The organism is Pseudomonas sp. ATCC PTA-122608, from assembly GCF_001952855.1.
Lineage (GTDB): Bacteria > Pseudomonadota > Gammaproteobacteria > Pseudomonadales > Pseudomonadaceae > Aquipseudomonas.
Window position 1 is genome coordinate 1 of record NZ_LPNO01000035.1, and the last position, 230686, is coordinate 230686.

Consider the following 230686-nt stretch of genomic DNA (forward strand, 5'->3'; position numbering starts at 1 on the left):
CTCTAGCCATTTTTCTCCAATCTCGCAGTGACTGTGGGGTGACGCCGATTGCAACGGCGAGTTCTGCCACCGCTCGATTAAGGGGCGGCATCATTTGCAGAACCGCCCAATCCTTGAAGTCATTGTCATAACGTTTCGGCATTGCCAAACACCTTCGCCCCCTTGAATGATTGAGTCAAACATCAGAGGTGACAGATAGGCTGACACGGGGGGCGTTTGCCAAAAGTGACCCGCTGTAAGAGCGGAACCATAAGTGGCCGTTACCGAAGAAACGGATATGCCCCCACCCCCACCCCCACCCCCACCCCCAGCGGAACCCAATTCCCACCCCCCACCCAACGCCGTATACAAATTCACCTCCGCCACCAACTGCGCCAACCGATCCACAATCAACGCCTGCTGCGAACTGAACAACGACCGCTGCGCATCCAGAAACACCAGATTACTGTCCACCCCACTGCGATAGCGGTGTTGAGCCAGGTCGTAATACTTCTGGTTGGCCCGCACAAAATCCCGTTGCGCCGCCAGTTGCTCGTTATACGTCTGGCGCGCCGCCAACCCGTTCGAGACCTCCTGAAACGCCGTCTGAATCGACTTCTCATACTGCGCGACAAAGATGTTCTTCTGAATCTTCGCGTAATCCAGACTCGCCCTCAGACTCCCCGCATTAAAGATCGGCAGATTGATCTGCGGCTGAAACGCCCAACTCCCCGAGCCCCCCTGGAACAATCCCGACAAATCCTTGCTGGAGGTCCCCGCGTTGGCCGTCAGCGTAACCGAAGGAAAAAACGCTGCCCGCGCCGCGCCAATATTGGCGTTGGCCGCCTGCAACTGATATTCGGCCTGAACAATATCCGGCCGCCGTTGCAGCAGGTCCGACGGCAACCCGGCCGGCACGCGCGCCACCAGGTCGGCGGACAGCGGCTGTGCCGGCAAAGAATCCGGCACCGGCCCGCCCACCAGCAACGCCAGGCTGTTGAGGTCCTGGGCCACCTGGCGCTGGTAGCGGGCAATGCTTGCTCGCGTGCTCTCGACGCTGGTCTGGGCCTGGATCACATCGATCGACGTCGCCTTGCCCGCCGTTTTGCTGCGCGACGTCAGGCGCAGACTGTACTCGTCCGAAGCCAGCGTCTGCTGGGCCAGGGCCAGCAGTTCCTGGTCGGCGCGCCAGGTCAGGTAGGCGTTGGCCACGTTGGCCACCAGGCTCAGTTGTGCACTGCGCCTGGCTTCTTCAGTGGCGAGGTATTGCAGCATCGCCTGCTCACTGAGGCTGCGCACCCGGCCAAAAAAATCCAGCTCATAGGCACTCACGCCCAGCGTTGCAGAGTAGGTGGAGGTGATCGCCGATTTGCCGGTGCCCGTGGCACGCCGTGGGACTTTCTGCCGGTTTTCGGCGCCCGTGGCAGACACCGCCGGGAACAGGTCCGCACGCTGGATGCGGTATTGCGCCTGGAACGCTTCGACATTCAGCGCCGCCACCCGCAGGTCACGGTTATTCACCAGTGCTTGGCCAATCAACTGCCGCATCACCGGGTCACGGAACAACCGTTGCCAGTCAGGCCCGGCGGCCGATGGGCCTACCTTGTCCGCGTTGTACACCGGGTATTGTGCCGGCGTTGGCGCTTCGGGCCGCTGATAGTCCGGGATCAGCGAACACCCGCCAAGCACACACACCACGCCGAACATCAGTTTTTTCATCACGCCCCAACCATCCATTTGGCCAGGCCATGGCGGCCACTCACGCCCAATTTGGCCGCCGCGCGCTTGAGGTAGGTTTCAATGGAGCTGTTTTTCACGCTGAGTTTCTCGGCCATCTGCGGCACGGTTCCGCCGGTCAACAGTCCCAGGCACACCTCTTGCTCCCGCGCCGATAAGGTGATGTCACTGAGTGACAGGCGTTTGTAGAATTCGCGCTGCAATTGCGACTGCTCCAACAGGGTTTTAGAGGGCTCGGGAGCCACCCGCGGCGCCTGTCGATTGATCTGCGCGTGGCGCTCGATCAAGGGCAGCAAGGTTTCCGAAAGGCTCTTGAGAAACGACAACTCCGCCAGGGAAAAGGCGCGTTGGGTATGGGGCCGATAGAACGAAATCACGCAACGCCGATTGGCCTGGCGCGATACCAGGTTGCACTGATGAGAGGTGCCGCGGATGTGAGTGCTGTTGGCCTTGGCATTCATCTGGATCAACAACGGATCATTCATGCCGAGCATTTTCTTCAGCAGCGGATGATCGTCGCGGTGATGCAGGGTGCGCGGTGGCGGCAAGTCCTGCTTCAACCCATCGCTGCCGAGTAACGTGATATCGAGCACGCAGGCCTGGTGCTCGTCGAGGGTCCATTCACTGAGGTCCACCAGGTGAACCGGTACCAGCTTGTTGACCAGTTGCAGCATGTTAGCTGCGAAGTGTTCAGTGCCTGTGCTTGAAATCAATTCCCCCAACTCGAAATAAAAATGCGGACTTTCCATATTCCGAATACTGCTGGTCAGACTCATAGCCATCTCATCCTTGATGTCGAAAACCGTCGACGGTTGCCCCCGTTCGTCTGCAGGCCTCCCGTTCTCCTTGAACCTGGGTCGGTGCTCGAGGCTTTATTTAGCCACGGGGATTTGTCCTACGTATGTAGCGGAAACGAGGGACACAACCTGCCATAAAAAGCGCGCCATTATTTCGTCATTTCTGACGGGCAAATAACGCGGGGCTACACGGGGAGGGTGTTTTAGAGTTTGTTAACTAGTTGATATAGAACAGTTTTGTTTGTATTTAGGAAAAGCCTCGTCTGCAAGGCAGCGGCCAGGGATAGCCAATTTCCTACACCCATTTAATCGATTCAGCACTGAACCATCAGCCAACCCCGGCGCGGTATCTGGCTGTCCGGGTTTCGGGTGACATACGGCCCTCTGGGGCGATGCTTAAATCCCGTTGATTTCGCCTCAATGGGGCGTTGTGCGCCTATCGACACCTCACATGAGAAGGATCTTATGACGTATTTCCCTCTGACCGCCGCCCAGCGGGATATCTGGCTGGACCAACTGCGCCTCGGCGATTCGCCGCTGTACAACATCGGCGGTTATGTCGACCTCACAGGCCCGGTGAACCCCGCATTGATCCAGCGCGCCATTGAGCAACTGGTGGCCAAGCACGACGCGTTGCGTACGGTGTTGCAGGTGGCGGACGATGGCTTGCCCCGGCAGGCGTTTGCCGAGTCGATGGTGGTATCGGTGCCCCGGCATGACGTCTCGCGGCAGCCGGACCCCGAGGCGGCGGCCGAGGCCTTGCTGCAGGCGCAAATGGCCCGGGCCTATGGGCTGGTCGACGAGCCGTTGTTCCGCTTCTTCCTGGTCAAGCTCGACGAGCAGCATTACCGCCTCGGCACCCAGGCCCATCACCTGATTCTCGACGGCTGGGGCTTCGGCCAGATGCTGCAATCGCTGGCCGGTATCTACAGCGCCCTGGAGCAGGGACGGCAACCAGACCTGTCGGCACCGTCCTATGTAGACTTTATCGACAGCGATGAACGCTATCGCGAGTCGGCCCGTTATGCCCGCGACCGCAGTTACTGGCTGGACAAATACCAGGCGCTGCCCGAGCCGCTGCTGACGCCCCGTTACCATGCCAAGGGCCAGGCGCCGAGCAACACCTACGTGGCACCGTTTCCGGCGACGCTGCTCAACCGTATGGCGCGGGTGGCGAACCACTACGAGGCATCGGCGTTCCATGTGCTATTGGCCGCGATGTACCTGTACTTCAGCCGCACCGGCCAGCGCCAGGAATGGGTGGTGGGGCTGCCGATTCTCAACCGTTCCAATGCGCGCTTTCGTTCGACCCTGGGACTGTTCACTCAGGTCAGTGCCGTGCGCTTGCAGTTCACTGACGACCTGCCGTTCAGCGCGTTAGTGCGTGGCGTACGCGACCAGCTCAAGCAGGATTTCCGGCATCAGCGCTTCCCCCTGAGCGAGATGAACCGCGAGCTGGGTCTGCTGCGCGCCGACCGTGGCCAGCTGTTCGACCTGTCGGTGTCCTATGAACAGGACGACCATGAATTTCGCTACGGCCAGGCATCCGCGCGGGCGATCAAAGTCTCCAATCACCATGAGCCATTGCCGCTTGCGATTCACCTGCGCAGCAATCGCTACCACGGCACGGCGTGCCTGCACTGCGTCTACAACGAGGCGTATTTCCAGGAACACGAGGTGCAGGCCCTGGCGGAACGTCTGGTGTATCTGCTGGAACAGGGCCTGGAAAATACAGCGCTGCCCCTGGCTGATTTTTCATTGATCACGCCTGAGGAAACCGCGCAGTTGCAACGTTGGAACGCCACGGCCCAAGCGTACCCGGCTGCACAAACCCTGCACGGGCGTATCGAAACCCAGGCCGCGCTGACCCCGCATGCGGTAGCCGCGGTGTACCAGGGCCAGCGACTGACCTACGCCGAGTTGAATCAACGGGCCAATGCCTTGGCTCATCAACTGTTGGAGCTTGGGGTAAAGCCTGACGACCGAGTGGCCATCGTCGCCCGGCGTGGCCTGGCAACGCTGGTGGGGTTGCTGGGCATTCTCAAGTCCGGTGGCTGCTATGTGCCGGTGGACCCGGCCCATCCTGCCGAACGCCTGAACTACCTGCTCGATGACAGCGCGCCGGTGGCGGTGTTGACGCAGACGGATTTGCTTGAGCGCTTGCCGGAACTGACGGTGCCGGTGATCAATCTGGATCAAGCCACGGCGCAGTTGGCGAGCAACCCMCCCGTGGTGATGACGCCCGCCAATCTCGCTTATGTGATCTACACCTCGGGCTCCACCGGCCTGCCCAAGGGCGTGATGGTGGAACACCACACCGTGGCCAATCTGGTGGACTGGCATTGCCAGGCCTTCGACTTGCACGCGGGTGGCCATACCGCCAGCGTTGCCGGTTTCGGGTTTGACGCCATGGCCTGGGAAGTCTGGCCGGCGCTGTGCGTGGGCGCGACCTTGCACCTGCCGCCGGCCCACGACGGCGCGGAAGACATCGACGCGCTGCTGGACTGGTGGCGCGCTCAGCCGCTGGACGTGTGCTTCCTGCCCACGCCGGTGGCCGAGTACGCCTTCAGCCAGAACATCGAGCATCCGACCTTGCGCACGTTGCTGATCGGTGGCGACCGCCTGCGCCAGTTCAACAAGGCACGCAGTTTCGCGGTGATCAACAACTATGGGCCTACCGAAGCGACCGTAGTTGCCAGCTCTGGCCTGGTTGAGGTCGGGCAGCCGCTGCACATCGGCAAGCCCGTTGCGAACGCCACGGTCTACCTGCTGGATGAGCAGCAGCGGCCGGTGCCCATCGGGATCGCGGGCGAGTTGTACGTCGGTGGTAAAGGTGTGGCGCGCGGCTATTTGAACCGTCCGGAAATGACCGCTGAGCGCTTCCTCGATGATCCCTTCAACCCGGGCCGCATGTACCGCACCGGCGACCTGGCGCGCTGGCTGCCGGACGGCAATCTCGAATACCTGGGGCGCAACGACGACCAGGTAAAAATCCGTGGCGTGCGTATCGAACTGGGCGAAATCGAATCCGCCCTGGCAGGTTATGAGGGGGTCACTGAAGCTGTGGTCCTGGTGCGTGAGGGGCAGCTATTGGCCTGGTTCACCGAGCACGCGCCGGTAACGATTGACCTGCTTCGTACCCATCTCAGATCACGCTTGCCGGATTACATGGTGCCGCAGGCCTACGTCAAACTGGACGCGTTGCCCCTGACCGCCAACGGCAAGCTCGACCGCAAGGCTTTGCCGGCGCCCGGTGCCGATGCGTTTATCAGCCGAATCTACGAAGCTCCCCAAGGCGCCACGGAAATCATCCTGGCGCAGATATGGGCCGACGTGTTGCACGTCGAGCAAGTAGGGCGGCATGACCATTTCTTTGAGTTGGGTGGCCATTCGTTATTGGCGGTGCAACTGGTACAGCGCATGCGTCAGGCCGGGTTGCAGGCGGATGTGCAGGTGCTGTTCGGTCAACCGACATTGGCCGCGCTGGCGGCAGCGGTCGGCCAGGGCACCGAGCTTGAGGTGCCGGCCAACCGCGTTCCTGCAGATTGCACATTGATTACCCCGGACCTGCTGGTACTGGCCGAGCTGGACCCGCCGACGATCGAGCGCATTGTCGGCGCCATCCCCGGCGGCGCCGCCAATGTGCAGGAGATCTATCCGCTGGCGCCGTTGCAGGAGGGCTTGCTCTATCACCACATCACCGACGAGCGTGATCCGTACCAGCAACACGCGATGTTCAGCTTTGCTTGCCGTGAACAGCTCGATGCCTTCGCCCGGGCGCTGCAACAGGTGATCGACCGCCATGACATCCTGCGCACCAGCCTGGCGTGGGATGCCATCGAGCAACCGATGCAAGTGGTGTGGCGCAAGGCGCTTTTGGATGTGGAACCGGTGGCCCTTCAGGGAGGTTCAATCCTCAAACAGCTGCGCGAACGCCAGCGCCCACTGGACTTGCGCAAGGCGCCGCTGATGGCGCTGGATTATGCCGAAGATCCGCAGAACCGCCGCTGGGTGGGCATGTTGCGTTTCCATCATCTGGTGAACGACGCCACATCGACTCAGGTACTGATGGCGGAAATCCAGGCACATCTGCTCGGCCAGCGACAGCAACTGCCGGAGCCGGTGCCCTATCGCAATGTGGTCGCCCAGACCCGTTCGCCGGCACGCCAGGCCGCGCACGAAGCGTTCTTTCGCGAGCGGCTGGCGGATGTCGATGAGCCGACCCTGGCCTTCGGGTTACAGGAGCGCCAGGCGGATCGCCACGCGACCGAGGAGGCCGATGTGCTGCTCCCCGACGCACTCGGCCAGCGGCTGCGGGAGCAGGCGCGCACCTTGGGTGTCAGTGCGGCGAGCCTGTTTCACTTGGCGTGGGCCCAGGTGCTGGGGCGCGTCTCGGGCCGTGACGATGTGGTCTTCGGCACGGTGCTGCTGGGACGTTTGCAAGCAGGTGAGGGCGCCGACCGTGCCTTGGGCATGTTCATCAACACCTTGCCGCTGCGGGTACGCCTGGCCGGGTTGACGGTGCGTGAGGCGATCAAGCAGACGCAGCAGCAACTCAGCGCCTTGCTCGCCCATGAGCAAGCCTCGCTGGCGTTGGCCCAGCGTTGCAGCGGCGTCACGCCGTTGTTCAACAGCCTGCTGAATTACCGACATGTCTCGGCCGAGGAACTCCAGGCGCTGCAGCCCGGCATTGAATTGCTCAGCAGCGAAGACATCCTCAGCTACCCGCTGATGCTCACGGTGGACGACCTGCCCAGCGGTTTCCGGCTCAAGGCCAAGGCGCCCCGCAAGGTCGGTGCCCAGCGCCTGCTGGACTACCTAGGCACGGTGCTCGCGGGATTGATGGAGACCCCAGAAGCGCTGCTATTCGACGTGGAGGTGTTGCCCGCGACGGAACTGCAACAGCAACTGGTGGACTTCAACGCCAGCGAAACCGACTACCCCGTGGACCTGACCGTTAACGCCCTGTTCGAAGCCCATGCCCGGCAAACACCCCACGCGGTGGCGGTGCAGGCCGGTGAGCAACAGCTGACTTATCGCCAACTCAACGAACGCGCCAACCGCCTGGCCTATCACCTGCGCGAGCGCGGGGTGCAGCCGGATTCGCGGGTGGCGCTGTGTGTCGAGCGCGGGCTGGACCTGGTGGTGGGCTTGCTGGCGATCCTCAAGGCAGGCGGCGCCTATGTGCCGCTGGACCCGGGCTACCCCCGCGAGCGTCTCGCCTACATGCTGCAAGACAGCGCGCCGGTGGCGTTGCTGGTACACGGCGCGACCCGCGACTTGCCGGGGGAAGTGTCGATACCGGTGATCGACTTCGACCACGGTGCCTGGCAGCACGCGCCCGAAGGTAATCCACTGGTGCCGGGGTTGAGCGTCGGCAACCTGGCGTACGTGATGTACACCTCCGGCTCCACCGGCACGCCCAAGGGCGTGATGATCGAGCATCGCGGCTTGGGTAACTTGATGCACTGGGGCTCGCAACTGTGCCCGAATGCCGAGGGTGGCGCGTTGTTGCAGCGGGCGCCGTTCAGTTTTGACGGTTCGGTGTGGGAGCTGTTCTGGCCGCTGACCAATGGCATGCGGCTGGTCCTGGCACGGCCCGATGGCCACCGTGAACCGGCGTACCTGGCGCAGGTGATTCGTGAGCAACAGATCAGCGTGATCAAGTTTGTGCCGGCGATGTTGCAGCAGTTTCTGGAGCTGGAAGAGTCCGCTCACTGCACCAGCCTTACCGACGTCCTATGCGGCGGCGGCGAGTTGACCGAGGCCTTGGCTCGTGGGGTTCAGGCGCGGTTGCCCGGGGTGCGTTTGCACAACGTTTACGGGCCGACCGAGGCGACGGTGGACAGCAGCGCCTGGACCCTGGAGCCGGGTGCGTCGGTGCCTGGGTTGCAGTTGCCGATTGGGCGGGCGATCAGCAATACCCGGTTGTATGTGCTGGACGAGCATGACCGCCCGGTGCCGCTGGGGTGCAGTGGGCAGTTGCACATCGGCGGGGTAGGCGTGGCCCGGGGGTATTTGGGGTTGGCGCAGATGACTGCCGAGCGGTTTATCGAAAGCCCGTTTGTGGTGGGGGATCGGTTGTATCGAACCGGGGATCTGGTGCGGTATTTGCCGGATGGGAATCTGGAGTTTTTGGGGCGTAATGACTTTCAGGTGAAGCTGCGCGGGGTGCGGCTGGAGCTGGGGGAGGTTGAGGCGCGGTTGGCGGCGCATCCTGCGTTGCGCGAGGTGGCGGTGTTGATTCGGGATGAGCGGTTGGTGGCGTATTTCACCGTTCGTGATGCGGTGCCGGGGCTTGAGGCGTTGCGTCGTTACATGGTGGAGGGGTTGCCTGAGTACATGGTGCCTTCGGCGTTTGTGCGGGTGGAGGTGTGGCCGCTTAACCCGGCGGGGAAGCTGGATCGCAAGGGGCTGCCCGAGCCTGGGGTTGAGGCGGTTTTGAGTCGTGCCTATGAACCGCCTCGGGGGGAGGTGGAGACTGTGATTGCGGGGGTTTGGGCGGAGGTTTTGAAGCTGGACCGGGTAGGGCGCCAGGATCACTTTTTTGAGTTGGGGGGGCATTCGTTGTTGGCTGTGGGGGTGGTGGCGCGGATGCGTAAGGCGGGGTTGGAGGTGGATGCTCGCTCGTTGTTCAGTCAGCCGACGGTGGTGGGGTTGGCGGGGGTAGTTGGGAGGAGGGTGGAGCGGGTGGAGGTGGCGCCTGCGGTGGGGATTCCGGAGCTTGGTCGCAGGCGGAGGATTTGAGGGGTGGTGTTGGGTACATATCCGTTATTTAGGTAACGGCTGCCTATGGTTCCGCTCTTACAGCGGGTCACTTTTGAAAAGCGCAAAAGTAACCAAAACGCTCTGCCCCGCCTGTCGGCACCTCGCCTAGGCTCGGTGTGCCCTCAGCTCCGGCATTGCTCCGCGGGCCGCCGCGACGGGCCATCCATGGCCCGGCGCGGCTAAACCGGCGTCCTGCCGGTTTACCCGCTCCGCAATACCTGCGTTCGGCCTCGGGCTGAATGGGGCAGTCAGATCAAAATCAAAAGCAAGAGCACAGCGGCCTACCGGCCGGCTTGAGTGTTAGAAGCAGAGGCAAGATCGAGAGCGAAAGCAGAGCTGCTTTTCTGTGGGAGCGGGCTTGCTCGCGAAAAACCTGAGACCGCCGCGTTGAATCAGGATGCCCGCGTCATCGTTAACCACCTTCGCGAGCAAGCCCGCTCCCACATTTGGACCGTGCCCGCTTTAGCTTCTGATTTTGCTGTTGCTTCACCACACTCAAGCCGGCCTGTAGGCCGCTGTGCCCTTGATCTGCTTTTGATCTTGATCTTAGGCGCCCCGTTAAACCACGCTGGCCGAACGCAGGCTTTGGAGCGTGGGTAACCCGGCAGGACGCCGGGTTAGCCGCGTTGGGCCAAGGATGGCCCATCGCGGCGGCCCACGCTCCAAAGCCGGAGTGAGGGCACACCGAGCATTAGCGAGGTGCCGAGTGGTGGGGCAAGAGCGTTTTGCTTACTTTTGCGCTTTTCAAAAGTGAGCCGCTGTAAGAGCGGAACCAATAGCGGCCCTGACCGCAGCAACGGATATGCCCCCCCTCCAAACCACTCCAAAAAATACGAAACTCCCCCAAAGCCAACCGCTTTGTCCCCGCTTCCCATGTCACCCCCCACCCCCCGAATCCTCTAATTTCCAAACCCTGCGGGACGCCACCCGATCCTCGACCGCGCCCGCGCTTTAACCCGGGCCTCCCAGGCACTTACGCGACAGCTGAAAACGGACTTTCTCCTCAACCGTATCCGACTCAAAAAAGCAGGTTACCCCATGCAGTTCAGCAAATTACTGGCAGCTCTTTCCACCCACCCGATCCGCCTGCAAATGGACGAAGGCGACCTGATCATCCTGGGTGACGACGACGCGCTGGATGACGCCCTATGGGACCAACTGATCGCCCACAAACCCCAACTGCTCGACCTCGTCGCCCAACACGGCGGCGACTGGCTCAGCCCGGCTTATCGCATCACCCCGGACATGCTGCCCCTGGTCAACCTCGACCAACCCGCCATCGACCGCATCGTCGCCAGCATCCCCGGCGGCGCGGCGAATGTGCAAGACATCTACCCCCTGGCGCCGCTCCAGGAAGGCATGCTCTACCACCACCTGTCAGCCCACCAGGGCGACCCCTACGTGCTGCACGCCCAGTTCGTGTTCGATAGCCGCGCCCGTCTTGAAACCTTCGCCCAGGCCCTGCAATGGGTCATCGACCGCCACGACATCCTGCGCACGTCGATGGCCTGGGAGCGCCTCGACGAACCCCTGCAAGTGGTCTGGCGCAAAGCCTCCCTGGTCTGCGAAGAAGCCCGTCTCGACGGCGATGCAATGACCCAACTGCAAGCCCTCTACGACGCCCGCAACTACCGCATGGACCTCGGCCAGGCGCCGCTGCTGCGCCTGGTATTCGCCGAAGACCCGCGCAACCAGCGCGTGGTCGCCATGCTGCTGTTTCATCACACCATCCTCGACCACACCGCCCTCGACGTAGTGCGCCGCGAGATCCAGCTGCACCTCGCCGGCCAGACCGAACAGGCCGGCGCTCCGGTGCCGTTTCGCAACTACATCGCCCAGGTCCGCCACGGCGTCAGCGAACAGGCTCACGAAGCGTTCTTCCGCGAGATGCTCGCCGACATCGATGAACCCACCCTGCCGTTCGGCCTCCAGGATGTACAGGGTGACGGCCATGGCATCGACGAAACCCGCATCGCCGTCGACAGCGATCTAAGTCGCCGTCTAAGGGCCCAAGCCCGGCCGTTGGGTGTCAGCCCCGCCAGCGTGATGCACTTGGCACTGGCCCAGGTGCTGGGCAAGGTCTCCGCCCGCGACTCCGTGGTATTTGGCAGCGTGATGCTCGGCCGCATGGGCGCGGGAGAGGGCTCCGACCAGGCCTTGGGCATGTTCATCAACACCCTGCCACTGCGGGTGGACGTGGGCGAGCAAAGCGTGCGCGACGGGGTGCAAGCCACCCACAAACGCCTGACCGAATTGCTCAACCACGAACACGCCTCCCTGGCCCTGGCCCAGCGTTGCAGTGGCGTGGCCGCGCCCACACCGTTGTTCAGTGCAATCCTCAACTACCGTCACAGCAATGCATCGGACACCCAGGCGGTGATCGACATCGCTGAAGGCATCCAGGTGCTCGGCGCCGAAGAGCGCACCAACTACCCGCTGACGGTCAACGTTGATGACCTGGGCGAGGGCTTTGCCTTTACCGTGATGGTGGACGCCTCCATCGGCGCGACGCGCATCGCCGATTACCTGCACACCACCCTGGAAAACCTGGTACTGGCTCTGGAACACACGCCAGATGCACCGTTGCACAGTCTGGGCATCCTGCCTGCCGACGAACGCCAACATCTGCTGCACGGCCTTAACGCCAGCACCCAGCACTACGCCGATTCAGCCCTGATCCACCAGCAAGTCGAAGCCCACGCCGCCAGCCATCCCCAGGCCATCGCGCTGCGCTTTGAACACCAACATCTGAGCTACCGCGAGCTGAACGAACGCGCCAACCAGGTCGCGCACGGCCTGCTCAAGCATGGCATTCGCCCCGACGACCGGGTGGCGATCTGCGTCGAGCGCGGCCAGGAAATGATCATCGGCCTGCTGGGGATCCTCAAGTCCGGTGCGGGCTACGTACCAATCGATCCGGCCTACCCCCAGGAGCGCATCGCCTACACCCTGCAAGACAGCGCGCCGCTGGCAGTGCTGGTGCAGCACAACACCCGCCACCTGGTGGGCGACGTCACGTCGATCGACCTCAACAGCCAGCAGCACGAGCCCATCGTTAACCCCAACGTTGCGATCAGCTCGTCCAGCCTCGCCTATGTGATCTACACCTCCGGCTCCACTGGCTTACCCAAGGGGGTGATGATCGAACACCGCAACGTCGCGCGGCTGTTCAGCGCCACCGAGCACTGGTTCAAGTTCAACGCCAATGACACCTGGGCGCTGTTCCACTCGTTTGCCTTTGACTTCTCCGTGTGGGAAATCTGGGGCGCGCTGATGCACGGCGGGCAATTGCTGGTGGTACCGCAACTGGTCAGCCGTTCACCGGACGAGTGTTATGCACTGCTGTGTGAAGCCGGTGTGAGCATCCTCAACCAGACGCCGAGCGCGTTCCGCCAGTTGATCGCGGCACAGGGCCGCAGCCAGCAACTGCATTCCCTGCGCCAGGTGATCTTCGGCGGCGAAGCCCTGGAGCCGGGCATTCTCAAACCGTGGTACGCCCGGGTGACCAACTCGGGTACGCGGCTGGTCAACATGTACGGCATCACCGAAACCACCGTGCACGTGACCTATCGTGCGTTGGAAGCAGCAGATGCACTGCTGGTGGGCGTGAGCCCGATTGGCGTGCGCATTCCCGACTTGCAGCTGTATGTGCTGGACGCCCGCCGCGAACCGGTGCCGAGCGGTGTAGTCGGTGAGTTGTACGTCGGTGGTGCCGGGGTAGCGCGGGGTTATCTCAACCGCGATGAGCTGACGGCCGAACGTTTTCTGGCGGACCCCGTCACTGGCCTGCGCCTGTACAAGACCGGTGACCTCGGCCGGTTACTGGCCGACGGCAGTGTCGAGTACCTGGGGCGCAACGATGACCAGGTGAAGATTCGCGGTTTCCGTATCGAACTGGGGGAAATCGAAGCACGCCTGGCGACCTGTGAAGGCGTGCGCGAAGCCGTGGTGATTGCCCGCGAAGACGAGCCGGGCGACAAGCGCCTGGTGGCCTACGTTATCCCCCAGCAGGATCACGCACCCACGGCCGCCGAGCTGCGGGACCACCTGCTGCTGTCCCTGGCCGAATACATGGTGCCCAGCGCCTTTGTGCTGCTGGACACGTTCCCGCTCACCACCAACGGCAAGCTCGACCGGAAGGCCTTGCCGGCACCCGACGCCGACGCCCTGGCCCGTCGTGGTTATGAAGCACCACAAGGCACGGTGGAAACTGCGATCGCCCACCTCTGGCAAGACCTGCTGAAGATCGACCGGGTCGGGCGCCAGGACAACTTTTTCGAACTGGGTGGCCATTCCTTGCTGGCAGTCAAGCTGATCGAGCGCATGCGCCAGCTGGAGCTGAGCGCCGATGTGCGGGTGCTGTTCGGCCAGCCGACGTTGGCCGCGCTGGCCGCTGCGGTAGGCGGGCAGCATGAAGTGCAGGTCCCGGCCAACCTGATCAGCGAAGCGACCCGGCACATCACCCCCGACATGCTGCCGCTGGTGGACCTCGACCAACAGGCCATCGACCACATTGTCGCCAATGTGCCCGGCGGCGTCGGCAACGTGCAGGACATCTACGGCCTGGCCCCGTTGCAGGCCGGCATCCTCTATCACCACCTGGCGACCACCGAAGGCGACCCCTACGTGTTGCAGGTGCAGTTCAGCTTCAGCGGCCATGAGCCGGTCGAGGCGTTTATCCGTGCGCTGCAAAGCGTGATCGAGCGCAACGATATCCTGCGTACCGGCATCATGTGGGAAGGCCTGGACGAGCCGGTGCAGGTGGTCTTGCGCCAGGCATTGCTGGTGGTTGAGCAGGTCGACGTGGATCCACACAACGACGTTCTGGCACAACTGCAAGCACGCTTCGACCCACGCCACTATCGCCTCGACCTGTCCCGCGCCTCGCTGATGCGCTTTGCCTACGCCGAGGATCAGGGCCGTCATGTCGGCATCCTGCTGCTGCACCACATCCTGCTGGACCACACCGCGTTGCAGGTGCTGGTGGAAGAAATGAGCGCCAGCCTCGCAGGCGAAACCGGCCTGCTGCCGGACGCCGTGCAATACCGCAATTACGTGGCCCAGGCGCGCCTCGGTGTGAGCGCTGCGCAGCATGAGGCGTTCTTCAGCGAGATGCTCGGCGATATCGACGAGCCGACCCTGGCCTTCGGTTTGCACGACGTGAATCGCGACGGCAGCGGTGTGCGGGAAGCGCACTTGCCAGTGGACCCGGCCCTCAGCCTCGGCCTGCGGGAGCAAGCCCGGCAGCTCGGCGTCAGCGCCGCCAGCCTGGTGCACCTGGCATGGGCGCAAGTCCTCGGCCAGGTATCGGGCCAGGATGACGTGGTATTCGGCACGGTATTGCTGGGCCGCCTGCAAGGCGGCGAGGGTGCCGACCGGGCGCTGGGGATGTTCATCAATACCTTGCCGCTGCGGGTCAGCGTCGGCGCGGTAGGTGTGCAGGCCGGCGTACGCGCCACCCACGCGCGGCTCGCGCAGTTGCTGGGGCATGAACATGCGTCGCTGTCTCTGGCCCAGCGTTGCAGTGGCGTGTCCGGCGCGCTGCCGCTGTTCAGTACCTTGCTCAACTACCGTCACAGTGCCCCGGGCGAAGCGCCGGGAGCCAGCCCGTTCGCCGACGCCGGGATCGAAATCCTCAGCTCCGAGGAACGCAGCAACTACCCGCTGGTGCTGAACGTCGATGATCTCGGTGTGGGCTTTGCGCTGACGGTACAGGGCGTGGCTGAGGTGGATGTGCAGCGCGTCGGCGACTACATGCTCAGTGCCTTGCGCAACCTGGTGACGGCGCTGCAACAGGCGCCGACTACTGCGCTGCATCAAGTGTCGATCCTGCCAGCTGCCGAGCGCCATCAAGTGCTGGTGGAATTCAACGCCACCGACCACGCTTACCCGGCTGGGAGCACCGTTCATGCTCTTTTCGAGGCTCAGGCCCTGGCGACCCCGGAAGCTGTGGCGGTGGTGCACGGCCATGCGTCGCTGAGTTACCGCGATCTCAACCTGCGGGCCAATCGCCTGGCCCACTACTTGATCGATCAAGGCGTAACACCGGGGCACAGCGTGGTCATCGCGCTGCCACGCTCCATCGACCTGCTGGTCAGCCAGTTGGCGATCCTCAAGTGTGCGGCGGTCTACATACCGCTGGATGTCAACGCGCCTGAAGAGCGCCAGGCATTTATGGTGCAGGACAGCCATGCCACGCACGTGCTGCGTGACCTCGCCGCGCTGAACCTCGACATGCAGCCAACGCATAACCCGAACCTCGCCCAGTCGGCGGAAAGCGTGGCGTACATCATGTACACCTCCGGTTCCACCGGTGCACCGAAAGGTGTACAGGTGCCCCACCGCGCGGTCACCCGGCTGGTCATCAACAATGGCTACGCCGACTTCAACTCGCGTGACCGGGTGGCCTTCGCCTCGAACCCGGCGTTCGACGCCAGTACCCTCGACGTCTGGGCGCCGCTGCTCAATGGCGGCTGCGTGGTGGTGGTCGAACACGCCACCTTGCTGTCCCAGGCTGCTTTCGCCGCCCTGCTGCAGGAGCAATCCGTCAGCGTTCTGTGGATGACGGCGGGGCTGTTCCACCAATACGCCGATGGGTTGATGCCGATGTTCCGCCAGCTGCGCTACCTGATCGTCGGCGGCGATGTGCTCGACCCGCAGGTGATCGGCCGGGTGCTTGAGCACGGCGCGCCGCAGCATCTTCTGAATGGCTACGGCCCCACCGAAGCCACCACGTTTTCCACCACCTTCGAGATCACGTCAGTGGGTGAGGGCGGTATTCCGATTGGCCGACCCATTGGCAACAGCCGTGCCTACGTGCTGGATGCGCGGCAGCAGCCGGTGCCGCTGGGCGTTGTCGGCGAGCTGTACATCGGTGGCGCGGGCGTGGCCAAGGGTTACCTGAACCAGCCGCAACTGACCGCCGAGAAGTTTATCGTCGATCCGTTCGGCGACGACCTGCTGTACCGCACCGGCGACCTGGCGAGTTGGCAGGCTGACGGCACCTTGCTGTACCAGGGCCGCAACGACCATCAGCTGAAAATCCGGGGTTTCCGTATCGAGCCCGGTGAAATCGAAAACTGCCTGGCCGACTTTCCCGGCGTGAAAGACACGGTGGTGCTGGCCCGTGAAGATGAACCCGGCGACAAGCGCCTGGTGGCTTACTACACCGCCCAGGCGCCGCTGAGCATTGAAGCGTTGCGTGCGCACCTGCAAAGCCGGCTGCCGGACTACATGGTGCCGTCGGCCTATGTCTGGCTGGAACTGTTGCCGCTGACCGCGAATGGCAAGCTGGACCGTAAGGGCTTGCCTGCGCCCGATCAAGACTCGTTGCTCAGCCGTGGTTTCGAAGCGCCCGAGGGCGAGGTGGAAACGCTGCTGGCGCAGATCTGGCAGGACGTATTGAAGGTCGAACGGGTCGGGCGCTTTGATCACTTCTTTGAACTCGGTGGCCATTCCTTGCTGGCGGTGAGCCTGATCGAACGCATGCGCCAGGCCGGCCTGAGCGCCGATGTACGGGTGTTGTTCAACCAGCCAAGCCTCGCGGCGCTGGCGGCGGCAGTGGGCAGTGGCCGGGAAATCGTGGTACCGGCCAATGGCATTGCGCCGGATTGCCCGCGCATCACGCCGTCGATGCTGACCCTGGTCAAGCTGGATCAAGCCGCCATCGACCGCATTGTGGCCACGGTGCCTGGCGGTGCGGCCAACGTGCAGGACATCTACCCGCTGGCACCGTTGCAGGAAGGCATTCTTTACCACCACATCAGCGCCGAACAGGGCGACCCGTACCTGCTGCAATCGCGCATGGCGTTTGACAGTGTCGAACGGTTGCAGGCCTTCATGGGCGCGCTGCAAAAGGTCGTGGCGCGCCACGATATCCTGCGCACTGGCGTGGTGTGGGAAGGCTTGGACAGCCCGGTGCAAGTGGTGTGGCGTCATGCCGAGTTGGTGGTGCAGAACGTTGCGCTGGACCCGGCCGATGGCGACGTGATCGAACAACTGCACGCACGTTTTGACGCGCGCCACTATCGCCTGGACATCACCCAGGCGCCGTTGCTGCGCATGGTGTATGCCCAGGACCCGGCCCACCAGCGAGTCGCGGCCATCCTGCTGTTCCATCACCTGGCGCTGGACCACACCGCCATGGAAGTGGTCGGCCAGGAAATGCGTGCGTTCCTGTTCAACCAGGCCGATGACTTGCCGGTTGCGGCACCGTTCCGTAACTACGTGGCCCAGGCTCGTCTGGGTGTCAGCGCCCAGGAGCACGAGCAATTCTTCCGTGAAATGCTCGCCGACATCGACGAGCCCACGCTGCCTTTCGGCGTGCAGGATGTGCAGGGCGATGGCCGGGATATCGAAGAGGCCGAATTGCCCGTCGATGCCGTGCTGGCTTTGCGGATTCGCGAGCAGGCCCGGCAACTGGGGGTCAGTGCTGCGAGCCTGATGCACTTGGCCTGGGGCCAGGTACTCGGCCTCGCGTCGGGCCGTCAGGACGTGGTATTCGGCACCGTATTGATGGGCCGCATGCAAGCCGGCGAAGGCGCCGACCGGGCGCTGGGCATGTTCATCAACACCTTGCCGCTGCGGGTGGATGTGGGCGCCATCGCGGTTCGTGTCGGGGTCAAGGCGACCCACGCCCGGCTCAGCGCGTTGCTGGGCCATGAGCATGCATCCCTGGCGCTGGCCCAGCGTTGCAGCGGTGTGCCGACCTCGATGCCGTTGTTCAGTGCCTTGCTCAACTACCGCCATAGCAGCCCGGGTGAAATGGCTCGCGACGGCCACGGCATCTGGGAAGGTGTGCAGTTGCTGGGTGGCGAAGAGCGCAGCAATTACCCGCTGACCTTGAGCGTGGACGACCTGGGCACAGGCTTCGGTTTGACGGTGCTGGCTCTGCAGTCCATCGGTGCGCAGCGCCTGTGTGACTACATGCACAGCGCGCTGGAGCAGTTGGTGGAGGCCCTTGAGCAAGCGCCGCAAACGCCGCTGAATCAGTTGCCGGTACTGCCTGCTGCCGAGCGCGAAAAACTCCTGCGTACCTTCAACGCCACCGCCCGTGATTACCCCCAAGGGCAAACCCTGCACGCTGCTTTCGAAGCCCAGGCCGAGCGCCTGCCGCAGGCGATTGCGGTGAGCCAGGACGGCCAGCACCTGACGTACCAACAGCTCAACCAACGTGCCAATCAGCTGGCTCATCACCTGCTGGCGTTAGGCGTGCAGCCCGACGACCGCGTGGCGATCTGCTGCCGACGCGGCCCGCAGATGCTGATAGGCCTGCTGGCGATTCTCAAGTCGGGTGCGGCCTACGTCCCGGTAGACCCGGCTTACCCGGCCGAGCGCATCGCTTACCTGCTGCAAGACAGCGCACCGGTCGCGGTACTGGCCGAGGAGAGCACCCGTGGCGTGCTTGGTGATGTGGCCATCGTCGACCTGCATGGCGCGTATGCCGGTGAGAGCAATCCCCAGATCGCCAGCCTGACCCCGGCGAACCTCGCCTACGTGATCTACACCTCCGGCTCCACCGGCCAGCCCAAAGGGGTGATGGTGGAACACCGTACCGTGGAAAACCTGGTGCACTGGCACTGCGAAGCTTTTGACCTGCACGCCCATAGCCACACCAGCAGCGTGGCCGGTTTCGGCTTTGATGCCATGGCCTGGGAAGTCTGGCCGGCGTTGTGCGTAGGGGCGACCTTGCACCTGCCACCGGCCCAGGTGGGCAATGAAAACATCGACGAATTGCTGGCCTGGTGGCTGGCCCAACCGCTGGACGTGAGCTTCCTGCCCACGCCGGTGGCCGAGTACGCCTTCAGCCAGGAGCTTCAACACCCAAGCCTGCGCACCCTGTTGATCGGCGGTGATCGCCTGCGCCAGTTCAATCAGGAGCGCCGTTTCGCGGTGATCAACAACTATGGCCCGACCGAAGCCACGGTGGTTGCTACCTCTGGCCGCGTGCACGCCGGTCAGCCGCTGCATATCGGCAAACCGATGGCCAATGCCACGGTGTACCTGCTTGATGAGCAACAGCGTCCGGTGCCGGTGGGCGTGGCGGGCGAACTGTATGTAGGTGGCAGCGGCGTGGCCCGCGGGTATTTGAATCGCCCGGACCTGACCGCCGAACGCTTCCTTGATGACCCGTTCAACCCGGGCGGCATGTACCGCACCGGCGACCTGGCGCGCTGGCTGCCGGACGGCAATATTGAGTATTTGGGCCGCAACGACGACCAGGTAAAAATCCGGGGTGTGCGCATCGAGCTGGGGGAAATCGAAACCCGCCTGGCTGCCGTCGAAGGCGTCAAGGAAGCCGTGGTGCTGGTGCGCGACGGCCGCTTGGTCGCCTGGTTCACCGAGCAAATCCCGCTGGATATCGAAACCCTGCGCGCCGAGCTGCACAGCCAATTGCCCGAGGCCATGGTGCCGGTGGCCTACGTCAAACTCGACAGTTGGCCGTTGACCGCCAACGGCAAGCTCGACCGCAAGGCCCTGCCGGCGCCGGATCAGGCCGCCATGCTCAGCCGTGAATACGAAGCGCCACAAGGCGACGTCGAAACCACCCTGGCGCGAATCTGGGCCGAGGTGTTGCAGGTGGAGCAAGTGGGCCGCCATGACCACTTCTTTGAACTGGGCGGGCATTCATTGCTGGCGGTGAGTTTGATTGAGCGCATGCGTCAGGTCGGCCTGAGCGCCGATGTGCGGGTGCTGTTCAGCCAGCCGACATTGGCCGCATTGGCAGCGGCGGTGGGCAGTGGCCGGGAAGTGGTGGTGCCGGTCAATCGCATCGCTGCCGATTGCCAGCGCATCACGCCTTCGATGCTGTCCCTGGTGGAGCTGGATCAGCCGACCCTCGACCTGATCGTCGCCAGCGTGCCAGGCGGCGCCGCCAATGTGCAGGACATTTATCCGCTGGCGCCGTTGCAGGAAGGGATTTTCTATCACCACATCAGTGCGCAGCAGGGCGATCCGTACCTGCTGCAATCGCACCTGGCGTTTGACAGCCTCGAGCGTTTGCAGGCGTTTGCCCGGGCGTTGCAGTCGGTGATCAACCGCCACGATATCTTGCGCACCGGCGTGGTCTGGGAAGGCCTGCAACAGCCGCTGCAAGTGGTATGGCGTGAGGCTGAGCTGTCGGTGCAGGCAGTGCAGATGGGCACCGGTGATGTGCTCGCGCAGTTGCATCGCCAGTTTGATCCTCGTCACTACCGTGTGCCGATGTCCCAGGCCCCGCTGGTGCGCCTGGTGTATGCCGAAGATCCGCGGCAGCAGCGTGTGGTAGCGATTTTGCTGTTCCACCATATTGCCCTCGACCACACGGCGCTGGACGGCGTGCGTCACGAGATGCAAGCCAGCCTGCTGGGCCAGCCCGGCATCACGGACGAGGCCACGCCGTACCGCAATTACGTGGCCCAGGCCCGACTGGGGGTGAGTGAGCAGGAGCACGAAGCGTTCTTCCGCGAGATGCTGGCTGACATCCATGAGCCTACGCTGCCGTTCGGACTTCAGGATGTGCAGGGCGATGGCAGTGCCATCGAAGAAGTCAGTGAAGCGTTATCACCGGCGTTGAGCCGACGCCTGCGCACTCAAGCACGGTTGCTGGGCGTCAGCGCTGCCAGCATGTTCCACCTTGCCTGGGCGCAAGTGTTGGCCTGCACCTCGAGCCAGGACAACGTGGTGTTTGGCACGGTGCTGCTGGGCCGTATGCAGGGTGGTAAGGGCAGCGACCGAGCGTTGGGGATGTTTATCAATACCTTGCCGTTGCGGGTGGATGTGGGCGGCATCGGTGCGCGTGCGGCGGTAAAGGCGACCCACGCGCGCCTGACTGCGTTGTTGGGGCACGAGCATGCCTCCCTGGCGTTGGCCCAGCGTTGCAGTGGAGTGGCGGCGCCGTTGCCGTTGTTCAGCGCCATGCTCAACTATCGCCATAGCGACAGCCAGCAAGCGGCGGTATCCCCGGCCTGGCAGGGCATCGAAACCCTGGCCAGCGAGGAACGCACCAACTACCCGCTGACCTTGAACGTGGATGACCAGGGCGACGGTTTCCGGTTGACCGCGATGACCCCCGCGCAGATTGGCGCGCAGCGTATTTGCGGTTACATGCAGGCGGCGTTGTTCGGGTTGGTCGAAGCGCTGGAGCAATCCCCGCAATTGCCGCTGGATCGCCTGTCGATCCTGGGCCCCCAGGAGCGCGAGCAACTGCTGTTCGGGTTCAACGCCACCGAGGTTGGCTACAACCTCGATCAGACCCTTCACGGCCTGTTCGAAGCCCAGGTTGAACGCACCCCCGATGCACTGGCGGTGAAAGCGGGTGACCAACACCTGAGCTATCGCGAACTGAACGCGCGCGCCAATCAGTTGGCCCATCATCTGCGCGAGCTGGGTGTGCAGCCGGATTCGCGGGTGGCGATTTGTGTGGAGCGTGGCGTGGAGATGGTCATCGGCCTGTTCGCCATTCTCAAGTCCGGTGGTGGTTATGTGCCGCTGGACCCGGCGTATCCGCTGGAGCGAATCGCCTACATGCTGCAAGACAGCGCGCCGGCGGCGGTGCTGGTGCAGGGCGAAACCCGTTCGCTGCTGGGCGATGTGGCGGTACCCGTGGTGGATCTGGACCGGAACACCTGGGAGCACCAGGCGCTGTCCAACCCGCACGTCGACGGACTGACCCCGCAGCACCAGGCCTACGTGATCTACACCTCAGGTTCCACTGGCCAGCCCAAGGGCGTGATCAACGAGCACGCAGGCGTGGTCAACCGCCTGCTGTGGATGCAGGATGCCTACGGCCTGACCGCCCGCGACGCGGTCCTGCAGAAAACCCCGTTCAGCTTTGACGTGTCGGTGTGGGAATTCTTCTGGCCCTTGTTCACCGGTGCCCGGTTGGTCATGGCGCGCCCCGGCGGGCACAAGGATCCGGCTTACCTGTGCGAGGTGATCGAAGCCGAACAGATCACCACCTTGCACTTTGTGCCGTCGATGCTCGACGTGTTCCTGGCCCACGGCGATGTCAGCCAGAGTGCCGGCCTGCTGCGGGTGATGTGCAGCGGCGAAGCCTTGCCGGGCAGCCTGGTGCGACGCTTCAAGCAGCAGTTGCCGGGCATCGGTTTGTACAACCTGTATGGCCCGACCGAGGCGGCGGTGGATGTGACCGCGTGGAACTGCGCAAGGCCCGAGGTGCCGGATAACACACCGATCGGCAAGCCTATCGCCAATACTCGCATGTACCTGCTGGACGCCCGCTTGCAGCCGGTGCCCTTGGGCGTGGTCGGCGAGCTGTTCATTGGTGGTGTTCAAGTCGCTCGCGGTTACTTGCACCGCCCTGAACTCACCGCCGAACGCTTCCTCAAGGACCCGTTCAGTGCTGGTCGCCTTTACCGCACTGGTGACATCGGGCGCTACCTGCCGGACGGCAATATCGAGTACCTGGGCCGCAACGACGACCAGGTGAAAATCCGTGGCCTGCGCATCGAGCTGGGGGAAATTCAGGCGCGGTTGACCGAATACCCACAGGTCAATGAAGCGGTGGTGTTAGCCCGGGACGAGCGCCTGGTGGCGTACTACACCGGCGTGCAGGCGGATATCGAACAACTGCGTGCCCATCTGCTGGCGCGCTTGCCGGACTTCATGGTGCCGGCGGTATTCGTGCACCTGGAGGCCTTGCCGTTGAGCCCCAACGGCAAACTCGACCGCAAGGCGCTGCCGGCGCCAGGCGTTGAGTCGCTGATCGTGCGCGAGTACGAAGCCCCGGTGGGCGACACCGAAATCACCCTGGCGCGCTTGTGGGCCGAGCTGCTGAAGGTGGAGCGGGTAGGGCGCCATGACAATTTCTTCGAGCTGGGCGGGCACTCGCTGCTGGCTGTCAGCTTGATCGGGCGCTTGCGTCAGGAAGGTATGGAAGCCGATGTGCGGGGGCTGTTCGAACAACCGACCCTGGCGGGCTACGCCGCAATTACCGAACGAATGGAGATCGTCCTGTGAGCATCATTGAACTGTTGGCGACACTCAAGACCAAGGATGTACAACTGGCGCTCAAGGGCGACCAGTTGTCGGTGCAGGGCAATAAACAGGCCCTGAGTGACCCGGCATTGGTGGCCTCGCTGCGCGAACATAAACCGGCGCTGATCGAGCTGATCAAGGCCGGAGAGTACTCGGCCACCAAGGCCGGTGAAGTCGAGGTGCCGGCCAATGGCATTCCCGCCGGTGCCCAGCGGATTACGCCGGCGATGCTGACGCTGTCGAGCCTGAGCCAGGCCTCGATTGACCGCATCATCGAAACCGTCGACGGCGGCGCGGCCAACGTACAGGACATCTACCCGCTGGCACCGCTGCAGGAAGGCATTCTTTACCACCATGTGAGTGCCGAACACGGCGACCCCTACGTCATGCAGTCGCAGTTCGCCTTCGACAGCCTTGAGCGTTTCAAGGGGTTTGCCCAGGCATTGCAGGGCGTGATGGATCGCCATGACATCCTGCGCACCGCCGTGATCTGGGAGGGCCTGGAAGAGCCTTCGCAAGTGGTATGGCGCGCGGCTCGATTGCCGGTGCAATTGATTGAACTGAACCCCGCCGACGGGGATATCGCGACCCAGTTGCATAGCATGTTTGATGGCCGTCACTACCGCCTGGACGTCACCCGCGCACCGCTTGTTCGCCTTGTAGGCGCCTGGGATGAAGCCCGGCAGCGCATGGTCGCTTTGCTGTTGTTCCACCACATGGCCCTGGACCACAGCGCCTTGGACGTGGTGCGCCACGAAATGCAGGCTTACTTGCAGGGCCAGGGGGATCAGTTGGGCCAGGCGGTGCCTTTTCGTAACTACGTGGCCCAGGCGCGCCTGGGGATCAGCGAGCAGCAACACGAAGCGTTCTTTCGCGAGATGCTCGGGGACATCACTGAGCCGACCTTGCCGTTTGGTTTGCAGGATGTGCAGGGCGACGGCCAGGAGATTGCCGAAGTCGACTGGCCGTTGCCGCCAGCGCTCAATCAGCGTTTGCGGGCCCAGGCGCGGCAGTTGGGGGTGAGTGCCGCCAGCCTGTTCCATATGGGCTGGGCGCAGGTATTGAGTGCCCTGGCAGGCAAGGCGCAGGTGGTGTTCGGCACCGTCTTGATGGGCCGCATGCAGGGTGGGCACGCCACGGACCGGGCCCTGGGGATTTTCATCAATACCTTGCCGTTTCGCGTGGATGTCGGCGCCGAAGCGGTGCGCGCCGGGGTCAAGGCCACGCACGCGCGGTTGACCACCTTGTTGCGTCATGAACATGCCGCCTTGGCCCTGGCCCAGCGGTGCAGTGGTGTGGCCGCGCCGATGCCGCTGTTCAGCGCATTGCTCAACTATCGCCACAGTGGCTCGGGCACCAGTACCGACGCGGCGGCGGCCTGGCAGGGCATCGAGATCTTGAGCTCCGAGGAGCGCACCAACTACCCGTTGACCCTGAGTGTCGATGACCTGGGGGACGGGTTTATCCTGCGTTTGCTGGCGAGTACCCAAGTCGATGCGCAGGCTGTTTGTGCTTATGTGCAAACGGCCCTGGGAAACATGGTGCAGGCGCTGGAGCAGGCGCCCGACACCTCGTTGAATCGTCTGTCGGTGCTGCCCGAGGCTGAGCGGCGGCATCTGCTGGAGCAATTCAACGCGACAGCGGTCGACTTTCCCCAGGGCACCACCCTGCACGGGCGTATCGAAGCGCAAACGTCGCTGACCCCGGACGCGGTGGCCGCCGTGTATCAAGGCCGTCAGCTGACCTACGCCGAATTGAACCAACAAGCCAACCTGCTGGCCCATCACCTGCTGGCCCTGGGGGTAAAACCCGACGACCGCGTGGCCATCGTCGCCCGGCGCGGGCTGGACACCCTGGCCGGATTGCTGGCGATCCTCAAGGCCGGCGCCTGCTACGTACCGGTGGACCCGTCGCACCCGGCCGAGCGCCTGAGCTACCTCCTCAGTGACAGCGCCCCGGTCGCGGTACTGACGCAACACGCACTGCTGGAGCGCTTGCCCGCGCTCGACGTGCCGGTGATCAACCTGGACCGTTTTACCTGGCATCACCATTCGGCCAGCAACCCCCAAGTTGCTGTCACGCCGTCCAACCTGGCCTACGTGATCTACACCTCCGGCTCCACCGGCCTGCCCAAAGGCGTGATGGTGGAACACCACACCGTGGCCAACCTGGTGGACTGGCATTGCACCGCGTTTGACCTGTGCGCCGGCCGTCACACCGCCAGCGTCGCCGGGTTCGGCTTTGACGCGATGGCCTGGGAGGTCTGGCCGGCCCTGTGCGTGGGCGCGACCTTGCACCTGCCGCCGGCCCATGACGGCGCAGAGGACATCGACGCGCTGCTGGAATGGTGGCGCGCACAACCACTGGACGTGTGTTTCCTGCCCACGCCAGTGGCCGAATATGCGTTCAGCCAGAACATCGAACACCCGACCTTGCGCACCTTGCTGATTGGCGGCGACCGCCTGCGCCAGTTCCCCCGGGCACAGCGTTTCGAGGTGATCAACAACTACGGCCCCACCGAAGCCACGGTGGTCGCCACCTCCGGGCGGATTGAACCCGGGCAGCCGTTGCATGTTGGCAAACCCATCGCCAATGCCAGGGTTTACCTGTTGGACGAACTGCAGCGCCCGGTGCCCATGGGCGTTGCCGGTGAACTGTATGTGGGCGGCAAGGGCGTGGCGCGGGGTTATCTGAACCGTCCGGAAATGACTGCCGAGCGCTTTCTGGATGACCCGTTCAATCCGGGCCGTATGTACCGCACCGGCGACCTCGCGCGCTGGTTGCCGGGCGGGAATATCGAGTACCTGGGCCGCAACGACGACCAGGTGAAAATCCGTGGGGTGCGCATCGAACTGGGAGAAATCGAAACCCGCCTCAACCAGTTGCCCGGCCTTCAGGAAGTGGTGGTGCTGGCCCGTGAAGACCAGCCCGGCCAGCCCCGGCTGGTGGCTTACTTCACCGAAAACCCGCAGTTCGACCCCCTCGATGTGGGCGAGATTCGCGCACATCTGGTGGCACATCTGCCGGACTACATGGTTCCGGTGGCCTACGTAAAACTCGATGCATTGCCCCTGACCGCCAACGGCAAGCTGGACCGCAAGGCCCTGCCAAAGCCGGACCTGGCCGCCGTCTTCACCCGTGAGTACGCGGCGCCTTATGGCGATATCGAAACAGTACTCGCGCAGATCTGGGCCGACGTGCTGCAAGTGGAACGTGTTGGGCGCCAGGATCATTTCTTTGAGTTGGGCGGCCATTCGTTGCTGGCCATGCGCATGGTGTCCCAGGTTCGCCAGCGGCTTGGGGTTGATCTGGCGCTGGGCGATTTGTTTGCCAATGCCGAACTGGCGGCGGTGGCGCAGGTGCTTGCCCAGTCCGGGCGCAGCACCTTGCCGGATATCCTGCCGACGGCGCGGGATACGGATTTGCCGCTGTCGTTTGCCCAGCAACGCTTGTGGTTTCTGGCGCTGATGGAAGGCGCCAACACCGCCTACAACATCCCCATCGGCCTGCGCCTGCGCGGGCAGTTGCACGTCGATGCGTTGCAACGGGCCCTGGCGCGGATTGTCGCGCGGCACGAGACCTTGCGCAGCCGGTTCGCCCAGCAGGATGACCACGCCCACGTGCTGATCGTGCCGCCTGAAGAGATGATGCCGCTGCAAGTGCAGGACCTGCGTCGTCACCCCGAAGCACAGCAGGTGCTGGAAGCCTTGATCCAGGGCGAAGCCTCGGCGCCTTTCGATTTGCAGCGCGGCCCATTGCTGCGCGGGCGCCTGGTGATCATGGCCGAGGATCATCACGTGTTGCTGCTGACCATCCACCACATCGTGTCAGATGGCTGGTCCATGGGCGTGCTGACCCGCGAACTGATGGCGTTGTACCAAGCCTTCAGCCGTGGTGAGGCTGACCCATTGCCGCCATTGCCGATCCAGTACAGCGACTTCGCCGTGTGGCAGCGCCTGTGGCTCAGCGGTGAAGTGCTGCATCGCCAGAGCAGCTACTGGCAACAAACCCTGGCCGGTGCCCCGGCATTGCTGATGTTGCCGACCGACCGTCCACGCCCGGCCCAGCAGGACTACGCCGGCAGCAGTGTCGACGTGCGCCTGGATGAACGCCTGACCGCCGGGCTCAAGGCCCTCAGCCAGCGCCACGGCACCACGCTGTACATGGTGATGATGACGGCGTGGGCTTCGTTGCTCGCGCGCTTGGCCGGGCAGGAGGAAGTGGTGATTGGCTCGCCCGTCGCCAACCGCCAGCGGGCCGAGGTGGAAGGCTTGATCGGGCTGTTCGTCAACACCCTGGCGGTGCGCATCGATACCTCGGGCGAGTTGAGTGCCGAGGCGCTGCTGGCGCGGGTCAAGGGGCTGGCCCTGGACGCCCAGGCTCATCAGGATCTGCCGTTTGAGCAGGTGGTGGAAATCACCCGGCCATTGCGCAGCCTGGCCCATAGCCCGCTGTTCCAGACGATGTTGACCTGGCAGGACAGCGATGCGCCGGTCCTGGCCCTGGGCGACCTGAGCCTTGAAGGGATTGTGGAGGACAGTCACTTTGCCAAATTCGACCTGTCCCTGAACCTCGGCGAGACCCGGGGCGAAATTCGCGGCACCCTGGAATACGCCATCGCGTTGTTTGATGAGTCGACCATGCAGCGTTATGTCCGCTACTTCACCCGGGTGCTGCAGGCCATGGTGGATAACGATCAGGCGGTGCTGGAGCACGCTGAATTGTTGGACGCGCGGGAGCGCCAGCACCTGCTGTTGGACTTCAACGACACCGACGTGGATTACAACCTCGAGCAGACGCTGCACGGTATGTTCGAAGCCCAGGTTGCACGAACGCCGGATGCGCTGGCGGTGAAGGCAGGCTCGGAGTGCCTGAGCTATCGCGAGCTGAACGAACGGGCCAATCAGTTGGCGCACCATCTGCGGGAGCTGGGTGTTCAACCGGATTCGCGGGTGGCGATTTGCGTCGAGCGTGGCCTGGAGATGGTCATTGGCCTGTTCGCGATCCTCAAGGCGGGAGGCGGCTATGTGCCGCTGGACCCGGCGTATCCGCTGGAACGTATCGCCTACATGCTCAAGGACAGCGCCCCGGCAGCCGTGCTGGTGCAGGGCGAAACCCGTGCGCTGCTGGGCGACGTCACGGTGCCGGTGGTGGACCTGGACCGGAGCACCTGGCAGCACCAATCAACGTCCAACCCACGAGTGGACGGGCTGACCGCGCAGCATCAGGCCTATGTGATCTACACCTCGGGTTCCACCGGCCAACCGAAGGGCGTGATCAACGAGCACGCAGGCGTGGTCAACCGCCTGCTGTGGATGCAGGACGAGTACGGGCTGACTGCGCAGGACAGGGTGTTGCAGAAAACTCCGTTCAGCTTCGACGTGTCGGTGTGGGAGTTTTTCTGGCCGCTGTTCACTGGCGCCCGGTTGGTGATGGCGCGTCCTGGCGGGCATAAAGACCCGGCCTACCTGTGTGATGTGATCGAGTCCGAGCAGATCACCACACTGCACTTTGTGCCTTCGATGCTGGACGTGTTCCTGGCCCAGGGCGACGTCAGCCAGAGCGCCGGGCTGGTGCGGGTGATGTGCAGCGGTGAAGCGCTGCCCGGCAGCCTGGTGCGCCGTTTCAAACAGCAGTTGCCGGGCATCGGTTTGTACAACCTCTACGGCCCGACTGAAGCGGCGGTGGACGTGACGGCTTGGGATTGCGCCGGACCGGTTACGCCGGACAACACCCCCATCGGCAAGCCGATTGCCAACACCCGCATGTACCTGCTGGACGGGCAGTTGCAGCCGGTGCCGTTGGGTGTGGTGGGTGAGTTGTTCATCGGTGGCGTGCAAGTGGCGCGGGGTTACTTGCACCGTCCTGAGCTGACGGCCGAACGCTTCCTCAAGGACCCGTTCAGCAACGGCCGGATGTACCGCACCGGCGACGTCGGGCGCTACCTGCCGGACGGCACCATCGAGTATTTGGGCCGCAATGACGACCAGGTGAAAATCCGTGGCCTGCGCATCGAGCTGGGTGAGATTCAGGCGCGACTGCTGCAATTCCCGCAGATCAACGAAGCCGCTGTGGTCGCCCGCGATTCCCGTCTGGTGGCCTACTACACCGGCGTGCAGGCCGACATCGATGCCCTGCGCAGCCACCTGCTGGAGCAGCTTCCGGACTACATGGTGCCGGCGACCTTCATGCATCTGGAGGCCTTGCCCCTGAGCCCCAACGGCAAGCTCGACCGCAAGGCATTGCCGGTACCGGGCCTGGAATCGGTGATCGCCCGGGAATACGTCGCGCCCGTGGGTGAAACCGAAATCACCCTGGCTGGCCTCTGGGCTGATTTGCTCAAGGTGGAGCGGGTGGGGCGGCATGACAATTTCTTCGAGCTGGGCGGCCACTCGCTGTTGGCCGCCAGCTTGATCGGCCGCATGCGCCGCGTCGGGTTGTCGGCGGATGTGAAAGTGTTGTTTGGCCAGCCCACCCTTGCAGCCTTGGCGGCTGCCGTGGGTGGTGGTCGCGAAGTGGTGGTGCCGGCCAATGGGATTGCCGCGGAGTGCACGCGGATCACCCCGGACATGCTCCCGCTGGTGAACCTGGAGCAGTCCGCCATCGACCGCCTTGTCGCGAGCATTCCCGGCGGCGCGGCCAACGTGCAGGACATCTACCCGTTGGCGCCGTTACAGGCCGGGATCCTGTATCACCATCGCGCAGTGCAACAGGGCGACGCGTACCTGTTACAGGCGCAGTTTGCCTTCGCCAGCGTCGAGCGCCTTGAAGCGTTCGCCCAGGCCTTGCAGGCGGTGATTGAGCGGCATGACATCCTGCGCTCGTCGATGCACTGGGACGGGCTGGAAGAACCGGTGCAAGTGGTGTGGCGCCAGGCATCGTTGCAGGTCGAGGCGATTCAGGTCGCGGGCGATGTGCTGGGGCAATTGCAGGCGCGCTTTCATCAGCATCGCCTGGGCCTGGGGCGGGCACCGTTGATGCGCCTGGTGTACGCCGAGGACCCGGCCAACCAACGGGTGGTTGCGTTGTTGCTGTTCCATCATTTGGTGATGGATCACGTGGCGTTGGAAGTATTGCAACACGAGATGCAAGCCTGTCTGTTGGGCCATCACGAGCAGTTGGGGGCGGCGGTGCCGTATCGCAACTATGTGGCGCAGACACGCCTGGGAATGCGTGAGGAAGAGCACGAAGCATTCTTCCGCGAGATGCTCGGGGAGATCGATGAGCCGACGCCGGCACTGAATGCACCGGGTGAAGCGCAGCAGGCGCGCCTGAGCGTTGACCCACTGTTGAGCGGGCGCCTGCGCATCCTGGCGCGTCATCTTGGGGTAAGTGCGGCGAGCCTGATGCACCTGGCTTGGGCGCAGGTATTGGGCAAGGTTTCTGGCCGTGAGCAGGTGGTGTTCGGCACCGTATTGCTGGGTCGGTTACAAGGCGGTGAAGGCGCCGAACGCGCATTGGGCGTATTCATCAACACCCTGCCGCTGCGGGTCGACCTGGGTGAGCGCACGGTGCACGCGGCGCTGATGGCGACCCATGCCAGCCTGACCCAACTGCTCAGTCACGAGCATGCGCCACTGGCCCTGGCCCAGCGTTGCAGCGGGCTGCCGGCCAATACACCGCTGTTCAGCGTGCTGTTCAACTATCGCCACAGCGCGCCGCACGCTGGCGGGGTGGCCGAGGCCTGGCAGGGCATGCAAATGCTCAAGGCCGAGGAACGCACCAACTTTGCGCTGTCCCTGAGTGTCGATGACCTGGGTGACGGGTTTACCTTTGATGTCATGGGGCAAGGCGCGCCGCGTCTCTGTCAGTACCTGCATGTCGCCCTGGAACAGCTGGTGCAGGCGCTGGAACAGAATGCCCGAGGCGCAATCAGCCAACTGTCGATATTGCCGCCGGCGGAGCGTGAAAAGCTGCGGGTGGCGTTCAACGCCACTCAACGGGAGTTCCCTCGTGAACATACCGTGCAGCGCCTGTTCGAAGCCCAGGCCCAGGCGCGCCCGAACGCCATCGCTGTGGCGCATGGCGAGGACACCCTGACTTATGGCGCGCTGAACACCCGCGCCAACCAACTGGCCCATCACCTGCGCACCTTGGGCGTGCAGCCCGGCGACCACGTGGCGATCCTGCTGCCGCGCTCGATTGACCTGCTGCTCAGTCAACTGGCAATCCTCAAGTGTGCGGCGGCCTACGTGCCGCTGGATATCAATGCTCCGGCCGAGCGCCAGGCTTTTATGGTGCAGGACAGCGGCGCGGTATGGCTGCTGACCCACAGCAGCGAGTCTGTAGATTACCCGACCCGACGCATCGACCTCGACACCCTGGCGCTGGACCCGCAACCGAGTCACAACCCGGACCTGTCGCAATCCTCGGAGCGGGTGGCGTACATCATGTACACCTCCGGCTCCACTGGCACGCCCAAAGGCGTGCTGGTGCCGCACCGGGGCATCACGCGGCTGGTGATCAACAACGGTTATGCCGATTTCAACGCCCATGATCGCGTGGCGTTCGCCTCCAACCCTGCGTTCGACGCGAGCACCATGGACGTGTGGGGGCCGCTGCTGAACGGCGGCCAGGTGCTGGTGATCGACCATGCCACCTTGCTCAACCCGGGGGCATTTGGCCGCGCATTGAAGGCGGGCGGGGCGACGATCCTGTTCGTCACTACCGCGCTGTTCAACCAGTACGTGCAACTGATTCCCGACGCGTTGGCCGGGCTGCGCATCCTGTTGTGCGGCGGCGAACGGGCGGACCCGGCGGCATTCCGCAGCCTGCTGGCCCAGGCGCCCGCATTGCGCCTGGTGCACTGCTACGGCCCGACGGAAACCACCACCTACGCCACCACCTATGAGGTGCAGGCTATCGCCGCAGATGCTGAAAGCGTGCCGATCGGCAGGCCGATTTCCAACACGCAAATCCATGTGCTGGACGCGCACTTGCAGCCGGTGCCGCTGGGGGTGGTCGGGGAAATCTGCATTGGCGGGCACGGCGTGGCCAAGGGGTATCTGAACCGGCCGGAGCTGACGGAAGAAAAATTCGTCGATGACCCGTTCGGCGACGGTTTGCTGTACCGCACAGGCGACCTTGGGCGCTGGTCGGCGGACGGGTTGCTGGAGTGCATCGGTCGTAATGACGACCAGGTGAAGATCCGTGGCTTCCGCATCGAGTTGGGTGAAATCGAAGCGCGCCTGGCGACCTGCAGCGGGATCAAGGATGTGGTGGTGCTTGCGCGGGAAGATGCGCCTGGCGATAAGCGCCTGGTGGCGTACTACACCGGCGAGCCGCTCGCCATCGACGTGCTGCGCAGCCATCTGCTGCAGCATTTGCCGGACTACATGGTGCCGTCGGCCTATGTGCCACTGGAAAAAATGCCCCTGACGGCCAACGGCAAAGTCGACCGCAAGGCCCTGCCAGTGCCCGCGATGGAAGCGCTGGTAAGCCGTGTGTTTGAAGCCCCGGCCAATGAGCTGGAACAGACCCTGGCCCGCCTCTGGGCCGAGGTGTTGAGGCTGGAGCAGGTCGGTCGGCACGACAGTTTCTTCGAACTGGGCGGCCATTCGTTGCTGGCGATTCGGCTGGTCAATCTGATGGAAGAGGCGGGGCTTGCGGTGTCTCTGGCGGAGCTGTTCCAGCACGCCAGCGTGGCCTCGGTCGCCTCGATGCTCAGTCAACGCACGGTGCGGGAGGACGACAGCTCGCTGATCACCGTGCGCGCCAGCGGCAGCCAGCCGCCATTGTTCCTGGTGCATGAGTTCAGCGGCATGGACGTGTATTTCCCGGCGCTGGGCCGGCATCTGCCGGGGGATTACCCGATCTACGGCTTGCCCGGCGCGCCTCTCGGTGAACCGCAGTTGCAGACCATGGAAGGCCTGGCGGCGCGGCTGGTGGGGATTATTCGGGCTGTGCAACCCCATGGGCCGTATCGGCTGGCGGGTTGGTCGTTTGGCGGGGTGTTGGCCTACGAAGTGGCGATGCAACTGCAGGGGCTGGACGAACCGGTGGCGTTCCTCGGGTTGATCGACAGCTACGTGCCGCGCATGACCGACCAGGGCAAGGCGCGCTGGGCCGGACCGGATGCCCTCAAGCGGCATTTGCTGTTGCAGTGCATGGCGTATTGGAAGGCACAGGGAGGTGTGGATGAGCTGGCAAGCCTTGAGCAACTGGACGCGCAGATTGGACAGCTGGATTTTGCTGGGCTGTTGCAACGCTGCCGCGATCGGCATTTGTTGTACGCGCAGATGGCGGCGGCTTCGGACGCGGACCTGTTGAATTTTATCGAGCGGGAAGTCGGGCATGGGCATGCGTTGGCGCATTACAGCCTGTTCCCGATGCCGTTGGCGGTGCACCTGTTCAGCGCCGCAGAGCGGCCGACGGAACTGTCGCGACGTAGCCGGGATTTGGGTTGGGATGAGGCGCTGGCGCCGGGGCAATTGCGCCGGATTGAAGTGCCGGGGGATCACCAGAGCATGATGCAGGCACCGCATATCCAGGCGTTGGGGCAGGCGTTGGGTGGGGCTCTGGCGTCGAGCGAGGCGCCGAGTGTGGCGGTGCATCAGCCGTTGTTGCGGATCCAGAGCGGACGCGCCGGGCATGCGCCGATTTTCTGTGTGCCGGGGGCGGGGGATAGCGTGACCGGGTTTGTAGGGTTGACCGAGGCGTTGGGCCGGGACTGGCCGATCTTTGGCTTGCAGCCGCGCGGGCTGGACGGGGAGGCGGTGCCGCACAGTCAGGTCGAGGCGGCGGCGCGCTGTTATTTGCAGGCCTTGGAACAGGAGTGTTCTTCGGGGCCGGTGCATCTGGTCGGGCATTCGTTTGGCGGTTGGGTGGTGTTTGAGATGGCCGCGCGATTGCAAGCCCAGGGGCGTGAGGTGGCTTCGTTGACGCTGATCGACAGCGAGGCGCCCGGGGGAAATGGGTTGGTGGGTAGGCCCTATACGACGACGGCGGCGTTGTTGCGGCTGATTGAGTCGATGCAGGTGGCTTCGGGTAAGTCCCTGGGGATTGATGCGGTGGATTTTGCCGGTAGGGATGAGGTGGAGCAGCGGCGGTTGTTGCATGGGGGGATGGTGGGGGTCGGGTTGTTGCCTGCGCGGTCTTCGGTGGAGGCGATGGATGGGCCGGCGCGGACGTATGCGTCGGCGTTGCGTACGGTTTATCGGCCTGTTCGGCGGTATGAGGGGGTGGTGCGGTTGGTGTTGGCGGAGGATCCGACCCTGGATGCGGCGGGGAATCTGCGGGAGCAAGGGTTGATGGTTGAGGGGTGGCGCGGGTGCGTTGGGGTGTTGGAGGTTTGGTATGGGCCCGGGAATCATTTTTCGCTGCTCAAGGCGCCGAATGTTTTTAGTTTGGCGGCTTGGTGGCGGGATGGGGTTGTGGTTGGGGAGCGGGTTTCGTGAGTGTACATATCCGTTGCTGCGGTAACGGCCACCTATGGTTCCGCTCTTACAGCGGGTCACTTTTGGCAAACCCCTGTAGGAGCGAGCTTGCTCGCGAAAAACCTGAGGGCGCCGCGTTCATTCAGGATGCCAACGTCATCGTTAACGACCTTCGCGAGCAAGCCCGCTCCCACATTTGGACCGTGCCCGCTTTTGATCTCAGGCGCCCCGTTAAACCACGCTGGCCGCTGTAAGAGCGGAACCCATATCAGCCGTTACCCAAAAAACGGATATGTACTCCGAGCCAAAAGCCGGACCCATTTCAACACCTCTTATGGTCATTTATGGAAAAGTCAAAGTATCGAAAAGCAGGATTGGCCCTGGTGTTGACCGTCGCAGCGGGCCTGATTATCTACACCGTGCAGGCCCCGGCAGACGCGCCGCAATACCTGACCGCCACCGCCGAACGCAGTGACATCGAAAACGCCGTCCTGGCCACCGGCTTGCTCGAAGGCGTCAAGCAGGTCGACGTCGGTGCCCAGGTCTCCGGCCAGCTCAAATCCTTGAAGGTAAAGGTCGGCGACAAGGTCAAGAAGGGCCAATGGCTCGCCGAAATCGACCCGTTGATCCTGCAAAACACCCTGCGCAAAGCCGAGGTCGACGAAGAAAACCTTCAGGCCCAACGCCGCGCCACCGCGGCTCAACTCAAGGAAACCAAATCCGTCTACGAGCGCTACCAGGGCCTGCAAGAGGACGAATCCGTGTCCCGCCAGGACTTCGAAACCGCCGAGTCCAACTACGAGGTACAGCGCGCCAATCTGATGTCCCTCGACGCCCAGATCAAAAGCGCCCACATCCAGATCGACACCGCCAAGATCAACCTGGCCTACACCCGCATCGTCGCGCCGATCGACGGCGATGTGGTGGGCATCGTGACTCAGGAAGGCCAAACCGTGATCGCCAGCCAACTGGCGCCGGTCCTGCTTAAGCTGGCAGACCTGGACACCATGACCGTCAAGGCCCAGGTCTCCGAGGCCGACGTGATCCACATCAGCCCCGGCCAGCAGGTGTATTTCACCATCCTCGGCGAGGCCGACAAACGCTACTACGCCAAACTGCGCGGCACTGAACCGGCCCCGCAAAACTTCCTCGAAACCCAGACCGCCGGCACCCCAAAACAAAACACCGCGGTGTTCTATAACGCGCTGTTCGACGTACCCAACCCCGACCACCGCCTGCGCATCGCCATGACCGCCCAGGTGCGGATCGTGCTCGACACCGCCAAGGCCGCACTGACCGTGCCGGTGGCCGCACTCGGCCCGCGCAATGCCGACGGCAGCTTCCCGGTGCGGGTGCTGGACGCCAAGGGCAAGGCCAACACGCGACAGGTGAAGACCGGCATCAACAACAACGTCAAGGTGCAGATCCTTGATGGCCTGGCCGAAGGCGACAAGGTGGTGATCGGTGATCCATCGCCCGCCGTGGCGGGGGCTGATTGATGACTCAGCCACTGCTGGAACTTAAAGGTATCGTCCGCAGTTTCATGGCCGGTGACCGCGAGTTCATTGCCCTCAAGGGCATCGACCTGACCATCAATGCCGGAGAAATGGTCGCGATCACCGGGGCCTCGGGCTCGGGTAAATCGACCCTGATGAACATTCTCGGCGGCCTCGACTACGCCACCGCCGGCAGCTACAAGATCAATGGCATCGAAACCCGCACCCTGGGGGATGAGCAACTGGCCGAACTGCGCCGCGACTACTTCGGTTTTATCTTTCAGCGTTACCACTTGCTGGCGCATTTGAGCGCGTTGCATAACGTGGAAATGCCGGCGATTTATGCCGGTACGCCGGAAACCGCCAGGCATAGCCGCGCCGGAGAGTTGTTGGCTCGCCTGGGTTTGTCGGGGCACTTGACCCATCGGCCGAGCCAGCTTTCCGGCGGCCAGCAACAGCGGGTGAGTATCGCCCGGGCCTTGATGAACGGCGGCGAAGTGATCCTCGCCGATGAACCCACCGGGGCTCTCGACACCCACAGCGGCAAGGAAGTGATGCGCATCCTGGCCGAGCTGCACGCCGCCGGGCACACCGTGATCATCGTCACCCACGACCCGAAAGTCGCGGCGAATGCCCAGCGGATCATTGAGGTGCGCGATGGCGAGATCGTCAGTGACCGCGCCAATGAGAGCGTCGGCCTTGACCTGCCCACCGAAGCGCCCATCGAGCCCAAGCGCAGCGGTGCGCGCAAGTTGGTGGCCAGCCTCGGGCTGTTCAAGGAGGCCTTCAACATGGCCTGGGTTGCGCTGATTTCCCATCGCATGCGCACCTTGCTGACCATGCTCGGCATCGTCATCGGCATTACCTCGGTGGTGTCGATCTCGGCCATCGGTGAAGGCGCGAAGCGCTATGTGCTCAAGGACATCCAGGCCATTGGCAGCAACACCATCGACATCTTCCCCGGCAAGAGTTTCGGCGACAGCCGCGCCTCGGCCATCGAGACATTGTTGCCGTCGGATGTGGAGGCACTGAACCAGCTGTATTACGTCGACAGCGCCACACCGGTGGTGGGGCGCAACCTGTTATTGCGTTACGGCAACATCGACCTGGATGCCCAGGTCAATGGCGTCAGCGACCGCTACTTCCAGGTCAAGGGCCTGAAGCTCGAAGCCGGGATTACCTTCAGCGAAAGCGACGCCCGGCGTCAGGCCCAAGTGGTGGTGATCGACCACAATACGCGCCATCGGTTGTTCGGGCCCGGGGTGGATCCGTTGGGCCAGGTGATCCTGGTGGGCAGCCTGCCGTGCACGGTGATCGGGGTGACGGCGGACAACAAAAACATGTTTGCCGCCAGCAAGGCGTTGAACGTGTGGGTGCCGTATGAGACGGCGGCCGGGCGGCTGTTGGGCCAGCGCCATCTGGACAGCATCACCGTGCGTATCAAGGACGGCCAGCCGAGCAAAGTGGTGGAAGAGAACGTCACCAAGCTGATGTTGCAGCGCCACGGCACCAAGGATTTCTTCACCAACAACCTAGACAGCATCATGCAGACGGTGCAGAAAACCAGCCGCTCCCTGGCGTTGCTGCTGTCGTTGATCGCGGTGATTTCGTTGCTGGTGGGGGGCATCGGGGTGATGAATATCATGCTGGTGTCGGTGACCGAGCGCACCCGTGAGATCGGGATTCGCATGGCGGTGGGCGCGCGGCAATCGGATATTCGCCAGCAGTTCCTGGTGGAAGCGGTGATGGTCTGCCTGATTGGTGGGATGATCGGCATTTCGCTGTCATTCGCCATCGGCTATCTGTTTTCGTTGTTTGTGAAAGAGTGGGAAATGGTGTTTTCCCTGGGGTCGGTGGTGACGGCGTTTGCGTGTTCAACGTTGATCGGGATTGTGTTCGGGTTTGTGCCGGCGAGGAATGCGGCGCGGCTGGATCCGATTGAAGCCCTGGCCCGAGATTAAGCCGGGTAGAGATCAAAATGTGGGAGCGGGCTTGCTCGCGAATGCGGTGGATCAGTTACACCTGTATTGACTGACACACCGCATTCGCGAGCAAGCCCGCTCCCACATTTGTCCTGCGGCGTTCTAGAAAGTGGCGTTTTCTTCTGTGGAGTACATCCACCGCATCAACGAATGCCGGCCACTGATGCCCATCTTGATCGCCGCCCGCTTGAGGTAGCTTTCGATGGTGTTGACCTTCAACGCCAACTGCTCCGCCAGTTCCGGTGCGGTACGCCCGGCCAGCAACCCCACGCACACCTCCAGCTCACGGCTGGACAGGGCCAGCCCCGATTGCGCGAGGCGTTCTTCAAAGCGCCGGCGCAAGGTGTCGATGCCTGGTTGCTGCGGCGCTTCACTGTCGGGGCCGCAGGGTTGCAGGGCGCTGATGTGGTTTTCAACCATCGGCAGCAGCAAGGAGGAGAAGTCTTGCAGGATGATCCGCTCCTGCTGGGAAAAACTTTCGGAGGGGTTCGAGCGATACACCGACAGCACGTAGCTGACGTCATCCTTGCGCCGGGTCAGGTGCAATTGTGCGGCGGCCTGGGCTTCGTCGAGCCCGGGCGCCGGGTCGGTATACACCGGGCTGATCCCCAGCATTCGCGAACTGCCGGCTTTGCGCGGAGCGTGTTCCCTTGGGCTCACGGGCATTTGGGTGATGTGCGTGGCGTCGACCGCCAGTTGGGTGAGGATCAGGTCATGCAGCATGCGCGGGAAATGTCGGCTGCCGGTGCTGGCGATGACTTTGCCAATGTGGGGAAACAGGTGTGAGTTCATCATTTCATCCATGAGTTTCAATGAGGGCGGCGTACAGGGCAGTGATCTCCATGACTGCCGCCTCGTATGCTAGTACAGGCTTTCGCAAACGGGCCAATGAATGGATCAAATTTTTTGCAGTGCAGGGCGCAACGGGAAAAGCCCGACCTTTTCAGGCCGGGCTATTGGTAAACGTCGCGCCTGGTTATGAATTTACCTCAAGCGTGATGAACGTTTTGCTGCACAACCCTGGATTTCGGTTTCAGGGCACAGGCGTGCAGTGCCTGCTCAACGTCCGCCAACAGATCGGCGACATCCTCAAGGCCCGCCGACAGCCGCACCAACCCTTCGGAAATCCCGTGGTGGGCGCGTTGTTCCGGGGTGTAGGTGGAGTGGGTCATGCTGGCTGGGTGCTGGGCCAGTGACTCGGCGTCCCCCAGGCTCACCGCCCGGGTGAACAGCTTGAGGGCGTTCATGAATTGCCGGCCCATCTCGATGCCGCCCTTGAGTTCAAACGCGATCATGCCGCCGGACTGCTTCATCTGCCGGGCGGCCAATTCGTATTGGGGGAAGGAACGCAAGCCGGGGTAAGTCACCCATTCCACCAAGGGATGGGCCTGCAAGGCTTTGGCGATGGCCAGGGCGTTGCTGCAATGGCGGTCCATGCGCAGGGCCAGGGTCTTGAGGCCGCGCATCAGCAAGGCGGCATCCTGAGGCGACATCACCGCACCGGTCAGGTCCTTGAGCCCTTGCAGGCGAATGCGCTGGGCCAGGGCCTGGCTGCTGACGGCGATGCCGGCAGTGATATCGCCGTGGCCGCTGAGGTATTTCGTCGCCGAGTGCACCACCACGTCGGCACCCATTTCCAGCGGGCGTTGCAGGTAGGGCGTGCAGTAGGTGTTGTCCACCACCACCGTGATGCCGGGTTGCTGGTGGGCGATTTCGGCGACGGCGGCGATGTCCACCAGTTGCAGGTTGGGGTTGGCCGGGGTTTCGAAATAGATCATGCGCGTGGCCGGGTTGATGGCCTCGCGCAGGGCGGCCAGGTCGGTGAGGTCGACGTGGCGCACCTTGATGCCGAATTCGCCGATGCCGTGATGCAGCAGGGCGAAGGTACAGCCGTAGAGGGTCTGGCTGACGATGATCTCGTCGCCGGGACGCAGCAGGGTCCAGAACGTCGCGGCAATAGCGCCCATGCCGGAGCTGAAGGCTACGGCGGCTTCGCCGTTTTCCAGGGTGGCCATGCGCGCTTCCAGCAGGGCCAGGGTGGGGTTGGAGATGCGGGTGTAGAAGTGCCCGTTCTCTTCACCGGCAAAGCAGGCGGCACCGTATTCGGCGGTGGGGAAGGCGAAGGTGGCCGATAGATAGATGGGTGGCACGAGGGCGCCGTGGTGGTCCTGGGGATCGTAGCCGTGGTGGATGGCACGGGTGGAAAAGCCGAACGTATTGTGTTTATTTTTCATGGTCGGACGCTCCTTATTTCCTACAATGCTATGCTTATAACTGCGGCCGAACGTTCTATAGTTTGCTGGGAAAAGCCGGTAGATTGGTATGAAAAACAATAAAAACGACGTTTTGAGGCAAGGTATGCCCATGAATCTGGATCGGACTGACAAGGCGCTTTTAAACGCCCTGCAGGGCAATGCGCGGTTGACGGTGGCGGAGTTGGCGGAGCGGGTGTCGCTGACCACTTCGCCGTGTTGGCGGCGGGTGAAGAACCTTGAGGACAGCGGGGTGATCGGGGGGTATCAGGCGATCTTGTCGCCCAAGGCGCTGGGGTATGGGGTGACGGCGTTTGTCAGCATCATGATGGACACGCACTCGCGCGAAGTTGCTCGGGCGTTTGAGCAAAGGTTGCTGGAGATTCCCGAGATTGTGGCGTGTCATAACGTTTCGGGGCGGTATGATTTTTTGTTGGAAGTGGTGGCGAAGGATTTGGAGTCGTTTGGGGAGTTTGCGCGGGAGGTGTTGCAGAGTTTGCCGTGTGTTAAGGAGATTTATTCGAGTTTTTCTTATAAGTCGGTGCGGCCGTTGCGGGTGATTCCGCTTCCTGAGTGATTGACGGTGTACATATCCGTTATTTAGGTAGCGGCCACTTATGGTTCCGCTCTTACAGCGGGTCACTTTTGGCAAGCGCCCCAAAAGTAACCAAAAGGTCTTTGCCCCACCACTCGGTGCCTCGCCTKGGCTCGGCATGCCCGCACTCCGGCACGGCTCCGCGGGCCGCCGCGACGGGCCATCCATGGCCCGGCGCGGCTAAATCGGCTTCCCTGCCGATTTACCCGCTCCACCGTGCCTACTTGCGGCCATCGTGGTTGACGGGGCCTGCAGATCAAGATCACAAGCAGATCAAAAGCAGAGCACAGCGGCCTACCGGCCGGCTTGAGTGTGGTGAAGCAGAGGCAAGATCCAGAGCGAAAGCAGGGCTGCTTTTCTGTAGGAGCGAGCTTGCTCGCGAAAAACCTGAGACCGCCGCGTTGAATCAGGATGCCCGCGTCATCGTTAACGACCTTCGCGAGCAAGCCCGCTCCCACATTTGGACCGTGCCCGCTTTAGCTTCTGATCTTGCTGTTGCTGTTGCTCCACCACACTCAAGCCGGCCGGTAGGCCGCTGTGCCCTTGATCTGCTGTTGATCTTGATCTTAGGCGCCCCGTTAAACCACGCTGGCCGAACGCAGGCAGTACGGAGCGGGTAAACCGGCAGGACGCCGGTTTAGCCGCGACGGGGCAGGGACGCCCCGTCGCGGCGGCCCGCTTCGTGCTGCCGGAGTGAGGGCACACCGAGCCCAAGCGAGGTGCCGAGTGGTGGGGCAAGAGCGTTTTGCTTACTTTTGCGCTGTTCAAAAGTGAGCCGCTGTAAGAGCGGAACCATACGCGGCCGTTACCTAAATAACGGATATGCCCCCAACCCCAAAGACGCATACGTCATCCAACGTATTCCCCGCCCAACCCCATCCCCACGAGACTGCTCCCACAGCCAAGCCACCTCCGGGAGCACCTCGATGACCGACACCCTGATCAAAGTCGACCTCAACCAACCCGTCACCGAAAACGAGCAAATCCACAACCGTTGGCACCCGGATATCCCGATGGCCTGCTGGGTCAAACCCGGCGATGATTTCATCCTCGAAACCTACGACTGGACCGCCGGCGCTATCAAGAACAACGACGACGCCAGCGACGTGCGCGACGTCGACCTCTCCACCGTGCACTACCTCTCCGGCCCGGTGGGCGTACACGGCGCCGAACCCGGCGACTTGCTGGTGGTCGACCTGCTCGACATCGGCGCCAAAGCCGACTCCCAGTGGGGCTTCAACGGCTTCTTCTCCCGCCAGAACGGTGGCGGCTTCCTCACCGATCACTTCCCCAGCGCGCAAAAAGCCATCTGGGATTTCAAGGGCATGTTCACCAGCTCCCGACACATCCCGGGCGTCAATTTTGCGGGCCTGATCCACCCCGGCCTGATCGGCTGCCTGCCCGACCCGGTGATGCTCGCCGACTGGAACCGCCGCGAACAGGAACTGATCGACACCAACCCAACCCGCGTCCCACCCCTGGCCAACGCCCCGCTGGCCGCCACCGCACACATGGGCAAACTCAAGGGCTCGGCTCGTGACGACGCCGCCGCCACCGGTGCCCGCACCGTGCCGCCCCGCGAGCATGGCGGCAACTGCGATATCAAGGATTTGTCCCGCGGTTCGAAGATCTATTTCCCTGTCTACGTCAACGGCGCCGGCCTGTCGGTGGGGGACTTGCACTTCAGCCAGGGCGACGGCGAAATCACCTTTTGCGGCGCCATCGAAATGGCCGGCTGGGTGCACATGAAGGTCGAGCTGATCAAAGGCGGTATGGCCAAGTACGGGATCAAGAACCCGGTGTTCAAGCCAAGCCCGATCACCCCGAACTACAAGAACTACCTGATCTTCGAAGGCATCTCTGTCGACGAACAGGGCCAGCAGCACTACCTCGACGTCAATGTCGCCTACCGTCAGGCCTGTCTGAATGCGATCAATTACCTGACCAAGTTCGGCTACTCGCCGGCCCAGGGCTATGCGCTGCTTGGTTCGGCGCCGGTGCAGGGGCATATCAGCGGCGTGGTGGACATTCCCAACGCCTGCGCGACGTTGTGGCTGCCGACTGAAATCTTCGAGTTCGACATCAACCCCAACGCCAACGGCCCGACCCAATTCCTCGACGGCAGCATCGACCTGCCCATCGCACCGGACCTGTAGCCATGCCGACTTATGAATACGCCTGTGAGTCCTGCGGCACCTTCACCATGCTGCGGCCGATGGCCCAGCGTCACGAGCCCAGCCAGTGTCCGTATTGCGACAGCCCCGGCGGGCAGTTGCTGCTGTCGGCGCCGGCGCTGACGACGCTGTCGGCCAGCCAGCGCAAGGCGATTGCCGGCAACGAGCGCAGCGCCCATGCGCCGCAAACCGTTGGTGAGTATCAGGAGTCGCGCAAGCACCCGGCAGGCTGCAGTTGCTGTGGCAGCAGTAAACCGGTGGTGCCAAGCAAGGCCAACCCGCTGGGGCTCAAGACCAAGACCGGGCCACGGCCCTGGATGATCAGTCACTGACCGAGGAGATTCGCAATGCGCCATGGCGACATATCCAGCAGCCCGGACACGGTCGGCGTTGCTGTCGTGAACTACAAGATGCCGCGCCTGCACAGCAAGGCCGAGGTCATCGATAACGCGAAGAAGATTGCCGAGATCATTGTCGGCATGAAGCAGGGTTTGCCCGGCATGGACCTGGTGGTGTTTCCCGAGTACAGCACCATGGGCATCATGTACGACCACGACGAGATGATGGCCACCGCCGCGAGCATTCCCGGCGAGGAGACGGCGATTTTCTCGGCGGCCTGTCGCCAGGCCAATACCTGGGGTGTGTTTTCCCTGACCGGTGAGCGTCATGAAGAACATCCGCACAAGGCACCGTATAACACGCTGGTGTTGATCAATAATCTGGGGGAGATCGTCCAGCGTTATCGCAAGTGCATTCCGTGGTGCCCGATCGAGGGTTGGTACCCGGGCGACCGCACCTACGTGTGCGACGGACCCAAGGGTATGAAGATCAGCCTGATCATCTGCGACGACGGCAACTATCCGGAGATCTGGCGCGACTGTGCAATGAAAGGTGCCGAGCTGATCGTGCGTTGCCAGGGCTATATGTACCCGGCCAAAGAGCAGCAGGTGCAGATGTCCAAGAGCATGGCCTGGGCCAATAACTGCTACGTAGCGGTGGCGAATGCGGCGGGGTTCGACGGGGTGTATTCGTACTTCGGGCACTCGGCGATCATTGGTTTTGATGGCCGCACCCTGGGGGAGTGCGGCGAGGAAGAAATGGGCATTCAGTACGCCCAGTTGTCGGTGTCGCAGATCCGCGATGCGCGGGCCAACGACCAGTCGCAGAACCATCTGTTCAAGCTGCTGCACCGTGGCTACACCGGCATGCATGCCTCGGGCGACGGGGACAAGGGCGTGGCAGATTGTCCGTTCGAGTTCTATCGCACCTGGGTGCTGGACGCGCAAAAGGCCCAGGAAAATGTCGAGGCATTTACCCGCAGCACCGTGGGCGTCGCTGAATGCCCGGTGGGGCAGTTGCCCCATGGCGGTATAGAAAAAGCGGCGGGTTGAGGCATGCGGTTTACCTTTGAGCCGGCTCAGGTCATGGCCTTGCTGCGCAGCCGTATCGTCGGCCAGGACGCGGCCCTGGCCCAGGTGGAAGGGCTGCTCAAGGTGGTTAAGGCCGACATCGGCGAGCGTGATCGGCCGTTGAGCGTCAACCTGTTCATGGGGCCTACCGGGGTCGGCAAGACGGAAATCGTCCGTCTGCTGGCCCTGGCCTTGCACGGCCGCGCCGACGGTTTTTGCCGTATCGACATGCACACCCTGGCCCAGGAGCATTACGCCGCCGCCCTGACCGGAGCACCACCAGGCTATGTCGGCAGCAAGGAGGGCATCAGCCTGTTCAACAGTGAGCTGATCCAGGGCAGCTACAGTCGCCCCGGCATCGTGCTGTTCGACGAGCTGGAAAAGGCCAGCCAGGAAGTGGTGCGCAGCCTGTTGGGCATCCTCGAAAACGGCCAGCTGACGTTGACGGGCGGCGCTCGCACGCTGGACTTTCGCAACAGCCTGATCTTCATGACCAGCAATATCGGCGCGCAACAGGCGCGCCGCCATCGACGGCGGTTTGCCCCGTTGCGCTGGTTGGGGCGCGGGGAGGCGGCGGTACTGGAGGACGCCTTGCACAGCCATTTCGAGCCGGAATTTCTCAATCGCATCGACCGTATCCTGATGTTCGAGCCCATCGACCATCAGTGGCTTGAAGCACTGCTTGAGGTGGAACTCTGCAAACTCAATCAACGCCTTGCGGTACAGCAGCGGTCGCTGGTGCTGGATGAGTCGGCACGGGCCTGGTTATGCCGCGACCATGATGTACGGTTTGGTGCCCGCGCCTTGGGCCGCCGATTGCGAGTAGAGCTTGAGCCGGCGATTGCCGAGTGCCTGTTGCGTGATCCGGGTGTGGGCTCCATGGGTGCGACTGCCATCAGTAATCGTTTGGTGGTTTCGCAACGAGCGGCTTGCAACAAATAAAATTCAGGCTAATATGACCCGGGTAAAACAATATATTCCGGGTAAAAGTCATGAGCGCATCACACTGCACCGCCTTTCTTGGCCACCAACGCGTGGCCGCCGGCTCTTATGCCGACGTCGCCAAAAACCTGAAAAGTCTCGACCTGTCGACCGGCAGTTTGTTGGTGTTTGATGACGCCAGCGGTGTTCAAGTCGACTATCCCTGGCCAGCCGGTTATGCACCCCAGCAGTCGACAGTCGCGGTGACGGAGGCCGAAGTGCCAGTGTCACCTACCGTAGGCCGCCCGAAGCTGGGCGTGGTCGCACGTGAAGTGACCCTGCTGCCACGGCATTGGGAATGGCTGGGGCAACAACGCGGCGGCGCCTCGGCGGCCTTGCGCCGGCTGGTGGATGAAGCGCGCAACGCCCATGCCGAGCACGATGAGCGACGCCATGCCAAGGAATCCAGCTATCGTTTCATGAGCGCCCTGGGCGGCGACCTGCCGGGTTTTGAAGAAGCCTCGCGGGCGTTGTTTGCCCAGGACGGCGCTGACTTTTCCAACAAGATTGCGCACTGGCCGGTGGATGTGAAGTTGTACCTGGCCTGGTTAACACGCAACGCTTTCCCTGCCTAATTGCATTGAGATCCGAACCTTCATGGAAGTCACCCAGCAACGCCCGTTGTGGCAGATCTACCTGATCTTTCTGGCACCCATGGTGCTGTCCAATTTCCTCCAGAGCTTTTCCGGCACGCTGAACGGTATCTATGTCGGGCAGATGCTCGGTACCCAGGCGTTGGCGGCGGTGTCGGGGATGTTCCCCATCGTGTTTTTCTTTATCGCCCTGGTGATCGGCCTGGGGGCGGGCGCTTCGGTGTTGATCGGCCAGGCGTGGGGCGCGCAGGAAACCTCGATGGTCAAGTCGATCACCGGCGCCACCCTGACCCTTGGCGCTCTGATCGGGGTGATCGCGGCGGTGCTGGGCAGCGTGTTTGCGCGCCCGGCGATGCAGGCGCTGGGCACACCGGTGGATGTGCTGGATGACGCGGTGGGTTATGCGCAGATGATGATGCTGATCATGCCGCTGCTGCTGGTGTTCATCCTGTTCACCCAACTGCTGCGGGGCGTGAGTGACACGGTGTCGCCGTTGCTGGCGCTGGTGGTGTCGACCACCGTGGGCCTGTTGCTGACCCCGGCACTGATCAAGGGCTGGCTGGGTTTGCCGCCAATGGGTATTCAGAGCGCGGTGTTGGCGGGGTTGGTGGGTAATGCACTGGCGATGACGTTTCTGGTGCTGCGGTTGCGGCATAAAAACCACGTGATGGCGCCGGATCGCGAGTTGATGGCGGCGTTGCGGCTGGACCGGGTGATTTTGGGCAAGGTGCTGCGTATTGGTCTGCCGACCGGGTTGCAGATGGTGGTGTTGTCGCTGTCGGAGTTGGTGATTCTGGCGCTGGTCAACAGCCATGGTTCCCAGGCGACGGCGGCGTATGGGGCGGTGACGCAGATTGTCAACTATGTGCAGTTTCCGGCGTTGTCGATTGCGATCACGGCGTCGATTCTTGGGGCGCAGGCGATCGGGGCGGGGCGGCTGGAGCGGATTGGGCCGATCCTGCGTACGGGGATTTTGATCAACCTGTGCCTGACGGGTGGGTTGATTGTGTTGGGGTATGGGTTGTCGCATTGGTTGTTGGGGTTGTTCATTACCGACGTGGATGCGCGGGTCAAGGCTGAGCATTTGTTGCATATCATGCTCTGGAGCATTTTGGTGTTTGGGTTCCAGGCGGTGGTGGGCGGGATCATGCGGGCCAGCGGTGTGGTGCTGGTGCCGGTGGGGATTTCGATCGTTTGCGTGTTGGGGGTGGAGTTGCCGGTGGCTTATCTGCTGAATGCGCGGTTTGGGTTGGAGGGGGTTTGGATGGCGTTTCCGGTGACGTATCTGGCGATGTTGGGGTTGCAGACGGCGTATTACCGGTTGGTTTGGCGGCATAAGCAGATCAAGCGGTTGGTGTGAGGTTTTTTTGGGGGGGGGCGGGGAGTACATATCCGTTATTTAGGTAACGGCCACTTAGGGTTCCGCTCTTACAGCGGGTCACTTTTGAAAAGCGCAAAAGTAACCAAAACGCTCTGCCCCGCCTGTCGGCGCCTCGCTAGGGCTCGGCGTTCCCTCACTCCGGCATTGCTACGCGGGCCGCCGCGACGGGCCATCCATGGCCCGGCGCGGCTAAACCGGCGTCCTGCCGGTTTACCCGCTCCGCACTGCCTGCGTTCGGCCTCGGGCTGAATGGGGCAGTCAGATCAAGATCAACAGCAGATCAACAGCAAGAGCACAGCGGCCTACCGGCCGGCTTGAGTGTTAGAAGCAGAGGCAAGATCCAGAGCGAAAGCAGAGCTGCTTTTCTGTGGGAGCGGGCTTGCTCGCGAAAAACCTGAGAGCGCCGCGTTGAATCAGGATGCCCGCGTCATCGTTAACGACCTTCGCGAGCAAGCCCGCTCCCACATTTGGACCGTGCCCGCTTGAGCTTTTGATTTGGCTGTTGCTTCACCACACTCAAGCCGGCCGGTAGGCCGCTGTGCTCTTGATCTGCTTTTGATCTTGATCTTAGGCGCCCCGTTAAACCACGCTGGCCGAACGCAGGCAGTACGGAGCGGGTAAACCGGCAGGACGCCGGTTTAGCCGCGACGGGGCAGGGACGCCCCGTCGCGGCGGCCCGCTTCGTGCTGCCGGAGCTGAGGGCACACCGAGCCTAGGCGAGGTGCCGAGTGGTGGGGCAAGAGCGTTTTGCTTACTTTTGCGCTGTTCAAAAGTGAGCCGCTGTAAGAGCGGAACCCATAGTCGCCGTTACGAAAATTACGGATATGTACCCCGACCCACCCCCCGCAACTCCCTGGTGAAATAACGACTCGGCACCTCACCCAACACACGCTTGAACACCGTCGCAAACGCACTCGGGCTGCTATACCCCAAATCCAGCGCCACCCTGGTCACCGGTTCCCCATTGCCCAGCCGCACAATCCCCGCCAGCAGGCAGGCTTGCTGGCGCCACTGCAGGTAACTGATACCCGTGGCCTGACGAAACTGCCGGGTAAACGTCCGGCGGCTCATCCCCGCGCCGAGCGCCATGGCATCAATGCTGACCTCCAACGAAGGCCCAGCCAGAAACTCTTCGCAAGCCTTCGCCAACCGCGGCTCGGCGGGCAACGGTGCACACAGCGGCAACAGCGGCATCCGGGCAATCTCGTGCAGCAGCAAGCCCATCAAATAGCTATCTCGGCCACCCATCGCGTAACGCGCAGGCACCTCCACGGCCTTTTCCAGCAACTGCCCGAGCAGTGGCGACACATCCAGTACCTGGCACGTTTGCGGCAACTCCAGCCGCCGCGCCGCCTGCGGGCGAATGTAGGTGTTGAGCATCGTCACCGGCCCGCGCATCAGCATGGCATGGGACACATGCGGCGGCACCCAGATAGCACGGCGTGGCGGCACTACCCAATTACCGGTGGCGGTATACACGGTGATCACACCGCAGCTGGCATAGGCAAACTGCCCGCGCGGGTGCGCGTGGTCGGGGAACAGCTGGCCGTCGGCATAGTCGATGGCGGTCACGACCACGTCACGTGGGGTGTTTTCGTAGGGATGAATATCGGGCATGGCCTGATTCTAGCCTTTGTTGACCCACAATCGCAGGCGGGCCATCACGGTTTGCGAAAAAATCTGCCGGATGCACGGCCTTTTGTCGTGCCAACCCGCAAATGGACCCCATCACCATGAAACACAAACACCTGTTATTGGCCGTCCTGGTGACGGCCGTGTGGGGATTCAACTTCCCCATCACCAAGCTGGGCCTGGCCGAGATTAACCCGCTGTTACTGACGGCCCTGCGTTTCACCCTGGCTGCGTTGCCTTGGGTGTTTCTGGTGAAACGCCCCCAGGTGGCGGTGAAGTGGCTGGCGGCCTATGGCTTGATCTTCGGCGTGGCGATGTGGGCCTTGATCAACCTTGGGATCGCCATGGGCGTGCCGCCCGGCAGCGCGTCGTTGCTGATCCAGTTCAGCGCATTTTTCACCGTGGGCTGGGGCGTGCTGCTGTTTCGTGAAAGCCTGTCCCTGCCGCAATTGATCAGCGTCGCGCTGGCGGCCATGGGCTTGGTGGGCATGCTGTTGAGTGTGCAGGGCACGGCCACGATGCTGGGGTTTGCCTTGGTGCTGTTCAGCGCGTTGGCCTGGAGCATCGGCAATATCATCATCAAGGTCTCCGGGGTGCGGGAGATCTTTGCGTTCGTGGTCTGGGCCAGCCTGTTTGCACCGTTTCCGCTGGTGCTGTTGACGTGGCTGCTGGACGGCTCGCAAGCCTTTATCGCGTTGCCTGCTCAGTTGAACGGCGTGGCGTTGTTCTCGCTGGCGTTCCAGGTGTATGGCGCTACGCACTTCTGTTACTGGGGCTGGAACCTGTTGTTGCGCGAATACCCGGTTTCCCGGGTGGCGCCCCTGTCACTGCTGATCCCGGTGTTTGGCATCGTCAGCTCAATGCTGATTCTGGGTGAGCGTCCCGGGGTTTCCCAGTGGCAGGCCATGGGGTTGATTCTGTTGGCCTTGATCGTGGGAATGAAGAAGGGGCGCTCGTTGTGGGTCAGGCAGGGCGGTCACGCTTGAGCAGGCCATAGAGCGCGCTGTCCGAGATCTCATCGCCGACCACCCAGCGTTCGCGCAGCAGGCCTTCGCGCACAAAACCGAGGCGCTCAAGCAACTTAGCGGAGCCCAGGTTGCGTGGGTCGATATCGGCTTCAAGGCGGCGCAGCCCGACGGTGTTGAAGCCGTGGTCGATCACCGCGCGGGCCGCCTCGCTCATGTAGCCCTTGCCCCAATGCTGGCGGTTCAGGGTGAAGCCGATTTCGGCGCGACCGCATTGCTCATCCACATTGAACAGGTCGCAACTGCCGATCACCTCGCCGGTGGCCAGCAACTCCACCATGCACACCAGGTCTTCACCGGTAATCGAGGCTTCCATCAGTTGGCCGAAGCGCTCAACGGCCTGGTCGGTGTGGGTCATGGTGGGGAAGGAAAAGTAGCGCATGGCCTCGGGGTCGGACCAGATGGCAAACAGCGCGCGCCAATCGTCCTGATGGGGAGGGCGCAGGCCCAGGCGCTCGGTGGTGAGGAGAACGGGGGCGAAAAAGGGCAGGGTCATAAGGTGCTCGTCCGTGAAAGTCACGGGCGAATGCTGCCGGGATTGCCGGCGTTGTACAAGGGTCAGGAAAAGGCGGTGGCCTCCGGTGCGTGGGCCTGGGCTTTCCAGCTTGCGTATGCGCTCCCACGCCGGAGTCACCCATTCGATCGCTTTCAATCTCGGCAGGTCAACGTGTCCCAGCCAGATGCAACGCCCCAACAAAAATGCACATAGAACGTACATTTCTGGCAGTGCCACTGTCGTTCGTTGACTCCCACACTGTGTCCATCAATTGCCTTTGCAATAAACCATCAAGGCACAACTGAGGAGTCAAGACATGTCGGGTAAATTCAACAACCAAGTAGCAGTCGTCACGGGCGCTTCCACCGGAATCGGCTTTGCGATTGCGCAGGCATTGGTTGCCGAGGGCGCTAAACGTGTCTACATCACCGGTCGCTCGTCGGCAACGCTGGAAGCTGCGGCTGCCAAACTGGGCGGTAAAGCGGTAGCGGTCGTGTCTGATGTTGCCGTTCAGTCCAACCTTGATGCGCTCAAGGCATTGATTGAACAACAAGACGATCAACTGGATGCGGTGTTTGCCAACGCTGGCATATGCGAAAAAAACCCGATCGGCGAAACCACCGAGGCGGCCTACTACTCGATGTTCGACATTAACGTCAAAGGCGTGTTCTTCACGGTTCAGACCCTTTTGCCATTGATGAAAGATGGCGCGTCGATCGTGTTGACTGCCTCCATTTGCTCCAGCAACGGCATGGAAGGCCTGAGTCTCTATAACGCCTCCAAGGCGGCGGTGCGCTCATTTGCCCGGACCTGGGCCAATGAGCTCAAAGGCCGGAAAATTCGTGCCAACGTGCTGAGCCCTGGCTTCACCAGAACACCGTTAATGGACAACGGCCTGAAGATGGACGCGAGCCAGATCGACGCGCTCAGAAGTCATGTAGAGCAAATCGTCCCGCTGGGTTACATGGCCGAACCCGGTGAAATCGCGACATCCGCTCTTTTCCTTGCGTCGGCTGACGCCAAGTATGTCAACGGCGTGGAACTGATGGTCGACGGCGGTCTTTCGCAAATCTGACGGTTACCCAGGTTACGCCCCGAGTTTGTCTCGTTCAACGCAATGGGTGAGTGATGAGAATTGGATTCATAGGTACAGGGAGCATGGGACAGGCCATGTTGCCGCTGCTGGTGCGCGCAGGCCACCGCGTCAGCGTGTGGAACCGCAGCGCCCGGGCGCTGGAAAATGTCGAGGGGGTACATCTCCTGGATACGCCTGCAGCGGCTTTCAGGGAGGAGGTAGTCATCAGCATGCTCGCTGATGACCAGGCCGTTCACGAAGTGCTGCTTTCTTCCGGAGCGCTGCATGGGGCTGCTGAACATTGCACACATGTCGTGATGTCGACCCTGTCACCCTCGCTCATGGAGCAACTGCAAACACTGCACGACCAGTTGGGCCTGGCCTTAGTGGCCGCGCCTGTGTTCGGTGTGCCGGCAACGGCCAGCAAGGGTGAGCTGAACATTCTGGCGGCAGGGCAGGAAGCGGCGATTGCCAGACTTCAACCGTTATTCGATGTACTCGGCAAAAAGACCTGGTACCTGGGCCATCGTCCGGTATATGCCTGTATGGCGAAAATTGCCGGCAACATGATGATCACGCAGGCCATTGAATCCCTCGCCGAGGCAACGGCGCTGACCCAGCTCTATGGGCTGGATGCCGCTCGCTTTGTGGAGCTCATGACCCAAACGCTTTTTGCCTGCCCCAGCTACCAGCGTTACGGGCAGAACATTGTGAACGGGCGCTACGAGCCGGGCTTCAAGCTTGCCTTGGGGCTTAAAGACATCAACCTGGCGATCGCAGCGGGCAGCGACAAGGGTTTGCAATTGCCGGCCGCCGACGTCGTACGCTCCAGAATGATTACGGCGATGGCCAAGGGCCTGGGCAACCAGGATTGGTCGGCGTTTTCCAGCGTCGTCAGATCGCCAGGAAACTCGCGCTGAAGAACGCTGTGGTCATCGTCCACGGCCGTGGCGGCGATGGAATCACCGTTAACGCGGTCTCGCCCGGTACCGGGTTCAGCGCGATTTTTATGCCTGTGTCATTTCGCGGTTTCGCGAATGGATTTGCCAGCACTGGGCAGCGAAACCCATGGCGAACAGGCCGAGCAAAACCAGCAGTGTGGCTACCACGGGTGGGGAGCCGGGGCCGTCGGCCAGCGGGTGGGTAGCGGGTAGCCGGGTCAGGGTTTCGTTGACGCCGGGGACCAGCGACAGGAGAAAGCTGAAAGACAGCCCGAAGCTCGACAGATACGGACGAAGTCTTCCCAGGAATGGCACGCGCCGCACGTAGACGCCGCCAAAGGCTACAAGCAGGATCACGATGCCGAATACGTGCCCGGGGTTCAAGCCTCCCGTGCTGGACACTCCAAAGGAGGTGATAACCGCTAGCGTCAACCCGGCGAGATAGACCTTGCCGGAGCGTGTGAGCGAGTCGATTTTCAGATAGCGGGCGAAGCTGTAGAGGCCTGCAAGAACGGGGACCAAACTAATAACCGTATGAATCGCACCAAGGGACGAAATGGGATGAGTCATGGGTAGCTCTCTGAAGACAAGATAACGAGTCAGCGCAAACCTACTAGTTGGTAGGCTGGCTGTCAAGCAACTGTCTTGGGAGTTGTCGCGGCGGCGCGCGATTGACTTTTGGGTTGGCCGAATTGCTTGCGCAGTTCCCCTGTGAATAGCTGCGCGTGGTCTCGTTACTGACGGTTGGTGGCCCGGTCAGCGGGGAATAACAACGAAAACCGGATGGTCCCAGGCGTTGGCTGTTCCACACTCACCTCACCGCCATGCAGTTGCATGATCGCCGCAACGATCGCGAGGCCAAGGCCGTATGAGTCCGAGCTTTGGTGACGAGAGGCGTCACCACGGTAAAAGCGGTCGAACAGCTTGCGCAGGATTTCATCGGCAAGCACTGGGCCTTGATTTTCCACATCAATGCGCCAGCCGGAGCCGGTCGCCACTACACGCAGCAGGATCTCGCTGCCTTCATCGGCATAGCGAATGGCATTGGCCACCAGGTTGCTCAATGCTCGGCGCAGCAGCAATGGATCGGCGTTGGCCACGCCATCGCCGACGGTCCGCAGGGTGATCTGGCGCTCCTCTGCCAGCCCCTCGAAGTATTCGCAGATGCGCTGGATTTCGTCATTCAGAGACAGCGATTGGCGCTCCACCATCGCCTGCGCTTCGTCAGCCCTCGCGAGGAATAAAATGCTCTCTACGATCCGTGAAATGCGCTCCAGCTCTTGCAGGTTTGAAGCAAGCAGTGTCTGGTACTCGTCCGGGGTGCGTGACTGGCGCAGCGCCACTTGGAAATGTCCCATCAATGAGCCGACCGGCGTGCGTATTTCGTGAGCCAGGTCGGCAGAAAACTGTATCAGGCGCTGGTAACCGTTGGCGAGGCGGTCGAGCATGGCGTTGTAGGCGTCACTCAGTTGCTGCAGCTCAACCGGCGTGTCTGCGCTGTTCATGCGGCTGTCGAGCCGCTGGGGCGTTATGTTCGCCGCGTGCGCCGCCATCTGGCGTAACGGGCGCAGGCCGCGCCGCAGCAGGATGTAGCCGAGCAGGGCGGTGACCAGGAAGGCCAGGCTCACTGCCAGGTAGATACGCTCGCGAAAGGCCTTGAGCATGGCCATTTCCTTATCCATGAGGTGCGCGGCGGTGAGCCGTACATCGCGCCCGCCGGAGGTGGTTTGCACGGTAGCAGCGCGCAGCGGCACACCTGCGTCGGTCATGCCGCTGCGCAAGTCTTCTACGCGCAGCGCCGTGTCCGGAGTGATCACTGGCAGGTCCGGTAGCACGACGCCCAACGGATTGACCTGTATTACGGGCTCCTGGCCAGGCTCTCCGATGATGAAGATGTCGTCTTCGCTGTCGAGCATGTTTTTGAAAATTTGCGGGCTGTCGCGCAGCTTGTCCAGGGCAAGCTCGTAGTGCAGCAGTTTACGAAAGTGATCCAGGCGTCCCATCACCGCATGGTCGGTGTTCATCAGCACCGACGCCCTCATGGATGCGTACAGGTAAAACCCGGCCCCGGCCACTGCGAGCATGGCGACCAGTGAGAACGCCAGCGTCGAGCGCAGGGTCAGGGACGGCTGGCGTCGGCGCCACATGGCCGTACCTCGCACACGTAGCCGATGCCACGCACCGTATGGATCAGTTTGACCGGGTAGGGCAGGTCGACCTTGCTGCGCAGGCGCTTGACGGCGACATCTACCACGTTGGTGTCGCTGTCGAAATTCATATCCCAGACCTCCGAAGCAATCTGTGCCCTGGACAGCACATCGCCTTCCCGGCGCAGGAACAGATGCAGCAAGGCGAACTCCTTGTTGGTCAAGACGATCACTTGCTGCTGGCGGGTGACACGACGACGGACCAAGTCCAACTCCAGGTCGGCAAGGTGAAAGTGATCGATCTCCCGGACCACTCCGCGCCGAAGAATAGTGCGAATGCGTAACAGCAGCTCGGTAAAGGAAAACGGCTTGACCAAATAGTCGTCGGCCCCCAGTTCCAGGCCGCGAATACGGTCGTGCAGTTGGTCGCGAGCCGTCAGGAACAGCACCGGCACGTCTTGCCGTGCACGCAACAGTTCGATGATCTGAAAACCATCGATGCCCGGAAGCATCACGTCCAGCACGATCAGGTCGTAGGGCGTTTCGAGTGCCATGTGCAGGCCGTCGGCGCCGTGCTGGGTCCAGTCGACCTTATAGCCGGACTCGCCAAGGCCTTTTTTCAAGTACTCGCCGGTACTCGTGTCGTCTTCAATCAGCAAAATATGCATTCAGGTGGGCTCGGCTTTCTCTGCCAGGTGCGCAAACTGTGGGGTCCGGAGCAGATACCAGATAGCTACAAGACTTGTATGAAACAAAGTTTAACCAGCTATGGGAAAGTTGCGGGTTACATTTTTGTCATTCGTGGTAAGGGGGCAGCAGATGACAAAAATGTCATCTGCTGGTCATCGTGGAGGCCCGGCTGAGGTTGGAGGATGGATGCACTTAAACCAGTGAGGAATCCCCAACATGAAGCTCAAGAGTGCTCTGTCCACCACGTTTGGTTTATTGATGGTCGGTGCTGCCGCGATCGCAGCCGCAGCTGATATGCCGGTCATCAAACCGTTACGGGGCGTGGTCGAAAGTGTCGACAACAATACCCTGACCTTTACCTCTCGCACCGGTGCCCACCAAACCATCGGCCTGACTGACAAGACCGGTATTGTCAGGGTCTCCAAGGCAGATATTGATTCGATCAAGGCCGACAGCTTTGTCGGTTCGGCAGCCATCCCGCAGTCTGATGGTACGCTCAAGGCGCTGGAGGTCACGGTATTCGAATCCAGCCTTAAGGGCAGCGGCGAAGGTCACTACGGTTGGCAAAATGCCGATGGCACGACGGGCACCATGACCAATGGCACCGTGGGCAAGTTGTCCAACGCCAGCGGCCGCACGCTGACCGTCAACTACAAAGGCGGTGAGAAACAGCTGGTTGTGCCGACGAATGTGCCGATTGCTTATGTCGAGCCTGGTAAGGCCGATGAGTTGGTCAAAGGCGCCAAAATTGTCGTGTTCCCTGCGCAAGACGGCAGCGCGCGCGGCGTTGCGGTCGGTAAAGACGGCTTCCAGCCGCCTATGTAAAACGGCGGCTCTGTGGCAGCGAGGCCCGGCGGCCTCGTTCCCGCAGGCGTCTCCTTGTTTTGGCGGGAGGGAGCAGCATGAAACGAAGTCGTATTCATCCCTGGCCTGTGCGCCTCACCCATTGGCTTAACGCCATTTGTATGGTGTGTATGTTTATGAGCGGTTGGGCGATCTACAACGCGTCCCCGCTGTTTGGGTTCCGGTTCCCAGCTCAGTTGACGGTGGGTGGCTGGTTGGGCGGCTCGCTCGCCTGGCACTTTGCATTTATGTGGTTGTTGGTTATCAACGGCCTTGTTTATGTGCTCTATAGCCTGTTCAGTCGCCATTTTCAGCGTGATTTCCTGCCGGTCACCGTCCAGGCGGTCAAGCGTGATTTGAACGATGCCCTGCATTTTCGGCTGGCCCATAAGACGGGTGTCTACAACGCTGTACAGCGCCTGATGTATGGGGTTGTCCTGGGGGCTGGGGCGTTGGTTGTGGTTTCGGGCGTGGCGATCTGGAAGCCCATCCAGCTGCAGGAACTGGTCGCGTTGTTTGGCGGCTATGACAGTGCACGCTATGTACATTTTGTGGCGATGTCTGCCATTGGCGCGTTTGTCGTCGTGCACTTGGTGCTCGTACTGCTGGTGCCGAAAACCCTGGTGCCCATGATCACAGGTGGCGTACGGCCGATTGAAAACGGGAGGCCCGATCATGAATGAACCCAAAAAAACCACGACCCAGCGCATCAGGCTTGAGCCCGCTCAGCAGCGTCAACTGGAAAATATCCAGCGTCGGCACTTCCTGCGCGGCGGGTTGACCGTCGGGGCCATGGCCATGTTGACCGGTTGCAATTTGCAGGACGGCGACCAGGTGGACAAGGTGTTGTGGGCCATGTCGCGCTGGAACGATCGGGTTCAGGCCTGGCTGTTCAGTGGGCAGAAACTGGCACCGACCTTCAGCAAGGCGCAAATGACCACACCCTTTCCGTTCAACGCGTTCTACGGCGAGGACGACATCCCTGAAGTCGACCTGTCGAGTTATTCGCTGGCCGTGTCTGGCCTGGCCCGGGACAAAGCGCCCTGGACGCTGGAAGGTTTGCGCAAGCTGCCCCAACGTACCGACATCACGCGCTTGATCTGCGTGGAGGGTTGGAGTGCTATCGGACAGTGGGGGGGTGTGCCGCTCAAGACCTTCCTGGAGCACATCGGCGCGGACACTGGCGCCAAGTATGTGGGCTTCAAGTGCGCTGACCGCTACTACTCCAGCCTGGACATGCCGACCGCACTCCATCCGCAGACCCTGCTGGCGCTGGATTACGGCGAAGTCGCACTCCCTCCGGAGTATGGGTATCCGCTTCGAATCCGCGTGCCCACCAAGCTGGGCTTCAAGAATCCCAAGCATGTTGTCGAGATTTTTATTGGAAATGACAATCCCGGCGGCTACTGGGAAGATCAAGGTTACAACTGGTTCAGCGGTATCTGAAGGCTTGACTCCAAACCTACTGGAAGATAGATTTTCGCGATGAATAATCCTTCCAGTACCTTCAATGAAATTCTTGACTGCGCGCGCTCACTCATTATCGGAGGTGGGTACAACGGTTTCAGTTACGCCGACATCTCTGAATTCGTGGGCATTCGCAAGGCAAGCATTCACCATCACTTTCCCACCAAGGTTGATCTCGTCCGCACGCTGGTCGAGCGTTATCGCGAAGAGGCCGAGGCCGGGATTGCGGCGCTGGAGCGTCACTACCCTGATCCCGCAGACCAGTTGCGTGCCTATATCGGTTATTGGCTCGACTGTGTCGGTGATGTGACCAAGGGCTATTGCGTGTGTGCCTTGCTCGCTACCCAGATTCCCGTGTTGCCTCAAGAGGTGGTTCTGGAAGTGAGGGCTCATTTTCGAGCGCTCTCTGCCTGGATTACTTCTGTGCTGGAGCGAGGGGCCAAGCAAGGAAAATTCGCTTTATCCTGTGATGCCCGCGCCGAGGCAGAGATGTTTATGGCAACGGTACATGGCGCAATGCTTTCTGCCCGGGCGTACGGCGATGCCGAAACCTTTGGTGCGATCACTCAGCCATTGCTGGACAGGCTTGTCATCACTCAAGGCTGAAGTCTGAGTTCCCCGGTTCCGGCTGATCCCCATCGACAGATAAGGGCTTGCGCTGGCGTAACGGCCGAGCCCGCTGTGGGGGCGATGGCGTTTGAACCGCTTCGGTTGATACCCATGTGAGCACGCTGGCAGGCTGCGCCAGCGCAGTGGTGGACAGGTTTATTGCGCATTCGAAGGGCACCCCGACGATATACACGCTGCCACAGGCGCGGTTGCGTGACACGGTCGCAGCCTGCGCATGGTCGGTGCTCTGCTCCCCAATGCCAGTGGTTTCGTCTGGAGCCTCATCGGCGCAATCATCCTCCAGGACCGCGAGTGTTCCCGTTAGGGCTCGCCCGCTCTTGCTCGTGGCGACGGGCATCATCTTTCGGCATGCCATCATTTGTTGCAGCATCACTTCGACGTCTGGTCGACGCGACAGGTTCGTGGCGGCCTCCGCTTGTGGGTTTGCGCCTGCGGCGGGCTTGAACTGCGCTTTCAACAGTGCCGGGAAGTCTGGGGCAGCGGCCTTCCCGCTCGGATTATCAGCGGGCTGCGTGGTCTTTGATAAAACATAAGGCAGCGGCGGCAGGGTGGAAATACGGGTCATAACAGATCCTCATGATCAGGCGCTGACGAATTCCCTGAATCGAAAGTAACTATCTACCAGTTGGAAGGTTAACTCAACCTGAAACGACCGATTGGCGTGACCGGTGCGCGTGGGGCAATCAGCCCGTCCCAATCATCTCGTCTGCCAGGTCTGCAAGGGCGCGAAGCCGCTCCATCTGCCGCATATCGTGGTGATAACCCATCCAGATATCGCGCCCGGGCGGCGGTTCGCCGGTGTCTAACAGTTTGAGTGCGGGCAATTGATCGCCCAGAACACGAGGCAGGACGGCAACGCCCAGGCCCAGCGTGCACATCTGTGCCTGAACCGTGCGGCTGCTGCTGGTGAACACGGTTCTGGCTTGTGGGTACAGCGCTTGTAACCAGAGCACATCCGGATAATGCGCTTGTGCAGTGTTCATGGTAATCAGGCCGACACCTTCACCACTATCTCGCGGCAGGAATGACGCCTGGGCACTCACGTACAGTCCGTAGCTCAGCGTAACGAGTCGCCTCTGGACGATGTCGGGCTCGGTGAAAGGAATGATCCGAAAGGCAATGTCTGCTTCCCTGCGCGTCAGGTCGAACAACCTGTGCCCCGCAATCACTTCGGGCACGATCAATGGATGACGTCTGACGAGCTCACCCAGGACGGGCCCCAGCACGTAACTGGCGAACCAGTCTGCCGAAGATATCCGCAACTGGCCCTCAGGCTGGTCGCTTTCGCCCGCGATGCGCCGCTCAATCGTCAGTGCACTGCGTTCCATTTCTTCGGCCAATTCGAAAATGCGTTCACCGCTGTCAGTCAGCACCAGCCCTGACGCGGTACGGCGGAAGAACACCTCGCCGCCGGCCTGCTCAAGCACCTGAAGGCGTCGCCCCACGGTGGGGTGGCTGACGCCCAACAGCTTGGCTGCAGCGCCCAGCGAACCTCCCCGCGCGATGGCCAGGAAGACGCGTAAGTCATTCCACTCCATGGTTTGCCCCGTACAAAAGTGAACAGTGAAGATGCAGTAATGGCAGTCCCGCCGCAACCCCTTCGGCTCGCACAATAGACCCAAGAACCCAGGCAGAGGCAACCGGCGATCAGGCCTGACGCATGCACCCACTGAAGGACACAACCATGACCCTTGAAACCCTGGCTGCTCGCCTGGAGGCGCTGGAAAGCCGCGCGGCAATCGAATCGCTCATCTCCACATATGCCAATGCGTTCGATCGCATTGACCCCGTTCTGTTACGCACGATTTGGCATGCCGACGCGACCCTGGAACTGCCGGGTTTTGGCGAGGGTGCCGGCCCGGAGGGTGTTGTAGCGATGGCTGAAGAGAGCTGGCGAAAGATGCCCCACATGCACCATTGGATGTCCAACCCGCTGATCCATATCGAGGGGGGCGTAGCCACGGCAACCGTCGCGGCTGACTGCCTCTTTCATGACATCGAAACAGGCCCGGTACAGGTCAGCGGCCTGTATCACGACCACTTCGAGCGCCGCGAAGGCCAATGGCGATTCACCGCGCGACGTTTCGAACTGCACTTCCTCACACCGCTGGAAAACTGGAAGCCCATTGCTGGTTCGGAAACGTTTGTCGGTATTTGAACGAGAAACCTGCTCGGGACTCATCCGCTGGCCGCCTGGCGGATAACGCGAGGCCCATCATCGATTGGTTGTATATGGAGACTGTCCATGTTCTGCAATGATGTTTCCAAACCTGACCCTCGCCGTTGGGCAATGTTCGTGGTTCTGCTTGTCGGCGCGTTCCTTCCACCGCTGGATTTTTTTATCGTCAATATTGCACTCCCGTCGATCCGTGAGGAGTTGGGTGCCTCGGCCTCTGCTGAACAGTTGGTCATTTCTTCGTATGCTGCGCTTTATGCCGTGACACTGATCACTGGCGGGCGGCTCGGGGACTTGTACGGGAGAGGCCGTATGTTTCTTCTCGGGCTGGTCGGCTTTGCGGCCGCATCGGTGCTTTGCGGCTTCGCAGGGTCGCCCTGGGTGTTGGTTGTCGGACGCGCCTTGCAGGGCGTGACGGCGGCCGTAATGGCGCCGCAGGCGCTCGCGTCGGTGCAGGCGATTTTCCCTGATTCGGAAAAGCCCCTTGCGCTCAGCCTCTATGGTGCTGTCTTCGGCTTGGCCGCTGTAATCGGGCAGGCCCTGGGCGGCATCCTGATTTCCCTTGATCTCATGGGGCTGGGGTGGCGAGCAATTTTCCTCGTCAACTTGCCGGTGGTGGCGCTGGTCGTGCTGTTTGGCATCCCCTTGTTGAAGGAGATGCGCGTGCGCCACGCAACCAGGCTGGACCTGGGCGGCATGGGCTTGTCGATAGCCTGCCTCGGTGCGCTCATTGTACCGCTGATCGTGGGCCGGGAAGCAGGTTGGCCGTGGTGGTCGTGGTTGTCTCTTCTTACTGTACCGATGCTTGGGCGCCTGTTCTGGCTTTACGAGACTCGCCTGGACCGTTCGGGCGGCGTGCCTCTTATCGTCCCGGCTGCATTGACGGCACCGGGGCTTGGCCGCGCGCTGATAATCGCATTGCTGTTTTACTCGATCGCGGTCTTCTTTCTGTTGTTCTCAGTCTATCTGCAGCAGGCGCTGCACGTATCCGCGCTGAGCGCCGGCCTTGTGTTCCTGCCATTTGGTGCAGGGCTTCTGGTAGGACCACTGCTGACGCCGTGGGGGCGGCGCATGCTCGGCGCTTATATCAATCCGCTCGGCATGGCCTTGGAGTCCATCGGGTTACTTGGGCTGGTCTGGCTCATCGTCGCGACACCGGTCGGGGTGCAACTGGCACCGGTGATCCTTGGCGCCATTCTGTTCGTGATTGGCCTCGGACAAGGCCTGACGATGCCGACGTTGATGCGAATGGTCACCGGCCGCGTTGCGTCGGCCTATTCGGGCATGATTGCCGGCATTGTCAGTTCGACCCTGCAAGTCAGCACCGCCCTCAGCGTCGCTGTAGTTGGCGGGGTGTTCTATACCATCCTCGGTCCGCGCACCGATCCGGCCGCGATCACCCAGGCATTTATCGCCGCGACCCTTTGCATTGTCTTTTGCCTGGTCACGGGTGCAGGGTTGGGCATTACCCTCGCTTGGCGATCCGTAGCCAATGCCTCTGTCCTGGGGGGCTTGAGCCCACCCCGGCAGTAATGGGGTGGGACAGTGAAAAAACGATAACGAAAGAGGACGACAGGAAGCAATTGCCCCGCTTAATAGGAAGCATTACTATTCACGCCCCGCCTCCCCAGTGCTCCCTTGATGACTCCCCAGCCGCCCCGCAGAACAGGCTTTTTCGAGCACTACGAAGAGTTGATCGGGACCTGGACGCGGCGCCTGAGAAACCGTCAGCAGGCCGAGGACCTGGCCCACGACACCTTTGTTCGGGTGCTTGAGGCCAAGCCTACTGCGGTTGAGCAACCTCGTGCCTACCTGCATCAAACGGCGCGCAATATCGCAGTTGACGCCTATCGTCGCGAAGACCGCCGGGAGGCGATGGCGTTGGAAGCCTTTGATCAGAGCCCGCCCCACGGTGGCGACCCGGAGCATTTCATGCACGCGATCCAGCTGGCGGACTCCATCGAGCGGGCCTTGGCCGAGTTGCCGCTGAACTGCCGCAAGATTTTCATCTGGCAGAAAATCGAGGGCCTGACCCAGCAGGAAATCGCCGAACGCCTGGGCCTGTCTAAAAACATGGTGGAAAAGTATATGATCCGCACCCTGCGGCATCTACGTGACCGCCTGGACGCAATGGCCCCATGACCAATGCCCGCTTTGAAACAGGACCTTCCATGATGGATACCCGTGAGTGTGCCTGCGGCAGTGCGACGGCCCGCGATGAGGCAGCGCAATGGTTTGTGCGTGTGCAGGACAGCCCGTTGAGCGTCGAAGAACGCGAACGGTTTGATGCCTGGCGCGCCGAGCATGCCGCACACCAGTACGAATTTGAGATGCTGCAAGGCTTGTGGAGCGCCACCGACCTGGTGCCCAAGGCACGCTTGCAGGCGTTGTGCGATTCCCCGGAACCGCGTGTGAAGCGCCGGCCAGTGCTGCGCTATGCGGTGGCGGCGAGCGTGCTGGCGGTGGCCCTGGGCCTTGGGTTGTTCAGTGGCCTGGATCATCCGGCGACGTATAACGCTGAATTCAGCACCGCGCTGGGGGAGCGCCGGCAGGTGGCGCTGCCCGACGGTTCACTGATGGATTTGAACAGCCGCAGTGTGGTGGCGGTGCACTACGTAAAAGGCCAGCGCGGCATCGAACTCAAGCAGGGCGAGGCGATGTTCAGTGTCGAGCACGACACCAGCCGGCCCTTTGTGGTGTCGGCCGGGGCAGGGCAGGTGACGGTCACCGGTACGCGTTTCGACGTGCGCCGCGATGACGACCAGACCCGCGTGGTGGTCGAGGCCGGGACGGTGAAGGTGCAAGGGCGCGCACCCGATGAGATCGTGATGCTTACCGCTGGCCGGGGGACCCATGTGGATGCCCGGGGCCAGGTGGCGGCTGCCTACGCCGTCAACCCCGAAGAGCTCACGGCCTGGCGCACCGGCAAACTGGTGTTCAACAACGCCACCCTCGGCGAAGTGGCCCGTGAAGTCTCACGTTACCGCGAGCAACCATTGCGGGTCAGTACCCCTGCGGTGAGCAACCTGCGCTTGACCAGCGTGTTCAAATCCACCGACACCGATGCCTTGCTCAAGGCCTTGCCGCACATTCTTCCGGTGGCCTTGCGTACCTTGCCCGACGGTAGCCAGGAAATAATTTCACGATAGATTCAGGTTTTTTCCGAGTTCTTCGTCTTCTTGTGCAACTGCAACTGGTTTGCATTAACAGCCGCACTCTCTTGCGATCACAGGACTCCGTTCGACGTGAAAAAACTCGCCGTGAAAAACAATAAATCATCCCGTTGGGCACCGCTGGCGCTGGCGCTGGCCGTCAGCGCCGCAGTGCCTGCGGCCTATGCTGACGACGCCATTCATATCCAGGCCCAGTCCCTGGGTTCGGCGTTGAGCCAGTTGGGTCAGCAGACGTCGCTGCAAGTGTTCTTCAGCCCCGACTTGGTCGCCGGCAAACAAGCCCCGGCCGTCGACGGCAACCTGTCGCCAGAACAAGCCCTGCGCCAATTGCTGCAAGGCAGCGGCCTGGATTATCAGATCGACGCTGGCTCCGTGACCCTGCGCCCGCTTGGCAAAGGCACCGGCGAAGCAGGTTCGCCGCTGGAGCTGGGTGCCACCGACATCAAGGTCGTCGGCGACTGGCTGGGCGACGCGAATGCCGAAGTGGTGCAGAACCACCCCGGCGCGCGCACCGTGGTCCGACGTGAGGCCATGGTGGAGCAGGGCGCGATGAGCGTCGGCGATGTGCTGCGGCGCATTCCCGGGGTGCAGGTGCAGGAAGCCAACGGTACCGGCGGCAGTGATATTTCCCTCAACGTCGGCGTGCGCGGCCTGACCTCGCGGCTGTCGCCACGCTCCACGGTGTTGATCGATGGCGTACCGGCGGCGTTTGCCCCGTACGGTCAGCCGCAGTTGTCGATGGCACCGATTTCCTCGGGCAACCTCGACAGCATCGACGTGGTCCGCGGCGCGGGCTCCGTGCGTTATGGGCCACAAAACGTCGGCGGTGTGATCAACTTCGTGACCCGCGCCATTCCGGAAAAATTCTCCGGTGAGGTCGGTACCACCCTGGAAACCGCGGCCCACGGCGGCTGGAAGCACATCGAAAACGCCTTCATCGGCGGCACCGCTGACAACGGTATCGGCGCGGCGTTGCTGTATTCCGGGACCAAGGGTGATGGTTACCGCGATCGCAACAACACCAACGACATCGACGACGTGATCTTCAAGACCCACTGGGCACCGACCGACCAAGACGATTTCTCGCTGAATTTCCACTACTACGACGCCAGCGCCGACATGCCCGGCGGCCTGACCCAGAAACAGTACGACGCCAACCCGTATCAATCGGTGCGTGACTGGGACAACTTCAGCGGTCGGCGCAAGGATATGTCTTTCAAGTACGTCCGGCAGATCGACGACCGTACCCAGGCTGAAGTGCTGACGTATTACTCCGACAGTTTCCGCGGCAGCAACATCGCCAACCGCGACCTGAAAACCCTGGGTTCCTACCCGCGCACCTACTACACCTTCGGCATCGAGCCGCGGGTGTCCCATGTGTTTGATTTGGGGCCGAGTACCCAGGAAGTCAGCGTCGGTTATCGCTACCTCAAGGAAGGCATGCACGAGCAAGCGACCAGCCTGGCGCTGGTCAATAACGTGCCGACTCCGGTGGGCCAGAATGACGGCCACGTTTACCAGGACCGTACCGGTGGTACCGAGGCCAACTCGTTCTATATCGATAACAAGATTGATATCGGCAAATGGACCGTTACCCCGGGCATACGCTTTGAGCAGATCCGTACCGAATGGCACGACCGTCCGGTAGTCGCCCTGAATGGCACCACGGTCCAGGAGAAGCGTCGCGAGATCCACAACAACGAACCGCTGCCGGCCCTGAGCGTGATGTACCACGTCTCCGATGCCTGGAAACTGTTTGCCAACTACGAAACGTCCTTCGGCAGCCTGCAGTACTTCCAACTGGGCCAGGGCGGAAACGGCGACCAGACCGCGAACGGCCTGAACCCGGAAAAAGCCAAGACCTACGAAATCGGTACTCGCTACAACGACAACGTCTGGGGCGGTGAAGTGACGTTGTTCTACATCGACTTCTCGGACGAGCTGCAATACGTCAGCAACGATGTGGGCTGGACCAACCTCGGCGCTACCAAGCACGAAGGTATCGAAGCGTCGGCCCATTACGACCTGTCGAACCTGGACCCACGCCTGGATGGCCTGACCGCCAACGCCGGCTTCACCTACACCAAGGCCACGTCCGAAGGCGACGTTGCCTTCAAGGGTCGCGACTTGCCGCTGTACTCCCGTGAAGTGGCTACCCTGGGGCTGCGTTACGACGTCAACCACTGGACCCATAACCTGGACGTCTACGCCCAGTCTGGCCAGCGTGCGCCGGGCACTGGCACCACCTATATCACCCAGCCGACCTCTGACGGCCAGTACGGGGATATTCCCGGTTACGTCTCGGTCAACGTGCGCAGCGGTTATGACTTCGGTGCGCGACTGTCGAACCTGAAGCTGGGCGCGGGGGTTAAAAACCTGTTCAACCAGGAGCACTACACGCGCTCCAGCGACAACAACTCCGGGATCTACCTGGGCCAGCCGCGCACGTTCTTTGTGCAGGCCAGCGTGGGGTTCTGACTCTCAGTTGATTTAAGCGGTCGCAGCCTGCTCCGGCATTGCCGGCACGGGCTGTGACCTTTCCTCGCTTTCACAGGAACTGAATCCGACCGTTCGGCCACACAGGTTTGCCCACTTTTCATACAGTACCTGGACGATCATTTCGTCGTGGTGCTCTGGAGGATGAGGCGCTCCCTGAAACCAGCCGCACAGGAGATGCCTATGTCGGTATCCATGTCCAATCAGACCACCGCCTCAATTCACAACAATACTGCGCCCCCGTGCCGACCCTGTATCGTTAAACCGCCAAAGCCGGACCCGGGAGCATGCCGGCCAGGCATCGGCAAGCCACCGAGGCCGGATCCAGAGCCGTGCCGACCAGGTATCGGCAGGCCGCCAAAGCCAGATCCAGAGGCATGCCGGCCAGGCATCGGCAAGCCACCGAGGCCGGATCCAGAGCCGTGCCGACCAGGTATCGGCAGGCCGCCAAAGCCAGACCCAGAGGCATGCCGGCCAGGCATCGGCAAGCCACCGAGGCCTGATCCAGAACCGTGCCGGCCAGGTATCGGCAGGCCGCCAAAGCCAGACCCAGAGGCATGCCGGCCAGGCATCGGCAAGCCACCGAGGCCGGATCCAGAACCGTGCCGGCCAGGTATCGGCAAGCCGCCAAAGCCAGATCCAGAGGCATGCCGGCCAGGCATCGGTAAACCGCCAAAGCCAGATCCAGAGCCGTGCCGGCCATGTATCGGTAAACCGCCGAAGCCGGATCCAGGAAATTGCGGGCCAGTTTATGGAAGGCCGGATCCGCATTACTCCAGGAGAAGCAATGACCAGTTGGCCGAACAACTTCTGACCGGCTTCAATGCTTTCAGGGACCGGGGAACGCAACACATTACGCAGCAAGGCCTGGAAAACATGGCCAGCAAGCGGTTGACAGGCAACCCGGCGGATGACCAGAACATCCTCCTGGCCAGAGAGATTCTGCGACGCCCGGACCTCATGCTAGGCCTTGATCGCAGCGGCTCGACCGGCCAGATGGACGACCGGTTCACCCGGCAAGACATCAATGCGCTCGTTCATTCCGACAACACCTTGAAGTATCAAGACGACAAGGAGCTTGCCCAACTGATGCTTCAGAATTTCAATGCCTTGAAGGGAGGATTTTTCAGCAATTCGATAAAAACCAATGAGCTGAATCGATTGGCTGCCATGCCGCTGACCGGTCGCCCGCAGACGGACGCACTCATTCAACTGGCGAGGGAAGTCACTCAGCGTTCAAGCGTGTTGGAGGCGATGGACAAGGCGGGCAGCGGTTATGCCAACGGCAAAATCAACAAGCACGCGCTGCGTGAGTTGTCTCGCTAACCCTTTCATGACCGATCACGCCGCGAGTCCTCCGTGGCGTGATGACGTCTTGAACACTCCGTTGCTTTACTCTCCCAGCCAGGGCTTAGACATGACGTCAATGTCGTTTGGGCCGCGCGATCCCGGCCCCCAGCCAGCAAGCGATCCGCCGCCGGGTGGTGATGTTTCGCCGCCGGGTAAAAATCGCGAGCAGGGGGCCGAGGCCCGGCGAGTGAAGAACTTCACCGGGCAGCACACGTTTCACGTGCCGGCTGCCGACGACTTCATCAAAGGCATGTTGCCCGATGGGCAGATGCCGGCGACTGAAGCTTGTGTATTACGCCGTTTTTGCGCAGCGATCGGGTCTATGGTCGGCGCGATCAAAGGCCTTTGGCAGCAAGCGACGCCGACCTCGCGAGGGCCCGGGAAAGCTGACTGATTTTTTGGTTTTTACATGTTGTCATTGGAACACTTCGCGGCAGAGGAACCATTGCCTGCAACACACCACACACTTTTGGCCTGTTTGTCGCGCGAGCGATACGGTCGCTGCCCGGGAGATGACCAGGCAGGCGTGGGTCTAAAATTGGTGGAGATGAATCATGAGAATTGATGGCGGGTCAGGCTATTTGCAGCACGGTAGTACAGGCCGATTTGACGTAAAACCGGATGATGGGCTGCGTCCCGCTCAGGCTGCGTCAAGTGAAACTGGCGATGCGGGTCGGCAAGCCAATCATCAATCTGGTGCCTCGGCTGTTCGGTCTTCCGGTTACCGGCCTCCTTTGCGCTCGGCCAGGCCCTATGAGGTGGTGCCCCATCATCGTACGCTGCAAAACGGTGTTGCTTCTCGTGCCGGGTCACCGAATCCCAACCTTCAGTTACCAGACAGCGAGTTGGTAAAAGCGCTGAAAACCAGTTTTTCCACGTTGAAAGAACTCCATGAAAAGTGACGGGCTGACACTGTCTTCACTGCAGCGAATCGCCGGCAAAAAAATCGGCGACAACCCGGTGTTCAACGCTGCGATTCTGTTGGCCAAGGCGCTTGTCCAGCGCCCGCGCTTGATCGATGCGATTACCGATCAAGACGGTTACATCACCCGGGAAAGCCTTTCGAAGGCCGAAAATGTGGTGTTCGGCAACAGCGATCCAAGCGCCTTCAGCCCGGATCCTTTCCACGCCAAGAGCAACGCCGAACTTGTCCAGGTATTCAAGGCAATGTTTACCGAGTTGCGTGACAGGTCCCAGGACCGCAAGGGGTTCTTTGAGCAGATCGGCTACGTCAACATCGAGTTGCTGGTTGCCATGAGCAAGGACCCGGACGAACTCGACAGCCAGGGTGAACCTCTCCTGGACCCTACCACCGGGCTGGCGCGAAAAAAATACGATGAACAGCAGGTGTATATGGCGAAGAATATTGTGGATCGGCCCGGGTTATTGCAGTCCCTGGAAAACGCCCACAGCGGCGGTCGGCGTATTTTTGGCAGCTATCACCAAGAGGGTTGGCTGAGTAATAAAACCCTTGATCGCTGGCTCGAGCACAACAAAACCCGATAGCCCGGGTAACGCCTCAACGAATGAGGCGTTACGGGGTTGCCCGTCATACCCGCAGTATTTTCCCGCTGATCGCCACGCCGATCAGCAGCACGGCAATCAGCACAAACGCCGTGCTCAGGCTGCTTCCGTGAGCGATAAAGCCGATCACCGCAGGGCCGGCGAGGATGCCGGTGTAACCCAGGGTGGTGATGGCGGGCACAGCAATGTGTTCCGGCATGACGGTTTGCTTGCCGACGGCGGTGTACAGCACCGGGACGATGTTCGAACACCCGGCGCCGACCAGCGCATACCCCAGTAGGGCGGTCTCCCACGCCGGGAATAGCGTCGCCAGCAGCATGCCGGCCGCCGCGAGGGCGCCGCCGAACACAATCACCCGGGTTGCGCCCAGGCGGCGAACAATCCTGTCGCCGGTGAGGCGGCCGACGGTCATGGTCAAGGCAAAGGCTGCATAGCCGAGGCCCGCATAGGCTTCGTCAAGGCCGCGCTCGGCGCTCAGGAAGACCGCGCTCCAGTCCAGCACGGCGCCTTCGGCGAGAAACACGATGCAGCACAGGCAGCCGATAAACAGCACCACGCCGTGGGGTATGGCAAAGGCCGGCCCGGAGCTTTCACTGCCGTAAGGCAGCAAGTGCGGCCCGGCCTTGAGCAAGGCCACCGCGATGACGACGATGACGGCGAGAGTGGCCTGCAATGGCGACAAGCCCAGCCCCAGCAACCCGCTGACACCCGCCGCACCGACAATCCCGCCCAGGCTGAACAGCCCGTGGAAGCCCGACATCATGGTCTTGCCGCTGGCCCGTTCGACCATCACCGCTTGCAGGTTGACCGTGGAGTCCACCGTGCCGAGGCCGGCACCAAACACGAACAGCGCGGCCATCAACAGCGGAATCGAAGTGACCGTTGCCAGCATCGGCAGGCCCAGGCAAATCAGGATCGTCCCGCCAGTGGCCACTCGGCGGATGCCGTAGCGCGAGGCCAGGGCACCCGCGACCGGCATCGCGATCATCGATCCCACGCCGAGGCACAGCAGCAACAGGCCGAGGGTGCCCTCATTGAGTTGGGCGCGGGCCTTGGCATAAGGCACCAGCGGTGCCCAGGCGGCGATGCCGAAACCTGCGATAAAAAACGCGATACGGGTCGACATTTGTTCCAGCCGCCCGGGTACCACGGGCGCTGGGGTGCTGATGGCGGTCATGAAAAATCCTTGGTTTTGCGTTCAACGAACGATGTGCAGCGCAACATCCTTGCACATCAGGCCGTATCGAGCGAGCCGGGTTCCTTGGGTGTACCTGAACACGGGGCAACAATTTTTTCTGGATCATGGAACGCGATCGGCCTTTGCAACCACTATCAGCCTGTAGGACGAGTAATCGCCTGCTGTGCGAGGTGGTCTGGAAGGTGCGTAATCCCCGCGAGAACTGGCGAACCCCGGGATTCTTGCGGTGGATTACCACCTTCCAGGCCGATCCTCTCACTTCAGCAGCCGAGCCAACTCGGGATCCCGCACCTGCAACACTTCAAACAAGCCCAGGGCTTGCAACGCGGGGAGGGCCTGCAGCATGTCCTGTTCGGCCACTAATCGCTGTTCACCCGGGGTGGCCGGATCGCACCAGGTTCTGGCATTCGCAAGGAATGCCCCCACCGTGCCTTTGCGCACTGTCACGCCATTGAACTGGCCTTGGTCGAGATGATCGGGAAGCAGGTCTTCTGCACGCATGACGCAGTCCTCAATGAACGAATCCGCAGTCTAGGCGTACACATATGGCTACACTGCCTTATCCGGGCCATTCAATACGGTAAAGCTGCCATATGCTGCCAACCTTCGTTTCACCTCAACTCGCCAACGCAATCGGCGGTCCCTTGCTGGTGGCAACGTTGCGGAGCAGCCCCGTCGAACGCACCACTGCGCCCCATCAGCATGCCCGGGGGCAATTGCTCGGAGCCCAGCGCGGGTTGCTCTCGGTGCAGGCGGCGCACCAGCATTGGGTGGTGCCGGCCACTCACGCGGTGTGGATTGCCCCCGGTTGTTCCCACGCCTTGCGTTCCCACGGGCCGTTTGATGGCTGGAGTGTGTATGTCGACCCTCAGGCGTGTACCGGTCTGCCGCAACAGACCTGCGTTATCGCCACGTCGTCCTTGTTACTGGAGGCTGTCAGGCGCGCGGCAACCTGGGCCGAGCCCATGCTGGAGCCGCCACAGGTACGGATTGCCCAGGTGATCCTTGATGAAATCGCCGGCTTGCCCCAGGAGCCATTCGGCTTGCCGCTGCCCCAGGACCCACGCTTGCTGCGCATCGCCCAGGCGCTGGCCGACAACCCCGACGACAACCGCCTGCTGGAACAATGGGCGCAATGGGCCGGACTCTCTGCCCGCACACTGGCCCGACGGTTTGTCGCCGAGACCGGGTTCACCTTCAGCCAATGGCGCCAGCGCGCGCGATTGTTGCGCGCGTTGGAGTTGCTGGCGGCCCATGCACCGGTCACTCGGGTTGCGCTGGACCTGGGTTATGAAAACGTCAGTGCCTTTATTGCCATGTTCCGACGCACGTTCGGGACGACGCCGGGGCGGTACTTCATGGATGGCGCAACCGACTACGGGCATACACCGCCACAATCACGAAACAGCCCATAGGTAATAAATAAGCCAGCGCCACCGTGCTGTTATCCGCGACCTTGCCCATCAAGTAGGGCATCAGGGCACCGCCGACAATCGCCATGATCATGAATGAACTGCCGCGCTTGGTATGCGGCCCGAGGTTTTTCACGCCCATGGCGAACAGCGTCGGGAACATGATCGACATGAAGAAGAACACCGCAATCAGCGCGATCACCGAGATGCCTTCGAGGCCAATCGCTACCAGCGCGCACAATGCGATATTGATCAACGCATACAAAAGCAGCAGCTTCTGCGCGCTGACCCGTCCCATCAACCAGGTACTGAAAAAGCGCCCGAACATGAAGGCCAGCATCGCGATCGACAGCAGGTAAGCCGCTTGCTGATTGCCCATCTGTGCCCAGTGCTCGGTGACGTAGTTGATAAAAAATGCACCGACCCCGACCTGGGCCGCCACGTAGAAAAACTGCGTGATCACCCCACCGACGAATTCCGGATATTGCCACAGCCCTTTGCCAGTCTCCGGTTGCAGTGCCTGCTCCTGGGCGCGCAAGTCCGGCAGCGGCGTGCGGGCGATCAACAGCGCCACCAGCAACACCAGAACGGCGATCACCACGTAGGTGGTTTGCAGCGAACTCATGTCCGACGCCGGCGTACTGCCGACGCTGAAAAACATTGCGCCACCAATCAGCGGCCCGAAGAACTGACCAAGGCCGTTGAACGATTGCGCCAGGTTCAACCGCCGCTCGGCGCCCTGGGGCTCGCCCAGCACCGTGGCGTACGGGTTGGCAGCGGTCTCAAGGCAGCCCAGGCCGCAGGCGATGACGAACAGCGCGAACAGGAAGAACGGGAAACTCGCCGCCGCTGCCGCCGGCATGAACAGCAACGCGCCCGCTGCATAGAGGCACAAGCCCAGCAGGATCCCGGCCTTGTAGCCGTGGCGGTCCATCAGTAATCCGGCCGGCAGGGCGATCAGGAAATACGCGCCGAAATACGCGCTTTGCAACAGCCCGGACTGGGCCTTACTGACGTGCAGCACTTCCTGGAAATGCTTGTTCAGTACGTCCAGCAAACCGTAGGACAAGCCCCACAGGAAGAACAGACTGGTCACCAGCATCAGCGCCCAGCGATAGGTCGGCACGGCACGGGTGCCTGCCAGGTGTGTGTCTTTGCTTAACATGACGCTTCTCCTGTTGTTTTTATGGGATCAAGGCGTGCGATGCAGCGGGTACTAGGGTTGGTCGGTGAGGCTGAAAACCTGCGTCAGCGGCTGCCATTTGCCGCCAGGATCAGTCCATGGCGTGGGCGCCTGGAAACGCCACATCAGGGTTTCCCAGGCTTGCACTTCAGGGTTGGCGCGTGCGGCGTGGTCCAGTCCTTCGAAGCTGAAACCGGCCGCAGTGTCCATGACCATGAACAGCCGCGTGCCCAGGCGCCAGATCTGCATCTCTACGATGTGCTGGCTGCGCAGATGTTCGGCCACGGCGGGCCAGATGCGTTGATGCAACTGCTGGTACTCGTCGATCAATGCCGCATCGTCGATCAGGTCCAGGGCCAGGCAGTAACGTTGGCCGCTCATGTCAGCGCCCGGTCCAGATGGGTGTAGCCACCGTCCACCACCAGCCATTGCCCGGTGGTGTGAGACGCGCGAGGTGAGAGCAGGAACAGCACGCTGTCGGCAATTTCCTCGGGGGTGGTCATCCGTTTGCCCAACGGGATTTTTTCGACGATGGCGGCGAGCTTGGCCTCTGGGTTGTCGAAGCCGTCGATCCAGCGCTGGTACAACGGCGTCAGCACCTCGGCAGGCACCACCGCATTGACCCGGATGCCGAACTCCAGCAAGGAGGCTGCCCATTCCCGAGTCAGGGACAGCTGCGCTCCTTTGGCGGCGGTATAACCGCTGGTGCCACCTTGGCCGGTGAGGGCCGTCTTGGAGCTGATATTCACGATCGCCCCGCGACTGGCCTTGAGGGCGTCGAGGCACAGGTGGGTCATGAGGTAGTAGTGAATCAAGTTTTTTTCCAGGGATTCGACAAAGGCAGCACGGCCGGCGTCCAGCCCCACACCGTCATTGACCCCGGCATTGTTCACCAGGCCGTCGATGCGCCCGAAGCGTTGCAACACTTCGTTGACGGCCGCGCGGCAGGCGTCTTCATCGCGCAACTCGACGCGGATGAAGTGGCTTTGGCCTTGCTGTTCCAGCTCGGCCGCGAACGCTGGCGACAACGGTTGATGACCGAAAATCACCGGGATCGCGCCTTCGGCAATCAGCCCCATGGAGATGGCGGCGCCAATCCCCGAGCCGCCGCCGGTGACGATGATCACGCGTTCCTGCAAATGCAAATTCATGGGCAGTTTCCTTCAAGGTGATAGACCCGCTGGGCGGTGCCGCCCCAGATCGCCTGCTGTTCATTGGGCGACAGCTGGCCGAGGGTCTGTTGCAGCAATTGGCAGGTGCCCTGGTATTCGCCTGCCAGCAGGCACACCGGCCAGTCCGAGCCGAACATCAAGCGCTCGGCGCCGAACAGTTCCAATGCCAGTTCGATATAAGGGCGCAATGCCCGCGCGTTGCGCTGATCGGGCCCGGCTTCGGTGAGCAGGCCCGACAGCTTGCAACTGACGTGGGGCAGGGCGGCCAGGGGCGCCAGGTGTTCTGCCCAACCGGCCGGGCCGTTGGCGATGTCGGGCTTGCCCAGGTGATCCAGCACCAGATGATGCTGGTCGTGGCGTTGGCACATGGCGGTGGCGGCATCGAGGTCGGCGCAGCGGATCAGCACCTCATAGACGTAGCCTTGTTGTTGCAGGTGACGCAGGCCGCGGGCGAATCCCGGGTCAGCCATGAAACTGGCAGGCGTAGGTTCGTCTTGAATCTGATGCCGAAAGCCCTTGAGTCTCGGTGCGTCGCGCCACTGTTCCAGGTGTTGTTCAAGGCTTGGGGCGCACAGGTCGACCCAGCCGACGACGCCGAGTATCCACGGGTGCTGCCGCGCCATATCCAGCAGCGCGTCGGTTTCCTGCTCACCCGCGCGGGCCTGCACCGCAATGCAGCCGTCCAGTTCGGCAACGTCGAGTAACGGCCGTAGATCCTGTGGGAGAAAGTCCCGCCGCAGGTCAGCCTCAGCCGCACCGATCCACGGATAATCAGCGGCCCGGTAGCGCCAGAAATGCTGGTGCGCATCGAGCCTCAGAGGTGATGGGGACGACATTATTATTGTGCTCCGTCCAATCAAATGTGTGCTTCAGGTCACGGCCGGTGGCGGAATTGCTCCCGGGACGCGGCTTTCATCTGGATCGAGAAACCCGGTGCCTTGGGCGGCAGATAAGCCGCATCGCGCACCACACACGGTTCCTCGAAATGCTCGTGCAAATGGTCGACATACTCGATCACCCGGCCTTCATGAGTGCCGGCGATGCACAGGTAATCGATCATCGACAAATGCTGCACGTACTCGCAAAGCCCTACACCGCCAGCATGGGGGCAAACCGGCAGGCCATATTTGGCCGCCATCAGCATCACTGCCAGCACCTCGTTGACCCCACCCAGGCGGCAGGCGTCAATCTGCACCACGTCGATGGCTTCGCGCATGATCAATTGCTTGAAGATGATCCGGTTCTGGCACATCTCGCCGGTGGCGACTTTGACCGGTGCCACACCCAGGCGAATCTTGCGATGGCCTTCGATATCGTCGGGGCTGGTGGGCTCCTCGATAAACCACGGCTTGGCAAACGCCAATTCGCGCACCCAATCAATGGCGGTGTCGACTTCCCATACCTGGTTGGCATCGATCATCAGTTGGCGGTCAGGCCCCAGTACTTCGCGGGCGATGCGCACGCGGCGCAGGTCGTCCTGCAAGTCATGGCCGACCTTGAGTTTGACGTGGTTGAACCCGGCATCCACTGCTTCCTGGCACAGCCTGCGCAGCTTTTCGTCGCCGTAGCCGAGCCAGCCGGCGGAGGTGGTGTAGCAGGGGTAGCCATTGGCTTGCAGGTCGGCCATGCGTTCGGCCTTGCCCTCGGCGCGTTCGCGCAGCAAGGCCAGGGCTTCGCTGGAGGTGATGCAGTCGGTGATGTAACGGAAGTCGATGCACCGCACCAACTGTTCCGGGCTCATGTCGGCCACCAGGCGCCACAGGGGTTTGCCTTCGGCCTTGGCCCATAAATCCCACGCGGCGTTGACGATAGCGCCGGTGGCCAGGTGGATGGCGCCCTTGTCCGGGCCAATCCAGCGCAACTGGCTGTCGCTGGTGACATGGCGCCAGAAACGGCCCATGTCTTCGGCAATCCATTCCAGGGTCAAGCCCACCAGCAGCGGCTGCATGGCCTGGATTGCTGCGCAGCAAATCTCGTTGCCACGGCCGATGGTGAAGGTCAGGCCATGGCCTTCAAGGGCCGGGTTGTCGGTCTGCAAAATCACATAGGCGGCCGAGTAGTCCGGGTCCGGGTTCATGGCGTCGGAACCGTCCAGGGACTGGGACGTAGGAAAGCGGATATCTTCGACGCGAATCGCGGTAATGGTGGTCATGAACGGCTCCTTGGTTCTTGTCAGGCGTCGACCGTGATCTGGTTCTGTTCGCCAAGGCCTTCGATGCCCAGGCGAATCTTTTGCCCTGGCTTGAGGTAGACCGGCGTGGGCTTGATCCCCAGGCCCACACCGGGCGGGGTGCCGGTGGAAATCACGTCTCCTGGTTGCAGGCTCATGAACTGGCTGAGGTAGCTGATCAGTTTGGGGATCTGGAAAATCATCGTGCGGGTGTTGCCGTTCTGGTAGCGATGGCCGTCGACTTCCAGCCAGATCGACAGTTGGTGCGGGTCGGCGATTTCATCGCGGCTGACCAGCCACGGGCCCAACGGGCCGAAGGTGTCGCAGCCTTTGCCCTTGTCCCAGGTGCCGCCGCGTTCCAGCTGGAATTCGCGTTCGGAGACGTCGTTGATCACGCAGTAGCCGGCCACGTGCTGCATGGCCTGGCTTTCGTCGATGTAACGACCGCCCTGGCCGATCACCACGCCCAGTTCGACTTCCCAGTCGGTCTTGGTGGAGTGGCGGGGGATTTCGACGTTGTCGTTGGGGCCGACAATGGCGCTGGTCCATTTGTTGAAGATGATCGGTTCGTCAGGGATCGGCGCTCCGGTTTCGGCGGCGTGATCGGCGTAGTTCAGGCCGATGCAGATGAATTTTCCTACTTGGCCGACACAGGCACCCAAACGCGGATTGCCCGGTACCAAGGGCAGGCTCGCGGGGTCGAGCTCTTGCAGGCGAGCGAGGTTTTGCGGGAGCAGGGCGTCACCGGCGACATCGCTGATGTGAGCGGACAGGTCACGCAGACGTCCATCAGCGTCCAGCAGGGCCGGACGTTCCTGGCCTTTTTCACCATAGCGCAGCAGTTTCATGAGCAATCCTCTTATTGGAAGTGGGCGGTCAGTTGCTCCAGCCGCCGTCAATGATCTGGGTGGTGCCGGTGGTAAAGGCGCTGGCATCGGAGCCAAGGTACAGCGCCAACTGGGCAATTTCCTGGGGTGTACCCAAGCGTCCCATCGGCTGACGCGCGGTGAAGGCGGCGTATACCTCATCCTGCTGGCGACCTTCACGGCTGGCTTGTTCGATGATGCGTTGCTGCAGCGAAGGCGACTCCACGGTGCCGGGACAAATGGCGTTGCAGCGAATGCGTTGGGTGACAAAATCCGCCGCGACCGACTTGGTCAGGCCGATGACCGCGGCCTTGCTGGCGCAATAAGCAAAGCGGTTGGGCACGCCCTTGAGGCTGGAGGCTACCGACGACATATTGATGATCGAACCGCCGCCCGCCGCGAGCATCCCCGGCAGAAATGCGCGGATCATGCGGTACATGGCGGTGACGTTCAGGTCCAGGGCAAACGTCCAGTCGCTTTCCGGGCATTCAAGAATATTGCCGGCGTGCACCACGCCTGCGCAGTTGAACAGCACATCGAGCGGGCCGATTTCGGCAGCAAGGCGTTGGATGGCGCTGGCGTCGGTGACATCCAGCAATACCGTTTGCGCGCCCGGCAAGTCGGCGAGCGCCTGTTGATTGATGTCGGCTGCAATCACTTCGGCGCCGGCCGCCAGATAGGCTTCGACGCTGGCGCGGCCAATCCCTTGGGCGGCGGCGGTGATCAGCACGCGTTTACCGGTGAGGTCCATGACAGACTCCCTTGATTTTTATTATTGGCTCAATGGTCAGGCCATTGAGGGCGTAAAACGCCTGCATCTGTGGCATAGCGAACCCCGGAGGGTTTGCTATGATCAGCACACTGGAAACGATCCAATGGTCAGGCCATTGATCCAATTTTTAGCATGGGTCTTCCCGGTCAACAAGCGGCTTTTTCGCGGGTTGATCACGTTGACCGTGCTGTGCATGAATCGAGCTGAGCCTAGATGCCATTTCAAGTGATTGATAACCAACGTCTTTATCGACAAATCGCCGACCAGTTGCGGGCGTTGATCGACAGTGGAGAATTTCCGCCGGGCAGCCGTCTGCCGGCTGAACGCGAACTGGCCAAGCTGTTGGGGGTGAGCCGCGCCTCCGTTCGTGAAGCGATGATTGCCTTGGAGGTGATCGGGTTGGTGGACGTGCGGGTGGGCAACGGCGTGCTGGTGTGTGAGCCGGTGCAGCCGAAAGTCAGCCAGGAACCGGTAATGGCCCAGGCCACCCGGGATCAATGGAAAGAGTTCGATCCGGAACTCAACCTGCACGTCGATTTCAATGCCGAGATTCCGCCGTTTTCCTTGCTCCAGGCCCGTCGCCTGATTGAGCCGGAAGCTGCCGCCCTGGCGGCCAAACATGCCACTGACGAGGAACTCGCGGGTATCCGTGAGGCCTTCGAGCGCAACGTGCAGGATAACCGCGAAGGCTCCCACACCCACCCAGGCGATCGCCTGTTTCACATCCGCATCGCCCAGGCCTCGGGCAATCCGGCCTATGCGCTGATGATTGCGCACCTGCTGGGGCATCGTTACGGCAGCATGTTCCAGCGGTTGCAAGCGCATTACACCTCGGACGACATGCCCCATCGCTCGGAAGACGAGCACCGCAAGATCCTTGATGCACTGGAACAACGGGACGTGGAAGGTGCGCGACAGGCCATGCGCAAGCATCTGGAGGAAGTGGTACGGATCTTTATGCGGACTGCGCAATGACTGTGTTCTACGACGCCCGCGGCAACATCTACGGTGTGGTAAGCCCGGCGCAGTTACGCACCCAGGGAATCGACGTGCCGGATCGCGCCGACTTGGCCGCTGGCACCCGGGGTGTTTGGGCATCGGCGGCGATTGCTGCCGAGTGCGGTTGGGGTACTTTGCCGCGCCCGGCAGAGGCCAAGGAGCATCGCTGTGACGGCTTGTTGGTGGGGCCGTTTCAGGCAGCGCCGCCCTTTGACCTGTTGATCGTCAACACGGATGGCTCCCTGGCCGAACGCAGTGGCAATGGCCTGACGATTTTTGCGCAGTCGTTGACCGACCTGGGATTGATGGCGCAAGGCTGCGACCTGCGGGTGCATCACGACAAGGCGGATGCACTGTCGCCAGTGGTTACGCGAGTTGAGCCTGCGGAGTATGAACAGATGCAGGGCTTCTGGCTGGCGTTGGGGCGTCCCGAATTCGGGCCTGTGGCGGTAGGGGCTGTTGGCGTTGGCTCGGTTTCGCTTGAGGGAACCGAGGTGAGTCATGTTTTGCCACTGGCTGCGCTTAATCCTGAGTGGCGCCACAGCCAGTTTGTACGGGTGGGCAACCCTCATTGTGTAACGTTGGTACAGGATGCGTCGGCGTTGCCGGACAACGCGCAGATGCATCGGCCAGCGTTGTTCGATCCGCTAAAGGCGATTGCTTTTGCACCCCCTGTCGGGGCCGGCCAACCGTGTATTTCCGGGGTCAACCTGCAATGGGTTGCGCGGGATTCAGGCAACCGCGTCATCGCGCGGGTGTTCGAGCGTGGTGAGGGGCCGACGGCGTCGTCCGGGACCAGCGCCAGTGCGGTGGCTTGCGCCGCCTGGTCTGTAGGATGGGTGACTGCGGGTGAGGTGGCGGTGGTGATGCCGGGCGGTACTGCACCGGTGCGGCTGCAGGCTGAGGCGGGTGAAGTGTTGAGCGTTAGCCTGTTCGGGACGGCGCGGGTGCAAGAACTCTGAAAGAGGAATGACTGGCTTAATTATCTTTGTCGGTCGGTTCCTTATAAATAAGTAATCTTGGTGAATAGTCGTGTAGGAGTATTCCTGTTGTTGAATGCTGGCTGTTTAACTGTATTTCCGTAATTCATAAAAGACTCTTCCAATATCAATGTACGAATCTTCTTTTTTATTTTGAGGCGGTCGATTTTTGCCTGAAGGCGCTAGTATTCCTGGGGATCAGGCACTTTTAATCGGCTTCGAATTGAGTGGTTTTCTCTTCGTTTTCTGAAAGGGGTATTTCAATTCGACAATGAATGGCGGGTAACAACGGATGTTGAACACGCTTGTTTCGTCACGCTTCAAATTGATCGTCGCAGGAATAAAACAGGAACTTCAGGTACTGGCGTTTAAAGGCAGCGAGAGTATTGATCAGCCTTTTTTCATTGAAGTGCAGTGGGTCAGTGAAAACCCCGGCCTTGATCTGGAGGAGCTGCTTCACCAACCGGCCTATCTGGATTTTGGTGAGCCGGGTGAAGGCCTTCACGGGCAGATCTATGCCGTTGGCCGGGACGACCCGGGGCGGCGCCTGACCCGCTACCACCTGACCCTTGCTCCGCGTCTGGCGTACCTGGTCCACCGTAGCGACCAGCGGGTTTTCCAGCAGCGCAGCGTGCCGCAAATCATCGCGGCGGTGCTTGAGCATCACGGTATTTTCGCCGATGCCTATGCGTTTGAGTTAGGGCCGGTGGTGTACCCGCCACGTACGTTCTGTGTGCAATACGCGGAAACCGATCTGCATTTTATCCAGCGGCTGTGCGAGGAAGAGGGCATCCACTACCACTTTCGCCACAGTGCGGACGGCCATGTACTGGTGTTTGGTGATGATCAGACGGTGTTTCGTCGTTTGCCGGCGCAGCACTATTGTGCGGCCGGTGGCCCAGCGGCCGAAGCATTGGTGATCCAGCGTTTCGATGTGCGCCTGGCCACACGCAGCGCTCAAGTTGTTCTGCGTGACTATGACTTTGAACATCCGTCGTCGCGCCTGCACGAGCAGGCCGGATCTTCCCCGGCACTTGAGAACTATCAATACCCAGCGGGATTCACGGGGCACCTGCGAGGTTCGCAGTTGGCCCGTCGGGGCCTGGAACGTCATCAGCGGGACCGTCATCGGGCGTTGGGCCGCAGTGATCAGCCGGCTTTGCGCAGTGGGCATTTCCTGGAACTGCGCGGCCACCCGGACCTCTCCTGCAATGACTTGTGGCTGATCACCAGCGTGCGCCACGAAGGCTATCAGCCGCAGGTGCTGGAGGAGGCGGTGGTGGATACCGAGGCATTCCAAGGCTATCGCAATCGATTTACCGCAACGCCCTGGCGCGCCGCTTACCGCCCGCCGCTCAAGCACCCCAAACCGCGTATCAGCGGCAGCCAGACCGCAACCGTCACCGGCCCCGTGGGTGAGGACGTGCATTGCGACGCACACGGGCGGGTGAAAATTCGCTTTCATTGGGACCGGCTGGACAAGAACGACGACAAGAGCAGCTGCTGGGTGCGGGTGGCATCCGGTTGGGCGGGCGACAGCTTTGGCGCGGTGATGATCCCGCGCGTGGGCATGGAGGTATTGGTGACGTTCCTGGAGGGCGACCCGGACCGGCCAGTGATCAATGGTTGCCTGCCTAACACGTTGCAACCGGTCGCCTATCCGTTGCCGCAACACAAGACCCGTAGCGTTCTGCGCAGCCGCAGTTCGCCGGGCGGGTCGGGAGCTAACGAGCTGCACCTCGAGGACCGCAGCGGCCAGGAGCTCATCTACCTGCGCGCCCAGCGCGACCTGGAGCAGCAGGTCGGCCACGACAGTCGGCTGGAGGTGCTGGGCGAACGCCAGGAAACCATTCACGGCTTGAGTGCGGCCACTCTTGGGAGTGAGGAACATCGCAGCATTGCCGGGCACCGCAAGGTCCGGCTTGAGGCGGATGATCACCTGCACGTGCAGGGCAACAGCCAAACCCATGTAGGCCATACCCTGGTGATCGAAGCGGGGCAACAGGTCCATCTGAAGGCGGGTGCCAACCTGGTTATCGATGCCGGTGCGCAGTTGAGCTTCAAGGCCGGTGGTGAGCATCTGCTGATTCAAGCCGGCGGGATCTTCAGCAGTCGCCCGATCACGCTGGGCGGTGTGCCTGCCGGGACCCGAACAGCCAACCCTGTCGGGCCGGGTGACGTGACTGCCTCAGCCGCATTTGTAGCGGACGGGCCAAAGGTTTCGGTTACCCAAGGCGCAATCATGGAGCTGGCCAGACGACTGGATGCGGACTTCTGTCCAGTGTGCGAGCGCTGCCGCGAAGGCCTGTGCGAATCCACGGGGAGGGCGGCTTGATGGAGATCGCGCCTGGCCAGTGGATGGCTGAACAGCAGCAGGCAGGGCGCCGGCTTTGCCTGGTTCTACAGGGTGAAAGCGATGCGCGCGGGGTACTGCTGGCGACACGCACGTTCGCTGAGTATCGCAGCCTCTATGGTGAAACCGTCGCATCGGAAATGGCGGCGGACGGGCCGATGCTCCTGTTGCTCGACCATGTCAACGAGCCCGGATTGGTGGGCTTGTTGCAAAACCCTCAGCGTAATTGGGGATGGTTGGGCAGCCTGCCTGGTGATGATTTATCGGGTGTTACCCGGCATTGGCGCGACAGGTTAGTGGTGGGAGCGCCGGGGAGCCAGGCGCTGTACCGCTTCCACGATAACCGCACCTTGGCGCGGGCTTTGGTTCACCTGCCTGCTCAGGACTGGCCCGCTTTTCTCGGTCCGCTGATCAGCGTGTGTTACTGGCAGGGTGAGCGTTGGTGCCGTGGTGATAACCCGGCTCCTGGGATTTATCCGGTGCCTGGCCCTGCACCGTGGCTGGAGGTTCCGAATCCTCAGGCGGGAGCGATTTTGCAGGCCAATATCCTGCGTTATCTGCTGGCTGAGTACAGCGAGGCGCTCAGTCAACTGGCTGAATTTCAGGACCCGAGAATCTGGCTGGAACAGGTGCTGGAACAAGCGCGGGGTTGGCAATGGGAGAGGCCGGAACAGCTGGAGTTTTTGGTGGTGCGGCGGTTGGTAGAAGCCACTTGGGACGTGCTTATTCGATGGCAGCCGATGCGTGGGGAAGTGGCGGAGGATCATTTTCAGCGGGTGGTTGGGGAGTGGCGTCGGGTGGAGCGGGAGCAGCAGGATGCGTAGAGGATTTATGTTGAGCGTGTGGCGAGGGTTGCTCGTTTGTGGCGGGCTGGCTGTTTCTGGCTGTGCAATGAAACCGGCGGACAGTTTCACCCTGGAAGTCGATTTGCCGGCGAATTTTCGCTTCAAGAGTGATGCGGCTTACCGGCCCGCAACGGGTGAGACCTGCACCCTGCCCAAACGACGGGGCAAGCGGCCGGAGGACAAGGTGTTTGACACCCTCGGCAAGCCGGTGGCCCATCGGGTGAGCTTTGAGGTACCACTGACGGAGAGGGTGGATGGGTGCCCGTTGGTGTTGCGCAGTATTACGTTTGATATGTATGCGAAGTGGGGAGAGCGGTCGACGGATATTGGAGGGGATTTCGCATTCATCAATGTGCTGGATCGGTTGGAAGAAGGTAGGGCCGGGATGCCTGAGTCGGGTGTTCAGGAGTTGCGGGGGCGGTGTCAGTGGTTGTTCCGGACGGTAGGTCCGCTGCATGCAATAAGAAAAATCCTGAAGTGCAATTCATTGGACGGTGGAGGGCGGCTACTCAAAGCGCGTGCGGGTGGAGTTTTGCAGCGAGACCAGTTAAATGGAAAAAACGTCCGCATGGTATTGGAGTTAATGCGCGAAGAGCGTCCTTACATGGGTGATAACTGGGTTCGGTTCCCCCAGGGGTGGAAGCGTTGCTTCGGGAAAAGTCAGGAAGATCAATTTGCCTTTTGCCGGGGAAATACCACTGATTTTAAACCTTTCAAAATGCCTGACGGCCGCGAATGCATGATTTACCCAACCTGCACTGAATAAGGATATTCAGCCATGGCACTTGATGAATGGAAACAGCCGTTTTTTAGTGAATATATGCCTGCATGTCAGCTTCGTGGATGCTGGCTGAGTTTTGCTCTCGTTGACGAAGCGGGCGACGGAAAAGCGTATGGCGGGCTTGCCTTTACAACGTTCGACAGCGGAGGGCAACGATACAGGGGACGGTTAAATGGAGAAGGTTATACCAAGTTGGAGAATCAGTACCGGGGCCCGGTTGTCCTGATTTTTGACACGACCTATGTGGCGGCTGGCGCTGACTATTATGACTCTTTGCAACATCGTGACAGCTACCCTCTACCTATTACTGAACTGCAGGTTCGCGCGGAGCAAACCCGCTTTCTACGCCCCGACGGTCAACGTGTGGAACGAAGTGTTACGAAGAGTCAGACGGACCACTTCTATCAGGTTGAAGTGCGTGATTTGGTCCGACATGCAGCTCACCTGCCACCCGTGGCATCCCGCACTCATCGGCCCCCGCGGCATGCTCTAAAAATGATGGCTGACCTTGGATTCGGGCCACCCCAGCCGACGTTGGTCGGCGTCGTTTTATTTCCCAACCGGCACACAGTACTTGAGGTTCGCCCATTGCGAGCACTGCGCCCTATGCTGTCAATCGAGGATCAATTCTGTGCCTTGAACCTCTATCAGTTGGCACTGATGTCCACGTTGAGCTATTGCGATTTTGGACAAGAGCCTCCAACAAAACCCATCGATCAAGTCAGCTTTCCACTGGAGCCCAGCGTTGGTCATTTCTTTGCCGACAGGCTATCGGGCTATCAGGAACCCTGGAAAGTCGATGTTGAGCTGGTGCAACATTTTTACCCCGTTTATGAAGACGTACCGTATTCCCGACGTTTCGAAATTTTGCCCTTCGACCCTGAGTTGTATCAGCAAAATCGCATTGAGTTAGGGGAAGAGCAGGAACATCCGGAACGACTGCACTTTTTCGATGATAAAAAGCACGGCACTGACACCCAGGCCTATATCTGCCATCACGATGAAGTGATCCTTGTTGCGATAAGGGGCACGGCCAGTGGCGCCGATAAACTGCGGGATGCAAATGCCCATCAAGTGGCCTTTGTCGAGGGCGTAGGCAAGGCTCATGAAGGCTTTCACAAGGCTTATCAGGCCATGCGTGATTTTGTACTGCGCTACCTTGACCAATTTTATACAGGGCAGCGCATCGTCATTTGCGGCCATAGCCTCGGCGGTGCGATTGCCTTGTTACTGGCTGAGGGATTACGTCGAACCGAAGATGCCCACTACAACATCCTCCTATACACCTTCGGAGCCCCCCGAGCTGCCGACTCCGAGTTCACCGACGGTGCCTCCGCTCTGGTGCATCACCGCATCGTCAACCACAACGACCCTGTCCCGAGTGTTCCTGCGCCCTGGATGAACACCACCGCCAAAATCTGGATTCCTGGCGCCGTGGTGCTATTCAGTAACCCTGCGCCCGGGGGCCTGCTGTTTGCCTTGGGCCTGGTACGGCTGACCGGCAACCCTTACCAGCACCACGGCGCGCAGCAGCATTTCATGCCGATCCTGCTACCGGACGGTACACACTCTTCCGTCTTGTGGACCCCCGGCTGTGAATCCATTGAGGACGCGGCCTGCAAACGCGCATTGAGGCTCAATGGCGATATGCCGGATCGCGCCAACCTGATCAAACAGCTTGTTCAGAGTGCCCATCACTCCATGGTCGTCAGCTACATCCCCGCCGCCTGGGCCACGTTGCGCCGCTGGCAACAAACACTCGACACCCATGGCACCCTCGTAACTGCCCGTGAATTCGAACTGATCGACAAAGCCTTGTTCACCATGCAGCACCAGCTACGGGAACAACGAAAAAAGCTGGATCTGCATCGTCCTGCCAACCAGCGTGGCTACGAACACCACGACCCCATGAGCCAGGAAGTAGACCGGCTGAAGGACAGTCGCGACCGCCTGGAAACCCTCCGCTGGCGCCGCCTCCAGGCTCGCGACGTCTACGGCAGCCAAGCTTCATCACCCATCCTTCAATCCAGCCTGAAACGCTGGTTCACCCATCCGCAAAACCGCGAACTCACCCAGATGGCGAGCATCCCGCCACAACCGGATGACGGCTGGGGAAAGCCGCAAACCCTCGATATCGACTCAATCGTATGAGCCTACAAAAACTCCACCTGCGCCGGCTGACGCTTCATCAGCACCTTGCCTGCGCGAATCGAATACAGCGGCAATCCCTGGCTGCGAATCACTTCATAGTCGCTGTCCGCAGACAGGATCAACAGGTTTGCCGGACGCCCAGGCTCCAGGCCATAACGATCCCCCAGGGCCATGGCCTTGGCGCTGTTATCGGTGACGAGGTCGAGGGCGCTTTGCAGGGTGCGGTAGCCGAGCATGTGGCAGATATGCAGCCCGGCTTCCAGCACCCGCAAAATATTGCCGTTACCCAGTGGATACCAAGGGTCGACGATGGAGTCCTGGCCGAAGCAGACGTTCATGCCGGCCTCCAGCAGTTCGTTGACCCGGGTCACGCCGCGGCGTTTGGGGAAGGTGTCGAAGCGGCCCTGCAGGTGGATGCTTTCGGTGGGGCAGGAGACAAAGCTGATGCCCGAATGCCCCAGCAGGCGGAAGAGTTTGGCGCAATAGGCATTGTCGTAAGAGCCCATGGCCGTGGTGTGGCTGGCCGTCACGCGGGCACCCATGTCGCGGCTGCGGGCTTCTTCGGCCAGCACTTCAAGAAAACGCGAATGCGGGTCGTCGGTTTCGTCGCAGTGCACGTCGACCAGGCAACCGGTGCGCTCGGCCAGGTCCATCAGGAACTTCACCGAACTCACTCCCTGGTCGCGGGTGTATTCAAAGTGCGGGATGCCGCCGATTACGTCGGCGCCCAGGCGAATAGCCTCTTCCATCAACTCGCGTCCATTACGGTAGGACTCTATGCCTTCCTGGGGGAAAGCGACGATTTGCAGGTCGATCAGGTGGCCGCTTTCCTCGCGCACTTCGAGCATGGCCTTGAGCGCGGTGAGGCCCGGGTCGGTGACGTCGACATGGGTGCGCACATGCTGGATGCCATGGGCAGCCAGGGTCTGGATGGTTTTTTTGGCGCGGGTCTTGGTGTCTTCCAGAGTGATGGTGGCCTTGCGCTCGCCCCAGCACTCGATGCCTTCAAACAGTGTGCCGCTCATGTTCCAACGCGGCTCGCCGGCGGTCAGGGTGGCGTCGAGGTGGATGTGCGGCTCGACGAAGGGCGGTACCACCAGGTTGCCGGCGGCGTCCAGGTCGTCGGGGCCCGCTATGGGAGCCGCGCCTTGTTGGGTGATGCTGGCGATCCGGCCGTGTTCCAGGTGCAGATCATGCAGGCCTTCACGGTTGCGCAGGCGGGCGTTGATGATGTGCATGGGCAAGTTCCTCTTGGCAAAAAACAGTCAGGCAGACAGCCGCCAGATCATCAGCGCAATGCCGATGTCCAGGCGGTCATAAGAATTGTCCAGCGTCAGCCCGCACAGGGCTTCGATGCGCTGGACGCGGTGCGTCAGGGTGTTACGGTGAACCGCCAGCCGCTGGGCGGCGGCCACAAGGTTACCATTCTCGTGGAACCAGGCCTCCAGGGTCGGCATCAGGCTTGGGCCGTGGTGCAGGTCGTGCCGCAGCAGCGGCCCCAGGCGTTCGTTGAGAAACTGGTCGAGCAGGGCGCGATCCCGCACGCCGCTGAGCAATTTGAGTACCCCCAACTCGTCGTAGACACACAGCCCGGCGCGCTCACTGAACCGTCGTGCAGCGGCCAACGCCTGGCGCGCCTCATCCAGGGCCTGGGCCAGTCGCGCGGGTGGGTGCGCGGCAGCACTCAGGCCGATAAACAGTTTCAACGGCGCCAGGCGCAGGTTCAGTGCTTTCAACCAACCTGCCAACAACTGGCGATTGGCCAATGCCGCACCCGCGTCCATCGCCGGCAACAGCAACGTCCATTGTCCGGCACGCCCTAGCACAGGCAGACGCGACGGATGCTGCGTCGAAAACTGGCGCAAACGTCGGGTAATAGCATCGTGCTGACGGGCAAGCTGTGCCTCCACCACCGGCGCTTCACCTTGGGCAAACAGTGCATCGCTGCCGTCCAGTTGCAGCTGGACGAGCTGCCAGTGCCCGGCCAACGGCATGCCCAGCTGGGCGGCGCGGTGCAACAGCAAATCCAGGGATTGGTAATCACCGGCCAGCAGGCGTTCCAATACATCATGTCGCGAGCGCCCCAGCTGTTGCGACTGGATCAATGCCGAACCGATGGCCTGGGTCACCAGCACCATCTTCAACGAGTACGGCTGTTCGATCAGCGGCATGCCCGCATCGTGCGCCGCTTCCAGCAAGCGCTGGGGAATTGCCTGGATATAGTCCGGCCCCGTGAGGATTACCAGGCCGGCGACCTGGCGCTGACAGGCTTCGTCCAGCAACACCAGCAGGTTGGCCTCATCCCGTGGGTGATTGATGCCGGTGACGAACACCAGTTCGCCGCCCAACACCCATTCGGCAATGCCGCTGTTTTCCGCGACATAGGGCCAGCGCACCGTGTTCTCCAGGCCGGCTTCCCCGGCCCGCAGGCACATCGACTCAAGGCCGGGCAAGGCCAGCACATCGGCTATCGTCAGGCTCATGCCTGGACGTCAGCCAACGGTGCCCGCACGCGCAGGACGCTGGTCAGCACGATGTAGGTCAGCGACGCAGCCACAATCCCCACCAACGGCGCCACCCAAGGTGAGTGAAACGCCAGCACCGTGCCCACGGCGTAAGCGATCAGCCCTGGCCAGTTGAAAGCCGGCAGCCGCGTATCGGCCAAGCGCGGATAGTGGCCGCGATAGCGATAGAAGAAGTCCGCCATGATCACCCCGCCAATCGGTGGGATCACCGTGCCCAGCAGGATCAGGTAGGGCACCAGCATGTCGTACATACCCAGCAGCGCCAGCAGGGTGCCGATCACCGCACCGGCCAGGGTCACCGTTTTGCGGCGCTTGGTGCGCAGCAGGTTGCAGCCGGCAACGGCGAAGTTGTAGATGGTGTTGTCCTGGGTGCTCCATATATTCAGGAGCAACATTGCCATGGCCGCCATGGCAAAGCCCTGCAGCAGTAACACTTCGACCACGTCGGGCTGCTGGTAGACGATGGCGCCGTAGGCACCGATCAGTACCATCAAGCCGTTGCCGATAAAGAAGCCGATCAGGCTGGCCAGCACCGCGACCTTGGCCGAGCGCGAGAACCGCGTCCAGTTGGTGGCCTGGGTCGCGCCGCTGACGAAGGTGCCGAACACCAGCGTGATGGCGGTGGACATGTCCAGCTCACCGGTGGGTACCACGGCCAGCAGCCCGTCCAGCCCGCCGACCTTTACCGTGGCAACCCACATCGACAGAAACAGCAAAATGCCCATAGCCGGCACGGCGATGTAGGACAGAATCTCCAACCCGCGATAGCCCACGTAGGCCGTCGCGCAGAACACCATGCCGAACAGCACCATCAACCCCAGTACGCTGCCCTGGCTCAACTCGAAATATTTGCCCAGCACCACGGCAGCGGTGGCGGTGCCCCAGGCGTACCAGCCGATTTGGGTGAATCCGAGTATCAAGTCGCTCAGCTTGCTGCCCACTTCACCGAAGCAAAAACGCCCCATCAGCACCGAGTTCAGACCGCTCTTGAACGCGATGTAACCCAGGCCTGCGGCGTAGATACCCAATAGCAGGTTACCCAGGGCCACGACGCCGAGCATCTGGGTAAAGCTGAAGGCTACCCCCAACTTGCCGCCGGCGAACATGGTCGCGGTAAAAAAGGTAAAGCCCAGCAGTACCATGGCGGTGGAGGCCAGGCCTTTGCGGGCATGCATGGGCACCTCGCTGAGAGGGTAGTCATTGCCCGGTTCGTTCTGCGTCATGTGCCGTTCTCCCTGAATGAGTGACGCAGGCCTATTGCACCCGTCGTGCCAAGTGCAGGGCAGTGACGAGCGCACGGTCAGGACTGTGCAGGTTGCACAGTATTTATAGCCAAACAGGGAGGACGCGCAGGAGGGATTGGTCTTTCTGCCCAGTCAGGCGCGAAAGCGGTGCAGGGGTGATACAAATTGGATCACCGGTTATTCAATCGAACAGGGTGTGAGTGGTCTCCCCGCGATGAAAGGCGAAGGCGGCCTCAAGGTCGCTTTCAATCGTGCGGCCACGGGACAACGGCGGTAGGTCGTCGAGGCTGAAGAACCCGACTTCCGTGGTTTCGAAACCGGCCATCGGCGCCAGTTGATCAACCCGCTCGCACAGAAAGTAGAGTTTGTAGAAATCCCGGATATCGGGCCGGTACAAGCCTTTGGCCTTATGGGTGACGCTGTACAGCGCCCGAGCGGTGACCGTCAGGCCGGCCTCTTCGCGGATTTCCTTGACGATGTTTTCAGCCGCCGACAGGCCAATATCCGCATAACCCCCAGGCAACGCCCAGCAGCCATCCGTCAGCTCTCGCACCAACAGGATCCGGTCGCCGTCAATTACCGCTCCCCGCACATCAATCATCGGCGTTGAATAGCGCTTGGCAAAATCCGGCACCAGGCCGGTGATGCGCTCCAGCGGCACTTCGCCCAATTGCGCCAGCATGCTGTGGGCGATCTGCGCGATTTCCTCAAGGCGCTCGCGCTCGAAGTCATCAGTGCAGAAGTGCAGCCCCGTGGAGGCCAATGCTTGCAAGCGCTTGGCCTGGGCCAGCCAGGTGTTTTCCATGGGAACTCCTTCAGTGCGAGGCGGTGAGGTCTTTTTGCATGTAAATCCGGCGCAGGCCGTTTTCCTCGGCGCGATGGGTTTCCACATAGCCTTTGCGGGTGTACAGCACGATGTTTTCGCTCATCGCCTCATTCGTGTAGAGACGGATGGCGCCCTGCCTGGCCTGGCATTCGGTGAACTCCAGCAATAGACGGCCGTAACCCAAACCCTGAGCGCCGGGGGCGACGGCCAGGTTGTCCAGCAGCAGGTACTTCTCGTGATGGATCAGCACGACAAAGCCGTGCACCTGGCCTGCGTGCTCCAGCACATGCACGCGTTCGGCTGTAACTTGCTGGTGATAGTCATCCAGCATCGGCCCAGGTTTGCGCCCGATTCGTTCGATGTACGGGGAGTAGGCGGCGTGGACGATGGCCTCGATAGCGCAGATATCGTCAACGGTGGCGGGGCGGATAAGGGGTGGCATCGCAGCGTGCGCCTTCTGTACAAGAGGCCACGACTGTAAGGGACTCGCTGGCATAAAAAAACCACCTCAAGGGTGGTTTTTTTACCTTGCCGGCTTATTCGCCGCGATAGATGCAGCCGCTGGTGCAAGTCTCATGGATACGAATCGCGCTGAGTTCCGGCAACAACGGTTTCAGTTCATTCCAGATCCACTTGGCCAGCACTTCGCTGGTGGGGTTTTCAAGGCCCGGAATGTCATTGAGGTAGTTGTGGTCGAGGCGCTCGTAGAGCGGCTTGAAAATCGCCTTGATCTCCGAGAAGTCACGGATCCAGCCGGTATGCGGGTCGAGGTCGCCGCTGAGGTGGATCGCCACTTTGAACGAATGGCCATGCAGGCGCCCGCATTTGTGGCCTTCCGGAACGTGGGGCAGGCGGTGGGCGGACTCGAAGGTAAACTCTTTGAAGATTTCCACAGGGTTTTTCAGCTCGGTGAGGTGTCTGGCAGGCGGCGAGTTTAACAGTTTGTGACCTCGCCGCGCACACCGCTTGATCAGAGGGCCAGCAGGCGCTCGCCCAATTGCCCGGTTTCGGCCAGTTGCAGAAACTCGTCCCCCAGCCGCTGACTTTCGCTCATCGCGGTTTGCCAGTACTTGTTGCGGCCCGGGTCATCGCCCATGAAGCGCTTGAAGTCGCTGCGGTCTGGCAGTTTGCCGTGGGGCAGGCGGGCCAGGTATTCCTTCGACGGTGCCAGCAGTAATACATCCTGCAGTCTCTGTTGATTGGCGCGGCGCCACGGCAAGCCTTTGTCGAACCAGCCGGGAATGACCCGGTCGGTGAAGTGCGGGTACAGCACAATGTCATCACCGTGGTAGGGCAGGTCGAGGTGATAGTCCAGCAGGCCGCCATCGCGATAGGTGCCAGCACCGGCGCCCGGCAGGTCGCGCACGCCTTGCATCACCATGGGGATCGAACCCGACGCCAGCAACGCCTGGCGCAGGTTGCCCAGTTCCAGATCGAGGAAGCGCGAGGGGAAATCCTTGAGCGCATGCAGCGGAGGCGCTTGGCGTGGGTCGTGGACGATCAGCCGTTCGAAGTGCCGGGACAGCCGCGCGCGGCCCCGCAGGTTGTCGGCGATCACCGATGACAGCCCCAAACCGAGGCGACCGCGATGATCGTCCGCCAGCAGGCCGTGGCTTTTGACCACCATGATGTTCAGCCGGTAGTTCGGGTTATCAAGCACCCGGGCATCACGGCCGGCCAGCAAATCATCGAGCATGCGCACGCAACTCTGGCTGACTTCGGCCATGGTCACGCCTTTGGCAAAGCGCTGTTCGTTGTACAGCCGGCCCAGGTCGAGCAGGCCTTGTACCGGGTCGGGCAGGCACGCACTGGCAAACCGCCAGGAGCCAATCGAGGCGCCGATCAGCGCGCGTTCCCGTGGCGCGCGGGGTAGCCAGTCGCCGAACAGCGCCAGGTCCAGACCCTGGATGCCCAGGGCCTTGGGGCCACCGGCGGCGCCGGGAAGGATGCCGACGTCCGCAGGCGCAAGCCCTTGTTCGCGAATGCGCGAGAACGCACGTTTACCGGCCTTGAGGGTCAAGGCGGGGAACTTCATATGGATAGCAGTCATACCGGTCTCATTTACCGCGAGCAGGGCAGTATAGAAAATCTGGCCTGGTTGCAGGCAAAGGTCTCGCAGAGAATTGCCATGGTGGCAATTCAGTTTCAGTTAAGTTGGATCCAGTACGGTGAGCCCCGTAGGCAAAATATCCTGAAACGGAGACTCACCATGAAAACCCTCACAGCCTTGATCGCCAGCAGTATCATTGCCCTCACCGCTGGCGTCGCCCAGGCTCGCGACCTGGGGCCGGACGAAGCACTGAAGTTGCGCGACGCTGGTACCATTGTGTCTTTCGAGAAGCTCAATGCTATCGCACTGGCCAAACATCCCGGTGCCACCGTGCATGAAACCGAGCTTGAAGAGGAATACGGCAAATACCTTTACCAGGTTGAACTGCGCGACGCCCAGGGCGTTGAGTGGGACCTGGAACTGGACGCTGTCACCGGCGCCGTCCTCAAGGATCATCAGGATACGTAATGAAGGTAAATCTACGCACCAGCGTTCAAGTGGCGCTGGTGCTCCTGGCATTTTGCTCAGGCCTGGCCGCTCGGGACCTGGGCCAGGATGAAGCACTGCGCCTGCGCCAGAAGGGCGTGATCGCGCCGCTTGAGCATCTGCTGGGCCCGGCTTTCGAGCGCTACCCGGGCGCCAAGCTGCTGGATGCAGAGCTTGAAGAGCACAAGGATCGTCCTGTGCGCTTTATCTATGAAATCGAACTGTTAACGGTCGAAGGCGTGGTGCGCGAGATCGAACTCGACGCCAACACCGGTCAACTGCTCAAAGACAAGGAAGACGACTGATGCGCCTGCTTCTGGTGGAAGACCACGTACCCCTGGCCGATGAGCTGATGGCCGGGCTCAATCGCCAGGGCTATGCCGTGGACTGGCTGGCGGACGGGCGCGACGCGGTGTATCAGGGGCGCAGCGAACCCTACGACCTGATCATTCTTGACCTCGGCCTGCCGGGTTTGCCCGGGCTTGAAGTGTTGACGCAGTGGCGTGCCGCCGGCCTGGCCACGCCGGTGCTGATCCTCACCGCTCGCGACTCCTGGGCCGAGCGCATCGAAGGCCTCAAGGCGGGCGCCGACGACTATCTGAGCAAACCCTTTCACCCCGAAGAGCTGCACCTGCGTGTTCAGGCCTTGCTGCGCCGTTCCCATGGCCAGGCCAATCAGCCCACCTTGCAAGCTGCCGGCTTGCACCTGGATGAGGGCCGCCAGTGCGTGATGCGCGATGGCGAGGAGATCCAACTGACAGCCGCCGAGTTTCGGCTGTTGCGTTATTTCATGCTGCACCCCGAGCAAATCCTTTCGAAAAGCCATTTGGCCGAACACTTATATGATGGCGAGACTGAGCGTGATTCCAACGTGCTGGAGGTCCATGTCAATCACCTGCGCCGCAAGTTGGGCCGCAGCGTGATCGAGACCCGGCGCGGCCAGGGTTACCGTTTCGGCGCCAGCCCTGCGTGAAGTCGATCCAGCGGCGCCTGAGCCTTGGGCTGATCAGCGTAATGGTGATTGTCGGCCTGGTGCTGGCCCAGACCAGCCTGTGGCTGTTCGAAATGGGCCTGCAACGCTACCTGGAATCGGGGTTGCGCAACGACAGCGAAAACCTGCTGGTGGCGTTGGTGCGCGGGCCTATGGGCGTGCAACTGGATGAACAGCGGCTGTCTCCTGCTTATCAACGGCCGTTTTCCGGACACTATTTCCGTATCGATTTTGCCGACACCCATTGGCGTTCCCGCTCGTTATGGGACCAGGAACTGCCACAACTGCCCCAAGCCGGGCTCAAGGGCAACCTGCAATTGGGGCCGGAAGGCCAGCAGTTGCTGGTACTGCGTTCGGACTACAAGCGTTTTGGCCAATCGATTTCCATCAGCGTGGCCCAGGACTACACCCCGGTCAGGGAAAGCTTTCGCCTGATGCGCCAGATCGGCCTGGTGCTGGGACTGGCGGCGCTGTTGCTGATCCTGCTTCTGCAACGGGTCACCGTGCGCCGCGCCTTGCGCCCGCTGGAGACCGCGCGCAACCAGATCGCGCAACTGCAGCAAGGTCAGCGCTCGCAACTGGACACCCAGGTGCCGGTAGAACTGGAACCGCTGGTGGCGCAGATCAACCACTTGCTGGCCCACACCGAAGACAGCCTCAAACGTTCGCGCAATGCCCTGGGCAATCTTGGCCATGCGTTGAAAACCCCATTGGCGGTGTTGCTGAGCGTGGCATCCAGTGAGCAGCTCAAGGACCATCCGCAACTGAGCAAGCTGCTGCGCGAACAGCTGGAGCAGGTGCAACAACGGCTTAATCGCGAACTCAATCGTGCGCGCCTGGCCGGCGAGACGCTGCCCGGGGCCCTGTTTGACTGCGATGGCGAATTGCCAGGGTTGCTGGCGACCCTGAACATGATCCATGGCGAACACCTGGATTTGAGTTACCGCGTACCGCCTGGTTTGCAGTTGCCGTGGGACCGCGAAGACCTGCTGGAGTTGTTGGGCAACCTGCTGGACAACGCCTGTAAATGGGCGGACGAGGAGATTGTGTTGAGCATCAGCGAAACCCCGGAAGGCTTTCGGCTGGTGGTGGAAGATGACGGGCCGGGGATTCCCGAGAGCCAGCGCGACCAGGTGTTCAGCCGAGGCACGCGGCTGGATGAGCAGACTGACGGCCACGGCCTTGGACTGGGGATCGTGCGGGATATTGTTGAGGTGTGGGGCGGGGTGCTTTTGTTGCAGGAGAGCGAGCTGGGCGGGTTAAAGGTAGTTGTCGACCTGCCACGCCGCCATTGAAAACAAACGTAGCAGCTGTCGAGCCTTGGCGAGGCTCGACAGCTGCTACGGATACTCGGGCTTGTCACCAGAGTATCCCGCAGCTCATCAAACCTTGAACTGATCCATCAGGCCCTGCTGCTGATTCGCCAAGCTGTTCAACGCCTGACTGACCCGCGCCGATTCATTCGCCTGCTCGGACAACGACTCTGTCACATCGCGAATCGTCGCCACGTTGTTGTTGATCTCCTCGGCCACCGCGCTTTGCTCTTCGGCGGCGCTGGCGATTTGCAGGTTCATGTCGCTGATCACCGTCACCGCATCGCCGATCTGGCGCAAGGCGGTCACGGCCTGGCCCACTTGTTCGACGCTGCCCTGGGCCTGACGATGGCTGTTGCTCATGGAGCCGACCACTTCCTGGGTACCGCTTTGCAGTTGCTCGATCACCAGGCGGGTTTCTTCAACCGACTCCTGGGTACGCCGCGCCAGATTGCGCACTTCGTCGGCGACCACCGCAAAACCACGACCGGCTTCACCCGCACGGGCAGCTTCGATGGCGGCGTTCAGCGCCAGCAGGTTGGTCTGCTCGGCAATCGCACGAATCACTTCCAGTACCGAACCGATCTTCTCGCTGTTGGCGGCCAGGCCTTCAACCTGGGTCATCGCGGTGCTCATGTCTGCGGCCAAATGGCCGATGCTGGTGGTGGTGCGGTCGATCACGGTCAAACCTTCACGCGTGGCCTGATCGGCATCGCGGGCGGCCTGGGCGGCTTGTGCTGCACTGCGGGCAACGTCCTGGGCGGTAGCGCTCATCTCGTGGGAGGCGGTGGCCACCTGGTCGACCTGGCGGTATTGCTGCTCCATGCCGGCGCTGGTCTCAGTGGCAATCGCCGCCGACTGGTCAGCGGTGCCTCGGGCGTCCTGCACCGAGCGTTTGACCTGGGCAATGATCGGCTGCAGCTTGTCGAGGAAACGGTTGAACCAGCCGGCCAGCTCGCCGAGTTCGTCATGCTTGTCGTAGGCCAGGCGCCGGGTCAGGTCGCCTTCGCCACTGGCGATGTCTTCCAGCATGCGCGCCACGCCGAGGATCGGGCGGGTTACGCTGCGGGCCATCAGCCACACCAGCAACAGGCCGATTATTGCTGCCAGCAGGCCCAGGCTCAGTTCCAGCAGGGTGCCTTTGGCGTTGTCGGCATCCAGTTTGGACTTCAGGGCTTCAGCCGGAGCCACCAGGACTTTTTCCGGTACATCCAGCAAAACGCCCCACGGCTTGCCATCGGGGATCGGCTGGAACGGCGCGAGCACCTTGAGTTGATGGTCGGTGCGCACGCTGCGGGTCTGGGTGCTGGTGGAAAGCGAACTGATCAACTGCGCGCCGTTGGCCGTGTCGACGGCGTCCAGGCGCTGGGCGAGTTTGCCGGCGTCCGGGCTGTAGCCGGCCAGCAGGCCCACCGGGCTGATGATGCTGACGCTGGTCTGGCCGTCATAGAGTTTCTGGCTGGCGCCCTGGCTGACGGCTTGCAGGCTGTTGAGGTTGATGTCCACCGACAGCGAGGCGATCACTTTGCCGTTGACCATCAGCGGGAAGACGATGCTGGTCATCAGCACCTTTTGCCCGTCGATCACATAGAAGTAGGGTTCGATCACGCACGGCTTGAGGGTGGTGCGCGGGCAGGTGAACCAGGCGTTGGCTTTTTCGCCGCTGGGTCCGACGCTGGTGTCGGACATGTCGCTTTCGGGCAGCGACATTGACGTCAGCTTGCCCGCAGTCGGCTGCGACCAGTACAGCGCAAAACGGCCTTTGTCGTTGCTGCCCAGCTCTTGCTGGTTGGCGAACAACTCGTCCTTGCCATCCAGTGCGTTGGCCTCGAACACCAAGGACAAGCCCAGCAGTTCCGGATTGGCTTGCAGCGCAGCCTTTACCTGGCGCGTCAGGTCTTCGCGCAGGTCGAAGGCATCCAGAAAGCGTTTCTCGGCCTGTTCGCGCAGGAACAGCACCTGGCGGGAAAAACCGTGGCCGTATTGATAAGCGTCCATGAACTGCTGGCGAATGCCCAATGCCTGGACTTCACCCTGGGCTTCAATGCGTGCCTGGGCGGCTTCGTCGAGCATTTCCATGCTGGAAGCCTTCACCAGGTCGGAGCTCTGCGCCATGCGGTACAGCGAGAGACCTACCAGCAAGGTCACGATGCCCAGCAGGCAAAGTCCGGCCAGCAGGGTGATTTTCCATTGAATGGACAGCTGTCTGAGCGACATGGAGCCTTCCTTAACCTTTCGATACGACAGAGACGATCTGCCTGTATCGGCCGCCCAGGATTTTTCTTTATTCAAACGATCAATTTAAACTTGTTTGTGTGGCGAGGGGGCTTGTCCCCCGTTGGGCTGCGTAGCGGCCCCAAAAAAAGCGGGAGCGCTGCGCACTCCAACGGGGGACAAGCCCCCTCGCCACAGGACAAGCCCCTCGCCACAGGCAAATCCCCTAACCACTGACAGACCTTCTCCCCACAGTTTTGACAAGCCAGGCCGGGTGCTGCAAAGTGCGCGCCCTCTAATAAAACTCCTTTAAAACCTGGTTTGCGGCAGCCGTTCCCGACAGCAGCCCGGGCAGGTGTGTGCTTTTTTTAGTTTTTTCTGTCTTGAGGTAACGATGATTAATGCAGTAATCGCCGCGGTCGGCACGATGCTGGTGCTCAGCCTGTCCCGCGTGCATGTGGTGATCGCGATCATTGTCGGCGCCCTGGTGGGTGGACTGACCGGCGGCCTGGGCATCGATGCAACGCTCAAGGCGTTCAACAGCGGGCTCGGTGGCGGTGCGACGGTGGCGTTGTCCTACGCGTTGCTCGGCGCGTTCGCCGTGGCGATTGCCAAATCCGGCCTGGCCCATGCGTTGGCCGACAAAGCCCTGCTGCTGGTGGATCGCCAGGAAGCCACGGGCGGCAGTCACGTCAAATGGCTGTTGATCGGCCTGCTCTGGGTGGTGGCCATCGCCTCGCAGAACATCCTGCCGATCCACATCGCGTTTATCCCGCTGCTGGTACCGCCGCTTTTATACGTGCTGACCAAGCTGCAACTGGATCGCCGCCTCATCGCCTGTGTCATGACCTTCGGCCTGATCACGCCCTACATGTTCCTGCCGGTGGGCTTCGGCAATATCTTCCTGAATCAGATCCTGCTGGCCAACGTGGCCAAGAGCGGCGTCGACATCAGCCACGTCAACGTCACCCACGCCATGGGCCTCCCGGCGCTGGGCATGGTGGTCGGCCTGCTGGTGGCGGTGTTTATCAGCTACCGCAAGAAGCGCGTGTACGACCTGGAGAAAATCGAGCGGGTCGAGCAGGTGGCGGTGCAATACAACCCGCTGACCCTGCTGGTGGCCGGCCTGGCGATTGCGGCGGCGTTCATTATCCAGCTCTGGCTGGACTCGATGATCATCGGCGCCCTCGCCGGGTTCCTGATCTTTTCGGTGTCGGGCATCGTACGCTGGCGCGACACCGATGACCTGTTCACCGAAGGCATGAAGATGATGGCGATGATCGGCTTCATCATGATCGCCTCGTCAGGCTTTGCCGAAGTGCTCAAGGCCACCGGCGAAGTGCAGACACTCGTGCAAGCCTCGGCGGCGTTTATCGGCCATAGCCGCGGTGTGGGCGCGTTGCTGATGCTGCTGGTGGGGTTGTTGGTGACCATGGGTATCGGCTCGTCGTTTTCCACGGTGCCGATCCTCGCGGCGATCTTTGTGCCGTTGTGCGTGCAGTTGGGCTTCAGTCCGCTGGCCATCGTGTGCATCGTCGGCACGGCCGGGGCATTGGGTGATGCGGGCTCACCGGCGTCGGACTCCACCCTGGGCCCGACTTCGGGTTTGAACATCGACGGCCAGCATCACCATATCTGGGACACCGTGGTGCCGACGTTCCTGCACTACAACATTCCGCTGCTGGCGTTTGGCTGGTTTGCCGCGATGACGCTCTGACGGGATTGTCCTACAGATTTATTGTTACTAGCCGTTAACCTCTTAAGTTGTCCCTTAAGAGAGAAGAGCCATGCGTCTGAGTCTAAAGGCCAAAGTACTGTCCCTTGCTGTCCTGCCCGTGTTGTTGTTTGCCGTGATCATCAGCCTGACCACGGTCTGGATCCTCCGGGAGCAGGCTCGTAACGAGGTTGAAGAAACCCGTCAGAACCTGCTCAACGACGCCAAGACCACCTTGCGCGGTTACGTCGAGGTGGCCATGACCACCATCAAGCCGCTGTACGACGCTGCCGCCCAGGGCGACACGGCGGCGCGGGCGCAGGTGGTCAAGCTGCTGTCCAACACCAGCTACGGCAAGGACGGTTATTTCTTCGGCTACGACTCCGAGACCATTCGCCTGTTCAAGGGCAACAGCCCGGACGGCGTCGGTAAAAGCTTCAAGGACAACCGCGATCCGAATGGCGTCTACGTCAACCGCGACCTGGTGAAGGTCGGCAAGGACGGCACCCACTACCTGCAATACAGCTCGACACAGCCCGGCCAGACCGAGTTGGTGCCCAAGCTCGGCTACACCGAATACCTGCCCAAATGGGACATGGTGATCGGTACGTCGGTGAACCTGGACGGTATCGACGCCCAGGTCGCCGAGGTTCAGGCCAAAGTCGAGAAGCGCATGGAAGGCGTGGTGCTGAGCATCATCGGGATTGCCGTGGTGGTGCTGCTGGTGATCGCCGCCGTGGGCATGCTGGTGGCCAATACCATCCTGCGGCCGTTGCACCTGATGAAGATCAACCTCGACGACATCGCGGCCGGTGAGGGTGACCTGACCCGCCGCCTGGCTATCACCAGTCAGGACGAGCTGGGGGAACTGGCCGGTTCCTTCAACCGCTTTGTCGACAAGATCCACGGCCTGGTGCGGCAGATTACCGAAATGACCTCCCAGCTTACCGGCCTGGTGAGTCAGGTCGCCGAGCAAGCCAATCGCTCGGAGAAAGCCATGGAGCGCCAGCGTCACGAGACGGACCAGGTGGCTACCGCGATCAACGAAATGTCTTCTGCTGCCCACGAAGTGGCGCGCAGTGCTCAAGGTGCAGCGGTGGCGGCACAGCAAACTGACGCCGAAGGCCAAGCCGCGAAAAAAGTCGTGGACGGCAGCATTGCGCAGATTCATGCGCTGGTGAACGACATCCGCACCAGCGGCGTGTCCCTGGACAGCTTGCAGCAGGACGTTTCCTCGATTGTCAGCGTGCTGGGCGTGATCCGCTCGATTGCCGAGCAGACCAACTTGCTCGCCCTCAACGCCGCCATTGAAGCCGCGCGGGCAGGGGAGGCCGGTCGTGGTTTTGCCGTGGTCGCCGACGAAGTACGGGCTCTGGCGAGCCGCACCCAGCAAAGCACCCAGGAAATCCAGGGCATGATCGACCGTCTGCAAAAAGGCACCGAAGCCGCCGTGGAATCCATGCGCCGCTCCAGCGACGCCGGCGACGGCACGTCTGCCAAGGCCAACGAAGCCGGTGCGTCCCTGGACACCATGGCGCAGTTGATCGGCACCATCAACTCGATGAACGCGCAAATCGCCAGTGCGGCGGAAGAACAAACCGCCGTGGCCGAAGAAATCAATCGCAGCGTGCATCAGATCGCGGTGGCGGTGGACAGCGTGGCGGATGAAACCCAACAGGGTGCCCAGACCTCCCGCAGCCTGGCGGACCTGGGGCAGCGGTTGGGTCAGTTGGTGGGGCAGTTCAGGATCTGACCGGGTGGGTCATCAACCCGGGTTATAGGGGGTTTCTCCATGGGCGATGACGCGGTCCACCAAGTCTGAACCGGGCGCGGTCCGATACTTCAAGGGCACATCAAATCGCGTGTCTACATAAAAGATATGCGGGTTGTCCGGGCTTCGCACCATTTGCAGGCCCGAGGTGTTTATCTCGTAGTAGTGGGTCATTTTATCCAGTGCATTACCGTACTGGCGGCGCCCGAAAATGGTCCGGGAAATCTCTGCGGTTGCCTTGTCATCAGGTGCCAGATCCGTGAAGTAATGCCTTCCCTGGTTTCCAGGCAGGCGTTCTCCGGTCAACTTGCTGCTCGAGGGCGACAGGTTACGACTGGCAAGGATGGCTGAATGACCTTTTTTCCCCGTGTAGTGATAAAAAACGTTCTGGCCTTTGACTGGCGGTTCCAGCGTAGCTTTCTCACCCGGAAAACTTTCGGCCAGCCGAGGCCGTTTGTTGGCTGCGTCCGGTTGTGCGGCCGGATTGCTGGCGGTGCTGGATGATGCAGCGCCATTGCCCTGGGAAAGGGGGCGTTTGGCTGTCGCCTGGGAAGGGCGGCTGGCCTGATAGCCGTTGGCATGCGAGCTCGCTCCATTGGTTGTCGCTCCTCCCCCACGCAATTTACTGACTCGCCACGTGCCATCGTTTGTCCGGTGCAGGAACGCGACCTGTTTTTGGTTTTGCGGATCAATGACGCGGACGATGCCGCCCTCGGCTTTGTAGTTCCGGCTTATTTGAAACGGCCTGTTGATGCCGGTGCCATCGGTATACCGGATGTAGAACTGTTCGCCGACCTGATAGGTGCCGTCCCCCCTTATCGGCCTACCGGCAAGCAGGTTCTCGGGCACCGCATGACTACTGAGGTCGGGCAACTGGGCGGTGGTTGCCTTAATGGCGGGAGGTGTACGGGGTATCAGTGGTGCCAGGGCGCTTTCTGCCGCCGGTAACCGCAATACGGGTCGTAGAATCGGGCTGGCATTGGTTGCAGTGTTAGTCGTGCGGCCTGCGTATCGTGCATAAATCATGGCCAGCCGGTTGGGTTTGTCGAGAATTTTGACGATGGACTGGCCCGGCGCATTGATGAATTTCAGTCCGGTCCTGCCCAGCCTGACGCCAGTGGATACGCCTTTGCCGACAATGGGCAGGACGTCCATGAACGCGGTGCCTACTGCGATACCGAACATTACCTTATTGTGAGTCGACTCCTTTTCCACCTCAGCGGTGCTGACAGAGCTGAAGTCGGCTTTATCGATCAATATTTCCGTCATCTGTTTGTACAGGGCGTCCAGGACATTGCCCTGGATGGGTTTGAGGTAGGCGCTGCTCGCCATCTCCTTGGCCTTGGCTATACGATCCAGCACGTTGGGAATGTTTTTTTGCAGCAGATCGGAGAGAGTGGCCTTCAGGCTATTGGGGTTGATCGGCGAAGCTTTGCTTTCGGCGTAGGTTTTCCATTGCGGCTGGTTGAACAGTTCTTCGAGGGCTGCCTGACTGGCAAGTTGCCGAAATGACACGCCGTCGGGAGCGTCAGGGCTATACAACACCAGCGCCGACTCCGGAGCATTACCGATGGCGAGTACACCCTGAAGAGGCAGGCCGTGAGCGCTCGCGGTATGGGCGACAATGGTTTTGCCATCCACCTGCGGTCGAGTGGCGGCGTCCGGATAATCAAGGACAGCCTGTACCCACTGCGGCCCCTCGGAATCTTCCGGATAAGCGTGCCGGTTCAATTGCCCCAGAAAGGCTTGTTTGATCATGGAATCGGTCAGAGTGGCTTTCCACGCCGTGCGCAGTTTTCCGGGCTCTCCCTCCTGGGCATCCGGCGCCATTCGTTGCTGGAGCAATTTGACATAGTTGCCGCCGACATCTATCTCGCTTGCGAAAGCTTTGAGTTCTGCGGTGTTCCAGGTAATGGGGTTGAAGTCGTCATCCAGCAGGTCGAGGCCCATATCGTCAATTAACGGGGCAGTCATGGTCACTGAGGTGTGCTGATGGCTGTCTGCCGCAGGCCAGGCGGTGGGATTCTTCAGCGAGAAGTCAGTCAATGACAGGTATTGGGTATCGACGGTGCGATCAGTGTAGGAGCCTGCCCGGCTACCGCTATGAATTCTGGACTGTGTGGTGATTTTCACCTGGATCTGGTCCGGGTCGTAATTGGCTGTCGGGTATTTTTCCTTGAGTGCGGCGCTCAACCTCTGTTTGGCAAACGCTTGCAGGGAGGGAATGTCTTCCAGCAGCGGCGTCAGCGTCTGTAGGCTGCGCTGCTCCACACCCTCAAGGTATTGGTAGTGGCCTTCATGGAGGAACGACAGCTCTTTCAACCATGATGGACGTTGTTTTTCTTCCAGCCTTTCATACTCGGCAAGCAATGCATTGTTGCCGTCCATGGGGGCGGCCCAGTTGGCTGCATCCTGTATAGCGCCATGCACATCTGGTCGGCTTAACAAGGCTGGGTAGGTTTTGAATAACCCCACAATAGTGGCTTCCAGCTCATCTGTCTGGCGTTGGAATAGCTGAGGTATCACTTCGACGACAACGTCCCCCGGGACGGGAGCAAAACCAAGCGCCAGATCGTCCCCGGACAACGGCTGGCGCTTGTTTTCCACCGATAAAGGCAGGGTTTGCGCCAGCAGTGTTGCCGGGATGCCGCCGTTGTTGATTCGTTGCGCCAGCATCGTGTGCAGTTGCGCAGGGGTTGCGAACTCTTCAAAGCCTTCTCCCGGCGTGTAAAGCACCACGGGGCCATTGCGCTCGTCGGCCAGGATGCTCTTGCTCCCGTTGGGCCAGTGCGGCGCTTCGGCGGCGGAGCCGTCATTGCGACTAATCATGAAGGCACCGGCCAGGCGCGCACCCACGGCGGTGTTGTCATCCACCGTGATTGGATACACGCCCAGCCTGTTGCCAGGAGGGAAAGCGGTTTCCCGGGCCGCCAGGGTCGGGAAGCGAAACGCGTTGTCGATCAGCGTTTTGCTTTGTGGGCTCAGTGTGCCGTTGGTTGCCCCCAGGGCTGCCAGGTTGGAGAGCATGTCTCGGTGCAGGTTGATCAGCTCGTTTTGAGGTGAGGTCGAGTTGCGCTCAGGGGGGCGCTGAGTTGTCCAGAACCGGTTGATGGTTTCGGAGAATTGCTGAGCGAGTTTTTTGCCTGGCTCTGGATGTGACAGCAGCGCCTCGATTTGCTTTGGCGTTTGCTGCCCCAAGAAGCTACTGAAGGTGGGCTGTTGCGCCCGCAACCGATTGATTTGCGTGTTGAGTTGCGTGTACTGCTGGAGGAACGCGGCTTGATCGGTAGGTGCCCTTCCAAATACATACCGTGCGACTACCGCTGGATAAATGGCATGGACGTTCGGTGGCATGGGGGAGGCAGCTGTGACGCGGGGCGCCTGCGCCGGTTGCTCCTGGTGCACCGACCTCGCCTGGGACCCGACAGAGGGCGATGGTGTGAGAGCGAGGGGAGCGGGAGGAATATAATCAAAGGGCGGTGGGGCAGCTGCAGAAAATATCGACATTCGTTGCACCTCGAAAGGCAGGCCTCAGTCCATTCTCACCTGTTTTTTTTGGATACCGCTCCAGCGGCATATCCTTCAGTGGGGGAGAGGGAATGTCTGGTTCCTTTGGCGAAAAGGAGCGATGTGTATCTTCGAGTGAGCACAATGCAAAACGGCGCCCGAAGGCGCCGTTTTGCTTGCTGCATCTAACTAAGCGGTCAACCCGCCATCACCGCATGCTGCACCAGGGTGAGCAACGGCTGTGGGTAAACACCCAGGAAGAACGCCAGCAGGGCAATTGCCAGCAGCATCACGCCGCCCGCTTTCTGCTCCCAGTGCAACTCGGCGTCCACACGGCGCAGGTTTGGCTCGATCAGGTACAAGGTCACCATCACGCGCAGGTAGTAGAAAACGCCGATGGCGCTGCCCAGTACCAGGGAAGCAACCAGCCACCATTCGTGAGCCTCAACACCGGTCGCCACGATGTAGAACTTGCCGATGAAGCCAGCGGTCAGCGGGATACCGGCCAGGGACAGCATCATCACGGTCAGTACGGCGGTCAGGTACGGACGGCGCCAGAACAGGCCGCGGTATTCGTACAGGGCGTCTGCGTCACGGCCTTTGTAAGGCGAGGACATCAGGGTGATTACACCGAAAGCGCCGAGGCTGGTGATCACGTAGGTGACCAGGTACACGCCGATGGCTTCCATCGCCAGGCCCTTGCTCGCCACCAGGGCGATCAGCAGATAACCGAAGTGCGCGATGGACGAATAACCCAGCAGACGCTTGAGGTTGTTCTGGGTCAGCGCCAGCAGGTTACCGAACAGGATCGAGGCGATTGCGATGATGGTCAGCACGTTGCTGAGTACACCGGTGTTGGCCGCAGGGGAGATCTGGAACAGACGCACCATCACCGCAAACACGGCAACTTTCGACGCGGTAGCCAGGAACGCGGCCACCGGCGCCGGGGCGCCTTCGTACACGTCCGGGGTCCACAGGTGGAATGGCACCAGCGACAGTTTGAACGCCAGGCCGATCAGCATCATGGCCAGGCCCAGTTGGGCGATTGGCGCAGGGCTGCCGGAAGCTGCCAGGGCATGACCGATACTGCTGAAGCTCAGGCTGCCGGCTTCTGCGTAGAGCAGGGCCATACCGAACAACAGGAACGCGGAACCGGCGGCCGACAGCACCATGTACTTGATGCCGGCTTCCAGGGAACGCTTGTTGAAGAAGGCATACGCCACCAGGCCGTAGACCGGGATCGACAGCAGTTCCAGGCCGATGAACAAGCCGGCCAGGTGCTGTGCGCTGACCAACACGATACCGCCGGTTGCAGCCAGCAGGATCAGCAGGTACAGCTCTTCGCGGTTGCCCGGGTAACCCGTACCGCCTTCGCCGAGGTAGGCGTGGGCGAGGGTGACGCAGGCCAGGGTGGCCACGAGGATCAACGCGATATACAGCAGCGCGAAGTCATCGACCATCAACAGCGGCGTGACCGCCAGCGGTGCGACCTTGAGTGCCGGGATAATCGACAGCAAGGCCAGGTTCAAACCTGCCACGGAAATCAGGAAGGTCTGTGAGTGGTTGCGGCGCCATGCGATCGCCAGCATCACCACCACAACGGTGAGGCTGGAGATCAGCAGCGGCGCAAGCGCGATAAAGTGTTGGATCGTGAATTCCATAGCGCTCTTACCGGGCCGAAGCGAGTTGAGTGAAGGCGGTGCTGAACCATTGCTGCACGCCATGCATCGTTGCGGCAGAGGTATCCAGGAACGGTTGCGGGTACACGCCGATGAAGATCAGCAGTACTGCAAGGCCGAGCACCATGATCAGTTCGCGACCGTCCATGCCGTGCAATACGGTGTCGGACTTGGCCGGACCGAAGTACGCACGGTGGATCATGATCAGCGAGTAGACCGAACCGAACACCAGGCCTGAAGTCGCGATCGCACTGATCCACGGTGTATGCACGAAAGCACCCATCAGGATCAGGAACTCGCCGATGAAGTTACCGGTACCCGGCAAGCCCAGGGATGCGGCGGCGAAGAACAGGCTGATGGCCGGCAGGTAGGCGATACGCGACCACACGCCACCCATTTCACGCATGTCACGGGTGTGCAGGCGCTCGTAGAGCTGGCCACTGAGGATAAACAGTGCCGCTGCCGACACACCGTGCGCCAGCATCTGGATCACCGCGCCTTGCAGCGCCAGTTGGCTGCCGGAGTAGATGCCGATCAGTACGAAACCCATGTGGGAAACGGACGAGAAGGCAATCAGGCGCTTGATGTCGGTTTGGGCGAAGGCCAGGAACGCACCGTAGAAGATCCCGATCAGACCGAGGGTCATGGCGATCGGCGCAAACTCGGCCGAGGCATTCGGGAACAGCGGCAGGGCGAAACGCAGCAGGCCGTAGGCCGCCGTCTTCAACAGGATACCGGCCAGGTCCACAGAACCTGCGGTCGGCGCCTGGGCGTGAGCGTCAGGCAACCAGGAGTGGAACGGCACCACCGGCAGCTTCACCGCGAACGCGATGAAGAAGCCCAGCATCAGGATGTACTCGGTGGTCAGGGACATCTTGGTTTTCAACAGGTCGGCGTAGTTGAACGTGATCACGCCCGTGCTGTTGAAGTTGACCAGTACCAGACCCAGGATCGCCACCAACATGATCAGGCCGGAAGCCTGGGTGAAGATGAAGAACTTGGTCGCCGCGTAGATCCGGGTTTTTTTGCCGTCCGAAGAACTGTGACCCCAGAGCGCGATGAGGAAGTACATCGGCACCAGCATCATTTCCCAGAAGAAGAAGAACATGAACAGGTCGAGGGCGAGGAACACGCCGACAACACCGCCCAGGATCCACATCAGGTTCAGGTGGAAGAAGCCCACGTGACGCTGGATTTCTTTCCAGGAGCAGAGTACCGAGAGGATACCCAGCAGGCCGGTCAGCAGGATCATCAACAGCGACAGGCCGTCGAGGGCCAGGTGCACGTTGATGCCGAAGCGCTGGATCCACACGTGCTTGAATTCAAGCGCGAAGGTTGGATCGACACCCGGTGCCGGAGCAAATGAATAGTCACCGTGGGCCCACAGCCAGAGGCCGAGCGCGAGTTCCAGGGACATGGTCAGCAACGCAATCCAGCGGGGGAGGGTGGCGCCGAAGCGTTCACCCATCCAGCAGAGCAGGCCGCCGATAAAAGGGATCAGGATTAGCCAGGGCAGAATCATGACGGGCTCGTTTCCTTTCGCAAGTTCGCAAAGTTCGCAATGTGCATAGTCAGACCGCGACCACGATGATGGCGCCGATCACCAGGACGGCACCGGCCGCCATGGAAGCTGCATACCAGCGCAATTGGCCAGTCTCGCTGCGGCTCAGGGCGGTGTGACCGGCCTTGGCGGCACGCGGGATCAAACCGATGGTCTGGTCGAGCGGGTCTTTGCGCAGTACGTGGCTGATCGCAAGGTAAGGCTTGACGAACAGTTTGTCGTAGATCCAGTCGAAGCCCCAGGCAGCGAACCACCAGGCCGAAAGGAAGCGGCCAATGCCACTGTTGGCGATGGCGGTGACGAAGCGGCGCTTGCCGAGGAACAGCAGGGCTGCCAGCAGGATACCGGCCAGGGCGATGGCACCCGAGGCGATTTCCAGGCTGTGCTTGGCTGCACCACCGGCATGACCTGCACTTTCCGGCAGAACACCGGCCAGAGGCGGGGTGATCATGGCGCCGACGAAGGTCGACAGGACGATCAGCACCGACAGTGGCAACCAGTGGGAAATGCCGTGGCCTGCATGGGCTTCAGTCTTGGCTTCACCGTGGAACGTGATGAAGATCAGGCGGAAGGTGTACAGCGAGGTCATGAATGCACCCACCAGGCCGGCGTACAGCAGGCCGTGGTTACCGCTGGCAAAGGCTTCCCAGAGGATTTCGTCTTTCGAGTAGAAACCTGCGGTCACCAGTGGCAGGGCCGACAAGGCCGCGCCGCCGACGATGAAGCTGGCATAGGCCAACGGCAGTTTCTTCCACAGGCCGCCCATCTTGAAGATGTTCTGCTCGTGGTGGCAGGCAACGATCACCGCACCGGAAGCAAGGAACAGCAGGGCCTTGAAGAAGGCGTGGGTCATCAGGTGGAAGATCGCGCCGTCCCAGGCGCCAACGCCCAGGGCCAGGAACATGTAGCCGATCTGGCTCATGGTCGAGTAGGCGAGGATACGCTTGATGTCGGTTTGAACCAGGGCAGCAAAACCTGCCAGCACCAGGGTCACGCCACCCACCAGGCCCACCAGATGCAGAATCTCCGGTGCCAGGGTGAACAGGCCGTGGGTACGGGCAATCAGATAGACACCGGCAGTCACCATGGTGGCGGCGTGGATCAGTGCCGAAACCGGGGTAGGGCCGGCCATCGCATCCGCCAGCCAGGTTTGCAGCGGCAGTTGCGCGGATTTACCAACGGCGCCACCCAGCAGCATCAGGGTCGCCAGGGTGATCCAGAAGTCGCCGACCTGGAATTTCTGCGGTGCCAGCACCAGCAGTTCCTGGATGTTCAGCGTGCCCACTTGTTGGAACAGGATGAACAGGCCGATGGCCATGAACACGTCGCCGATCCGGGTCACGATAAAGGCTTTGAGTGCTGCGTTACCGTTGTTGCGGTTGCTGTAGTAGAAACCGATTAACAGGTACGAGCACAGGCCCACGCCTTCCCAGCCGAAGTACAGGAACAACAGGTTATCGCCCAGCACCAGGAACAGCATGCTCGCGATAAACAGGTTGGTGTAGGCGAAGAAGCGCGAGTAACCGGCTTCACCGCGCATGTACCAGGATGCGAACAGGTGGATCAGGAAGCCCACACCCACCACCACGCCGAGCATGGTGATCGACAGGCCGTCGACGTAGAGGGCGAAGTTGGGCTTGAAGCCCTCCACCGACATCCACTGCCACAGCACCAGGGTGTAGTGACCGCCTTCCGGCGGCGCAACGTTGAATTGCCAGATGACGTAGGCGGCGACAATCGCCGACAGGCCAATGGAACCCACGCCGATCAAGGCCGAGAGGTTTTCCGACCAGCGTCCACGGGAGAACGACAGCAGCAGGAAACCGATCAGGGGAAATACGAAAGTCAGAAAGATCATGTTCATCCGCGCATCTCACTGGCAGCGTCGATATCAAGCGTGTGGAAGCGACGATACAGTTGCAGCAGGATCGCCAGGCCAATACTGGCCTCGGCGGCTGCCAGGCTGATCACCAGGATGAACATCACTTGTCCATCCGGCTGGCCCCAACGGCTACCGGCCACGATGAACGCGAGTGCCGCGGCGTTCATCATGATTTCCAGGCTCATCAACACGAACAGGATGTTGCGGCGAACCATCAGGCCGACCAGGCCAAGGCAGAACAGGATGCCGGCGACCGCCAGACCATGCTCCAAAGGGATAGCAGGCATCGTCATTGCTCCTTGGCTTCGTTGCGGCCCAAGTGGAAGGCGGTGATGGCTGCAGCGAGCAGCAGCATCGAAGCCAGTTCGACCACCAGCAGGTACGGGCCGAACAGGCTGATGCCCACGGCTTTCGCGTCTACGGTGGTGTGGCCGATGGCCTGGCCGCTCTGGTGAGCGAACAGTACATACAGCAGCTCACCCAGCAGCAGGGCTGCCAGGATCACCGGGCCGAGCCAGATGCCGGGTTTGAGCCAGACGCGTTCCTGGGCGACCGAAGCCGGCCCCAGGTTGAGCATCATCACCACAAACACGAACAGCACCATGATGGCGCCGGCGTAGGCGATCACTTCCAGCACACCGGCGAACGGTGCGCCGAGGCTGAAGAAAGTCATGGCCACGGCGATCAGCGAAATGATCAGGTAGAGCAGGGCGTGCACGGGGTTAGTGTTGGTGATCACGCGAAGCGTGGACACCACTGCAATACCCGATGCGAAATAGAAAGCGAATTCCATCTTTCTTCCTTAAGGCAGCAAGCTCTTCACGTTGATCGGCTCGGCTTCGTTTTGTGCGGCGCCTTTCGGCTTACCGGCAACGGCCATACCTGCAACACGATAGAAGTTGTAATCAGGGTTTTTACCGGGACCAGAGATCAGCAGATCTTCTTTCTCGTACACCAGGTCCTGACGTTTGAACTCGGCCATCTCGAAATCCGGTGTCAGTTGGATCGCGGTGGTCGGGCAAGCTTCCTCGCAGAGGCCGCAGAAAATGCAGCGCGAGAAGTTGATGCGGAAGAAGTCCGGGTACCAGCGACCGTCTTCGGTTTCAGCTTTCTGCAGCGAGATGCAACCCACCGGGCACGCCACGGCGCACAGGTTGCAGGCCACGCAGCGCTCTTCGCCGTCGGGGTCGCGGGTCAGGACGATACGGCCGCGATAACGCGGCGGCAGGTACACCGCTTCTTCCGGGTATTGCAGGGTGTCGCGTTTGCGAAAGCCGTGACCGAACACCATCACCAGGCTTCGCAACTGGGTACCGGTACCCTTAACGATGTCGCCAATATATTTGAACATGGGTCAAATCCTCACTGAACCGCGCCCGCTGGCGTGTTCAACAACACAACGGCAGCAGTCACCAGCAAATTGATCAGGGTCAGCGGCAGGCAGAATCGCCAGCTGAAATCCATCACCTGGTCATACCGTGGACGCGGGATGGAAGCGCGCAGCAGGATGAACAGCATGATGAAGAACGCGGTCTTCAAGAAGAACCAGAAGAACGCCAGCTGCGGCAGGATGCCGAACGGACCGTGCCAGCCGCCGAAGAACAGCGTGACCAGCAGGGCCGAGATCAAGATGATGCCGATGTACTCACCAACGAAGAACATGCCCCATTTCATGCCGGCGTATTCGATGTGGTAACCGTCGGCCAGTTCCTGTTCCGCTTCCGGCTGGTCGAACGGGTGACGGTGAGTCACGGCGACGCCAGCGATGAAGAAGGTACAGAAGCCGAAGAACTGCGGAATGATGAACCACAGGTTCTGCGCCTGGTACTCGACGATGTCGCGCATGTTGAACGAGCCCACCTGCACCACGATGCCCATCAGCGCGAGGCCCATGAACACTTCGTAGGACACGGTCTGGGCCGAAGCCCGCAAGCTGCCCAAGAGGGCGAACTTGTTGTTACTGGCCCAACCGGCGAACAGCACCGCGTAGACCGACAAACCGGCCATGGCGAAGAAGAACAGCAAGCCGATGTTCAGGTCCGCCACGCCCCAGGTTGGGGTGATCGGGATGATTGCGAAGGCAATCAGCAAGGCGCTCATGGCCACGACCGGTGCCAGGGTGAAGATCACCTTGTCGGCAAACGGCGGTGTCCAGTCTTCCTTGAAGAACATTTTCAGCATGTCGGCGGCAATCTGGAACATACCAAACGGGCCAACGCGGTTCGGACCGTAACGGTCCTGCCACCAGCCCAGCAGGCGACGTTCGACGAAGCTGAGCAAGGCGCCCGCCACGACCACGGCCAACAGGATCACGATGGCCTTGACCACCGCGATGATCACGTCGATCACTTCAGGGGTGAACCAGGTCATTGAGCTGCCTCCTGCAGACCGTCAACGGTGAGGCCGAAGATCGCCGGAGGAATCCCCGCGAGGCCTTTGGGCAATGCAACCAGGCCAGCACCCAACTCGTCATTGATGCGCAGCGGCAGACGCAGGGTCTTGCCCGCTACGGTCAGGCTGAGCAGGGCACCGTCGTTGACGCCCAGGCGGTCGGCTTCGGACTTGGCAACAGACACGTAGGCGGCCGGAATGCGCTCTTGTACCGGCGCGGCTTTGGAAGAGGTTTCTTCGCTGCCGAACAGGTGGAAGAACGGCACAACCTGCCAGGTGCCCTGGGCCGGGTTGAATGGACGCGGAACGCTGGCGAACCAGTTCAGCGAGTCACCGGTGCTTTCGATCAGGCGGGTGCCCGGGTCGCCAGCGCGGATGTGACCACCGACTTCGTCCTGGAACTTGTTCCAGGCTTGCGGCGAGTTCCAGCCCGGCGACCAGGCAAATGGCACCTGCTGACGTGGCTCGACCGAACCCGAGTAACCTTCCATGGAGAAGGCGAACGCGGTGTCGTTGTCTTGTGGAGTACGTGGCTCATGCACGCTGATGTCGGCACGCATGGCGGTACGGCCGGAGTAACGCAGCGGTTCACGGGCGAGTTTCATGCCCTTGATGCGGAACGAGGCAGACGGTGCAGCGTCGACGATGCGTGCCAGTTGCGGTGCTGCTGCGGCTGCAGCAGCGGTCACATGGTCGAGCTGGGTCCAGTCGATTGGCTGGTTCAGCAGGGTAGCGCGCAGGGCATGCAGCCAGCGCCAGCCTTCGTGAACCAGGATGCTGGCGTCCATGTACTTCGGATCGAACACCTGGAAGAAGCGCTGGGCGCGGCCTTCCTGGCTGACCAGGGTACCGTCGCCTTCAGCAAAGCTGGCGGCGGGCAGTACCAGGTGGGCGCGGTCGCTGGTGGCGGTTTTCTGGTGGTCGGCAACAATCACCACTTTGGCCGCGTTCAGCGCAGCGTCGACCTTGGCCGAATCAGTGCGGGTGTACAGGTCGTTTTCCAGTACCACGATCGCGTCGGCACTGCCGTCGGTCACGGCTTGCAGGGCCGCGTCCAGGGACTCGCCACCGAGCATGGCCAGGCCGAGGCTGTTGGCTTCCGGCACGATCAGGCTGATGGAACCGTTCTTCTCGCGCAGCTTCAAGGCTTTGGCAATGTTGGCAGCGGCTTCGATCAGCGCCTTGGAACCCAGCGAGGTGCCGGCAATGATCAATGGACGCTTGGCCGCCAGCAGGGCGTCGGCGATGCGCTGGGCCAGTTCAACGGCTTCAGCGTCCAGGCCTTCAACGGCAGGCGCGCTGGCGTCGAGGGCGTGGGCCACGGCGAAACCGATGCGGGCCAGGTCGTCAGGCGCGGCGTGTACGCATTCTTCAGCGATGTCGTCGAGCTTGGTTTCAGCCAGGCTGGCGATAAACAGCGGGTTCAGCGCGTGCTGGCCGATGTTTTTCACGGCAGCGTCGAGCCAAGGCTGGACGCGCATGGCGTCGGCCATGTCTTCGGCCTTGCCTTTTACCGACTGGCGCAAGGACAGGGCCATGCGTGCAGCGGTCTGGGTCAGGTCTTCACCAAGGACGAAGATCGCGTCGTGGTCTTCGATGTCGCGCATGTTCGGAACCGGCAGCGGGCTGTCGTTCAACACTTGCAGCACCAGGCGGATACGCTCCAGCTCACCGGCTTCGATACCGGAGTAGAAGTGCTCGGCACCCACAAGCTCGCGCAACGCATAGTTGCTTTCGAGACTGGCGCGGGGCGAACCGATACCGACGATGTTGCGACCGCGCAGCAGGTCAGCGGCTTTATCCAGCGCCTCGTCGAGGCTCAGCTTGGCGCCGTCGGCCAGCAGTGGCTGACGTGGGCGGTCTTCGCGGTTGACGTAGCCATAGCCGAAACGGCCACGGTCGCACAGGAAGTACTGGTTGACCGAACCGTTGAAGCGGTTTTCGATACGACGCAGTTCGCCGTAGCGCTCGCCCGGGGAGATGTTGCAACCGCTGGAGCAGCCATGGCAGATGCTTGGCGAGAACTGCATGTCCCACTTACGGTTGTAGCGCTCGGAGTGAGTCTTGTCGGTGAACACACCGGTCGGGCAGACCTCGGTGAGGTTGCCGGAGAACTCGCTTTCGAGGGTGCCGTCTTCAACGCGACCGAAGTACACGTTGTCGTGGGCGCCGAATACACCGAGGTCGGTGCCGCCGGCGTAGTCCTTATAGAAGCGCACGCAGCGGTAGCAAGCGATGCAGCGGTTCATCTCGTGGGAGATGAACGGGCCCAGTTGCTGGTTCTGGTGGGTGCGCTTGGTGAAGCGATATCGGCGCTCGTTGTGGCCGGTCATCACGGTCATGTCTTGCAGGTGGCAGTGGCCGCCTTCCTCACACACAGGGCAGTCGTGAGGGTGGTTGGTCATCAGCCATTCGACGACGCTGGCGCGAAACACTTTCGCTTCTTCGTCTTCGATGGAAATCCAGCTGCCGTCGGTGGCAGGGGTCATGCAGGACATCACGATACGACCACGGGTGTCGTTCTCGTCGGTGTACTGCTTGACCGCGCACTGGCGGCAAGCGCCAACGCTGCCAAGGGCGGGGTGCCAGCAGAAATATGGAATGTCGAGGCCTAGCGACAGACACGCCTGTAACAGGTTGTCTGCCCCATCGACTTCGAGCTCTTTGCCGTCTACGTGGATAGTGGCCATGGTTCAAAGTTCTTCGTTGGCCCGGTGTCAGCGGGCGTGGCTAATGGAATCTTGTTATTCATGTGCATCAACACAGCCATCAAGGCGTCAGCACATGAGAAAGCGAAGGGCACGGACCCTCCGCCTTTTTAAGCGTTACGCACCGACCATGGTCGGTGTTACCACCTGATTCAGGTCACCGGCGCGCGCAGGTGCGATGCCAGCCTCGAATTCAGAGCGGAAGTATTTGATCGCGCTGCCCAATGGCTCCACGGCGCCCGGTGCGTGAGCACAGAAAGTCTTGCCTGGGCCGAGGAAACCGACCAGACCCAGCAGGGTCTCGATATCGCCGGGCTGACCTTCGCCGTTCTCGATGGCCATCAAGAGCTTGACGCTCCATGGCAAACCATCGCGGCACGGGGTGCAGAAACCGCAGGATTCGCGGGAGAAGAACTGCTCCATGTTGCGCAGCAACGACACCATGTTCACGGTGTTGTCCACGGCCATGGCCAGGCCGGTACCCATACGGGTGCCCACCTTGCCGATGCCGCCGGCGTACATTTGTGCGTCGAGGTGCTCGGGCAACAGGAAGCCGGTACCGGCGCCTCCTGGCTGCCAGGCCTTGAGGGTGTAGCCGTCGCGCATGCCGCCGGCGTAGTCCTCGAACAGCTCGCGTGCGGTCACGCCGAATGGCAGTTCCCACAGGCCCGGGTTCTTGACCTTGCCGGAGAAGCCCATGAGCTTGGTGCCCATGTCTTCGCTGCCTTCGCGGGCCAACGATTTGTACCACTCCACGCCGTCGCCGATTATTGCCGGCACGTTGCACAGGGTTTCAACGTTGTTCACGCACGTCGGCTTGCCCCACACGCCAACGGCGGCAGGGAAGGGCGGTTTGGAACGCGGGTTGGCGCGGCGGCCTTCGAGGGAGTTGATCAGTGCGGTTTCTTCACCGCAGATATAACGCCCGGCGCCGGTGTGCACGAACAGCTCGAAATCGAAGCCCGAACCGAGGATGTTCTTGCCCAAGAGGCCGGCTGCCTTGGCTTCTTCCACGGCACGGTTCAGGTGCTTGGCGGCGGTGGTGTACTCGCCACGCAGGAAGATGTAGCCACGGTAGGTTTTCAGCGCGCGGGCGCTGATCAGCATGCCTTCGATCAGCAGATGGGGCAGTTGCTCCATCAGCATGCGGTCTTTCCAGGTGTTCGGCTCCATTTCATCCGCGTTGCACAGCAGGTAGCGGATGTTGATGGATTCGTCTTTGGGCATCAGGCCCCACTTGACGCCCGTGGGGAAGCCTGCGCCGCCGCGGCCTTTAAGGCCTGCGTCTTTCACGGTCTGGACGATGTCGTCCTGGGCCATGTCGGCAAAGGCTTTGCGCGCGGCCGCGTAACCGTTCTTGGCCTGGTACTCGTCGAGCCAAACGGCTTCGCCGTCGTCACGCAGGCGCCAGGTCAGCGGGTGGGTCTCGGGCGAACGCTTGATCAGGTTGGCCGGGCCGAAGGAAGTCAGGGTCATGGGTAGCCCTCGAGCAATTGGGTGACGCCAGCAGGCTGCACGTCACCGAATGTGTCGTCGTCGATCATCAACGCCGGCGCCTTGTCACAGTTGCCCAGGCAGCACACCGGCAGCAGCGTGAAGCGCCCGTCCGGAGTGGTTTGGCCCAGGCCGATGCCCAGCTTGCTCTGGATCTCGCTGACCACGGACTCGTGGCCACCGATGTAGCAGACCATGCTGTCGCAAACGCGAATGATGTGGCGGCCAACCGGCTGGCGGAAGATCTGGCTGTAGAACGTCGCCACGCCTTCAACGTCGCTGGCGGGGATGCCGAGGATCTCGCCGATGGCGTAGAGGGCGCCGTCCGGCACCCAGCCACGTTCCTTCTGGACGATCTTCAAGGCTTCGATCGACGCCGCGCGCGGGTCTTCGTAGTGATGCAGCTCGTGCTCGATGGCCGAGCGCTCGGTTTCACTCAAGGTGAAACGGTCTGTCTGGATAAGCGTGCTATTCATGCTTAGCGGTCCACGTCGGCCATAACGAAATCGATACTACCCAGGTACGCAATCAAGTCCGCGACCATTTCACCTTTGATCACCGAAGGGATCTGCTGCAGGTGCGGGAAGCTTGGAGTACGAATCCGGGTGCGGTAGCTCATGGTGCCGCCATCGCTCGTCAGGTAATAACTGTTGATACCCTTGGTCGCTTCGATCATCTGGAAGGATTCGTTGGCCGGCATTACCGGGCCCCACGAAACTTGCAGGAAGTGCGTGATCAGGGTTTCGATGTGTTGCAGCGTGCGCTCTTTGGGCGGCGGCGTGGTCAGCGGGTGATCCGCCTTGTACGGGCCTTCCGGCATGTTGCGCATGCACTGTTCGATGATCTTCAGGCTCTGGCGCATTTCTTCGACGCGCACGATGCAGCGGTCGTAGGCATCGCCATTGGCTGCCAGCGGGACTTCGAACTCGAAGTTCTGGTAGCCGGAGTACGGGCGCGCTTTACGCAGGTCGAAATCGCAACCGGTGGAACGCAGGCCAGCACCGGTGACGCCCCATTCCAGGGCTTCTTTGGTGTTGTACTGGGCGACGCCAATGGTCCGGCCCTTGAGGATGCTGTTGTCCAGGGCGGCTTTCTGGTACTCGTCCAGACGTTTGGGCATCCAGTCGATGAATTCCTTGACCAGGCGTTCCCAGCCACGCGGCAGGTCGTGGGCGACACCGCCGATGCGGTACCAGGCCGGGTGCAGGCGGAAACCGGTGATGGCTTCGATGACCTTGTAGGCGCGCTGACGGTCGGTGAACGTGAAGAACACCGGGGTCATGGCGCCGACGTCCTGGATATAGGTACCCAGGAACAGCAGGTGGCTGGTGATCCGGAAGAACTCGGCCATCATGATGCGGATGGTGTCGACGCGGTCAGGCACCTTGATACCGGCCAGCTTCTCGACCGAGAGCACGTACGGCAGGTTGTTCATCACGCCGCCGAGGTAGTCGATACGGTCGGTGTACGGGATGAAGCTGTGCCACGACTGACGCTCGGCCATCTTCTCGGCACCACGGTGGTGGTAACCGACGTCAGGCACGCAGTCGACGATTTCTTCGCCGTCCAGTTGCAGGATGATGCGGAAGGCACCGTGAGCCGATGGGTGGTTCGGGCCCAGGTTGAGGAACATGTAGTCCTCGTTGGTGCCGGAACGCTTCATGCCCCAGTCTTCCGGACGGAAGCGCGCAGCCTCTTCTTCAAGCTGTTGCTTGGCGAGGGTCAGGCTGAATGGATCGAATTCGGTGGCGCGGGCAGGGAAGTCCTTGCGCAGCGGGTGACCTTCCCAGGTAGGCGGCATCATGATGCGCGTCAGGTGCGGGTGACCCGGGAAGTCGATGCCGAACATGTCCCACACTTCACGCTCGTACCAGTTGGCGTTAGGCCAGATACCGGTCACGGTCGGAACGCTCAGGTCGCTCTCGGAGAGGGCTACCTTGATCATCACGTCGCTGTTACGTTCCAGCGACATCAGGTGATAGAACACGGTGAAATCGGCGCCGCTCGGCAGTCCCTGGCGCTTGGTGCGCAGGCGCTCGTCCACGCCATGCAGGTCATAGAGCATGACGTACGGCTTGGGCAGGTTGCGCAGGAAGCTCAGGACTTCGACGAGCTTGGCACGCGCCACCCACAGCACCGGCATACCGGTGCGTGTGGCCTGGGCGGTGAAGGCGTCAGGGCCAAAACGGTTATTGAGTTCGACGACCACATCCTGGTCGTCTGCCTTATAAGGCGGGATGTACAGAGCACTGCCTGTAGTCATGGTTTTTTATCGCTTTCGGTCAACGTAAAGAATGAAGCCAGGTTTTCGTTCTATAAAAGAAGCGGTTCTGGATCAGACTTCGTCGGGGCTGCGCAGGTTGGTGACTGCGATTCGCTGTTCGCGGCGCTGTTCCTTTTGCGAAGGCATCTCGGCGCGGTACACGCCTTGATCGCCGACGACCCAGGACAGTGGGCGACGCTCCTTGCCAATCGATTCCTGCAACAGCATCAAGCCTTGCAGAAATGCTTCAGGGCGGGGCGGGCAGCCAGGCACGTAGACGTCCACGGGCAGGAACTTGTCCACCCCTTGAACCACGGAGTAGATGTCGTACATGCCACCGGAGTTGGCGCACGAACCCATGGAGATAACCCACTTTGGCTCGAGCATTTGCTCGTAGAGACGCTGAATGATCGGCGCCATCTTGATAAAGCAGGTACCGGCGATAACCATGAAATCCGCCTGACGCGGCGATGCCCGGATAACTTCGGCGCCAAAGCGCGCGATGTCGTGGGGCGCCGTGAAGGCGGTGGTCATTTCCACGTAGCAGCAGGACAGACCGAAGTTGTACGGCCACAGGGAGTTCTTACGTCCCCAGTTGACCGCGCCACTCAGCACGTCTTCCAGCTTGCCCATGTAGATGTTTTTGTGGACTTGGTCTTCTAACGGGTCGGAAACGGTTTCCCGTTCGCCGATGGGGTACTGCTCGTTAGGAGCATCCGGGTCGATCCTGGTGAGATTGTATTGCATCGCCAAAGCCTCATTGTTTCAGCTTCGCTTGCCGCTTGCGACGAGCTTCCGGAGCCCAATCAAGGGCGCCCACTCGAAATAGGTAGACAAGGCCTGCCAACAGAATTGCTATGAAAACGAGAGCTTCGACGAATCCGGTCCAGCCGCTTTCGCGGACGGACACAGACCAGGCAAAGAGAAAAAGGGCTTCGATATCGAAGATCACGAAGAGCATCGCGACCAGATAGAATTTGGCTGAGAGCCGCAAGCGGGCGCCACCTGTAGGCAGCATGCCGGATTCGAACGGTTCATTTTTGCTGCGGCCCCAGGCTTTTGACCCGAGGAGGCTGGAGACACCGAGCATGAAGGCGCAGAGGCCGACAACACCGAGGAGGAAAATGGCAAAGCCCCAGTTGTGGGCCATGAGTCCTGTCGCTTCGGTCATGCTGGAAATCCTTAACAGAGAGCAAAGGTCTCTGAGCTCGAAAAAGTAACGATGCAGTGACGATATGTCGCAGCGCAATCAATCGCGGTGATTTTATGGCTAAACACCGGGCAAGTAAAATTCCTATAGCGAAATTATTCGATGGAATAAGGACATAGTGCACCTTCTTGGGGCTGTAGCCCTTGTGGCGCGGGCATTAGCGCGCATTTAATGAATTGTGTTTTGTTTAACCGGTAACGAAGTTTTCATGCTCTAAATGATAATGAATATTGTTTGCGTGGGTTTTAAACAACTGTTCGGCGTTTAGCGGGGGAAGTTGCTGTTACTTGTGCGGGTGGCGCAAGTTGGTAAAGCGGATGTTTTAACTGACTTTAGCGACGCGGATACCGCTCTGGATCAATGTTTGGTCCAAAAAGGCGCGAAAGCGACCTCGGCGAGGCTTCGGGCGTTGGCGGTCTGTGATACGGCGAAACAGGATTTAGATAGCCTTTTGCTTGATGTTCGTTAATGTGTCGGAAAAATTACACAGCGTTGAGGGCTATCGCCCAACGAGTGCGTCAATTTCTGCCGATGTTCATTGAGGAGCGTACACGTGATCTGGTTTCTTGAAGGTCAATCCAGCCAGCGCGACATTATTATAGGTGCGCGTGAAGCATTACCGGCGGGTGTCAGGGTCTTTGCCTCCCACCGCCAGGATCGGCCCGAGATCACAGGGCAGGCCGACGTCGCCTTTCAAGAGCCTCAAGACAACCACGAGCGTATCGACTGGGTGATTGAGACGGCACTTGAACACCGTATCGAAGTCATTCTTGCGGGGCGTATTGGCAGCCAGTACGAGGCGGCACGCGACCGATTCGAGGCTGCTGGCTTGCGCCTTGTCACCGGCGGCATGTCCACGGAGACCTTTGACAAGGTCGACGATAAAAGCCAGTTCACCGCTGAGGCCGAGCGTGCGGGGCTCGCTTGCACGCCTGCGATTACGGTCACAAATGCCCAGGAACTGGCGGCGGCCTACGCGGTGCTGTCGGCGCAGGGAGAGGTTTGCATCAAGCCTGTGGTCGGCATCTACGGGCAAGGGTTCTGGCGGTTCAAGTCGGATGTCGACCCGTTTCGCTGTTTGCAAAACCCGGATGCGCGGGAAATCGATTTCGACACCTACCTGAAGATTTACCGGTCGGGCGCAGAGCGTGCGCCGATGCTGGTCATGCCTTACCTCGCCGGCAGCGAGTGTTCGGTCGACATGGTGTGCGAGGCGGGCAGGCCCGTGGCATTCGTGGGCAGGAGGAAGCAGGGCGTTCACCAGACATTCGAGCGCGAATCAGCGGCCGTGGAGTTGGCCCTCAAGGCTGCGGCGCATTTCAAGTGCGATGGCTTGGTGAACGTGCAGACGCGGGACGACCTTGAAGGCGTTCCCTATCTGTTGGAGATCAATCCGCGCTACTCCGGCGGTATCGGCTATACGCGCGCGACCGGGGTAAACCTGGCCGGAATTTTCGCCACTCGTCGGCTTGGTTTGCCGGAGCCGGCGAGTCAATGGGCCGAAGGCGTGCGCGTGAAGCCCATTACGGTCGCCGTACTAGCCTCTAATTGATATCAACGCGCCACAGAAAGAGTGAATGATTATGTCTGTCTTGACATAATCACCCTCACATCGATCAGGGAAGGTTAGGATGAAGGCGCTTACGCCCGGAGCAAACACCGCTATTTCAGGTGTAAAGACTGCATGGACACTCGACTCCGGTAACGCCACCGCCTTCGGTGAGTACGCTGCCGTCGCATTGCTCCCCGTCACCGAGAAGCGCCTGCCAACAGGCGATCCGGCGCTGTTTCAAATCACCCAGAAGTGGATGGAGTGGAGCGGCAAGCAAGCCTCGATCGGTTGTTCCCTTGATTTGTCCGCGTTGCCTGGCGGCAGTGAAGGGGTGTTGCTGGTCGTTTACACCTTTGGCGCCGCAGGCCCTGTCAGTGAACTCAAAGAGTTGCGTCTTCAGGTCGACAATCAGGTCGAGTTGCACCTGGATTTGCGTAACAACGGCGAATCGGCCATTGTCATCGGCGAGTTTTACAAGCGTAACGATCAGTGGAAGTTCCGCGCGCTCGCCGAAGGTTCCGCCTATGGCCTCGCCGCGATGGGGCGACGCATGGGCATTAGCATCGACGACGCACACCCAAACCGCCGCCCTTATTCCGGCGACTCTCCAAGAAACCGTGGTTCTGCAACGGGCACCGGTTTTGCCGTTTCACCCAGTCACGTCATGACATGCGCCCACGTAATCGAGGGCATGCAGGAACTGCACATTTCTTCTTTTGCCGGCCGTTACCGCGCGGAAGTGGTCGTGGTCGATCAACGTAACGATATCGCGCTGTTGCGGGTCCAGGACTGCCCGACGTTATCGCCCGTGCTCTTCAAGGACGGCGCCGGTTGTGCCCTGGGCGAATCAGTGATTGCACTGGGTTTTCCAATGGCGGGCCTGGCCGGAGGTGGTGTGCATGTCACTCAGGGAGGCGTGTCGAGTTTGTTCGGGCTGCACAACGATTCCAGTTTGCTGCAATTCACCGCAGCGATTCAGCCCGGGTCCAGTGGCAGCCCGTTGTTCGATACCAGCGGCGGGGTTATCGCCATGGTGACGTCTACTTTGCCGGACGCGCAAAACATGAACTTTGCCGTCAAGGCCGGCCTGCTCCTGGCCTTCCTGGATGCCTGCCAGGTATCACCTTCCAAATCTCCAACGGGCCGAACGTATTCGACCTCGGAAATGGCCCGTGAAGCTCAATCCTCGCTTTGGCGGATTGAAGCCAGAAACCCGTAGAGGCACCCGGTTTGAAGAAAAAGTGAGGGGCATTGCACTCACTAAACGCCTCTTTTAGGAATGTCGTACATGGAATCCGCAGCAGTAAAAACATCGACACGCCGACTCAGCGCGCAGCTCAAGCGCGGGTTGATGGAGGTTGATATAGACCAATCGGCCTTCGAACCCGAATCACTATTCGGATTCGCGGAACGCCGCAATCCAAAGCGCGCGTTCCTGTTTGTATCGCGGGTGTTGGGCAAGCATATCCCTGTGCGCCCATCGGCCATGCAGGCCAGTTACGCAAGTCTCGCCGCGAAGATTCCCGCAGATTTGCCCGGGCCGGTGCTGGTGATCGGCATGGCCGAAACCGCCGTGGGCCTGGGCGCCGGCGTGCACCGCATGTACAGCAAGACCCGCCAGGACACCGTCTATCTGGTGAGCACCCGGCATCCGGTGGGGGATGAAATGTTCGCCCGCTTCGAAGAGGAGCACAGCCACGCCAGCGCGCACTTGATCCATCAGCCAACCGATCCCGCTATCCGCGAACTGATGCACCAGGCGCGTTCTCTGGTGCTGGTGGACGACGAGGCCTCAACCGGCAAGACGTTTATCAATCTGCACCGGGCGCTGATAGAGGCCGGGCTGAGCAAGGTCGAGCGGGTGGTGACGTGCGTGCTTACCGATTGGTCCCAAGGGGCCGTGCGCAAGGTTTTGGGCGAGACGGCCGATGAGGTGTCGCTGCTTCAGGGCACGTACCGCTTCCTTGAAGATGTGAGCGCGCCGCTGCCGCACATGCCGGATGTCGGGGCGGTGGCGGTGGGCGACTGGCCGATTGATCCGCGCAACGATTGGGGGCGTCTGGGCGTTTGTCATGTGGATGACACGCTTGCAACGGATATTCAGGTGAAGCCGGGCGAACGGATTCTCGTGGTCGGCACCGGGGAATTCGTGTGGCGCCCGTTCCTGTTGGCCGAGCGCCTTGAACAGGCGGGGGGCGACGTTCATTTCAGCTCCACCACTCGCTCGCCGATTGCCCTGGGGCATGAGATCGGCCACGCGTTGTCGTTCTCCGACAACTATGGCCTGGGCATCCCCAATTTTCTTTACAACGTGCGGCCAGGCCAATTCGACCGGGTGTTGATCTGTAGCGAAACACCTGCCCAGGCAGTTCCGCAATCGTTGATAGACGCATTGAACGCAGAGGTCATCGTCGATGAGCAGTAAGCGCCCCCTGATCCTCATAGACCTGGATGACACGTTGTTCCAGACGGCACGCAAGATGGCCGAAGGCAGTGCCCGGCATACGGCGACGCTGGATGTCGATGGGCAGCCCAACGGTTACATGAGTGCCGTGCAGAAAACGTTTGTGGAGTGGCTGCTGGAATCGGCCGATGTGGTTCCGGTCACCGCGCGCAGCGTGGAAGCTTACAGCCGCGTGCAATTGCCCTTTGTCGCAGGGGCAGTGTGCTCCCACGGCGGGGTGATTCTTCAGCCCGATGGGACGTTGGACCGGGATTGGCATGGGCAGATGACTGAGGTGCTCGCCGCCTATCAAAGCCGTTTGCCTGCGCTCAGCGCGGCAACCTTGGCGATCGGCGAGGAAATGGGCTTTTCCCTGCGCGGCTGGGTGGTCGAAGAGCAAGGCCTGCTTAACTACGTGGTGACCAAGCACAACGAGTCCGACGACTCGGTGCTGCAGAAGGTACTGGCAGAAGTCCAGGCCCGCGGCCTTGTGGAAGGCATGCATATTCACGGCAACGGTAACAACCTCGCGTTCCTGCCCAATGGCCTGGCCAAGCGCCATGCGGTCCAGGAACTGCTGCGTCGAGACCGTGCCGCTCACGGCGAACGCCCGGTGTTGGGGTTTGGCGACAGCGTGACTGACCTGGGTTTTATGAACGAATGCAACTTCTGGGCAACGCCGGCCAATAGCCAACTGGCAAAAGTCGTGGAGGCGATGATCCATGCGTGATGCCTTCGCCCATCTGACAACGGTCGGTAGCGGGAGCTACCAGGCCGACGACGTGCTCTTCCTGCTGCAGCCCGTCGAGATTGAAGTGACGGATGTCCATGAAAAAGAGCGCCTGATCCAGACCAAACAAAAGCATTACTCGGAGATGATCAGCCAGGAGTCGGCGCCTACCGAGGTGCACAAAGAGCTGTACCAGCGGGCCATGCAGCAAAACGCGGGCAGGATGGCCAGCGACGTTCAGTCCTTGGCCCTGGCCCTGGACCAGGCTTGCAAGGGGCCATCGATTGCGCTCGTGTCGTTCGTTCGCGCGGGCCTTCCCTTGGGCGTGCTGCTGCTCCGGGCGCTGCTCGATCTAGGGCGTGATGCCCATCATTACGGCATCAGTATCGTGCGTGACCGTGGCATCGACAAAGTTGCCCTGGAAGCCGTGATCGCCGCTCATGGCGCCGAAAACATTGTGTTCGTGGATGGTTGGACCGGAAAGGGCGCAATCTCCGGCGAGATCCAGCGTAGCCTCAACGGCGATGCGCGGTTCCCGGAGCAGCCACGCCTTGTGGTGCTCGCCGATCCATGCGGGCGCGCCTGGCTGGCGGCTTCCGCTGAAGACTGGGTGATTCCATCGGGCATTTTGGGTGCCACGGTTTCCGGCCTGGTCTCGCGCTCCATCTGGCCCGCCGAGGGTGGGTTGCATGGGTGCGTGGTCTACGACCACCTGAATGAACACGATGTGACCCGCGATTTTGTGAACCAGATTGAAACCGTGCGCCGGGCATTGCCTGCCGTCGCGCCCGCGTCTGCATGGACGCAAGCGCAGCGCACTGAGTTGCAGTCGGCGGCGCTGGACGTGATCGACGTAATCGCCAAGCGTTTTGGCATTACCAATTTGAACCGGGTAAAACCTGGTATCGCCGAGGCTACCCGTGCCGTATTGCGCCGAGTGCCGGACCACGTGCTGGTGCGTGATCGCAGCGATCCGGACGTCCAACTGCTGATGCACCTGACCGAGCGGGCCGGTGTGACGGTTGAGGAAGTGGGGGCGGCCCTTGGCCCCTACCGTGCAGTGACCGTCATCCGGAGCTTGAGCTGATGAAGAAAATATCGCCTTACGCCCTGGGTGCCACGCTCTACATGCCGGCCACCCGTGAGGACATTCTCGAGGTAGTGTTTCGCAAGAAGCTGCCTCAACTGCGCTCTATGGTGGTGTGCCTTGAGGACGCGGTTGCCGAAATCGACGTCGACACCGCCCTGCGCAATCTCCATCGGTTGTTGAGCGCCATTGAGCAGCAGGGCGGCCGGTCGGAAGACGGGCCGATGCTGTTTGTGCGCCCGCGCGACTGGCAGATGGCGGCGGTGCTGAACGATTGGCCGCTGATGGCTCATGTCGATGGCTTTGTCGTGCCCAAATTGAGCCTGTCCAACCTGCGTGCATGGGAGTTGGCGGTTACCAACCCGCATATTCTGCTGATGCCGACCCTGGAAACCCGGGAAGTCTTCAATCCGCAGGCAATGGTCGAGCTGGGTATGGCGCTCAACGAAACGCTGGCGCAGCGCATCATTGCGCTGCGCATCGGCGGCAATGACTTGCTGGGTTGCCTGGGGTTGAGGCGTAACCCGGACATGACGCTGTACAACACGCCCATGGGCTATGTGATCCCGATGTTGGCCGGCGTTATGGGCTCCCAAGGGTTTGCCTTGACGGCGCCGGTGTTCGAGCAACTGGCCACGCCGCATCTGCTGCTGGAAGAGCTGGGCCTTGATATTGCCCATGGTTTGGTGGGTAAGACGGCGATTCACCCGAGCCAGATCAACACTATCCAGGACAGCCTGCGTGTCAGTGTTGAGGATTTAAATTGTGCCAAATTAATGCTGAACGAGATCGCGCCCGCTGTTTTCAAACACAATGACGCAATGTGCGAACCAGCGACTCATCTCAAATGGGCGACCAACATCCTTGAGCGTGCCAAATGGCATGGCGTCAGGCATGTCGAAACCAGCCACACCGAACAACCGATTCGTCTCGCCGAGGCCGGCCGATGACTCAGGGCATACCTGCTTTTGTCCTGAAGCCAATGGCCGCCTGCGTGGCTGAAGACAACAACCGTACACACCAGAAAACGACGATTAACAAGGAGCGTACCGATGGCCCTGACTCTGACTAAAAACCAAACAATTTCCCTGGAAAAAACCGCGGGCGGTGGTGGCCTTACAGCGATCAGCCTTGGACTGGGCTGGGATCCGGAGAAAGCCGGGTTCCTGGGTCGGTTGATGGGCAACAGCGGTGAGATCGACCTGGATGCCTCCTGCATCCTTTTCGATGCAGACCTTCAGCCAGTGGACCTGGTGTGGTTCCGCCAATTGCAATCGCGCGATGGCTCGATCAAGCATTCCGGCGACAACCGCACCGGCGAAGGCGATGGCGACGATGAAACCATCAACGTTGACCTGCAGCGCCTGCCGGCCACGGTCAAATCGCTGGTGTTCACCGTGAACAGTTTCACGGGTCAAAACTTCGAAAAAATTGCCAACGCCTACTGCCGTATCGTCAACGCGAGCAACAAGACCGAACTGGCGCGCTTCAATCTGTCCGAGAAGGGCAGTCATACCGGCGTGGTCATGGCAAGCCTGGTGCGCGAAGCCGGCGGCTGGGAATTCAAGGCTATCGGTCAAGTCACCAACGGCCGCACAGCTGACGACCTGGTCAACCTGGCCATCCAGGCAGTACGGCCATGACGACCTTGGGGCCAGGCGCAAATGCGCCGGTCGCCACCGGCCAGGTGCGGGTCGATATCAGCTACTCGGCCATTCCGGGCGCTGATATCGACGTGTCTGCGTTTGTCCTTGGGGCTGCTGGAAAAGTCCGCGGCGACACTGATATGTGTTTCTACGGGCAGACCAATGTACTGGGTGGCGCGGTGCAAATGACCGAGTCCTCGGCCGGTCGCGCGGGGTTCACGCTTGACCTGTCGCGCCTTGAGGCGGCAGTCGAGAAAGTCGCGTTGACCGCAACGATCTATGAGAACAAGGCCAGCTTTGACCGTGTGTCTCATCTCGCACTGACTGTTACCGGCGGCATTGAGGCGCAGATCCCCACGGCAGGCATGAAGGAAACCGCACTGATTCTGGGTGAGTTCTATCGTCGCCAGGGTGAATGGAAGTTCCGCTGTGTAGCCCAGGGTTTTGCAGGTGGCCTGGAGCCGTTGGCCCAGCACTTTGGTGTTGAAGTCGCTGCGCCTGCGCCTGCGCCCGCAGCTCCAACTCCAGCTCCAGCTCCCGTGCCTGCTCCGGCAGCGGCGCCGAAGCCATCGGTCAGCCTCAGCAAAATTACCCTCGACAAGACTCGCTCGTCGATCAGCCTGGAAAAAACCGCTGACGGCTTTGGCGAAATCAAGGTCAACCTGAACTGGAACAAAGGCAAGGGTGGTGGCGGTTTCTTCTCGCGTAACAACGCCATTGACCTGGATGTCGGGTGCCTTTACGAGTTGCAGGACGGTTCCAAGGGCGTCGTTCAGGCGCTGGGCAATTGCTTCGGCGAACTGAATCGTGACCCCTACATTCAGCTCAAAGGTGACGACCGTACCGGCGCCGTCAGTGATGGCGAATGGCTGCACATCAACGGTAAACACTGGGGTGAGATTCGGCGGGTCCTGGTGTTCGCATTCATTTATGAAGGCGCCCCGAACTGGCGGGAAACCGATGGCGTGGTGACTATCCATGTCCCGGGTCAGCCACCTATCGAGGTTCGCCTGAATGAAGAGGGCGGTCGCCTGGGCATGTGTGCAATCGCCCTGCTGGAAAACGTCGGTGGCAGCGTCAAGGTGAGCCGCCGCGTTGACTTCCACAAGGGGCATTCGCTGATGGACAAGGCTTACGGCTGGGGTATGCGCTGGGCGGCAGGTTCCAAGTAACCCTGTTATCCAACTGCAATTGAATACGACGGGCCAGACCGGCCCGCCCTTGAGGTGAACAACATGTTGTCATGGCTGAAAACGAATGCGGCGCTTGCCCGCGAAAAGTTGACCACCGAGGTGAGCAAGTTCAAGAACAGGGAGTTCATGGAAGCTGTCGCCAACAGCTGCGCTATGGTCGCGGCGGCCGATGGTGAAGTCACCTCCGCAGAAAAAACCAAGATGGCGGGGTTCATCAGCAACTCGCCCGAACTGAAAGTGTTCAACCTGACCGACGTCATCAAGGTTTTCAACGACGCGTGTGCCAAGTTCGAATTTGACTTCCAGATCGGTCAGGCCGAAGCCCTGAAAAACATCAGCAAGATCAAAGGCAAGGACGGGGCAGGTCGTTTGCTCGTTCGTGTCGCCTGCGCCATTGGCGCGTCGGACGGTGATTTCGACGAAAAAGAAAAAGCCGTTTGCCGTCTGATTTGTCTCGAGCTGGGTCTCCCCCCAGCTGACTTTGAACTCTAAAGGAACATTACTGTGGAAGTTAGCCACCTGGGTTTCCCCCCGCTGACCATTGCCGTGTTTGTAGCATTGGCGATTGGCGCGATGGTACTCGACATGTTTACCCACCGTGGCGACCAGCCCATCAGCCTGGCGCGTGCGTCGGCCTGGTCGATATTCTGGATTCTCATCTCGTTCGCTTTTGCAGGATTCCTGTACGTCGAGCACGGTTCTGAAGTCGCCACGCTGTTCATCACCGGCTACGCCCTTGAAAAAGTGCTGAGCGTGGACAACCTGTTCGTGTTCATGGCGATCTTCGCCTGGTTCAAGGTGCCCAATGGCCTGCGTCATCGCGTGCTGTACTGGGGCATCCTTGGCGCGATCGTGTTCCGCCTGATCTTCGTCGCCATTGGTACCGGACTGTTGGCCCTGGGGCCTTGGGTCGAAGTGGTCTTCGCCCTGGTCGTCGCCTGGACTGCCGTCATGATGCTGCGCAGCGGCGGCGATGACGAAGAAGAAGAGGATTACTCCCAACACATGGCTTACCGTTTCGCCAAGAAACTGTTCCCTGTGTGGCCGAAACTGCACGGTCATGCCTTCTTCGTACGTCGCAAGACCCTGGAAGCCGAACTGACCAAGCCGGAAAACGCCGGGATGTCGTTGGCTGCCAAAGGCGGTTTGTTCGCGACACCACTGTTCCTCTGCCTGGTGGTGATGGAAGTCTCCGACGTGCTGTTTGCGTTTGACTCTGTCCCGGCAGTTATTGCGGTGAGTCGTGAGCCATTGATCGTGTTCTCGGCAATGCTCTTCGCCATTCTCGGCCTGCGGACCATGTACTTTGTGCTGGAAGCCCTGAAGCGCTACCTGGTTCACCTGGAAAAAGCAGTCATCGCACTGCTGTTCTTCATTGCCGTAAAACTTGGCTTGAATGCGACAGACCATATTTTCCATCACGGCTACAACATTGATCCGAACACCAGCTTGATCATTGTTGTCGTTGTACTGGCCATCGGTATTTTTGCCAGCGTGCTCTTCCCCCAAAAGGAAGAAGTCGAAGTCGAAAAATCGTAATTTCAAACAGATTACCCACAAGGAGTTGTACTCATGGCACTGACCCTTCAAAAAGGCGGCAACCTGTCTCTTTCGAAGACCGACCCGACACTGACCAAGATTCTGATCGGTCTGGGCTGGGATCCTCGCGCGACTGACGGGACTGAGTTTGACTTGGACGCCAGCGCATTCCTGCTGGGTGCCAACGGCAAAGTACGCAGCGACGCCGACTTTATTTTCTACAACCAGCTCAAAAGCGCTGACGGTTCCATCGAGCACACTGGCGACAACCGCACCGGTGCCGGCGATGGCGATGATGAAGTACTGAAAGTTGATCTGAGCCGCGTTCCTGCGGATATCGACAAGATCGCGTTCACCGTTACGATTCACGATGCAGACGCTCGTAAGCAGAATTTCGGTCAGGTCGGCGGCTCGTTCATTCGCGTCGTAAACGAGATCAGCGGTGCTGAGATTGTTCGTTATGACCTTGCTGAAGATGCCTCTACCGAAACCGCGATGATCTTTGCCGAGCTTTACCGTAACAACGGCGAGTGGAAATTCCGCGCCGTTGGTTCGGGCTTCGCAGGTGGCCTGAAAGCAGTGGCCAACTCGTACGGCATGAGCTTCTAACCCCCCACGTCCAGAACAAGGAAATTAATCATGGCTGTAAGTCTTTCCAAAGGCGGCAACGTATCGCTGTCCAAAGAAGCCCCCGGGTTGACCGAAGTAGTTGTAGGTCTGGGCTGGGACCCTCGTGTCACGGACGGCACCGAGTTCGACCTCGATGCATCGGTTTTCGTCGTAGGTGAAAACGGCAAGGTGCTCGACGACAACAGCTTCATTTTCTACAACAACAAGAAGTCGGCTGACGGTTCCGTCGAGCACATGGGCGATAACCGCTCCGGTGCCGGCGAAGGCGACGATGAACAAGTGACCGTAAAACTGACTTCCCTGGCCCCGCTGGTGAAGAAGCTGGTATTTGCTGTCACCATCCACGACTCCGAAGCCCGCAAACAGACCTTCGGTCAGGTTGCCAACAGCTTCATTCGTGTGGTGAACAAGGCTGATGGTAAAGAGCTGGCGCGTTTCGACCTGAGCGAAGACGCTTCGACTGAAACGGCGATGATCTTCGGCGAGCTTTATCGCAGCGGCGAAGAGTTCAAGTTCAAGGCGATCGGTCAGGGTTTTGCTGGTGGCTTGAAGCCTCTGGCTGAAGCCCATGGCGTTAGCATAGGCTAACCCATCGGGTTAAAAAAAAGCCCCGTCTTTCGAGCGGGGCTTTTTCATGTCTGCCGTTTAAGCAATCAGGGCTGGGGTCAACTTACGACAGTCTGATGACGCCGCTTCAGGCGGCGTTTGATGAACACCGCGACAACAATAAGCACCAGCGCGATGATACTCAGGAACACCGTATTGAACAGCGGGAAGGGTTCTTCACGGCTGTTGGTAGCTTCGATATCGGTGACGTTCGGGAACACCGACAATATCTTGATGCGCCACCCGTAGTACCGGATGAGCGCCAGTTGTTCAGCGTTGCGAGAGTAACCCTGGGCCTTGGCCTGGATGTCCGCAGAGTCGAACTTGAAATACCAGGGGAACGACCAGCCGGTGTCTTCATTGCGGTAGACCATGACGTCTTTGGTGTCAGGGTGCTCGGTGTTGATGAAGTAAACGTCTCGGGTCGGGCCATCCGCCGGGTTCTCGGCATTGATCACGCCGTCGTGGTCGACCCGCTTGACCTCGCCTCCGGTGATCAGCACCACCTCGTGTTGGGGGAGGACGTAGAAAAGCCCCAGTGCGCCGGCGCTGACGATAAGCAGCACTGCACCCAGAATTACGCCTTTGAGCAACTTCATACCTTCACTCCATTTTATAAGGTGGCAATTTTGCCCGTTTTCTTCGCCAGAGGGCATGTTTAGTTGGTAGCCATTCAGTGTTGCAGGGCGCGCGCAGTGGCGCATCTGCACTGACCAGTGGCGTTTGACGGCGGTAGTAGCGTGCAGGATAAAACTGTTGCAAAAAAAAACGCCCCGAACCAGTCGGGGCGTCAGATCGTGCGGCACTGCGGTTAGGTCTTCCTTGGGGCCGCAGTGGCCGTGTACTCAGTACTTAGTGGAACTGCTCTTCTTCGGTCGAACCGGTCAGCGCAGTCACGGACGAAGTGCCGCCCTGGATCACGGTGGTCATGTCGTCGAAGTAGCCGGTGCCCACTTCCTGCTGGTGCGCCACAAAGGTGTAACCCTTGGCGGCGTCAGCGAATTCCTGCTCCTGCAGCTTCACGTAGGCGGTCATGTCGTTGCGGGCGTAGTCGTGCGCCAGGTTGAACATGCTGTGCCACATGTTGTGAATGCCGGCCAGGGTGATGAATTGGTGTTTGTAGCCCATGGCAGACAGTTCACGCTGGAACTTGGCGATGGTCGCGTCGTCCAGGTTCTTCTTCCAGTTGAAAGAAGGCGAGCAGTTGTAGGACAGCAGTTGGTCCGGGTATTCCTTCTTGATGGCTTCGGCAAAGCGGCGAGCTTCGTCCAGGTCCGGCTTGGCAGTTTCGCACCAGATCAGGTCGGCGTACGGCGCGTAGGCCAGGCCGCGAGCGATCGCCTGGTCGAGACCGGCGCGCACTTTATAGAAGCCTTCCTGGGTACGTTCGCCAGTCACGAACGGCTGGTCGTACGGGTCGCAATCCGAGGTCAGCAAGTCAGCCGCGTTGGCATCGGTACGGGCCAGGATGATGGTCGGAGTGCCAGCAACGTCAGCAGCCAGACGAGCAGCCGTCAGCTTTTGAACAGCTTCCTGGGTTGGAACCAGTACCTTGCCGCCCATGTGGCCGCATTTCTTCACCGAAGCCAGTTGGTCTTCGAAGTGAACGCCGGCAGCACCCGCCTCGATCATGCTCTTCATCAGCTCGTAGGCGTTCAGAACGCCGCCGAAACCTGCCTCAGCGTCTGCAACGATCGGTGCGAAGTAGTCGATGTAGCCTTCGTCGCCCGGGCCTTTACCGGCTTTCCACTGGATCTGGTCGGCGCGGCGGAACGAGTTGTTGATGCGCTTGACCACGGTTGGCACGGAGTCCACCGGGTACAGCGATTGGTCGGGGTACATGGATTCAGCGGAGTTGTTGTCCGCTGCCACTTGCCAGCCGGACAGGTAGATCGCCTGGATGCCGGCTTTTACCTGTTGAACCGCTTGGCCGCCGGTCAGGGCGCCCATGCAGTTGACGAAATCTTTCTCTGGGCGGAAGGACGGCTTGGCACCCTGGGTGACCAGCTTCCACAGCTTCTCGGCGCCGAGTTTTGCAAAAGTGTGCTCAGGTTGAACCGAGCCACGTAGGCGGACGACGTCAGCAGCGGAATAAGCGCGGGTCACGCCTTTCCAGCGTGGGTTTTCAGCCCAATCTTTTTCAAGGGCTGCAATTTGCTGTTCGCGTGTCAGTGCCATGGGGAAAAACCTCGTCGCATAGGTCTAGGTGGAAAATTCCATTTGCCAGCCGCGCAATCGTTGCGTGGGAATGGCTGCTCGCTGACCAGAAGCTTAGGCGGTCAAGTCAGGCTTGGCGGGGAAGGCGACGGGATGAACGAGTATCGAGCGGGGGAGTTGAGCAGGTAAGGGCGAACTGCGAACGGTCTTCAGGCGTCGTGGGCCTTTGTACGATCCATCAGTGTGTTGCCGGGTTACCTGGTTAGCTTCCGTCCCTCGGGACAACTTCGTTCCAGTCGCAACCTCGTCAAACACACCTTGTGGGCGGTACAGACACGAATCGGCTCAGGTGGGTAGCTTAGAGCGACGATCCGAAGGCCCTTGCCAGGGCCCCTGATTAGCGGGAGCGAGGCCATCATGCCCATGCTTTTTTGGATCGTCAAATGTTTTGTAGTGCTTTTTTTCAAGCACTACATCTTTAGTCTAATACGACTTGCCAGTCAGTTTTTGGTGCTTCAGTTCAGGGTCTCGACTTTGACCCGCAAGGTCAGGTCATCGCGCCCCTGAGTAGAGTAGCTGCGGGTTGTAGTGGTTTTGTCGGCCTGCGTCTGGCGATTGACCCCGGCCAGGGTGATCCACTCGCCCAAGCGTCCGCTGACAGTTGTGTCGGTACTTTGCACGTTCACTACATCGGGACGTTCCTGGCTCATGCGGTCACGATTGGTACTGATGCTCAGGTGAACGGTCTCACCGGTGACGCTGGCGGTGACGTAGAAGCCCTGGGTCACGTTGCGATACTGCGTCTGGTTCTGCGGGCGGCCGTAGGCATCAGGCTGGGTGGTGGTGAGCGGCACGCTCTGGCCGACCTGGATCAGCGCAGGCACGCCTTCGCTGGCCTGGATCTGCTGGATCCCGCCGTCGCGGCTCTCGGTGCTGTAGGTGATGACCTGAGTTTGATTGTTGCCGTTGCTTTGCTGGTTGTTCTCGTTGGTGTCGACGGTGATCAGCAGGCGTTTGGAAGGCGTGTCCAGTTGCGCAAGCAAGGCGCGCAGGCCCTGGATCTTGTCGGGTTCGGCATTCACGATCAGTTGGTTGCCGTAGGCGCTGACGGTACCGTCCTTGCCGATAAAGTTCTGCGCGACGGGCAACAGCTCGGCGCTGGTGCGGTTGCTCAGGGGTACGACTTCGGTGGCAGCCATCACCGAGAAGCTGGTGGCCAGGAGCAAAGTAGTGAGCAGGGTGCGTAGGGACATGTCCGTTATCTCTGCGAGTCATTAGGCTTGATAGTGCCAGTTTGTCGGCCTGGCGGGGTGCAAGTTGAATCCTGGACGGCAAAAGGCCCTGGCATCGGTGGATGGCAGGGCCTTTTGAGGTGTTGCTGATGGCGCCTTCGCGAGCAAGCCCGCTCCCACATGTGATCGCATTCCAAGGATGTACTGGATCGAATGTGGGAGCGGGCTTGCTCGCGAAGGGCGCGGCGCGGTCTCGGATCAGCCCTCGCGCACCATATCAACGTGAGGAATCCCGACTTCCAGGAACTCATCGCTGACAATCTTGAAGCCCAGGCGCTCATAAAACGGCGCTGCGTGGACCTGTGCGCTGAGGATCTGCCGGGTCTGGCCGCGTTTCTCGGCCTCGCCGATCACGGCTTCCATCAGCTTGTCGCCGACCTTCAGGCCGCGCCAGTCCTTGAGGACTGACACACGCCCGATCTCGCCGGTAGGCAGCAGGCGTGCAGTACCGATGGGGAAGTCGCCTTCGAACGCCAGGAAATGCACCGCACCCGCGTCGTCAGCATCCCATTCCAGCTCCGGTGGAACCGATTGTTCAGCGATAAATACCGCTTCACGAATGCGCCGTATCTCGGCGATATCCTTTTGCCAGTCCGCGACACTTACGTGAATCTTATTCATCGGCAAACCCCAGGCTCCCTTGCTTGACCAGTTCCCACAGCAGGGCGCAGCCATCTTCATCCGCCAGCCATGGGCCGAGGTTGTCGATGTGCAATGCGTCGGCAGCGCAGACCAGCTTCAGCAGTTCCCGCAGCTTGCCCGGCAACAGGCGGCTCTGGCCGCTGGCGAACAGCAGCAGGTCGTCGTCCACTTCGGACCAGGCCAGGCGTGCACTTGGGTTGCGGATCAGCACGGCGCCGTCTTGCAGGCTGCCCAGCAGGTCTTCTTCTTCCACTTCCGGGCCGGCGACCAGTTCCGGGTAGCGCGGCTCGGTCATGAACTGGCCAAACCAGGTCAGCAGCATGCGCTCGTCGCTCATGTGCTCGGCCAGCAGGCTTTTCAGGCGGTCGAGGGCGTCGGCCTGGATCTGGTGCGGGTCGCTGACCGGCTGGGCGTCGGCGTCGGTGTAGCGCTCTTCGTCAGTCAGGTACTGGCTGAGGAAGTCGGTGAAGTGGGTCAGCACTTCAGCCGCGCTCGGGGCGCGGAAGCCTACGGAGTAAGTCATGCAATCATCCACGGCAACACCGCAGTGGGCCAGGCGTGGCGGCAGGTAGAGCATGTCGCCCGGTTCCAGTACCCATTCGGCGGTTTCTTCGAATTCTGCGAGGATGCGCAGGTCGGCGTGCTGCAGCAGCGGGCTTTCGGAGTTGCACATCTGGCCGATCTTCCAGTTGCGCTTGCCGGAACCTTGCAGCAGGAACACGTCGTAGTTGTCGAAGTGCGGGCCCACGCTGCCACCCGGGGCGGCGTAGCTGATCATCACGTCATCGATGCGCCAGCTCGGCAGGAAACGGAAGTTTTCCAGCAGTTCAGCCACTTCCGGCACGAACTGGTCGACGGCCTGCACCAGCAGGGTCCACTCACGCTCGGGCAGGGTGCTGAAGGCATCTTCGGCGAACGGGCCGCGACGCAACTCCCACGGGCGCTCGCCGTGTTCGATGATCAGGCGCGACTCGACTTCTTCTTCCAGCGCCAGGCCGGCCAGTTCGTCGGCGTCGATCGGGCTTTCGAAATCAGGAATGGCCTGGCGGATCAGCAGCGGTTTTTTCTGCCAGTAGTCGCGCAGGAACTCGCGTGCCGTGATGCCGCCCAGAAGTTGAAGAGGAATATCAGGATTCATGTGTAACCTATTGAAAAAAAGCACTTTTCAGACGGGAATAAAAACGCCCGGCGCTGCCGGGCGTCTCAAAGGGTCAAGCAGCTATCAGATACGTTTGGCTTGGGCCACAGCGTTGCCGATGTAGTTAGCCGGGGTGAGCAGTTTCAGCTCAGCCTTGGCGGCGGCTGGCATGTCCAGGCCGTCGATGAAAGTTTGCAACGCTTCAGAGGTGATGCCCTTGCCGCGGGTCAGCTCTTTGAGCTTCTCGTACGGGTTTTCGATGTTGTAGCGGCGCATCACGGTCTGGATTGGCTCGGCCAGGACTTCCCAGCAAGCGTCCAGGTCAGCGGCGATCTTCTGCGCGTTGAGCTCAAGCTTGCTGATGCCTTTGAGGCTGGCTTCGTACGCGATCACGCTGTGGGCAAAGCCCACGCCGAGGTTGCGCAGTACGGTGGAGTCGGTCAGGTCGCGCTGCCAGCGGGAGATCGGCAACTTGCTGGCCAAGTGCTGGAACAGGGCGTTGGCGATACCGAGGTTGCCTTCGGAGTTTTCGAAGTCGATCGGGTTGACCTTGTGCGGCATGGTCGACGAACCGATTTCACCGGCGATGGTGCGTTGCTTGAAGTAGCCCAGGGAGATGTAGCCCCAGATATCGCGATCGAAGTCGATCAGGATGGTGTTGAAGCGCGCAATCGCGTCGAACAGCTCGGCGATGTAGTCGTGAGGTTCGATCTGCGTGGTGTACGGGTTGAAGCCCAGGCCCAGCTCGTCTTCGATGAAGGCGCGGGCGTTTTCTTCCCAGTCGATCTCAGGGTAGGCCGACAGGTGGGCGTTGTAGTTGCCTACGGCGCCGTTGATCTTGCCCAGCAGCGGCACGGCGGCCACTTGAGCGATCTGGCGCTCCAGGCGGTACACCACGTTGGCCAGTTCTTTACCCAAAGTGGTCGGCGAAGCCGGCTGGCCGTGGGTGCGCGACAGCATCGGTACGTCGGCGAAACGGATAGCCAGTTCGCGGATGGCTTCGGCAGTCTGGCGCATGAGTGGCAGCATCACGTCATCACGGCCTTCGCGCAGCATCAGGGCGTGGGACAGGTTGTTGATGTCCTCGCTGGTGCAGGCAAAGTGGATGAACTCGCTGACTTTGGCCAGTTCCGGCAGCTTGGCCGCTTGCTCTTTGAGCAGGTACTCGATGGCTTTTACGTCGTGGTTGGTGGTGCGCTCGATCTCTTTGACACGCTCGGCGTGCTCCAGAGCGAAGTTTTCCGCCAGGGCGTTCAGCACCGCGTTGGCTTCGGCGGAGAACGCCGGCACTTCGCTGATGCCAGGGTGAGCGGCCAGACGCTGGAGCCAGCGCACTTCAACCAGAACACGAGCACGGATCAAGCCGTATTCGCTGAAAATAGGGCGCAGGGCCTGGGTTTTGCCGGCGTAGCGGCCGTCAACAGGGGAAACCGCAGTGAGCGAAGAAAGCTGCATGGGGTGTTCTCGGACAGTCGGGCAACGAAATGGGGCGCGTATCATACATGAAAAAATCCGCCGGTCCGTTGCCAACTGACCGGCGTATTACGCGTGGGGCTATAAAAAAATCGGTTGCTGCGACTTATTCGTTGCGCATCAACGGGTAAAGCTCTTTCAGCAATTTGCGACGGCTGACGACCAGTTGCCAGCGATGACCGCCCAACTGGCGCCACAACCGCGCCGAACGAATACCGGCCAGCAGCAGCGCGCGGATTTTCGAGGCGTTGTTCGGTTGTTGCAGGTTGCGCATGTCGCCGTGCACCTGGATCCGCTGGCGCAAAGTGCTCAGGGTGTCCTGATACAGCGCGCCACAGGCAGCGATCACATTTTCGTGGGCCGGGCCGAAATGTTCGACCTGGGACTGAATCTGCGGCAGGCGCTTGCCGATGGTTTCCAGCAAGTCGTCGCGCTTGGCCAATTGGCGCTCCAGGCCGAGCATCGACAGGGCGTAGCGCAGTGGCTCGCGCTGCAAGGTGCTCGGGTCGCGCTCGAGGGCGCCGACCAGCGCGCGATAACCTTCACGCAGGGCCAGGTCGTCGCCGCCGTACACTTCCAGGGTGTCCTTCGGGTCGCGGATCAGCAGGCTGCCGAGCATGCAGGTCAGGCCTGCCTCGGTGACCTGGCCGGTCTTGGCGATCTTGTCCACCAGCACCGCGGCGAGAAACACGCCGCCCAGTGCCGTCAATTGCTCCTGGGTCGGGCTCATGCCTTGCTGCTCCAGGGTTCGGCAACTTCGATCACGCCGCCCCCCAGGCAAATCTCTCCGTCGTAGAACACTACCGATTGGCCCGGCGTTACGGCGCGCTGCGGGTCGTCGAAGGTGGCGCGATAGCCGGTGGCGGTTTTTTCCAGGGTGCAGGGCTGGTCGCTCTGGCGATAGCGAACCTTGGCGGTCAGGCGGCGCGGGCTGCTGAGGTCCACCGGGTTGACCCAGTAGATGTCCGAAGCGAGCAGGGCGCGGGAGAACAGCCATGGGTGGTCATTGCCCTGGCCCACGATCAGTTCGTTGTGTTCCAGGTCCTTGACCAGCACGTACCACGGCTCTTCACCCGCGTCTTTCAGGCCGCCGATGCCCAGGCCCTGGCGCTGGCCGATAGTGTGGTACATCAGGCCGTGGTGACGGCCGATGATTTCGCCTTCGGTGGTCTTGATCTCGCCCGGTTGCGCCGGCAGGTATTGCTTGAGGAAGTCGCTGAAACGGCGCTCGCCGATAAAGCAGATCCCGGTGGAGTCTTTCTTCTTGGCGGTGGCCAAGCCGTGTTTTTCCGCAATTGCGCGCACTTCGGGCTTTTCCAGTTCGCCCACCGGGAACAGGGTCTTGGCGATCTGTTCGCCGCCGACGGCGTGCAGGAAGTAGCTCTGGTCCTTGTTGGCGTCCAGGCCCTTGAGCAGTTCGGTGCGGCCATCGATGTCGCGACGGCGCACGTAGTGGCCAGTGGCGATCAGGTCGGCACCGAGGATCATCGCGTAGTCGAGGAACGCCTTGAACTTGATCTCGCGGTTACACAGGATGTCCGGGTTCGGCGTACGACCGGCCTTGTATTCGGCCAGGAAGTGCTCGAACACGTTGTCCCAGTACTCGGCGGCGAAGTTGGCGGTGTGCAGCTTGATGCCGATTTTGTCACAGACGGCCTGGGCATCCGCCAGGTCGTCCATGGCGGTGCAATATTCCGTTCCATCGTCTTCTTCCCAGTTCTTCATGAACAGGCCTTCCACCTCATAACCCTGCTCCATGAGCAGAACGGCGGAAACGGAAGAATCCACGCCGCCGGACATACCGACGATGACGCGCTTCTTTTGTGTGTCAGAAGGGGCTGGATCACGCATAGGATTTCAACGGGAGTCTTTAAAAAGGACGCGATTCTAGCAGGCTCGCGTCTGCAAGGCTAAAGAGAAGGGCGGATCAATTCGAGGCTGTGGCGTTGGCCGGCCAGATAATCGTCGATACAGCGGATAATCAGCTCGCTGCGCCAGTCTTCGCGCAGGGCCATCAATTCGTCACGGGTCAGCCAGCGGGCGCGCAGGATGCCGTCGTCCAGTTGGTAGTCCGGGTGGTGTTTCAGGGCCTTGGCGATGAAGCACACGCGCTGATAGGTCACGCCATTGCTGGGAGCGGTGTACAGGTAAATCCCGACAATCCCGGTGGCTTCGACGTCCCAGCCGGTTTCTTCGAGGGTTTCGCGCACGGCGGCCTCGGTCAGGGTTTCGTTCGGATCAAGGTGCCCGGCGGGCTGGTTCAGCACGGCGCGGCCGCCCTTGAGTTCTTCGACCATCAGGAAGCGGCCGTTGTCTTCGACGATGGTGGCGACGGTGATGTGAGGTAGCCAGGTCATAAAGTGCCTCGATTCAAGGTGTAACGCTGTCTTCAGGCGCGATTGCATTCAGTGCGGGAGCGGGCTTGCTCGCGAATACGGCGTGTCAGTTAAAGAGGTATTGACTGATCCAGCGCATTCGCGAGCAAGCCCGCTCCCACATTTTGATTGGGTTTCTTCAATAAAAGCGCCATGTCCAGAAACAGAAACCCCGGCACAGGGCCGGGGCTTCTTTGCATCCTTACAACCTTACACCAGCGCAGCGATTGCCGCGTTGAGGGTGTTGCTTGGGCGCATGGCCTTGCTGGTCAGCTCGGCGTTCGGCGCGTAGTAGCCACCGATGTCCACTGGCTTGCCCTGGACGGCGTTGAGCTCGGCAACGATGGTTGCCTCGTTCGCAGCCAGGGTCTTGGCCAGTTCGCCAAACTGCGCTTGCAGTGCAGTGTCTTCGGTCTGGGCGGCCAGGGCTTGAGCCCAGTACAGCGCCAGGTAGAAGTGGCTGCCGCGGTTGTCGATGTTGCCGACTTTGCGCGATGGCGACTTGTTGTTGTCGAGGAACTGGCCGGTGGCCTGGTCCAGGGTCTTGGACAGCACCAGGGCTTTCGGGTTGTTGTAGTTCACACCCAAATGCTCGAGGGACGCTGCCAGGGCCAGGAACTCGCCCAGGGAATCCCAGCGCAGGAAGTTTTCTTCAACCAGTTGCTGTACGTGCTTCGGAGCCGAACCGCCGGCGCCGGTTTCGAACAGGCCGCCACCGTTCATCAGCGGCACGATCGACAGCATCTTGGCGCTGGTGCCCAGTTCCATGATCGGGAACAGGTCAGTCAGGTAGTCGCGCAGTACGTTGCCGGTCACCGAGATGGTGTCCAGGCCCTTGCGGGTGCGCTCCAGGGTGAACTTCATCGCGTCGACCGGCGCCATGATGCGGATGTCCAGGCCTTCGGTGTTGTGGTCTTTCAGGTAAGCCTGAACTTTCTCGACCACGACGCCGTCGTGCGCGCGCTGTGGGTCCAGCCAGAAGATGGCCGGGGTGTTGCTGGCGCGGGCACGGTTGACGGCCAGTTTGACCCAGTCCTGGATCGGCGCGTCTTTGGTCTGGCACATGCGGAAGATGTCGCCGGCTTCAACAGCCTGTTCCATCAGCAGGTTGCCCTTGCTGTCGGTGACGCGGACTACGCCGTCAGCCTTGATCTGGAAGGTCTTGTCGTGGGAGCCGTACTCTTCGGCTTTTTTCGCCATCAGGCCAACGTTTGGCACGCTGCCCATGGTGGTGGGGTCGAAGGCGCCGTTGGCCTTGCAGTCTTCGATGACTGCCTGGTAGATGGTCGCGTAGCAGCGATCCGGGATCACAGCCTTGGTGTCGTGCAGCTGGCCGTCGGTGCCCCACATCTTGCCGGAGTCACGGATCATCGCAGGCATCGAGGCGTCGACGATGACGTCGCTCGGCACGTGCAGGTTGGTGATGCCTTTGTCGGAGTTGACCATCGCCAGGGAAGGGCGAGCGGCGTACACCGCCTGGATGTCAGCTTCGATCTGCGCTTGCTGATCGCCAGGCAGGGCCTTGATGCGAGCGTACAGGTCGCCGATGCCGTTGTTCAGGTTGAAGCCGGTCTGCTCCAGCACGACAGCGTGCTTGGCCAGTGCGTCTTTATAGAACTCGGCAACGATCTGGCCGAACATGATCGGGTCGGAGACCTTCATCATGGTGGCTTTCAGGTGAACCGACAGCAGTACGCCTTGTTTCTTGGCGTCTTCGATTTCAGCGGCGATGAAGCTGCGCAGGGCTTTCTTGCTCAGCACGGCGCTGTCGATGATCTCGCCAGCTTGTACGCTGGTTTTTTCTTTCAGGACGGTAGCGGTACCGTCCTTGGCGATCAGTTCGATCTTGACGGCATCAGCGCCTTCGATCTGTACGGCTTTCTCGCTGCCGTAGAAGTCGCCGTTGCTCATGTGGGCAACGTGGGACTTGGAGTCGGCAGCCCAGGCGCCCATTTTGTGCGGGTGCTTGCGTGCGTAGTTCTTGACCGACAGCGGTGCGCGGCGATCGGAGTTGCCTTCGCGCAGTACCGGGTTCACGGCGCTGCCCTTGACCTTGTCGTAACGTGCACGGGTTTCTTTTTCCGCGTCGGTGGTTACGGTTTCCGGGTAGTCCGGCAGGTCGAAGCCCTGGGCTTGCAGTTCCTTGATGGCGGCCTGCAGCTGAGGGGTCGAAGCGCTGATGTTCGGCAGCTTGATGATGTTGGCTTCAGGGGTTACGGCCAGGTCGCCCAGTTCGGCGAGGTGGTCCGGCACAGCCTTGGCGCCCAGTTGCTCGGGGAAGCTTGCGAGGATGCGCGCGGCCAGGGAAATGTCGCGGGTTTCCACGGCAATATCAGCGGAAGCGGTGAAGGCCTCTACGATAGGCAGCAGTGAATAGGTGGCGAGGGCTGGGGCTTCGTCGGTGAAGGTGTAGATGATCTTCGAGCGGGTGGGCATATTCGGATTAACTCTCTTCTTTGCTGAAAGCATGCGCAGAAACTCGAGATGCGCCGGGTAAAGCGCGTTCGTTCAAAGTCATCCATGAGCGAAATGTCGAAGTTTCTTCGCGGTGATGTTGGGTTGCATCAGTCGAGCGTCAAGCGGGTGGACTATTGTAATAGTCCGGCTTTTCGGGCGGAGGGCATCAATGTAGAGCGGTCGGCCGTCGTGACTCTTTGGTCAGCGGCGGCATTATACATAGGTCGCTATGCTTACGCCGAGCCTTCATACAAAAGGTGTGTCGTCCATTGGTCTAAAGGTCGCAGGCAGCGGGGTACGCCCAAAGTCGCATGAGGTGCTCAAGATTGGCGCTTTTCCCTTTGCTTTCAAGCTTGTAGGCCACTAAATGTGCTGTTTTCGACGCAAATGTGCAGGCCCTGAGGTTTCAGTCCTCATTTATCTGGAGTAGGCTCGAACGCAGCCAGATGTTCAATCCATAGATGGAGTTCAGCATGGGATACAAGAAGATTCAGGTTCCGGCAGTCGGCGACAAAATCACCGTCAATGCAGACCATTCTCTCAATGTTCCTGACAACCCGATCATCCCCTTCATTGAGGGTGACGGTATTGGCGTCGACATCAGCCCGGTGATGATCAAGGTTGTCGATGCAGCTGTTAACAAGGCTTATGGCGGCAAGCGCAAGATCTCCTGGATGGAGGTTTATGCCGGCGAAAAGGCCACTCAGGTTTACGACCAGGACACCTGGCTGCCCCAGGAAACCCTGGATGCGGTCAAGGACTACGTGGTTTCCATCAAGGGCCCGCTGACCACCCCGGTCGGTGGCGGCATCCGTTCGCTGAACGTGGCCCTGCGTCAACAGCTCGACCTTTATGTGTGCCTGCGCCCGGTGCGCTGGTTCGAAGGCGTGCCAAGCCCGGTCAAGAAGCCAGGCGATGTGGACATGACCATCTTCCGTGAGAACTCCGAGGATATTTACGCCGGTATCGAGTGGAAGGCTGGCTCCCCGGAAGCGATCAAGGTCATCAAGTTCCTGAAAGAAGAGATGGGCGTCACCAAGATCCGTTTCGACCAGAATTGCGGGATCGGCATCAAGCCGGTGTCCCTGGAAGGCACCAAGCGCCTGGCGCGCAAGGCTCTGCAATATGTAGTGGATAACGACCGCGACTCGCTGACCATCGTGCACAAAGGCAACATCATGAAGTTCACCGAAGGTGCCTTCAAGGAATGGGCCTACGAAGTGGCGGCCGAAGAATTCGGCGCGACCCTGCTCGATGGCGGGCCGTGGATGCAATTCAAGAACCCGCGCACCGGCAAGAATGTCGTGGTCAAGGATGCAATTGCCGACGCCATGCTCCAGCAGATCCTGCTGCGCCCGGCGGAATATGACGTGATCGCTACGCTTAACCTTAACGGTGACTACCTGTCCGACGCCCTGGCGGCGGAAGTGGGCGGCATCGGTATTGCGCCGGGTGCCAACCTGTCCGACACCGTGGCCATGTTCGAAGCCACCCACGGTACCGCGCCGAAGTATGCCGGCAAGGACCAGGTCAACCCGGGTTCGCTGATCCTGTCGGCGGAAATGATGCTGCGTCACATGGGCTGGACTGAAGCGGCCGACCTGATCATCAAGGGCACCAACGGTGCGATTTCGGCCAAGACTGTGACTTATGATTTCCATCGCTTGATGGACGGCGCCAAGTTGCTGTCTTCGTCCGCCTTCGGGGATGCGCTGATTTCGCATATGTAGACTTATAGGCAGGCATAAAAAAACCGGCCTTGATGGCCGGTTTTTTTTAGAACGTTTGCTCAGCGGCTGATCAGGCCGACTGTTTTTCTGATTTTTGAGCGACGTCTTCTTTGGCGGTGCCCAGGCTGACGGGCGCGCCGATATTCACTGCATGCAAGCCTTTGGGTCCCTGAATGATTTCGAAGGAAACCGGTTGCCCTGCCTTCAGAGTCTTGTAGCCATCCATTTGGATTGCCGAGTAATGCGCAAAAAGGTCGTCTTCCTTGCCGTCTTCATTAATGAAGCCGTAACCCTTGGCATTGTTGAACCATTTGACCTTACCGCTTGCCATGCCCATATCCCTCTGCACCAGACTCCATCACTGGAGTATCATCCAGTTTATCCGTCCTAACCCGAATAAATAAGGTTGACTGCGCGGACCTTTTTTACCCACTGTGGGTTCTATTGGTTGTAACACTGATTTGCCGATAGTCAAGGCGACCAGTCGGTCAGAGTTGAAAATCTGACAGGCCGCCCCCACCACTGTATTTGAACCACTGACGAACCTTTCTTTCCATGCATGCAATCAGCCAGATTCGACTAACATTCAATCAGGATCGCCCGACTCTCCATAAAGATCATCCGGATGGTCATGAAGACGACGATGGTTCTGCAGGCATTGCTGTTCAGGAGGCCAAGCCTGCTTTACAGGCGCCGCCGATGTACAAGGTGGTTTTGTTCAACGATGACTACACACCGATGGATTTCGTCGTCGAAGTGCTCGAGGTGTTTTTTAACCTGAACCGCGAGTTGGCGACCAAGGTAATGCTGGCCGTTCACACAGAAGGACGGGCAGTATGTGGAGTGTTTACCCGCGACATCGCCGAGACAAAGGCCATGCAGGTCAACCAGTACGCCAGGGAAAGCCAGCATCCGCTACTCTGTGAAATCGAGAAGGACGGTTAACTCCGACCACTTGGGTATGAGGTGAAGCTATGTTAAACCGCGAGCTCGAAGTCACCCTCAATCTTGCCTTCAAGGAGGCCCGTTCGAAGCGTCATGAATTCATGACCGTCGAACACCTGCTGCTGGCACTTTTGGATAACGAAGCTGCCGCCACCGTACTGCGTGCGTGTGGTGCCAATCTCGACAAACTCAAGCATGACCTGCAGGAGTTTATCGACTCCACCACGCCGTTGATCCCCGTTCATGACGAGGACCGCGAGACCCAACCTACCCTGGGCTTCCAGCGGGTACTGCAGCGTGCCGTTTTCCACGTACAGAGCTCCGGCAAGCGCGAAGTCACAGGGGCCAATGTGCTCGTGGCGATCTTCAGCGAGCAGGAAAGCCAGGCCGTATTCCTGCTCAAGCAGCAAAGCGTTGCCCGTATTGATGTCGTCAACTACATCGCCCATGGCATTTCCAAAGTGCCAGGGCATGGCGATCACTCAGAAGGTGAGCAGGATATGCAGGATGACGAGGGCGGTGAGTCTTCTTCTTCGAGCAACCCGCTGGATGCCTATGCCAGCAACCTCAACGAACTGGCGCGCCAGGGGCGGATCGATCCGCTGGTAGGGCGCGAGCTGGAAGTTGAACGCGTGGCGCAGATCCTGGCGCGTCGTCGCAAAAACAACCCGCTGTTGGTCGGTGAAGCAGGCGTGGGTAAAACCGCGATTGCCGAAGGCCTGGCCAAACGCATTGTTGATAACCAGGTGCCAGACCTGCTGGCCAACAGCGTCGTCTACTCCCTTGACCTGGGCGCGTTACTCGCCGGGACCAAGTACCGTGGCGACTTCGAGAAGCGCTTCAAGGCGCTGCTCGGCGAGCTGAAAAAACGCCCGCAGGCGATCCTGTTCATTGACGAAATCCACACCATCATTGGTGCCGGTGCTGCTTCCGGTGGCGTGATGGATGCGTCGAACCTGCTCAAGCCGCTGCTGTCTTCGGGTGATATCCGTTGCATCGGTTCGACCACGTTCCAGGAATTCCGCGGGATCTTCGAAAAAGACCGTGCCCTGGCGCGCCGCTTCCAGAAAGTGGACGTGTCCGAGCCTTCGGTTGAAGACACCATCGGCATCCTGCGCGGGCTCAAGGGGCGTTTCGAAGCGCACCATGGCATCGAGTACACCGATGAGGCGCTGCGTGCAGCCGCCGAGCTGGCGTCGCGCTACATCAATGACCGGCACATGCCGGACAAGGCCATCGACGTGATCGACGAGGCGGGTGCCTATCAGCGCCTGCAGCCGGTCGAGAAGCGTGTGAAGCGCATCGACGTGCCTCAGGTCGAGGACATCGTGGCGAAGATCGCGCGTATTCCGCCAAAACACGTCAACACGTCCGACCGGGAACTGCTGCGCAACCTGGAGCGTGACCTCAAGCTGACCGTGTTTGGTCAGGATGCGGCCATCGACTCGCTGTCCACGGCGATCAAGCTGTCCCGTGCGGGCCTCAAGTCGCCGGACAAGCCGGTCGGTTCGTTCCTGTTTGCCGGGCCTACCGGTGTCGGCAAGACCGAAGCGGCGCGGCAACTGGCCAAGGCCATGGGTATCGAGCTGGTGCGTTTCGACATGTCCGAATACATGGAGCGTCACACTGTGTCGCGCCTGATCGGTGCGCCTCCGGGCTATGTCGGGTTCGACCAGGGCGGCCTGTTGACCGAGGCGATCACCAAGCAGCCACATTGCGTACTGCTGCTCGATGAAATCGAGAAGGCGCACCCGGAAGTCTTCAACCTGCTGTTGCAGGTGATGGACCACGGCACCCTGACCGACAACAACGGGCGCAAGGCGGACTTCCGCAACGTGATCGTGATCATGACCACCAACGCCGGTGCCGAAACGGCCGCGCGGGCTTCCATTGGCTTCACTCATCAGGATCACTCTTCCGACGCCATGGAAGTGATCAAGAAGAGCTTCACGCCGGAATTCCGCAACCGTCTGGACACCATTATCCAGTTTGGTCGCCTCAGCCATGAGGTCATCAAAAGCGTGGTGGACAAGTTCCTCACCGAGCTTCAGGCGCAGTTGGAAGACAAGCGTGTGCAGCTGGAAGTTACGGACGCGGCGCGCAACTGGCTGGCAGAAGGTGGCTACGATGCGGCAATGGGCGCTCGGCCAATGGCTCGCCTGATCCAGGACAAGATCAAGCGCCCACTGGCGGAAGAGATCCTGTTCGGCGAACTGGCAGACCATGGTGGCGTGGTGCATATCGACCTGAAGGACGGCGAGCTGACCTTCGACTTCGAGACCACGGCTGAAATGGCCTGATAGCTGAAGCAACAAAACAAAAAGGCGCCGAGAGGCGCCTTTTTGTTGTCTTGGAACTGATGGAGATCAAATGTGGGAGCGGGCTTGCTCGCGAATGCGGTGTGCCAGTCGACACAATCAATGACTGACACCCCGCATTCGCCAGCAAACCCGCTCCCACAAGGGATTTCTGGTCTCAGGTAAATAGCGCACACACAAAAACGCCCGGCATAACCGGGCGTCTTGTATTGACTTGATTAACGGGCGCGGTAAGTGATGCGCCCTTTGCTCAGGTCATAGGGCGTCAGTTCGACGCGCACTTTGTCACCGGTAAGAATACGGATGTAATTCTTGCGCATCTTGCCGGAGATATGCGCGGTTACGACGTGCCCATTTTCCAACTCCACACGAAACATGGTGTTGGGCAGGGTGTCGACGACAGTGCCTTCCATTTCGAAGCTGTCTTCTTTCGACATGCAGTAAAGCCCTCGGTATCCAGTGAATGGCCCGGTGCAACTGCGCCAGGCAAAAGCGGCGTGCATTGTGCCCGAAAAAGGGTGTTTAAGCCAAGAGGTTCTAGTTCAACGTGACCCATCTTTGGTTAATTAACAGCTCAATGGGCCGATATTGGGTCTTGTAGTTCATCTTTTTGCAGTTTTTTATCCAGTATCCGAGGTACACCGCCTCCAGTTCCATGCGCAAAGCTTCGCCGATTTGCCACAGGATCGCAAAGCGTCCCAGGCTGCGCCGCTCCTCGGCGGGCTCATAAAAGGTGTAGACCGCCGACAGGCCATTGGGCAGCAGGTCGGTGACGGCTACCGCCACCAGGCGTCCCTCAAGGCGAAACTCGTAGAAGCGTGAGAAGGGCAGGTCGCGCACCAGGAAGGTGGAAAACTGGTCGCGGCTGGGCGGGAACATGTCGCCGTCGGCGTGGCGCTGCTCGATGTAGCGTTGGTAAAGATCGAAATATTCCTCACTGAAGCCCGGTTTGGCGGCGGTGACGGTCAAGTCGGCATTACGCTTGAGGATGCGTTTCTGGTTACGGTCCGCCAGGAACTGCGCCACCGGGATGCGCGCCGGTACGCAGGCGTTGCAGTTCTGGCAGTGGGGCCGGTAAAGGTGGTCGCCGCTGCGCCGGAAGCCCATTTCCGACAAATCGGCATACACATGCACGTCCATCGGCTGGCTGGGGTCGAGGAACAGCGTGGTGGCCTGCTCATCGGGCAGATAGCTGCAAGAGTGGGGTTGAGTGGCATAAAACTTCAAACGCGCCAGCTCGGTCATGATCAACCCTCGGATAAGCTTTGAAATAAGTGTAAGCCAGGTGCGGGGAAGTCGCCTAGGAAACCCATGGCGCAGAGCTGGTTTGGTCCAAATGGTCGCGCAGGTAGTTGGCAAAGTCGCTGCGGGGAATGGCGCGGGCGCCGAGGCTGTGCAGGTGGTCGGTGGGCATCTGGCAGTCGATCAGCACAAAGCCCCATGCCTGCAATTGCCTGACCAGGGTGGCGAAGCCGAATTTGGAGGCGTTGTCGGCGCGACTGAACATCGATTCGCCGAAAAACAACTGGCCCATCGCCAGGCCGTACAAGCCGCCGACCAGCTCGCCTTCGTCCCAGACTTCCACCGAGTGCGCATAGCCGCGCTGGTGCAGCTGCAGGTAGGCACTCTGCATGGCTTCGGTGATCCAGGTGCCGTCGGCATAACTGCGCGGCGCCGCGCAGGCCTGGATGACGGCGGCGAAATCCTGGTCAAAGGTCACCGTATAACGCTGCTGGCGCAACAGTTTGCCGAGGCTGCGGGAAACATGCAGCTCGTCGGGGAACAGCACGGTGCGCGGGTCGGGTGACCACCAGAGGATTGGCTGGCCCTCCGAGAACCAGGGAAAGCAGCCATGGCGATAGGCCTGGATCAAGCGGTCGGCCGACAGGTCGCCACCGGCGGCGAGCAGGCCATTGGGTTCGCGCATGGCCTTGGCCAGCGGTGGAAACGTCAGGGTGTTGCGTTGTAACCAGGTCAGCATGGCATCCAGGCTTACGGAAGGGGAGGGCGGTAACGGCGATGTTGCCCGTTGCAAGAGCTGTGATTATTGTCGACGAAACGCTCTGGGGCTACCCCGAACATGGGATCGGTGCAGATAAGCATGAACGGGTGTTTCTGCAACTCTATGCCGGGGCCGTGGTCGTAATCGCGTACGTCGGTCGGCAAGCTAGCCTGGATTGGCAAAAACAGCTCATAAGCCTTTGTCAGTAAAGACAATGCATGCTCAAATTGAGCGTTATGAAACCGAAGATTGGCTATGCTGTGCAACGTAGGGCCTAGTGCGTGGCATAGCGCACACAAACCCGTACAATGCGGCCATTCAGGCGTTATCGCCGTTTCATGAATCAGTTGCAGAGTGTTAAAAGTAGCTTCACTGGCACTCGTTCATTTTTTACCTGCTCGGATTGAGCAGTATTTTGCAGTCATTCAATAGATGGACGCGCTAAAGGCGCAGGAAAAGACCCGTTTTGAAGAAATCCGCCGCTACACCTAAAGCCGCAGTCGTGCCCGCCTGGCGCCAGCACCTGCACTATCGACTCAAGGAAGGTGCACTGATCGCCATCGGCGCACTGTGCCTGTTCCTGATGATGGCCTTGCTCACCTATGGCAAGGACGATCCAGGCTGGAGCCACAATAGCAAGATCGAAGACGTGCAGAACTTCGGTGGCCCGGCCGGCTCCTACAGCGCCGATATCCTGTTCATGGTGCTGGGTTACTTCGCCTATATCTTCCCGTTGCTGCTGGCCATCAAGACCTGGCAGATCTTCCGTCAGCGTCATGAGCCGTGGCAGTGGAGCGGCTGGCTGTTCTCCTGGCGCCTGATCGGCCTGGTGTTCCTTGTACTGTCGGGCGCCGCCCTCGCACACATTCATTTCCACGCACCTACCGGCTTGCCGGCCGGTGCTGGCGGCGCATTGGGCGAAAGCCTAGGCGACCTGGCCCGCAGGAGCCTGAACATCCAGGGCAGCACCCTGATGTTTATCGCGCTGTTCCTGTTTGGCCTCACCGTGTTTACCGACCTGTCCTGGTTCAAGGTCATGGACGTGACCGGCAAGATCACCCTCGACCTGCTCGAACTGTTCCAGGGCGCCGCCAATCGCTGGTGGTCGGCCCGGGTTGATCGCAAGCGCATGGTTGCGCAGTTGCGTGAGGTCGATACCCGCGTCAATGAGGTGGTGGCCCCGAGCACGCCGGACCGGCGTGAACAAGCCAAGGTCAAGGAACGCCTGATCGAACGCGAACAGGCCCTGACCAAGCACATGTCCGACCGCGAGAAGCAGGTGCCGCCGGTGATCGCGCCTGCGCCACCCAAGGCACCCGAGCCAAGCCACCGCGTGCAGAAAGAGAAACAGGCGCCGTTGTTTGTCGACAGCGCCGTGGAAGGCACCTTGCCGCCGATCTCGATTCTCGACCCGGCGGAAAAGAAACAGCTCAACTACTCCCCTGAATCCCTGGCGGCCGTCGGCCACCTGCTGGAAATCAAGCTCAAGGAATTCGGCGTCGAAGTCTCGGTGGACTCGATCCACCCGGGCCCGGTGATTACCCGCTACGAAATCCAGCCGGCTGCCGGCGTGAAGGTCAGCCGCATTTCCAACCTGGCCAAGGATCTGGCGCGTTCGCTGGCCGTGACCAGCGTGCGGGTGGTGGAAGTGATTCCGGGCAAGACCACCGTCGGTATCGAGATTCCCAACGAAGACCGGCAGATCGTGCGCTTCTCCGAAGTGCTGTCGACCCCGGAATACGACAACTTCAAATCGCCGGTCACCTTGGCACTGGGCCACGACATCGGCGGCAAGCCGGTGATCACCGACCTGGCGAAAATGCCCCACTTGCTGGTCGCCGGTACCACCGGTTCCGGTAAGTCGGTGGGTGTGAACGCGATGATCCTGTCGATCCTGTTCAAGTCTGGCCCGGAAGACGCCAAGCTGATCATGATCGACCCGAAAATGCTCGAGCTGTCGATCTACGAAGGCATTCCGCACCTGCTGTGCCCGGTGGTGACCGACATGAAGGACGCGGCCAACGCCCTGCGCTGGAGCGTCGCCGAGATGGAGCGCCGCTACAAGCTGATGGCGAAGATGGGCGTACGTAACCTGTCGGGCTTCAACGCCAAGGTCAAGGAAGCCCAGGACGCCGGCACACCGCTGACCGACCCGCTGTACAAGCGCGAAAGCATTCACGACGAAGCGCCGCTGCTCACCAAGCTGCCGACCATCGTGGTGGTGGTCGACGAATTCGCCGACATGATGATGATCGTCGGCAAGAAGGTCGAAGAGCTGATCGCCCGTATCGCCCAGAAGGCCCGTGCCGCCGGTATCCACTTGATCCTCGCTACCCAGCGCCCGTCGGTGGACGTGATCACCGGCCTGATCAAGGCCAACATCCCGACCCGCATGGCGTTCCAGGTATCGAGCAAGATCGACTCCCGGACCATTATCGACCAGGGCGGCGCCGAGCAACTGCTGGGCCACGGTGACATGCTCTATATGCCGCCGGGCACCAGCCTGCCGATCCGCGTTCACGGCGCCTTCGTCTCCGATGATGAAGTGCACCGTGTGGTGGAAGCCTGGAAACTGCGCGGCGCCCCGGAATACAACGACGACATCCTCGCAGGCGTCGAAGAAGCCGGCAGCGGCTTCGACGGTGGCAGCAGCGGTGGCGACGATGATGCCGAGACCGATGCGCTCTATGACGAAGCCGTGCAGTTTGTCCTTGAAAGCCGCCGCGCCTCAATCTCTGCGGTACAGCGCAAGCTGAAGATTGGCTACAACCGTGCTGCGCGCATGATCGAAGCCATGGAAATGGCCGGCGTAGTCACCTCGATGAACACCAACGGCTCGCGCGAAGTCATCGCGCCAGCGCAGATGCGTGACTGATTACGTGCCGCGTGGCAACACGCGGCACGCCTTGTAAACGAATCTAAGAGGACTCCCATGCGTCTTATCCGCATGCTGTTGTTGCCGGCATTGGCCCTGACTGCTGTTTCGGCTCACGCTGACCCGGCTTCCGTTGCGAGCCTGACCAACCTGCTGGACAAATCCAAGACCCTGAGCGCGCGCTTCTCCCAGTTGACCCTGGACGGTGGCGGCACTCAATTGCAGGAAACCGCCGGCGAAATGGCCGTGCAACGTCCAGGGTTGTTCTACTGGAAAACCGACGCGCCAAACGAGCAGACCATCGTTTCCGACGGCCAGAAAGTCACCCTGTGGGACCCGGACCTGGAACAGGCGACCATCAAGAAGCTCGATCCGCGCCTGAGCCAGACCCCGGCGTTGCTGTTGTCGGGCGATGTGTCGCAGATCAGCCAGAGTTTTGATATCACCTCCAAGCAGGCCAGCAACGTCATCGACTTCACGCTGAAGCCGAAATCCAAGGACACGCTGTTCGACAGCCTGCGCCTGTCGTTCCGCAACGGCGTGATCAACGACATGCAGTTGGTGGACAGCGTCGGCCAACGCACCAATATCCTGTTCACCGGGGTCAAGGCCAACGAGCCGGTGGCCGCGTCCAAGTTCAAGTTCGACATCCCGAAGGGTGCCGACGTGATCCAGGAATAAACTGCCTAGAGGTTTCAAACGCTGCCCATGGACCTGTTTCGAAGTGACCCGATTGCTCAGCCTCTGGCGGCGCGCCTGCGTTCGACCAACCTGGACGAGTACGTCGGGCAAGAACACCTGCTCGCTCGCGGCAAGCCATTGCGCGAAGCCCTGGAGCAGGGTGCGCTGCACTCGATGATTTTCTGGGGGCCGCCGGGCGTGGGTAAAACCACCCTGGCGCGGCTCCTGGCGAAAGTCTCGGATGCCCACTTCGAAACGGTTTCGGCGGTGCTGGCCGGGGTCAAGGAAATCCGCCAGGCGGTGGAAGTCGCCAAGCAGCAGGCCGGGCAATACGGCAAGCGCACCATCCTGTTTGTCGACGAAGTGCATCGCTTCAACAAGTCGCAGCAGGATGCGTTCTTGCCGTATGTCGAAGACGGCACGCTGATCTTTATTGGCGCTACCACCGAAAACCCGTCCTTTGAACTGAACAACGCCTTGCTGTCCCGGGCGCGTGTCTATGTGCTCAAAAGTCTTGATGAAGCAGCGATGCAAAAGCTGTTGCAGCGCGCGCTGAGCGAAGACAAGGGCTTGGGCAAGCGGCAACTGAGTGTCAGCGAGGAAGGCTTCAAGATTCTGCTGACCGCGGCTGACGGTGACGGTCGACGTTTTCTCAATCTGCTGGAGAACGCCTCCGACCTCGCCGAGGACGGCAGCGAGATCGGCGTCGATTTGCTGCAAAGCCTTTTGGGCGACACCCGCCGGCGTTTCGACAAGGGCGGTGAAGCGTTCTACGACCAGATTTCCGCGTTGCACAAGTCGGTGCGCGGCTCTAATCCCGACGGCGCGCTGTATTGGTTTGCGCGGATGATCGACGGCGGTTGCGACCCGCTGTACCTGGCCCGGCGCGTGGTGCGCATGGCCAGTGAAGACATCGGCAATGCCGACCCGCGCGCGCTGAGCCTGTGCCTGGCCGCCTGGGAAGTGCAGGAACGCCTGGGCAGCCCGGAAGGCGAGTTGGCGGTGGCCCAGGCCATTACTTATCTGGCCTGCGCACCGAAGAGCAACGCGGTGTACATGGGCTTCAAGTCCGCCCTGCGTGCTGCCGCCGAGCATGGCTCCCTGGAAGTGCCGCTGCACCTGCGCAATGCGCCGACCAAGCTGATGAAGCAGCTTGGCTACGGCGATGAATACCGTTACGCCCATGATGAGCCGGACGCTTATGCGGCTGGCGAAGATTACTTCCCGGATGACCTTGAGCCGCAGCCTTTCTACCAGCCGGTGCCGCGTGGCCTGGAACTGAAGATTGGCGAAAAGCTCAATCACCTCGCCCAACTTGACCGGCTCAGTCCGAAACAGCGGAGAAAGTAGTGCTCAGAACGATTCTTGCCGTGTCCGTGGCCGGCATCGCTGGTACATTATTGCGTTTCGCCACCAGCACCTGGGTCAGCGCCAACTGGCCGAAGCATTTTTATGCGGCGACCCTGGCGGTCAACCTGGTGGGCTGTTTGATCATCGGCTTGTTGTACGGGTGGTTTCTGCTTCGCCCGGAAGTGCCGATTGAGATTCGTGCCGGCTTGATTGTCGGCTTTGTAGGCGGTCTGACGACCTTTTCATCCTTTTCACTGGACACGCTGCGACTGCTGGAAAGCGGGCAGGCACCGGTCGCCTTCGGGTACCTGGCCATCAGCGTGTTCGGCGGGCTGCTCGCCACCTGGGCTGGCCTGTCCTTGACCAAACTTTGATAAACGAGAGACCGACATGCTCGATTCCAAACTGTTACGTAGCAACCTTCAGGACGTAGCGGACCGCCTGGCATCCCGTGGCTTTGCCTTGGATGTTGCGCGCATCGAAGCGCTGGAAGAACAGCGTAAGACCGTCCAGACCCGCACGGAAGCACTGCAGGCTGAGCGTAATGCGCGTTCCAAATCCATCGGTCAGGCCAAGCAGCGCGGCGAAGACATCGCGCCATTGATGGCGGACGTCGAGCGTATGGCTGGCGAGTTGGCTTCCGGCAAAGTCGAGCTGGACGCGATCCAGACCGAGCTGGACTCGATCCTGCTGGGCATCCCGAACCTGCCGCACGAATCCGTGCCGATTGGCGAAGACGAAGACGGCAACGTCGAAGTCCGTCGCTGGGGCACGCCAAAAGCCTTCGATTTCGAGATCAAGGACCACGTCGCCCTGGGCGAATTGACCGGTGGCCTGGACTTCGAGACAGCGGCCAAAATGTCCGGCGCGCGCTTTGCCTTGCTGCGCGGCCCGATCGCGCGCATGCACCGTGCCCTGGCGCAGTTCATGATCAACCTGCACACCGGCGAACACGGCTACGAAGAGGCTTACACCCCGTACCTGGTTCAGGCGCCGGCGTTGATGGGTACCAGCCAACTGCCGAAGTTCGAGGAAGACCTGTTCAAGATCAGCCGCGATGGCGAAGCCGATCTGTACCTGATCCCGACCGCCGAAGTGTCGCTGACCAACATCGTGGCCGGGGAAATCCTCGACGCCAAGCAACTGCCGCTCAAGTTTGTCGCCCACTCGCCGTGCTTCCGCAGTGAAGCCGGTGCATCGGGTCGCGATACGCGCGGCATGATCCGCCAGCACCAGTTCGACAAGGTCGAGATGGTGCAGGTTGTCGAGCCTTCGACGTCCATGGAAGCGCTGGAAGGCCTGACCGCCAACGCCGAACGCGTCCTGCAACTGCTGGAGTTGCCGTACCGCGTTCTGGCGCTGTGCACCGGCGACATGGGTTTCAGTGCCGTGAAGACTTACGACCTGGAAGTGTGGGTGCCGAGCCAGGACAAATACCGCGAGATTTCGTCGTGCTCCAACTGCGGTGATTTCCAGGCCCGTCGCATGCAGGCGCGTTTCCGTAACCCGGAAACCGGCAAGCCTGAGCTGGTCCACACCCTCAACGGTTCGGGCCTGGCGGTAGGCCGTACCTTGGTGGCCGTGCTGGAAAACTACCAGCAGGCTGACGGTTCGATCCGCGTACCTGACGTGCTCAAGCCTTACATGGCGGGCGTTGAGGTCATCGGCTAAATGGAATTTCTGCCGCTGTTTCATAACCTGCGCGGCAGTCGTGTGTTGGTCGTCGGTGGCGGGGAGATTGCCTTGCGCAAATCCCGGCTGCTGGCCGACGCCGGCGCGTTGTTGCGGGTGGTTGCTCCCCAGATTGAAGACCAGTTGCGTGAACTGGTGCAGGGCAGTGGCGGTGAACTGATTTTGCGCGGATATCAGGAGGCCGACCTCGACGGTTGCACCCTGATCATCGCCGCGACCGACGACGAGCCGTTGAACGCGCAAGTGTCCAGCGATGCCCGGCGCCGTTGCGTACCGGTCAATGTGGTGGATGCGCCAGCCTTGTGCAGCGTGATCTTCCCGGCGATTGTCGACCGTTCGCCTTTGGTGATCGCAGTGTCCAGCGGCGGCGATGCGCCGGTGCTGGCACGCTTGATTCGCGCCAAGCTTGAAACCTGGATTCCTTCGACTTACGGCCAATTGGCCGGGTTGGCGGCGCGGTTTCGCAGCCAGGTCAAAGGCTTGTTCCCGGATGTGCAGCAACGTCGCGCGTTCTGGGAAGAGGTCTTTCAAGGCCCGATTGCTGATCGGCAACTGGCCGGGCAGGGCGATGAAGCCGAGCGTTTGCTGGTGGAGAAAATCAACGGCGCGCCGCCTCACGCACCGGGCGAAGTCTACCTGGTGGGCGCAGGCCCGGGTGATCCGGACCTGCTGACCTTCCGCGCCTTACGCTTGATGCAACAGGCCGATGTAGTGCTGTACGACCGCCTGGTGGCGCCTGCGATTCTTGAGTTATGCCGTCGCGATGCCGAGCGGGTGTATGTCGGCAAGCGTCGCGCCGACCATGCCGTGCCGCAAGACCAGATCAACCAGCAACTGGTGGACCTGGCCAAGCAAGGCAAACGCGTGCTGCGGCTCAAGGGTGGCGATCCGTTCATCTTCGGGCGTGGTGGTGAAGAGATTGAAGAGCTGGCGGCCCATGGCATCCCGTTCCAGGTGGTGCCTGGGATTACGGCAGCCAGTGGTTGCGCGGCGTATGCCGGTATTCCACTGACCCACCGCGACTATGCGCAATCGGTTCGCTTCATTACCGGGCACTTGAAGGACGGGACTTCGGACCTGCCATGGAGTGACTTGGTGGGGCCGTCGCAAACCCTGGTGTTCTACATGGGTTTGATCGGGTTGCCGATCATCTGCGAACAACTGATCAAGCATGGTCGCTCGCCGGATACGCCGGCAGCGTTGATCCAACAGGGCACCACCTCCAACCAGCGTGTGTTTACCGGCACCCTGGCTGATTTGCCACGCATGGTGGCGGAGCATGAAGTTCATGCACCGACACTGGTGATTGTGGGAGAAGTGGTGCAGTTGCGTGAGAAGCTGAAGTGGTTTGAAGGCGCTCAGTCGCAAGTCTGACAAGCGCGACACATTCCAACTGTAGGAGCGAGCTTGCTCGCGAAAAACTCAAGGGTACCGCGTTCATTCAGAATGAGTGCGTTATCGTTGACTACCTTCGCGAGCAAGCTCGCTCCTACAGGGCTTGGATCAACTCCAGACGCCTTTCCCGCTCAACCGCTCGCGGTCATGCTCCACATCAAACTTCTGCTGTGGCCCCTTCGGCACAATCCCCGTCGGATTAATCGTGCGGTGACTGGCGTAGTAATGCCCCTTGATGTGGGCAAAATCCACCGTCTCGGCAATCCCCGGCCACTGATACAGCTCCCTTAGCCAGTTCGACAAGTTCGGATAATCCGCAATCCGCCGCAGGTTGCATTTGAAGTGGCTGTAGTACACCGCATCAAACCGAATCGCCGTGGTGAAAAGCCTTACATCGGCTTCGGTCAGGTATTCCCCGGCCAGGTAACGATGCTCACCCAAGTGCTGCTCAAGGTGATCCAACTCGGCGAACACATCATCAAATGCCGCTTCATACGCCTTTTGCGACGTGGCAAAGCCTGCGCGATATACGCCATTGTTCACGGCGGGATAGATCCGGTCGTTCAGTGCATCGATGGTCGAGCGCTGGGCCTCGGGATAGAAATCCAGTTGATTGCCGGTCAGTTCATTAAACGCACTGTTGAACATGCGAATAATCTCCGCCGATTCATTGCTGACAATCCGCTTGAGCTTCTTGTCCCACAACACCGGCACCGTGACACGCCCGGTGTAGTTGGCGGTGTCGGCGGTGTAGCGTTGGTGCATGTAGGTGAAGTCGTCGAGCTTGTCGCCGCTGGAGCCGTGGGCCTTGTCGAAGGTCCAGCCGTTCTCGAGCATTAACCAACTGACCACGGACACGTCTATCAAGCTTTCAAGGCCTTTGAGCTTGCGCAGGATCAAGGTGCGGTGTGCCCAAGGGCAGGCGAGGGAGACGTACAAATGGTAGCGACCGGCTTCAGCCGCGAAACCGCCTTCGCCGGTTGGGCCGGGTTCGCCATCGGCGGTCACCCAGTTACGGCGTTGCGCCTGCTCCCGTTGGAAGGCGCCGTCTGCGCTACTTTCGTACCACTGGTCATGCCAGCGTCCTTCGATCAGCAAACCCATGACTGACTCCTTGGCTAATAAGCGTAGGAGTGCAGTCTAAGGGTCTGAGTTCGAACAAAAAGCGCAAAGGCTGGGGGTTAATGATCGACTAAATCGATTTGTCCCGGGCGTCCCAGTACTGCTGGGCCAGTTCGAACGCGTGGTCCCGCGGGTGGCCGAGGCCGCGCAAGGCCAGGGCCATGGTGGCGATCAGTGCCAGTTGCGGGTAGCTGTCCTGCACGTCGCCGCGCCATAACGCCTTGAGGTGCTCGGGTTCCAGGGCCGCTGGTTTGACGTGGCGCTGGGCGGAGAGGGCAGGCCACTCTTCATCCCAGCTTTCGCCGCCGGTGGTGCCGTACAAGTGGCTGATGGTGTCCGGGTTGATCTCGATCTCGCCGCCGTCGCCCTTGACCACGATGGTGTTGTCGCCGAGCAAGCCGCTGGCATCGCGGTGCACGCCCTGATAGCCCGGGTGGAAGATGCTTTGCAGGCCGCAGCGAGCGCTCAACGGGTTGAGGATGCGTGCCAGGGAGTGGATCGGCGAACGTAGGCCCAACGTGTTGCGCAGGTCGATCATGCGCTGCAGTTGCGGCGCCCAATCTCCCAGCGGAATAAACGCCAGGTTGCCTTGTTCAAGAGCGGCCTCGACCTGTTGCCAATTACGGCACAACGGAATCTGCAAGCCTTCCAGCAATTGCTCGGTGTAGAGTCGGCCTGCCGTATGTGCGCCGCCGCCGTGCATCAAGATGCGCACGCCGTTCTGTGCCAGGCACTTGGCCGCCAGCAGGTACCAGGGCAGGTGGCGTTTTTTACCGGCGTAGGTAGGCCAGTCGACATCCACCTTGAGTGACGGTGCATTCAGGCGCTCGCGCACGGCTTCAGTGAAGCCTGCGAGTTCTTCCGGGCTTTCTTCCTTGTGCCGCAACAGCATCAGGAAGGCGCCGAGTTGGGTGTCTTCGACCTTCTCGTCCAGCAGCATGCCCATGGCTTCCCGGGCTTCCTCACGGGTGAGGTTGCGGGCGCCGCGCTTGCCTTTGCCAAGGATGCGCACGAACTGTGCGAAAGGATGCTCAGCAGGGGTTTCAGTGATCAACGGGGCAAAATCAGTCATAAGCAATTCGTCGGCCTGGGCAGGCCCGCCAGCTTGGCGGCGAGTTTGGCGGGAGTGCCTTTGAACAGTCGGTTGAGGTGCAGGCTGTTGCCCTTTTCCGGGCCCAGCTTCAAGGCGGTGTACTTGATCAGCGGGCGAGTGGCGGGCGACAGCTGGAATTCGCTGTAGAAGCCCCGCAGCAGTTCGAGGATTTCCCAGTGTTCCGGAGTCAGCGCCAGGTCTTCTGCGGCGGCGAGGGCGTTGGCCACGTCGCTGGACCAGTCGTTCAGGTCGACGAGGTAGCCGTCCTTGTCCAGTTCGAGAGTGCGTTCGCCTGCGGTCAGGGTGTTCATAGCCAGGTGTTGACCTTGTCGTAATCGATCGACAGCTGGACGAAGGCCGGGTAATCGACACTGGCGGCCCAGGCAGGCACCGAAAGATTGCGCGCCTGGCCGTCTTCGGCCAGCACAAACACCTTCAAACCCTTGGCTTGCAGGGCCTGGAAGGGCGCGCTGGCGGTTTGCAGGGCGTAGGCGCCGTCGCCGCACAGCAGGATCGCATCTTGTGCGCCACAGAGGCGCAGGCAGCTGTCCAGCCGGCTATCGGTAAACGGGGAGTGGGATACCACATGCAAAGTCGACATCAGAGGGTAATCACCTGGTCGTAACGGTCAATCATCTGTGAGATCTGTTCGCTGCTCAGCGGCTGCGCGTTGCCGGATGCGGTCAGGCCACGCTCGGTGAGGCTATGGCTGCAGGCAAACACATCCTCAACCCCAAACAACTCCAAAGCCTGGAGGTTGGCGCTGAGGTCTTTCTGTTGCACAGCCTTGGCGTCCTGGCGTGCGGCCAGTTGAAACACGCCGTCGTCCAGAAACAACAGGCCAATCGGCAAATCAAACGCGCCGCCAGCCAGTACGATATCCAGCGCTTCACGGGCACTGGGGCCGGACCACGGCGCCTGTCGGCTGATCACCAGCAAGGATTTCGACATGTCACGGCCCTCCGAAGCAGATCAAACGGTCAGCGGCCTGGGCGGCGTCATGCAGTTGCCCAAGCCCGGACAGCGCCCAAGGCGCCTCCAGATTCACCGCGCTGCGCTGATAGCGGGTGGCCTCTTCGGCATTCAGCACCCCACGGCGCAGGGCCGCGGCGATGCACACCACGCCATCAAGCTGATGCTCGCTGACAAACTCGCGCCACTGACGGGCGATATCCTGCTCATCCTGCGGCGCAACAATGTTGGTGGACGCGCTGTAGACGCCATCCTGATAAAAAAACAGCCGCACAATTTCATGCCCGCCGGCCAGCGCCGCTTGAGCGAACAGCAAGGCACGGCGCGAGGAGGGCGCATGGGCGGCGGAAAAAAGCGCAATCGCGAACTTCATGGAACACTCTGAAGGCAAAACCTGTGGCAATGATAAAGCCGCAGGCAACAAAAAGCCCGCCGAAGCGGGCTTTTTACATGCGGCTGCGATCAGTCGTCGCGGCTCATGATGCCGAAGATCTGCAACAGGCTGATAAACAGGTTGTAGATCGATACATACAGGCTGATGGTGGCCATGATGTAGTTACGCTCGCCACCCTGGATGATCGCGCTGGTCTGGAACAGGATGCACGCCGAGGAGAACAGCACGAAACCGGCGCTGATCGCCAGTTGCAGGCCGCTGATCTGGAAGAACATGCCTGCCAGTACGGCAGCCAGCAACACGAAGAAACCGGCGGTGATGAAACCACCCAGGAAGCTCATGTCCTTGCGTGAGATCAGCACGTAAGCCGACAGACCGCCAAATACCAGGGCCGTCATGGCAAATGCCGAGCTGACCACTTCCGCGCCGCCGGCCATGCCGAGGTAACGGTTAAGGATCGGGCCGAGGATAAAGCCCATGAAACCGGTCAAGGCAAACGCCGACACCAGGCCCCAGGCCGAGTCGCGCAGCTTGTTGGTCAGGAAGAACAGACCATAGAAGCCGATCAGCACGACGAAGATATTCGGGTAGCCGACGCGCATTTGCTGGGCTACGAAGGCCATCACGCCGCTGAAAGCGAGGGTGAGAGCAAGCAAGCCGTACGTATTGCGCAGGACGCGGCTAACTTCTAGCTGCTCAGCCTGCGCGTTTCCATTCACTGCGTAATTTTGTTCGCGCATGGCGACACTCCTTCAGTTTTGAAACATTCAGTCGCAAGGATCATAACAGACGCTCTGTAACAAGCGATGGCGAGAGTTTGACAGTGTGTTTCATTCGGGTATTATGGCGCCCGCTGAGACAGGATGGGCTACGCTAATCCTGTGTTGCACAAGGGAAATTGGCAGAGTGGTTGAATGCACCGGTCTTGAAAACCGGCGAACGTTAATAGCGTTCCCAGGGTTCGAATCCCTGGTTTCCCGCCAAGATTTACTCAAGAGCCCCGCTATTGCGGGGCTTTTGCGTTTCTGGGGTTCAGGAATACTGGCAGTGAAACATCTAATCGTTTCCGCATCATTTCAGGCAGTTTCCGCAGCTCTGCAAAAAGTGGGGGTCAACGGGTAGGTTTCACGATCTCACCCCTGCGCCGATAAACCCTCTCGGGTATCAGTTCACTCTGGATAAGTCAGGCGCCCAAGCCGGGCGCGCTGACTGGCGTGATTCGTTACTGATAAAAGGCGTAATTACAGGTGGAAGTCGCCCGCAGCCTCCGGCTGGTAAAGCACTTTCTTGATCTCAATCCGTCGGGTCCGATCAGCAATTCGCCAGTCGATGGCGTCTCCCTCCTGATAGCCAAGGATGGCGGCGCCTATGTCGGAATTCACGGAATGCTTTCCTGCGTTGCTGTCCGCGTCTTCAGGGTAGACCAAGGCCACTTCGAACTCTTCGTCGTCCAGTTGCAGCAACGCCCTGGAGTTCATCGTGATGACATTGCACGCCACCTGCTGCGGCTTGACGACAATGGCTCGCTCCAGCTCATGTTCGAGTTCAACAACCGCCGGGCCTTGCTCGAACGCGATGAGTTCCTCGAGCCTGGCCTTGTCGATTTCAGTGATGTAGATCCTGGTGGAGTCGCCACCGGCGCCTTCGCGCAAGAACTGGAGATAGCGCGCCGCCGTCATGGAAAATGACTTCAATGTCGGCGTTTCGCTCTCAAGCATAAAGCCGCTGCGCAGAAAGGCTTTCAGCGAGCGCGAGTTGTCCGGGTGAATCTTGGCGATGAGCTTCTCGGCCCGCATGTCGAGGAAGGCCAGTTTCATGCCTTCGCGGATCGTGCTGGCGCCAAGGTTTCGACCCCATTTGTCGCTGTCTCCGATGACCAGGACTATCTCGCAATTTGAGCCTGTCTTGATGAGACGGACAAAGCCCACCGGGGCGTCATGCCGGTCATAGGCCATAAAGAATCTGCCGCCCCGGTTGAATAGGTGAGTCAGGATCGGCAGCTGAGTCCGATCAATGACTTGCTCAATGGAGCGGGAGACATGACGCGAATCGCTCAGATAGCAGGTGATGCGTTCATCCTCTAACCAATCCATCAACGTCAGCGCGTGCGCCCGAGTAATTTCAGGGCACAGCGAAATGAAAGGCTTGTTCATCTTAACCACACTTATTTGTAAAGGATTGAAGCCCTTCATGGATAAGTCATGGCGGTTCTTCGGCAACCGGATATTTTAAGACATACCGCGAGTAATGGCGAACACGCCAGAGAGTTCCAAGAGACCACCGCTTGCTGAACCCGAACCAGTCAAGCACTCAAGCCTCGATGAAGCCGACTCGTTTTCGTCAGCCAAAGAGTCTTTAAATGTGGTCGCGAATTGACGCACAATAAAACGTGTCTTTACGGATAATTCACGACTGCATCTACAGGAACTCAGTATGATCCGCCGCTATCATCCCAGCGACATTGACCACGTCCTCAATCTTTGGCTGGTCGCTTCGATTAAGGCGCACGATTTTGTCCCTGAAGCGTTCTGGCGCGAGCAATTAGGTGCCATGCGCGATCATTACCTGCTACAAGCCGAAACCCTAATACTTGAAGAGGAAAGTCGGGTACTTGGTTTTTTGTCGTTGCATGAGAGTCGTCTAGCTGCTTTGTTTGTCAGTCCTGAAGCCCAAGGACGTGGTTTAGGTCGACAGTTACTGGACGAAGCCAAGCGCTTGCGCTCGTCCCTTGAACTGAATGTCTACAGTGCCAACGACCGAGCGATAGCTTTTTATCAGGCTGGTGGCTTTTCAACGGTTGCTGAGTCGCTCGATCCAGTTACAGGCCAGCAAGAGTTCACGATGCGCTGGGGCTGCAGTTGAACAAAGTCGTCACGAAGGGCGCTTCACATAGGCGGGCGGCCTGTTTATCCAATCGAGCCGGCCGTTCCTGGCTGGCTCAAATGTAAAAATTTTTATCTGCCCTCTTGAAGTTTTCCCCGGCGAACATAAATTTTCATCACGCGACGCCGAATGCGGGTCGCGCACTTAATCACTTGGATTTAATCAGGAGATTTTGAGATGGCTACTACCCTTTCGTTGGCCCCTTTGTTCCGCCAATCCGTGGGCTTCGATCGCTTCAATGACCTGTTTGAGTCGGCGCTTCGCAGCGAGGCTCCGAACACTTATCCGCCTCACAATGTGGAAAAGCACGGTGATGACGAATATCGCATTGTCATTGCAGTCGCTGGGCTTACTGAAGCGGACCTGGATATTCAGGTCGAGAAGGGCGTTTTGACAGTCGTTGGCGACAAGCGCGAAACCGAGAAAGCAGTCACTTATCTGCACCAGGGCATCGCGCAACGAGCCTTTCGGTTGTCGTTCCGTCTGGCAGATCATATCGAGGTGCGCGGTGCTTCGATGAACAACGGGCTGTTAAGCATCGACTTGCTGCGCGTGGTTCCTGAAGAGGCCAAGCCCAAGCGCATCACGATTGGTAGCGGGAAAGAGCCCGAACTGCGTCAGGTTAGTTTGCAATAAGTCAGCAGTAGCAAAAAAGGCGCTCTTGGTAGCGCCTTTTTTGTATTTGTGGAATCAGAACGAAGACTTGGCCCCATTCCGGGCATTTCGGCGTTCTGGAGTGGTTTCATAATGCTACAGTCCCGCCAAACCAAAGAGGGAACGACATGCGGATTTTGATGGCAGGGATGACATTGGCTGTGCTGACACTGTCCACCAATGTGGCGTTGGCGGCGAAGCCATCCGATGAGACTCTCAGCTACTGTAAAACTCTTTCTGATATGGCCGGATCAATCATGAAGAGTCGTCAGGACGAAATGCCTATGGCTGAGATGATGAAGGTCATCTCAGGAGGAGAACCCGATCTTGCTGCGCTAGGGGCAGTAATTACCAAGGATGCGTACAGCACATCGGCATTCCGTACTGAAGAAGACCGAAAAAGAGCGGTAAGCGAATTTAAAGAAAAGTGGTTTTCGTTATGCGTGAAGACCAGAAATAAATGACAACTCAGCTCCGCACCGGACGTTTGTAGACGACCTGGTTCAGCCACCTACATTGAAGCCTACTTTCTCGCACTTTAGCCGAGCAAATGCTTTTGGGTTGCCACCCACACGAGCGCTATTGGTCTCCATTACTTGGTCGCCGCGCAGCATGAAAAACCACAGCTCCTGGCCTGAATAGCCACCGTAAATATTCTTTGCATTCATGATGAGACATATCCCATACCCGAATCGAAGCCCAAAGATTCCGTTCCACATCGGAATAGGGTCACCCAGAAACTGATACTTTGTTGAGTCGGGATCCGGCTGAGTCCGCGCCATATACGCCTTGATCGTGCGTTCATATTCGAAGGGATACGGGCCGTAGTCCGGGTTTTCAAGCTGCTCTGGAGTGGGTTTGACGCACCCGGTGAGAAGAAGCGAGGCGGCGCAGGCCACAAGCAGTTTCTTAAGCATGAGGTTCCCTCTCTGGCTGATGCCGCACTTTACCACTCGTGGCGTACCGCCACCATTGGGGGCAGAGCGGCTCGGCAGGTCGCACAAAAAACCAGATTCCGTAAAGCTCTTCTTGCTGAAGATGTCCAAATGCCATCATTTCGCTACAATGCGCGCCGGCTGAGCGTCAGCCCTGCCAATGAAGGCGCAACGGAGTGATGGTATGAAGATGGGGAAGGTGGCGGGCGCCACGCTGCTTGCAGCAATGACAGTCTTGGGCGGATGCGCAAGCATCGTGAGCGATAGCAAGCCAAAGGTTGGGCTGTACAGCCTGCCGACAAATGCCAACTATGTCATCAAGGACAGCAAGGGAAGCGTACTGCTGAAGGGCGTCACTCCAGGCACGGCGCTTTTGGAGACGAGCCGAGGCTACTTTAAAAGCCAGAGCTATACCGTCACGTTCCAGAAGGACGGATACACAGAGACGACAGTTCCTCTGAAATCTACCGTTAGCGGCTGGTACTGGGGAAATTTGTTGATTGGCGGTTTGATCGGCATGCTGATCGTAGATCCGCTGACAGGTGCCATGTATACGCTGCCTGAAGACGCTACAGGAAACCTGTCGGCTGTTGCATTACCTCAAGCCTCGTTGGAGCCATCACCAAGCGCGCCCCAGTAGTTAAGATGTCACAAAGAAGCCCGCGCTTGGCGGGCTCTTCGATTGAAGAGGCCTGTGGCTCGAGCTTCAGCCTCAATTTTCTACGAGGGATCGTTATGCGGATTTTGATCGGAGCATTATTGCTCGTTGCCATGGGCGGGTGTTCCACATCGCCAATCTCTGCCGAAAATGCAGACCCGGTGCCGTCCACACGGTTGTATGCGTTCACAGAGAACAATGCTGCTCAACTGGTGGTGACCAGGGACTCAGGCATCTACGGATCCGAGATCCGGTTTATTTTGCACATTGATGGCAAGCCTTCTGCCGAGTTTCACCCGGGGGGGGGTGGCCAGGTTTGGGTTGACCCCGGGCAAGCATATTCTCGGCGTTTCGAAATACATGATCTTCGGTACGTCAAGAATCATCGAGTCAGAAATTGATGTGAAACCGGGAGATCTGATTCGCCGTAGAATCTCCCAACATGGCAGCAGCTTTTCTTTCACGCCGACTGCCTACTAAGCAAGTTCGCGACGTACGCAGTGCCCAGTCGATCCATTAACCGGGCAATCCCACCTGTTTAGAAGATATTCATCGGGTACTCGGTAATCAGCCGCGTCTGCACCAAATGCCCCCCGGTGGACGCATCACCATCGTGCCAAGCTTCCCGCAAGCGGAAGGACAGCTTCTTGGCCGGGCCACTCTGCACCACGTATTTCACTTCGGCGTCGGTTTCGTGTTCCTGGTCGTTGGCACCATAGAACCCGGTGTAGGCCGAATTGCCGGGAGTATGCGTACCGTCGATGCCGGCACCGCGAATATGACGGGCCATGAAGCTCAGGCCGGGGGCGCCAAAGGTGCCCATGTCCAGGTCATAGCGCATCTGCCAGGACCGCTCGCCCGGGCCGTTGAAGTCGGAGTACTGCACGGAGTCGGCGAGGTTGATCGAGTTGCCGTAGCGGCCAGCACCGACACCAGCATTGGTCTCCCCAAAGCCGACGTAGTCGAATGGCTCGTCACCATGAACCTTCTGTCCGGCCAGGGTGAAGGTCTGCGCGCCCAGGGTGTAGGCAGCCGCCAGCGAGGCGGCGGTGGTGTCGATGGTGCCGGCCTTGGCGCTGCCGTCGTCCAGTGTGCGATAGAGGTTGAAGTCCAGCGCGACGGATTGGTCATCGGTCAGTGGATGAACAAGGTTCAAGTTGGCGTAGTACTGGTTCCAGACATCTTCCAGATGCGCTCCGTACAGCGACGCGGTGAATTCCTTGCTGAACTGGTACTTGCCCCCCGCGAAGCTGGCCGACGACGCAGCCACACCTGCATAGCTGGCAAGAATGTCGCCACTGCGCGAGGTGGTGGTGTTACCGGTGCCGGAGGTGTAGTGACCGGCCTCCAGGTTCAGGCCGGTGATTTCATGGCTGTCGATCTGGAAGCCTGATGCGGTCTGGGGCATCAGGTAGTTATCGGCGGTGGCAAACACTGGCGACGTGGGTTGCAAGTCGCCGATCTTGAGTGTGGTGTTGGAGACACGGAACTTGATGTCTCCGCCGGCCTTCGCATAGCCTCGATCCGGATTGCCATTGGCGTCGGAGGGTATGGTCGGGCCGCCGGCACGGTCGGTGTCCCCGTCGATGCGCAATGCCAGGTCGGCAAACGCATCGATGCCGATGCCGATGGTGCCTTGGGTGAAGCCCGAGCTGTAGGTTGCCATCAGCGCCTGGCTCCAGTCACGGGTGTGGGCGCTGCTTCCGTTCTGGTTCCAGAACACGTTGCGGTTGAGGATATTCAAACTGCTGTCCGCGACGAAGCCCTTGGAGTCGGACTGATCGCTGGCGTAGCTCATGGCCGGCAAGGCAAATGCCAGCGCCACTGCCAAGGTATTGAGCTGAAGTAACGGTTGACGTTTTTTCATTATTTTTTGCTCCTGTGCACGAGTTCGTGTTGGAGCATTAAGGCGACAGCCCAGGCCATCAACAAATGAAACTGGATGAATGTTTTGATATCCCTTTTACTGAATTCCAGGCAAAGAAAAGCCCGCGATGGGGAGTGCGGGCTTGAAGGTGTTCACTTAGGAGCTGGGGTAACCATAAGCGCTCGACTGTGAAAGGGATGTGAAAGGTTGTTGGTTGCGTAGCGCATTGACCGCTATTGATCCTCCCCCCGCACAATCCTTCCCGCCTTCACCTCATCCGCGTACCCGCTGAACTTTTCCTGCTGAGCCGCGAGCAGGGCGCCCATCTTCATGAGGGCGACAGCTTCGTCGGGTGATTTGGCGACCCCGGCGATACTGGCCAGCTCATTGACCGACCAGGCGATAACGGCCATCGCATCTTCGAGGTCGTAGAACAGCTCCTGCTGTGCGGTCCTTGGGCCGTCGAGCATTTCCATCAGTTCTGCCATTTACCCGTGCTCTCCAAAGAAGTGGTTCAGTGCCATCAGCTCAGACACCGTTGCGCCAATCCTCCTGTAACTCGGAAGACACGGCAATCGCGATTTTTCCTTGGATGCCGTTGTTAGGGCTCTCCAGCCGGGAATGGGCGAGTGGGATGTCGGCAAGCGAATAGACCGCGCCAAGATGTGGGCGCAGTTTACCGTTGGCTATCAGTGCGCTCATTTCATCCAGTTTGCCGCGGTTCTGTCGTGTGAAAACGAAGTGATAACTCGCGTTCTTGCCCCAGGCCTGAACCAGGTTTTGCGGGTGTGCAATGTCCACAATCGAGACCACGCGCCCCAGCTGCGCAAGCGCGTCCGGGCTGCGCGATAACGTGTTGCCGCCGATGGTATCGAACACGACATCGACTCCACGACCAGCCGTTTCTCGCTGGATGACGTCGACATAATCCTCCTTTTCGTAGTCGATGATCACATCGGCGCCCATGCTTCGTGCGAACTCGACGTTCACTTCGCGCACGGTTGTGAACACCTTGGTGCCCATGGCTTTTGCCAGCTGTATCGCCACATGGCCGACGCCTCCTGCGCCGCCGTGCACCAGGATGCTTTCTCCCACTTTGAGCACCCCCCGCACCACCAGCGCTTCCCAGGCTGTCCCGCCGACCAGGCTCAGGCTTGCTGCTTCAAGATGACTCAGCGAAGAGGGCTTCTTCCCGATAATGCTTTCGTGCGCCACGTGGTACTCGGCATAACTGCCCGGGCCTTCGAAAATTTGCGGGGTGTACCAGACTTCATCGCCGGGCGCGAAGGTCGTAACCCCCGGCCCGACTTCTTCAACAACACCCGATACGTCATGCCCGGTAATGGCTGGTAATGGCACCCAGTCGGAATAGTCGCCACGCCGGACCTGATAATCCAGCGGGTTGATGGAGGTTGCGTGTACGCGCACCAGGACTTGTCCTGCGTGTGGCACTGGCTTGGGCACGTCGCACAGTTCAAACGATTCCGGGCCGCCAAATGAATTGAGTATCAACGCTTTCACTGTATTTCCTCATTTCGATAAAAAGGGATATCGCGAAATCTCGATATCATGGGGCGAAAATTTACAGCTCTTTCCCCATGACCTCGGCAAGCATGCTGATGGTTGCTTCATTGCGCTTGTAGTAGGTCCACTGGCCGATACGCCGGACTTCCACCAGGCCCACTCGCTGCAGGGTTGCAAGGTAACTGGACACCGTCGACTGCGAGAGTCCGATACCTTCTTGGATGCTGCTGACACACACACCCACCGTGTGAACGTCACCTTCATCTTGAGGCGGGAAGTTCTTTTCGGGATCTTTCAAACCTTTCAGGATTTCGAGGCGTGTCTGGTTTGAGAGTGCTTTGAATATTTCGAGTAAGTCCATGGCGCGATCATATCGAGAATTACCGATATGTCAATGTGCAGGTCTGTGTCATTGCTACCATTTCGCCGTAAACCAATACCTGGCGAGCTTTACCTGGTTCCTGAGACCTGACTGACCTTTGATGCACATGTCTTCCATTTCTTCGGCGGACTTAGGAGGACCTTTCTTCACGCTAGGCTTCAGGCCATCTTGATAGGTTGGGCCAAACTCCGCAGAGGACTCTGAAAGGAGTCGAATCGCTTTGGCGTAGTCGTCTTCAAGATCCTGGGGCAGGGTGCCGCAAGCTGTTTTAGTGCGCTGATAAACCTGCCCCCACATGAAGCCCGATTTGTCAGGGGTGTTGAGATCCGAATAGGTATCGGCGGCTACGGGAGCGCAGATAAAAATCAGCGCCATTGCAGCCATTGACGTTTGCGTGAGCATCGCGAGTCAGCCCTTCCTTGCTTGCTTGAGGCGCACACAAATACCGGCAACCCGTCAGCATTTCAAGTCCTGTCCAAGCGAGCCCCCGTCTTTCTCTGAAGCAGAAATTACCCCCACCGTTCGTCCATTGCCCGGCACTCGCGAGCCCGCACCGTTTCTCATGTTCAAGCACGGACATCCCGCGCGCCAGAACGGAGAGCCAGCATGGAAATTGACGAGAAGGCCCCTGGAAACGTATCCCAGCAGGGCGTAACCCGTGGTACAGACAATGAAACCGGGCATGATCCTCGGCGCGATCAACCTGAAGTACCTCTACCACCGGACGACGACGCCCCTCTGGAAGAGGATATGTCGGATGTAGACGCCGCCGATTCTGTCGCAAGCGAACACCCCGACAACTGACAAATCCGAACAAGCCCGACGCACATTGCGCCGGGCTTTTCGGTGTCGAGCGGCGATTACGGCATCAGCACCGAATCAACCACATGAATCACGCCGTTGGACTGCATCACATCCGCAATGCTGATGCTGGCCTTGCCACCCTTGGCATCCACCACCCACAGCTTGCCGTCGTGCAGCTTGATCGTCAGCGATTCCCCCTGCACGGTTTTCAATATCACCATGCCGCCGTTCTTCTTGGCCTCGGCCATCAGTTGCGCAGAGGTATGGGTGCCAGGCACCACGTGGTAGGTCAGGATTTTCGTCAGGTCGGCTTTGTGCTCAGGTTTCACCAGCGTATCCACGGTGCCTGCCGGGAGTTTGGCGAAGGCTTCGTTGGTCGGTGCGAATACGGTGAACGGGCCTTTGCTGTTAAGGGTATCAACCAGTCCGGCTGCCTTGACCGCCGCCACCAGAGTGGTGTGGTCCTTTGAGTTGACGGCGTTTTCGACGATGGTTTTCGTCGGATACATCGCCGCACCGCCCACCATCACGGTGTCGGCGGCAATGCTGAGGGTGGTTGTGATGGAGAGGATCGTGAAGCAGGCGACGGCAGCAATTTTTTTGTAGAAAGCATGCATGATGTATCTCCTGGGTTCGTGTGCCCTCCAGATGAGGGTATGGAATCTACGTACCAAGGAGCAAAGTGGATGCATGCCTCGAAAAATTATTCGTTTGGGCGTCCCGTCGCACTTTTTCCCGATCTCCTGCTCTATCTCTGTCCCGACCACACTAATTCCCGGCGTGGACAGAAGACCCAGACCTGATGCCGATGGATCGCACGTTACCTGTTTTTATCACTCGATGGATGCGCCAGCCGCTGTGGCTCGCTGCGGTTTTGATGCTTTGCGCCAACGGTTGCAGCCAGCAGATGGGGCGCGATATTGCCACGCAGTTCAGCAACGGCAAGCCCGACGAGTTCTTCCAGACCAGCGTCGATCGCATGGCCACCCTGAGCATGCGCGACAACCTGCAAAGCCTGTATTTGCTGATGAGCAAACTCTACCTGCGCAACCCCAACCAGTGGCGCCAATCGGGTTACCCGGACGCTGTGACCGCCGCCCGGCAAATCCGCCAGGCCATCGAACTTCGCCAGCCGCTGCCCGCCCTTGGCGACCGCCGTGACCTGGCGGCGCTAAGCTATTCCCTGAGCCCGGAATTCCGCGGCGACCGTGTGGGCGCCTTCATCTACGCGATCGGCAGCATGCTGGTGACGGCACACGGTGGGCGCACCGAGTTTTATATAACGGACTCGATCAACCCCCAGTTCGTCAGCAATGCCGCGCGCAATATCGAGAAGGCCACCTGGCTGCTCAGCCAGCGCCAGGACGCCAATGGCTCGCTGTTGCTGTTCTCCAACGAGATCTCGGAGGCGGGCAGCAACCTCAGTTTTGCTGTCGAATTCGGCAAGATCGTCGCGCGCCTCGACCTGTTGACCCAGATGCAAGACGAGCGCTACCGGCGCATCGGTCTCAACTATGCGCAAAGCTTGCTGCTGATGAACTTCCTGCCGGTGCAGTAACCGGCTGGCGCCCTCAGCGCCGCCCGGTCCGCGTACTCACATCCACCCACACCGCCAGCACCAGAATGCTGCCCTTGACGATCATCTGCCAGTAGCTGTCGACATCGAGCATCGACATGCCGTTGTCCAGGCTGCTGATCACCAGCGCGCCGAGCAGGGCGCCGTACACCGTGCCCGAACCGCCACGCATCGATGTGCCGCCAATGAAACATGCCGCGATGGCATCCAGTTCGCCCATGTTGCCCGCCGAAGGTGAACCGGCCGCCAGGCGCGCGGTGTTGACCAGCCCGGCGAGGGCGCACATCACGCCCATGATCCCGAAGATCCACAGCTTGACCGCCTGCACGTTGATCCCGGACAGGCGCGTGGCTTCCATGTTGCTGCCCACCGAGTAGATGCGGCGGCCGAACACGGTCTGGCTGGTGACGTAACTGAACACCCCCAGCAGCACCAACAGAAGCAGCACTGGCACGGGAATCCCGTCGTAGCTGTTGAGGGTGTAGACGAAGCCGGCCAGCACGAAACCGATCAGCACCACACGCACGCTGTCCCGCAGCATCGACGGCAGTGCCAGCCCGTGCAGGGCGCGGTTGTGGCGTTGGCGCCAGGTCAGGAACACCGTCAGCCCGAACAGCAATACGCCGAGAATCACCCCGACCACCGTCGGCAAATAGCCCTGGCCGATGTACACGAGTTCCGGCGACACCGGCGCAATCGTGGTGCCGCCGGTAATGCCCAGCAGCACCCCGCGAAACGCCAGCATGCCGCCCAGGCCGACGATGAACGAAGGGATGCGCAGGTACGCGGTCATGTAGCCGTTGCCCAGGCCAATCAGCAAGCCGCAGAGGGCGACGATGGCCAGGTTGAGCGGCAGCGGAACGTGATAGACCACATCCAGAATCGCCGCGACACCGCCGAGCAAACCGAGCATCGAGCCCACCGAAAGGTCGATCTCGCCGCTGATGATCACCAGCACCATGCCGCACGCCAGAATGCCGGTGATGGACATCTGCCGCAGCAGGTTCGACAGGTTGCGCGGGGTCAGGAAACCGCCTTCGGTCTGCCAGCTGAAAAACACCCAGATCAGCACCACGGCGATCAACAGGGCGAGCATTTTGTAGCGGGTGAAAAGCTGTTTGACCTGGTTCATTTACGCGGACTTCCAATCATTATTATTGTCATGCCCGTTTGGTTGGCTGAGGGCGGCGGCGAGCACCTGTTCCTGGGTCAGGCCCTGGTTGATGAAGTCGCCGCGCAGTTGGCCTTCGCCGATCACCAGTACCCGGTCAGACACTCCCAGTACTTCGGCCAGCTCCGAGGACACCATGATGATCGACACGCCTTCGGCCGCCAGCGCGCCCATCAATTTGTAGATCTCGTATTTGGCGCCCACATCCACGCCGCGGGTGGGTTCGTCGAGAATCAACACCCGGGGTTTGGTCAGCAGCATCTTGGCCAATACGGCTTTCTGCTGGTTGCCACCGGAGAGGCTGGTGATCGGCAGGAACGGGTTCGCCGTCTTCAGGTGCATGCGTTTGATTTCCTGCTCGACGCTGCCCAGTTCCGCCTCGGCATCGATGCGCGTCAGGTGCGAGAAACTGTCGAGCACCGCCAGGGTGATGTTTTGCCCGACGCCCAGATCCGGCACGATGCCCTGGCGCTTGCGGTCTTCCGGGACCATACACAGCCCCGCGCGAATCGACTTCAGCGGCGTGCGCGTATCGATGGGTTTGCCGTCGAGCCACACCTCGCCTTCGTAGCGCCCGGGGTAGCTGCCGAACAGCGCAGAGACCAGCTCCGTACGGCCCGCGCCCACCAGCCCGGCGATACCGAGGATTTCGCCACGACGCAGGCTGAACGAGACATCATCCACGCGCTTGCGGCCCGGGTTGTCGACGTCGTAGCAGGTGATGTGGCGCGCCTCGAACAGCACCTCGCCGACGGCGTGGGGTTCGGTGGGGTAGAGGTTGCTCATCTCACGGCCGACCATCTGCGTGATGATGCGCGACACGTCCATGTCGGCCATGGCTGTGGTCGCGATGTGCTTGCCGTCGCGGATCACCGCGATGGTGTCGCAGATGGCCGAGACTTCATCGAGCTTGTGGGAGATGTACACGCAGGCGACACCCTTGGCCTTGAGCCCGCGGATGATGTCCAGCAGCACCTCGATTTCCGAGCGGGTCAGCGCCGACGAGGGTTCATCGAGGATCAGCAGGCGCGCCTGCTTGTTCAGGGCCTTGGCGATTTCCACCAGTTGCTGGTAGCCGCCACCGTATTGAGAAACGGGCAGGGCGACGTTCATGTCCGGCACTTTCAGCTCGCGCATCAGGGCTTCGGCGCGGTGCATCATGGCGGGATAGTTCATGCGCCCGCCGGGCAGTGTCAGCTCGTGGCCCATGAAGATGTTTTCGGCCACCGAGAGGTCGGGCACCAGCGTCAGTTCCTGGTGGATGATCACGATGCCGCAGGCCTCGGTTTCGGCGATGGAATGGGCGCGCAGCGGCTGGCCGTCCCAGATGATTTCGCCGTCCCAGGTGCCATGGGGATACACCGCCGACAACACCTTCATCAGGGTCGATTTGCCGGCGCCGTTCTCGCCGCACAACCCCACGCATTCCCCGGGTTTTACCTTGATGTCGATGCCATTCAGGGCTTTGACGCCACCGAAGGTTTTGACGATGTTGTTCATTTCCAGCAGGTAGTCGGACATGGCGGGCACTCATTCCACAGCGAAAAGGCAGGAGCGGCCTCAAGCCGCCCCTGCAGTGAGCCGTACGCTTACTGCCCGGCGATTTGCGCTTTGGTGTAGAACCCGTCTTCTTCCAGCACGTTCACGTTGTCTTTGGTCAATGCGGTCGGCTTGAGCAGGATGCTCGACACCTGTTTGCTGCCGTTGTCGTACTGCGAGTTGTAGGCCGGTTTCTCGTCACGCACCAGTTGCACCGACAGCTTGGCCGCCTCTGTCGCCAGCAGCTTCAGGGGCTTGTAGACGGTCATGGTCTGGGTGCCGGCGATCACACGCTTGATCGCGGCGAGGTCGGCGTCCTGGCCGGAGACCGGTACCTTGCCCGCGAGTTTTTGTGCCGCCAGGGCCTGGATCGCGCCGCCGGCGGTGGCGTCGTTGGAGGCGACGATGCCGTCGATTTTATTGCTGTTGGCGGTCAGGGCGTTTTCGACAATGCTCAGGGCTTCGGTGGGGTTCCATTCCTTGACCCATTGCTGGCCGACAATCTTGATGTCGCCCTTGTCGATCGAAGGCTGCAGCACCTTCATCTGGCCCTGGCGCAGGATCTTCGCGTTGTTGTCGGTAGGCGCACCGCCCAGCAGGAAGTAATTGCCTTTAGGCTGCGCGTTCAACACGCCCTGGGCCTGCATCTCGCCGACCTTTTCGTTATCGAAGGAGATGTAGGCATCGATATCGGCATTCAAAATCAGCCGGTCATAGGACAGCACTTTCACCCCGGCTTTCTTGGCCTCGGCCACCACGTTGTTCAGCACCGTGGCATTGAACGGCACGATCACAATCACATCGACGCCGCGGGAGATCAGGTTTTCAATCTGCGAAATCTGCCGCTGTTCGTTGGCGTCCGCCGATTGCACATAGACCTTGGCGCCCAGCTGCTCGGCCGCGGCGGTGAAGTAATCACGGTCGCGCGCCCAGCGCTCAAGGCGCAGGTCGTCGATGGAAAAGCCGATTTTCGGATGGGCCGCGTCGGCCATGACCGAGTTGGAAAGCAGTGCCAGAACGCTGGTGAATAAGACGGTTTTCAGGTGTTTCATGATGGTGAGTCCCTTTTATTGTTGTTTAGACGCACTTCTGGACCTGGAGCGTAGCGGTCATGGATAGATAAAGCGATTGACCACGCCTTCGAGCATTTCCTGGCGGCCACTGACGGCTTTTGGGTTGAGTTCATGGCTAAAGGCATGCTCGGCCAGCGATTCCAGGCTGAAGTCACCGCCGAGTACGGCACGCCCGAACGATTGGTCCCAACCAGCATAACGCTGGGCCTTGAACTGCTCGAGGGCATCGTTCTGGACCATGGCGGCTGCGCGTTCCAGGGACAACGCCAGCACGTCCATCGCGGCCACGTGGCCATGGAACAGGTCCACTTCATCCAGGCTTTGGCGGCGCACTTTAGAGTCGAAGTTGTAGCCGCCACCTTTGAAACCACCGGCCTTGAGCACCTCGTAGGTGACCAGGGTCAACTCCTCGACACTGTTGGGAAACTGGTCGGTGTCCCAGCCGTTCTGTGGGTCGCCGCGGTTGGCGTCGATGCTGCCGAAAATCCCCAGGGACGCGGCGGTGGCGATTTCATGATGAAAACTGTGGCCGGCGAGGGTGGCGTGGTTGGCCTCGATGTTGACCTTGATCTCTTTCTCCAGCCCGAACTGATGCAGGAAGCCAAACACGGTGGCGCTGTCGTAGTCGTATTGGTGCTTGGTGGGCTCCTGTGGCTTGGGCTCGATAAACAGCTCGCCGGTGAAGCCGATCTTGTATTTATGCTCGACCACCATGCGCATGAAGCGCCCGAGTTGTTCGCGCTCGCGCTTGAGGTCGGTATTGAGCAGGGTCTCGTAGCCTTCGCGGCCGCCCCACAGCACATAGCTGGAACCCTTGAGGCGGTGAGTGGCGTTCATCGCGCTGAACACCTGAGCCGCCGCATAGGCAAACACCTCGGGGTTGGGATTGCTCGCGGCACCGGCGGCAAAGCGCGGATTGCTGAAGCAGTTGGCCGTGCCCCACAACAGCTGGATGCCAGTCTCTTCCTGATGGCGTTCGAGTTCATCGACCATCTGCGCGAAGTGGTTGCGATACTCCGCCAGGCTGGTGCCTTCAGGGGCAACGTCGGTGTCGTGGAAACTGTAGTAGTCGATGCCCAGCTTGGAGAAAAACTCAAACGCCGCATCGGCTTTGCCGCGCGCCACCTGCATGGCTTCCCCCGGTTGCTGCCAGGGCCGCTGAAAGGTGCCGGAGCCGAACATGTCACTGCCGGGCCAGACGAAGTTGTGCCAATAACATGCGGCCATCCGCAGGTGCTCGCGCATCGGTTTGCCGAGGATCAGCTTGTTTGCATCGTAGTGCCGGAAGGCCAGGGGAGAGTCGCTATTGGGGCCTTCATAGAGGATTTTTTCGACAGCAGGAAAGTAGGGCATCGCCAGATCCTTGTTGTTATGAGTGCACGTTAACCTTGCCTCGATACTAGCAACGGCCCCCGGCCAACCGATTATGAAAATCACCAGAGCGGGGTTCGATTTTGAGTAGCTTTGGGCGCATAGTTGATTGACACCTCCCCTGGAGCCGTCCCTGTGAAAACCGTCCCGCCTGTGCACCGGATTGCCCTGCTGTTCAACGGCAACAAGATCTACGATCGCGGCATCATCACCGGGATCGGCAACTACCTGAGCAGTACGCGGGTGTCGTGGGATCTGTTTCTGGAAGAGGATTTCGTCTGCCGGCTCAAGGGCATCGAGCGCTGGCATGGCGACGGGATCATCGCCGACTTCGACGACCCGGCGATGGGCCCCGCGCTGGCGGGTGTGCATGTGCCGGTGGTGGCGGTGGGCGGGTCTTATGAAGATGAGCGGGCTTACCCACGGCATATTCCGTACGTGGCCACCGACAATTTCGCCCTGATCAAGCTGGCCTATGAACACCTGATCGAAGCCGGGCTGACGCGCTTCGCCTGTTTCAGCCTGCCGCAAGCTGATATCAACCGCTGGGCCCAGGAGCGCGAAAAAGCCTTTCGCCGCCTGCTGGAGCGCGATGGCCTGCCCGTGGAGGTGTATCGCGGGCTGGGCACCAGCGCACCGCTGTGGGATTCGGCGGTGGAGCAGCAGATCGCCTGGTTGCACAGCCTGCCCAAGCCCATCGGCATCATCGCGGTCAGCGACGCCCGTGCCCGGCAGTTGCTGCAAGCGTGCCTCACCGCCGGCATCCCGGTGCCGGAGCAAGTGGCACTGATCGGCATCGACAACGACCCGCTGACCCGCACCCTGACTCGCGTGCCGCTGAGTTCGGTGATCCAGGGCACCGAAAAAATGGGCCGCACCGCCGCACGCTTGCTGCACCAGATGTTGCATGGCATGCCGTCGGCGGGCAGCCAGATCCTGGTGCCGCCGGAAGCGGTCAACGTGCAGACCTCAAGCCTGCACCAACCCCTCGGCCATCCCTACGTGATGCAGGCGCTGCACTTCATTCGCCAGTACGCCTGCCAGGGCATCAAGACCGCCCAGGTCGCCAACTACGTCGGGGTGTCGCGTTCGTCCCTGGAAGCGCATTTTCGCAGCGAACTGAATCGCAGCGTCCACGACGAAATCCTGCGCTTCAAGCTCGCGGCGGCGGTTGCGAGCCTGGAAAATACCGGGGCCGGCATTGCTGATATTGCCTACGACTGCGGGTTCAAATCGGCGCAGTACCTGCACACGGTGTTCAAGCGTGAGTTCGGGTGTACGCCGAGGGAGTATCAGGTGGGGCAGGTTGAACGCGATTCGAACGATGTCATTTCTTTGTCGCCTTGAGTCCCTATTTTGTCCTGAGCCTTGCTCCAGAACCTCAAGGGATTGAATCGTCTTATGCCGACTCTTACACGCAGAAAGCTGCTGCAGGCAGCTGCCATCGGATCCGCCTACACCCTGTTGCCCGACTCCATTCGCCAGGCCCTGGCGATCCCCGCCAACAACCGTACCGGCACGATCATGGACGTCGAACATGTGGTGATCCTGATGCAGGAAAACCGCTCATTCGATCATTACTTCGGCACCTTGCCCGGCGTGCGCGGGTTCAGTGACCGCTTCACCATTCCGCTGCCGGGCGGGCACCGGGTGTGGGAGCAGCAGGGTGTCGGGCGGCGGATTTTGCCCTATCACCTGGACAGTTCCCGTGGCAACGCGCAGCGGGTCGACGGCACGCCCCATTCCTGGAGCGATGAGCATGCCGCGTGGGGCAGTGGCCGGATGAATGCCTGGCCGACGTACAAGACGCCCACCTCGATGGGCTACTACCGCGAGCCGGAAGTGCCGTTCCAGTTCGCCCTGGCCAACACCTTTACCTTGTGCGATGCCTACCATTGTTCGGTGCACGCCGGCACCAATCCCAATCGCCTGTTCCACTGGACCGGCACCAACGGCCCGACTGGCGCGAACGTGGCGGCGGTGGTCAACGAATGGGACGGCCCCGGTGCCGTGAGCGTGGGCTACACCTGGAAAACCTATCCTGAGCGCCTGGAAGAGGCGGGCGTGAGCTGAAAGATTTATCAGTACTTGCCGGATAACTTTGGCGACAACCCCTTGGCCGGATTTCGTCAGTTTCGCGCGGCCAGTGTCGCGGCCGGCAACCCCGCGGTGCCACCGAAGGACTTCAAAGACTTTGTGCCTTACAGCGACCAACTTAATGCCCGCGTGCCGCTTTACAAAGGCAACGGCAACACGCTCCCGGCCGTCAGCGGCAGCGACCTCGAGGCGATCATCCAGGGCTTTCGCAAGGACGTGAACGACGGGCGCCTGCCTCAGGTCAGCTGGCTGGTGGCCCCGGCCAATTACTCCGAACATCCCGGGCCTTCCAGCCCGGTGCAGGGTGGCTGGTTCACCCAGGAAATCCTCAAGGCGTTGACCGCTAATCCGGACGTTTGGAGCAAGACCGTGTTGCTGGTCAACTACGATGAAAACGATGGATTCTTCGACCATGTGCCGTCGCCATCGGCTCCATCCAAACGCCTGGACGGCAGCTTTGCAGGCAAGTCCACAGTGAAGTTCGACAGCGAAATTTTCACCCACCCGGCACCCCCCGGCACGACTCAGCAACCCGCACCCGACGGCGGCGTGTACGGACCCGGCCCGCGAGTGCCGATGCTGGTGCTGTCACCGTGGAGCCGTGGTGGCTGGGTCAACTCCCAGGCGTTTGATCACACCTCCGTGCTGCAATTCCTGGAGAAGCGTTTCCACGTACGCGAGCCCAATATCAGCGCCTGGCGCCGCGCCGTGTGCGGCGACCTCACCTCAGCCTTCAACTTCGTCAACCCCAACACCGAGACCCTGCCGCCGCTGCACACCATCAGCCGCCAGGCCGCCGACTCCCTGCGCCAACGCCAGGAGCAACTGCCCCAGGTCGCCCTGCCAACGGTGGGCCAGCAACAGGCGCCGTTCCAGGCGCGAATGGCCCGGCCCTCCCGAGCGCTGCCGTACCAGTTGAACGTCGAGGGCTCGGTTGACCGTCGCGCCAGCTCTGTGAGCCTCGACTTCTTCAACAATGGCGAACAAGGCGTGGTGTTCCACGTCTACGACCGCCTGCACCTGGACGAGGTACCACGCCGCTACACGGTAGAGGCCGGCAAACACCTCAGCGACACCTGGCAAGTCGCGGGTGCCTACAAGCTTTGGCTGTTGGGGCCGAATGGCTTCCACCGCTCGTTCAAAGGGCACCTACAGCGTCGCGAACCCGAGTTATCCCTGGCGTATCACGGCGACACCTTGCTGCTGACCCTGGTCAACCCCGGCAAGCGTGCTGCCTCGGTGACCATCGAGCGCTGCCCTTACACCAAGCAGGGGCCCTGGCTGCTGGAGATTGCGGGCGGCAGTACAGTGCAACGCACGTTCTCATGCCAGCCGAATGGGGGGTGGTATGACTTCAAGCTGCGTGACGAGCATGGTTGGGTGCGGCGAGTGGCGGGGCGCATCGAGACGGGAGCGCACAGTATCAGTGATCCGTTGATGGGTAAGCGGGTGTAAAAGGCTGTTGATCGCTGGGGGGATTTCGTAAGCCCTTTCCCTGTTTTCCGTAGGAGCAGGGCTTTCTCCCCATGCAGTGCTTGAAACAACACCGCCCTCGGCAATAGCCTCACGTTTTTCCTGAAACTGAGGCCCGGCATTGGGTAAGCGAAAAACGGTATGGCCCACGGAGCGGGAAGTTCGACTGCGCTTTATCCTGCTGGCAATCATTGAAACCGCCTCCAATCGAGGCGTTCCCATTGAGCGACTTTTGCTCTCGTACATTCTGCTGCGCAACAAGCCAACCCAAGAGCAACTGTGGGAGGCGATCAGCGATTGCCTGCTCCTCGATGAGATGAGCGGCTTTCGCTTTGAACCCGGGTCGGAAGCCGATCGGTTGATGCGCAACATCAGCAGCGAAACCGATCAGGCCTGACGAGCCACCAACATCGGCGTACGCGGCGGCACCCGGCGCTTGCTCCCTGTCGACTCATACGCCGACGCCAATTGCAGCAACGCCGAATCATCATAAGCCCGACCGGCAAAGGTCAGCCCCACCGGCATGCCAATGTCCGCCATAACGCCCATCGGCACCGTCACTGTCGGTACGCCCAGGTGGCGGATGGCGAGGTTGCCGTTGGCCACCCACACACCGTTGCTCCACGCGATATCCGCCGACGCGGGATTCACATCCGCATCCGCCGGGCCTACGTCGGCGACGGTCGGAAAAATCACCGCGTCCAACCCCAACTTATCCATCCAGTCTTCAAGGTCGATGCGCCGTGTCTGTTCCAGGCCACGCAGGCCGTCGGGCACGGTGCTGATCTTGTCCCACGGCGTGATGCCGCGCTCGGCCATGCGCACGTACTCGTCCATGCCGGCGGCCAGGTCGTCTTCGCGGTTGGGCAGGGTGCCGGGGTCGTGGGGGAAAATTTTCGGGCCGTCGACATCGGCCAGGCGGTTCAATGCAGGGTCATTGTTGGCACGCAGAAAATCATCGAACGCCCAGGCGGACAGTTCCCACAATTCATCGTGCAGAAATTCCTTCGACACCAGGCCTCGGGTAAACACTGTCGGTGCGCCCGGGCGATCGCCTTCGCAATTGGAAACGAGCGGGAAATCCACCTCGATCACTTCTGCACCGGCTGCTTCGAGCGCCTTGCGCGCGGCTTCCCACAAGTCAATGACCGAGGCGCGGGTGTTGATGCGCTGGCCGGTGGGGCCACCGATTCCCGGGTCGTCGCTGGTGCCGGCTTCGGGGTCGGCATTGATGTACATGCGTGGCACGCCGAAGCGTTTGCCGGCGAGCGCATCGCCGGTCGCGGCCAGGGCGCCATAGGATTCGGGGCGAACCGAAGCGACGCTGGGGATCGGCACCCAGGGTTGCATCCGCCACAGGTCGCCGCGTGTGTCGGGGTCTTCCGCCACTACCACGTCGAGCACTTCAAGCAGGTCGGCCATGGTCCGGGCGTAGGGCACGACCACGTCCATGGTCGGGGTCAGCGGCCAGTTGCCGCGTACCGAGATCACGCCACGGGACGGGGTATACGCACACAGGCCATTGTTGGAGGCCGGGCCGCGTCCGCTGGACCAGGTTTCTTCCGCCAGGCCAAATGCCGCGAAGCTGGCCGCAGTGGCCGTGCCGGCACCGTTGGAGGAGCCCGAAGCGAACGGTGCGGTCAGGTAGTCGGCGTTGTACGGGCTTTCGGCCCGGCCATATACACCGCGCTGCATGCCGCCATTGGCCATGGGCGGCATATTGGTCTTGCCCAGGCAAATGGCGCCGGTGGCCCGTAGCCGCTCAATGGTGAACGCATCGCGATACGCGGTCAGGTTGGCAAAAGCCGGGCTGCCGGAGGCGGCCGTGAGGCCCTTGACCAGGTAGCTGTCCTTGGCTGTATAGGGAATGCCGTCGAGCGGGCCGAGGATTTTACCGCTGGCCCGGCGTGCATCGGACGCGCGGGCTTCCTCCAGCGCTTGAGGATTGCGCACCACCACGGCGTTGAGGGCGGTGGCGGTGTTTGGGGCATCGAAGGCGTCGATTCTGGCGAGGTAGGCCTCTACCAGTTCAACCGCCGTGGTCTGGCCGGACTCTAGCGCAGCGCGCAGCTGGGCAATGGAAACTTCGGTTACTTCGATCACGTGGTTATCGCCGGTCAGAAAAGGGGAGGGGTTGAGTGCTGACTCAAGCCATTCAGTCAAAGTAGCTTACTGATAGATTTTTCATAGCGCCAGAGAATGGCATCCCTTACTGTGGCCCTTCAATTTCCTTATCGATAACGGTGCGGTTTATGTCCGATGAAGTGCGGCTTGTCGTCATCATCAATACCCAGCCTGGGCGGGGTGCGGACCAGTTGGCCGCCTTTGCCGGACTGGCGCCGCTGGTGCGGGCCGAAGCGGGTTGCATCCAGTACGACCTGCACCCGGTTGACGGCAACAGCGACAGTTTTGTGTTGATCGAGACGTGGGCTTCAAAGGCGGCGCTCAAGGATCACCACGCGGCCCCTCACATGCTGGAAGCCGCCAAGCACAACCCGACATTCCGTGCGGACCCCGCCAACGTACTGGTGCTGGAACCCGCCGTCCAGACGCCCTGACTTCAATCCGGCGGCTCCAGGGTTTATCATCGGCCCTTCATTTTTTGCTGCCCGGAAAGATCTCGATGTTGTTTACAAGGACTGTCATGGCGAGCGCACTGCTCGCCGTTCTGGCCACCCCGGCCCAGGCGTCCAACCTGGACCTGACCTACGAGGCGCCGGTCCTCAGCGCCGTACCTCTAACGCCCCAGGCTGAGCCCAAGCCGCGCTTCCCGGTCAAAAGCGTTGCGCCGGTGACCGTGGAAAACAGCTGCACCGGCCGCGAGTGCACCTACGAAGGCGACATCAGCCTGCCCCGTGAGGAGCAGACTGTGCGGCGGTTTTCCATCGGTATTCAATAAAACCAACGGGCGCCTCAGACAATCTCGTACCGAGGTGCCGGCTTACCCGTCTGCGTTGCCGCAAACAACGCACCCCGCGCCGCGTCATAGGTATCCCACAACGAACCATCGGCCACCGACGGCCAGGTGATCGTCTCACCCTGGTCAAGCCCGGCCAACGCCGCGTCCACCAGATGTTCGGTGGTCATGATCGACTCTTGTTGCAGGGCGGAAAGCGGAATGCCCGACTCGTCCCAGATCTCGGTAGCGGTAGACCCCGGCAACACGATCTGCACCTTCACCCCGGTTTCCGCCAGTTCCGATTGCAAGCCACGGCTGAACGCCAGGACATAGCTCTTGGTGCCGCTGTACACGGAGCTGACAGGCAGCGAGTGCACGGCCAACACCGACGCCACGTTGATGATCACACCTTCATTGCGCACGAGCATGCCCGGCAACGCCGCGTGGGTCAGGCGGGTGAGGGCGGTGATGTTCAAGGCGATCTGGGTCATGGAGTCCTCGACCGAGGATTGAGCCAGCGGGTGCAGGCGCGCCAGGCCAGCGTTATTCACTAGCACGTGGATTGCCGGGTTGTTGGCGAGCAGGCTTTCGACACGGGCGAGGTCGGCGGGGTTAACCAGGTCGGCACCGAGGGTCTGGACCTGCCGCCCGTGGGCTTGAGTGATCTTCGCCGCCAGGGCTTTGAGGCGGTCTTCGCGACGGGCGACCAGGATCAAATCGTAGCCGCGAGCGGCCAATCGGTCGGCATAATGACGAAGCACTGGCACCGATTGGCCTGAAGGCCACACAGGTCGGCTTGCTGGGTGAAATCACCCGGCTGGCGGCGGTCGATGAACATGGGGGGCCGACGTTGCAGGAACTGGCCGGACGCCTGGCGATCCTGATGTCGGCGCTGACCCATGCCATGAAGCCGCTGGTACGCGACGGGATTGTCGAGCTACGTCCGGACGCGTTGGACAAGCGCACCAAACGCTGTGTGCTCACGCCCAAGGGCGAAGCGCTGTTCAATGAGGCGCTGGTGTTCTGGGCGTCTGCCAACAACCGGGTGGAGGAGGTGCTGGGGCATGATTCGGCGGCGCAGTTGCGCGGCATGGCAGACCATGTGGCCTCCGAAGCGTTTTTGGCGGACTACAACGCTATGAAGGTTGACGCGTGAGGCGTGCTCTGCAGCGCAACGTGTCCCCCTTTTTGTACGTTATTTGAACCTTCGCTCCCCTCCACCTGATGCGCGGAAGCAGGGTGTCATTTCTTGGCGCCCTTCCATTTTCGATAGATCGATAAGGAAATTTCCGAAGCTAACGTAGGAAGTGTTCCGTGGGCCACAGGTTAGGTGGTGTTTAGCATTCTCCAGGCAAACAAAGCTTCTACAAGTTGTTGACGCATACACGCACAACGACTTGCTGAAGAGAGATGTTGTTCCTAGAGAAAGTGGAGCCCTACCTTGAAAAGTTTAACCAAAGTGATGTTGCCATTCGCTGGATTGATGGCGTTCAGCTCGCTTCAAACTGCAAGCGCTGCAAACGGAACCGTCAGTTTCACCGGTGAGATCGTTCAGTCGACCTGCGCGGTTGTTTCCGCTGATCAAACCAAAACGGTTGTACTGGGCAAGTACCCAACAAGCGCCTTTCCCAAGTCCGGCGCTACCAGTGGCGCTAAAGCATTCAGCATCAGCCTGGAAAAATGCGAAGCAGGTGATTACACGCTGCGCTTTGACGGTAATACGCCCACGGGTAACCCTAACCTGCTGGCCGTAACCGGTGGTGCCACGGGTGTTGGTGTGGAGATTCTCGACAACAACAGCGCCATAGTGCCGATCACTCAGGATGTCGTCGCACCTGCCAGTGTCACCGTAGCGGCCACAGGTGCCAGCCCGGGCACTGCTGTGTTCAATCTGCGCGCACGTTACAAGTCCTATCAGGATGCGGTAACAGCGGGGCAGGCCAACTCCAATGCCACGTTTACCATTCAATACAAGTAACTCTTTGGTTGTGGGTATTGGTGAGCCGTGAAAGTCTCATCGTTAGCATGAGTAGTTCCTATGAAAGTTGCAGTATGTTGTTCTCTGCTCATGTTCTCGATGAGTGCTTTTGCCGGTATTCAAGTGGGCGCGACGCGGGTTATCTATAACGGCGGCAATCAGTCTACTTCGTTGTCGCTGACCAATGACAGTGAAGACACCTATATGGTGCAGTCGTGGCTGGATACCGGTGACGCCACGCAAACTCCCAAAGGGTTGCCGATTGTGGTGACGCCGCCAATTTTGAAGTTGGCATCCAATAAGGAGGCGGTCCTGCGGTTTATCTATTCCGGGCAGGGCTTGCCGCAAAATAAAGAATCACTGTTCTGGATCAATGTTCAGGAAATACCGCCAGCCCCCAAGCTTGAGAACGTATTGCAGGTCGCCATACGTACGCGGATCAAGCTGTTCTATCGCCCGGCGGCGCTGCAAATCGACCTAAAAAAGCAGGCGCAAGCCCTTAAATGGCAGCGCAGCGGTGACGACATGGTGGTGACCAACGCCGGGCCGGCGCACATCACGCTGGGCATCCTGAACTTCGCCGGGAACGGCCAAAAAGCCTGCTCGCTCAATGGTGAAATGGTAAAGCCCGAGGACAGCCTGCGAATCACGTTGCCACCGACCTGCCGGATCGCCAATGAACTGTCGTTCAGCTTTATTAATGATTATGGCGGCCACACTGAAATCAAAGACATCAGGCTCGATCGTTAAGTCTGTCATGAGGTAGTTGTCGTGGTGTTTATCTCAACGCGCTTAAGTGTGGCTTGGCGTCATGCGAATTTGTCTTTTGTTTGCCTATTAGTGTGCAACAGTGGCGCTGCACAAGAACAATACAACGCCTCTTTCATCCGCGGTGATGATGCCGCTGAACTGGTTAATATGTTGGCCGCGGGCGACGATATTCTTCCGGGTACTTACCTGTTCGATATCTATTTGAACGGCCAGCCTATTGATCAGCGTGACCTGACATTTGAGCGACGCTTGAAAGACTCGGCCGTAGTGCCGTGTTTGACGATGAATGACTACCGTGAATATGGCGTGCAACTGCCAACTGTGCCTGAGGTTGCGGGCTGTTATGACCTGTTGGCCGTGCTGAGGGATGTGAAGCTTGGCATTGATGCCGGCATTCATCGCCTCGACCTGGATGTACCGCAGATTCATTTGGTGTCTCGTCCCCAAGGTTCGGTCTCGACAAAGCTTTACGATCAGGGCATTACGGCGGGCTATCTCAACTACAGCCTCAATGGCTCGCAAAGTAGTTACAACAGCAAGTCCGTACGCTCCGAGGCCGATTACTATTTTGCCAGCATCAACAGTGGCCTCAACCTAGGGGCGTGGCGCTTACGCAACGATTCGACAGCCGATAGGCAGGACGAAACCGGCACCCAATGGCGAAATATTGCCACGTGGGCCGAGACCGATATCGTGTCCTGGCGCAGCCGCCTATTGATTGGCCAGAGCAGCACAGGCAACTCAATTTTTGACAGTATTTCGTTCAACGGTGTGCAACTCTCCAGCAGCAGCGAGATGTTGCCGGAAAGCCTGCGAGGCTATGCGCCGGTTATTCGGGGCGTGGCGTCAAGCAATGCCCGTGTCGAAATCCGCCAGAACGGCTACACCGTCTACACCACCCAGGTACCGGCCGGCCCGTTTGCCTTGAGCGACGTATACCCAGGCACTCTCAGTGGCGATTTGCAGGTCACCGTGATCGAGGCCGATGGTTCAAAAACGCAGTTCACCGTGCCGTTTTCGGCGGTCCCCAACATGTTGCGCGACGGCATCAGCGATTACCAACTGACGGCGGGGCGCTACCGCGACGGGCGTAGTCATTATCAGCCCAACTTTGTTCAGGCTGGCCTGTCCCGTGGGATGACGAAAGACATCACACCCTATGGCGGCGTGCTGGTGGCCGAGAACTATCGTGCGGGTGTCGTCGGGCTTGGCAAGAACCTTGGCACTTGGGGCGCGCTATCGCTCGATCTGTCCCTCTCCGACACCGACCTGGCCGCTGGCGATAACAAGCGTGGCCAAAGTGTGCGTTTTCTCTACTCCAAATCTTTGAACACCTTGGGCACCGAGTTCCGCCTCGCGGGTTATCGGTATTCCACGTCTGGCTACTACGATTTTGCAGATGCCGTCGCGGAACGCGATCGCTGGGAGAGCGGCCTGTACCGGCACGATTACCTGGACGACAGTGAAGACTATCGAGGTGTGCCCGAGTGGACCGAGGCACGGCGCCGCAGCTATTACTCCGGCACGTTCAACAACAAACGCCAGCGCCTGGATCTGTCGGTCAACCAGCGCCTTGGGGCGGTATCGAGCCTGTACCTCAATGTCAGTAATCAGAGTTACTGGGGGACGACCGGGCGTGACCGCACTTTGCAGGTGGGTTTCAACAGTGCTTACAAGGACGTCAGCTATGGGGTCTTTGCCCAGGATACCCGCAGCAACATGGGCTACGGCGATCGCAGCCTGAACGTCACTGTCTCGGTTCCGCTGGGCGCAGGCTCGCGTTATATCAACTCGACTTCCAGCGTGAGCCACAGTCAGCGGGCGGGCAGCACCTACAGCACCGGCGTCAATGGCACCTTGCTGGACGACAGTCGTTTGAACTATGGCGTCCAGGCCAGCCAGAGCGAACAGGCAGGCGCCAGCAGCTCGGTCAACCTGGGCTACCAGGGCAGTAAGGGCAATATCGACTTCAACCACACCTACAGCAATCAGTACCGACAGACATCGCTCGGCGTTGCCGGCGGCCTGGTGGTGCATGAAGGCGGCGTCACCCTCACGCAGCCGCTGAACAACACGCTGGTGCTGGTCGAGGCCAAAGACGCCAAGGGTGTTCGCCTGGATAACCAGGCGGGTGCGGCGATTGACGACGCAGGTTTTGCGGTCATGACCTCGGCGATGCCCTACCGGCAAAACCGTGTGGCCCTGCGTACTGAAGACATCGGCAGCGGGCTGGAGATTCCCATGCCAGCACGGGACGTCGTGCCCACTCAAGGCGCCATCGTGCGCGTCAAATTCGAGACCCATCGCGGGCGTAATCTACTGGTACTCAGCCAGCGTCCCGACGGCTCGGTTCCGCCCATCGGTGCCAACGTATTTGGGCGCGATGGCAGGGCCAATGGCGTGGTGGGCACCCAAGGTGAAATATTCGTTTCCGGTGTCGCCGATGGCGATCGCCTGCTGGTGAAGTGGGGCAGCGAGGCACGAGACAGCTGCGCGCTGTTGGTCCCTGTTTACAACGGCAATCCGGTGCAACCCACCCAGGGTTACGACACCGTTTCACTGATCTGCGACCGCGTGCCAGAGGCTTGATGCGATGACTTTCACCTTCAATAAAACCCTTGGCCTGTTGTTTGCGTTGCTCTTGATGAGCTGGGCGCCCTACAGCTTTTCCATGCAGTGCACGGCGGTCACAGGCTCGAATGCGCCGGTCATTTCCATCGGTGCACCGATCAAGGTGCCGGCCACCGTCAAGGCGGGCACGGTGATCTGGCGCTCAACAACAGCTACTTACAGGCAACTGCGTTGTGATAGCAGCGAATCAGGTCTGAAAGTGAACATCTACGGCGATAACGCCAACTTCTACTGGGACCCGGATAAAGTCATCCCGGGCCTGGACAAGTCGCTTGAAGTGGGCATCACATACATGAATATCGATTACCCGCTCTACAACGGCTATGGCTTGCGCATAGGACCGGCCTTAACGTGTACGCCGTTCTGCAGTCCTGGTGAAACGAACCAGAACTTTCTCAGGCGCAATGTGTACATCGGCAGCAATCTGGACGTTACGTTTCAGGTGTACGTGAAGGCGACAGGCTTGCCACCGCCTGCCAGCGGCAAGATCACCAACAGTGGCACTTATCTGCTGTTCAAAGTGGGCGGTGACAAGGAACTGAATGCCGTACCCCCCGGCAACTTTGGTGGGCTGATATCGGGCTTGAACAATATCTCGTTTATCTCCTGCAAACCCACGATCAGTGTCGCGGGAACCAGCGGTTCAACGGTGAACTTTGGATCAATTTCACAGAAAAACGCGGCGGTGGGTAAAGTCGAAAAACAGCTGCCGTTCTCGGTCAACGTTGACATGAGCGGCGCCGACAACGGCCAGGCCTGCGCCGGCACCACCATGCAGGCGACGTTTAGTACGACGTTTCCCGTGCGCGACGGCACCACCCTGATGCCGACCAGTGACAGTGGCTTTGGCATCGTGCTGTCCAAGGCCGCGCCACCGAACACACCGATCGTCATGAACCAGGTCGTCAATCTGGGCCTGGTCAACGGCACCGTGGTGCAAAACCGATTCATGGCTGGCCTCAAATGGCTCAGCACCACGCCAAAGGTCGGCCCCTTCAACGCATCCGCCACCGTGGATGTGACGTTTAAATAACAGGTTTTTTATGGTTGGTTCGGTTTGTCGGGAGCATGTCTGATGATGTCTTTGCGGGTGTTGGTACTTGATGATCAGCTGTCGCGACGCAAGCAAACAGTAGAGTCGCTTAGCACCCTTGGGGTGCGGGCGATCTACCAGGCCAGTCGGTGTGACAAGGCCATGCAAGTTCTGCAACACGCCGAAGGCGTGGACATCGTCGTGTGTGAACTCAACAGCGAGAAGCTGGAGTATTTCGACTTTCTGCTGCTGGCGGCCAAGGCCGGGTTGGTCAGTGCCGTGGTGTTGTGGTCGCAACTGGAGCCGCAGCTGCACAGGGCCGTCGAGCGTATCAACCTTTTTTCCAGAATCAGCCTGATCGGTGTGATTGGACGCGACACTCCTGCCCAGGATCTGGAACTGATTTTGCGCAACTACACCCGGCGCAAAAGCTTATTGCGGTCGCTGCCCCACACGACGCTCAAGTTACCCTCCGAGCCTGAGGTCAAACAGGGGCTGGCATCCGGGCAATTCAAGGCCTGGTTCCAGCCCAAGTTCAACTTGGCCAGCCATGCGCTTTGTGGTGTCGAGGCATTGGTGCGGTGGGAGCACCCCAGTCGTGGGTTATTGCTGCCAAGGGATTTTCTTTCCGCAGTGCTGGCATACGACTTGATCGACGAGATGTTCAAGCAAGTGTTTGCCCAGGGGCTTGATCTGCTGGAGTCCCTACGCCTGCGAGGCTTGCAGTTGGAAGTCGCGTTCAACCTGCACGCGTCGCAGTTGGCCGGATTTGATTTACCCAACTTTGTCGCCACCGCGTTGCTTGAGCGCCAGCTACCCGGTAGCGCAGTGCTGTTTGAGGTTTCGGAAAACGGCCTGCTGGACATGAGCCTGGCGAGCATGAGCAGCCTGTTGCGTTTACAGCGCATGGGCTGCGGCTTGGCCATCGACGATTTTGGCGTGGGGTTTTCCTCGTTGACCCTATTATGCCAACTGCCGTTTAACCAGCTCAAACTGGATGCTTCGGTGGTCCAGGATCTGTCGGACCAGAGCAGCAGGGCGATGCTGGCCAGCACCATTGCGCTGGCTAAGGCGATGGAGATGAGCCTGGTGGTTGAAGGCGTCAGCAACCAGACGATTCAGGACACGGTGGTAGCCATGGGAGGCATCTTTGCGCAGGGCTTTCATTTGGCCAAACCCATGAGCGCGAGACGACTCAAAGAGTGGGTCGAGTGACCTGTCTGAAGAATGTGACAGAACCTGCAACCAAGTAAAAAATTATAAGAGGCGTTATCGGGCTGAACTAAGCTTCTTGCAGTATTGCGGTCGCTTACAGTTCCACCCGCTTCGACGTTGTCGCCCTGGCAATCTGGATGAGTGAGGTAGTTATGCGCAAAGCGTTGGTCGTGGATGATCATCCCGTCGTTCGTGCAACCGTGAAAATGGTATTGCAGCACGAGAATTTTGAACTGATCGTCGAAGCTGGCGATGGCGCAGATGCGGTGCAGCAGGCGCGCCAATTACAGCCAGATCTAGTTGTACTGGATATCTCGATGCCCAAGCTTGATGGCCTTGAGGCCATACGGCGTATTGTCGACCTCAACATAGGGGCGCGAATTCTGGTGCTGACGTCGCTGGAGCCTGCGCTTTACCTCAAACGTTGCATGGTGGCCGGTGCGGCGGGATTCATCTCGAAAATCGATGACCTGGACGATATGCACCGCGCCGTCAAAGTCCTGATGTCCGGCTATACCCACTTCCCCAATCTGAACATCGGCTCGGTGCGGCGCAGCGATAACGAAATGAATGAAAACCGGGTGATCGACAGCCTGTCGGACCGCGAGTTGGTGATTTTAAAACACCTGTCCCAGGGCCGCAGTAACAAGGAAATCGGTGATGTGATGCTGCTCAGCAACAAGACCATCAGCACCTATAAAACCCGTCTGTTGGAGCGCTTTCAAGTCACCTCGGTTGTGTCCCTGGCGGAAGTGGCCAAACGCAACAGTATTATCTGATGAGAATCCTCAGCGTTTTCCTGGCTGCAGTGCTGTTGGCCGGTTTGCCCTTGGGCGTGCGGGCCGAAAGCGTGACGGTGGCCCCGGATAAGCCGGCGGTGACCAGCCACGACGAATTTGACTTTGACCTGAAAGTACACACGGGGACCAACGCGACGTTTTATTGGGCGGTGGCGCTCACAAGCGTGGTGTCGATTGCCTGCTGGCAGGGCGCGATAGTGCTATGGCGACGCGGCAGGCGTGACGGTGGGCGAGCGCTGGCAGCGCAAGTGGCGTCAATGCGGGCGATGCTCGACCAGACGCCGCAGCCTGTTTTCGTGAGAGACGCTGCCGGGCGTCTGGTCGCCTGCAATGACAGTTACCTGGAGTTCCTGTCCACCGACCTTGAGCACCTGCTCGGCAAGACGATAACTGAAGGCACCTTCATGGCCCCGGAGGAGGCCCGGCAATATCACGAGTTTTATCTCAAAGTGATGCGTAATCGCTTGCCTGAAATTGGCGGCGGCATCCTGGTGGCGCCCTTTGGCAAAACCGTGGCTATTTTTCATTGGATATTTCCCTGTTTCGATCAGCGAGGGAATGCAATCGGGGTGATGGCGGGCTGGATTGATGTCAGTGATCGCCAGCAACTGGTGGACCAGCTCAAAGCCTCGCAAAAGGAAGCTGAGGACGCCAATAAGGCCAAGACTACGTTCCTCGCGACCATGAGCCACGAAATCCGTACCCCCATGAACGCCGTGCTGGGCATGCTTGAAATGGCGTCCAAACGAGCCGAGCAGGGGATTGTCGACCGGGTTTCGCTCGATGTGGCATCCAGTGCGGCCAACGGCCTGGTGGACTTGATCGGCGACATTCTGGATATCGTACGTATTGAGTCCGGGCAACTGAGCTTGACGCCAGGCAGGGCGAACCTGCTGGACTTGTCGCGGTCTGTCGCACGTATCTTCGACGGTGTGGCTCAGCAAAAGCTGCTGGATTTGAGAGTCGAACTCGACCCTCGGGCCGATTGCGATGTGTGGGTTGATTCGTTGCGCCTCAAGCAGATAATTTCCAACCTGTTGAGCAATGCGATCAAGTTCACTGTCAGGGGTGAAGTCCGCTTTTCCTTGCGTTGTGTCGCTGTCGCGGACGGCAAGGAACTGGACCTGATTTTCAACGTAATGGACACCGGAATCGGCATCTCCCAAGACGACCAGGCACGACTGTTCAGCCCCTTCAGCCAGGTCGGCAGCCCGGCTGACTCGATGCGTACCGGTTCGGGCCTGGGCCTGACCATTACCCGTACGTTGTGCGAGATGATGAACGGGCAATTGTCGCTGACCAGCAGCCTGGGTTGCGGCACCGATGTGTCAGTGGCCCTCAGGCTGCCGGTGCTGGAACCCATCACGCAGGCAACGAGGCCGCTCGTGGAACCGGTGCTCCCCGCCAAGCGCTTGCGTGTGTTGGTGGTCGATGATTACCCGGCCAACCGGGTGTTGTTGTCTCAGCAACTGACCTACCTGGGGCACGACGTCAGCGACTCCGAAGACGGTGCCCATGGGCTGAGGGCTTGGCGCAAGGGGGGCTTTGACGTGGTGATCTCGGACTGCCATATGCCGATTATGAACGGCTACGATCTGGCCGGCGCTATTCGAGCCGAAGAAGCACGTCTAAAGGTGTCCAGTTGCTTGATTATCGGACTGACGGCCAATGCACTTCCGGGAGAGAAAGAACGCTGCCTGGATGCCGGAATGGACGATTGCCTGTTCAAGCCGATCAGCTTGCGCGACCTGAGTGAGCGACTCGCGCTGGCTGAACCCAGCCTATCGGGTGATAGCCAGGCGGCGATGATCGGTCAAGCCCGCACGATGGACCTCACCACCTTGCAACAGCTGGCAAGAGGTGACGAGAACGCTATCAGTACGCTGGTGAAGGACTTGGCGGACAGCCTGGATACCGACCTGGAGCGCCTGGTGGAGTGTTACACGGAAGGCGACCTCAAGAGCCTTGCCGAACTGGCTCACCGGGTTAAGGGCGGTGGGCGGATTGTGGGTGGGCAAAACGTGATTATCCACTGCACCCGGCTTGAAGCGGCCTGTCTGATTGATGAGCCTGTTCAACTGAAGGTCGCTGTAACAGCGCTCACCGAAGCGATGGCGACATTGAGTACGGAACTCAAGGAATTAGGCTGACCGGTGCCCGTGATGCGTGTGCTGAGGAAATTTCCGCGTGCTGCAGGAAATTTCCCAAGGACTGATGGAATTTTCCAATTCAGACTAGGAGTGTTCCTAAATACATGGGCGGTGTGTGTCGCAATAATTCGCACATACCCATTTCATGTGTGATTGCCATGTCCTTTCTACCGATTCGCGTTCTGGTCATCGAGGAGCACCCCTTCAAACGGCTTGTTGCCACTCAGGTTTTCCGGGAGGCGGGGTGTGACGGCGTGATGGCTGTCGCCGACGTGGGCGCAGCGTTGGAGTTGCTTGACCGCACAGGCCCGGTCGACATTGCGCTGTGCTCCTTGAAGGAGGGGTGTACGCAGGGGCTGACCACCATCGAGGTGCTCAGTCGTGCCAATTGGATCAAATCCATCATCATTTGCAGTGTGCATGCAGCGGACCTGCATGACGCCATCGACCGAATGGTCGGCCTGTTCGGCATCAAGGTGCTGGGGTATGTCGACTCCCCGGTACGTGCCGGCGCAATTGCGCCGATGCTTAGCCGATACCTGGAAACCGCAGGCGTGCATAAGCGCCAACCATCCGATGGCGGCAGTTATCTGCTGTCGAGCAAAGCGTGCCTGGAACAGGCCATTGCCAGTCATGAGGTCAAGGCGTTCTTTCAGCCGAAGTTCAACCTGATCACCGGTGAAGTCGCCAGCTTTGAAGTACTGACGCGCTGGGAGCACCCAGAGTACGGATTGTTATACCCGGCCGATTTTTTGCCACTGTTAAGCCGCTTTGAGTTGATGGACGAGTTGTTCTTCGCCCAGTTGGAGCAAGGGTTGGCGTTCCTGCATGACGCACAGGTGCAAGGGCATGTGCTGTCGCTGGCCTTCAACCTTGAGTCTGAACAGTTTGGTCACGGTTCCTTGCTGCCTCGCCTGTGCGAGATGCTTGAGCGCTACGCCATTCCGGCATCGCGCCTGACCTTTGAAATCACCGAGAGTGGCTTGCTGGAAGTTTCGCCCGGGGTGCTCGAAAGCTTAATTCGCCTGCGCATGATGGGCGCGGGGTTGTCCATTGATGACTTCGGTGTGGGCTACTCCTCCCTGGAGCGTCTGTGCCAATTGCCGTTCACCGAAATCAAACTCGATGCCGGTTTCACCCGTGACCTTGAAACCAGTTCCCGCAACCGTGCGGTGATCAGCAGCACCCTGGCGCTGGGCGAGGCGCTGAACATGCAGGTGGTGGTAGAGGGCGTCGAGAGCGAGAGTCAGCGCCTGAGCCTGATCAAATTGGGGTGCATCCACGCCCAAGGGTATCTGTGCGCGCGGCCCATGAGTGCGCGACGTGTGCTGCTGTGGCTGGAAATGAAGCTGGCGTCACGCAGCAATATTTAACATCCCAAGGCAGGGCGCCTCCATGATAAACCCACGATTGCGCATTGTGCTGGTCGACACCGATCACTCCCGTCGCTTGAGTATTGAAAAGAACCTCGGCCATTTGGGGTATTACAGAGTTGTTCCGGTTTCTTCCCTGCACGAGTTGATAGCGCTGATGGACAACGCTGTCGATGTATTTGATCTTCTGGTTATTAATGAAGATGTCCTGAGCGTGGCGGGAATAAGGCTCGAAAACCTCCTGCGTGAATATTCATGTATCAGGCATTCGCTTATTTATAAAAGTACCGAACTTCATGTTTTTTCGGGTACCCAGGCGATATTTCCGTCATCTCGTTTTTTTGCTTCTGGGGTTCCGGATCAGCCTGTCCTGGCGCAGGTCATGAACAGGCTCGAAGTACCTGCAGGAAGTGACTTTTATAATTCCCTGCCGGCGACAACTTAACTTTCGTCTGGTTGTTCGCTTCATAAAAATTTCCAAAAAATAGCGCCATGCAGGTAACTGCGTGGCGTTTTTGCGTGGCCGGCTTTCGGGTTTTAACCACTTTAAGTGGCGAGGAATAAAGGAAGATGTTTCGGAAATTTCCTTACCTGTGAGGGAGATTTCTTGGTGTTTGCAGGAGTGTTCATTTTGTCAGACGTCTACACGGATATCACAATTATTTCAACGCGAGGTACCCGCCTATTCGCTGCTATTTAGCGTTATTGGGGACTTCTTATTGGTGATTTTTTAATAGTTAAAGCAACGTTGAGGTTGATAAGTATGAACCGCGCCTATCGCGTGATATGGAATGACTCGAGCAAAACGTGGATTGCCGTATCGGAACATGCAAAAGGGCGCGTCCGGTCTCAATCCCGCTGCGCGGTTATAACGTCGGTACTCTCTGGACTGCTGGTTTCTATTGGTGTGTTTGGCCCGCAAGCCTATGGCGCGGGCTTACAGCTGTGCAACAAGACATCCGCCCAGTCAGGGACCTCTATTGGTCCGGTTAAACAAAACACGACACTCAGTTGCGCTGGGGGGGTGACGTTTGCTCTTTCGGAAAACTATGGCGACGATGGGTCGGGGGCTTCAAACACCGACAGTACGCGCATTGTGGGGCTTCAAGGCGGTAGCTTGGCGGTGCAAGCGAGAACCACCATGGACATACTCGCCCACGGAGGCGACCTGAACATAAAAAGCCTGACCGGGCTGACATCGGTCCAGGGCGCCAACGGCGTTTCTATCAATACCGCAGGCAGCGGGCAGACGGTCATTGGCGGCAGCGGTGTGATTGACGTCAAGTCGCAGAAGATCACCGGTGTCACCGATGCGGCGCTCAATGCGACGAGTACCGAGGCTGTAGCGGGTAGGCAGCTCAATGCGACCAACACAACGGTTACTGCGGTGAAGAGCACTGCCGACAAGGCCGCTTCGGATGCGCTGGCTGCCCAGGCTCAGGCAACGACTGCACAGACCGCTGCCAACGCGGCGCAGGCTACTGCGAATCAAGCGAAAACCGATGCAGGCACTGCGTTGACTACTGCGAATCAAGCGAAAACCGATGCAGGCACTGCGCTGACTGCCGCGAATCAAGCGAAAACCGATTCTGCCAGTGCCGCAGCTACTGCCAGCGATGCCAAATCCGATGCGGCTAGCGCGAAAACTGACGCAGGCACAGCCCTGGCTGCCGCGAATCAAGCAAAAACTGATTCCGCCAGTGCCGTCACTACTGCCAGCGATGCCAAATCTGATGCGGCTAGCGCGAAAGCCGATGCAGGTACTGCACTGACTGCCGCGAATCAAGCGAAAACCGATTCTGCCAGTGCCGTCGCTACTGCCAGCGATGCCAAATCCGATGCGGCTAGCGCGAAAACTGACGCAGGCACAGCCCTGGCTGCCGCGAATCAAGCAAAAACTGATTCCGCCAGTGCCGTCACTACTGCCAGCGATGCCAAATCCGATGCGGCTAGCGCGAAAACTGATGCAGGCACTGCGCTGACTGCCGCGAATCAAGCGAAAACCGATTCTGCCAGTGCCGTCGCTACTGCCAGCGATGCCAAATCCGATGCGGCTAGCGCGAAAACTGACGCAGGCACTGCACTGACCACCGCGAGTCAAGCAAAAACCGATTCCGCCAGTGCCGTCACTACTGCCAGCGATGCCAAATCCGACGCGGCTAGCGCGAAAACTGATGCAGGCACAGCCCTGGCTGCCGCGAATCAAGCAAAAACTGATTCCGCGAGTGCAATCACCACTGCCAGCGATGCCAAATCCGATGCAGCTAGCGCGAAAGCCGACGCAGGCGCTGCGCTGACTGCCGCGAATCAAGCTAAAACTGATTCCGCGAGTGCAATCACCACTGCCAGCGACGCCAAATCCGATGCAGCTATCGCGAAAGCCGATGCAGGCACTGCACTGACCACCGCGAATCAAGCAAAAACCGATTCCGCCAGTGCCGTCACCACTGCCAACGATGCCAAATCCGATGCAGCTAGCGCGAAAGCCGACGCAGGCGCTGCGCTGACCACCGCGAATCAAGCAAAAACCGATTCCGCCAGTGCCGTCACGACTGCCAGCGGTGCCAAATCCGATGCAGCTAGCGCGAAAGCCGATGCAGATACTGCACTGACTGCCGCGAATCAAGCAAAAACTGATTCCGCGAGTGCAATCACCACTGCCAGCGATGCCAAATCCGATGCGGCTAGCGCGAAAACTGATGCAGGCACTGCGCTGACTGCCGCGAATCAAGCGAAAACCGATTCCGCCAGCGCCATCACCACTGCCAACGATGCCAAATCCGACGTCGCAAAAAATACCACCGCCGTCGCCAACCTTGCGCAGCAGGTCGGTAGCGGTGAGGTGGGCCTGGTTAAACAGGACGGGCAAGACGGTACGATTACTGTCGCGAAAGACCATGGCGGGAATACCGTCAACGTTTCCGGTACGAGTGGCGGTCGTCGAGTCCAGGGTGTGGCTGCGGGTGCTATTGATGTGGCGAGCACGGATGCCGTCAACGGTGGGCAGGTTTTCGCCGTGAAGCAGCAGGTTGAGCAATTGCGGGCTGGCAGCGCGGCCACCGCGGTGGATGTTGGCGGCGACGGCGGTGACGCCGCGGTGGTAAAAAAAGGCAGCCGAGGAGTTGCCGCAGGTGCCAATTCGAAAGCTCAGGGGCAAGCGGCTGTTGCAGTCGGCGCGCAATCAAGCGCCAGCGGTGACGGCAGTGTTGCGGTGGGCAATAACGCCTCCGCATCGGCGCCGGGATCGGTAGCCATTGGGCAAAGTGCCCAGGCAAACCGTGCCAACACCGTATCGGTGGGCGCCTCGGGAGCGGAGCGCCAGATCACCCATGTCGCCCCCGCGACTCAAGGGACTGATGCCGTCAACCTCGAACAGACCCTGAGGGTTTCTCGTCAGTCGTCAGCTCAAACGCTCAAGGACGCCAATGCGTATACCGACAGCCAGATCGGTGACCTGCGCCGCGACGCCTACGCGGGCACCGCAGCGGCAATGGCGATGGCCGCGCTGCCTCAGGTCTCATCGGCGGGAAGCAGTATGGTATCGCTGTCGGGATCGACCTTTGAGGGGCAATCTGCAACGGCGATCGGGGTCTCGGGAATGTCCAGTAATGGACGCTGGATCTACAACGCCTCGGGCGCTGCCACCACTCGCGGAAATCTTGGCGCTACCGTGGGCGTTGGCTACCAGTGGTGATGGGGCAGGGCAGTCGCTGCCGCGCTGATGTGACGAACAGCATAAGCCAGATCCTTTCGTTATTAGACAGACGCCGTTCGCGCATCCGATGCTGAGCCCCTCTCGATCAGGGGCTTTCCATGACCACTCCACGCCAACTGAAACTGGGCGCGTTCATGCGCCCGGTCAGCATCCACACCGGCGCCTGGCGCTATCCCGGCGCTTACCGTGACGCCAACTTCAACTTCACGCACCTCAAGCAGTTTGCCCAAACCCTGGAGAAGGCGCGTTTTGATGCCTTCTTCATGGCCGACCACCTGGCCTTGCTTAACATGCCCATCGACGCGTTGAAGCGCAGCCACACCGCCACGTCATTCGAACCGTTCACCTTGTTGTCGGCCCTCAGCCAGGCCACCGAGCACATCGGCCTGGTGGCCACGGCCTCGACCACCTACGACGAACCGTTCCACATCTCCCGTCGCTTCGCATCCCTGGATCACTTGAGCAATGGTCGCGCCGGCTGGAACATTGTCACCACGGCCAACCCGGATGCCGCGCAGAATTTTGGCCTGGAACAGGCCTACGATCACGACGAGCGCTACGCCCGTGCGCGGGAGTTCTACGATGTGGTCACCGGGCTCTGGGACAGTTGGGCCGATGACGCGTTCATCCGCGATGCCGACAGTGGCGTGTACTTCGACCCGGACAAACTGCACACCCTCAATCATCAAGGCCGCTACCTCAACGTGCGTGGCCCGCTGCATATTGCGCGGCCGGTGCAGGGCTGGCCGGTGATCGTGCAGGCCGGTGCCTCGGAGCCCGGGCGTCAACTGGCGGCGGAAACCGCCGAGGTGATTTTTGTCGCGCCGGGCACGTTGGAGGAGGGGCGTAAATTCTATGCCGATATCAAACGCCGGATGCTGGCGGTCGGTCGGCATCCCGACCACCTGAAGATTTTGCCCGGGGCCTTTGTGGTGGTCGGCGATACGCTGGAAGACGCGCGGCGGATTCGTGCACACCTCGACAGCCTGGTGCATTACGAAAGCGCGATTGCCTCGCTGTCGATAGCGCTGGGTACCGACGCGACCAAGTTTGATCCCGACCAATACCTCCCGGCGATTCCCCAAACCAACGCCAGCCAAAGCTCCCGCGAACGAGTACTGGCGCTGGCTGACCGCGAGCAGTTGACGGTGCGCCAATTGGCCCAACGCCTTGGCGGGTATGCCGGCTTGTCGTTTGTCGGCACGGCCCACAGCATTGCCGACGAGATGCAGCAGTGGCTGGAAGAAGAGGGCAGCGATGGCTTCAACATCATGTTCCCCTGGCTGCCGGGCGGGCTCGATGATTTTGTCGCCAAGGTGGTGCCTGAGTTACAGGGGCGCGGGATCTTCCGGCGGGAGTACGAAGGCTCTACCCTGCGGGAAAACCTCGGACTGCCGCGTCCGGCAAACCGGTATTTTCACGCTGGTTAGATCGTTTATTTCCTTATGATTGGAGGCCCTTCCCCAATCGCATATCCATCACGCCGGTTCGGCACTGATAACGGAGCCGTTCGGCGTGATCGCAGCATAAAGTCTGACATCACGGAATTGTCGGCTGTCTCGCTCCGATAAACCCCCATGCAACGTCCATTTCTGCTGCTGGGCCAGCGCCTTGCGCCGTTGCGCCGCATCTCTAGAATCGGCCCCAGAACTTACTCATTTCCTGTCGATTACGGAGTTTCGAACATGATGAACGCCATGCAGATGCCAATGAACAACGCGATGCCAATGATGCCGATGATGGGCATGCCGATGATGATGGCCACCATGACCTGCACGATGACCGACGAGGGCATGATGTGCACCATGAAGCCGGCCGCCGGCATGGACATGGCGATGTTCAAGAACAACGCCGAAATGATGGCGATGATGATGAACTGCGGCATGCCGATGATGATGCAGTGCGCCAACATGTCGATGATGTGCATGTCGCAAGACGGCATGGCGATGATGAACAGCATGTCGACCATGAACATGCCGATGATGATGCCGATGGGCATGCCTATGCCGATGATGAAGTGCGTCATGGAATGCAAGATGGAAGCCGACTGCATGACCTGCAAGATGATGCCGATGCCAGGCATGAGCATGGACATGATGAACAACTGCTGCATGCTGATGATGAAGATGATGAGCGACTGCGCCATGCCGATGATGATGAGCTGCAACGGCATGCCGATGATGTGCTGCACCTGCTGATTCGTTTGGCGTGAAACCAGAAAGCCCCGGCGAGTGCCGGGGCTTTTTGCGTTTCAGTCCAGGCGCTCCGGGTAAGTGATCACCAGGAACGCCACCGCCTCACTGTCCGCCGGGTTTCGATAGCGGTGGGGCTGGTCGGCGTAGAACAGGATCGAGTCACCGGTGGACAGCAGGTAGCGTTCCTCGTTGACGCTGACTTCCAGCACGCCCTGGGCCACCACCAGGTTTTCCTGGATTCCCGGCCCGTGACCTTCAGAAACTTCTTCGCCAAGTGCCTTCAAGCGGATCTCGTAGAACTCCGACTGGCGTGCCATATCGTAGGGAAACAGTGCACGGCTGATGAAGCTGCCGTCGGCACTCACCAAGCGTTTGCTCTGTTGCGCCGGCAGCAGTTCGACCCCTTCGAACGCACGGTTTTCCAGGAAGGCCGCCACCGAGACTTTCAAGCCCTTGGCAATCTTGCACAGCACCTTGATCGACGGCACGCTGCGCCCGGATTCAATCTGCGCCAGCATCGCCCGGCTCACGCCGCAGTTGCGCGCCAGGGCGTCCAGCGACAGGTAGCGTTTACTGCGCAGGCGTTGCAGGTTCTGCGCGACGCACTGGCCGATGGCGTCATCGTCGCCGCTGTTGCAATCCTTGGGTTTGGAGGGGAGGTCGGGCACTTCGGGAAGCGCGTGCAGGAAATTCATTGCCTCACGCCCGGCGGGTATCGCTGGAGGTGGTGACGTGTGCGGTAAACACCGCGACTCCGGCGCGTGCCGCGTACATCGCCCACATCAGTTCAGCCGCTGCGCGTGCCTGGCGGCGTTTGCGGTGGAGGGTGAAATCGATGACGGTGGCGGATGTTTGCATGACGTAAATCTCTGGGGACTCAATGGCCCTACAGTAATCCGTGGCGCTTATTTCCATAAATACTGAGTTTGCATTTGGTAATTCGATTTTGGACTTAACGCCGATTGGCGCCTGTACGTCCATCAGTGGTGACCCGCCGGGCTTCACAGGCTTCCCACCACAGACCTTGTGCCGGGCCGAGTCCGTCGCAAAAACGAATTCCAAGGATTTACCCTCATGCCCCCCGCGTTTCCGTTCACCGCCCGAAAAGCCTGGCCCTTGCTGGGTTTTGGCGCCGCTCTTAGCTTCAGCCCGGTCACCCAGGCCCAAGACACGCTGCAACTGTCACCCGTCGAGGTCAGCAGCGCCGAACTCAGCGCTGATGAACTGGCCCAGGTCCAGCTCAAGAGCGTGCCCGGCGCCACCAACTACATCGACATGGGCAGCGTCGAGCAAGGGCGAGTGAGCACCAACGAGGACGTGTTCAAGTACCAGGCCGGCGTGTACGCCAAGGCCGCGAACAACGAAGGGGTGAAGCTTTCCATCCGTGGCTCGGGCATCAACCGTGGCCCCGGCGCCCACGCGTCCGGCCTGTACGAAACCTTCGACGGTCTGCCGCTGACCGGCCCGGGCGGCACGCCCTACGAACTCAAGGACCCGTTGTGGCTCAGCCGCGTTGAAGTGCTGCGCGGCGCCAATGGTTTTGACCAGGGCGCATTGGCCCTCGGTGGTGCGGTCAACTACGTCACCCACACCGGCTACGACGCCCCCAAGCTGCAAGTGCGCTACGAAGCTGGCAGCCATGGCTACGCCCAACGGGAAATCAGTTCGGGGCAGGTGCTGGGGGATGCCGACTACTACATCAGCCTCACCGATTCGCACTACGACGGCTTCCAGGACCACAGCTCCGGCAGCGGCAAAGGCATGGCTGCCAACTTTGGCTACCGCTTCAACCCTGACCTGGAAACCCGCTTCTACTTCCGCTACCGCGAAACCGACAACGATTCCCCCGGCAAGCTGACCCGTGACCAGATCAGCCATGACCCACGCGCCGCCGCCAGCCTCAACGTGGCGCGGGACTCCAAGCGCCTGCAACCGGGCTCGACCTGGATTGCCAACAAAACCACCCTGCACCTGGACGACAACGCCCGGGTCGAGGTCGGGCTGGCGTATCACGACTACCCGATGGACCTGCGCGAAGGCACCAACCGTCTCAAGGTCGCCTACACCGACGTCAGCGGCACCGTGAACTACATCCGCCAGGACACGTTGTTCGGGCGCGACAGCAAGACCACTATCGGTTTGCGCACGACTCAGGCGATGCCAAATAACGGCGGCTCGGAATTCGTACGGATCCCGACCGGCAATACCGCCATTTATGCACCCGGCACCAAGACCCGCGACTACAGCTACCTGGGTTCCGACACCGTGCTGCATATCGGCAACGACCTGGAACTGGTACCGGACCTTTGGCTGACCACCGGGCTGGCGGCGATCTACACCCGCCGTGAAACCGAAGTCAGCTATCCGCAAACCCACACGCCGGTCAGCCAGCACGATTGGGATTACGCGCCACGGGTTGGCTTGCGTTATGACTTCAGCCCGCAACTGCAGGTGTATGGCAACCTGAGCCGCTCGGTTGAGCCGCCTCATGCATGGTCGATGATCTGGGGCTCAAACAAGTACTTCCCGGCCGACAGCGGCCCGGCGAGCGGGTTGCAGCGCGAAGGCGTAAAGCTGAAAAACCAGACCGCAACCACCCTGGAAGTCGGCGGGCGCGGTGAAGAAAGGTTCGGCCAATGGGACCTGGCGCTGTACCGTTCCGAGGTGCGCCACGAACTGCTCAGCGTCGAAACCCAGGCCGCGATCTCCACCACCTCTGCAATCATCGCCGAGTCCAACGCCAGCCCCACGGTGCACCAAGGCGTGGAACTGAGCCTGATCAGCCCGCTGTGGGATGGCGGCCGCACCGGCCAGTTAGCCCTGCGCCAGGCCTACACCTACAGCGACTTCCATTACCGCAACGACGACCGCTTCGGCGACAACACCTTGCCCGGCATCCCCAAGCACTACTATCAGGCGCAGTTGCGCTACAGCCATCCGAGCGGTTTCTACACCAGCCTCAATGGCGAGCACTCGTCGCGGGTGGCGGTGGACTACGCCAATTCCTACTACGCGGCGGCCTACACGCTGCTCGGTGCGACGGTCGGGTATGACGCGCCGAAGCACGACTGGCAAGCCTGGGTCGACCTGCGCAACCTGACCAACCAGCGCTACGCCAACACGATCACGCCGGGTTATGACGACAAAGGGCTGGACGTTGCGCGGTCGACGCCGGGGGATGGCATGGGCGTTTACACCGGGGTGTCCTGGAGCTGGCGTTAAGCCGAGCAACGCCACTGTAGGAGCGAGCTTGCTCGCGAAAAACGCAAAGACACCGCGTTCATTCAGGATGCCAGCGTTATCGTTGAGGTCCTTCGCGAGCAAGCTCGCTCCTACATAAAACACAATCCACTTAACGGATAGATTTAACGTGCGTTTTTTTTGATTTTATCTCTGGTTTTTTTGTAACAATTGCGTGTATAAGATAAAGCCTGCTCAACTGAAAGATGATTTTTCATAAGCAGTTAGTTCCTTGCGCCACGGGTGCGGGCACTTAAGCGAGTACGCACATGGAATGTCGCCGTACGCGCAAAAACAGTTATCCAGCACTGCACAGTGTTCACCGGATAACTGCCAGCAATCGACTTGATAGTGGTGTTATTTCATCTGTCGGGATCAATTGCGTCCGTTTTATCCCTTTAAGCTTAATTAATCTGCTGTAAATGGAGTACTACCATGCAAAGGAAAGCACCGTTCAAATACCTGGCGTTGTTGTGGGTGCCGCTGATGGCAGGCTGTATCAGCACCCAGCCTACACAGGCACCGGAGCGCGCCGTACAGGCGCCGCTCGAGCAGGCCGTCACGGTCGATAATTGTTCCCAGGGTTGCCCCTCCGGCGGTGGGCCGCTGACATTGAATCGCCAGGCCTACACCCTCAACAACAACGCATCGACCAAGTTCGCCAACTGGGTGGCCTACCGGATCACCAAGTCCACACCGGCCAGCGGGCGCCCGCGTAATTGGCACACCGATCCGGACATTCCGGCGGGTGAAACCCTTGATCCTGTTGACTACAACGGCGCCAACGTGGCGCTGAAGGTCGATCGTGGGCACCAGGCAAACCTGGCGTCGATGGCCGGCGTCTCCGATTGGCAGACCCTCAATTACCTGTCGAACATCACCCCGCAAAAGGCTGATTTGAACCAGGGCCCGTGGGCACGCCTGGAGGATCAGGAGCGCACCCTGAGCCAGGACGCCGCAGTGGACGAGGTGTACGTGATGACCGGCCCGCTGTATGAGAAATTCATCGGCACCTTGCCGGGGACCAATAAAGTCCACACGATCCCCAGTGGCTACTGGAAGATTGTTTCTGTCGGCAAGTCGCCCCAAGACGGACTTTATGCCTCGTTCATCCTGAATCAGGAAGCGCCCAAGGGGGCTAACTTCTGTGACTATCGCGCGACGGTCGAACAGATTGAACAGCGTTCCGGGCTGACATTCTGGAGTGAGTTGCCGCAGGCGGTGCAAACTGCACTTAAATCGAAACAAGGACAACTGCCGCAGCGGATTGGCTGCAAGTAACCGCCGCACGCTAGACGCCCGTCATTAATTGTCATGCGTCCATTAAGTTGGCAGGTACGCAAGTGCCTGTCGACTATTGCTCGTTCTAACTAAATGAAGTGTTAATACGTCTGTTAAAAGGTAGTTGTTATCTACCTGCCTCCCGCTCACCACCCATCACCCATGTCGGCTTCTATCGGTGAGCCTCTTGCTCCCCCTCCGTTTTACTGTCATCGTTTGCGCAATTGGTAATCTTTCTTGTTTGAGAAATTTTTGCGCATGCATGACTTTCCTGTAGCTGAGGGTGATATAGCCCGTCGCCAGCAGACCATCGCCACCCTCTACAGCGACCACCATTCCTGGTTGCACGGTTGGCTGCGCAAGAAACTCGGCTGCTCACAACATGCCGCCGACCTGGCCCACGACGCCTTTATCCGCATTCTGCTACTGGCCGAACCCCACACCATCAAGGAACCAAGGGCTTTCCTGGCGACGACGGCCGGGCGCTTGATGATTGACGGCGCGCGTCGGCGGCGTATCGAGAAGGCCTACATGGAAGCCCTGGCGATTCAAAGCGAAGACGCCGGCATGCCGGATCCGGCGGAAATTCATGTGGCACTCCAGGCCCTGGAACGAATCGCCGAGATGCTCACCGGCTTGCCCGCCAAGGCCCGCGAAGCCTTCCTGCTCAGCCGCCTCGACGGGCTGACCTACAGCGAAATCGCCGCACACCTGCAGGTGTCCCCCAGCACCGTGAAGAACTACATCTCCAGCGCACTGGTGCACTGCTATCACACCCTGCACGGGGCGGACCCGCTGTCGTGAGTTCCGAGCAGATCATCAGTGAAGCCGCCCGCTGGCTGACGTTGTTGCACGACGATCACGTGACCGAGGCCGACCGCGCCGCATTCGATGCTTGGTGCCAGGCCGACCCACGGCATGCCGTCGCCATCGAGCGCATGCGCAGCCTGTGGGGCAGCCTCGACGCATTGCCCGCCGCCCCGGCGCGCCTTGCCCTGAACCGCGCGTTTGCCCCGCAAAAACCAAGGTTTGCCGCCCGTGGTACTCAGGCCGTCGCGCTGTTGGGTGTGTTGCTGTGCGGCTGGGCGGGAATTGAGCGGATGCCGGTGTGGATGGCCGACCAGCGCACCAGCATCGGCGAACGGCGTCAGGTGGCACTGACCGACGGCAGCCAGGTGCAGCTCAACAGCAACTCGGCCCTGGACGTGAAGTTCGACGGCCACCAACGGGTGATCGAACTGTTGCAGGGCGAGATGTGGGTCGAGGTGGCCAAGGACGCGCAACGGCCGTTCGTGGTGCATACCGACCAGGGCACGGCCACGGCGTTGGGCACGCGGTTCCTGGTGCGCAAGGCCGAGGACGGCTCGACCGTAGTCACCGTGATCGAGTCCACCGTGGCCGTCAAAGGCACCCGCGCAGGCGACGTGAAAGTGCCGGCAGGGCAGAAGTCCATACTCAAGGACGGACACGCCAGCAACCCGCAGCCCATCGGCAATGCCGACCCGGACGCTTGGACCCGCGGCCTGCTCAAGGTCGACGACCAACCCCTGAGCGAGGTGCTGCAAACCCTCGCCGGTTATCGGCACGGGCTGGTGCGCTTTGATCCGCAGGCGCTGCAAGGGATGCGCGTGTCGGGGGTGTTCAAGCTCGACGACACCGGCGCGGCCCTGGCTTCACTGGCGGATAACTTGCCGATCAAGGTGGAGTACTTCACCGATTTGGTGGTGGTTATCAAGCCCCGGTAAAAAGTCTGAATAAAAACTGCTCTCATTCATGCCCGATTTTCCGACATGGCCGTCATGACTAATAGAACCCCCATTTCCCAGGACTTCTCATGTCGCGCCTTGCTCGTCCCTTACAGCCACTGGCCCTTTCAGTGGCGATGGCTTTTGCCGCCGTACCCCTGCTGACCGTTCAAGCGTCCTACGCGGCTGAAAGCGCTGCGTTCTCCATTCCCGCCGGTGACCTGAGCCAGGCCCTCAACAGCCTCGCCGAACAGGCTGGCCTGGTATTGGCCTTTGATTCGAGCCTGACTCGCGGCAAACGCAGCAATGGCCTGAACGGGCAGTACAGCACCGACGCCGCCCTGGCCCAATTGTTGGCTGGCAGCGGCTTGCAAGCCCTGAAGATCGCCAACGACCGCTACCGCCTCGAAGCCATCCCGCAAACCGACGGCGCCATGGAACTGCAGGCCACCACCATCAGCGGTGCGTACCAATCGGAAAGCCCCACCGGCCCGGTGTCTGGCTATGTGGCCACCCGCAGCCTGTCGGGCACCAAGACCGACACCGCACTGATCGAAACCCCGCAGTCGATCTCCGTGGTCACCAAAGACCAGATGCGCGCGCAGAACGCCGAGAGCCTCAACCAGATCCTGCGCTACAGCGCCGCCGTGATCCCGGAAACCCGAGGTTCCACCGCCTCACGCCTCGACCAGTTGACCATCCGTGGCTTCGCCCCGGCGACCTACCTCGACGGCCTGCGCATGCCTTCGAGCCGGGATGCCTTGCCGCAAAAAGACGCCTTTGACCTGGAGCGCGTCGAAGTGCTGCGTGGGCCGGCGTCGGTGCTGTACGGGCAGGGCACACCCAGTGGTGTGATCAACATGGTCAGCAAGCGCCCGCTGGACACGCCGTTCCATGAAGTCGGCGTCGAGTACGGTACCTTCAACAAGAAGCGCACCAGCTTTGACCTGAGCGGCCCGCTGGACGATCAAGGCGTGTATTCCTACCGCGTCGCCGGCCTGTTCGACGATGCCGACGGCCAGATCGAGCACACCGAAACCCGTCGCCAATCCCTGTCGACGGCCTTCACCTGGCGCCCGGACGACAGTACTTCGCTGACCTTGCTCGGGCATTTCCAGAAGGACCCCAAAGGCGCGTCCTACGGTTCGATGCCGGCCTGGGGCTCGGTGTTGCATAGCCCGACCGGGCGCAAGATCGACGTGGATTTCTACGACGGCGAGAAAAGCTTCGAGAAGAGTGACCGCGAGTATTACTCCATCGGCTACGCCTTCGAACATCACTTCAACGATGTCTGGACCGTGCGCCAGAACGCGCGCTACTTGCGCAGCGAAGGGCAGTACCGCAGCCTCTATAGCAACTACCTGGAGAGCGATTACCGCACCATCCGGCGCTCGACTATCGCCAGCGACGTGAACATTGACGCCTATGCCCTCGACAACCAGTTGCAGGCCAAATTCGACACCGGCCCGTTGCAGCACACCGTGCTGATGGGCGCCGATTACCAGAACACCAGCACCGACACCAAGTCGGGCAGCGGCGTGTACACCGCAGGCCCCACGCTGGATATTTTCGACCCGGTCTACGGCGCGGCCGTGCCGGTACCAGCCTATACCAGCGACGCCACCTCGCGCAGCGAGCAGACTGGCGTGTACCTGCAAGAGCAGATGAAGTGGGACAAGTGGGTGTTGTTGATGGGCGGGCGTTATGACTGGGCCAGCACCGACAACAGCACCCTGGCGATGACGACCCAGAAGAAGACCAAATCCAGCCAGGACAGCAAAGCCTTTACGGGCCGCTTGGGCCTGGTCTACCTGTTCGATAATGGCTTGGCGCCGTATGTCAGCTATTCGGAATCCTTCCAGCCGCAATCCGGCACGGGCTATGGCGGCTCGACGTTCCAGCCGACTGAAGGCAAGCAGACCGAAATCGGCATCAAGTACCAACCGCCGGGCAGCAACAGCTTTATCACCGCCGCCATTTTTGACTTGCGCCAGACCAACGTGCCGACACTGGATCCGGACGCTTCCCACTTGTGCAACGGCTCGCGCTGCCAGATTCTGGACGGTGAAGTGCAATCTCGGGGGTTTGAGCTCGAAGGCAAGGCCAGCCTGAACGACAACCTGGATATCACCGCGGCCTACGCCTACCTGGATAACCGCATCAGCAAGTCCAACAACACCGTGCGTTACGCGCCCATCAGTGACATCGGTGTCGGCCCGGCTGTGGCTGCCGAAGGTACTACTACCTACGCCGTACCACGTCATACCGCGTCGGCCTGGGCGGATTACACACTGCATGACGGCACGCTGAAGGGCTTCGGCGTGGGGGCCGGTGCGCGGTATGTCGGTTCGTCATGGGGCGATACCGCCAACACCTTGAAGGTGCCGGGCTACACCTTGTTCGATGCAGCGGTGCACTACGACATCCCGCACATCAATCGCCAGGGTGACAACCTGCGCCTGGCGGTGAACGCCACCAACCTGGCGAATAAAGAGTACGTCGCGTCCTGCTATTCCTACTCGTGGTGCTGGTATGGCTCACAGCGCACCGTGCAGGCCAGCGCGACCTACCAGTGGTAAACACCCATCTACTGTAGGAGCGAGCTTGCTCGCGAAGAACCTGAGAGCAGCGCGCTAAGCCAGGCACGCTGCGTTATCGTTAACGATTTTCGCGAGCAAGCTCGCTCCTACAGTGATCGTCAGTATTTTATGGAGGATGGCCTTTTAACATTGCGCCCCACTCTTTATCATCCGCCCCAGCAACTCCGGCCATGGAGACGCTCCATTCACTAAGGAAGTCGTAATGCACATTGGAAAAATGCTGGGGTTGGCCCTGATCACGTTGTCGATGGGCGGCTGCGCCAGCTTCACGAAGGACGAAGTCGCACCTGTCACGCTGCCATCGAAGGCCAGCTACGCCAACAAACCGAACGTCTACGTAGACTTCAAGTTCTACCAGGGCGAGCCGACAAACGCCGCCGCTGCCGAAGTTCCACAAGCGCGGGACATGCTCAAGCCACAGCTGCAGAAAGTCCTGACCGACTCCGGCCTGTTTGGCCGTGTGACCCTGGATGAATTCCAGAAGCAGCCCGGCGATTACAGCCTGCGCCTGAAGGTCTACAACCATCCACCGGGTGGCGGCCAAATGGTGCTGGCGTTTATCAGCGGCTTTACCTTCACCATCATCCCGGCGCTGGGTACTGATCAGTACACCATGAAGCTGGAGTCGGTGGATGCACAGGGCCAGTCGCTGAGCACCGGCACCAACCACGACTCGATCAATACCTGGATGGGCATCTGGTTTATCCCGCTGATGGCCAACACGCCGAAAGAGGCGGTGACCGATACCTTCACCCGCCAGGTCAATGCCTTGCTCAAGCAAATGGTCGACGGCAATAACCTGAAGTACTCGGCACTGGATGCCGGCGTGCCACGGGCGTGACACGTTGCACAACGTAAGCTGAAACAGCTGCGAGGGCAGGGTGACCCGCCCTCGCAAGCTGGGCGCTTACTTAAGCGCTTTGATGAACAGCGGGTCGCTGTACAACGACTTGAGCAAATCTCGCACCATCGGGTTGTAGGCGTTGGCGGCATTCGGGATCGCAATGAACCCGAAGAACGAACTGGACCAGGTGTGATTCACTTCCTTGGTCGCGTCGTACACCACGTCATTGCCCTTGAGCAGCGTAAACCGCGCGGCCAGCGTGCCGTTGCCGGAGCCCATGCCTGCCGACAGCGAATTCTTCACCACCAACACTTGCAGATGTCGTTCTGCTTGCGGGTTCAGCAGGCCTGCGAGTTGCAGTTCCTGGGTGATCGCAGCCTGGATATGCGCCGGGATGCTGCCACTGGGCGAGCGGATCGGGTTGGCACGTACGGACAACGAGCCTTCGCCCGATGCGGCCGTCACCTGGGCATTGCTGACGGGTTGCAGCGGCGCTGCTTGCTTGAGGACCTGGACGTTGTCGAAGTTCGGCTCGTATTGCGTCATGGTGACGCCGCAACCTTGCAACAGCAGCGCGAGCAATGGGGTTAACAGTAGAAGCTTTTTCACGGCGTTTCCTTGCGTGAGTGTGGGAGAGCGCGGGGATTATCGTCAGACGCTGGCCTATCGGCAACAAATAGTGGCAAAAGGCCTTAATGCATGCGTGGCTTCCTGGCTCTGTTACCTGCCGGAAAAATCATCGAGAAGGCAATTTGCTGGCCCCTTTGTAACAAAATTCTCGCCAAAATCACTTTTATTTTCAGGTGGTTAGGCGGGATGCAAATGCGCAATGTTGGAATCATGCTGATCGCCTGCGCAATGGCGGGTGGGGCGGTTTCGGTTGAGGCACGGGAGCTGCGGGACAACGACAAGTACATGTGCAGCTGGGGTGCTGGCACCGCCGCCCGGGCCCAGGAATTGAAGCTGTCGGGCGTCTCGCTGTACGCCGCGCGCCAGAAGCTTAAGACCTACCAGTTCAAGAAACCCTGGATGCACATGATGGCCATGGGCATCACCGAGCAGACCTACGACAGCCGCTCGCGGGTCAAGCCCGAGGTGATTCGCCAGAGTTTTTATCAGGACTGTTTGCGCTACAAGCTGGCGCGTAAATAACCCCTATTTATCCAGCAGCAATTGGAGCCTTGAGAACGACTGGTCGTAGGTGGGCTCCCAAGGAAAGTGCCCCTGTTTGTCCGGCCAGACCATTTGCAGCGCAGGGAAATCAGCTTTGATCGAGGCGTAGAACCAGCCGGCATAACCGAGGTACTCGCGGTAGTGCCGGCGGTCTACAGGAATGAAGGCGATGCGCATGCCTTCGGCAATATCGTCATAGGGCTTGTAGGTTTCATAGGCGGCTTTTGCACCGGCAAAGCGGATCGCGGCGATGTTCAGCAACTGCTGGGCAATCTGCGGGGGCAGCCCGAATACGATGATTTCCGGTTGGCCGAAGTTGGCGTAGAACCCCAGGGAGTACGCGAACGACGGGTCACCGTCTTCGGCCCGCACGTGCACATGGTGCCAGCCGATCTTCTTGATATCCGCCAACACCTTCTCGTCATATTCCGAATCTGCCTTGGGCAACTGGAATCCCGGGAGCGGGGCCTTGGCTGAAGTGTTCATCGAGAACAATGAGGCGGCGAAGAGGGCGACGGCGCGAATGATGTTCATCAGAGTCCTTTCTGCGGGATCAGTGGTTGAAACCGCGATGAGGCTAGCAGTGTTGGGTTCGCTCGGCAAAGTGACCGATGCACCGCCCAGTACAAAATCTGCGTAAGCCTGTCCAACTTCGCCCCGGGGCCAGTCCGCATACTGGCCCCAGGTAACCGAAGAGGCACATGCCATGACCCGCTACGTCATCACTCCCAACGAAATTCCATCCCTCGCCATCCACGGCGACGACGCTCGCTTCCCGCTGCGCCGGGTGTTCTGCGTCGGGCGCAACTACAGCGAACATGCCCGCGAAATGGGCCACGACCCCGACCGCGAGCCGCCGTTCTTTTTCATGAAACCGGCGGATGCCGTGGTGCCTGCCGAGGGCGTGATCGCCTATCCACCATTGACCGCCGACCTGCATCACGAGGTCGAGTTGGTGGTGGCCATCGGCAAAGGCGGCGTGGACATCGCCCCGGAAGAGGCCTTCGCGCATATCTGGGGTTACGGCGTGGGCATTGACCTGACCCGCCGCGACCTCCAGGCCCAGGCGAAAAAGCTGTCGCGGCCGTGGGAATGGGCCAAGGCCTTCGATGAATCGGCACCCTGCACCCCGTTGCAGCCGGTGAGCGCCGTCGGCCATCCGGCCAGCGGGCGTATCTGGCTCAAGGTCAATGGCGAGCAACGCCAAGTGGGCGATCTGGCAGACCAGATCTGGTCAGTCAGCGAGGTGATCAGCCATGCGTCCAAATCCGTGGCGCTGAAAGCCGGCGACCTGATCTTCACCGGCACCCCGGCGGGCGTTGGCGCCTTGCAACCGGGCGATGTGGTGACCGCCGGGATCGACGGCCTGGCCGAGCTGAGCTTCACCCTCAGCCAGGGTTGACGCTACAGTGGTGCCCAGGCTCTCCGGGAAATACGTATGCCAGGCACCCGCATCACCACCTATGGCATGGAACAACGCAGCGACCGCTCCGACTTCTACATCCGCGACAAGCGGGGCAGGGCGGCGCTGACCAGTCCCCATCGCCACGAATACTTCCAGATCCAGATCAACCTGGGCGGCGACACCGTGCAGCACATCGGCGGTGCGGTGCGCCCGTTCCCGAAAAAGGCCCTGGCCTTTATCCTGCCCCATCGCCTGCATGTGATTCCCCATCCCGAAGACGGCGACTTCATGCTGATCAATTTCAGCCAGGGCTTTTTCCTGCCGCAACTGACCTGCGATCCGCTGGACCTCGAAGACATCCCCATCAGCCACGCCCCGGAGCTGTCGCCGTTCCGCTTCCAGGAACAGCTGGATTTCATTCTTGAAGACGCGGCATTCGAGGAAGTCAAAACCTGGCTGGAACACATGCGCACCCTGGACACCCACCGCAGCTTCGGCGCGCGGGAGCGGCTCAAGGGTTACCTATTCCAGCTGATTGGGTTGGTGTGCCAACAGTACGCCGAACCGCTCCAGGCCTTCGCCGCCAACAACGCCACCCGGCGTGGCCGCAAGGACGCCTTGGCCCGGGTGCAAGGCTACATCCGCGAGCATTTGCACGAGCCATCGCTGAACCTGACCGATGCCGCGGCGGCTGCCTTCCTGTCGCCCAACTACCTGACCCACCTGCTGCGCAAGGAAACCGGTAAACCCTTCTCCCAACTGGTGCTCGACCGGCGCATGCAACTGGCGCGCACGCTGCTGCTCAACAGCCCGCAGATGATCGGCGCGATTGCGCACCGTTGCGGGTTTACCGACGAGGCGTATTTTTCCCGGTGTTTTCGCAAGGCCCACGGGCTGGCGCCGGGGCAGTTCAGGCGGCGTGAGCAGGATTGACGCGCAAACCGGGTGCGTGTTTTACAAATCCACCACAATCGATGTGTTTCAATTTACATACAATTGAGCGTCTCATTGGGAGGCGGTGCACATGGCTACGGTTTTACGGTTGGCAACCCCGGATGACATTAATGCGATTTTCGATATTCGCACCGCGGTGGTGCAGAACCACCTAAGCCGCGAGCAGATGGCTGAGCTGGGCATTACCCCGCAGGTGGTCGCCGAGAGCATGCATGAAGCGCCCTGTGTGTGGCTCGCCGAAGTGGATGGCACGCCTGTGGCGTTTTCAATGGTGGATGTAGCCGAAGGCGAGGTGTTCGCCCTGTTTGTGCTGCCCTCCCACGAGAACCTCGGGTTGGGTCGCCAATTGATGGCGGTGGCCGAGGCGGCGCTGTTCGAACGCCACGACACGCTGTTCCTGATCACCGATGGGCGAGATCACATTCGGGCTAATGGCTTTTACCAACGGCTTGGCTGGTCGGTGGTCGACACGGCCGAAGGCGACGACGTTCGCTATCAGAAACACAAGGTGCAATGAGTGTATGAGTCATCCGGAACCCCCTCAATCCCACGCCTTCCGCTATTTTTTCATCGGGATTGTGTGCTTGGCGGTGATGTTGGGGACCTATTTCGTTCGGCTCAATGCCCAGGTTGACCGACAGCGGGAAGAAGCGGCGGAGCGCCTGGCGTTATGCCGTCAGGCGGCCAGCGTTTCGCGCCCTACGCCCCAGGACGACCTTGTGCTGGTGGATCCCTGCAAACACTTGATGGAACATTACTTGAAAAAGCCCACACACTTTTAATCAATAACCTTATATTTATCGCGGAATTAAACTGCGCAAGTGTGTTTAATTCATGCCGTTATTGCACCAAAAAGTGGCACTTTCAATAATCGGATCCATTAAAAATGTGTGGTTATTGAATGACTTAGCGCTGTTTTAATCCGACGAAAGGTTGAAAATTATCTTGTTACAAGTTTTGCCGCTCGGTAATATAGCCGGGCGTTCACCTCCCACGGTTTATGCATTTTTAAATCCCAAGTTTCCATCAGCTACTTGGGATTTTTTTTGCCCGCGATTTGAGCGTTGTATCAATCCAGCGCGTCGGCGAACTCCGCGCGCATCCGGCCATTGTGCTTGGCCTGGTACAGCAGCTTGTCCACCGCTTCGACAAATACCAGCGCCTCGCTGCCTGGCCTTACCGTGCAAGTGCCTACGCCCAGGCTCAACGTCAGCAAGTTCGACACCGCCGAATGCCCGTGCTCAATCTGCTGCTGGCGGATCAGGTGCAGGCAGCGTTCGGCCACGCGTCGGGCAGACTCGGCATCGGTTTCCGGCAGCAACCACACAAACTCCTCGCCGCCGATGCGCGCAATGAAGTCCCGTGGCCGATTGGCCGCCCGGGAGAGCGTGCTCGCCACTTGCTTAAGGCATTCATCACCCTTGATATGCCCGTAGAGGTCGTTGTACTGCTTGAAATAGTCGATATCCAGCAGGATCAACGACAGCGGCAGTTGGCTGCGCTGCGCGCTGGTCCATTCGCGCGCCAGCACGGTGTCGAACATGCGCCGGTTGGCGATGCCGGTCAGGCCGTCCTGGAACGAATATTCCTCCAGCTGTTTTTGCAGGCGAGTCAGGTGTTCTTCGGTCTTCTTGCGCTCGCTGATATCGAACATGAAGCCGATCAGCGCCTGCACTTCGCCGTCCTTGCGCTCCACGTGCACTACGTCGCGTATCCACACGTATTCACCGCTGGCAGTCAGCGCGCGGTAATCGGCTTCGTGATCGACCCCGGCGCGGGACTGCGAGACGCAGAAGTTGACCACGTATTCGCGGTCATCCGGGTGCATGCGCTCCACCCAGTCATCGACGGTGGCCCAGCTCTGCGGGGTCCAGCCCAGCAGCGCCTCGATTTGTGGGCCGATGTAGCTGAAGGTCATCGTTGCCCAGTCGATACGCCAGGGGATGGCCTTGGTCGATTCGAGCAACGTCTTGTACACGGCACTGTCGGGTTCGATCAAAGGTTCGATGCTCATGGGGATGCTCTTGATGGCGGCAAAAGACCATAGCATCTGGCCATCATCGCCAGGAATCAAGTGCTTCGCGCGGCATCGGATGAGAGGGGCCGGTGTGGTTTTTCTGGCGTCAGCCGGCCAGCGGTTTCAGGCAAATTGAGCACCAGGTATCACTTTTGACTTAATTCCCCGGCAGGTTGAAAAAGCTGATCTACCCTAGACGGATCACGTCCACCGAGTCTGGTCCAGCGAAGGGTGCCCGCATGGTCTCGATAGCCGAGTTTCGCCACATCATGGAGTCCGGCTTCCTGCCGCTCGCCTGTGACTGCTCGTTGAACAGCGATGGTTCTCTGCGCATCAATATCTTCGATCCCACCTCCGGGCGCGTCGACCTGCTGCTGACCCGTGTGTCTCCCCAGGGTCTGGACAGCATCCGTTCCATCTCAAACCTGATTGGCGAACTGCGCACCGAGATCAAGGCCGGGCGCAGAGGGTTTGCGGCATTCGGTTAGAGGCTCAAGAGACCGCTTGTGCCGACGGAGCAGTCACCACCCCGTAACCGCGCCAGCAGCAATGATCGCGGTGCCCCGGCAGGAACACGCAGCCGCCAAGGTTCATGAGCAGGACAGCGGCAACCAGCAGTGAAATTCGACGAGACATGGTGATTTCCTCAAGGTAGTGAACGTTGAAAATCAACAGGTATGCCTGCTGATTGCCAACGGTTAACCCTTGAACGCGACCGCCTGGCCAAATCCGTCGGCGCTTTTTGCATATTTCATCAAACCCCCGCAAACCCTGGGCAATACTGGCCCTGTCTACCGTCATGAGCGGTCGTGGAAAAAGTTGATTTTGACGCGACGGATTATTCGGACACTCACCGTTCAACCCTACAGCTGCGATCACTGGCGATCGCCGATGAAGGAGTTGTCATGAGACTTGCACGACCGCTGGCCAAATTACGTTACGCCCTGTTGATCCCGCTGGCGCTGGCCGCCCTGGTCAGCACGCCGACCTTTGCCCAGACCGAAGTGATCATCCGCGAAGCGCCACCGCCGATGCGCGTCGAGGCCGTTCCCGTCGAGCGCCCGGGTTACGTGTGGGACCGCGGGCACTGGCGCTACGAAGGGCGTGGTTATGCCTGGGTGCCGGGCCACTGGCAGCCGGTGATGCGCAACGCCCGCTGGGAACCTGGCCACTGGGAATCGCGCGGCCCCAACTGGTACTGGAGAGAAGGGCACTGGATCCGCTGACCATTCCGTCAACCTGACCCTTAGCCACCGGACCGAGACTTGCCCTATTGAAAGACACTGATCCGGACGTTGAGCTGTTGGCCCGCATCGGTAACAACGAACCGGCGGCCATCAACGAAATGGTCACGCGCAAACTCCCGCGTTTGCTCGCGCTCGCCAGTCGGATCCTCGGGGATGCCGACGAGGCCAGGGACGTGGCCCAGGAAAGCTTCCTGCGGATCTGGCGCCAGGCCGCGAATTGGCGCAGTGGCGAAGCGCGCTTCGACACTTGGTTGCACCGCGTGGTGCTCAACCTGTGCCACGACCATTTGCGTCGGCGCAAGGAGCGCCCGTTGCACGACGAGGCGGCCATGAGCGAAGTGATCGACAGCGCGCCAGCGCCCGATGAGCAGCTGGAAGCCGCCGCCCGCAGCGCGCATATGGCCCAGGCGCTGGCATCGCTGCCTGATCGCCAGCGTGAGGCGATTGTGTTGCAGTACTACCAAGAGCTGTCGAATATCGACGCCGCGGCGCTGATGAACATCAGCGTCGAGGCACTGGAGAGCTTGCTGTCTCGGGCCCGGCGCAACTTGCGCAGTTACCTTGACGACACACCCGGGCCCGCCCGCCCAGGAAGGGGAAAACCATGACGCCCGAACGATTTGCCCAACTGGCCGAGGCTTACGGCGGCTACTTGCACCGTTGGCCCAGTGCCGAACAGGCGCAGGCCCAGGCACTGCTGGACGCAGGCGATGCCGGCGCTCTCGAGGCGCTGCACCAGGCGCGATGGCTCGATGGCCAGTTGGACGGCTATCAACTGGCGCCCGTCGACCCGGCGCTGGCGCGGCAGATCCGCCACTCGTTTCCCCAGCGCCAGTCCTTTTGGGCACGCTACGCCGGCTGGCTATCGCCCGCCGGCTTCGTCGGCGTGGGCATCGCCGGGATTGCCGCCGGCATCCTGGTGGCATCGTTGAGCGTGCCGCTGCCCATGCTCGGTCCTGAAGTACTGCCCAGTGTCTTCGACCAGGGCGACGCCGACGTCGTCTTCACCGTCAACGCCGAGGAAAGCGAGCAATGACCCCGTCACCCAAGTACCTGAAGCCGCTGTTGGTTGTGTCGGTGTTGTTCAACGTGTTTTTGATCGGTGGTGTCGGCGGTGGCCTGTACCACTGGCTGGCGAATGCCAAGCCCGCCGAGGCCGTGGTGAACCAGCATGGCTTGCGCCAGGCGATGGTCAAGCTACCGCCGGAACGGCGCAAGGAACTGCGCCAGCTGCTGCGCCAGAATCGCGCCGACAGCCAGCCACTGGTGCTCGCCGGGCGCGAGGCGCGGCTGGATGTGATCAAGCAACTGGAAGCGCCGACCCTGGATCGTGCGGCGTTGGTGACGGATTTAGGCAAGGCCCGGCAGGCGGACATGGCGCTCCGGGCGCTGGTGGACAACACCCTGGCGCAGTTCGCCAGCACCTTGCCTCGGGATGAGCGTCAGCGCCTGGTGGAAGCGCTGTATTTGAAAGGGCAGGCGAAGGGCAGGGCCGGGCGCTGATCGTTCCCACGCTCTGCGTGGGAATGCCGCCCCGGACGCTCTGCGTCCAGTTGGCGATGCAAGGTTCAAGTCTTGCGCAGTGGTGACGCGGAGCGTCACGGGATGCGTGCCCACGCAGAGCGTGGGAACGAGCATTAAGGTCGCCAAGAGCCACTGAAGATCGTTCCCACGCTCTGCGTGGGAATGCCGCTCCGGACGCTCTGCGTCCAGTTGGCGATGCAAGGTTCAAGTCTTGCGCAGTGGTGACGCGGAGCGTCACGGGATGCGTGCCCACGCAGAGCGTCGGAACGAGCATTAATCACGGAGACGGGCGACGGATTTTCCCGGTTGACCGCGTTTAACCCGGGTAAGCCCGCCACTCAGGCGACGGCTAGTCTCATTGGGGAACCGTGCCATGTCCCGGATATTCAAGGCCACGCTGGCCGCCACGTTGATGGCGGCTGCGTTGTCCGGTTGTATCGTTGAACCTGTTCACCCGCGGCGCCCGCCGCCGTTGGTTGAGGTCGTGCCGGTGGCACCGGCGCCGGGGTACCAGTGGGTGCGGGGGCACTATCGCTGGGGGAATGGGCAGTGGTTATGGGTGCCGGGGCATTGGCGCTACTGATCCCCCCACACTTTTAACTGCGACACTGAAACCCTGTGGGAGCTGGCTTGCCTGCGATGGCATTACGCGGTTCGACAGTGACATCCAAGTCTCACATCGCAGCCTCGTCAAAGCTCGACAGCTCCCACGATCAATTTGGAATCAACTGAATGATGTCAATATGATATTATTCGTGCCCGGACGATTCTCAATAGGGATATTCATGAAGCTGATCAGTACGAACAAAGGCTTTAAAACCACGTTTCTGCGGTTGATCGCCCAGTATTCCAATATCAGTTTTGGTGTTGCATGGGCGTCTTCCGGCACCGAAGTATTTGCTGCCCTGATCACCCACCGTAGCAAGATTAGATCTGCTGTGATCGGTACACATTTTTATCAAACCCATCCTGACGTGTTGGATGAGTTTGTAGGTTCAGACTCCGTTCGGTTCGTCGTGCAACCTACCGGTGTATTTCACCCCAAGGTATATCTGTTCTGGGATAAACATTCCTGGGCCGTGTTGATTGGTAGCGCCAACCTGACGGCTGGTGCATTCAAGGTAAACACCGAACTGACCACCTTAATCACCAGTGCCGACACCAACTCATCTTTCAAGGATGAAGTGTTGGAACTCATCGCCGGGTATACCGCCGACGCGCGCACTATCAATCTCGATGAGGCTGCCAACTACCGTCGTATATGGGAGCTGAAACGGCCGGAGTTGGACTGCTTGGCGGACCAGTACGGTGGCCGGGAGGCCGGCAAACCTGCGATTGATTCCACAGTGATGAGCATGGATTGGGCCACCTATTTTGCGCGGATTCAGCAAGACCCGATTCATGGTTTTAATCAGCGGATCTCATTGCTCAAAACCGTACGCAAAGCATTCGAAAAACACGCACATTTTAACGATATGGATGTGCAGATTCGCCGCGGCATCGCCGGGGTAAAAAGCAGCTTTCTTCCTAACTCCGAATGGTTTGGCAGCATGACCGGGGCGGGTGTATTTCGCAGCCTCGTTCTTCAGGGCGCTCCTGGGCTTTCCTTGGCGTTGGACAAGATCCCGCTGGAGGGTGCAGTCAGCAGGGCCGACTACGACGGATTTGTCGAAGAGTACGTCAAGGCTTTTGCCAACGGACGCCATGGCATTGGCACGGCTACGCGGTTATTGGCGATGAAGCGACCTGACACCTTTCTCTGTGTTGACTCGGCCAACCGCGCCAAGTTGGCCGAAGATGTGGGTATTCCACGGCCTGATCAAATTGACTATGCGCGCTACTGGGACGAGGTCGTGCTGCGGTTGATGGCTGCGCCATGGTGGAGCGCGCCGAAACCTGAGGACCCCGACGAACTTGAAGCCTGGAAGGGAAGGGCAGCGATGCTGGACGCCATTTTTTACGTGCAGAGGTAGCCGTACGCATCTGCTGCTTTTGCAAACTTAGATTTTATGGAAAAACGCCTGACGAGGGCGTCTGAAGGAGCTGTCTTGGACATACCCAGTGTGATCGCATACGCGATGGATCCGATAAAGTTGTCGGTTTTCGGAATCATCGTATTTTTTGCCTCTCTATGTTTTTTCTCCCGGTTTATAAAAACTGATATCGGCTGGAAACGAATTGATTATTTCTGGCTGCTGTTTGGGGCAATCGGTCTGGTAGCGGCCTGCAACGTGGTTAAAAAAGACTGGTACGAAACACAAGTTTCCCTCGATCGAGGCGGTGTTGAGAATCTGTGGCGTAATGTGGTTTCGGTCGGGGCGAAAATGGGGTCGCCTGATATGTGCGCGTCCGCAGTCATTGACGCGAGGCCGATTCCTTCTGCTCGGGATGAGCGGATTCGGGCGTGCACGATGTTTGAGCAATACGTCATTGATAGAAAGGCCGATGAGCTGACACGCATACGTTTCTATGACGCGTTGAGGCTGGCAGGTGCCTTAAAAACGCAGTACAAAGATCCGGAAGTCATTAACCGGCTGACAGGTTTGGAAAAGTCGTTTGACGAGCTTTCCAAGGCTGAAAAAGAGTTACGGAATCACGAGTTTTTACTTGAAGAGGCAAAAGGAAGCAGAGAATTTACCTATCTTTTCCCCTATCTTTTTGTACTGGCGGTGGCTATTCGTCTTGCTAAGGTAAGGGGGGAAATCAATCTCTCGAACCGTTCCAGAGAGAAGCAGAAAGCACAGGCGGCACTCACCACCGATGCAACGGCACCGGTGATGAGTGCCGAGCCCGTCGCTATTCCTCCGTCAACACCTTCCTGAACGTCTCCACCAACGGCCGCAAATTGATCCGATGCCACGCCGCCCACAGCGGCGTGGTGTAGGTCAGCCATGGCAGTTCCCGCAGCACCACACCCGGTGGTGCATTGCGGCTCAAGCCCTTTTGCACCATCGCCACACCCAACCCCGACGCTACCAATCCCAACGCGGTAAACGGCTCGCTGGCTTCCATCGGAATCTGCGGGGTGAAACCTGCACGAATGCACGCGGCAACAAAATCATCAGCCGGGTTCGCGCCCGGTTTGCGTTGCACGCCAATCCATTGCTGCTCGGCCAGATGCTCGGGCAGCAGTTCGCTGACGCTGGCCAGCGGATGCTGCTCGGGCAGCGCCAGCAACATCGGGTCGTCCAGCACTTGCAGCGCCATCAGGTCCGGGTCATCCGCCGCCGGTGGCTCACCCACCAGGGCGATGTCGAGGCTGCGTTGGCGCAGGCCTTCCAGCTGTTCGGCGGAGGGCAGGTTGTACAGCGCGATATGCACGTTGGGCCGCGCGTCGCGCAAGACTTTCAAGGCATTGGGCAGCACGCCCGCGTGCATCGCGTTTTCGATGTAGCCGATGCACAGCCCGCCTTCTTCGCCTTTGCCCAAGCGCCGGCCCAGTGATTCCAGACGGTTGGCGTGGGTCAGCAGCGCCTTGGTTTCGGCCAGGAACGTCTGGCCGTCGCGGGTCAGGCGGATGCGCTGCTGGCTGCGCTCGAACAGGGTCAGGCCCAGGCGTTCTTCCAGTTGCGCGATCTGCCGGCTCAGGGGCGATTGGGAGATGTGCAACCGTTCGGCAGCACGCCCCACGTGTTCTTCTTCAGCGACTACAACGAAGTAGCGCAATTGGCGGAAATCGATCATGTCAGACCTGTAAGGACTCAAGTTGGTCGCAGTATGTCTTGGACGGTCCGATCTCTGCAATCTACGATCTGCTCAACGGTCAACACAGCGACCTTGAACAATCTTGAGGATTCATCCCATGAGCTTGAAAGACAAACTGCCCGGCGTGCTGGGTTTTGGCACCGCCCCATTGGGCAACATGTTCCGTGCCATCCCTGATGAAGAAGCCCAAGCCACCGTTGAAGCGGCCTGGAACCAAGGCGTGCGTTACTTCGACACTGCGCCGTTTTACGGTTCGGGCCTCTCGGAAATTCGCCTGGGCCAGGCCCTGTCGAAGTACAACCGCGACGACTATGTACTCAGCACCAAAGTTGGCCGTCTGATTCTGGACGAGGTGGAAGAAAGCGCCCGCGATCTCGGCGAGAAAAGCGGTGTGTTCGAACACGGCCGGCCGAACAAGATGGTCAACGACTACAGCGCCGATGCCACCCTGCGCTCCATCGAAGACAGCCTCAATCGCCTGCAAACCGACCGCCTGGATATCGTGTGGATTCACGACATTGCCCAGGACTTCTACGGTGACCAATGGCTGGATTATTTCAACCAGGCGCGCACCGGTGCTTTCAAAGTACTGACTCGCCTGCGTGAAGAAGGCGTGATCAAGGCCTGGGGTCTGGGCGTCAATCGCGTCGAGCCTTGCGAATTGACCCTGGACCTGACCGAAGCCCAGCCCGACGGCTTCCTGCTCGCCGGTCGCTACACCTTGCTCGACCACGAACGTGCCTTGCAGCGCCTGATGGACGCGGCCCTGGCGCAGAATGTCGAAATCGTGGTCGGCGGCCCGTACAGCTCCGGCATCCTGGCGGGCGGTGCGCATTTTGAGTACCAGAAAGCCAGCCCGGCGATCATCAGCAAGGTCGAGCAGATCAAGGCGATTGCCGCTGCTCATGGCGTCAGTGTGAAAGCCGCTGCACTGCAATTCTCCCTGGCCCATCCGGCAGTGGCGGCAGTGATTCCGGGTGCCAGTCGTCCGGGGCGAATTGCTGAAGACGTCGCGGCGTTGTCAGAGAAGATTCCCGCAGCCTTTTGGCAGGCCCTGCGCGACGCCCGATTGATTTCGGCCCGTGCACCGCTGCCGCTCTAACCACAGGAACGCGAACATGAAAATTGATATCAGTGGCAAAGTCGCAATCGTCAGTGGCAGCACCGCCGGAATCGGCCTGGGCATCAGCCAGGCGCTGGCGCAATCCGGCGCCACGGTGGTGGTGATCGGGCGTGAATCGAGCAAGGTCGACGAGGCGCTGGCGACGATTCGCCAGGCAGTCCCCGGCGCTGAGCTGCGGGGCCTGGTGGCAGACCTGGGCACGGCCGAGGGCGCCGGAAAACTGTTCGCCGCCGAGCCGCGGGCCGACATCCTGGTGAACAACCTCGGGATCTTCAACGACGTCGATTTCTTCGACGCACCCGACAGTGAGTGGACGCGTTTCTACGAGGTCAACGTGATCTCCGGCGTGCGTTTGTCGCGGCACTACACGCCGGGCATGGTCGAGAAGGGCTGGGGTCGGGTGATCTTTGTGTCGTCGGAATCGGGTGTGGCGACGCCGGCCGACATGATCAACTACGGCGTCACCAAAAGCGCCAACCTGGCGGTGTCCCATGGCTTGGCCAAACGCCTGGCGGGCACCGGAGTGACGGTCAATGCAATCCTGCCGGGGCCGACCTTTACCGATGGCCTGGAGAACATGCTCAAGGACGCCGTGGCCAAGTCCGGGCGCAGTCCGCGGGATGAGGCGGATGTGTTTGTGCGCAACGCCCGACCGACGTCGATCATCCAGCGCGCGGCGAATGTGGATGAAGTGGTGAATCTGGTGGCGTACATTGCTTCACCGTTATCGTCTGCAACCACCGGTGCCGCGTTGCGGGTCGACGGCGGCGTTGTCGACAGCATGGCGATCTGAATTTCTTGAATGGTTTGGAGTGTTATCGTGGCAAAAGCATCTGCTGTTATTGAAATCCCGGTTTCGGCCGAACAGGTTTGGCAATTGGTCGGCGGCTTCAATTCGCTGCCGGACTGGCTGCCCTTTATCGTCAAGAGCGAGCCGAGTGACGGCGGCCGTGTGCGCCATCTGCAAACGGCTGATGGTGGTGTGGTGGTGGAGCGTCTGCAACGCTTTGATAACGCGGCACGTACTTACAGCTACTCCATCAGTGAGTCGCCGTTTCCGGTGAGTGAGTATTTGGCGACGTTGAAGGTTGAGGCGTTGACGGACAGCACCGCCAAGGTCACTTGGTCGGGCGTGTTTACCCCGGTGGCCGGTGTGACGGATGCGGCGGTGGAGGAGTTGTTTACCGGTGTCTACAGCGGCGGGCTGGAAGCGTTGCGGGGCAATTTCCCTGGCTGAGTGAAGATCAAATGTGGGAGCGGGCTTGCTCGCGAATGCGGTGGATCAGTGCCAGATGGGTTGACTGACACTCCGCATTCGCGAGCAAGCCCGCTCCCACATTGGTTTTGTGGTGTTCTTCAGGCTTCAGGCATCAGCTGCTGGCGGCATTCGAGGGTCAGCTTCGCGCCGCCACTCTCGCTGCTGCCCACTTCCAGTTTGAACCCGTGCAGGTTGATGATCGCCGCCACAATCGACAGCCCCAACCCAAACCCGCCTTGCTGTTGATTGCCTTCGTCCACCCGATAGAAACGCTGGAACACTGCCGCGCGTTCCGCCGCCGGAATTCCGGGGCCGGAGTCGAGCACTTCGATGCGGGTACTGCCGGCATCGTTGACGCCTCGCAGGATCACTTCGCCGCCCGGTGGGGTGAATTTGATCGAGTTGCTCAGCAGGTTGGCCAGGGCTTCGAACAACAATGCGCGGTCGCCGGTGATCCACGGTAACGAGGCCGGCACTTGCAGCAGCAGTTCCATCTCGCCTTCTTCCGCCAGGGGCAGGTAGAAGTCGTGGAGCTCTTGCAGCAAGGGCAAGGGATCTAGCACGAGGAAGCCTGAGCGACGTTGGTGGTCTTCCAGTTCGGAAATTCGCAACAGGCCGCGAAAGCGCGCCATCAAGGTGTCGGTCTCGGCGATGGCCGCGTCCAGTTGCAAGGCGTGGGGCGCGTCTTCATCGGCCTGCTGCTGGATCCGGTACAGCTGCGCCCGCAGGCGGGTCAGCGGGGTCCGCAGGTCGTGGGCGATGTTGTCGCACACGCCCTTGACCTCGTTCATCAGCTTCTCGATGCGGTCGAGCATCGCGTTGACGATGGCCGCCAGCATGTCCAGTTCGTCGCGTCGGTCAGACAACGGCAAGCGGTGGGTCAGGTCGCCGGCCACGATGGCTTCGGCGCTGGCCTGGATTCCGCGAATCCGCCGCAACGGACGCCGTCGCAGCAGGTGCCAGCCAGCCGCGCCAGGAATGATCGTCAGGGTAATCCCCCACAGCAGGGCGTGCAGGATGATGCGGGTCACGCCGAACAGCGAGCCGTTGGCGCGAACCAAAATCAGCCAACGGCCATCTTCGGTGTGGGTGGCCACGGCGTCGCAGCTGTCGCGGGGCAGTTTCGGGTCATCGGAATTGATGCAGTTGGCCAGGGCATGGATGTGCCCGTCCATCGGCAGGTCCGGCGGTATCACACGGATCGGGCCGCTGATGGGGTTGAACTGGTTGTCGAACAGCCCGTATGCGTCAACACCCTTCATGTCGAAGGTCATGCTGGTGGTCAGGGCTTCCACCAGTTCTTCGCCGTCAAACCGCTGGAACAAATGCTGGCGCTGCATCAGCGAGTGGCGCGAGAGGTCGCCCAGGTAACCGGAGACCTCGTAGTAGAGCACACCCATGAGGATGCAGCTCCAGGCCACGAACAACGAACTGTAGAGCGCCAGCAGCCGGCTGCTGGAGGAGCGCCAGCCTTTAGAGGGGTTCAGCAATGACATACCCGGAACCTCGTACCGTGCGGATCAGCGGCGTGAGGCCCGGCGGGTCGATTTTTTTTCGCAGGCGACCGATGTGCACATCGATCAGGTTGGTGCCCGGGTCAAAGTGATAACCCCAGACTTCCTCGAAGATCATCATCCGCGACAGGATCTGCCCGGTGTTGCGCATCAGGAATTCCAGCAGTTTGTATTCCGTCGGCAACAGGCTCAAAGGCTGTTCGGCGCGGCTCGCTTCGCGGCTGATCAGGTTCAGTTCCAGATCCGCTACGCGCAGTGCGGTTTCGAACTCCTTGACCGTGCTTTTGCGCCGCAGCAGCACTTCGACGCGGGCGGCCATTTCGTCGGAGGCGAACGGTTTGGTCAGGTAGTCATCACCACCGGCGCGCAGGCCGCGTACCCGTTCATCCACGTCGGAGAGGGCGCTGATCATCAGGATCGGTGTGGATACACCGATGGTGCGCAGGGTGGTGACGATGGCCAGGCCATCCAGTTCCGGGAGCATGCGGTCGAGGGTGATCAGGTCGTAATCACCGCTGACGGCACGCACCAGGCCTTCGCGGCCGTTGTCTACCCAGTCTACGTCCAGTCCATGGCTACTCAGCTCGGCAACGATCTCGCGGGCCGTTACGGCGTCGTCCTCGATGGTCAAAATGCGGGTCATAAGGATTACCTGGTGAGCGATTCACACTGAAGTGCGGGCATTTTGCCAAGAAATGATAGCCCGCTTCCTAAATAAAAATTTATGTAGGCACAAACGACACAATTCACCTTACCCCGGTGAATCTGAACGAACGCTGTGTGTGTAGGATTTTTTGCTTCCCATGGCGCGAGCATGGGTTATTTCCTACGAGGAATGCATAACGCCCGCCGCTCCAGGGCATTTCTTGCAAGTTGCATGGTTCAAATTAGTTCAAATTACTTAAGTATTTGAAATATATAGGCTTTTAATTTTTAGACATCTGGCACGTCGCCTGCACTGTCCCTTTTGAGACTTGTAACACTATTTTTCATGCCTGGAGCAAAACAACAATGATCACATCCTCATCCACGCTGCAAGAATCGAGCTCGCTCTCCGGGGTTTCCTGGGGCGCGATCTTTGCCGGGGCCGCTGCCGCGGCTGCGTTGTCCTTGATCCTGGTACTGCTGGGCTTCGGCCTGGGCTTTTCGGCGGTTTCGCCGTGGGCCGACAGTGGCATCAGCGCCAAAGGGCTTGGCATTTCCACCATTGTCTGGCTGGCGGCTACGCAAATCATCGCGTCGGGGATGGGCGGTTACATCGCCGGTCGCCTGCGGGTGAAATGGGCCAATATGCACGGCGATGAGGTGTACTTCCGCGACACCGCCCATGGCTTCCTGGCCTGGGCCGTGGCGACACTGGTGACGGCGGTGTTGATCGTCGGTTCGGTCAGCAGTGTGGTCAGCGGTGGTGTAAAGGCCGGTGCCAGTGTGGCATCGGGTGCCGCCAGCGGCATGAGCCAGGCGGCGGGTGCTGCCACCAAGGGTGAAGACTTCGGCTACTACGTCGACAGCCTGTTCCGTGATGATCGCCCGGCAGCCGTCAGCGATGACGCGGTGCACGGTGTGGTCGCTCGTATCTTCGCCCGCACGGTGAGCAACAACGGCCAACTGGCACCTGAAGACCGTGCGTATCTGGCGCAGTTGATCAGCCAGCGTACCAACCTCAGCCAGGCCGACGCCGAGGCGCGTGTTGACCAGGTCTATGGCCAGGCACAAAAAGCACTGGATGATGCCAAGTTGAAAGCCAAACAGGCTGCCGACACCGCTGCGAAAGTGGCTGCCTACACATCGTTGTGGACCTTCGTGGCGCTGTTGATCGGTGCGTTTTTTGCCAGCCTCGCTGCAACCTTTGGCGGTCGTCGCCGGGATGCCGTGGTGTACCTGGAAACCGATGCCTACACCACTTCCACTTCGCTGCCACCTGTTCGTTAATTCAAGGAGAACGTCATGCGCTCATTACTGTTGTTTTTCCTCGGTGTGCCTATCCCGGTCATCATCCTGATCGCGATCTTCATGCACTGATCCTGAGTCTTGCTCGTCCAATGTGGGAGCGGGCTTGCTCGCGAAGGCGGTTTATCAGTCACATCTGAATTGGCTGACCCACCGCATTCGCGAGCAAGCCCGCTCCCACATTTTGTTTTGTGTCGTTGCTGCATTCCGGGCGAAGGCGAAATCTCCGGATTTTGTTAATTGTTGCTTAACCGCCGTTTAGCTAAGCTCTCGTCCCATGAGCCGCTATCTGCGTTTTTTACTGGTCCTGTTGTTGAGTCTTGCGCTTCCCCTGACCGGGATGGCGGGTGTGCCGTCGAGTACCGAGCCGTGCCCGATGCAGATGTCCGATATGCAGATGATGAGCGACATGGCCCCGGACTGTTGCCAGGACGGCGCCACCCCAGCCGACCACAGCAAAAGCTGTAAACCCGGCCAGGAATGCAAGACTGGCGGTATGCTGCAATTGTCGATGCCAGTGCTTAAGGCGCCGGCGACTGTTTCCCATGCGCTGCTGGTCAGCGTCTCTTCTGACTTTATTCCCGACCGCACGCCGTCCGGCGTCTGGCGTCCGCCCCGTACCTGAATCCTGTTGCACCTGAAGACTCGTCCCTGAACCGGGACGGCCTTGCTGTGGGCCGCGTAAAGCGGTGCGCAGCGCAACAGAACAGGACACTTCAAGATGAATTTCCTATGCGTGCGTGCCCTGGTGGTGGGCGTGCTGGCGTGGCCGACGCTGGCGTCTGCGCTGACCCTGGATGATGCCTTGCGCCTGGCGCAAAACAACGCGCCGTCGCTGACGGCTGAATCCTCCAAATTGCAGGCTGCTACTCAGGCGGCGATTCCGGCCGGTGAGCTGCCGGACCCGAAACTGGTAGTAGGCCTGCAAAATTTCCCCG

197 protein-coding genes, 1 tRNA gene and 3 pseudogenes (1 of these 201 cut by a window edge) are annotated in these 230686 nt (G+C 60.4%); 112 read left to right on the forward strand and 89 right to left on the reverse strand.

Features of this window, described 5'->3' with window-relative positions; translation table 11 throughout:
* Window positions 1–90 precede the first annotated feature (90 nt).
* Both AU074_RS23210 and AU074_RS23215 read right to left on the reverse strand, forming a co-directional pair.
* On the reverse strand, window positions 91–1698 hold the full coding sequence (locus AU074_RS23210) for an AdeC/AdeK/OprM family multidrug efflux complex outer membrane factor (protein ID WP_305886501.1): 1608 nt from the start codon (window positions 1696–1698) through the stop codon (window positions 91–93).
* Window positions 1698–2492, reverse strand: coding sequence for a helix-turn-helix transcriptional regulator (locus tag AU074_RS23215; RefSeq protein WP_076016691.1), 795 nt, complete (start codon window positions 2490–2492; stop codon window positions 1698–1700). Before AU074_RS23215 ends, AU074_RS23210 begins: the two co-directional genes overlap by 1 nt.
* Before the next feature lie 486 nt (window positions 2493–2978).
* Here AU074_RS23215 and AU074_RS23220 point away from each other — a divergent pair, with 486 nt between their 5' ends.
* The 5 genes from AU074_RS23220 to AU074_RS23245 all read left to right on the forward strand — a co-directional run bounded on the left by AU074_RS23220 (window position 2979) and on the right by AU074_RS23245 (window position 38090).
* Window positions 2979–9260, forward strand: coding sequence for a non-ribosomal peptide synthetase (locus AU074_RS23220; RefSeq protein WP_076016692.1), 6282 nt, complete (start codon window positions 2979–2981; stop codon window positions 9258–9260).
* 1059 nt (window positions 9261–10319) lie between these two features.
* Complete coding sequence (locus AU074_RS23230) at window positions 10320–23240, forward strand: non-ribosomal peptide synthetase (protein WP_076016693.1); 12921 nt, start codon at window positions 10320–10322, stop codon at window positions 23238–23240.
* On the forward strand, window positions 23237–34654 hold the full coding sequence (locus AU074_RS23235; protein ID WP_076016694.1) for a non-ribosomal peptide synthetase: 11418 nt from the start codon (window positions 23237–23239) through the stop codon (window positions 34652–34654). Before AU074_RS23230 ends, AU074_RS23235 begins: the two co-directional genes overlap by 4 nt.
* 323 nt (window positions 34655–34977) lie before the next feature.
* Complete coding sequence (macA, locus tag AU074_RS23240; RefSeq protein ID WP_076016695.1) at window positions 34978–36132, forward strand: macrolide transporter subunit MacA; 1155 nt, start codon at window positions 34978–34980, stop codon at window positions 36130–36132.
* Window positions 36132–38090 carry a MacB family efflux pump subunit gene (locus AU074_RS23245; protein ID WP_076016696.1) on the forward strand — a complete coding sequence of 653 codons (1959 nt, stop codon included), beginning with the start codon at window positions 36132–36134 and terminating at the stop codon, window positions 38088–38090. Before macA ends, AU074_RS23245 begins: the two co-directional genes overlap by 1 nt.
* Before the next feature lie 123 nt (window positions 38091–38213).
* On the opposite strand, the gene AU074_RS23250 is transcribed toward AU074_RS23245, so the two are convergent.
* On the reverse strand, window positions 38214–38915 hold the full coding sequence (locus AU074_RS23250) for a helix-turn-helix transcriptional regulator (protein ID WP_076016697.1): 702 nt from the start codon (window positions 38913–38915) through the stop codon (window positions 38214–38216).
* A 185-nt stretch (window positions 38916–39100) separates the two neighbouring features.
* Window positions 39101–40345 carry a methionine gamma-lyase gene (locus AU074_RS23255; protein ID WP_076016698.1) on the reverse strand — a complete coding sequence of 415 codons (1245 nt, stop codon included), beginning with the start codon at window positions 40343–40345 and terminating at the stop codon, window positions 39101–39103.
* 124 nt (window positions 40346–40469) lie between these two features.
* Here AU074_RS23255 and AU074_RS23260 point away from each other — a divergent pair, with 124 nt between their 5' ends.
* The 7 genes from AU074_RS23260 (at window position 40470) to AU074_RS23295 (ending at window position 47475) form a co-directional block, all read left to right on the forward strand.
* On the forward strand, window positions 40470–40940 hold the full coding sequence (locus AU074_RS23260) for an Lrp/AsnC family transcriptional regulator (RefSeq protein ID WP_076016699.1): 471 nt from the start codon (window positions 40470–40472) through the stop codon (window positions 40938–40940).
* Window positions 40941–41884: 944 nt separating this feature from the next.
* A complete protein-coding gene (gene fmdA, locus AU074_RS23270) occupies window positions 41885–43114 on the forward strand; it encodes a formamidase (protein WP_076016701.1) in 1230 nt (409 codons plus the stop codon).
* Window positions 43115–43116: 2 nt separating this feature from the next.
* Window positions 43117–43464: a zinc ribbon domain-containing protein gene (locus AU074_RS23275; protein ID WP_076016702.1), complete on the forward strand. Its 348-nt coding sequence runs from the start codon at window positions 43117–43119 to the stop codon at window positions 43462–43464.
* 15 nt (window positions 43465–43479) lie between these two features.
* On the forward strand, window positions 43480–44523 hold the full coding sequence (locus AU074_RS23280) for an aliphatic amidase (protein ID WP_076016703.1): 1044 nt from the start codon (window positions 43480–43482) through the stop codon (window positions 44521–44523).
* 3 nt (window positions 44524–44526) lie between these two features.
* The gene (locus AU074_RS23285) at window positions 44527–45483 is read left to right on the forward strand and encodes an AAA family ATPase (protein WP_076016704.1); all 957 of its coding nucleotides are present in this window, start codon (window positions 44527–44529) and stop codon (window positions 45481–45483) included.
* Between the two features lie 50 nt (window positions 45484–45533).
* Window positions 45534–46097 (forward strand): DUF2239 family protein, encoded by a 564-nt coding sequence (locus AU074_RS23290; RefSeq protein ID WP_076016705.1) that lies wholly within the window; start codon window positions 45534–45536, stop codon window positions 46095–46097.
* Between the two features lie 22 nt (window positions 46098–46119).
* On the forward strand, window positions 46120–47475 hold the full coding sequence (locus AU074_RS23295) for an MATE family efflux transporter (protein WP_076016706.1): 1356 nt from the start codon (window positions 46120–46122) through the stop codon (window positions 47473–47475).
* Window positions 47476–48312: 837 nt separating this feature from the next.
* Here the strand turns inward: AU074_RS23295 and AU074_RS23300 are convergent.
* Window positions 48313–49113 (reverse strand): helix-turn-helix domain-containing protein, encoded by an 801-nt coding sequence (locus tag AU074_RS23300; protein ID WP_076016707.1) that lies wholly within the window; start codon window positions 49111–49113, stop codon window positions 48313–48315.
* A 116-nt stretch (window positions 49114–49229) separates the two neighbouring features.
* On the opposite strand from AU074_RS23300, the gene AU074_RS23305 reads away from it, so the two are divergent.
* The gene (locus AU074_RS23305) at window positions 49230–50114 is read left to right on the forward strand and encodes an EamA family transporter (protein ID WP_076017130.1); all 885 of its coding nucleotides are present in this window, start codon (window positions 49230–49232) and stop codon (window positions 50112–50114) included.
* Here the strand turns inward: AU074_RS23305 and AU074_RS23310 are convergent.
* Window positions 50092–50649, reverse strand: coding sequence for a GNAT family N-acetyltransferase (locus tag AU074_RS23310; protein ID WP_083676713.1), 558 nt, complete (start codon window positions 50647–50649; stop codon window positions 50092–50094). The two genes, AU074_RS23305 and AU074_RS23310, sit on opposite strands and share 23 nt — an antisense overlap.
* A gap of 316 nt (window positions 50650–50965) precedes the next feature.
* Here AU074_RS23310 and AU074_RS23315 point away from each other — a divergent pair, with 316 nt between their 5' ends.
* Entirely contained in the window at window positions 50966–51724 is a 759-nt protein-coding gene (locus AU074_RS23315) for an SDR family NAD(P)-dependent oxidoreductase (protein WP_076016708.1), read from the forward strand.
* Between the two features lie 53 nt (window positions 51725–51777).
* On the forward strand, window positions 51778–52644 hold the full coding sequence (locus AU074_RS23320; protein ID WP_076016709.1) for an NAD(P)-dependent oxidoreductase: 867 nt from the start codon (window positions 51778–51780) through the stop codon (window positions 52642–52644).
* Between the two features lie 87 nt (window positions 52645–52731).
* On the opposite strand, the gene AU074_RS23325 is transcribed toward AU074_RS23320, so the two are convergent.
* From AU074_RS23325 to AU074_RS23335, 3 genes are all read right to left on the reverse strand, one after another.
* A complete protein-coding gene (locus AU074_RS23325; RefSeq protein WP_076016710.1) occupies window positions 52732–53235 on the reverse strand; it encodes a hypothetical protein in 504 nt (167 codons plus the stop codon).
* A 164-nt stretch (window positions 53236–53399) separates the two neighbouring features.
* Entirely contained in the window at window positions 53400–54812 is a 1413-nt protein-coding gene (locus AU074_RS23330; protein ID WP_076016711.1) for a heavy metal sensor histidine kinase, read from the reverse strand.
* Window positions 54785–55480, reverse strand: coding sequence for a heavy metal response regulator transcription factor (locus tag AU074_RS23335; protein ID WP_076016712.1), 696 nt, complete (start codon window positions 55478–55480; stop codon window positions 54785–54787). Before AU074_RS23335 ends, AU074_RS23330 begins: the two co-directional genes overlap by 28 nt.
* A gap of 238 nt (window positions 55481–55718) precedes the next feature.
* Between AU074_RS23335 and AU074_RS23340 the strand changes: the two genes are divergently transcribed.
* The 4 genes from AU074_RS23340 (at window position 55719) to AU074_RS23355 (ending at window position 58418) form a co-directional block, all read left to right on the forward strand.
* Window positions 55719–56327 (forward strand): hypothetical protein, encoded by a 609-nt coding sequence (locus tag AU074_RS23340; RefSeq protein WP_076016713.1) that lies wholly within the window; start codon window positions 55719–55721, stop codon window positions 56325–56327.
* Window positions 56328–56404: 77 nt separating this feature from the next.
* On the forward strand, window positions 56405–57028 hold the full coding sequence (locus AU074_RS23345; RefSeq protein ID WP_076016714.1) for a cytochrome b/b6 domain-containing protein: 624 nt from the start codon (window positions 56405–56407) through the stop codon (window positions 57026–57028).
* The gene (locus AU074_RS23350; RefSeq protein WP_076016715.1) at window positions 57021–57791 is read left to right on the forward strand and encodes a molybdopterin-dependent oxidoreductase; all 771 of its coding nucleotides are present in this window, start codon (window positions 57021–57023) and stop codon (window positions 57789–57791) included. The genes AU074_RS23345 and AU074_RS23350 overlap by 8 nt, the downstream gene beginning before the upstream one ends.
* Window positions 57792–57830: 39 nt before the next feature.
* The gene (locus AU074_RS23355) at window positions 57831–58418 is read left to right on the forward strand and encodes a TetR/AcrR family transcriptional regulator (RefSeq protein WP_076016716.1); all 588 of its coding nucleotides are present in this window, start codon (window positions 57831–57833) and stop codon (window positions 58416–58418) included.
* Here AU074_RS23355 and AU074_RS23360 read toward each other — a convergent pair.
* On the reverse strand, window positions 58405–59007 hold the full coding sequence (locus AU074_RS23360) for a hypothetical protein (protein ID WP_076016717.1): 603 nt from the start codon (window positions 59005–59007) through the stop codon (window positions 58405–58407). The two genes, AU074_RS23355 and AU074_RS23360, sit on opposite strands and share 14 nt — an antisense overlap.
* Window positions 59008–59125: 118 nt before the next feature.
* Window positions 59126–59980: a LysR family transcriptional regulator gene (locus AU074_RS23365; RefSeq protein WP_076016718.1), complete on the reverse strand. Its 855-nt coding sequence runs from the start codon at window positions 59978–59980 to the stop codon at window positions 59126–59128.
* A gap of 146 nt (window positions 59981–60126) precedes the next feature.
* On the opposite strand from AU074_RS23365, the gene AU074_RS23370 reads away from it, so the two are divergent.
* The 5 genes from AU074_RS23370 to AU074_RS23390 all read left to right on the forward strand — a co-directional run bounded on the left by AU074_RS23370 (window position 60127) and on the right by AU074_RS23390 (window position 66269).
* Entirely contained in the window at window positions 60127–60600 is a 474-nt protein-coding gene (locus AU074_RS23370; protein WP_076016719.1) for a nuclear transport factor 2 family protein, read from the forward strand.
* A gap of 87 nt (window positions 60601–60687) precedes the next feature.
* Window positions 60688–62151 (forward strand): MFS transporter, encoded by a 1464-nt coding sequence (locus AU074_RS23375; protein ID WP_076016720.1) that lies wholly within the window; start codon window positions 60688–60690, stop codon window positions 62149–62151.
* A 108-nt stretch (window positions 62152–62259) separates the two neighbouring features.
* Window positions 62260–62760 carry a sigma-70 family RNA polymerase sigma factor gene (locus tag AU074_RS23380; RefSeq protein ID WP_076016721.1) on the forward strand — a complete coding sequence of 167 codons (501 nt, stop codon included), beginning with the start codon at window positions 62260–62262 and terminating at the stop codon, window positions 62758–62760.
* Window positions 62761–62792: 32 nt separating this feature from the next.
* Window positions 62793–63767: a FecR family protein gene (locus AU074_RS23385; protein ID WP_076017131.1), complete on the forward strand. Its 975-nt coding sequence runs from the start codon at window positions 62793–62795 to the stop codon at window positions 63765–63767.
* A 96-nt stretch (window positions 63768–63863) separates the two neighbouring features.
* Window positions 63864–66269 carry a TonB-dependent receptor gene (locus AU074_RS23390; protein ID WP_076016722.1) on the forward strand — a complete coding sequence of 802 codons (2406 nt, stop codon included), beginning with the start codon at window positions 63864–63866 and terminating at the stop codon, window positions 66267–66269.
* Window positions 66270–66546: 277 nt separating this feature from the next.
* Here AU074_RS23390 and AU074_RS23395 read toward each other — a convergent pair whose 3' ends face one another.
* The gene (locus AU074_RS23395; protein ID WP_143503655.1) at window positions 66547–66963 is read right to left on the reverse strand and encodes a hypothetical protein; all 417 of its coding nucleotides are present in this window, start codon (window positions 66961–66963) and stop codon (window positions 66547–66549) included.
* 119 nt (window positions 66964–67082) lie between these two features.
* Here AU074_RS23395 and AU074_RS23400 point away from each other — a divergent pair, with 119 nt between their 5' ends.
* The 4 genes from AU074_RS23400 to AU074_RS23410 all read left to right on the forward strand — a co-directional run bounded on the left by AU074_RS23400 (window position 67083) and on the right by AU074_RS23410 (window position 69143).
* Window positions 67083–67613 (forward strand): hypothetical protein, encoded by a 531-nt coding sequence (locus tag AU074_RS23400; protein ID WP_076016724.1) that lies wholly within the window; start codon window positions 67083–67085, stop codon window positions 67611–67613.
* 91 nt (window positions 67614–67704) lie between these two features.
* Window positions 67705–68031: a hypothetical protein gene (locus tag AU074_RS34615; protein ID WP_256576947.1), complete on the forward strand. Its 327-nt coding sequence runs from the start codon at window positions 67705–67707 to the stop codon at window positions 68029–68031.
* 160 nt (window positions 68032–68191) lie between these two features.
* Window positions 68192–68539, forward strand: coding sequence for a hypothetical protein (locus AU074_RS33670; RefSeq protein ID WP_143503657.1), 348 nt, complete (start codon window positions 68192–68194; stop codon window positions 68537–68539).
* Window positions 68529–69143 carry a type III secretion effector protein gene (locus tag AU074_RS23410; protein WP_076016725.1) on the forward strand — a complete coding sequence of 205 codons (615 nt, stop codon included), beginning with the start codon at window positions 68529–68531 and terminating at the stop codon, window positions 69141–69143. The genes AU074_RS33670 and AU074_RS23410 overlap by 11 nt, the downstream gene beginning before the upstream one ends.
* 43 nt (window positions 69144–69186) lie before the next feature.
* Here the strand turns inward: AU074_RS23410 and AU074_RS23415 are convergent, their stop codons facing one another.
* Window positions 69187–70338, reverse strand: coding sequence for an MFS transporter (locus tag AU074_RS23415; RefSeq protein WP_076016726.1), 1152 nt, complete (start codon window positions 70336–70338; stop codon window positions 69187–69189).
* A 276-nt stretch (window positions 70339–70614) separates the two neighbouring features.
* Window positions 70615–70860 (reverse strand): hypothetical protein, encoded by a 246-nt coding sequence (locus tag AU074_RS23420; RefSeq protein WP_076016727.1) that lies wholly within the window; start codon window positions 70858–70860, stop codon window positions 70615–70617.
* A 92-nt stretch (window positions 70861–70952) separates the two neighbouring features.
* Between AU074_RS23420 and AU074_RS23425 the strand changes: the two genes are divergently transcribed.
* The gene (locus AU074_RS23425) at window positions 70953–71774 is read left to right on the forward strand and encodes a helix-turn-helix domain-containing protein (RefSeq protein ID WP_076016728.1); all 822 of its coding nucleotides are present in this window, start codon (window positions 70953–70955) and stop codon (window positions 71772–71774) included.
* Here the strand turns inward: AU074_RS23425 and AU074_RS23430 are convergent.
* Genes AU074_RS23430 through AU074_RS23460 form a run of 7 tightly spaced genes read right to left on the reverse strand, consistent with a single transcriptional unit; the run spans window position 71716 to window position 77913 of the window.
* Window positions 71716–72936 carry a sugar MFS transporter gene (locus AU074_RS23430; protein ID WP_076016729.1) on the reverse strand — a complete coding sequence of 407 codons (1221 nt, stop codon included), beginning with the start codon at window positions 72934–72936 and terminating at the stop codon, window positions 71716–71718. The two genes, AU074_RS23425 and AU074_RS23430, sit on opposite strands and share 59 nt — an antisense overlap.
* A 51-nt stretch (window positions 72937–72987) precedes the next feature.
* Entirely contained in the window at window positions 72988–73335 is a 348-nt protein-coding gene (locus tag AU074_RS23435; protein WP_076016730.1) for an L-rhamnose mutarotase, read from the reverse strand.
* Window positions 73332–74105 (reverse strand): SDR family oxidoreductase, encoded by a 774-nt coding sequence (locus AU074_RS23440; protein WP_076016731.1) that lies wholly within the window; start codon window positions 74103–74105, stop codon window positions 73332–73334. The genes AU074_RS23435 and AU074_RS23440 overlap by 4 nt, the downstream gene beginning before the upstream one ends.
* On the reverse strand, window positions 74102–74962 hold the full coding sequence (locus tag AU074_RS23445) for an amidohydrolase (RefSeq protein WP_076016732.1): 861 nt from the start codon (window positions 74960–74962) through the stop codon (window positions 74102–74104). Before AU074_RS23445 ends, AU074_RS23440 begins: the two co-directional genes overlap by 4 nt.
* Window positions 74963–75000: 38 nt before the next feature.
* Window positions 75001–76278, reverse strand: a complete 1278-nt coding sequence (locus tag AU074_RS23450) for an L-fuconate dehydratase (protein ID WP_076016733.1) — start codon at window positions 76276–76278, stop codon at window positions 75001–75003.
* 20 nt (window positions 76279–76298) lie between these two features.
* Window positions 76299–77144, reverse strand: a complete 846-nt coding sequence (locus tag AU074_RS23455; RefSeq protein WP_076016734.1) for an ureidoglycolate lyase — start codon at window positions 77142–77144, stop codon at window positions 76299–76301.
* Window positions 77145–77172: 28 nt separating this feature from the next.
* Window positions 77173–77913 (reverse strand): SDR family oxidoreductase, encoded by a 741-nt coding sequence (locus AU074_RS23460; protein WP_076016735.1) that lies wholly within the window; start codon window positions 77911–77913, stop codon window positions 77173–77175.
* Between the two features lie 234 nt (window positions 77914–78147).
* Here AU074_RS23460 and AU074_RS23465 point away from each other — a divergent pair, with 234 nt between their 5' ends.
* The 6 genes from AU074_RS23465 to AU074_RS23490 all read left to right on the forward strand — a co-directional run bounded on the left by AU074_RS23465 (window position 78148) and on the right by AU074_RS23490 (window position 86043).
* Entirely contained in the window at window positions 78148–78909 is a 762-nt protein-coding gene (locus AU074_RS23465) for a FadR/GntR family transcriptional regulator (RefSeq protein WP_076016736.1), read from the forward strand.
* Window positions 78906–79895 carry a diaminopimelate epimerase gene (locus AU074_RS23470; protein ID WP_076016737.1) on the forward strand — a complete coding sequence of 330 codons (990 nt, stop codon included), beginning with the start codon at window positions 78906–78908 and terminating at the stop codon, window positions 79893–79895. Before AU074_RS23465 ends, AU074_RS23470 begins: the two co-directional genes overlap by 4 nt.
* Before the next feature lie 310 nt (window positions 79896–80205).
* Window positions 80206–82248: a type VI secretion system tip protein TssI/VgrG gene (tssI, locus tag AU074_RS23475; RefSeq protein WP_076016738.1), complete on the forward strand. Its 2043-nt coding sequence runs from the start codon at window positions 80206–80208 to the stop codon at window positions 82246–82248.
* Window positions 82248–83090, forward strand: coding sequence for a DUF4123 domain-containing protein (locus AU074_RS23480; RefSeq protein ID WP_076016739.1), 843 nt, complete (start codon window positions 82248–82250; stop codon window positions 83088–83090). The genes tssI and AU074_RS23480 overlap by 1 nt, the downstream gene beginning before the upstream one ends.
* A complete protein-coding gene (locus AU074_RS23485) occupies window positions 83083–83877 on the forward strand; it encodes a hypothetical protein (RefSeq protein WP_076016740.1) in 795 nt (264 codons plus the stop codon). Before AU074_RS23480 ends, AU074_RS23485 begins: the two co-directional genes overlap by 8 nt.
* A 12-nt stretch (window positions 83878–83889) precedes the next feature.
* Window positions 83890–86043, forward strand: coding sequence for a lipase family protein (locus AU074_RS23490; RefSeq protein ID WP_076016741.1), 2154 nt, complete (start codon window positions 83890–83892; stop codon window positions 86041–86043).
* 2 nt (window positions 86044–86045) lie between these two features.
* On the opposite strand, the gene codA is transcribed toward AU074_RS23490, so the two are convergent.
* From codA to AU074_RS23525, 7 genes are all read right to left on the reverse strand, one after another.
* The gene (gene codA, locus AU074_RS23495; protein WP_076016742.1) at window positions 86046–87281 is read right to left on the reverse strand and encodes a cytosine deaminase; all 1236 of its coding nucleotides are present in this window, start codon (window positions 87279–87281) and stop codon (window positions 86046–86048) included.
* 27 nt (window positions 87282–87308) lie between these two features.
* Window positions 87309–88526, reverse strand: a complete 1218-nt coding sequence (locus AU074_RS23500) for a PucR family transcriptional regulator ligand-binding domain-containing protein (protein ID WP_076016743.1) — start codon at window positions 88524–88526, stop codon at window positions 87309–87311.
* Window positions 88523–89791, reverse strand: a complete 1269-nt coding sequence (codB, locus tag AU074_RS23505) for a cytosine permease (RefSeq protein WP_076016744.1) — start codon at window positions 89789–89791, stop codon at window positions 88523–88525. The genes AU074_RS23500 and codB overlap by 4 nt, the downstream gene beginning before the upstream one ends.
* A gap of 202 nt (window positions 89792–89993) precedes the next feature.
* A complete protein-coding gene (locus tag AU074_RS23510) occupies window positions 89994–90617 on the reverse strand; it encodes an NUDIX hydrolase (RefSeq protein ID WP_076016745.1) in 624 nt (207 codons plus the stop codon).
* A 10-nt stretch (window positions 90618–90627) separates the two neighbouring features.
* Complete coding sequence (locus AU074_RS23515; protein WP_076016746.1) at window positions 90628–91080, reverse strand: GNAT family N-acetyltransferase; 453 nt, start codon at window positions 91078–91080, stop codon at window positions 90628–90630.
* 94 nt (window positions 91081–91174) lie between these two features.
* Window positions 91175–91531: a 6-carboxytetrahydropterin synthase QueD gene (queD, locus tag AU074_RS23520; protein ID WP_003190259.1), complete on the reverse strand. Its 357-nt coding sequence runs from the start codon at window positions 91529–91531 to the stop codon at window positions 91175–91177.
* Between the two features lie 77 nt (window positions 91532–91608).
* Window positions 91609–92688 (reverse strand): patatin-like phospholipase family protein, encoded by a 1080-nt coding sequence (locus AU074_RS23525; RefSeq protein ID WP_076016747.1) that lies wholly within the window; start codon window positions 92686–92688, stop codon window positions 91609–91611.
* Window positions 92689–92847: 159 nt separating this feature from the next.
* On the opposite strand from AU074_RS23525, the gene AU074_RS23530 reads away from it, so the two are divergent.
* From AU074_RS23530 to AU074_RS23545, 4 genes are read left to right on the forward strand one after another with little or no spacing between them, the layout of a single operon-like run.
* The gene (locus AU074_RS23530) at window positions 92848–93156 is read left to right on the forward strand and encodes a PepSY domain-containing protein (protein ID WP_008432789.1); all 309 of its coding nucleotides are present in this window, start codon (window positions 92848–92850) and stop codon (window positions 93154–93156) included.
* Window positions 93156–93479 (forward strand): PepSY domain-containing protein, encoded by a 324-nt coding sequence (locus AU074_RS23535; RefSeq protein ID WP_003219549.1) that lies wholly within the window; start codon window positions 93156–93158, stop codon window positions 93477–93479. The genes AU074_RS23530 and AU074_RS23535 overlap by 1 nt, the downstream gene beginning before the upstream one ends.
* Window positions 93479–94147, forward strand: coding sequence for a response regulator transcription factor (locus tag AU074_RS23540; RefSeq protein WP_076016748.1), 669 nt, complete (start codon window positions 93479–93481; stop codon window positions 94145–94147). Before AU074_RS23535 ends, AU074_RS23540 begins: the two co-directional genes overlap by 1 nt.
* Window positions 94144–95460 (forward strand): sensor histidine kinase, encoded by a 1317-nt coding sequence (locus AU074_RS23545; protein WP_076016749.1) that lies wholly within the window; start codon window positions 94144–94146, stop codon window positions 95458–95460. The genes AU074_RS23540 and AU074_RS23545 overlap by 4 nt, the downstream gene beginning before the upstream one ends.
* Window positions 95461–95547: 87 nt before the next feature.
* Here AU074_RS23545 and AU074_RS34955 read toward each other — a convergent pair whose 3' ends face one another.
* Entirely contained in the window at window positions 95548–96303 is a 756-nt protein-coding gene (locus AU074_RS34955; protein WP_371916652.1) for a methyl-accepting chemotaxis protein, read from the reverse strand.
* Between the two features lie 102 nt (window positions 96304–96405).
* Window positions 96406–97695: pseudogene (locus AU074_RS34960) on the reverse strand (HAMP domain-containing protein); the annotation flags it as partial.
* A 394-nt stretch (window positions 97696–98089) separates the two neighbouring features.
* On the opposite strand from AU074_RS34960, the gene AU074_RS23555 reads away from it, so the two are divergent.
* The 3 genes and pseudogenes from AU074_RS23555 (at window position 98090) to AU074_RS34970 (ending at window position 101159) form a co-directional block, all read left to right on the forward strand.
* The gene (locus AU074_RS23555; RefSeq protein WP_167410187.1) at window positions 98090–99409 is read left to right on the forward strand and encodes a Na+/H+ antiporter family protein; all 1320 of its coding nucleotides are present in this window, start codon (window positions 98090–98092) and stop codon (window positions 99407–99409) included.
* 70 nt (window positions 99410–99479) lie between these two features.
* A pseudogene (locus AU074_RS34965) lies at window positions 99480–100301 on the forward strand (cache domain-containing protein); the annotation flags it as partial.
* Window positions 100302–100403: 102 nt separating this feature from the next.
* Window positions 100404–101159 (forward strand): methyl-accepting chemotaxis protein, encoded by a 756-nt coding sequence (locus AU074_RS34970; protein ID WP_371916653.1) that lies wholly within the window; start codon window positions 100404–100406, stop codon window positions 101157–101159.
* A 12-nt stretch (window positions 101160–101171) separates the two neighbouring features.
* On the opposite strand, the gene AU074_RS23565 is transcribed toward AU074_RS34970, so the two are convergent.
* The 14 genes from AU074_RS23565 to AU074_RS23630 form a co-directional block, all read right to left on the reverse strand.
* On the reverse strand, window positions 101172–104531 hold the full coding sequence (locus AU074_RS23565; RefSeq protein ID WP_143503659.1) for a dermonecrotic toxin domain-containing protein: 3360 nt from the start codon (window positions 104529–104531) through the stop codon (window positions 101172–101174).
* 350 nt (window positions 104532–104881) lie between these two features.
* Window positions 104882–106345: an NADH-quinone oxidoreductase subunit NuoN gene (nuoN, locus tag AU074_RS23570; RefSeq protein WP_076016752.1), complete on the reverse strand. Its 1464-nt coding sequence runs from the start codon at window positions 106343–106345 to the stop codon at window positions 104882–104884.
* Window positions 106346–106352: 7 nt separating this feature from the next.
* Window positions 106353–107885, reverse strand: a complete 1533-nt coding sequence (gene nuoM, locus AU074_RS23575) for an NADH-quinone oxidoreductase subunit M (protein WP_076016753.1) — start codon at window positions 107883–107885, stop codon at window positions 106353–106355.
* A gap of 49 nt (window positions 107886–107934) precedes the next feature.
* Window positions 107935–109788, reverse strand: a complete 1854-nt coding sequence (gene nuoL, locus AU074_RS23580) for an NADH-quinone oxidoreductase subunit L (RefSeq protein ID WP_076016754.1) — start codon at window positions 109786–109788, stop codon at window positions 107935–107937.
* A complete protein-coding gene (nuoK, locus tag AU074_RS23585; protein WP_003219560.1) occupies window positions 109785–110093 on the reverse strand; it encodes an NADH-quinone oxidoreductase subunit NuoK in 309 nt (102 codons plus the stop codon). The genes nuoL and nuoK overlap by 4 nt, the downstream gene beginning before the upstream one ends.
* A gap of 2 nt (window positions 110094–110095) precedes the next feature.
* Window positions 110096–110599 (reverse strand): NADH-quinone oxidoreductase subunit J, encoded by a 504-nt coding sequence (gene nuoJ / locus AU074_RS23590; RefSeq protein ID WP_003219561.1) that lies wholly within the window; start codon window positions 110597–110599, stop codon window positions 110096–110098.
* Window positions 110600–110608: 9 nt separating this feature from the next.
* Complete coding sequence (gene nuoI / locus AU074_RS23595; protein WP_003174725.1) at window positions 110609–111157, reverse strand: NADH-quinone oxidoreductase subunit NuoI; 549 nt, start codon at window positions 111155–111157, stop codon at window positions 110609–110611.
* A gap of 11 nt (window positions 111158–111168) precedes the next feature.
* On the reverse strand, window positions 111169–112176 hold the full coding sequence (gene nuoH, locus AU074_RS23600) for an NADH-quinone oxidoreductase subunit NuoH (protein WP_076016755.1): 1008 nt from the start codon (window positions 112174–112176) through the stop codon (window positions 111169–111171).
* A complete protein-coding gene (gene nuoG, locus AU074_RS23605; protein ID WP_076016756.1) occupies window positions 112173–114887 on the reverse strand; it encodes an NADH-quinone oxidoreductase subunit NuoG in 2715 nt (904 codons plus the stop codon). The genes nuoH and nuoG overlap by 4 nt, the downstream gene beginning before the upstream one ends.
* Before the next feature lie 135 nt (window positions 114888–115022).
* Window positions 115023–116381 carry an NADH-quinone oxidoreductase subunit NuoF gene (gene nuoF, locus AU074_RS23610; RefSeq protein WP_076016757.1) on the reverse strand — a complete coding sequence of 453 codons (1359 nt, stop codon included), beginning with the start codon at window positions 116379–116381 and terminating at the stop codon, window positions 115023–115025.
* On the reverse strand, window positions 116378–116875 hold the full coding sequence (gene nuoE / locus AU074_RS23615) for an NADH-quinone oxidoreductase subunit NuoE (RefSeq protein WP_003219568.1): 498 nt from the start codon (window positions 116873–116875) through the stop codon (window positions 116378–116380). The genes nuoF and nuoE overlap by 4 nt, the downstream gene beginning before the upstream one ends.
* A 2-nt stretch (window positions 116876–116877) precedes the next feature.
* Complete coding sequence (gene nuoC, locus AU074_RS23620; protein ID WP_076016758.1) at window positions 116878–118662, reverse strand: NADH-quinone oxidoreductase subunit C/D; 1785 nt, start codon at window positions 118660–118662, stop codon at window positions 116878–116880.
* A gap of 72 nt (window positions 118663–118734) precedes the next feature.
* Window positions 118735–119409: an NADH-quinone oxidoreductase subunit B family protein gene (locus AU074_RS23625; RefSeq protein WP_003174719.1), complete on the reverse strand. Its 675-nt coding sequence runs from the start codon at window positions 119407–119409 to the stop codon at window positions 118735–118737.
* A gap of 10 nt (window positions 119410–119419) precedes the next feature.
* Window positions 119420–119833, reverse strand: a complete 414-nt coding sequence (locus AU074_RS23630) for an NADH-quinone oxidoreductase subunit A (RefSeq protein WP_003219575.1) — start codon at window positions 119831–119833, stop codon at window positions 119420–119422.
* A 592-nt stretch (window positions 119834–120425) separates the two neighbouring features.
* On the opposite strand from AU074_RS23630, the gene AU074_RS23635 reads away from it, so the two are divergent.
* The 12 genes from AU074_RS23635 to AU074_RS23690 all read left to right on the forward strand — a co-directional run bounded on the left by AU074_RS23635 (window position 120426) and on the right by AU074_RS23690 (window position 131280).
* Window positions 120426–121424 carry an ATP-grasp domain-containing protein gene (locus AU074_RS23635; protein WP_076016759.1) on the forward strand — a complete coding sequence of 333 codons (999 nt, stop codon included), beginning with the start codon at window positions 120426–120428 and terminating at the stop codon, window positions 121422–121424.
* 79 nt (window positions 121425–121503) lie between these two features.
* Entirely contained in the window at window positions 121504–122643 is a 1140-nt protein-coding gene (locus AU074_RS23640; RefSeq protein WP_076016760.1) for a trypsin-like peptidase domain-containing protein, read from the forward strand.
* Between the two features lie 69 nt (window positions 122644–122712).
* A complete protein-coding gene (locus AU074_RS23645; RefSeq protein WP_076016761.1) occupies window positions 122713–123849 on the forward strand; it encodes a phosphoribosyltransferase domain-containing protein in 1137 nt (378 codons plus the stop codon).
* Window positions 123839–124597 carry a trehalose phosphatase gene (locus AU074_RS23650; protein ID WP_076016762.1) on the forward strand — a complete coding sequence of 253 codons (759 nt, stop codon included), beginning with the start codon at window positions 123839–123841 and terminating at the stop codon, window positions 124595–124597. Before AU074_RS23645 ends, AU074_RS23650 begins: the two co-directional genes overlap by 11 nt.
* On the forward strand, window positions 124590–125684 hold the full coding sequence (locus AU074_RS23655; protein ID WP_076016763.1) for a cysteine protease StiP family protein: 1095 nt from the start codon (window positions 124590–124592) through the stop codon (window positions 125682–125684). The genes AU074_RS23650 and AU074_RS23655 overlap by 8 nt, the downstream gene beginning before the upstream one ends.
* Entirely contained in the window at window positions 125684–126634 is a 951-nt protein-coding gene (locus AU074_RS23660; protein ID WP_076016764.1) for an HpcH/HpaI aldolase/citrate lyase family protein, read from the forward strand. Before AU074_RS23655 ends, AU074_RS23660 begins: the two co-directional genes overlap by 1 nt.
* 102 nt (window positions 126635–126736) lie before the next feature.
* Window positions 126737–127327, forward strand: coding sequence for a TerD family protein (locus tag AU074_RS23665; RefSeq protein ID WP_076016765.1), 591 nt, complete (start codon window positions 126737–126739; stop codon window positions 127325–127327).
* Window positions 127324–128502, forward strand: a complete 1179-nt coding sequence (locus AU074_RS23670; protein WP_076016766.1) for a TerD family protein — start codon at window positions 127324–127326, stop codon at window positions 128500–128502. Before AU074_RS23665 ends, AU074_RS23670 begins: the two co-directional genes overlap by 4 nt.
* Window positions 128503–128565: 63 nt before the next feature.
* On the forward strand, window positions 128566–129015 hold the full coding sequence (locus AU074_RS23675) for a tellurite resistance TerB family protein (RefSeq protein WP_076016767.1): 450 nt from the start codon (window positions 128566–128568) through the stop codon (window positions 129013–129015).
* Between the two features lie 12 nt (window positions 129016–129027).
* Entirely contained in the window at window positions 129028–130062 is a 1035-nt protein-coding gene (locus AU074_RS23680) for a TerC/Alx family metal homeostasis membrane protein (protein ID WP_076016768.1), read from the forward strand.
* 33 nt (window positions 130063–130095) lie between these two features.
* Entirely contained in the window at window positions 130096–130671 is a 576-nt protein-coding gene (locus AU074_RS23685; protein WP_076016769.1) for a TerD family protein, read from the forward strand.
* A 30-nt stretch (window positions 130672–130701) separates the two neighbouring features.
* Window positions 130702–131280, forward strand: coding sequence for a TerD family protein (locus AU074_RS23690; protein ID WP_076016770.1), 579 nt, complete (start codon window positions 130702–130704; stop codon window positions 131278–131280).
* Between the two features lie 77 nt (window positions 131281–131357).
* On the opposite strand, the gene AU074_RS23695 is transcribed toward AU074_RS23690, so the two are convergent.
* From AU074_RS23695 to AU074_RS23745, 10 genes are all read right to left on the reverse strand, one after another.
* Complete coding sequence (locus AU074_RS23695) at window positions 131358–131897, reverse strand: DUF1523 family protein (protein WP_076016771.1); 540 nt, start codon at window positions 131895–131897, stop codon at window positions 131358–131360.
* A gap of 253 nt (window positions 131898–132150) precedes the next feature.
* Window positions 132151–133476: an isocitrate lyase gene (gene aceA / locus AU074_RS23700; RefSeq protein WP_003219577.1), complete on the reverse strand. Its 1326-nt coding sequence runs from the start codon at window positions 133474–133476 to the stop codon at window positions 132151–132153.
* Window positions 133477–133970: 494 nt separating this feature from the next.
* The gene (locus tag AU074_RS23710) at window positions 133971–134708 is read right to left on the reverse strand and encodes a secretin N-terminal domain-containing protein (RefSeq protein ID WP_076016773.1); all 738 of its coding nucleotides are present in this window, start codon (window positions 134706–134708) and stop codon (window positions 133971–133973) included.
* 237 nt (window positions 134709–134945) lie between these two features.
* Window positions 134946–135368 (reverse strand): GNAT family N-acetyltransferase, encoded by a 423-nt coding sequence (locus tag AU074_RS23715; protein ID WP_017479509.1) that lies wholly within the window; start codon window positions 135366–135368, stop codon window positions 134946–134948.
* Entirely contained in the window at window positions 135361–136527 is a 1167-nt protein-coding gene (locus tag AU074_RS23720; protein WP_063031419.1) for a cupin domain-containing protein, read from the reverse strand. Before AU074_RS23720 ends, AU074_RS23715 begins: the two co-directional genes overlap by 8 nt.
* Before the next feature lie 84 nt (window positions 136528–136611).
* A complete protein-coding gene (gene purB, locus AU074_RS23725) occupies window positions 136612–137982 on the reverse strand; it encodes an adenylosuccinate lyase (protein WP_076016774.1) in 1371 nt (456 codons plus the stop codon).
* Window positions 137983–138106: 124 nt separating this feature from the next.
* Window positions 138107–138730 carry a high frequency lysogenization protein HflD gene (gene hflD, locus AU074_RS23730; protein ID WP_076016775.1) on the reverse strand — a complete coding sequence of 208 codons (624 nt, stop codon included), beginning with the start codon at window positions 138728–138730 and terminating at the stop codon, window positions 138107–138109.
* Window positions 138727–139851, reverse strand: coding sequence for a tRNA 2-thiouridine(34) synthase MnmA (gene mnmA / locus AU074_RS23735; RefSeq protein ID WP_076016776.1), 1125 nt, complete (start codon window positions 139849–139851; stop codon window positions 138727–138729). Before mnmA ends, hflD begins: the two co-directional genes overlap by 4 nt.
* A gap of 59 nt (window positions 139852–139910) precedes the next feature.
* Window positions 139911–140357 (reverse strand): NUDIX hydrolase, encoded by a 447-nt coding sequence (locus AU074_RS23740; protein WP_076016777.1) that lies wholly within the window; start codon window positions 140355–140357, stop codon window positions 139911–139913.
* A 228-nt stretch (window positions 140358–140585) separates the two neighbouring features.
* Window positions 140586–142811 (reverse strand): NADP-dependent isocitrate dehydrogenase, encoded by a 2226-nt coding sequence (locus AU074_RS23745; RefSeq protein ID WP_076016778.1) that lies wholly within the window; start codon window positions 142809–142811, stop codon window positions 140586–140588.
* A gap of 494 nt (window positions 142812–143305) precedes the next feature.
* On the opposite strand from AU074_RS23745, the gene icd reads away from it, so the two are divergent.
* A complete protein-coding gene (icd, locus tag AU074_RS23750) occupies window positions 143306–144562 on the forward strand; it encodes an NADP-dependent isocitrate dehydrogenase (protein WP_003219599.1) in 1257 nt (418 codons plus the stop codon).
* 70 nt (window positions 144563–144632) lie between these two features.
* Here the strand turns inward: icd and cspD are convergent, their stop codons facing one another.
* Complete coding sequence (gene cspD / locus AU074_RS23755; RefSeq protein WP_076016779.1) at window positions 144633–144899, reverse strand: cold shock domain-containing protein CspD; 267 nt, start codon at window positions 144897–144899, stop codon at window positions 144633–144635.
* Window positions 144900–145117: 218 nt separating this feature from the next.
* On the opposite strand from cspD, the gene clpS reads away from it, so the two are divergent.
* Window positions 145118–145507, forward strand: coding sequence for an ATP-dependent Clp protease adapter ClpS (gene clpS / locus AU074_RS23760; protein WP_076016780.1), 390 nt, complete (start codon window positions 145118–145120; stop codon window positions 145505–145507).
* A 29-nt stretch (window positions 145508–145536) separates the two neighbouring features.
* Complete coding sequence (clpA, locus tag AU074_RS23765; protein WP_010172706.1) at window positions 145537–147807, forward strand: ATP-dependent Clp protease ATP-binding subunit ClpA; 2271 nt, start codon at window positions 145537–145539, stop codon at window positions 147805–147807.
* Between the two features lie 236 nt (window positions 147808–148043).
* On the opposite strand, the gene infA is transcribed toward clpA, so the two are convergent.
* The 3 genes from infA to aat form a co-directional block, all read right to left on the reverse strand.
* Window positions 148044–148262 (reverse strand): translation initiation factor IF-1, encoded by a 219-nt coding sequence (infA, locus tag AU074_RS23770; RefSeq protein ID WP_002553999.1) that lies wholly within the window; start codon window positions 148260–148262, stop codon window positions 148044–148046.
* A 100-nt stretch (window positions 148263–148362) separates the two neighbouring features.
* On the reverse strand, window positions 148363–149070 hold the full coding sequence (locus tag AU074_RS23775; RefSeq protein WP_076016781.1) for an arginyltransferase: 708 nt from the start codon (window positions 149068–149070) through the stop codon (window positions 148363–148365).
* A gap of 55 nt (window positions 149071–149125) precedes the next feature.
* The gene (aat, locus tag AU074_RS23780; protein ID WP_076016782.1) at window positions 149126–149806 is read right to left on the reverse strand and encodes a leucyl/phenylalanyl-tRNA--protein transferase; all 681 of its coding nucleotides are present in this window, start codon (window positions 149804–149806) and stop codon (window positions 149126–149128) included.
* 487 nt (window positions 149807–150293) lie between these two features.
* On the opposite strand from aat, the gene AU074_RS23790 reads away from it, so the two are divergent.
* The 6 genes from AU074_RS23790 to cysG are packed head-to-tail and all read left to right on the forward strand — an operon-like array spanning window position 150294 to window position 157799.
* On the forward strand, window positions 150294–152702 hold the full coding sequence (locus tag AU074_RS23790; RefSeq protein ID WP_076016784.1) for a DNA translocase FtsK: 2409 nt from the start codon (window positions 150294–150296) through the stop codon (window positions 152700–152702).
* A 57-nt stretch (window positions 152703–152759) separates the two neighbouring features.
* Complete coding sequence (gene lolA, locus AU074_RS23795) at window positions 152760–153383, forward strand: outer membrane lipoprotein chaperone LolA (protein WP_026078226.1); 624 nt, start codon at window positions 152760–152762, stop codon at window positions 153381–153383.
* Between the two features lie 27 nt (window positions 153384–153410).
* Window positions 153411–154733, forward strand: coding sequence for a replication-associated recombination protein A (locus AU074_RS23800; RefSeq protein ID WP_010172481.1), 1323 nt, complete (start codon window positions 153411–153413; stop codon window positions 154731–154733).
* Window positions 154733–155107 carry a fluoride efflux transporter CrcB gene (crcB, locus tag AU074_RS23805; protein WP_008431560.1) on the forward strand — a complete coding sequence of 125 codons (375 nt, stop codon included), beginning with the start codon at window positions 154733–154735 and terminating at the stop codon, window positions 155105–155107. Before AU074_RS23800 ends, crcB begins: the two co-directional genes overlap by 1 nt.
* A gap of 16 nt (window positions 155108–155123) precedes the next feature.
* Window positions 155124–156404 (forward strand): serine--tRNA ligase, encoded by a 1281-nt coding sequence (gene serS, locus AU074_RS23810; protein WP_076016785.1) that lies wholly within the window; start codon window positions 155124–155126, stop codon window positions 156402–156404.
* Window positions 156405–157799, forward strand: coding sequence for a siroheme synthase CysG (cysG, locus tag AU074_RS23815; protein WP_076016786.1), 1395 nt, complete (start codon window positions 156405–156407; stop codon window positions 157797–157799). It begins immediately after the preceding gene.
* Between the two features lie 129 nt (window positions 157800–157928).
* Here the strand turns inward: cysG and AU074_RS23820 are convergent, their stop codons facing one another.
* From AU074_RS23820 to AU074_RS23850, 7 genes are all read right to left on the reverse strand, one after another.
* The gene (locus tag AU074_RS23820) at window positions 157929–158924 is read right to left on the reverse strand and encodes a glutathione S-transferase family protein (protein WP_076016787.1); all 996 of its coding nucleotides are present in this window, start codon (window positions 158922–158924) and stop codon (window positions 157929–157931) included.
* Between the two features lie 88 nt (window positions 158925–159012).
* Window positions 159013–160014 (reverse strand): glycosyl transferase family protein, encoded by a 1002-nt coding sequence (locus AU074_RS23825; protein WP_076016788.1) that lies wholly within the window; start codon window positions 160012–160014, stop codon window positions 159013–159015.
* Window positions 160011–160346: a TusE/DsrC/DsvC family sulfur relay protein gene (locus AU074_RS23830; protein ID WP_076016789.1), complete on the reverse strand. Its 336-nt coding sequence runs from the start codon at window positions 160344–160346 to the stop codon at window positions 160011–160013. Before AU074_RS23830 ends, AU074_RS23825 begins: the two co-directional genes overlap by 4 nt.
* The gene (gene tusB / locus AU074_RS23835; protein WP_076016790.1) at window positions 160343–160636 is read right to left on the reverse strand and encodes a sulfurtransferase complex subunit TusB; all 294 of its coding nucleotides are present in this window, start codon (window positions 160634–160636) and stop codon (window positions 160343–160345) included. Before tusB ends, AU074_RS23830 begins: the two co-directional genes overlap by 4 nt.
* Window positions 160636–160986, reverse strand: a complete 351-nt coding sequence (gene tusC, locus AU074_RS23840) for a sulfurtransferase complex subunit TusC (protein WP_076016791.1) — start codon at window positions 160984–160986, stop codon at window positions 160636–160638. The genes tusB and tusC overlap by 1 nt, the downstream gene beginning before the upstream one ends.
* Window position 160987: 1 nt before the next feature.
* On the reverse strand, window positions 160988–161380 hold the full coding sequence (tusD, locus tag AU074_RS23845; protein ID WP_017479530.1) for a sulfurtransferase complex subunit TusD: 393 nt from the start codon (window positions 161378–161380) through the stop codon (window positions 160988–160990).
* Window positions 161381–161469: 89 nt separating this feature from the next.
* On the reverse strand, window positions 161470–162141 hold the full coding sequence (locus AU074_RS23850) for a Bax inhibitor-1/YccA family protein (protein WP_076016792.1): 672 nt from the start codon (window positions 162139–162141) through the stop codon (window positions 161470–161472).
* A gap of 152 nt (window positions 162142–162293) precedes the next feature.
* Here AU074_RS23850 and AU074_RS23855 point away from each other — a divergent pair.
* A tRNA-Ser gene (locus AU074_RS23855) sits at window positions 162294–162384 on the forward strand.
* Window positions 162385–162642: 258 nt separating this feature from the next.
* Here AU074_RS23855 and AU074_RS23860 read toward each other — a convergent pair.
* Window positions 162643–163554, reverse strand: coding sequence for a bifunctional GNAT family N-acetyltransferase/nucleoside diphosphate kinase regulator (locus tag AU074_RS23860; RefSeq protein ID WP_076017134.1), 912 nt, complete (start codon window positions 163552–163554; stop codon window positions 162643–162645).
* 280 nt (window positions 163555–163834) lie between these two features.
* Here AU074_RS23860 and AU074_RS23865 point away from each other — a divergent pair, with 280 nt between their 5' ends.
* From AU074_RS23865 to AU074_RS23875, 3 genes are all read left to right on the forward strand, one after another.
* The gene (locus tag AU074_RS23865; protein ID WP_076016793.1) at window positions 163835–164263 is read left to right on the forward strand and encodes an N-acetyltransferase; all 429 of its coding nucleotides are present in this window, start codon (window positions 163835–163837) and stop codon (window positions 164261–164263) included.
* Window positions 164264–164461: 198 nt separating this feature from the next.
* The gene (locus AU074_RS23870) at window positions 164462–164920 is read left to right on the forward strand and encodes an Hsp20 family protein (RefSeq protein ID WP_003219642.1); all 459 of its coding nucleotides are present in this window, start codon (window positions 164462–164464) and stop codon (window positions 164918–164920) included.
* Between the two features lie 146 nt (window positions 164921–165066).
* Window positions 165067–165402 (forward strand): hypothetical protein, encoded by a 336-nt coding sequence (locus AU074_RS23875; protein ID WP_076016794.1) that lies wholly within the window; start codon window positions 165067–165069, stop codon window positions 165400–165402.
* 39 nt (window positions 165403–165441) lie between these two features.
* On the opposite strand, the gene AU074_RS23880 is transcribed toward AU074_RS23875, so the two are convergent.
* Window positions 165442–165855 carry a hypothetical protein gene (locus AU074_RS23880; protein ID WP_063031383.1) on the reverse strand — a complete coding sequence of 138 codons (414 nt, stop codon included), beginning with the start codon at window positions 165853–165855 and terminating at the stop codon, window positions 165442–165444.
* A gap of 202 nt (window positions 165856–166057) precedes the next feature.
* Between AU074_RS23880 and AU074_RS23885 the strand changes: the two genes are divergently transcribed.
* The gene (locus AU074_RS23885) at window positions 166058–166513 is read left to right on the forward strand and encodes a hypothetical protein (protein ID WP_076016796.1); all 456 of its coding nucleotides are present in this window, start codon (window positions 166058–166060) and stop codon (window positions 166511–166513) included.
* A gap of 556 nt (window positions 166514–167069) precedes the next feature.
* Here AU074_RS23885 and AU074_RS23895 read toward each other — a convergent pair.
* The 5 genes from AU074_RS23895 to AU074_RS23915 all read right to left on the reverse strand — a co-directional run bounded on the left by AU074_RS23895 (window position 167070) and on the right by AU074_RS23915 (window position 170706).
* Window positions 167070–168398: an OprD family porin gene (locus AU074_RS23895; protein WP_076016797.1), complete on the reverse strand. Its 1329-nt coding sequence runs from the start codon at window positions 168396–168398 to the stop codon at window positions 167070–167072.
* 233 nt (window positions 168399–168631) lie between these two features.
* A complete protein-coding gene (locus tag AU074_RS23900) occupies window positions 168632–168886 on the reverse strand; it encodes a hypothetical protein (protein ID WP_076016798.1) in 255 nt (84 codons plus the stop codon).
* Between the two features lie 40 nt (window positions 168887–168926).
* Complete coding sequence (locus AU074_RS23905) at window positions 168927–169919, reverse strand: zinc-dependent alcohol dehydrogenase family protein (protein ID WP_076016799.1); 993 nt, start codon at window positions 169917–169919, stop codon at window positions 168927–168929.
* 61 nt (window positions 169920–169980) lie between these two features.
* Window positions 169981–170283, reverse strand: coding sequence for a helix-turn-helix transcriptional regulator (locus tag AU074_RS23910; RefSeq protein WP_076016800.1), 303 nt, complete (start codon window positions 170281–170283; stop codon window positions 169981–169983).
* Window positions 170284–170337: 54 nt separating this feature from the next.
* Window positions 170338–170706: a hypothetical protein gene (locus AU074_RS23915; RefSeq protein WP_076016801.1), complete on the reverse strand. Its 369-nt coding sequence runs from the start codon at window positions 170704–170706 to the stop codon at window positions 170338–170340.
* Window positions 170707–170910: 204 nt separating this feature from the next.
* On the opposite strand from AU074_RS23915, the gene AU074_RS23920 reads away from it, so the two are divergent.
* On the forward strand, window positions 170911–171108 hold the full coding sequence (locus AU074_RS23920; RefSeq protein ID WP_063031373.1) for a hypothetical protein: 198 nt from the start codon (window positions 170911–170913) through the stop codon (window positions 171106–171108).
* 56 nt (window positions 171109–171164) lie between these two features.
* On the opposite strand, the gene AU074_RS23925 is transcribed toward AU074_RS23920, so the two are convergent.
* Complete coding sequence (locus AU074_RS23925) at window positions 171165–171725, reverse strand: fasciclin domain-containing protein (RefSeq protein ID WP_076016802.1); 561 nt, start codon at window positions 171723–171725, stop codon at window positions 171165–171167.
* Window positions 171726–171916: 191 nt separating this feature from the next.
* Here AU074_RS23925 and AU074_RS23930 point away from each other — a divergent pair, with 191 nt between their 5' ends.
* Window positions 171917–172666: a hypothetical protein gene (locus AU074_RS23930; RefSeq protein ID WP_076017135.1), complete on the forward strand. Its 750-nt coding sequence runs from the start codon at window positions 171917–171919 to the stop codon at window positions 172664–172666.
* Between the two features lie 13 nt (window positions 172667–172679).
* Here AU074_RS23930 and AU074_RS23935 read toward each other — a convergent pair whose 3' ends face one another.
* The 4 genes from AU074_RS23935 to xylA form a co-directional block, all read right to left on the reverse strand.
* Entirely contained in the window at window positions 172680–173816 is a 1137-nt protein-coding gene (locus tag AU074_RS23935) for a sugar ABC transporter permease (RefSeq protein ID WP_076016803.1), read from the reverse strand.
* On the reverse strand, window positions 173817–175376 hold the full coding sequence (gene xylG / locus AU074_RS23940; protein ID WP_076016804.1) for a D-xylose ABC transporter ATP-binding protein: 1560 nt from the start codon (window positions 175374–175376) through the stop codon (window positions 173817–173819).
* A 68-nt stretch (window positions 175377–175444) separates the two neighbouring features.
* Window positions 175445–176446 carry a D-xylose ABC transporter substrate-binding protein gene (xylF, locus tag AU074_RS23945; RefSeq protein WP_076016805.1) on the reverse strand — a complete coding sequence of 334 codons (1002 nt, stop codon included), beginning with the start codon at window positions 176444–176446 and terminating at the stop codon, window positions 175445–175447.
* A gap of 57 nt (window positions 176447–176503) precedes the next feature.
* Window positions 176504–177820: a xylose isomerase gene (xylA, locus tag AU074_RS23950; RefSeq protein WP_076016806.1), complete on the reverse strand. Its 1317-nt coding sequence runs from the start codon at window positions 177818–177820 to the stop codon at window positions 176504–176506.
* Window positions 177821–177973: 153 nt separating this feature from the next.
* Between xylA and AU074_RS23955 the strand changes: the two genes are divergently transcribed.
* The 3 genes and pseudogenes from AU074_RS23955 to AU074_RS23965 all read left to right on the forward strand — a co-directional run bounded on the left by AU074_RS23955 (window position 177974) and on the right by AU074_RS23965 (window position 181805).
* Window positions 177974–179185, forward strand: coding sequence for a DNA-binding transcriptional regulator (locus tag AU074_RS23955; protein WP_076016807.1), 1212 nt, complete (start codon window positions 177974–177976; stop codon window positions 179183–179185).
* A gap of 54 nt (window positions 179186–179239) precedes the next feature.
* Window positions 179240–181390: pseudogene (locus AU074_RS23960) on the forward strand (phosphocholine-specific phospholipase C).
* 139 nt (window positions 181391–181529) lie between these two features.
* The gene (locus AU074_RS23965) at window positions 181530–181805 is read left to right on the forward strand and encodes a hypothetical protein (RefSeq protein ID WP_076016808.1); all 276 of its coding nucleotides are present in this window, start codon (window positions 181530–181532) and stop codon (window positions 181803–181805) included.
* Here the strand turns inward: AU074_RS23965 and AU074_RS23970 are convergent.
* A complete protein-coding gene (locus AU074_RS23970; RefSeq protein WP_076016809.1) occupies window positions 181796–183511 on the reverse strand; it encodes an amidase in 1716 nt (571 codons plus the stop codon). The genes AU074_RS23965 and AU074_RS23970 overlap by 10 nt on opposite strands.
* A gap of 149 nt (window positions 183512–183660) precedes the next feature.
* Between AU074_RS23970 and AU074_RS23975 the strand changes: the two genes are divergently transcribed.
* Complete coding sequence (locus AU074_RS23975) at window positions 183661–183966, forward strand: putative quinol monooxygenase (RefSeq protein ID WP_076016810.1); 306 nt, start codon at window positions 183661–183663, stop codon at window positions 183964–183966.
* An 86-nt stretch (window positions 183967–184052) separates the two neighbouring features.
* Entirely contained in the window at window positions 184053–184307 is a 255-nt protein-coding gene (locus AU074_RS23980; protein ID WP_076016811.1) for a hypothetical protein, read from the forward strand.
* Between the two features lie 14 nt (window positions 184308–184321).
* Here the strand turns inward: AU074_RS23980 and AU074_RS23985 are convergent, their stop codons facing one another.
* On the reverse strand, window positions 184322–185074 hold the full coding sequence (locus AU074_RS23985) for an SDR family oxidoreductase (RefSeq protein WP_256576951.1): 753 nt from the start codon (window positions 185072–185074) through the stop codon (window positions 184322–184324).
* A gap of 29 nt (window positions 185075–185103) precedes the next feature.
* Here AU074_RS23985 and AU074_RS23990 point away from each other — a divergent pair, with 29 nt between their 5' ends.
* The 12 genes from AU074_RS23990 to AU074_RS24045 all read left to right on the forward strand — a co-directional run bounded on the left by AU074_RS23990 (window position 185104) and on the right by AU074_RS24045 (window position 201403).
* Window positions 185104–185463, forward strand: coding sequence for a MarR family winged helix-turn-helix transcriptional regulator (locus tag AU074_RS23990; protein WP_256576952.1), 360 nt, complete (start codon window positions 185104–185106; stop codon window positions 185461–185463).
* A 285-nt stretch (window positions 185464–185748) separates the two neighbouring features.
* Window positions 185749–186285: a fimbrial protein gene (locus tag AU074_RS23995; RefSeq protein WP_256576953.1), complete on the forward strand. Its 537-nt coding sequence runs from the start codon at window positions 185749–185751 to the stop codon at window positions 186283–186285.
* Between the two features lie 60 nt (window positions 186286–186345).
* The gene (locus tag AU074_RS24000) at window positions 186346–187035 is read left to right on the forward strand and encodes a molecular chaperone (RefSeq protein WP_076016813.1); all 690 of its coding nucleotides are present in this window, start codon (window positions 186346–186348) and stop codon (window positions 187033–187035) included.
* Window positions 187036–187125: 90 nt separating this feature from the next.
* The gene (locus tag AU074_RS24005) at window positions 187126–189645 is read left to right on the forward strand and encodes a fimbria/pilus outer membrane usher protein (protein WP_076016814.1); all 2520 of its coding nucleotides are present in this window, start codon (window positions 187126–187128) and stop codon (window positions 189643–189645) included.
* A gap of 4 nt (window positions 189646–189649) precedes the next feature.
* The gene (locus AU074_RS24010) at window positions 189650–190720 is read left to right on the forward strand and encodes a fimbrial protein (RefSeq protein WP_076016815.1); all 1071 of its coding nucleotides are present in this window, start codon (window positions 189650–189652) and stop codon (window positions 190718–190720) included.
* Between the two features lie 42 nt (window positions 190721–190762).
* Window positions 190763–191935, forward strand: a complete 1173-nt coding sequence (locus AU074_RS24015; protein WP_076016816.1) for an EAL domain-containing protein — start codon at window positions 190763–190765, stop codon at window positions 191933–191935.
* Window positions 191936–192087: 152 nt separating this feature from the next.
* Window positions 192088–192714, forward strand: a complete 627-nt coding sequence (locus AU074_RS24020) for a response regulator transcription factor (protein WP_076016817.1) — start codon at window positions 192088–192090, stop codon at window positions 192712–192714.
* A complete protein-coding gene (locus AU074_RS24025; RefSeq protein ID WP_076016818.1) occupies window positions 192714–194885 on the forward strand; it encodes an ATP-binding protein in 2172 nt (723 codons plus the stop codon). The genes AU074_RS24020 and AU074_RS24025 overlap by 1 nt, the downstream gene beginning before the upstream one ends.
* Before the next feature lie 158 nt (window positions 194886–195043).
* The gene (locus AU074_RS24030; protein ID WP_076016819.1) at window positions 195044–196258 is read left to right on the forward strand and encodes an EAL domain-containing protein; all 1215 of its coding nucleotides are present in this window, start codon (window positions 195044–195046) and stop codon (window positions 196256–196258) included.
* 22 nt (window positions 196259–196280) lie between these two features.
* Window positions 196281–196703, forward strand: coding sequence for a hypothetical protein (locus AU074_RS24035; protein WP_076016820.1), 423 nt, complete (start codon window positions 196281–196283; stop codon window positions 196701–196703).
* Window positions 196704–197021: 318 nt separating this feature from the next.
* Entirely contained in the window at window positions 197022–199952 is a 2931-nt protein-coding gene (locus tag AU074_RS24040) for an ESPR-type extended signal peptide-containing protein (protein ID WP_076016821.1), read from the forward strand.
* 119 nt (window positions 199953–200071) lie between these two features.
* Complete coding sequence (locus AU074_RS24045; RefSeq protein ID WP_076016822.1) at window positions 200072–201403, forward strand: LLM class flavin-dependent oxidoreductase; 1332 nt, start codon at window positions 200072–200074, stop codon at window positions 201401–201403.
* A gap of 239 nt (window positions 201404–201642) precedes the next feature.
* Here AU074_RS24045 and AU074_RS34205 read toward each other — a convergent pair whose 3' ends face one another.
* From AU074_RS34205 to AU074_RS34210, 3 genes are read right to left on the reverse strand one after another with little or no spacing between them, the layout of a single operon-like run.
* Entirely contained in the window at window positions 201643–202164 is a 522-nt protein-coding gene (locus AU074_RS34205) for a hypothetical protein (protein WP_173860406.1), read from the reverse strand.
* Between the two features lie 60 nt (window positions 202165–202224).
* Entirely contained in the window at window positions 202225–202863 is a 639-nt protein-coding gene (locus AU074_RS24055; RefSeq protein ID WP_076016824.1) for a helix-turn-helix domain-containing protein, read from the reverse strand.
* Between the two features lie 4 nt (window positions 202864–202867).
* Window positions 202868–203026, reverse strand: coding sequence for a hypothetical protein (locus tag AU074_RS34210; protein WP_167410161.1), 159 nt, complete (start codon window positions 203024–203026; stop codon window positions 202868–202870).
* 216 nt (window positions 203027–203242) lie between these two features.
* Here AU074_RS34210 and AU074_RS24065 point away from each other — a divergent pair, with 216 nt between their 5' ends.
* From AU074_RS24065 to AU074_RS24090, 6 genes are all read left to right on the forward strand, one after another.
* A complete protein-coding gene (locus AU074_RS24065) occupies window positions 203243–205390 on the forward strand; it encodes a TonB-dependent receptor domain-containing protein (RefSeq protein WP_076016826.1) in 2148 nt (715 codons plus the stop codon).
* Window positions 205391–205843: 453 nt separating this feature from the next.
* On the forward strand, window positions 205844–206689 hold the full coding sequence (locus tag AU074_RS24070; RefSeq protein ID WP_076016827.1) for a DNA/RNA non-specific endonuclease: 846 nt from the start codon (window positions 205844–205846) through the stop codon (window positions 206687–206689).
* A gap of 258 nt (window positions 206690–206947) precedes the next feature.
* Complete coding sequence (locus AU074_RS24075; protein ID WP_076016828.1) at window positions 206948–207493, forward strand: sigma-70 family RNA polymerase sigma factor; 546 nt, start codon at window positions 206948–206950, stop codon at window positions 207491–207493.
* Entirely contained in the window at window positions 207490–208434 is a 945-nt protein-coding gene (locus tag AU074_RS24080; RefSeq protein WP_076016829.1) for a FecR family protein, read from the forward strand. The genes AU074_RS24075 and AU074_RS24080 overlap by 4 nt, the downstream gene beginning before the upstream one ends.
* Before the next feature lie 89 nt (window positions 208435–208523).
* Complete coding sequence (locus tag AU074_RS24085) at window positions 208524–211013, forward strand: TonB-dependent siderophore receptor (protein ID WP_076016830.1); 2490 nt, start codon at window positions 208524–208526, stop codon at window positions 211011–211013.
* Between the two features lie 223 nt (window positions 211014–211236).
* Window positions 211237–211875 carry a hypothetical protein gene (locus tag AU074_RS24090; protein ID WP_076016831.1) on the forward strand — a complete coding sequence of 213 codons (639 nt, stop codon included), beginning with the start codon at window positions 211237–211239 and terminating at the stop codon, window positions 211873–211875.
* A gap of 66 nt (window positions 211876–211941) precedes the next feature.
* Here AU074_RS24090 and AU074_RS24095 read toward each other — a convergent pair whose 3' ends face one another.
* On the reverse strand, window positions 211942–212487 hold the full coding sequence (locus tag AU074_RS24095) for a hypothetical protein (protein ID WP_076016832.1): 546 nt from the start codon (window positions 212485–212487) through the stop codon (window positions 211942–211944).
* A 213-nt stretch (window positions 212488–212700) separates the two neighbouring features.
* On the opposite strand from AU074_RS24095, the gene AU074_RS24100 reads away from it, so the two are divergent.
* Entirely contained in the window at window positions 212701–213030 is a 330-nt protein-coding gene (locus AU074_RS24100) for a hypothetical protein (protein WP_017477125.1), read from the forward strand.
* Between the two features lie 3 nt (window positions 213031–213033).
* Here AU074_RS24100 and AU074_RS24105 read toward each other — a convergent pair whose 3' ends face one another.
* Window positions 213034–213585, reverse strand: coding sequence for a DUF4262 domain-containing protein (locus AU074_RS24105; protein ID WP_083676716.1), 552 nt, complete (start codon window positions 213583–213585; stop codon window positions 213034–213036).
* Between the two features lie 172 nt (window positions 213586–213757).
* Here AU074_RS24105 and AU074_RS24110 point away from each other — a divergent pair, with 172 nt between their 5' ends.
* The 4 genes from AU074_RS24110 to AU074_RS24125 all read left to right on the forward strand — a co-directional run bounded on the left by AU074_RS24110 (window position 213758) and on the right by AU074_RS24125 (window position 216192).
* Complete coding sequence (locus AU074_RS24110) at window positions 213758–214453, forward strand: fumarylacetoacetate hydrolase family protein (protein ID WP_076016833.1); 696 nt, start codon at window positions 213758–213760, stop codon at window positions 214451–214453.
* Window positions 214454–214489: 36 nt separating this feature from the next.
* Window positions 214490–215389, forward strand: coding sequence for an AraC family transcriptional regulator (locus AU074_RS24115; protein WP_076016834.1), 900 nt, complete (start codon window positions 214490–214492; stop codon window positions 215387–215389).
* Between the two features lie 91 nt (window positions 215390–215480).
* The gene (locus tag AU074_RS24120; protein ID WP_076016835.1) at window positions 215481–215927 is read left to right on the forward strand and encodes a GNAT family N-acetyltransferase; all 447 of its coding nucleotides are present in this window, start codon (window positions 215481–215483) and stop codon (window positions 215925–215927) included.
* 4 nt (window positions 215928–215931) lie between these two features.
* Window positions 215932–216192 carry a hypothetical protein gene (locus AU074_RS24125; protein ID WP_076016836.1) on the forward strand — a complete coding sequence of 87 codons (261 nt, stop codon included), beginning with the start codon at window positions 215932–215934 and terminating at the stop codon, window positions 216190–216192.
* Window positions 216193–216479: 287 nt separating this feature from the next.
* Here AU074_RS24125 and AU074_RS24130 read toward each other — a convergent pair whose 3' ends face one another.
* On the reverse strand, window positions 216480–217424 hold the full coding sequence (locus AU074_RS24130; RefSeq protein WP_076016837.1) for a sensor domain-containing diguanylate cyclase: 945 nt from the start codon (window positions 217422–217424) through the stop codon (window positions 216480–216482).
* Window positions 217425–217666: 242 nt separating this feature from the next.
* Between AU074_RS24130 and AU074_RS24135 the strand changes: the two genes are divergently transcribed.
* A complete protein-coding gene (locus tag AU074_RS24135) occupies window positions 217667–217915 on the forward strand; it encodes a DUF1652 domain-containing protein (RefSeq protein ID WP_076016838.1) in 249 nt (82 codons plus the stop codon).
* A 4-nt stretch (window positions 217916–217919) separates the two neighbouring features.
* Here AU074_RS24135 and AU074_RS34215 read toward each other — a convergent pair whose 3' ends face one another.
* A complete protein-coding gene (locus AU074_RS34215) occupies window positions 217920–218063 on the reverse strand; it encodes a hypothetical protein (protein ID WP_167663322.1) in 144 nt (47 codons plus the stop codon).
* Window positions 218064–218332: 269 nt separating this feature from the next.
* On the opposite strand from AU074_RS34215, the gene AU074_RS24145 reads away from it, so the two are divergent.
* The 7 genes from AU074_RS24145 (at window position 218333) to AU074_RS24175 (ending at window position 223020) form a co-directional block, all read left to right on the forward strand.
* Window positions 218333–218653 (forward strand): YXWGXW repeat-containing protein, encoded by a 321-nt coding sequence (locus AU074_RS24145; protein ID WP_003219711.1) that lies wholly within the window; start codon window positions 218333–218335, stop codon window positions 218651–218653.
* A gap of 47 nt (window positions 218654–218700) precedes the next feature.
* The gene (locus AU074_RS24150) at window positions 218701–219282 is read left to right on the forward strand and encodes an RNA polymerase sigma factor (RefSeq protein WP_076016840.1); all 582 of its coding nucleotides are present in this window, start codon (window positions 218701–218703) and stop codon (window positions 219280–219282) included.
* The gene (locus tag AU074_RS24155; protein ID WP_076016841.1) at window positions 219279–219710 is read left to right on the forward strand and encodes a hypothetical protein; all 432 of its coding nucleotides are present in this window, start codon (window positions 219279–219281) and stop codon (window positions 219708–219710) included. The genes AU074_RS24150 and AU074_RS24155 overlap by 4 nt, the downstream gene beginning before the upstream one ends.
* Window positions 219707–220177, forward strand: a complete 471-nt coding sequence (locus AU074_RS24160) for a periplasmic heavy metal sensor (protein ID WP_076016842.1) — start codon at window positions 219707–219709, stop codon at window positions 220175–220177. The genes AU074_RS24155 and AU074_RS24160 overlap by 4 nt, the downstream gene beginning before the upstream one ends.
* A gap of 394 nt (window positions 220178–220571) precedes the next feature.
* Window positions 220572–220781 carry a YXWGXW repeat-containing protein gene (locus AU074_RS24165; protein ID WP_076016843.1) on the forward strand — a complete coding sequence of 70 codons (210 nt, stop codon included), beginning with the start codon at window positions 220572–220574 and terminating at the stop codon, window positions 220779–220781.
* Window positions 220782–220983: 202 nt separating this feature from the next.
* On the forward strand, window positions 220984–222171 hold the full coding sequence (locus AU074_RS24170; RefSeq protein WP_076016844.1) for a phospholipase D family protein: 1188 nt from the start codon (window positions 220984–220986) through the stop codon (window positions 222169–222171).
* A 75-nt stretch (window positions 222172–222246) separates the two neighbouring features.
* Window positions 222247–223020, forward strand: a complete 774-nt coding sequence (locus tag AU074_RS24175) for a hypothetical protein (protein WP_076016845.1) — start codon at window positions 222247–222249, stop codon at window positions 223018–223020.
* Here the strand turns inward: AU074_RS24175 and AU074_RS24180 are convergent.
* Complete coding sequence (locus AU074_RS24180) at window positions 222995–223882, reverse strand: LysR substrate-binding domain-containing protein (RefSeq protein ID WP_076016846.1); 888 nt, start codon at window positions 223880–223882, stop codon at window positions 222995–222997. The two genes, AU074_RS24175 and AU074_RS24180, sit on opposite strands and share 26 nt — an antisense overlap.
* 118 nt (window positions 223883–224000) lie before the next feature.
* Between AU074_RS24180 and AU074_RS24185 the strand changes: the two genes are divergently transcribed.
* Genes AU074_RS24185 through AU074_RS24195 form a run of 3 tightly spaced genes read left to right on the forward strand, consistent with a single transcriptional unit; the run spans window position 224001 to window position 226263 of the window.
* Window positions 224001–225005 carry an aldo/keto reductase gene (locus AU074_RS24185; RefSeq protein WP_076016847.1) on the forward strand — a complete coding sequence of 335 codons (1005 nt, stop codon included), beginning with the start codon at window positions 224001–224003 and terminating at the stop codon, window positions 225003–225005.
* Window positions 225006–225021: 16 nt separating this feature from the next.
* Window positions 225022–225819 carry an SDR family NAD(P)-dependent oxidoreductase gene (locus tag AU074_RS24190; protein WP_076016848.1) on the forward strand — a complete coding sequence of 266 codons (798 nt, stop codon included), beginning with the start codon at window positions 225022–225024 and terminating at the stop codon, window positions 225817–225819.
* A gap of 27 nt (window positions 225820–225846) precedes the next feature.
* Complete coding sequence (locus AU074_RS24195) at window positions 225847–226263, forward strand: SRPBCC family protein (RefSeq protein WP_076016849.1); 417 nt, start codon at window positions 225847–225849, stop codon at window positions 226261–226263.
* A gap of 119 nt (window positions 226264–226382) precedes the next feature.
* Here the strand turns inward: AU074_RS24195 and AU074_RS24200 are convergent, their stop codons facing one another.
* Window positions 226383–227780: a cell wall metabolism sensor histidine kinase WalK gene (locus tag AU074_RS24200; RefSeq protein WP_076016850.1), complete on the reverse strand. Its 1398-nt coding sequence runs from the start codon at window positions 227778–227780 to the stop codon at window positions 226383–226385.
* Window positions 227758–228441: a response regulator transcription factor gene (locus AU074_RS24205; protein WP_003219726.1), complete on the reverse strand. Its 684-nt coding sequence runs from the start codon at window positions 228439–228441 to the stop codon at window positions 227758–227760. The genes AU074_RS24200 and AU074_RS24205 overlap by 23 nt, the downstream gene beginning before the upstream one ends.
* A 368-nt stretch (window positions 228442–228809) precedes the next feature.
* Between AU074_RS24205 and AU074_RS24210 the strand changes: the two genes are divergently transcribed.
* The 3 genes from AU074_RS24210 to AU074_RS24220 all read left to right on the forward strand — a co-directional run.
* On the forward strand, window positions 228810–229730 hold the full coding sequence (locus AU074_RS24210; protein WP_076016851.1) for a hypothetical protein: 921 nt from the start codon (window positions 228810–228812) through the stop codon (window positions 229728–229730).
* Between the two features lie 295 nt (window positions 229731–230025).
* Window positions 230026–230373 (forward strand): hypothetical protein, encoded by a 348-nt coding sequence (locus AU074_RS24215; protein ID WP_076016852.1) that lies wholly within the window; start codon window positions 230026–230028, stop codon window positions 230371–230373.
* Window positions 230374–230469: 96 nt separating this feature from the next.
* Window positions 230470–230686: the start of a TolC family protein gene (locus AU074_RS24220; RefSeq protein WP_076016853.1), read on the forward strand. The gene runs 1022 nt beyond the window's last position; only the first 217 of its 1239 coding nucleotides appear in the window; it begins with the start codon at window positions 230470–230472; the stop codon falls past the right edge of the window.

Coding starts and splice junctions, on each gene's coding strand:
- AU074_RS34210 (WP_167410161.1), bottom strand. CDS start 203,026: ATGCAAACATCCGCCACCGTCATCGATTTCACCCTCCACCGCAAACGC.
- AU074_RS23720 (WP_063031419.1), bottom strand. CDS start 136,527: ATGAATCCTGATATTCCTCTTCAACTTCTGGGCGGCATCACGGCACGC.
- AU074_RS24155 (WP_076016841.1), top strand. CDS start 219,279: ATGACGCCCGAACGATTTGCCCAACTGGCCGAGGCTTACGGCGGCTAC.
- AU074_RS23450 (WP_076016733.1), bottom strand. CDS start 76,278: ATGACCACCATTACCGCGATTCGCGTCGAAGATATCCGCTTTCCTACG.
- AU074_RS24185 (WP_076016847.1), top strand. CDS start 224,001: ATGAGCTTGAAAGACAAACTGCCCGGCGTGCTGGGTTTTGGCACCGCC.
- AU074_RS23255 (WP_076016698.1), bottom strand. CDS start 40,345: ATGAAAAATAAACACAATACGTTCGGCTTTTCCACCCGTGCCATCCAC.
- AU074_RS23715 (WP_017479509.1), bottom strand. CDS start 135,368: ATGAATAAGATTCACGTAAGTGTCGCGGACTGGCAAAAGGATATCGCC.
- AU074_RS24025 (WP_076016818.1), top strand. CDS start 192,714: ATGAGAATCCTCAGCGTTTTCCTGGCTGCAGTGCTGTTGGCCGGTTTG.
- AU074_RS24090 (WP_076016831.1), top strand. CDS start 211,237: ATGCACATTGGAAAAATGCTGGGGTTGGCCCTGATCACGTTGTCGATG.
- AU074_RS23500 (WP_076016743.1), bottom strand. CDS start 88,526: ATGAGCCTGACGATAGCCGATGTGCTGGCCTTGCCCGGCCTTGAGTCG.
- nuoE (WP_003219568.1), bottom strand. CDS start 116,875: ATGAATAGCACGCTTATCCAGACAGACCGTTTCACCTTGAGTGAAACC.
- AU074_RS23830 (WP_076016789.1), bottom strand. CDS start 160,346: ATGAACACCCTGACCGCAGGCGAACGCACTCTCGAACTGGACAAGGAC.
- AU074_RS23565 (WP_143503659.1), bottom strand. CDS start 104,531: ATGCCACCGAACGTCCATGCCATTTATCCAGCGGTAGTCGCACGGTAT.
- AU074_RS23870 (WP_003219642.1), top strand. CDS start 164,462: ATGGCTACTACCCTTTCGTTGGCCCCTTTGTTCCGCCAATCCGTGGGC.
- AU074_RS23865 (WP_076016793.1), top strand. CDS start 163,835: ATGATCCGCCGCTATCATCCCAGCGACATTGACCACGTCCTCAATCTT.
- AU074_RS23860 (WP_076017134.1), bottom strand. CDS start 163,554: ATGAACAAGCCTTTCATTTCGCTGTGCCCTGAAATTACTCGGGCGCAC.
- AU074_RS24180 (WP_076016846.1), bottom strand. CDS start 223,882: ATGATCGATTTCCGCCAATTGCGCTACTTCGTTGTAGTCGCTGAAGAA.
- AU074_RS24210 (WP_076016851.1), top strand. CDS start 228,810: ATGATCACATCCTCATCCACGCTGCAAGAATCGAGCTCGCTCTCCGGG.
- AU074_RS23740 (WP_076016777.1), bottom strand. CDS start 140,357: ATGACCTGGCTACCTCACATCACCGTCGCCACCATCGTCGAAGACAAC.
- AU074_RS23340 (WP_076016713.1), top strand. CDS start 55,719: ATGAAGCTCAAGAGTGCTCTGTCCACCACGTTTGGTTTATTGATGGTC.
- AU074_RS24105 (WP_083676716.1), bottom strand. CDS start 213,585: ATGAACATCATTCGCGCCGTCGCCCTCTTCGCCGCCTCATTGTTCTCG.
- AU074_RS23825 (WP_076016788.1), bottom strand. CDS start 160,014: ATGACTGATTTTGCCCCGTTGATCACTGAAACCCCTGCTGAGCATCCT.
- nuoK (WP_003219560.1), bottom strand. CDS start 110,093: ATGCCTGCTATCCCTTTGGAGCATGGTCTGGCGGTCGCCGGCATCCTG.
- AU074_RS23310 (WP_083676713.1), bottom strand. CDS start 50,649: ATGACCCTGCCCTTTTTCGCCCCCGTTCTCCTCACCACCGAGCGCCTG.
- AU074_RS24065 (WP_076016826.1), top strand. CDS start 203,243: ATGCCCCCCGCGTTTCCGTTCACCGCCCGAAAAGCCTGGCCCTTGCTG.
- AU074_RS23365 (WP_076016718.1), bottom strand. CDS start 59,980: ATGGAGTGGAATGACTTACGCGTCTTCCTGGCCATCGCGCGGGGAGGT.
- AU074_RS23325 (WP_076016710.1), bottom strand. CDS start 53,235: ATGACTCATCCCATTTCGTCCCTTGGTGCGATTCATACGGTTATTAGT.
- AU074_RS23300 (WP_076016707.1), bottom strand. CDS start 49,113: ATGCCCGATATTCATCCCTACGAAAACACCCCACGTGACGTGGTCGTG.
- AU074_RS23320 (WP_076016709.1), top strand. CDS start 51,778: ATGAGAATTGGATTCATAGGTACAGGGAGCATGGGACAGGCCATGTTG.
- nuoL (WP_076016754.1), bottom strand. CDS start 109,788: ATGAACATGATCTTTCTGACTTTCGTATTTCCCCTGATCGGTTTCCTG.
- AU074_RS24045 (WP_076016822.1), top strand. CDS start 200,072: ATGACCACTCCACGCCAACTGAAACTGGGCGCGTTCATGCGCCCGGTC.
- AU074_RS23935 (WP_076016803.1), bottom strand. CDS start 173,816: ATGAACCAGGTCAAACAGCTTTTCACCCGCTACAAAATGCTCGCCCTG.
- AU074_RS23350 (WP_076016715.1), top strand. CDS start 57,021: ATGAATGAACCCAAAAAAACCACGACCCAGCGCATCAGGCTTGAGCCC.
- AU074_RS23910 (WP_076016800.1), bottom strand. CDS start 170,283: ATGGACTTACTCGAAATATTCAAAGCACTCTCAAACCAGACACGCCTC.
- AU074_RS24015 (WP_076016816.1), top strand. CDS start 190,763: ATGATGTCTTTGCGGGTGTTGGTACTTGATGATCAGCTGTCGCGACGC.
- nuoN (WP_076016752.1), bottom strand. CDS start 106,345: ATGGAATTCACGATCCAACACTTTATCGCGCTTGCGCCGCTGCTGATC.
- AU074_RS24100 (WP_017477125.1), top strand. CDS start 212,701: ATGCGCAATGTTGGAATCATGCTGATCGCCTGCGCAATGGCGGGTGGG.
- AU074_RS24160 (WP_076016842.1), top strand. CDS start 219,707: ATGACCCCGTCACCCAAGTACCTGAAGCCGCTGTTGGTTGTGTCGGTG.
- AU074_RS23540 (WP_076016748.1), top strand. CDS start 93,479: ATGCGCCTGCTTCTGGTGGAAGACCACGTACCCCTGGCCGATGAGCTG.
- AU074_RS23490 (WP_076016741.1), top strand. CDS start 83,890: ATGGCACTTGATGAATGGAAACAGCCGTTTTTTAGTGAATATATGCCT.
- nuoI (WP_003174725.1), bottom strand. CDS start 111,157: ATGTTCAAATATATTGGCGACATCGTTAAGGGTACCGGTACCCAGTTG.
- AU074_RS23655 (WP_076016763.1), top strand. CDS start 124,590: ATGCGTGATGCCTTCGCCCATCTGACAACGGTCGGTAGCGGGAGCTAC.
- AU074_RS23380 (WP_076016721.1), top strand. CDS start 62,260: ATGACTCCCCAGCCGCCCCGCAGAACAGGCTTTTTCGAGCACTACGAA.
- tssI (WP_076016738.1), top strand. CDS start 80,206: ATGTTGAACACGCTTGTTTCGTCACGCTTCAAATTGATCGTCGCAGGA.
- AU074_RS24020 (WP_076016817.1), top strand. CDS start 192,088: ATGCGCAAAGCGTTGGTCGTGGATGATCATCCCGTCGTTCGTGCAACC.
- AU074_RS23315 (WP_076016708.1), top strand. CDS start 50,966: ATGTCGGGTAAATTCAACAACCAAGTAGCAGTCGTCACGGGCGCTTCC.
- cspD (WP_076016779.1), bottom strand. CDS start 144,899: ATGGGCATGGCAAGCGGTAAGGTCAAATGGTTCAACAATGCCAAGGGT.
- AU074_RS24000 (WP_076016813.1), top strand. CDS start 186,346: ATGAAAGTTGCAGTATGTTGTTCTCTGCTCATGTTCTCGATGAGTGCT.
- AU074_RS23360 (WP_076016717.1), bottom strand. CDS start 59,007: ATGACCCGTATTTCCACCCTGCCGCCGCTGCCTTATGTTTTATCAAAG.
- AU074_RS23210 (WP_305886501.1), bottom strand. CDS start 1,698: ATGAAAAAACTGATGTTCGGCGTGGTGTGTGTGCTTGGCGGGTGTTCG.
- AU074_RS23480 (WP_076016739.1), top strand. CDS start 82,248: ATGGAGATCGCGCCTGGCCAGTGGATGGCTGAACAGCAGCAGGCAGGG.
- AU074_RS23420 (WP_076016727.1), bottom strand. CDS start 70,860: ATGCGTGCAGAAGACCTGCTTCCCGATCATCTCGACCAAGGCCAGTTC.
- AU074_RS24115 (WP_076016834.1), top strand. CDS start 214,490: ATGCCAGGCACCCGCATCACCACCTATGGCATGGAACAACGCAGCGAC.
- AU074_RS23920 (WP_063031373.1), top strand. CDS start 170,911: ATGGAAATTGACGAGAAGGCCCCTGGAAACGTATCCCAGCAGGGCGTA.
- AU074_RS23430 (WP_076016729.1), bottom strand. CDS start 72,936: ATGTTAAGCAAAGACACACACCTGGCAGGCACCCGTGCCGTGCCGACC.
- AU074_RS24130 (WP_076016837.1), bottom strand. CDS start 217,424: ATGAGCATCGAACCTTTGATCGAACCCGACAGTGCCGTGTACAAGACG.
- AU074_RS23470 (WP_076016737.1), top strand. CDS start 78,906: ATGACTGTGTTCTACGACGCCCGCGGCAACATCTACGGTGTGGTAAGC.
- AU074_RS23410 (WP_076016725.1), top strand. CDS start 68,529: ATGAAAAGTGACGGGCTGACACTGTCTTCACTGCAGCGAATCGCCGGC.
- AU074_RS23370 (WP_076016719.1), top strand. CDS start 60,127: ATGACCCTTGAAACCCTGGCTGCTCGCCTGGAGGCGCTGGAAAGCCGC.
- AU074_RS23850 (WP_076016792.1), bottom strand. CDS start 162,141: ATGCGCGAACAAAATTACGCAGTGAATGGAAACGCGCAGGCTGAGCAG.
- nuoC (WP_076016758.1), bottom strand. CDS start 118,662: ATGACTACAGGCAGTGCTCTGTACATCCCGCCTTATAAGGCAGACGAC.
- AU074_RS23800 (WP_010172481.1), top strand. CDS start 153,411: ATGGACCTGTTTCGAAGTGACCCGATTGCTCAGCCTCTGGCGGCGCGC.
- codB (WP_076016744.1), bottom strand. CDS start 89,791: ATGACGCAGAACGAACCGGGCAATGACTACCCTCTCAGCGAGGTGCCC.
- fmdA (WP_076016701.1), top strand. CDS start 41,885: ATGACCGACACCCTGATCAAAGTCGACCTCAACCAACCCGTCACCGAA.
- AU074_RS24165 (WP_076016843.1), top strand. CDS start 220,572: ATGTCCCGGATATTCAAGGCCACGCTGGCCGCCACGTTGATGGCGGCT.
- AU074_RS23285 (WP_076016704.1), top strand. CDS start 44,527: ATGCGGTTTACCTTTGAGCCGGCTCAGGTCATGGCCTTGCTGCGCAGC.
- AU074_RS24135 (WP_076016838.1), top strand. CDS start 217,667: ATGGTCTCGATAGCCGAGTTTCGCCACATCATGGAGTCCGGCTTCCTG.
- nuoH (WP_076016755.1), bottom strand. CDS start 112,176: ATGACCTGGTTCACCCCTGAAGTGATCGACGTGATCATCGCGGTGGTC.
- AU074_RS23250 (WP_076016697.1), bottom strand. CDS start 38,915: ATGGATGAAATGATGAACTCACACCTGTTTCCCCACATTGGCAAAGTC.
- aat (WP_076016782.1), bottom strand. CDS start 149,806: ATGCTGACCTGGTTACAACGCAACACCCTGACGTTTCCACCGCTGGCC.
- AU074_RS24035 (WP_076016820.1), top strand. CDS start 196,281: ATGATAAACCCACGATTGCGCATTGTGCTGGTCGACACCGATCACTCC.
- AU074_RS23295 (WP_076016706.1), top strand. CDS start 46,120: ATGGAAGTCACCCAGCAACGCCCGTTGTGGCAGATCTACCTGATCTTT.
- AU074_RS23510 (WP_076016745.1), bottom strand. CDS start 90,617: ATGGAAAACACCTGGCTGGCCCAGGCCAAGCGCTTGCAAGCATTGGCC.
- AU074_RS23980 (WP_076016811.1), top strand. CDS start 184,053: ATGGCGAGCGCACTGCTCGCCGTTCTGGCCACCCCGGCCCAGGCGTCC.
- AU074_RS33670 (WP_143503657.1), top strand. CDS start 68,192: ATGAGAATTGATGGCGGGTCAGGCTATTTGCAGCACGGTAGTACAGGC.
- AU074_RS24075 (WP_076016828.1), top strand. CDS start 206,948: ATGCATGACTTTCCTGTAGCTGAGGGTGATATAGCCCGTCGCCAGCAG.
- AU074_RS23930 (WP_076017135.1), top strand. CDS start 171,917: ATGGATCGCACGTTACCTGTTTTTATCACTCGATGGATGCGCCAGCCG.
- clpA (WP_010172706.1), top strand. CDS start 145,537: ATGTTAAACCGCGAGCTCGAAGTCACCCTCAATCTTGCCTTCAAGGAG.
- AU074_RS23290 (WP_076016705.1), top strand. CDS start 45,534: ATGAGCGCATCACACTGCACCGCCTTTCTTGGCCACCAACGCGTGGCC.
- AU074_RS23925 (WP_076016802.1), bottom strand. CDS start 171,725: ATGCATGCTTTCTACAAAAAAATTGCTGCCGTCGCCTGCTTCACGATC.
- AU074_RS34955 (WP_371916652.1), bottom strand. CDS start 96,303: ATGGAGCAGCAATACCGCCAGGTCGACCAGGTGGCCACCGCCTCCCAC.
- hflD (WP_076016775.1), bottom strand. CDS start 138,730: ATGAGCCCGACCCAGGAGCAATTGACGGCACTGGGCGGCGTGTTTCTC.
- aceA (WP_003219577.1), bottom strand. CDS start 133,476: ATGGCACTGACACGCGAACAGCAAATTGCAGCCCTTGAAAAAGATTGG.
- macA (WP_076016695.1), top strand. CDS start 34,978: ATGGAAAAGTCAAAGTATCGAAAAGCAGGATTGGCCCTGGTGTTGACC.
- AU074_RS23435 (WP_076016730.1), bottom strand. CDS start 73,335: ATGAGCGGCCAACGTTACTGCCTGGCCCTGGACCTGATCGACGATGCG.
- AU074_RS24120 (WP_076016835.1), top strand. CDS start 215,481: ATGGCTACGGTTTTACGGTTGGCAACCCCGGATGACATTAATGCGATT.
- AU074_RS23535 (WP_003219549.1), top strand. CDS start 93,156: ATGAAGGTAAATCTACGCACCAGCGTTCAAGTGGCGCTGGTGCTCCTG.
- AU074_RS23640 (WP_076016760.1), top strand. CDS start 121,504: ATGAAGGCGCTTACGCCCGGAGCAAACACCGCTATTTCAGGTGTAAAG.
- nuoG (WP_076016756.1), bottom strand. CDS start 114,887: ATGGCCACTATCCACGTAGACGGCAAAGAGCTCGAAGTCGATGGGGCA.
- AU074_RS23685 (WP_076016769.1), top strand. CDS start 130,096: ATGGCACTGACCCTTCAAAAAGGCGGCAACCTGTCTCTTTCGAAGACC.
- AU074_RS23880 (WP_063031383.1), bottom strand. CDS start 165,855: ATGCTTAAGAAACTGCTTGTGGCCTGCGCCGCCTCGCTTCTTCTCACC.
- AU074_RS23625 (WP_003174719.1), bottom strand. CDS start 119,409: ATGCAATACAATCTCACCAGGATCGACCCGGATGCTCCTAACGAGCAG.
- AU074_RS23645 (WP_076016761.1), top strand. CDS start 122,713: ATGGAATCCGCAGCAGTAAAAACATCGACACGCCGACTCAGCGCGCAG.
- AU074_RS24125 (WP_076016836.1), top strand. CDS start 215,932: ATGAGTCATCCGGAACCCCCTCAATCCCACGCCTTCCGCTATTTTTTC.
- nuoF (WP_076016757.1), bottom strand. CDS start 116,381: ATGACCCTGACTTCCTTCGGCCCGGCCAACCTGATCAAGCGTTCGCCC.
- infA (WP_002553999.1), bottom strand. CDS start 148,262: ATGTCGAAAGAAGACAGCTTCGAAATGGAAGGCACTGTCGTCGACACC.
- AU074_RS23335 (WP_076016712.1), bottom strand. CDS start 55,480: ATGCATATTTTGCTGATTGAAGACGACACGAGTACCGGCGAGTACTTG.
- AU074_RS23885 (WP_076016796.1), top strand. CDS start 166,058: ATGAAGATGGGGAAGGTGGCGGGCGCCACGCTGCTTGCAGCAATGACA.
- AU074_RS23305 (WP_076017130.1), top strand. CDS start 49,230: ATGAAACACAAACACCTGTTATTGGCCGTCCTGGTGACGGCCGTGTGG.
- AU074_RS23460 (WP_076016735.1), bottom strand. CDS start 77,913: ATGGACCTCACCGGTAAACGCGTGCTGATCACCGCCGCCGCCCAAGGG.
- AU074_RS23230 (WP_076016693.1), top strand. CDS start 10,320: ATGCAGTTCAGCAAATTACTGGCAGCTCTTTCCACCCACCCGATCCGC.
- AU074_RS24205 (WP_003219726.1), bottom strand. CDS start 228,441: ATGACCCGCATTTTGACCATCGAGGACGACGCCGTAACGGCCCGCGAG.
- serS (WP_076016785.1), top strand. CDS start 155,124: ATGCTCGATTCCAAACTGTTACGTAGCAACCTTCAGGACGTAGCGGAC.
- AU074_RS23485 (WP_076016740.1), top strand. CDS start 83,083: ATGCGTAGAGGATTTATGTTGAGCGTGTGGCGAGGGTTGCTCGTTTGT.
- AU074_RS23820 (WP_076016787.1), bottom strand. CDS start 158,924: ATGGGTTTGCTGATCGAAGGACGCTGGCATGACCAGTGGTACGAAAGT.
- xylG (WP_076016804.1), bottom strand. CDS start 175,376: ATGTCCGACTACCTGCTGGAAATGAACAACATCGTCAAAACCTTCGGT.
- AU074_RS23245 (WP_076016696.1), top strand. CDS start 36,132: ATGACTCAGCCACTGCTGGAACTTAAAGGTATCGTCCGCAGTTTCATG.
- AU074_RS24070 (WP_076016827.1), top strand. CDS start 205,844: ATGCAAAGGAAAGCACCGTTCAAATACCTGGCGTTGTTGTGGGTGCCG.
- AU074_RS23710 (WP_076016773.1), bottom strand. CDS start 134,708: ATGTCCCTACGCACCCTGCTCACTACTTTGCTCCTGGCCACCAGCTTC.
- AU074_RS23280 (WP_076016703.1), top strand. CDS start 43,480: ATGCGCCATGGCGACATATCCAGCAGCCCGGACACGGTCGGCGTTGCT.
- tusC (WP_076016791.1), bottom strand. CDS start 160,986: ATGTCGAAATCCTTGCTGGTGATCAGCCGACAGGCGCCGTGGTCCGGC.
- AU074_RS23515 (WP_076016746.1), bottom strand. CDS start 91,080: ATGCCACCCCTTATCCGCCCCGCCACCGTTGACGATATCTGCGCTATC.
- xylA (WP_076016806.1), bottom strand. CDS start 177,820: ATGCCCTACTTTCCTGCTGTCGAAAAAATCCTCTATGAAGGCCCCAAT.
- AU074_RS23260 (WP_076016699.1), top strand. CDS start 40,470: ATGCCCATGAATCTGGATCGGACTGACAAGGCGCTTTTAAACGCCCTG.
- AU074_RS23385 (WP_076017131.1), top strand. CDS start 62,793: ATGGATACCCGTGAGTGTGCCTGCGGCAGTGCGACGGCCCGCGATGAG.
- nuoM (WP_076016753.1), bottom strand. CDS start 107,885: ATGATTCTGCCCTGGCTAATCCTGATCCCTTTTATCGGCGGCCTGCTC.
- AU074_RS23775 (WP_076016781.1), bottom strand. CDS start 149,070: ATGACCGAGCTGGCGCGTTTGAAGTTTTATGCCACTCAACCCCACTCT.
- AU074_RS23670 (WP_076016766.1), top strand. CDS start 127,324: ATGACGACCTTGGGGCCAGGCGCAAATGCGCCGGTCGCCACCGGCCAG.
- codA (WP_076016742.1), bottom strand. CDS start 87,281: ATGCACATCATCAACGCCCGCCTGCGCAACCGTGAAGGCCTGCATGAT.
- AU074_RS23900 (WP_076016798.1), bottom strand. CDS start 168,886: ATGGCAGAACTGATGGAAATGCTCGACGGCCCAAGGACCGCACAGCAG.
- xylF (WP_076016805.1), bottom strand. CDS start 176,446: ATGAAACACCTGAAAACCGTCTTATTCACCAGCGTTCTGGCACTGCTT.
- clpS (WP_076016780.1), top strand. CDS start 145,118: ATGCATGCAATCAGCCAGATTCGACTAACATTCAATCAGGATCGCCCG.
- lolA (WP_026078226.1), top strand. CDS start 152,760: ATGCGTCTTATCCGCATGCTGTTGTTGCCGGCATTGGCCCTGACTGCT.
- AU074_RS24055 (WP_076016824.1), bottom strand. CDS start 202,863: ATGAATTTCCTGCACGCGCTTCCCGAAGTGCCCGACCTCCCCTCCAAA.
- nuoJ (WP_003219561.1), bottom strand. CDS start 110,599: ATGGAATTCGCTTTCTATTTCGCATCGGGTATTGCAGTGGTGTCCACG.
- AU074_RS23975 (WP_076016810.1), top strand. CDS start 183,661: ATGTCCGATGAAGTGCGGCTTGTCGTCATCATCAATACCCAGCCTGGG.
- AU074_RS34615 (WP_256576947.1), top strand. CDS start 67,705: ATGACGTCAATGTCGTTTGGGCCGCGCGATCCCGGCCCCCAGCCAGCA.
- AU074_RS24215 (WP_076016852.1), top strand. CDS start 230,026: ATGAGCCGCTATCTGCGTTTTTTACTGGTCCTGTTGTTGAGTCTTGCG.
- AU074_RS23675 (WP_076016767.1), top strand. CDS start 128,566: ATGTTGTCATGGCTGAAAACGAATGCGGCGCTTGCCCGCGAAAAGTTG.
- AU074_RS23650 (WP_076016762.1), top strand. CDS start 123,839: ATGAGCAGTAAGCGCCCCCTGATCCTCATAGACCTGGATGACACGTTG.
- AU074_RS23915 (WP_076016801.1), bottom strand. CDS start 170,706: ATGCTCACGCAAACGTCAATGGCTGCAATGGCGCTGATTTTTATCTGC.
- AU074_RS24110 (WP_076016833.1), top strand. CDS start 213,758: ATGACCCGCTACGTCATCACTCCCAACGAAATTCCATCCCTCGCCATC.
- AU074_RS23745 (WP_076016778.1), bottom strand. CDS start 142,811: ATGCCCACCCGCTCGAAGATCATCTACACCTTCACCGACGAAGCCCCA.
- AU074_RS23465 (WP_076016736.1), top strand. CDS start 78,148: ATGCCATTTCAAGTGATTGATAACCAACGTCTTTATCGACAAATCGCC.
- AU074_RS23355 (WP_076016716.1), top strand. CDS start 57,831: ATGAATAATCCTTCCAGTACCTTCAATGAAATTCTTGACTGCGCGCGC.
- tusB (WP_076016790.1), bottom strand. CDS start 160,636: ATGTCGACTTTGCATGTGGTATCCCACTCCCCGTTTACCGATAGCCGG.
- purB (WP_076016774.1), bottom strand. CDS start 137,982: ATGCAGCTTTCTTCGCTCACTGCGGTTTCCCCTGTTGACGGCCGCTAC.
- AU074_RS23275 (WP_076016702.1), top strand. CDS start 43,117: ATGCCGACTTATGAATACGCCTGTGAGTCCTGCGGCACCTTCACCATG.
- tusD (WP_017479530.1), bottom strand. CDS start 161,380: ATGAAGTTCGCGATTGCGCTTTTTTCCGCCGCCCATGCGCCCTCCTCG.
- AU074_RS23455 (WP_076016734.1), bottom strand. CDS start 77,144: ATGAAACTGCTGCGCTATGGTGAAAAAGGCCAGGAACGTCCGGCCCTG.
- AU074_RS24085 (WP_076016830.1), top strand. CDS start 208,524: ATGTCGCGCCTTGCTCGTCCCTTACAGCCACTGGCCCTTTCAGTGGCG.
- AU074_RS24200 (WP_076016850.1), bottom strand. CDS start 227,780: ATGTCATTGCTGAACCCCTCTAAAGGCTGGCGCTCCTCCAGCAGCCGG.
- AU074_RS24145 (WP_003219711.1), top strand. CDS start 218,333: ATGAGACTTGCACGACCGCTGGCCAAATTACGTTACGCCCTGTTGATC.
- AU074_RS24040 (WP_076016821.1), top strand. CDS start 197,022: ATGAACCGCGCCTATCGCGTGATATGGAATGACTCGAGCAAAACGTGG.
- AU074_RS23895 (WP_076016797.1), bottom strand. CDS start 168,398: ATGAAAAAACGTCAACCGTTACTTCAGCTCAATACCTTGGCAGTGGCG.
- AU074_RS23415 (WP_076016726.1), bottom strand. CDS start 70,338: ATGACCGCCATCAGCACCCCAGCGCCCGTGGTACCCGGGCGGCTGGAA.
- AU074_RS24010 (WP_076016815.1), top strand. CDS start 189,650: ATGACTTTCACCTTCAATAAAACCCTTGGCCTGTTGTTTGCGTTGCTC.
- mnmA (WP_076016776.1), bottom strand. CDS start 139,851: ATGCGTGATCCAGCCCCTTCTGACACACAAAAGAAGCGCGTCATCGTC.
- AU074_RS23630 (WP_003219575.1), bottom strand. CDS start 119,833: ATGACCGAAGCGACAGGACTCATGGCCCACAACTGGGGCTTTGCCATT.
- AU074_RS23440 (WP_076016731.1), bottom strand. CDS start 74,105: ATGAATTTGCATTTGCAGGAACGCGTGATCATCGTCACCGGCGGCGGC.
- AU074_RS34215 (WP_167663322.1), bottom strand. CDS start 218,063: ATGTCTCGTCGAATTTCACTGCTGGTTGCCGCTGTCCTGCTCATGAAC.
- AU074_RS34970 (WP_371916653.1), top strand. CDS start 100,404: ATGGAGCGCCAGCGTCACGAGACGGACCAGGTGGCTACCGCGATCAAC.
- AU074_RS23525 (WP_076016747.1), bottom strand. CDS start 92,688: ATGACTGCTATCCATATGAAGTTCCCCGCCTTGACCCTCAAGGCCGGT.
- AU074_RS23530 (WP_008432789.1), top strand. CDS start 92,848: ATGAAAACCCTCACAGCCTTGATCGCCAGCAGTATCATTGCCCTCACC.
- cysG (WP_076016786.1), top strand. CDS start 156,405: ATGGAATTTCTGCCGCTGTTTCATAACCTGCGCGGCAGTCGTGTGTTG.
- AU074_RS23660 (WP_076016764.1), top strand. CDS start 125,684: ATGAAGAAAATATCGCCTTACGCCCTGGGTGCCACGCTCTACATGCCG.
- AU074_RS24170 (WP_076016844.1), top strand. CDS start 220,984: ATGAAGCTGATCAGTACGAACAAAGGCTTTAAAACCACGTTTCTGCGG.
- AU074_RS23345 (WP_076016714.1), top strand. CDS start 56,405: ATGAAACGAAGTCGTATTCATCCCTGGCCTGTGCGCCTCACCCATTGG.
- AU074_RS23330 (WP_076016711.1), bottom strand. CDS start 54,812: ATGTGGCGCCGACGCCAGCCGTCCCTGACCCTGCGCTCGACGCTGGCG.
- AU074_RS23425 (WP_076016728.1), top strand. CDS start 70,953: ATGCTGCCAACCTTCGTTTCACCTCAACTCGCCAACGCAATCGGCGGT.
- AU074_RS23690 (WP_076016770.1), top strand. CDS start 130,702: ATGGCTGTAAGTCTTTCCAAAGGCGGCAACGTATCGCTGTCCAAAGAA.
- icd (WP_003219599.1), top strand. CDS start 143,306: ATGGGATACAAGAAGATTCAGGTTCCGGCAGTCGGCGACAAAATCACC.
- AU074_RS23215 (WP_076016691.1), bottom strand. CDS start 2,492: ATGAGTCTGACCAGCAGTATTCGGAATATGGAAAGTCCGCATTTTTAT.
- AU074_RS23695 (WP_076016771.1), bottom strand. CDS start 131,897: ATGAAGTTGCTCAAAGGCGTAATTCTGGGTGCAGTGCTGCTTATCGTC.
- AU074_RS23445 (WP_076016732.1), bottom strand. CDS start 74,962: ATGTCGTCCCCATCACCTCTGAGGCTCGATGCGCACCAGCATTTCTGG.
- AU074_RS23665 (WP_076016765.1), top strand. CDS start 126,737: ATGGCCCTGACTCTGACTAAAAACCAAACAATTTCCCTGGAAAAAACC.
- AU074_RS23375 (WP_076016720.1), top strand. CDS start 60,688: ATGTTCTGCAATGATGTTTCCAAACCTGACCCTCGCCGTTGGGCAATG.
- AU074_RS24030 (WP_076016819.1), top strand. CDS start 195,044: ATGTCCTTTCTACCGATTCGCGTTCTGGTCATCGAGGAGCACCCCTTC.
- AU074_RS23875 (WP_076016794.1), top strand. CDS start 165,067: ATGCGGATTTTGATGGCAGGGATGACATTGGCTGTGCTGACACTGTCC.
- AU074_RS24190 (WP_076016848.1), top strand. CDS start 225,022: ATGAAAATTGATATCAGTGGCAAAGTCGCAATCGTCAGTGGCAGCACC.